Annotated in this window: 212 protein-coding genes, 2 tRNA genes and 2 pseudogenes (1 of these 216 cut by a window edge); 96 read left to right on the top strand and 120 right to left on the bottom strand. The window is 65.5% G+C overall.

Annotation, left to right across the window (positions count from 1 at the left end):
- From narH to U5768_RS19210, 9 genes are all read right to left on the bottom strand, one after another.
- Positions 1–1482, bottom strand: the 5' portion of a protein-coding gene (narH, locus tag U5768_RS19250; protein ID WP_322031979.1) for a nitrate reductase subunit beta. Its footprint begins 72 nt before the window's first position; only the first 1482 of its 1554 coding nucleotides appear in the window; it begins with the start codon at positions 1480–1482; its stop codon lies beyond the left edge, outside the window.
- A complete protein-coding gene (locus U5768_RS19245) occupies positions 1479–5213 on the bottom strand; it encodes a nitrate reductase subunit alpha (protein ID WP_322031978.1) in 3735 nt (1244 codons plus the stop codon). Before U5768_RS19245 ends, narH begins: the two co-directional genes overlap by 4 nt.
- A 201-nt stretch (positions 5214–5414) precedes the next feature.
- Positions 5415–6809, bottom strand: a complete 1395-nt coding sequence (locus U5768_RS19240) for a NarK family nitrate/nitrite MFS transporter (protein WP_322031977.1) — start codon at positions 6807–6809, stop codon at positions 5415–5417.
- Between the two features lie 47 nt (positions 6810–6856).
- Entirely contained in the window at positions 6857–8182 is a 1326-nt protein-coding gene (locus U5768_RS19235) for a nitrate/nitrite transporter (protein ID WP_322031976.1), read from the bottom strand.
- A 247-nt stretch (positions 8183–8429) separates the two neighbouring features.
- Entirely contained in the window at positions 8430–9299 is an 870-nt protein-coding gene (gene purU / locus U5768_RS19230) for a formyltetrahydrofolate deformylase (protein WP_322031975.1), read from the bottom strand.
- 59 nt (positions 9300–9358) lie between these two features.
- Positions 9359–10216, bottom strand: coding sequence for an NUDIX hydrolase (locus tag U5768_RS19225; protein ID WP_322031974.1), 858 nt, complete (start codon positions 10214–10216; stop codon positions 9359–9361).
- 18 nt (positions 10217–10234) lie between these two features.
- Positions 10235–10849 (bottom strand): LysE family translocator, encoded by a 615-nt coding sequence (locus tag U5768_RS19220; protein WP_322031973.1) that lies wholly within the window; start codon positions 10847–10849, stop codon positions 10235–10237.
- Positions 10850–10865: 16 nt separating this feature from the next.
- A complete protein-coding gene (locus tag U5768_RS19215) occupies positions 10866–11432 on the bottom strand; it encodes an adenine phosphoribosyltransferase (protein ID WP_322031972.1) in 567 nt (188 codons plus the stop codon).
- An 89-nt stretch (positions 11433–11521) separates the two neighbouring features.
- Complete coding sequence (locus tag U5768_RS19210; RefSeq protein WP_322031971.1) at positions 11522–13537, bottom strand: cation:proton antiporter; 2016 nt, start codon at positions 13535–13537, stop codon at positions 11522–11524.
- Positions 13538–13743: 206 nt separating this feature from the next.
- On the opposite strand from U5768_RS19210, the gene kdsD reads away from it, so the two are divergent.
- From kdsD to U5768_RS19155, 11 genes are all read left to right on the top strand, one after another.
- A complete protein-coding gene (gene kdsD, locus U5768_RS19205) occupies positions 13744–14730 on the top strand; it encodes an arabinose 5-phosphate isomerase KdsD (protein WP_322031970.1) in 987 nt (328 codons plus the stop codon).
- Positions 14730–15284 carry a 3-deoxy-D-manno-octulosonate 8-phosphate phosphatase gene (locus tag U5768_RS19200; protein ID WP_322031969.1) on the top strand — a complete coding sequence of 185 codons (555 nt, stop codon included), beginning with the start codon at positions 14730–14732 and terminating at the stop codon, positions 15282–15284. Before kdsD ends, U5768_RS19200 begins: the two co-directional genes overlap by 1 nt.
- Positions 15281–15880: an LPS export ABC transporter periplasmic protein LptC gene (lptC, locus tag U5768_RS19195; RefSeq protein WP_322031968.1), complete on the top strand. Its 600-nt coding sequence runs from the start codon at positions 15281–15283 to the stop codon at positions 15878–15880. Before U5768_RS19200 ends, lptC begins: the two co-directional genes overlap by 4 nt.
- Before the next feature lie 31 nt (positions 15881–15911).
- Positions 15912–16604, top strand: coding sequence for a lipopolysaccharide transport periplasmic protein LptA (lptA, locus tag U5768_RS19190; protein WP_322031967.1), 693 nt, complete (start codon positions 15912–15914; stop codon positions 16602–16604).
- Positions 16601–17392, top strand: a complete 792-nt coding sequence (gene lptB / locus U5768_RS19185) for an LPS export ABC transporter ATP-binding protein (protein ID WP_322031966.1) — start codon at positions 16601–16603, stop codon at positions 17390–17392. Before lptA ends, lptB begins: the two co-directional genes overlap by 4 nt.
- Positions 17393–17682: 290 nt before the next feature.
- Positions 17683–19200 carry an RNA polymerase factor sigma-54 gene (locus U5768_RS19180; protein ID WP_322031965.1) on the top strand — a complete coding sequence of 506 codons (1518 nt, stop codon included), beginning with the start codon at positions 17683–17685 and terminating at the stop codon, positions 19198–19200.
- A 173-nt stretch (positions 19201–19373) separates the two neighbouring features.
- Complete coding sequence (hpf, locus tag U5768_RS19175) at positions 19374–19730, top strand: ribosome hibernation-promoting factor, HPF/YfiA family (protein WP_028201861.1); 357 nt, start codon at positions 19374–19376, stop codon at positions 19728–19730.
- 307 nt (positions 19731–20037) lie between these two features.
- Entirely contained in the window at positions 20038–20493 is a 456-nt protein-coding gene (ptsN, locus tag U5768_RS19170; protein ID WP_028201860.1) for a PTS IIA-like nitrogen regulatory protein PtsN, read from the top strand.
- 185 nt (positions 20494–20678) lie between these two features.
- A complete protein-coding gene (gene hprK, locus U5768_RS19165; RefSeq protein ID WP_028201859.1) occupies positions 20679–21647 on the top strand; it encodes an HPr(Ser) kinase/phosphatase in 969 nt (322 codons plus the stop codon).
- 163 nt (positions 21648–21810) lie between these two features.
- Positions 21811–22704 (top strand): RNase adapter RapZ, encoded by an 894-nt coding sequence (gene rapZ, locus U5768_RS19160; RefSeq protein ID WP_322031964.1) that lies wholly within the window; start codon positions 21811–21813, stop codon positions 22702–22704.
- A 42-nt stretch (positions 22705–22746) separates the two neighbouring features.
- A complete protein-coding gene (locus U5768_RS19155; RefSeq protein ID WP_322031963.1) occupies positions 22747–23382 on the top strand; it encodes an LON peptidase substrate-binding domain-containing protein in 636 nt (211 codons plus the stop codon).
- A gap of 29 nt (positions 23383–23411) precedes the next feature.
- On the opposite strand, the gene mutY is transcribed toward U5768_RS19155, so the two are convergent.
- Positions 23412–24545, bottom strand: coding sequence for an A/G-specific adenine glycosylase (gene mutY / locus U5768_RS19150; protein WP_322031962.1), 1134 nt, complete (start codon positions 24543–24545; stop codon positions 23412–23414).
- Between the two features lie 15 nt (positions 24546–24560).
- Positions 24561–25391, bottom strand: coding sequence for a bifunctional DNA-formamidopyrimidine glycosylase/DNA-(apurinic or apyrimidinic site) lyase (gene mutM / locus U5768_RS19145; protein WP_322031961.1), 831 nt, complete (start codon positions 25389–25391; stop codon positions 24561–24563).
- 122 nt (positions 25392–25513) lie between these two features.
- Between mutM and U5768_RS19140 the strand changes: the two genes are divergently transcribed.
- The 8 genes from U5768_RS19140 (at position 25514) to hisC (ending at position 32792) form a co-directional block, all read left to right on the top strand.
- Positions 25514–27349, top strand: coding sequence for a tetratricopeptide repeat protein (locus U5768_RS19140; RefSeq protein WP_322031960.1), 1836 nt, complete (start codon positions 25514–25516; stop codon positions 27347–27349).
- On the top strand, positions 27349–28011 hold the full coding sequence (gene lolB / locus U5768_RS19135) for a lipoprotein insertase outer membrane protein LolB (RefSeq protein ID WP_322031959.1): 663 nt from the start codon (positions 27349–27351) through the stop codon (positions 28009–28011). The genes U5768_RS19140 and lolB overlap by 1 nt, the downstream gene beginning before the upstream one ends.
- 71 nt (positions 28012–28082) lie before the next feature.
- Positions 28083–28997 carry a 4-(cytidine 5'-diphospho)-2-C-methyl-D-erythritol kinase gene (gene ispE, locus U5768_RS19130; RefSeq protein WP_322031958.1) on the top strand — a complete coding sequence of 305 codons (915 nt, stop codon included), beginning with the start codon at positions 28083–28085 and terminating at the stop codon, positions 28995–28997.
- 50 nt (positions 28998–29047) lie between these two features.
- A tRNA-Gln gene (locus U5768_RS19125) sits at positions 29048–29124 on the top strand.
- Between the two features lie 89 nt (positions 29125–29213).
- On the top strand, positions 29214–30170 hold the full coding sequence (locus U5768_RS19120; protein ID WP_069265235.1) for a ribose-phosphate pyrophosphokinase: 957 nt from the start codon (positions 29214–29216) through the stop codon (positions 30168–30170).
- Positions 30171–30338: 168 nt separating this feature from the next.
- Complete coding sequence (locus U5768_RS19115; protein WP_322031957.1) at positions 30339–30947, top strand: 50S ribosomal protein L25/general stress protein Ctc; 609 nt, start codon at positions 30339–30341, stop codon at positions 30945–30947.
- Positions 30948–31106: 159 nt separating this feature from the next.
- A complete protein-coding gene (gene pth / locus U5768_RS19110; protein ID WP_322031956.1) occupies positions 31107–31709 on the top strand; it encodes an aminoacyl-tRNA hydrolase in 603 nt (200 codons plus the stop codon).
- 15 nt (positions 31710–31724) lie between these two features.
- A complete protein-coding gene (hisC, locus tag U5768_RS19105; RefSeq protein ID WP_322031955.1) occupies positions 31725–32792 on the top strand; it encodes a histidinol-phosphate transaminase in 1068 nt (355 codons plus the stop codon).
- Positions 32793–32863: 71 nt separating this feature from the next.
- Here hisC and U5768_RS19100 read toward each other — a convergent pair whose 3' ends face one another.
- From U5768_RS19100 to rsmD, 3 genes are all read right to left on the bottom strand, one after another.
- Positions 32864–33124, bottom strand: a complete 261-nt coding sequence (locus U5768_RS19100) for a YfhL family 4Fe-4S dicluster ferredoxin (RefSeq protein ID WP_322031954.1) — start codon at positions 33122–33124, stop codon at positions 32864–32866.
- 80 nt (positions 33125–33204) lie between these two features.
- Positions 33205–33708, bottom strand: coding sequence for a pantetheine-phosphate adenylyltransferase (gene coaD / locus U5768_RS19095; RefSeq protein WP_322031953.1), 504 nt, complete (start codon positions 33706–33708; stop codon positions 33205–33207).
- A gap of 108 nt (positions 33709–33816) precedes the next feature.
- Positions 33817–34455, bottom strand: coding sequence for a 16S rRNA (guanine(966)-N(2))-methyltransferase RsmD (rsmD, locus tag U5768_RS19090; protein WP_322031952.1), 639 nt, complete (start codon positions 34453–34455; stop codon positions 33817–33819).
- 300 nt (positions 34456–34755) lie between these two features.
- Here rsmD and ftsY point away from each other — a divergent pair, with 300 nt between their 5' ends.
- Positions 34756–35937: a signal recognition particle-docking protein FtsY gene (gene ftsY, locus U5768_RS19085; protein ID WP_322031951.1), complete on the top strand. Its 1182-nt coding sequence runs from the start codon at positions 34756–34758 to the stop codon at positions 35935–35937.
- Between the two features lie 108 nt (positions 35938–36045).
- Here the strand turns inward: ftsY and maiA are convergent, their stop codons facing one another.
- Together maiA and U5768_RS19075 are read right to left on the bottom strand one after the other, a co-directional pair.
- On the bottom strand, positions 36046–36693 hold the full coding sequence (gene maiA, locus U5768_RS19080; protein WP_322031950.1) for a maleylacetoacetate isomerase: 648 nt from the start codon (positions 36691–36693) through the stop codon (positions 36046–36048).
- Between the two features lie 45 nt (positions 36694–36738).
- Complete coding sequence (locus tag U5768_RS19075; protein ID WP_322031949.1) at positions 36739–37437, bottom strand: fumarylacetoacetate hydrolase family protein; 699 nt, start codon at positions 37435–37437, stop codon at positions 36739–36741.
- A gap of 271 nt (positions 37438–37708) precedes the next feature.
- On the opposite strand from U5768_RS19075, the gene ybiB reads away from it, so the two are divergent.
- Positions 37709–38671: a DNA-binding protein YbiB gene (gene ybiB, locus U5768_RS19070; RefSeq protein WP_322031948.1), complete on the top strand. Its 963-nt coding sequence runs from the start codon at positions 37709–37711 to the stop codon at positions 38669–38671.
- Positions 38672–39241: 570 nt separating this feature from the next.
- Positions 39242–40888: a 2-isopropylmalate synthase gene (gene leuA, locus U5768_RS19065; RefSeq protein ID WP_322031947.1), complete on the top strand. Its 1647-nt coding sequence runs from the start codon at positions 39242–39244 to the stop codon at positions 40886–40888.
- A 129-nt stretch (positions 40889–41017) separates the two neighbouring features.
- Here leuA and U5768_RS19060 read toward each other — a convergent pair whose 3' ends face one another.
- Complete coding sequence (locus U5768_RS19060) at positions 41018–41401, bottom strand: nuclear transport factor 2 family protein (RefSeq protein WP_322031946.1); 384 nt, start codon at positions 41399–41401, stop codon at positions 41018–41020.
- Between the two features lie 545 nt (positions 41402–41946).
- Between U5768_RS19060 and rpoH the strand changes: the two genes are divergently transcribed.
- From rpoH to cydB, 4 genes are all read left to right on the top strand, one after another.
- A complete protein-coding gene (rpoH, locus tag U5768_RS19055; protein WP_322031945.1) occupies positions 41947–42882 on the top strand; it encodes an RNA polymerase sigma factor RpoH in 936 nt (311 codons plus the stop codon).
- A gap of 186 nt (positions 42883–43068) precedes the next feature.
- Positions 43069–43368, top strand: coding sequence for a cytochrome oxidase putative small subunit CydP (gene cydP, locus U5768_RS19050; RefSeq protein ID WP_322031944.1), 300 nt, complete (start codon positions 43069–43071; stop codon positions 43366–43368).
- The gene (locus tag U5768_RS19045) at positions 43355–44941 is read left to right on the top strand and encodes a cytochrome ubiquinol oxidase subunit I (RefSeq protein ID WP_322031943.1); all 1587 of its coding nucleotides are present in this window, start codon (positions 43355–43357) and stop codon (positions 44939–44941) included. The genes cydP and U5768_RS19045 overlap by 14 nt, the downstream gene beginning before the upstream one ends.
- A gap of 37 nt (positions 44942–44978) precedes the next feature.
- Complete coding sequence (gene cydB, locus U5768_RS19040) at positions 44979–46115, top strand: cytochrome d ubiquinol oxidase subunit II (protein ID WP_322031942.1); 1137 nt, start codon at positions 44979–44981, stop codon at positions 46113–46115.
- A gap of 84 nt (positions 46116–46199) precedes the next feature.
- Here the strand turns inward: cydB and nagE are convergent, their stop codons facing one another.
- The 11 genes from nagE to U5768_RS18985 form a co-directional block, all read right to left on the bottom strand.
- Positions 46200–47951, bottom strand: coding sequence for an N-acetylglucosamine-specific PTS transporter subunit IIBC (gene nagE / locus U5768_RS19035; RefSeq protein ID WP_322031941.1), 1752 nt, complete (start codon positions 47949–47951; stop codon positions 46200–46202).
- A gap of 118 nt (positions 47952–48069) precedes the next feature.
- The gene (ptsP, locus tag U5768_RS19030) at positions 48070–50664 is read right to left on the bottom strand and encodes a phosphoenolpyruvate--protein phosphotransferase (RefSeq protein WP_322031940.1); all 2595 of its coding nucleotides are present in this window, start codon (positions 50662–50664) and stop codon (positions 48070–48072) included.
- 12 nt (positions 50665–50676) lie between these two features.
- Positions 50677–51684, bottom strand: coding sequence for an SIS domain-containing protein (locus U5768_RS19025; RefSeq protein WP_322032030.1), 1008 nt, complete (start codon positions 51682–51684; stop codon positions 50677–50679).
- Positions 51677–52780, bottom strand: a complete 1104-nt coding sequence (gene nagA, locus U5768_RS19020; protein WP_322031939.1) for an N-acetylglucosamine-6-phosphate deacetylase — start codon at positions 52778–52780, stop codon at positions 51677–51679. Before nagA ends, U5768_RS19025 begins: the two co-directional genes overlap by 8 nt.
- A gap of 76 nt (positions 52781–52856) precedes the next feature.
- The gene (locus tag U5768_RS19015) at positions 52857–53591 is read right to left on the bottom strand and encodes a GntR family transcriptional regulator (protein WP_322031938.1); all 735 of its coding nucleotides are present in this window, start codon (positions 53589–53591) and stop codon (positions 52857–52859) included.
- 524 nt (positions 53592–54115) lie between these two features.
- The gene (locus tag U5768_RS19010) at positions 54116–54928 is read right to left on the bottom strand and encodes a MetQ/NlpA family ABC transporter substrate-binding protein (protein ID WP_322031937.1); all 813 of its coding nucleotides are present in this window, start codon (positions 54926–54928) and stop codon (positions 54116–54118) included.
- A gap of 172 nt (positions 54929–55100) precedes the next feature.
- Positions 55101–55742: an SCO family protein gene (locus U5768_RS19005; protein WP_322031936.1), complete on the bottom strand. Its 642-nt coding sequence runs from the start codon at positions 55740–55742 to the stop codon at positions 55101–55103.
- 4 nt (positions 55743–55746) lie between these two features.
- Positions 55747–56661, bottom strand: coding sequence for a heme o synthase (cyoE, locus tag U5768_RS19000; RefSeq protein ID WP_322031935.1), 915 nt, complete (start codon positions 56659–56661; stop codon positions 55747–55749).
- A 9-nt stretch (positions 56662–56670) separates the two neighbouring features.
- Positions 56671–57780 carry a COX15/CtaA family protein gene (locus U5768_RS18995; protein ID WP_322031934.1) on the bottom strand — a complete coding sequence of 370 codons (1110 nt, stop codon included), beginning with the start codon at positions 57778–57780 and terminating at the stop codon, positions 56671–56673.
- Between the two features lie 38 nt (positions 57781–57818).
- Complete coding sequence (locus U5768_RS18990; protein ID WP_322031933.1) at positions 57819–58463, bottom strand: cytochrome C oxidase subunit I; 645 nt, start codon at positions 58461–58463, stop codon at positions 57819–57821.
- Between the two features lie 25 nt (positions 58464–58488).
- Positions 58489–59289, bottom strand: coding sequence for an SURF1 family protein (locus U5768_RS18985; protein WP_322031932.1), 801 nt, complete (start codon positions 59287–59289; stop codon positions 58489–58491).
- A 105-nt stretch (positions 59290–59394) separates the two neighbouring features.
- Here U5768_RS18985 and U5768_RS18980 point away from each other — a divergent pair, with 105 nt between their 5' ends.
- Entirely contained in the window at positions 59395–59604 is a 210-nt protein-coding gene (locus tag U5768_RS18980) for a twin transmembrane helix small protein (RefSeq protein ID WP_028201826.1), read from the top strand.
- A gap of 145 nt (positions 59605–59749) precedes the next feature.
- Here U5768_RS18980 and U5768_RS18975 read toward each other — a convergent pair whose 3' ends face one another.
- The 8 genes from U5768_RS18975 to U5768_RS18940 all read right to left on the bottom strand — a co-directional run bounded on the left by U5768_RS18975 (position 59750) and on the right by U5768_RS18940 (position 67145).
- Positions 59750–60607, bottom strand: coding sequence for a cytochrome c oxidase subunit 3 (locus tag U5768_RS18975; protein WP_322031931.1), 858 nt, complete (start codon positions 60605–60607; stop codon positions 59750–59752).
- A 103-nt stretch (positions 60608–60710) separates the two neighbouring features.
- The gene (locus U5768_RS18970) at positions 60711–60872 is read right to left on the bottom strand and encodes a DUF2970 domain-containing protein (RefSeq protein WP_373682561.1); all 162 of its coding nucleotides are present in this window, start codon (positions 60870–60872) and stop codon (positions 60711–60713) included.
- 109 nt (positions 60873–60981) lie between these two features.
- Positions 60982–61560, bottom strand: coding sequence for a cytochrome c oxidase assembly protein (locus U5768_RS18965; protein WP_322031929.1), 579 nt, complete (start codon positions 61558–61560; stop codon positions 60982–60984).
- A gap of 40 nt (positions 61561–61600) precedes the next feature.
- Positions 61601–61741 (bottom strand): cytochrome oxidase small assembly protein, encoded by a 141-nt coding sequence (locus U5768_RS18960; RefSeq protein ID WP_322032029.1) that lies wholly within the window; start codon positions 61739–61741, stop codon positions 61601–61603.
- Positions 61742–61810: 69 nt separating this feature from the next.
- Positions 61811–63424 carry a cytochrome c oxidase subunit I gene (ctaD, locus tag U5768_RS18955; protein ID WP_322031928.1) on the bottom strand — a complete coding sequence of 538 codons (1614 nt, stop codon included), beginning with the start codon at positions 63422–63424 and terminating at the stop codon, positions 61811–61813.
- Between the two features lie 191 nt (positions 63425–63615).
- Positions 63616–65319 (bottom strand): cytochrome c oxidase subunit II, encoded by a 1704-nt coding sequence (gene coxB, locus U5768_RS18950; protein WP_322031927.1) that lies wholly within the window; start codon positions 65317–65319, stop codon positions 63616–63618.
- Between the two features lie 92 nt (positions 65320–65411).
- Complete coding sequence (locus U5768_RS18945) at positions 65412–65888, bottom strand: DUF2244 domain-containing protein (protein ID WP_322031926.1); 477 nt, start codon at positions 65886–65888, stop codon at positions 65412–65414.
- Between the two features lie 267 nt (positions 65889–66155).
- A complete protein-coding gene (locus U5768_RS18940; protein WP_322031925.1) occupies positions 66156–67145 on the bottom strand; it encodes a methyltransferase domain-containing protein in 990 nt (329 codons plus the stop codon).
- A gap of 195 nt (positions 67146–67340) precedes the next feature.
- Here U5768_RS18940 and U5768_RS18935 point away from each other — a divergent pair, with 195 nt between their 5' ends.
- Both U5768_RS18935 and trmL read left to right on the top strand, forming a co-directional pair.
- On the top strand, positions 67341–68093 hold the full coding sequence (locus U5768_RS18935) for a ComF family protein (protein WP_415913939.1): 753 nt from the start codon (positions 67341–67343) through the stop codon (positions 68091–68093).
- A 42-nt stretch (positions 68094–68135) separates the two neighbouring features.
- On the top strand, positions 68136–68606 hold the full coding sequence (gene trmL / locus U5768_RS18930) for a tRNA (uridine(34)/cytosine(34)/5-carboxymethylaminomethyluridine(34)-2'-O)-methyltransferase TrmL (RefSeq protein WP_322031923.1): 471 nt from the start codon (positions 68136–68138) through the stop codon (positions 68604–68606).
- A gap of 4 nt (positions 68607–68610) precedes the next feature.
- On the opposite strand, the gene U5768_RS18925 is transcribed toward trmL, so the two are convergent.
- The 5 genes from U5768_RS18925 to U5768_RS18905 form a co-directional block, all read right to left on the bottom strand.
- Entirely contained in the window at positions 68611–69144 is a 534-nt protein-coding gene (locus tag U5768_RS18925) for an O-acetyl-ADP-ribose deacetylase (RefSeq protein ID WP_322031922.1), read from the bottom strand.
- A gap of 103 nt (positions 69145–69247) precedes the next feature.
- Positions 69248–70246 (bottom strand): NAD(P)H-dependent glycerol-3-phosphate dehydrogenase, encoded by a 999-nt coding sequence (locus U5768_RS18920; RefSeq protein WP_322031921.1) that lies wholly within the window; start codon positions 70244–70246, stop codon positions 69248–69250.
- Between the two features lie 46 nt (positions 70247–70292).
- Positions 70293–70757 carry a protein-export chaperone SecB gene (secB, locus tag U5768_RS18915; RefSeq protein WP_322031920.1) on the bottom strand — a complete coding sequence of 155 codons (465 nt, stop codon included), beginning with the start codon at positions 70755–70757 and terminating at the stop codon, positions 70293–70295.
- Positions 70758–70967: 210 nt separating this feature from the next.
- The gene (grxC, locus tag U5768_RS18910; RefSeq protein ID WP_042270085.1) at positions 70968–71228 is read right to left on the bottom strand and encodes a glutaredoxin 3; all 261 of its coding nucleotides are present in this window, start codon (positions 71226–71228) and stop codon (positions 70968–70970) included.
- The gene (locus tag U5768_RS18905) at positions 71225–71650 is read right to left on the bottom strand and encodes a rhodanese-like domain-containing protein (protein WP_322031919.1); all 426 of its coding nucleotides are present in this window, start codon (positions 71648–71650) and stop codon (positions 71225–71227) included. The genes grxC and U5768_RS18905 overlap by 4 nt, the downstream gene beginning before the upstream one ends.
- Positions 71651–71839: 189 nt before the next feature.
- Between U5768_RS18905 and gpmA the strand changes: the two genes are divergently transcribed.
- From gpmA to U5768_RS18890, 3 genes are all read left to right on the top strand, one after another.
- A complete protein-coding gene (gene gpmA, locus U5768_RS18900; protein WP_322031918.1) occupies positions 71840–72589 on the top strand; it encodes a 2,3-diphosphoglycerate-dependent phosphoglycerate mutase in 750 nt (249 codons plus the stop codon).
- 401 nt (positions 72590–72990) lie between these two features.
- Positions 72991–74589 carry a S41 family peptidase gene (locus tag U5768_RS18895; RefSeq protein ID WP_322031917.1) on the top strand — a complete coding sequence of 533 codons (1599 nt, stop codon included), beginning with the start codon at positions 72991–72993 and terminating at the stop codon, positions 74587–74589.
- 181 nt (positions 74590–74770) lie between these two features.
- Complete coding sequence (locus tag U5768_RS18890) at positions 74771–75532, top strand: molybdopterin-synthase adenylyltransferase MoeB (protein ID WP_322031916.1); 762 nt, start codon at positions 74771–74773, stop codon at positions 75530–75532.
- A gap of 24 nt (positions 75533–75556) precedes the next feature.
- On the opposite strand, the gene ptsP (U5768_RS18885) is transcribed toward U5768_RS18890, so the two are convergent.
- From ptsP (U5768_RS18885) to U5768_RS18855, 7 genes and pseudogenes are all read right to left on the bottom strand, one after another.
- A complete protein-coding gene (gene ptsP, locus U5768_RS18885; RefSeq protein ID WP_322031915.1) occupies positions 75557–77296 on the bottom strand; it encodes a phosphoenolpyruvate--protein phosphotransferase in 1740 nt (579 codons plus the stop codon).
- 213 nt (positions 77297–77509) lie between these two features.
- On the bottom strand, positions 77510–77779 hold the full coding sequence (locus U5768_RS18880; RefSeq protein WP_042270095.1) for an HPr family phosphocarrier protein: 270 nt from the start codon (positions 77777–77779) through the stop codon (positions 77510–77512).
- A gap of 207 nt (positions 77780–77986) precedes the next feature.
- Positions 77987–78460: pseudogene (locus U5768_RS18875) on the bottom strand (PTS sugar transporter subunit IIA); the annotation flags it as partial.
- 399 nt (positions 78461–78859) lie between these two features.
- Positions 78860–79813 carry a glutathione synthase gene (gene gshB / locus U5768_RS18870; RefSeq protein WP_322031913.1) on the bottom strand — a complete coding sequence of 318 codons (954 nt, stop codon included), beginning with the start codon at positions 79811–79813 and terminating at the stop codon, positions 78860–78862.
- Positions 79814–79902: 89 nt separating this feature from the next.
- The gene (gene gshA / locus U5768_RS18865; protein ID WP_322031912.1) at positions 79903–81192 is read right to left on the bottom strand and encodes a glutamate--cysteine ligase; all 1290 of its coding nucleotides are present in this window, start codon (positions 81190–81192) and stop codon (positions 79903–79905) included.
- Between the two features lie 413 nt (positions 81193–81605).
- The gene (locus U5768_RS18860; RefSeq protein WP_322031911.1) at positions 81606–83105 is read right to left on the bottom strand and encodes an ammonium transporter; all 1500 of its coding nucleotides are present in this window, start codon (positions 83103–83105) and stop codon (positions 81606–81608) included.
- 53 nt (positions 83106–83158) lie between these two features.
- Positions 83159–83497 (bottom strand): P-II family nitrogen regulator, encoded by a 339-nt coding sequence (locus tag U5768_RS18855; protein WP_028201804.1) that lies wholly within the window; start codon positions 83495–83497, stop codon positions 83159–83161.
- A gap of 540 nt (positions 83498–84037) precedes the next feature.
- On the opposite strand from U5768_RS18855, the gene U5768_RS18850 reads away from it, so the two are divergent.
- On the top strand, positions 84038–84295 hold the full coding sequence (locus tag U5768_RS18850; protein ID WP_322031910.1) for an accessory factor UbiK family protein: 258 nt from the start codon (positions 84038–84040) through the stop codon (positions 84293–84295).
- A gap of 210 nt (positions 84296–84505) precedes the next feature.
- On the top strand, positions 84506–86122 hold the full coding sequence (locus U5768_RS18845) for a YifB family Mg chelatase-like AAA ATPase (protein ID WP_322031909.1): 1617 nt from the start codon (positions 84506–84508) through the stop codon (positions 86120–86122).
- 423 nt (positions 86123–86545) lie between these two features.
- Here the strand turns inward: U5768_RS18845 and U5768_RS18840 are convergent, their stop codons facing one another.
- Positions 86546–87142 (bottom strand): hypothetical protein, encoded by a 597-nt coding sequence (locus U5768_RS18840; RefSeq protein ID WP_322031908.1) that lies wholly within the window; start codon positions 87140–87142, stop codon positions 86546–86548.
- Positions 87143–87339: 197 nt separating this feature from the next.
- Here U5768_RS18840 and U5768_RS18835 point away from each other — a divergent pair, with 197 nt between their 5' ends.
- Positions 87340–87825 carry a TlpA family protein disulfide reductase gene (locus tag U5768_RS18835; RefSeq protein ID WP_415913938.1) on the top strand — a complete coding sequence of 162 codons (486 nt, stop codon included), beginning with the start codon at positions 87340–87342 and terminating at the stop codon, positions 87823–87825.
- A 56-nt stretch (positions 87826–87881) separates the two neighbouring features.
- On the opposite strand, the gene U5768_RS18830 is transcribed toward U5768_RS18835, so the two are convergent.
- The 9 genes and pseudogenes from U5768_RS18830 to U5768_RS18790 all read right to left on the bottom strand — a co-directional run bounded on the left by U5768_RS18830 (position 87882) and on the right by U5768_RS18790 (position 98257).
- Positions 87882–89231, bottom strand: a complete 1350-nt coding sequence (locus U5768_RS18830) for a sigma-54 dependent transcriptional regulator (protein WP_322031906.1) — start codon at positions 89229–89231, stop codon at positions 87882–87884.
- A 30-nt stretch (positions 89232–89261) separates the two neighbouring features.
- Positions 89262–91169, bottom strand: a complete 1908-nt coding sequence (locus tag U5768_RS18825; RefSeq protein ID WP_415913937.1) for a sensor histidine kinase — start codon at positions 91167–91169, stop codon at positions 89262–89264.
- Positions 91170–91340: 171 nt separating this feature from the next.
- Complete coding sequence (locus U5768_RS18820; RefSeq protein WP_322031905.1) at positions 91341–92624, bottom strand: dicarboxylate/amino acid:cation symporter; 1284 nt, start codon at positions 92622–92624, stop codon at positions 91341–91343.
- Positions 92625–92926: 302 nt separating this feature from the next.
- Positions 92927–93814, bottom strand: a complete 888-nt coding sequence (locus U5768_RS18815; protein ID WP_322031904.1) for an ABC transporter permease subunit — start codon at positions 93812–93814, stop codon at positions 92927–92929.
- Positions 93811–94614 carry a taurine ABC transporter ATP-binding protein gene (locus U5768_RS18810; RefSeq protein WP_322031903.1) on the bottom strand — a complete coding sequence of 268 codons (804 nt, stop codon included), beginning with the start codon at positions 94612–94614 and terminating at the stop codon, positions 93811–93813. Before U5768_RS18810 ends, U5768_RS18815 begins: the two co-directional genes overlap by 4 nt.
- A 16-nt stretch (positions 94615–94630) precedes the next feature.
- Positions 94631–95632 (bottom strand): taurine ABC transporter substrate-binding protein, encoded by a 1002-nt coding sequence (gene tauA, locus U5768_RS18805; protein WP_322032028.1) that lies wholly within the window; start codon positions 95630–95632, stop codon positions 94631–94633.
- 303 nt (positions 95633–95935) lie between these two features.
- On the bottom strand, positions 95936–96925 hold the full coding sequence (lipA, locus tag U5768_RS18800; protein ID WP_322031902.1) for a lipoyl synthase: 990 nt from the start codon (positions 96923–96925) through the stop codon (positions 95936–95938).
- A gap of 124 nt (positions 96926–97049) precedes the next feature.
- Positions 97050–97823, bottom strand: a pseudogene (lipB, locus tag U5768_RS18795) (lipoyl(octanoyl) transferase LipB); the annotation flags it as partial.
- A gap of 107 nt (positions 97824–97930) precedes the next feature.
- Complete coding sequence (locus U5768_RS18790; protein WP_322031900.1) at positions 97931–98257, bottom strand: DUF2917 domain-containing protein; 327 nt, start codon at positions 98255–98257, stop codon at positions 97931–97933.
- Positions 98258–98358: 101 nt separating this feature from the next.
- Between U5768_RS18790 and U5768_RS18785 the strand changes: the two genes are divergently transcribed.
- The gene (locus tag U5768_RS18785) at positions 98359–99336 is read left to right on the top strand and encodes a transcriptional regulator GcvA (RefSeq protein ID WP_322031899.1); all 978 of its coding nucleotides are present in this window, start codon (positions 98359–98361) and stop codon (positions 99334–99336) included.
- Between the two features lie 74 nt (positions 99337–99410).
- Here the strand turns inward: U5768_RS18785 and U5768_RS18780 are convergent, their stop codons facing one another.
- The 10 genes from U5768_RS18780 to U5768_RS18735 all read right to left on the bottom strand — a co-directional run bounded on the left by U5768_RS18780 (position 99411) and on the right by U5768_RS18735 (position 108713).
- On the bottom strand, positions 99411–99698 hold the full coding sequence (locus U5768_RS18780) for a DUF493 family protein (protein ID WP_322031898.1): 288 nt from the start codon (positions 99696–99698) through the stop codon (positions 99411–99413).
- Positions 99695–100654 (bottom strand): aminotransferase class IV, encoded by a 960-nt coding sequence (locus tag U5768_RS18775; RefSeq protein ID WP_322032027.1) that lies wholly within the window; start codon positions 100652–100654, stop codon positions 99695–99697. Before U5768_RS18775 ends, U5768_RS18780 begins: the two co-directional genes overlap by 4 nt.
- A 29-nt stretch (positions 100655–100683) precedes the next feature.
- Positions 100684–101985, bottom strand: coding sequence for a D-alanyl-D-alanine carboxypeptidase family protein (locus tag U5768_RS18770; RefSeq protein WP_322031897.1), 1302 nt, complete (start codon positions 101983–101985; stop codon positions 100684–100686).
- A gap of 279 nt (positions 101986–102264) precedes the next feature.
- On the bottom strand, positions 102265–102897 hold the full coding sequence (locus U5768_RS18765) for an alpha/beta hydrolase (protein WP_322031896.1): 633 nt from the start codon (positions 102895–102897) through the stop codon (positions 102265–102267).
- Positions 102898–102943: 46 nt separating this feature from the next.
- Positions 102944–103270 carry a (2Fe-2S) ferredoxin domain-containing protein gene (locus tag U5768_RS18760; protein ID WP_322031895.1) on the bottom strand — a complete coding sequence of 109 codons (327 nt, stop codon included), beginning with the start codon at positions 103268–103270 and terminating at the stop codon, positions 102944–102946.
- 178 nt (positions 103271–103448) lie between these two features.
- Positions 103449–104786, bottom strand: a complete 1338-nt coding sequence (locus tag U5768_RS18755) for a VanZ family protein (protein ID WP_322031894.1) — start codon at positions 104784–104786, stop codon at positions 103449–103451.
- Positions 104787–104867: 81 nt separating this feature from the next.
- Positions 104868–105545 carry an ABC-type transport auxiliary lipoprotein family protein gene (locus U5768_RS18750; protein ID WP_415913932.1) on the bottom strand — a complete coding sequence of 226 codons (678 nt, stop codon included), beginning with the start codon at positions 105543–105545 and terminating at the stop codon, positions 104868–104870.
- Between the two features lie 78 nt (positions 105546–105623).
- Positions 105624–106589, bottom strand: a complete 966-nt coding sequence (locus tag U5768_RS18745) for an MlaD family protein (RefSeq protein WP_322031893.1) — start codon at positions 106587–106589, stop codon at positions 105624–105626.
- Positions 106590–106647: 58 nt separating this feature from the next.
- The gene (locus tag U5768_RS18740) at positions 106648–107529 is read right to left on the bottom strand and encodes an ABC transporter ATP-binding protein (protein ID WP_415913936.1); all 882 of its coding nucleotides are present in this window, start codon (positions 107527–107529) and stop codon (positions 106648–106650) included.
- A 50-nt stretch (positions 107530–107579) separates the two neighbouring features.
- A complete protein-coding gene (locus U5768_RS18735; protein ID WP_322031891.1) occupies positions 107580–108713 on the bottom strand; it encodes an ABC transporter permease in 1134 nt (377 codons plus the stop codon).
- 329 nt (positions 108714–109042) lie between these two features.
- Between U5768_RS18735 and U5768_RS18730 the strand changes: the two genes are divergently transcribed.
- From U5768_RS18730 to U5768_RS18720, 3 genes are read left to right on the top strand one after another with little or no spacing between them, the layout of a single operon-like run.
- On the top strand, positions 109043–109954 hold the full coding sequence (locus U5768_RS18730; protein WP_322031890.1) for a biotin--[acetyl-CoA-carboxylase] ligase: 912 nt from the start codon (positions 109043–109045) through the stop codon (positions 109952–109954).
- The gene (locus tag U5768_RS18725; protein ID WP_322031889.1) at positions 109951–110748 is read left to right on the top strand and encodes a type III pantothenate kinase; all 798 of its coding nucleotides are present in this window, start codon (positions 109951–109953) and stop codon (positions 110746–110748) included. The genes U5768_RS18730 and U5768_RS18725 overlap by 4 nt, the downstream gene beginning before the upstream one ends.
- Positions 110749–110801: 53 nt before the next feature.
- Positions 110802–111041, top strand: coding sequence for a hypothetical protein (locus tag U5768_RS18720; protein ID WP_322031888.1), 240 nt, complete (start codon positions 110802–110804; stop codon positions 111039–111041).
- Positions 111042–111063: 22 nt separating this feature from the next.
- Here the strand turns inward: U5768_RS18720 and rfaE2 are convergent, their stop codons facing one another.
- From rfaE2 to U5768_RS18690, 6 genes are all read right to left on the bottom strand, one after another.
- Positions 111064–111555, bottom strand: coding sequence for a D-glycero-beta-D-manno-heptose 1-phosphate adenylyltransferase (gene rfaE2, locus U5768_RS18715; RefSeq protein ID WP_322031887.1), 492 nt, complete (start codon positions 111553–111555; stop codon positions 111064–111066).
- A 142-nt stretch (positions 111556–111697) separates the two neighbouring features.
- The gene (locus U5768_RS18710) at positions 111698–112567 is read right to left on the bottom strand and encodes an acyl-ACP desaturase (RefSeq protein ID WP_042265644.1); all 870 of its coding nucleotides are present in this window, start codon (positions 112565–112567) and stop codon (positions 111698–111700) included.
- A 612-nt stretch (positions 112568–113179) separates the two neighbouring features.
- A complete protein-coding gene (locus U5768_RS18705; RefSeq protein WP_322031886.1) occupies positions 113180–113911 on the bottom strand; it encodes a PhaM family polyhydroxyalkanoate granule multifunctional regulatory protein in 732 nt (243 codons plus the stop codon).
- An 85-nt stretch (positions 113912–113996) separates the two neighbouring features.
- Positions 113997–114821, bottom strand: a complete 825-nt coding sequence (locus tag U5768_RS18700) for an enoyl-CoA hydratase/isomerase family protein (protein ID WP_322031885.1) — start codon at positions 114819–114821, stop codon at positions 113997–113999.
- A 59-nt stretch (positions 114822–114880) separates the two neighbouring features.
- Positions 114881–116011, bottom strand: a complete 1131-nt coding sequence (locus U5768_RS18695; protein ID WP_322032025.1) for an ABC transporter substrate-binding protein — start codon at positions 116009–116011, stop codon at positions 114881–114883.
- Between the two features lie 211 nt (positions 116012–116222).
- On the bottom strand, positions 116223–117215 hold the full coding sequence (locus tag U5768_RS18690; RefSeq protein ID WP_322031884.1) for a fumarylacetoacetate hydrolase family protein: 993 nt from the start codon (positions 117213–117215) through the stop codon (positions 116223–116225).
- 106 nt (positions 117216–117321) lie between these two features.
- Here U5768_RS18690 and U5768_RS18685 point away from each other — a divergent pair, with 106 nt between their 5' ends.
- The 7 genes from U5768_RS18685 to U5768_RS18655 all read left to right on the top strand — a co-directional run bounded on the left by U5768_RS18685 (position 117322) and on the right by U5768_RS18655 (position 125867).
- Positions 117322–118227, top strand: coding sequence for an IclR family transcriptional regulator (locus U5768_RS18685; protein ID WP_322031883.1), 906 nt, complete (start codon positions 117322–117324; stop codon positions 118225–118227).
- Between the two features lie 86 nt (positions 118228–118313).
- Positions 118314–119699, top strand: coding sequence for a DUF3108 domain-containing protein (locus U5768_RS18680; RefSeq protein WP_322031882.1), 1386 nt, complete (start codon positions 118314–118316; stop codon positions 119697–119699).
- Positions 119700–120127: 428 nt separating this feature from the next.
- Positions 120128–120916 carry a 3-oxoadipate enol-lactonase gene (gene pcaD / locus U5768_RS18675; RefSeq protein WP_322031881.1) on the top strand — a complete coding sequence of 263 codons (789 nt, stop codon included), beginning with the start codon at positions 120128–120130 and terminating at the stop codon, positions 120914–120916.
- Between the two features lie 176 nt (positions 120917–121092).
- A complete protein-coding gene (locus tag U5768_RS18670) occupies positions 121093–121350 on the top strand; it encodes a DUF3567 domain-containing protein (protein ID WP_322031880.1) in 258 nt (85 codons plus the stop codon).
- Positions 121351–121569: 219 nt separating this feature from the next.
- Positions 121570–122640 carry a homocysteine S-methyltransferase family protein gene (locus tag U5768_RS18665; protein ID WP_322031879.1) on the top strand — a complete coding sequence of 357 codons (1071 nt, stop codon included), beginning with the start codon at positions 121570–121572 and terminating at the stop codon, positions 122638–122640.
- The gene (gene metH / locus U5768_RS18660) at positions 122624–125419 is read left to right on the top strand and encodes a methionine synthase (protein ID WP_322032024.1); all 2796 of its coding nucleotides are present in this window, start codon (positions 122624–122626) and stop codon (positions 125417–125419) included. The genes U5768_RS18665 and metH overlap by 17 nt, the downstream gene beginning before the upstream one ends.
- A gap of 172 nt (positions 125420–125591) precedes the next feature.
- A complete protein-coding gene (locus U5768_RS18655; protein WP_322031878.1) occupies positions 125592–125867 on the top strand; it encodes a hypothetical protein in 276 nt (91 codons plus the stop codon).
- A gap of 144 nt (positions 125868–126011) precedes the next feature.
- On the opposite strand, the gene U5768_RS18650 is transcribed toward U5768_RS18655, so the two are convergent.
- Positions 126012–126338 (bottom strand): DUF1840 domain-containing protein, encoded by a 327-nt coding sequence (locus U5768_RS18650; protein ID WP_322031877.1) that lies wholly within the window; start codon positions 126336–126338, stop codon positions 126012–126014.
- Positions 126339–126681: 343 nt separating this feature from the next.
- Between U5768_RS18650 and argS the strand changes: the two genes are divergently transcribed.
- The 6 genes from argS to U5768_RS18620 all read left to right on the top strand — a co-directional run bounded on the left by argS (position 126682) and on the right by U5768_RS18620 (position 133247).
- Entirely contained in the window at positions 126682–128475 is a 1794-nt protein-coding gene (gene argS / locus U5768_RS18645) for an arginine--tRNA ligase (protein ID WP_322031876.1), read from the top strand.
- 70 nt (positions 128476–128545) lie between these two features.
- Positions 128546–129421 carry an SPOR domain-containing protein gene (locus tag U5768_RS18640; RefSeq protein WP_322031875.1) on the top strand — a complete coding sequence of 292 codons (876 nt, stop codon included), beginning with the start codon at positions 128546–128548 and terminating at the stop codon, positions 129419–129421.
- Between the two features lie 60 nt (positions 129422–129481).
- Positions 129482–130135 carry a thiol:disulfide interchange protein DsbA/DsbL gene (locus tag U5768_RS18635; protein ID WP_322031874.1) on the top strand — a complete coding sequence of 218 codons (654 nt, stop codon included), beginning with the start codon at positions 129482–129484 and terminating at the stop codon, positions 130133–130135.
- A gap of 8 nt (positions 130136–130143) precedes the next feature.
- The gene (locus U5768_RS18630; protein ID WP_322031873.1) at positions 130144–130935 is read left to right on the top strand and encodes an SDR family oxidoreductase; all 792 of its coding nucleotides are present in this window, start codon (positions 130144–130146) and stop codon (positions 130933–130935) included.
- 171 nt (positions 130936–131106) lie between these two features.
- Entirely contained in the window at positions 131107–132726 is a 1620-nt protein-coding gene (locus U5768_RS18625) for an ABC transporter substrate-binding protein (RefSeq protein ID WP_322031872.1), read from the top strand.
- Positions 132727–132962: 236 nt separating this feature from the next.
- On the top strand, positions 132963–133247 hold the full coding sequence (locus U5768_RS18620) for a hypothetical protein (protein ID WP_322031871.1): 285 nt from the start codon (positions 132963–132965) through the stop codon (positions 133245–133247).
- A gap of 78 nt (positions 133248–133325) precedes the next feature.
- Here U5768_RS18620 and U5768_RS18615 read toward each other — a convergent pair whose 3' ends face one another.
- From U5768_RS18615 to U5768_RS18605, 3 genes are all read right to left on the bottom strand, one after another.
- Positions 133326–134336 carry a sulfate ABC transporter substrate-binding protein gene (locus U5768_RS18615; protein ID WP_322031870.1) on the bottom strand — a complete coding sequence of 337 codons (1011 nt, stop codon included), beginning with the start codon at positions 134334–134336 and terminating at the stop codon, positions 133326–133328.
- A 149-nt stretch (positions 134337–134485) separates the two neighbouring features.
- Positions 134486–135265, bottom strand: a complete 780-nt coding sequence (gene fabI, locus U5768_RS18610) for an enoyl-ACP reductase FabI (RefSeq protein WP_322031869.1) — start codon at positions 135263–135265, stop codon at positions 134486–134488.
- 21 nt (positions 135266–135286) lie between these two features.
- Positions 135287–137875, bottom strand: a complete 2589-nt coding sequence (locus tag U5768_RS18605) for a DUF3141 domain-containing protein (protein ID WP_322031868.1) — start codon at positions 137873–137875, stop codon at positions 135287–135289.
- A gap of 404 nt (positions 137876–138279) precedes the next feature.
- Here U5768_RS18605 and U5768_RS18600 point away from each other — a divergent pair, with 404 nt between their 5' ends.
- Positions 138280–139221: a bifunctional enoyl-CoA hydratase/phosphate acetyltransferase gene (locus tag U5768_RS18600; RefSeq protein WP_322031867.1), complete on the top strand. Its 942-nt coding sequence runs from the start codon at positions 138280–138282 to the stop codon at positions 139219–139221.
- Complete coding sequence (locus U5768_RS18595) at positions 139218–140474, top strand: acetate/propionate family kinase (protein ID WP_322031866.1); 1257 nt, start codon at positions 139218–139220, stop codon at positions 140472–140474. Before U5768_RS18600 ends, U5768_RS18595 begins: the two co-directional genes overlap by 4 nt.
- A gap of 27 nt (positions 140475–140501) precedes the next feature.
- Here the strand turns inward: U5768_RS18595 and U5768_RS18590 are convergent, their stop codons facing one another.
- On the bottom strand, positions 140502–141125 hold the full coding sequence (locus tag U5768_RS18590) for an alpha/beta hydrolase (protein WP_322031865.1): 624 nt from the start codon (positions 141123–141125) through the stop codon (positions 140502–140504).
- Between the two features lie 236 nt (positions 141126–141361).
- On the opposite strand from U5768_RS18590, the gene U5768_RS18585 reads away from it, so the two are divergent.
- Genes U5768_RS18585 through U5768_RS18560 form a run of 6 tightly spaced genes read left to right on the top strand, consistent with a single transcriptional unit; the run spans position 141362 to position 145465 of the window.
- Entirely contained in the window at positions 141362–142309 is a 948-nt protein-coding gene (locus U5768_RS18585; protein WP_322031864.1) for a glyoxylate/hydroxypyruvate reductase A, read from the top strand.
- 40 nt (positions 142310–142349) lie between these two features.
- A complete protein-coding gene (locus U5768_RS18580; protein ID WP_322031863.1) occupies positions 142350–143282 on the top strand; it encodes a hydroxymethylglutaryl-CoA lyase in 933 nt (310 codons plus the stop codon).
- A gap of 59 nt (positions 143283–143341) precedes the next feature.
- On the top strand, positions 143342–143848 hold the full coding sequence (locus tag U5768_RS18575) for a YbaK/EbsC family protein (RefSeq protein WP_322031862.1): 507 nt from the start codon (positions 143342–143344) through the stop codon (positions 143846–143848).
- A gap of 2 nt (positions 143849–143850) precedes the next feature.
- Positions 143851–144078, top strand: a complete 228-nt coding sequence (locus tag U5768_RS18570) for a DUF1289 domain-containing protein (RefSeq protein WP_322031861.1) — start codon at positions 143851–143853, stop codon at positions 144076–144078.
- Positions 144075–144536 (top strand): MaoC family dehydratase, encoded by a 462-nt coding sequence (locus U5768_RS18565; RefSeq protein ID WP_322031860.1) that lies wholly within the window; start codon positions 144075–144077, stop codon positions 144534–144536. Before U5768_RS18570 ends, U5768_RS18565 begins: the two co-directional genes overlap by 4 nt.
- A complete protein-coding gene (locus U5768_RS18560; RefSeq protein ID WP_322031859.1) occupies positions 144533–145465 on the top strand; it encodes an MBL fold metallo-hydrolase in 933 nt (310 codons plus the stop codon). The genes U5768_RS18565 and U5768_RS18560 overlap by 4 nt, the downstream gene beginning before the upstream one ends.
- 181 nt (positions 145466–145646) lie before the next feature.
- Here U5768_RS18560 and U5768_RS18555 read toward each other — a convergent pair whose 3' ends face one another.
- Positions 145647–146948, bottom strand: a complete 1302-nt coding sequence (locus U5768_RS18555) for a DUF445 domain-containing protein (protein WP_322031858.1) — start codon at positions 146946–146948, stop codon at positions 145647–145649.
- A 99-nt stretch (positions 146949–147047) separates the two neighbouring features.
- Positions 147048–147956, bottom strand: coding sequence for a DMT family transporter (locus tag U5768_RS18550; RefSeq protein ID WP_322031857.1), 909 nt, complete (start codon positions 147954–147956; stop codon positions 147048–147050).
- A 159-nt stretch (positions 147957–148115) separates the two neighbouring features.
- Here U5768_RS18550 and U5768_RS18545 point away from each other — a divergent pair, with 159 nt between their 5' ends.
- The gene (locus tag U5768_RS18545) at positions 148116–148589 is read left to right on the top strand and encodes an Lrp/AsnC family transcriptional regulator (RefSeq protein ID WP_322031856.1); all 474 of its coding nucleotides are present in this window, start codon (positions 148116–148118) and stop codon (positions 148587–148589) included.
- A gap of 15 nt (positions 148590–148604) precedes the next feature.
- On the opposite strand, the gene U5768_RS18540 is transcribed toward U5768_RS18545, so the two are convergent.
- Positions 148605–149498, bottom strand: a complete 894-nt coding sequence (locus U5768_RS18540; protein WP_322031855.1) for an alpha/beta hydrolase — start codon at positions 149496–149498, stop codon at positions 148605–148607.
- A gap of 313 nt (positions 149499–149811) precedes the next feature.
- On the opposite strand from U5768_RS18540, the gene U5768_RS18535 reads away from it, so the two are divergent.
- Positions 149812–150777 (top strand): nitronate monooxygenase family protein, encoded by a 966-nt coding sequence (locus tag U5768_RS18535; RefSeq protein ID WP_322031854.1) that lies wholly within the window; start codon positions 149812–149814, stop codon positions 150775–150777.
- A 2-nt stretch (positions 150778–150779) separates the two neighbouring features.
- Here the strand turns inward: U5768_RS18535 and U5768_RS18530 are convergent, their stop codons facing one another.
- The 3 genes from U5768_RS18530 to U5768_RS18520 form a co-directional block, all read right to left on the bottom strand.
- Positions 150780–151754, bottom strand: a complete 975-nt coding sequence (locus U5768_RS18530; RefSeq protein WP_322031853.1) for a LysR family transcriptional regulator — start codon at positions 151752–151754, stop codon at positions 150780–150782.
- A gap of 182 nt (positions 151755–151936) precedes the next feature.
- The gene (locus U5768_RS18525; RefSeq protein ID WP_322031852.1) at positions 151937–153034 is read right to left on the bottom strand and encodes a porin; all 1098 of its coding nucleotides are present in this window, start codon (positions 153032–153034) and stop codon (positions 151937–151939) included.
- A 497-nt stretch (positions 153035–153531) separates the two neighbouring features.
- Complete coding sequence (locus U5768_RS18520) at positions 153532–154020, bottom strand: peptide-binding protein (protein WP_322031851.1); 489 nt, start codon at positions 154018–154020, stop codon at positions 153532–153534.
- Positions 154021–154613: 593 nt separating this feature from the next.
- On the opposite strand from U5768_RS18520, the gene U5768_RS18515 reads away from it, so the two are divergent.
- A complete protein-coding gene (locus U5768_RS18515; protein WP_322031850.1) occupies positions 154614–155669 on the top strand; it encodes a bile acid:sodium symporter family protein in 1056 nt (351 codons plus the stop codon).
- Positions 155670–155886: 217 nt separating this feature from the next.
- Entirely contained in the window at positions 155887–157719 is a 1833-nt protein-coding gene (locus tag U5768_RS18510; RefSeq protein ID WP_322031849.1) for a phosphodiesterase, read from the top strand.
- A gap of 107 nt (positions 157720–157826) precedes the next feature.
- Here the strand turns inward: U5768_RS18510 and U5768_RS18505 are convergent, their stop codons facing one another.
- On the bottom strand, positions 157827–157982 hold the full coding sequence (locus tag U5768_RS18505; protein ID WP_322031848.1) for a DUF3309 family protein: 156 nt from the start codon (positions 157980–157982) through the stop codon (positions 157827–157829).
- A 228-nt stretch (positions 157983–158210) separates the two neighbouring features.
- Here U5768_RS18505 and U5768_RS18500 point away from each other — a divergent pair, with 228 nt between their 5' ends.
- The 7 genes from U5768_RS18500 (at position 158211) to U5768_RS18470 (ending at position 167559) form a co-directional block, all read left to right on the top strand.
- Complete coding sequence (locus U5768_RS18500; RefSeq protein WP_322031847.1) at positions 158211–159266, top strand: LacI family DNA-binding transcriptional regulator; 1056 nt, start codon at positions 158211–158213, stop codon at positions 159264–159266.
- Positions 159267–159330: 64 nt separating this feature from the next.
- A complete protein-coding gene (locus U5768_RS18495; protein ID WP_322031846.1) occupies positions 159331–160653 on the top strand; it encodes an AGE family epimerase/isomerase in 1323 nt (440 codons plus the stop codon).
- Positions 160654–160657: 4 nt separating this feature from the next.
- Entirely contained in the window at positions 160658–161641 is a 984-nt protein-coding gene (locus tag U5768_RS18490; protein WP_322031845.1) for a carbohydrate kinase, read from the top strand.
- Positions 161642–161879: 238 nt separating this feature from the next.
- The gene (locus U5768_RS18485) at positions 161880–162101 is read left to right on the top strand and encodes a hypothetical protein (RefSeq protein WP_322031844.1); all 222 of its coding nucleotides are present in this window, start codon (positions 161880–161882) and stop codon (positions 162099–162101) included.
- Between the two features lie 122 nt (positions 162102–162223).
- Complete coding sequence (locus U5768_RS18480) at positions 162224–162469, top strand: hypothetical protein (protein ID WP_322031843.1); 246 nt, start codon at positions 162224–162226, stop codon at positions 162467–162469.
- Positions 162470–162743: 274 nt separating this feature from the next.
- Positions 162744–163679 carry an ion channel gene (locus U5768_RS18475; protein ID WP_322032023.1) on the top strand — a complete coding sequence of 312 codons (936 nt, stop codon included), beginning with the start codon at positions 162744–162746 and terminating at the stop codon, positions 163677–163679.
- Positions 163680–163935: 256 nt separating this feature from the next.
- On the top strand, positions 163936–167559 hold the full coding sequence (locus U5768_RS18470) for an indolepyruvate ferredoxin oxidoreductase family protein (protein WP_322031842.1): 3624 nt from the start codon (positions 163936–163938) through the stop codon (positions 167557–167559).
- Positions 167560–167621: 62 nt separating this feature from the next.
- Here the strand turns inward: U5768_RS18470 and U5768_RS18465 are convergent, their stop codons facing one another.
- A complete protein-coding gene (locus tag U5768_RS18465) occupies positions 167622–168323 on the bottom strand; it encodes a copper homeostasis protein CutC (RefSeq protein ID WP_322032022.1) in 702 nt (233 codons plus the stop codon).
- Between the two features lie 48 nt (positions 168324–168371).
- Positions 168372–169637: an EAL domain-containing protein gene (locus U5768_RS18460; protein WP_322031841.1), complete on the bottom strand. Its 1266-nt coding sequence runs from the start codon at positions 169635–169637 to the stop codon at positions 168372–168374.
- 508 nt (positions 169638–170145) lie between these two features.
- Between U5768_RS18460 and U5768_RS18455 the strand changes: the two genes are divergently transcribed.
- A complete protein-coding gene (locus U5768_RS18455; RefSeq protein ID WP_322031840.1) occupies positions 170146–171813 on the top strand; it encodes a Na+/H+ antiporter in 1668 nt (555 codons plus the stop codon).
- Between the two features lie 89 nt (positions 171814–171902).
- Here U5768_RS18455 and U5768_RS18450 read toward each other — a convergent pair whose 3' ends face one another.
- The 6 genes from U5768_RS18450 to U5768_RS18425 form a co-directional block, all read right to left on the bottom strand.
- The gene (locus tag U5768_RS18450) at positions 171903–173207 is read right to left on the bottom strand and encodes a solute carrier family 23 protein (protein WP_322031839.1); all 1305 of its coding nucleotides are present in this window, start codon (positions 173205–173207) and stop codon (positions 171903–171905) included.
- A gap of 386 nt (positions 173208–173593) precedes the next feature.
- On the bottom strand, positions 173594–174217 hold the full coding sequence (locus tag U5768_RS18445; protein WP_322031838.1) for a DUF2239 family protein: 624 nt from the start codon (positions 174215–174217) through the stop codon (positions 173594–173596).
- 87 nt (positions 174218–174304) lie between these two features.
- Complete coding sequence (locus tag U5768_RS18440; protein ID WP_322031837.1) at positions 174305–175819, bottom strand: sensor domain-containing diguanylate cyclase; 1515 nt, start codon at positions 175817–175819, stop codon at positions 174305–174307.
- A gap of 295 nt (positions 175820–176114) precedes the next feature.
- A complete protein-coding gene (locus tag U5768_RS18435) occupies positions 176115–176894 on the bottom strand; it encodes a DNA-binding domain-containing protein (protein WP_322031836.1) in 780 nt (259 codons plus the stop codon).
- Positions 176891–177739, bottom strand: a complete 849-nt coding sequence (locus U5768_RS18430) for a DUF692 domain-containing protein (protein WP_322031835.1) — start codon at positions 177737–177739, stop codon at positions 176891–176893. Before U5768_RS18430 ends, U5768_RS18435 begins: the two co-directional genes overlap by 4 nt.
- A 40-nt stretch (positions 177740–177779) precedes the next feature.
- Positions 177780–178034 (bottom strand): DUF2282 domain-containing protein, encoded by a 255-nt coding sequence (locus tag U5768_RS18425; RefSeq protein WP_322031834.1) that lies wholly within the window; start codon positions 178032–178034, stop codon positions 177780–177782.
- Between the two features lie 272 nt (positions 178035–178306).
- Between U5768_RS18425 and U5768_RS18420 the strand changes: the two genes are divergently transcribed.
- Positions 178307–178615 (top strand): DUF4148 domain-containing protein, encoded by a 309-nt coding sequence (locus U5768_RS18420; RefSeq protein WP_322031833.1) that lies wholly within the window; start codon positions 178307–178309, stop codon positions 178613–178615.
- A 229-nt stretch (positions 178616–178844) separates the two neighbouring features.
- Here the strand turns inward: U5768_RS18420 and U5768_RS18415 are convergent, their stop codons facing one another.
- Positions 178845–179138 carry a hypothetical protein gene (locus U5768_RS18415; protein ID WP_322031832.1) on the bottom strand — a complete coding sequence of 98 codons (294 nt, stop codon included), beginning with the start codon at positions 179136–179138 and terminating at the stop codon, positions 178845–178847.
- Between the two features lie 148 nt (positions 179139–179286).
- Between U5768_RS18415 and U5768_RS18410 the strand changes: the two genes are divergently transcribed.
- Positions 179287–179733: an SRPBCC family protein gene (locus tag U5768_RS18410; RefSeq protein ID WP_322031831.1), complete on the top strand. Its 447-nt coding sequence runs from the start codon at positions 179287–179289 to the stop codon at positions 179731–179733.
- A gap of 43 nt (positions 179734–179776) precedes the next feature.
- Here the strand turns inward: U5768_RS18410 and ggt are convergent, their stop codons facing one another.
- From ggt to U5768_RS18365, 9 genes are all read right to left on the bottom strand, one after another.
- On the bottom strand, positions 179777–181369 hold the full coding sequence (ggt, locus tag U5768_RS18405; RefSeq protein ID WP_322031830.1) for a gamma-glutamyltransferase: 1593 nt from the start codon (positions 181367–181369) through the stop codon (positions 179777–179779).
- A gap of 69 nt (positions 181370–181438) precedes the next feature.
- Positions 181439–182239, bottom strand: a complete 801-nt coding sequence (locus tag U5768_RS18400) for an amino acid ABC transporter ATP-binding protein (RefSeq protein ID WP_322031829.1) — start codon at positions 182237–182239, stop codon at positions 181439–181441.
- Position 182240: 1 nt separating this feature from the next.
- Positions 182241–183008, bottom strand: a complete 768-nt coding sequence (locus tag U5768_RS18395; RefSeq protein WP_321907456.1) for an amino acid ABC transporter permease — start codon at positions 183006–183008, stop codon at positions 182241–182243.
- A 15-nt stretch (positions 183009–183023) separates the two neighbouring features.
- The gene (locus tag U5768_RS18390) at positions 183024–183842 is read right to left on the bottom strand and encodes an ABC transporter substrate-binding protein (RefSeq protein ID WP_322031828.1); all 819 of its coding nucleotides are present in this window, start codon (positions 183840–183842) and stop codon (positions 183024–183026) included.
- Positions 183843–183904: 62 nt separating this feature from the next.
- Positions 183905–184588 carry a GntR family transcriptional regulator gene (locus tag U5768_RS18385; RefSeq protein ID WP_322031827.1) on the bottom strand — a complete coding sequence of 228 codons (684 nt, stop codon included), beginning with the start codon at positions 184586–184588 and terminating at the stop codon, positions 183905–183907.
- A gap of 183 nt (positions 184589–184771) precedes the next feature.
- A complete protein-coding gene (locus U5768_RS18380) occupies positions 184772–184996 on the bottom strand; it encodes a SymE family type I addiction module toxin (protein WP_322031826.1) in 225 nt (74 codons plus the stop codon).
- A 587-nt stretch (positions 184997–185583) separates the two neighbouring features.
- Positions 185584–186561 (bottom strand): hypothetical protein, encoded by a 978-nt coding sequence (locus tag U5768_RS18375; protein WP_322031825.1) that lies wholly within the window; start codon positions 186559–186561, stop codon positions 185584–185586.
- Positions 186562–186569: 8 nt separating this feature from the next.
- The gene (locus U5768_RS18370) at positions 186570–188087 is read right to left on the bottom strand and encodes an AAA family ATPase (RefSeq protein ID WP_322031824.1); all 1518 of its coding nucleotides are present in this window, start codon (positions 188085–188087) and stop codon (positions 186570–186572) included.
- 605 nt (positions 188088–188692) lie between these two features.
- Complete coding sequence (locus tag U5768_RS18365) at positions 188693–189532, bottom strand: hypothetical protein (protein ID WP_322031823.1); 840 nt, start codon at positions 189530–189532, stop codon at positions 188693–188695.
- Positions 189533–190355: 823 nt separating this feature from the next.
- On the opposite strand from U5768_RS18365, the gene U5768_RS18360 reads away from it, so the two are divergent.
- On the top strand, positions 190356–191546 hold the full coding sequence (locus U5768_RS18360; protein WP_322031822.1) for a DNA cytosine methyltransferase: 1191 nt from the start codon (positions 190356–190358) through the stop codon (positions 191544–191546).
- Here U5768_RS18360 and U5768_RS18355 read toward each other — a convergent pair whose 3' ends face one another.
- The 8 genes from U5768_RS18355 to U5768_RS18320 form a co-directional block, all read right to left on the bottom strand.
- Complete coding sequence (locus U5768_RS18355) at positions 191547–192383, bottom strand: Eco29kI family restriction endonuclease (protein WP_322031821.1); 837 nt, start codon at positions 192381–192383, stop codon at positions 191547–191549.
- 89 nt (positions 192384–192472) lie between these two features.
- Positions 192473–192895, bottom strand: a complete 423-nt coding sequence (locus tag U5768_RS18350; RefSeq protein ID WP_322031820.1) for a DNA mismatch endonuclease Vsr — start codon at positions 192893–192895, stop codon at positions 192473–192475.
- Between the two features lie 37 nt (positions 192896–192932).
- On the bottom strand, positions 192933–194747 hold the full coding sequence (locus tag U5768_RS18345) for a GmrSD restriction endonuclease domain-containing protein (RefSeq protein ID WP_322031819.1): 1815 nt from the start codon (positions 194745–194747) through the stop codon (positions 192933–192935).
- Between the two features lie 737 nt (positions 194748–195484).
- A tRNA-Ala gene (locus U5768_RS18340) sits at positions 195485–195560 on the bottom strand.
- A 67-nt stretch (positions 195561–195627) separates the two neighbouring features.
- Positions 195628–195978: a c-type cytochrome gene (locus U5768_RS18335; protein WP_322031818.1), complete on the bottom strand. Its 351-nt coding sequence runs from the start codon at positions 195976–195978 to the stop codon at positions 195628–195630.
- Positions 195978–196760 (bottom strand): BON domain-containing protein, encoded by a 783-nt coding sequence (locus U5768_RS18330; protein WP_322031817.1) that lies wholly within the window; start codon positions 196758–196760, stop codon positions 195978–195980. Before U5768_RS18330 ends, U5768_RS18335 begins: the two co-directional genes overlap by 1 nt.
- 28 nt (positions 196761–196788) lie before the next feature.
- On the bottom strand, positions 196789–197376 hold the full coding sequence (locus U5768_RS18325; RefSeq protein WP_322031816.1) for a phosphoheptose isomerase: 588 nt from the start codon (positions 197374–197376) through the stop codon (positions 196789–196791).
- Between the two features lie 114 nt (positions 197377–197490).
- A complete protein-coding gene (locus U5768_RS18320) occupies positions 197491–198006 on the bottom strand; it encodes a YraN family protein (protein WP_322031815.1) in 516 nt (171 codons plus the stop codon).
- Between U5768_RS18320 and rsmI the strand changes: the two genes are divergently transcribed.
- Positions 198005–198898: a 16S rRNA (cytidine(1402)-2'-O)-methyltransferase gene (rsmI, locus tag U5768_RS18315; protein WP_322031814.1), complete on the top strand. Its 894-nt coding sequence runs from the start codon at positions 198005–198007 to the stop codon at positions 198896–198898. The two genes, U5768_RS18320 and rsmI, sit on opposite strands and share 2 nt — an antisense overlap.
- 161 nt (positions 198899–199059) lie before the next feature.
- On the opposite strand, the gene U5768_RS18310 is transcribed toward rsmI, so the two are convergent.
- A complete protein-coding gene (locus U5768_RS18310) occupies positions 199060–199659 on the bottom strand; it encodes a septal ring lytic transglycosylase RlpA family protein (protein WP_322031813.1) in 600 nt (199 codons plus the stop codon).
- 751 nt (positions 199660–200410) lie between these two features.
- On the opposite strand from U5768_RS18310, the gene U5768_RS18305 reads away from it, so the two are divergent.
- The 3 genes from U5768_RS18305 (at position 200411) to U5768_RS18295 (ending at position 202262) form a co-directional block, all read left to right on the top strand.
- Positions 200411–201055, top strand: a complete 645-nt coding sequence (locus tag U5768_RS18305; RefSeq protein WP_322031812.1) for an MBL fold metallo-hydrolase — start codon at positions 200411–200413, stop codon at positions 201053–201055.
- Between the two features lie 14 nt (positions 201056–201069).
- Positions 201070–201714 (top strand): exonuclease, encoded by a 645-nt coding sequence (locus U5768_RS18300; protein ID WP_322031811.1) that lies wholly within the window; start codon positions 201070–201072, stop codon positions 201712–201714.
- Positions 201715–201791: 77 nt separating this feature from the next.
- Entirely contained in the window at positions 201792–202262 is a 471-nt protein-coding gene (locus U5768_RS18295; RefSeq protein ID WP_174480071.1) for an Lrp/AsnC family transcriptional regulator, read from the top strand.
- A gap of 33 nt (positions 202263–202295) precedes the next feature.
- Here U5768_RS18295 and U5768_RS18290 read toward each other — a convergent pair whose 3' ends face one another.
- The 3 genes from U5768_RS18290 to U5768_RS18280 all read right to left on the bottom strand — a co-directional run bounded on the left by U5768_RS18290 (position 202296) and on the right by U5768_RS18280 (position 205113).
- Positions 202296–203477, bottom strand: coding sequence for a cation diffusion facilitator family transporter (locus U5768_RS18290; protein ID WP_322031810.1), 1182 nt, complete (start codon positions 203475–203477; stop codon positions 202296–202298).
- Positions 203478–203755: 278 nt separating this feature from the next.
- The gene (locus U5768_RS18285; protein WP_322031809.1) at positions 203756–204064 is read right to left on the bottom strand and encodes an H-NS histone family protein; all 309 of its coding nucleotides are present in this window, start codon (positions 204062–204064) and stop codon (positions 203756–203758) included.
- Positions 204065–204426: 362 nt separating this feature from the next.
- On the bottom strand, positions 204427–205113 hold the full coding sequence (locus tag U5768_RS18280; protein ID WP_322031808.1) for a HugZ family protein: 687 nt from the start codon (positions 205111–205113) through the stop codon (positions 204427–204429).
- A 161-nt stretch (positions 205114–205274) separates the two neighbouring features.
- Between U5768_RS18280 and U5768_RS18275 the strand changes: the two genes are divergently transcribed.
- The gene (locus U5768_RS18275) at positions 205275–206495 is read left to right on the top strand and encodes an MFS transporter (protein WP_322031807.1); all 1221 of its coding nucleotides are present in this window, start codon (positions 205275–205277) and stop codon (positions 206493–206495) included.
- Positions 206496–206672: 177 nt separating this feature from the next.
- On the opposite strand, the gene U5768_RS18270 is transcribed toward U5768_RS18275, so the two are convergent.
- Positions 206673–207818 (bottom strand): branched-chain amino acid ABC transporter substrate-binding protein, encoded by a 1146-nt coding sequence (locus tag U5768_RS18270; RefSeq protein WP_322031806.1) that lies wholly within the window; start codon positions 207816–207818, stop codon positions 206673–206675.
- A 571-nt stretch (positions 207819–208389) separates the two neighbouring features.
- Positions 208390–209559 carry a nitronate monooxygenase gene (locus U5768_RS18265; protein WP_322031805.1) on the bottom strand — a complete coding sequence of 390 codons (1170 nt, stop codon included), beginning with the start codon at positions 209557–209559 and terminating at the stop codon, positions 208390–208392.
- A gap of 253 nt (positions 209560–209812) precedes the next feature.
- On the opposite strand from U5768_RS18265, the gene U5768_RS18260 reads away from it, so the two are divergent.
- Both U5768_RS18260 and U5768_RS18255 read left to right on the top strand, forming a co-directional pair.
- Entirely contained in the window at positions 209813–210511 is a 699-nt protein-coding gene (locus U5768_RS18260; protein WP_322031804.1) for a dienelactone hydrolase family protein, read from the top strand.
- A 168-nt stretch (positions 210512–210679) separates the two neighbouring features.
- Positions 210680–212194 (top strand): amidase, encoded by a 1515-nt coding sequence (locus tag U5768_RS18255; RefSeq protein WP_322031803.1) that lies wholly within the window; start codon positions 210680–210682, stop codon positions 212192–212194.
- Between the two features lie 34 nt (positions 212195–212228).
- On the opposite strand, the gene U5768_RS18250 is transcribed toward U5768_RS18255, so the two are convergent.
- Both U5768_RS18250 and U5768_RS18245 read right to left on the bottom strand, forming a co-directional pair.
- Positions 212229–212540, bottom strand: coding sequence for a high-potential iron-sulfur protein (locus tag U5768_RS18250; RefSeq protein WP_322031802.1), 312 nt, complete (start codon positions 212538–212540; stop codon positions 212229–212231).
- A gap of 156 nt (positions 212541–212696) precedes the next feature.
- Positions 212697–213803, bottom strand: a complete 1107-nt coding sequence (locus U5768_RS18245) for an NAD(P)/FAD-dependent oxidoreductase (RefSeq protein ID WP_322031801.1) — start codon at positions 213801–213803, stop codon at positions 212697–212699.
- 566 nt (positions 213804–214369) lie between these two features.
- Between U5768_RS18245 and U5768_RS18240 the strand changes: the two genes are divergently transcribed.
- The 14 genes from U5768_RS18240 to U5768_RS18175 all read left to right on the top strand — a co-directional run.
- A complete protein-coding gene (locus tag U5768_RS18240) occupies positions 214370–214936 on the top strand; it encodes a hypothetical protein (protein ID WP_415913935.1) in 567 nt (188 codons plus the stop codon).
- 70 nt (positions 214937–215006) lie between these two features.
- Positions 215007–215807, top strand: a complete 801-nt coding sequence (locus tag U5768_RS18235) for an endonuclease/exonuclease/phosphatase family protein (RefSeq protein ID WP_322031799.1) — start codon at positions 215007–215009, stop codon at positions 215805–215807.
- Positions 215808–215949: 142 nt separating this feature from the next.
- Entirely contained in the window at positions 215950–216594 is a 645-nt protein-coding gene (locus U5768_RS18230) for a LysE family translocator (RefSeq protein ID WP_322031798.1), read from the top strand.
- Positions 216595–217234: 640 nt separating this feature from the next.
- Positions 217235–218005: a ferredoxin--NADP reductase gene (locus U5768_RS18225; RefSeq protein ID WP_322031797.1), complete on the top strand. Its 771-nt coding sequence runs from the start codon at positions 217235–217237 to the stop codon at positions 218003–218005.
- 430 nt (positions 218006–218435) lie between these two features.
- Entirely contained in the window at positions 218436–219440 is a 1005-nt protein-coding gene (locus U5768_RS18220) for a sensor histidine kinase (protein ID WP_322031796.1), read from the top strand.
- A complete protein-coding gene (gene rqpR / locus U5768_RS18215; RefSeq protein ID WP_322031795.1) occupies positions 219437–220093 on the top strand; it encodes a response regulator transcription factor RqpR in 657 nt (218 codons plus the stop codon). The genes U5768_RS18220 and rqpR overlap by 4 nt, the downstream gene beginning before the upstream one ends.
- A 314-nt stretch (positions 220094–220407) precedes the next feature.
- Positions 220408–221826, top strand: coding sequence for an amino acid permease (locus tag U5768_RS18210; RefSeq protein WP_322031794.1), 1419 nt, complete (start codon positions 220408–220410; stop codon positions 221824–221826).
- 405 nt (positions 221827–222231) lie between these two features.
- Positions 222232–222729 carry a (2Fe-2S)-binding protein gene (locus U5768_RS18205; protein WP_322031793.1) on the top strand — a complete coding sequence of 166 codons (498 nt, stop codon included), beginning with the start codon at positions 222232–222234 and terminating at the stop codon, positions 222727–222729.
- Positions 222730–222743: 14 nt separating this feature from the next.
- The gene (locus U5768_RS18200) at positions 222744–225143 is read left to right on the top strand and encodes a xanthine dehydrogenase family protein molybdopterin-binding subunit (protein ID WP_322031792.1); all 2400 of its coding nucleotides are present in this window, start codon (positions 222744–222746) and stop codon (positions 225141–225143) included.
- Positions 225144–225156: 13 nt separating this feature from the next.
- Entirely contained in the window at positions 225157–225969 is an 813-nt protein-coding gene (locus U5768_RS18195) for a xanthine dehydrogenase family protein subunit M (protein WP_322031791.1), read from the top strand.
- 72 nt (positions 225970–226041) lie between these two features.
- The gene (locus U5768_RS18190; protein ID WP_322031790.1) at positions 226042–226929 is read left to right on the top strand and encodes a MoxR family ATPase; all 888 of its coding nucleotides are present in this window, start codon (positions 226042–226044) and stop codon (positions 226927–226929) included.
- A gap of 5 nt (positions 226930–226934) precedes the next feature.
- A complete protein-coding gene (locus tag U5768_RS18185) occupies positions 226935–228212 on the top strand; it encodes a VWA domain-containing protein (protein WP_322031789.1) in 1278 nt (425 codons plus the stop codon).
- Entirely contained in the window at positions 228203–228772 is a 570-nt protein-coding gene (locus tag U5768_RS18180) for a carbon monoxide dehydrogenase subunit G (protein WP_322031788.1), read from the top strand. Before U5768_RS18185 ends, U5768_RS18180 begins: the two co-directional genes overlap by 10 nt.
- The coding region (locus U5768_RS18175; protein ID WP_322030465.1) for an XdhC family protein at positions 228745–228931 on the top strand (187 nt) is incomplete at its 3' end. The genes U5768_RS18180 and U5768_RS18175, both read left to right, overlap by 28 nt.

Below are 228931 nucleotides of genomic sequence, written 5' to 3'. Positions count from 1 at the left end.
GCCGAACAGCGCCCCCCCGGAAACGCCGCCCGAACATCCGTTGCCGAACGAGAAGCCGCAACTGCCCTTCTCGTTGAACGAGTCCTCGACCATTTCCTTGTGCGACGACGGCACGACGAAGCGGTCCTCGTAGTTCGCGATCGCCATGGTGCGGTACATGTCCTCGACCTGCCCGGGCGTGAGGCCCGCGCGCTTGAGCACCGCGTTGTCGTTCACGCCGTTCACGGCCTGGGTACGCTTGTAAGCGCGCATCGCCAGCATGCGGTTGAGCGCTGAAATCACGGGCTTTTCGTCGCCGGCGGTGAGCAGGTTGGCGAGATAGCGCATGGGAATGCGCAAGCTCGCCACGTCGGGAATCACGCCGTCCATGCCGATATGGCCCGCGTCCGCGGCCGACTGGATCGGCGAAAGCGGCGGCACGTACCAGACCATCGGCAGCGTGCGGTACTCGGGGTGCAGCGGGAACGCGATCTTCCACTCCACGGCCATGCGGTACACGGGCGAGCGCACGGCCGCGTCGAGCCAGCTTTGCGGCACGCCCTGGCGGCGCGCCTCGGACTGAACGGCGGGATCGTGCGGATCGAGGAATACGTCGAGTTGCGACTGATACAGATCCTGCGTCGACTCGACCGATGCCGCCTCGCTGATACGGTCCGCGTCGTAGAGCATCACGCCGAGATAGCGGATGCGGCCCACACACGTTTCCGAGCACACGGTAGGCTGCCCCGCCTCGATGCGCGGATAGCAGAAGATGCACTTCTCGGCCTTGCCGCTCTTCCAGTTGAAGTACATCTTCTTGTACGGGCAACCGGAAATGCACATGCGCCAGCCCCGGCACTTGTCCTGATCGACGAGCACGATGCCGTCGTCTTCGCGCTTGTACACCGAGCCCGAAGGGCACGACGCCACGCACGCGGGATTCAGGCAGTGCTCGCACAGGCGCGGCAAATACATCATGAATGTGTTCTCGAAGCTCGAATACATCTCCTTTTGCACGTTCTCGAACAGCTTGTCGCGGCTGCGCGACGAGAACTCGCCGCCCAGGTCGTCTTCCCAGTTAGGACCCCAATGGATCTTGTCCATCTTCTTGCCGGTGATGACCGACACGGGGCGCGCCGTGGGCGGCGTCTGCGAGAGGCGCGCCTTCTGCAGATGCTCGTAGTCGTACGTGAACGGCTCGTAGTAGTCGTCGATGGCGGGCAGGTTCGGGTTCGCGAACAGGTTGGCCAGCACCTTGAGCTTCGGGCCCTGGCGCGGCTCGATCTTGCCGCCCGGGTTGCGCACCCAGCCGCCGTTCCACTTCTCCTGGTTCTCCCATTCCTTCGGATAGCCGATGCCGGGCTTCGTCTCGACGTTGTTGAACCACGCGTACTCCACGCCATCGCGCGACATCCACACGTTCTTGCACGTGACGGAGCACGTGTGGCAGCCGATGCACTTGTCGAGGTTCAGGACCATCGCCACCTGCGCGCGGATTTTCATGATGCTGCTCCTTCCTCATCGTTGCCAAGCGGGCCTTCGAGCCACTCGACCTTCTTCATCTTGCGCACGATCACGTACTCGTCGCGATTGCTGCCGACCGTGCCGTAATAGTTGAAGCCATATGCAAGCTGCGCGTAGCCGCCGATCATGTGCGTGGGCTTGAGCACCGTGCGCGTGACCGAGTTGTGAATGCCGCCGCGCATGCCGCTCGTTTCCGCGCCCGGCACGTTGATGATCTTTTCCTGCGCGTGATACATGAGGCACATTCCGCGCGGCACGCGTTGGCTCACCACCACGCGCGCCGTGAGCGTGCCGTTCACGTTGAACACTTCGACCCAGTCGTTATCGACGAGCCCCGCTTCCTTCGCCTCGGCCTCCGAGACCCACACGTGCGGGCCGCCGCGCGAGAGCGTGAGCATGCGCAGGTTGTCCGTGTAAGTGGAATGGATGCCCCACTTCTGGTGCGGCGTGATCCAGTTCAGCACGAGTTCGCGCTCGCCGTTGGGCTTCGCGCCGAGCATGGGCGAGGTTGTCTTCGTGTCGATGGCGGGCTTGTAGTTGCACAGGCCCTCGCCGAAGTCGAGCATCCAGCGGTGATCCTGATAGAACTGCTGACGGCCCGTGAGCGTGCGCCAGGGAATCAGCTCGTGCACGTTCGTATAGCCGGCGTTGTAACTCACCTCTTCCGATTCGAGCCCCGACCACGTGGGCGCGGAGATGATCTTGCGCGGCTGCGCCTGCACGTCGCGAAAGCGGATCTTGTCGTGCTCGCGGCCCTCGGCCAGATGCGTGTGATCGCGGCCCGTGATCTTCGAGAGCGCGTCCCACGCTTTCACCGCCACGTGGCCGTTGGTTTCGGGCGCGAAGGTGAGGATCATCTCGGCGGCGTCGATGGCCGTTTCCAGACGCGGGCGCCCCTCGCCCGCGCCGCGGTTGGGCTGAACGCCCGTGAGCTGCGCGAACTCGCCCACCTCGTGCACCGTGTTCCAGTTGATGCCCTTGCCGCCGTTACCGAGCTTTTCGAGCAGCGGCCCGACCGAGGTGAACTTGTTGTAGATCTCGCGATAATCGCGCTCCACGAGCGTCATCGAAGGCGCGGTCTTGCCGGGGATGAGATCGCATTCGCCAAGCCGCCAGTCCTTCGGCTCGAACGCCTGGCCCAGTTCGCCCGGCGTGTCGTGCATGAGCGGCGTGCACACGAGGTCCGTGCGCGTGCCCAGATGCGCGCCGCCGATCTCCGAAAACTTCTTCGCAATGGCCTTGTAGATTTCCCAGTCGGTCTTGCTCTCCCACAGCGGCTGCACCGCCTCCGAAAGCGGATGGATGAACGGGTGCATGTCCGAGGTGTTGAGGTCGTCCTTTTCGTACCACGTGGCCGAGGGCAGCACGATATCGCCGTAGAGGCACGTCGTGCTCATACGGAAATCGAGCACGGTGAGCAGGTCGAGCTTGCCTTCGGCCGCTTCGCGCACCTTCACTTCGGACGGCTTGATGGCGTCGGTTTCGTCGCCGAACAGCGCGTTCTGCGTGCCGAGCAGGTACTTGAGGAAGTACTCGTGGCCCTTGCCCGAACTGCCCATGATGTTCGAGCGCCACACGAACATGTTGCGCGGGAAGTTCGCGGGGTTGTCGGGGTCGTCGCAGGCGAAGTTCAAGGCGCCCGACTTCAGTTGATCGACGGTGTACTGCACCGGCGGCACACCCGCGCGCTGCGCGGCGTCCACCACGTCGAGCGGATTCGCGCCCAGTTGCGGCGCCGAAGGCAGCCAGCCCATGCGCTCGGACTTCGCGTTGAGGTCGAGCATCGAGAGGTTCTTGTAGCGCGCGCGGTCGGCGCCCGGGCCGAGAATCTCGTCGACGCTCACCTTTTCGTGACGCCACTGGCTCGTGTGGTTGTAGAAGAACGAGGTGCCGTTCATCTGGCGCGGCGGGCGCGACCAGTCGAGCGCGAACGCGAGCGGCGCCCAGCCGAATTGCGGGCGCAGCTTTTCCTGGCCCACGTAATGCGCCCAGCCGCCGCCGCTCTGGCCGATACAACCGCACATCATCAGCAGATTGATGATGCCGCGGTAGATCATGTCGTTGTGATACCAGTGATTGAGCGCCGCGCCCACGATCACCATGCTCTTGCCGCGCGTGCGGTCGGCGTTGTCGGCGAATTCGCGCGCCACCTGGATCACGAGCTTGCGCGGCACGGTGGTGTGCTTCTCCTGCCACGCGGGCGTGCAAGGCACGTCGTCGTCATAAGTGGACGCGACGTTCGGGCCGCCCAGGCCCTGATCGACACCGTAATTGGCCATCTGCAGGTCGTAGACGGTGGCCACCAGCGCGCTCGTGCCGTCCGCCAGCGCCACGCGCTTCACGGGCACGCGGCGCGCGAGCAGCGCGCCATGTTCGCCGCCGAAGTACGGGAATCCCACTTCGACTACTTCGTCGTGCTGATCGACGAGCGACAACAGCGGGTCGATTTCGCGCCCGCTGCCGCCGTCCTTCATTTCGAGGTTCCAGCGGCCCACCTTTTTGCCGCTGTCGTGCTCGCCTTCGCCCCAGCGAAAGCCGATCGAGCCGTTCGGCGCGACGATGTCGCCCGTGGCCGAATCGATGGCGAGCGTCTTCCATTGCGGGTTGTTCGCTTCGTCGAGATTCGCGGCGAGTTGCGACGCGCGCAGGAACTGGTCCGGCACGAGCGCGCCGTCGCGCCGGCCAAGCGCGACGAGCATCGGCATGTCGGTGTACTGCTTCACGTAGTCGCGGAAGTACGCGGATTTGCCGCTCGCGTGGAACTCCTTGAGCACCACGTGGCCCATCGCGAGCGCGAGCGCCGCGTCGGTGCCCTGCTTCGGCGCGAGCCAGATGTCGCCGAACTTCACCATCTCGCCGAAGTCGGACGACACCGCCACCGTCTTCGTGCCCTTGTAGCGGACCTCGGTGTAGAAGTGAGCGTCGGGCGTGCGCGTTTGCGGCACGTTCGAGCCCCACACCATGAGATACGTGGAGTTGTACCAGTCCGCCGATTCGGGCACGTCGGTCTGCTCGCCCCACACCTGCGGCGAGGAAGGCGGCAAGTCGCAATACCAGTCGTAGAACGAGAGGCACGCGCCGCCGATCAGGCTCAGGTAACGCGCGCCCGCGGCATAGGACACCATCGACATGGCCGGAATGGGCGAAAAGCCGACCACGCGATCGGGACCGTATTTGCCGATGGTGTAGGCGTTGGCCGCCGCGATCATTTCGGTCGCCGTGTCCCAGCCCGCGCGCACGAACCCGCCCTGGCCGCGCGCACGCTTGTAATGCGCGGCCTTCTTCGGGTCCTCGACGATCGAAGCCCATGCCTCGACGGGATCGAGCGTCTTGCGCGCCTCGCGCCACATCTCGATCAGGCGGCCGCGAATCATCGGATACTTCACGCGTTGCGCCGAATACACGTACCAGCTATACGATGCGCCTCGCGGGCAGCCGCGCGGTTCGTGATTGGGCAGGTCCGCGCGCGTGCGCGGATAGTCGGTCTGCTGCGTTTCCCACGTGATCAGGCCGTTCTTCACATAGACCTTCCACGAGCACGAGCCCGTGCAGTTCACGCCGTGGGTGGAGCGCACGACCTTGTCGTGCTGCCAGCGGCTGCGATAGCCGTCTTCCCATTTGCGGTCCTCGTTCACCACCGCGCCGTGACCCTTCGAAAACGTCGACTTCACGCGCGACATGAACTTCAACCGGTCCAGAAAATAACTCATCAGGTTCTCCGGGACTGCTGCTGGAATCGATCGATCGCGCCTGTCGCCGTCCACACACGTGTGGCGCCGCGCGCTCGTATCGTTGCCGAGTATGGCGAGCAGGCGCTTGCCTGCCCATTCGTCAAGGGGAGAGTTCGGGCGGCGCAATGGGATGAGTCCGCACGCGCCGCGCTACTCTCAAAGGACTAGTCCTCGCGGGACCTAGCAAGGCATGGAAGCGTTGCGGCGCGCGTAGAACAGCCACGTCACCGCCGCGCACACCACGTAGAAGCCGATGAAACACACGAGCGCGCCCACCGGCGAGCCGGTCATGTCGAGCGACGTGCCGAAGCTCTTCGGAATGAAGAAGCCGCCGTACGCGCCCATCGCGCCCGCGAAGCCGAGCACCGCCGCCGATTCCTTGCCCGCTTCGGCGAGCGCGCCGTGCTGCGCCGCGTCGCCTTTGCCCTTCGCCGCGCGTTGATGCTGCGTGAGGAAGATCACGGGAATCATGCGGAAGGTCGAGCCATTGCCGATGCCGGTGAGCGCGAACAGCACGACGAACATCGCGAGGAAGCCGGCAAAGCTGCCCTGTGCGCCGCCCAGCGCGCCGCCCGGCAGGAACGCGATCACGCCCACCACTGCGACGATCATCGCGAGGAAGGTCCAGAGCGTCACGCGCGCGCCGCCGAGCTTGTCCGAGATCCAGCCGCCAACGGGGCGCGTAAGCGCGCCGGCGAGCGGCCCGAGGAACGCCCATGCGGTCGGGTTGATGGCGGGGAATTCCGCCTTCGTGAGCAGCGCGAGGCCCGCCGAAAAACCGATGAACGAGCCGAACGTGCCGACATAAAGAAAGCACATGATCCAGTTGTGCGCGCGGCGGAAGATCACGGCCTGCTCGCTGAACGAGGCCTTCGCGTCGGCGATGTCGTTCATGCCGAACCATGCGGCGATCGAGGAGACGACGATGAGCGGAATCCACACGAAGCCCGCGTTCTGCAGCCAGATGCTGTGCTCCACACCGTTCTTCACGTAGCTCTGGCCGTCGCCGAGCAGGCCCGCGAACACGGCCGTCGAGATGACGATGGGCGTGACGAACTGCACGAGCGAAACGCCGAGGTTGCCGATGCCCGCATTGAGGCCGGTGGCGAAACCTTTACGCGCCTTCGGAAAGAAGAAGCTGATGTTCGCCATCGACGAGCTGAAGTTCGCGCCGCCAAGCCCGCACAGCAGGGCGAGCACGAGCAGGGTCGAATACGAAGTGGCCGGATCGCGCAGCGCGAAGCCCATGCCGATGGCCGGGATCAGAAGGCTCGCCGTGGAGATCGCGGTGAAGCGGCGGCCGCCGAAAATCGGCACGAGAAACGAATAGAAAATGCGCAGCGTGGCGCCCGAAAGCGCAGGCAGCGCCGTGAGCCAGAAGAGTTCGTTCTTCGTGAAGTGAAAGCCGCCCTTGTCGAGATTGACGACCGTGACGCTCCACAGCGACCACACCACGAACGCCAGCATCAGCGCGGGGATCGAAATCCAGAGGTTACGGGTGGCGATCTGCTCGCCGGAAGCCTGCCAGAACGCCTTGTTCTCGGGCTCCCATTGGGTCAGGAGATATTTGGACATGATTGTGCTCTTACAGTAGGCGCGCCGCACGCGCGGCGCGATTGGGATCATTCGGAGTACGTGGTTTTCTCGAGTGCCGGCGTCGCCGCCCGAACCTTGCTCGCGAGCTTCGCGCTACCGTGCGCAAGCGCCTCGGGGCGAAACGAGAAGTGCATGAACAGCAGGCTCACCACGGTCGCGCCGAACATCAGCATGAAACAGGTGGTGCGAACGCCCGTGAGGTCGACGAGCAGCCCGAACAGGATCGGCAGCACGAAGCCCGCGAGACCACCCGCCAGCCCCACGACGCCCGACACAGCGCCGATGTTGTCGGTGTACTCGTCGCCGATGAACTTGAAGACCGATGCCTTGCCCACCGCCATCGCAATGCCGACCACGAACATCAGCGCCGTGTAGAACACCGGCCCCGTGCTGATGTGCAGACCAATCGGGCCATGCGCGCCATGGATCGTGAAGTCGGTCGGCGGGTAGCTGAGCAGGAAGAAGCACGCGAGCGCGACCCACATCACCGCCCACGTCGTGCGATAGGCGCCGTAGCGGTCGGAAAGCCAGCCGCCGAGCGCGCGCAGCACGCCGCCGGGCAGCGAGAAGCAGGCGGCGAGAAAGGCGGCATGCTCGATGCCGAAGCCGTACTGATTCACGTAGTACTGCGGCATCCACAACGAAAGGCCCACATAGCCGCCGAATACAACCGAGTAGTACTGCGCATAGCGCAGCACGCGCGGGTCGGCCAGCACGCGCATCTGGCTCGCCACGGTGGCCGTGCCGGACACGCGGTGCGCCGGGTTGCTTGCGGAGAACATCCAGAACAGCAGCGCGGTCACGAGCATCGCGACGGCGTAGACCTTCGGCACGATGGTCCACGTGCCGGCGGCGACGATCAGCACGGGCGCCACGAACTTGTTGAGCGCGGCGCCCGAATTGCCCGCGCCGAAGATGCCCATGGCAAAACCCTGGCGCGACTTCGGGAACCAGCGCGCGACATAGGGCGTGCCCACCGAAAACGACGCCCCGGCGAAGCCCACGAACAGGCCGAGCACGAGGAATTGCCAGAGCTGCGTCGCGTACGAGACGAGCCAGATCGGCACGATCGTCGCGAGCATGGTGATGAAGAAGACGATGCGGCCGCCCACGCGATCGGTCCAGATGCCGAGCGGCACGCGGGCCAGCGAGCCGGTGAGCACGGGCATCGCGGCGATCAGGCCGAATTCGGTGTCGGTGAGGTTTAGCTGCTTCTTGAGCGGAATGCCGAGGATCGCGAACATCATCCAGACGGCGAAGCAGATCGTGAACGCGAAGGTGCTCGATCCGAGCACGCGCCAGGCGCGGCTATCGGCAACCGGTTCCGCCTGCGGGGATGGGGCGGCTTTCATGTTTTTCCCTCTTGTCCATTCGTTGACGTGACAAGGGTAGGAAAGACGAAAGGAGCGGACTATTCTCCGCAGGGAGTGCGCGACGATGCGCCGCTAGAACTTAAGGAGTAGTACGGGGGGGAACGAGCGGGCGCGGAAGAAATATCGCAAGCATGCGAATGCGCCAGTGATCAACAAGAATATTTGAAAAAGCCGTAGCGCGTCATGAAACACGCTACGGCATGGTGTCGCACGCAATCGATAACGATCAGCGGAAAACCACCGTCTTGTGCCCGTTGAGCACGATGCGATGCTCCACGTGCCACTTCACCGCGCGCGCAAGCGTCACGCATTCCACGTCGCGGCCGATGGCGGTGAGCTGGTCCGGCGTCATGTTGTGATCCACGCGCTCCACTTCCTGCTCGATGATCGGGCCTTCGTCGAGATCGGACGTCACATAGTGCGCCGTCGCGCCGATGAGCTTCACGCCGCGGTCGAACGCCTGGTAATACGGCTTCGCGCCCTTGAAGCTCGGCAGGAACGAATGGTGGATGTTGATCGCGCGGCCTTCGAGCGCCTCGCAAAGCTGCGGCGAAAGAATCTGCATGTAGCGCGCGAGCACGACGAGATCGGCGCCCTCGCGGTTCACCACTTCGAGCACGCGCGCTTCCTGCGCGGCCTTGTCGGCGTCCGTGCCGCCGAGCAGCGGGAAGTGATGAAACGGAATGTTGTAGCTCGCGGCGAGTTGATAGAAGTCCTTGTGATTCGAGATGATCGCCGGAATCTCGATAGGCAACTGGCCGGTGCGATAGCGGAACAGCAGGTCGTTCAGGCAATGGCCGATCTTCGAGACCATGAGGACGACGCGCGGCTTCACGTTCGCATCATGCAGTTCCCAGCGCATGCCGAACTCCTGCGCGAGCGGCTCGAACGCGCTGCGCAGGCCCGTCAGGCCCGGATCGCCGCCCACCTGCTGGAAATGCACGCGCATGAAGAACTCGCCCGTGTGGCTGTCGCCGAACTGGGCCGAGTCGAGAATATTGCTGCCGCGCTCGAACAGAAAGCCCGACACGGCATGCACGATGCCCGGCCGGTCGGCGCACGACAGTTTGAGGATGAAGCTGTGATCGGTCGACATGACCTTGGTGACTCCCATCAATTGCCCGGTATTTCAAAGGGTTTGCTAAAAACGCCCTTTCACAGCGTCGGCGGTTCGAAGATCGCGGCAATGCCCTCGCACGCGTCTTCGTCTATCCATTGGCGGCGCAGCAGGCAGTCGAGCGTCGCGAGGCTCGCGTCCACCGTCATCGCGCCCTCCTCGATCCAGCGCGCGGCTTCGTCGATGCGCGCGAGGCGATGTTCGCCCACTTCGCCGTCCTGGTTGTGCGGCACGAAGTCGGCCGGAAGCACGAGATCGTAGATGAAGATCTGCTCGGCCTGCGTGCCTTCCGGCAGCGACTGCAGCACGTGGACGATGCGGCCCGCGCGCGCCTCGCGCGCGAGGTCCTCGGCGATGCCCGCTTCTTCCCAGCATTCCTTCACGAGCGTGGCTTCGATGCCGAGGCCCCAGCCGATGCCGCCCGCCACGACGTTATCGAGCATGCCGGGGTCCGTCGCCTTGGTGTCGCTGCGGCGCGCGATCCATAGCTGCGGCGCGTGATCCGCATATTCTACGACGCCGTTCAAATGCACCGCGTATGTCATCGTGCCGAAGAAGCGCGAGGCCGCGCGTTCGATAAAGGCGAGCGGCGGCGCGTCGAACGCATTGCGGATCGCGTAGGTTTCGTCGCGCCAGCCCGGAATGTGCCCTTGTGCCGCGAGCGCGCCGATCACCGAACCGAGCGCGGCGCTGCGGGCATCGACCGTGTCGAACCGCGGGGCGAGCGTCACGCGCGCGCTGGCGGCATCGCCGTCGATCTCGAACACGTCGGGCCAGCGCGCGAGCCGCGCCACGTCGTTTTCGCGTATCCAGCCCACGCGCTCGTCGCCGATATGAAACGGCAGATGCGCGCCGGCATCGAAACGCCGCGCGTCGATAATGCAAGGCAAGGTCATCGGTCAGGACTCCGTAGATCAGTCGCGCAGGGCGATGCGAATGCCGATGGCGATGAAGGTGAGGCCGGCGAGCCGGTCGAGCCACACGCCCGCGCGCGGGCGGCGCTTCAACCAGCTTCCGATCGTGCCCGCGCACAGCCCGAAGATCGAGAACACCACCACCGTCTGCGCCATGAACGCGAGGCCGAGTTCGAGCATCTGCAGCGTGACGCTTTGCGCGCCGTGCGCATCGACGAACTGCGGCAGGAACACGACGAAGAAGAGCGTCACCTTCGGATTCATCATGTTGCCGAGCACGCTCTGGCGAAAGATCGAGGAAAGCGGCTGGCGCGGCCGGTCGCCGGCGGCGGCGAGGCCCTGGCTGCGCAGCGCCTTCACGCCGATCCACACGAGATACGCGGCGCCCGCGAGCTTGAGGATCTGGAACGCGAGCGGCGACGAGCGCAGCACGGCGGCCACGCCGAGCGTGGCGAGCGTGATGTGGAACGTCACGCCCGCGGCGAAGCCGAGCGCGGCCACGAGACCGGCGGCGCGGCCCTGCGAGATGCCGCGCGCGAGCACCTGGAGGTTGTCGGGACCAGGCGCGAACGTGATGGCGATGGAGGTGGCGAGAAAGAGCGCGAAATTCGGCATGAGATCGACCCCGGTTTCAGTGGCCGCCGAAGGCGGTCACGGTGAAGAGCGGCAGGCCGGCATCGGAGAGCAGCTTCGAGCCGCCGAGGTCGGGCAGGTCGATGATCGCGGCGCCCTCCACCACGCTCGCGCCGAGGCGCTCCAGCAGCAGCTTGCCGGCCATCATCGTGCCGCCGGTGGCGATCAGGTCGTCGACGATCACGACGCGCTCGCCCTTGCCGCAGGCGTCCTCGTGAATCTCGACGGTCGCTTCGCCGTATTCGAGCTTGTAGGTTTCGGAAACGGTTTTGTACGGCAGCTTGCCGATCTTGCGGATCGGAATGAAGCCGACGTTCAGCTCGTAGGCGACGATCGGCCCGATGATGAAACCGCGCGCGTCGAGCCCGGCGACGTAGTCGAGCTTCGCGTCCACATAGCGCTCGACGAACAGGTCGATCAGCACGCGCAGGCCCTTCGGATGGCCGATGAGCGGCGTGATGTCGCGGAACTGCACTCCCGGCGCAGGCCAGTCGGGCACCGTGCGGATCAGGCTGTTCACGAACTGGGCCGCTTCGGCGCTCGGGTTCGCAGGTGCGTTGGACATGATTTCTCCGGGTTGTGACTCGAATGACGGGTAAGGCACGGCAGGACGGCTTAAACGGGGCGGGACCCGCGAGCCGCGAACCGCGAACCTCAGGCCGCCGCCGCGCCCGCGCCGGCCGAACCGGGCTTGCGATGCCGCGACAGCCGCTCCTCGGCCTGGGCGAGCTGCTCGGGCAAACCGCGCAGCACGACGATGTCGGCCTCGCGCAGCTTCGTCGACGGGTCCGGCTCCACGCCTCGGATGCCGTGGCGGCGAATCGCCGTCACCTCGACGCCGAGGTCGTACAGGCCCAGCTCCGCGAGCGTGCGGCCCACGGCGTCGGCGCGTTCGTCGACCGGTACGGATTGTAGCCGCACCTGCTCGTGACCGTCCTCGCCCACATCGTCGGTGCCGTGGAAGTAGCCGCGCAGGAGGCTGTAGCGCTCGTCGCGCAGTTCCTCCACGCGGCGCACCACACGGCGCATCGGCACGCCCATGATCACCAGCATGTGCGAGGCGAGCATGAGGCTGCCTTCCACGATCTCCGGGATGACTTCGGTGGCGCCCGCGGCGAGCAGGCGTTCGAGATCGGCGTCGTCGACCGTGCGCACGATCACGGGCAAGGTGGGCTCCAGTTCGTGAATGTGATGGAGCACGCGAAACGCCGATTGCGTATTGGCATACGTGATCGCCACGGCCGCCGCGCGATGAATGCCCGCCGCGACGAGCGACTCGCGCCGCGCCGCGTCGCCGAACACCACCGATTCGCCCGCCGCCGCCGCGGCCGCCACGCGGTCGGGATCGAGGTCGAGCGCGACGTACGAGAGGCCCTCGTATTCGAGCATGCGCGCGAGATTCTGCCCCGCGCGGCCGTAGCCGCACACGATCACATGGCCGCTTTGCTTGATGCTCTGCGTGGCGATGCGCGTCATCATCAACGACTGCTGCATCCATTCCGTCGAGGAAACGCGCAGCACGATGCGGTCGGCGTTCTGGATCAGGAACGGCGCGGCGAGCATCGACAGCAGCATGGCCGCGAGGATCGCCTGGAGCAGCGTCGGGTCGACAAGATGCTTGTCGAGAATGAGGTTCAGCAGCACGAAGCCGAATTCGCCGGCTTGCGCGAGGCCGAGGCCCGTGCGCATGGCCACGCCAGGCGAAGCGCCGAAAATACGCGTGAGCGCCGTGATGAGCACGGCCTTGAGCACGACCGGCCCGAAGAAGAACGCCGCCACCATCACAGGGTGCTGCCAGATCACGTGCGGGTTGAGCAGCATGCCCGTGGTCACGAAGAAGAGCCCGAGCAGCACGTCGCGAAACGGCTTGATGTCCTCTTCCACCTGGTGCCTGTACGGCGTTTCGGCGATCAGCATGCCCGCGATGAAGGCGCCGAGCGCGAGCGAGAGGCCGAACTTGTCGGTGATGAACGCCGCGCCCAGCGTGACGAGCAGCACGTTGAGGACGAACAGCTCCTGCGAGCGGCGCCGCGCGACCACATTGAACCAGCGCGTCATGAACTTCTGCCCGACGATGAGCAGAATGCCGAGCGCGAGCACGATCTTCACGGCCGCCGTGCCGAGCGATTCGACGAGCGACGCGCCCGAACCGCCGAACGCCGCGATCACGATGAGCAGGGGTACCACGGCCAGATCCTGAAACAGCAGCACGCCCAGAATGTTGCGGCCGTGCTCCGACTCGATCTCCAGCCGCTCGGAAAGCATCTTGCTGACGATGGCTGTAGACGACATGGCGAGCGCGCCGCCGAGCGCCACGCATGCCTGCCACGTGATATGCACCCACGGTTCCAGCACGAGCCCGAGCAGCAACGCCACGACGATCGTGCCCACCACCTGCGAAAGCCCGAGGCCGAACACGGCGTGGCGCATGGCGCGCAGCTTCGAGAGCGAAAACTCGAGCCCGATGGAGAACATCAGGAACACGACGCCGAACTCGGCCAGGTTCTGCGCGCCGTGCGTGTCCGGCACGATGCCGAGCGAGCGCGGGCCCACGAGAATGCCGACCGTGAGGTAGCCGAGCATCGGCGGCAAATTGAGATAACGGAACAGCACGACGCCGACCACCGAGGCGAGCAGGAGGAACAGCGTCATTTCCAGCGGGGAGATCATCGTGTGAAGCGTCCTCGTTCGTCAGCCGCGGTCTGCATGGGCGGCGAAGCAAATTCTGCCCCGCGCCGGGTCAATGATCGACGCAAAGGAGGCTGGATGGGAAGGGCTACGGAGAAAACGGCCAGGCAAGCCAGGCGGCCCGCGCGCGGGATTTTGGCGCTGGGAGCGCTGGCGCGGCGGCGAGACGCCTTTGCTATACTCCGCGGATGATAGCGAAAATCAATGGCGATCGGGCGCTGAAGCTCGCTCGCAACGTGCTCGACATCGAAGCGGACGCCGTGCGCGGGCTTCGCGACCGGCTCGACGACAACTTCGTCGGCGCGGTCGACCTCATCCTCAGTTGCCGCGGACGCGTGGTCGTTTCCGGCATCGGCAAATCGGGCCACATTGCCCGCAAGCTCGCGGCCACGCTGGCCTCCACGGGCACCCCGGCGTTCTTCGTGCATCCCGCTGAAGCGAGCCACGGCGACCTCGGCATGGTCACCGCGGACGACGTATTCATCGGCTTGTCGAACTCCGGCGAATCCGAAGAACTCGTGGCGATCCTGCCGCTCGTCAAGCGCATCGGCGCGAAGCTCATCGGCATGACGGGCAACCGCCCGCAATCGACGCTCGGTCAGCTTTCCGACGTGCATCTGGACGCCGGTGTGGAAAAGGAAGCTTGCCCGCTGAACCTCGCGCCCACCGCGAGCACGACAGCGGCGCTCGCGCTTTCCGACGCGCTCGCGGTCGCGGTGCTCGACGCGCGCGGCTTCGGCGCGGACGACTTCGCGCGCTCGCATCCGGGCGGCGCGCTCGGCCGGCGCCTCCTCACCTACGTGCGCGACGTGATGCGCACTGGCGACGAAATCCCGAAGGTGCGCGACGACGTGACCGTGCGCGACGCTCTCTTCCAGCTCACGGCCAAGCGCATGGGCATGACGGCGGTCGTCAACGCCGACGGCCACGTGCAAGGCATTTTCACCGACGGCGACCTGCGCCGCGTGCTCGAACGCATGGGCGATTTCCGCGACCTGCCGATCGCGCAGGTCATGACGAAAGGCCCGCGCACCATCGGCCCGGACCAGCTTGCCGTCGAAGCCGTGGAACTGATGGAGCGCTACCGCATCAATCAGATGCTGGTCGTCGATGCCGAAGGCACGCTGATCGGCGCGCTCAACATGCACGACCTGTTCTCCAAGAAGGTGATTTGATGGCAACCCCAATCGACGCAACCGCGCGCGCCGCGCGCGTGCGCCTCATGATTTTCGACATCGACGGTGTGCTCACCGACGGCGGCCTGCTCTTCACCGGCGCGGGCGACACGATGAAGGCGTTCAACTCGCTCGACGGCCACGGCGCGAAGCTCCTGCGCGAAGCCGGCATCGACACGGCCATCATCACCGGGCGCCGCTCGGAGATCGTCGCCGTGCGCGCGAAGGAACTGAAGATCACGCACCTGTGGCAAGGCGTGGAAGACAAGCGCGTGGCGTTCGCCGACCTGCTCTCGCAAACCGGCATCGCGCCCGAGGCATGCGGCTACATGGGCGACGACTGGCCCGACCTCGGCGTGATGCTCCAGGTCGGCTTCGCGGCCGCGCCCGCCAACGCCCATGCGGACGTGCTTTCGCGCGCCCATTGGGTGTCCGGCAAGGTGGGCGGCCACGGCGCCGTGCGCGAAGTCACCGACCTGATCCTGCGCGCGCAGAACCGTTACGACGCCATGCTCGCGCAAGCCTGCGCGCCGCTCGCCGGGACGTCGCTATGAGTCCGCAGTTCCGCCTCACTTCGCTCGTGCCGCTCGTGTGCGTCGCCGCGCTCGCCGGTTTCACGTGGTGGCTGCTGCAGGCCGTCCAGCCGCGCGAGAAGGAGGCGGCGCCGCGTGCGCTCACGCATACGCCCGACTATTTCGCCGACAACTTTTCGGTGTCGGAACTCGACCAGTCGGGCGCCACGCAGTACCGGCTCACGGCGACGCACATGGTTCACTACGAGGACGACGAGAACAGCGACCTCACGAACCCGGCCGTGCGCGCGTTCCAGCCCGGCAAGCCGATCGTCACGGCCACGGGCGAGCGCGGCACGGTCAACGCCGACGCCTCGATCGTCAATCTGTACGACAACGCGCGCATTCTGCGCGCGGCGGGCGCCGGCGATCCGGAAATGCAGGCTGATTCCGAGCATTTCAAAGTGCTCGTGAACGACGATGTGATCCTGACCGAAAAGCCGGTTAAACTTCGACGCGGCCTGTCGGTCATGACGGCCACCAGCGGCATGAACTACAACAATGTCTCCCGGGTCATCCAGCTCTTCGGCAACGTCCGTGGAGCCATCGCCCCGGCTGACTCCGGCGGCTCGTCCTGAACGCCGGGCCGTCCACGCAAGGCACGATTGCATGAACGATTCGCTTCCCCGTCCACTGAACGGCCGTTCGCCCGACGCACGCCGCGCCCGCTTCGCGGCGCTGATGGCGCTCGCGAGCGCGCTGCTGTTCGCCGGCCTCGCGCCCGCGGCCCACGCCGAGCGCGCCGACAAGGACAAGCCGCTCAATATCGAAGCGGACAACATGACGTATGACGATCTGAAACAGCAGACCGTCTTCACGGGCCACGTGGTCGCCACCAAGGGCACGATCCTCATCAAGGCCGACAGGCTCGTCGTCACGCAGGACCCGCAGGGCTACCAGTTCGCGACCGGCACCGTCGCGCCCGGCACGCCCGCCGAAAAGCTCGCCTACTTCCGCCAGAAGCGCGAAGGCCTCGACGAATACGTCGACGGCACGGCCGAGCGCATCGACTACGACGGCAAGCAGGACCTCACCACGCTCACGACGCGCGCCACGGTGCGCCGCCTGCAGGGCCTCTCGACGGTGATGGATCAGGTCCATGGCAGCGTCGTCACGTACGACGGCCAGAACGACTTCTACACGGCGCGCTCCGGCAAGGATGTCGCGGGTCCGGGCAATCCTACCGGCCGCGTTCGCGCCATGCTCTCGCCGCGCAACACCACCACGGGTGCACAGCCCGCGCCCGGCGCCCCGGCCGCGCTCACGCCGTCCACCAAGCTGCAGGAAGCGCCGCCACAGTGAATACCGTCACCGCCCCCCAAAGCTACGGCCGCCAACTGGCCGGCAAGTCGAGCACGCTCGTCGTGCGCAATCTGAAGAAACGCTACGGCTCGCGCACCGTCGTCAAGGACGTGTCGCTCGACGTGAAGAGCGGCGAAGTGGTCGGGCTGCTCGGCCCGAACGGCGCCGGCAAGACCACGTCGTTCTACATGATCGTGGGCCTCGTGCCGCTCGACGCGGGCGAGATCGACCTCGACGGCCAGTCCATCAGCCTGCTGCCCATTCACAAGCGCGCGGCGCTCGGCCTTTCGTATCTGCCGCAGGAAGCTTCGGTGTTCCGCAAGCTCACGGTCGAGGAAAACATCCGCGCCGTGCTCGAACTGCAGGTGGACGGCCACGGCAAACGTCTGTCGAAAGACATCATCACCGAGCGCGCCGAAGCGCTGCTCGACGAGTTGCAGATCGCGCATCTGCGCGAGAATGCCGCGCTCTCGCTTTCGGGCGGCGAACGCCGCCGCGTCGAAATCGCGCGTGCGCTCGCCACCGACCCGAGCTTCATCCTGCTCGACGAGCCGTTCGCGGGCGTGGACCCGATCGCCGTGCTGGAAATCCAGAAGATCGTGAAGTTCCTCAAGCAGCGCAACATCGGCGTGCTGATCACGGACCACAACGTGCGCGAAACGCTCGGCATCTGCGACCACGCGTACATCATCAGCGACGGCAGCGTGCTCGCGGCCGGCGCGCCCGGCGAGATCATCGAGAACGAAAGCGTGCGCCGCGTTTATCTCGGCGAACACTTCCGCATGTAAGCCCCCCGGGCGCGCCTCGCACACGGCGCGCCCATTCACCGCAGCGCCCGCCGGGGCGCGCGCGACCCGCTTTCGCGTTTTCCCGTCTCATCTTTCGGGTTTCCCCGTTTAATTCCGCGGTATCGACCTTGCCCCCAAAAAGGTGCATGGCCGGGCACGCGGCGCCCCGTTGGTCCCTCTGTTTGCGCACTAAATTCCGGGCATGCACCGGTGCGGCGCACGCTCGTGTTTGCGAATGCCTCGTGGTTTCGTCCGCGTGGCAAACTCTTTACAATGGTCCGCACACCGCCATGAAAGCCAGCCTCCAACTCCGCCTCTCGCAGCATCTTGCGCTCACCCCACAACTGCAACAGTCCATCCGGCTGCTGCAGTTGTCGACGCTCGAACTGCAGCAGGAAGTCGCGACGGCGATCTCGCAGAACCCGCTGCTCGAAAACGAGGACGACTGGATCGCGAGCCCGCTGCGCGTGGCCGCGGACGGCTCGGTCATCGCGCAGCCGCCCACCTCCTCGGGCGCGGAGCCGATGCAGGGCGCGAACAGTTCGACCACGGCGTCCAACGGGAGCGGCGAAAACAGCGAGAGCGAGCCGCGAGGCGTGGACGAGTACGACGGCCTGGGCGGCGACGCGAACGGCGACGCGAGCCAGTGGAACCTGGACGACTATGGCCGCTCCGGCAATGCCTCCGACGACGACGATCTGCCGCCGCTGCAAATCCACGAATCGACCACCACGCTGCGCGACCATCTCATGGCGCAACTGCGCGAGACGAACGCGAGCCAGCGCGACCGCGCGCTCATCACGTTCTTCATCGAATCGCTCGACGAAGACGGCTACCTCGGCGCGACATGCGAGGAAATTCTTGCCGACATTCCCGAAGAGCTCGAAGTCGACGCCGACGAATTGAACGCGGCGCTGGCGTTGCTGCACAGCTTCGATCCCGCGGGCGTGGGCGCGCGCTCGGCCTCCGAGTGCCTCAAGCTGCAACTGCTGCGCGTCAATTCGTCGCCCACGCGCACGCTCGCGCTCGAGATCGTGTCGCACTATCTGGAACTGCTCGCCGCGCGCGACTTCACACGGTTGCGCAAGCAACTGAAGACGGGCGACGACGAACTGCGCGAGGCGCATGCGCTGATCCGCTCGCTCGAACCGTTCCCGGGCGCGTCGTACGGCAAGGCCGAAGCCGATTACGTGGTGCCGGACATCATCGTGAAGAAGTCCGGCCAGAACTGGCATGCGGAACTGAACCCGGAGGTGGTGCCGAAGCTGCGCATCAACCATCTGTACGCGAACATTCTGCGCAATAACCGGGGCGACCCGGGCAGCGGTTCGCTGCGTCAGCAATTGCAGGAAGCGCGCTGGCTCATCAAGAATATCCAGCAGCGTTTCGAGACGATCCTGCGTGTCGCGCAGGCTATTGTGGAGCGTCAGAAGAACTTTTTCGTGCACGGCGAAATCGCCATGCGCCCCTTGGTTTTGAGGGAGATTGCTGATACGCTGGGCCTACACGAATCAACTGTCTCCCGTGTGACAACCGGTAAATACATGCTGACTCCATTCGGGACACTTGAATTCAAGTACTTCTTCGGATCGCATGTATCGACGGACACCGGAGGCGCCGCATCATCCACCGCCATCCGCGCCCTCATCAAGCAACTCATAGGAGCCGAGAACACCAAATCCCCTCTTTCAGACAGCCGCATCGCCGAACTGCTGGCGGAACAGGGCTTCGTGGTCGCGCGACGCACAGTCGCGAAATATCGCGAGGCGCTGAAGATTCCAGCGGTCAATCTGCGCAAGTCTCTTTAGCTTGTTCCGGCTTTTTCGGAACAGGCGTTTTCCGGCCGCTACGCCCGTTGGCGGACATGGCCGGCCGAGTTAGCCCGCCGTCGCAGGCCTTTCGGGGAGCCGCGTACAGGCAGACAGTCGACCGGCATTGCCGCACTTCACGCGTCGCGCGGCCATTAGCCTGGAGAAGCACTATGAATCTGAAGATCAGTGGACACCATCTCGAAGTAACGCCAGCGTTGCGAGAATACGTGATCACCAAACTGGACAGGGTGCTAAGACATTTCGATCAGGTAATCGATGGCAATGTGGTCCTCTCGGTCGACAACCATAAGGAAAAGGATAAGAGACAGAAGGTGGAAGTGAACCTTCATCTGAAAGGCAAGGACATCTTTGTGGAGAGCGCTAACGGCGACATGTACGCCGCCATCGATCTCGTGGTCGACAAGCTCGATCGCCAGGTCGTGCGTCACAAGGACCGCGTGCAGGGACATCAACATGAGGCGATCAAGCACCAGCCTGCGCCCATCATCGAAATCCCGCCGCAGTGATCCCGCAGTGTCCTGCGTGGCGTTGCGCGCCATGAACCGGGACTGGAGTCGATAGTTCATCCTCCGTTCCAAGAAGCGAAGCCGCCCGAACCGGGCGGCTTTTTCGTGAGCAGCGCGATGCACGGTTTCACATACGGGTTTTACATACGGGTTCTACCGCCGGTGCAACCGGGAAACGCGGGTTGCGCTTATGCGTGGCGCATCGCACCATCGGCGTGGACGCTTGTTCTATAATGGTCCAGTCGTATTACGGGGTCTAACGCGCCAACTCGCACCAACAGGTCCGGCCACGTTTTCGCCTGCCAACATGAATCGTTTAGCCAAAATACTTCCCATCGAGAACGTCGTCGTCGGTCTGTCCGTTACCAGCAAGAAACGCGTCTTCGAACAGGCTGGCCTGATCTTCGAAAACCAGAACGGCATTGCCCGCAGCACGGTCACCGACAATCTTTTCGCACGCGAGCGCCTCGGCTCCACGGGCCTCGGCGAAGGCGTCGCGATCCCGCACGGCCGCATCAAGGGCCTGAAGCAGCCGCAGGCCGCGTTCGTGCGCCTCGCCGAGCCGATCGCCTTCGAAGCGCCGGACGGTCAGCCCGTTTCGCTCCTCATCTTCCTGCTCGTGCCCGAACAGGCCACGCAGCAGCACCTTGAAATCCTGTCCGAGATCGCACAACTGTTGTCGGATCGCGAAACGCGCGAGCGTCTGCACACGGAAGAAGACCGCGAAACGTTGCATCGCCTGCTCACCCAGTGGCAACCTTGATGTAATGTGCGGCGTTTTGCGTGGTGCGGGCGCGGTTCGCGCGGCCAGCATGCGCACGCTCGACGCCTTTGCAGAGGGTGACGCGCAAAACGCGGGCAGCCGTCAAACATCCAGCTTCCAGCTTCCAGGTTAAGCGGTTTATCCAGCCAGCAGTTAAGCGAGCCATCTCGCGGAGTCACCGACTCATGGACACTTCCAGCATCAACGCTCAAAGCATCTTCGACGACAACGCCACCACGCTGAAACTGAGCTGGCTGACGGGGCACGAAGGCTGGGAACGCGGCTTTTCGACGGAAACGGTGGCGACGGCCACGGCGAGCGCGGACCTCGTCGGCCACCTGAACCTCATCCACCCGAACCGCATCCAGGTGCTCGGCGACGCCGAAATCCACTACTACCAGCGCCAGACCGACGAAGACCGCTCGCGCCATATGGCCGAGCTGATCGCACTCGAACCGCCCTTCCTCGTGGTCGCCGACGGCATGACCGCGCCGCCCGAACTGGTGCTGCGTTGCACGCGTTCGTCCACGCCGCTCTTCACCACGCCGATGTCGGCGGCCACCGTCATCGACAGCCTGCGCCTTTACATGTCGCGCATCCTCGCGCCGCGCGCGACGCTGCACGGCGTGTTCCTCGACATTCTCGGCATGGGCGTGCTGCTCACGGGCGATTCGGGTCTCGGCAAGAGCGAACTGGGTCTGGAGTTGATCAGCCGCGGCCATGGCCTCGTAGCAGACGACGCCGTGGACTTCGTGCGCCTCGGCCCCGATTTTGTCGAAGGCCGCTGCCCGCCGCTGTTGCAGAACCTGCTCGAAGTGCGCGGCCTGGGGCTGCTCGACATCAAGACGATCTTCGGTGAAACGGCCGTGCGCCGGAAGATGAAGCTCAAGCTCATCGTGCAACTGGTGCGCCGCCCGGACGGCGAATTCCAGCGTCTGCCGCTGGAAAGCCAGACCGTCGACGTGCTCGGCCTGCCGATCAGCAAGGTCACGATCCAGGTGGCCGCGGGCCGCAACCTCGCCGTGCTGGTCGAGGCGGCCGTGCGCAACACGATCCTGCAATTGCGCGGCATCGACACGCTGCGCGACTTCATGGACCGCCAGCGTCTTGCGATGCAGGACCCCGACAGCCAGTTTCCCGGCAAGCTGATCTGACGCCTGAAGACGCGCGGCCGGCGAGGCGCGGCCGGCGAGGCGCGGCCGGCCAGGCGCGCGCATCGCGCCGCGCGCCTCGAAACAGGCGCCCGCGGCCCGGAGAGCCAATACAGGCGCGCGAATCGAATGCTATGATGACCCAATCGGGTTCATCGACTCTCCCATGCGTATCATCCTGATCACCGGCATTTCGGGTTCCGGCAAGTCAGTGGCGCTCAACGCGCTCGAAGACGTCGGCTACTATTGCGTCGACAATCTGCCGCCGCGTTTTCTACCGCAACTCGCGCAATATCTCAGCGACGACGGCTACGAACGCCTCGCCGTGGCTATCGATGCGCGCTCGAGTTCCTCGTTCGAAGACATGCCGGAGATGATCCGCGACCTGGCGCTTCGCCACGACGTGCGCGTGCTGTTCCTCAACGCGAGCACGCAATCGCTCATCCAGCGCTTTTCCGAAACGCGACGCCGCCATCCGCTCTCGGGCTCCGCCGCGCACGACGCGAACGTGGGCATGCTCAAGTCGCTCGAAGAAGCCATCGAGCACGAGCGCGAACTCGTCTCGAATCTCGCCGAATTCGGCCATCAGGTCGATACGAGCAACCTGAGTTCCAACGCGCTGCGCCAGTGGGTGAAGGTGTTCGTCGAAGGCGAGCGCGGCTCGCTCATGCTCACGTTCGAATCGTTCGGCTTCAAGCGCGGCGTGCCGCTCGACGCAGACCTCGTGTTCGACGTGCGCACGCTGCCGAATCCGCATTACGACGCGCGTTTGCGGCCGCTCACCGGGCTCGACAAGCCCGTGATCGACTTTCTGAATGCGCAGCCGGCCGTCCACGAAATGATCGACGATGTCTACGCGTTCGTTGCGAAGTGGCTGCCGCATTTTCGCGCCGACAACCGCAGCTATCTCACCGTGGCGATTGGCTGCACGGGCGGACAGCATCGTTCGGTGTTCATCGCCCAGACGCTCGCCACGCGCTTTGCCGGCGAGTCGAACGTTATCGTGCGTCACCGCGACGCGCCTCTCGATGTCGGAGAGTCGTCACGGCTGATCGCCTAACCGGCTGCGCATCGCGCGGCCCTTAACCGAAAGCGTTGCGCCATGTCCTCGTCTCCTGCCGTGCTTGCCGATTTGCCGCTGTTTCCGCTGCATACGGTGCTCTTCCCTGGCGGCCTGCTGCCGCTCAAGATCTTCGAAGCGCGATACCTGGACATGGCGAGCGAATGCCTGCGCGAGCACACGCCGTTCGGCGTGTGTCTGCTGAAAAGCGGCGGCGAAGTCGCGCAGCCCGACGAGACCGCCGTGCCCGAATCCGTTGGCTGCCTCGCGCTCATCGAGCAATGCGATGTCGAAACGGTCGGCGTGCTGCACATCCAGGCGCAGGGCACGCAGCGTTTTCATCTGCTCTCGCATCGCGTGGAAGCCGACGGCCTGCTCGTGGGCATGGCCGAACTGCTCCCCGAAGACATTCCGCTGGAAGGCGGCAAACAGCTCGCGCAATTCGGTGCGTGCGCGGAAGTGCTCGAGCGCATCATCGCGACGATTCGCGAGCGCGACCCCGCGAGCCTGCCGTTTGCGGAGCCGTTCCGCTTCGACGATCCCTCGTGGGTGTCGAACCGTCTAGCCGAGGTGCTGCCGATCGCGCTGCGCGCGCGTCAGAAGCTCATGGAACTGAACGACGCGGGCGCGCGCATCGAAATCGTGCACCACTACATGCAGCAGCATCAGTTGCTTTGATGTTGCGCTGATGTCGCCTTCGCGCCGACTCAGATCAGCGGTCCACGCAATCCGTCGAGCAGCTTGCGCACCGGCGCGGGCACGCCATACGCATCGATGTTGCCGAGCGAAACCCAGGCCGTCTGCGCATCGTTTATTTCCAGCGGCCCGGCGTTGCGCTTCAGTTCGATCACGCGCGGCTCGATGTCGAGCTTGAAGTGCGTGAACGTATGCGTGAGCGGCATGAGCGCGGAACTCGACGCCGCGCGCTCCGGCGTCACGCCGAAGTCCCGCGCGCGCTCGGCGAGCGCGGGTTCGTCGGCGGCTTCGGGCAGGCTCCACAAGCCGCCCCAGATTCCCGACGGCGGGCGCTTCTCGAGCATCACCGCATCGCCGTCGAGCAGCACGAGCATCCACGTGCGCCGCGTGGGCACGGTCTTCTTCGGACGCGCGGCGGGCAGTTCGCGCTGACGTCCTGTGGTATTCGCCACGCAGTCGTGAGCGAACGGGCAACGCGCGCAGTCGGGCTTGCCGCGCCCGCACAGCGTCGCGCCCAGATCCATCAAGCCTTGCGTGTATGCGCTCACATCGGCGTTGCTTGCGTTGGGACCCGGCACGAGTGTTTCGGCGAGCGTCCACATCGCGTTCTCCACGCGCTTTTCGCCAGGGAAGCCGTCCACGCCGAACACGCGCGCGAGCACGCGCTTCACGTTGCCGTCGAGAATCGTCTCGCGCGCGCCGAACGCAAACGATGCGATCGCCGCCGCCGTCGAGCGGCCAATGCCGGGCAGTTCGGCGAGCGCCTCGAGCGTCGACGGAAACTTGCCGCCATGGGTTTGCGCAACGACCTGCGCGCAACGATGCAGATTGCGCGCGCGCGAGTAATAGCCGAGGCCGGCCCAGAGCGCCATCACGTCGTCGTCGGGCGCGGCGGCAAGCGTTTCGACCGTCGGAAAACGCTCCAGAAAACGCGCGTAGTACGGAATCACCGTCGACACCTGCGTCTGCTGCAGCATGATTTCCGAGAGCCAGATGCGATACGGGTCGCGCGTGTTCTGCCACGGCAGGTCGTGACGGCCGTGCTCACGCTGCCAGGCGATCAGGCGCGGCGCGAAACCGGTGAGCAGTGCGGCGGGATAAGCGCCAGCCGGCAGCGGCGCGGAAGTGGAGGAAGTTCGGTACATGTAGAAGCTTGGGCGTCAGCGCTGGCAGCGCGGACAGAAATAAGTGGAACGCTGGCCTTGCACGATCTGCTTGATCGGTGTGCCGCACACGCGACAAGGCTGGCCCGCGCGGTCATAAACGAAGTATTCGAGCTGGAAATAGCCGCTTTCGCCATTGCTGCCCACGAAATCGCGCAGCGTGCTGCCGCCCTTCTCGATGGCCGAGGCAAGCACGGCGCGCACGGCGTCCGCGAGGAGTTCGTAGCGCGCGAGCGAAACGCGGCCCGCAGGCGTCGTCGGTCGGATGCCCGCGCGGAACAGACTTTCCGATGCGTAGATATTCCCCACGCCCACCACGATATCGCCCGCGAGGAGCGCCTGCTTGACGGCGACCTTGCGGCCGCGCGTCTCGCGAAAGAGCAGTGCGCCGTCGAAAGCCGGCGTGAACGGCTCGATGCCGAGCGCCGCCAGCAGCGGGTGGCCGAGCACGTCGCCGGCCTCGCGCGGATGCCAAAGCACGGCGCCGAAGCGGCGCGGGTCGCGAAAGCGCAGCGTGAAATCGTCGAAAAGCCAGTCCACGTGATCGTGTTTCTCCGCGGCCGGCGGCTTGGGCAGATTGCGCAGCACGCGCAGCGTGCCGGTCATGCCCAGGTGCACGATGAACCAGCCTTCGTCCACTTCGAACAGCAGATATTTGCCGCGCCGGCCGACGGAACGGATCGTGCGCCCGCGCAGCGTACGGGCGAGCGTGGCCGGCACGGGCCATCGTAATGAGGGGTTGCGCACCTCCACACGCTCGACGCGGCGGCCCGCGACCCACGGTTCGATCCCCCTTCGGGTAACCTCGACTTCTGGCAACTCTGGCATGTCTGACGGCCTGATTCGGACGCTGGTCCGGGTTGGTCTGCAACTTGCGTAAACGTTTGTGCGCGTTGTGCGCGTATTGTAGCCAGCGCGTTACAATCGACCGAAACATTCGACGGAATTCCATGGAACTGTCTTTCGTTAAGCTGTTCGCAAAGCGTCAAGCGACGCCCCGCGTGCCTGCCGCCTTCGCGCGCCGCCTCGTTGGCGCCGCGGTTCTCGCGGCCTGGGCGCTGACCACGTCGAGCGCGTACGCGCAGGATCCGTCCCCCGACACGGACGACACTTCCGTCACCATGCCGGACGCTTTCGGCCCCGCCTCGCCCGACGAGAAGAAGGATCTGCCGGGCGTGCCACTGTCGAGCCAGATCGTGTTTCAGGTGCTCGCCGCCGAAATCGCGCTCCAGCGCGACCAGCCTGCACCCGCCTTTCAAACGTATCTCGCGCTCGCGCGCGATACTCACGACCCGCGCATGGCGCAGCGCGCGACCGAAATCGCGCTCGCGGCACAAAGCCCGTCCGACGCCCTGACTGCGGTCCAGCTCTGGCAGCAGTACGCACCCGACTCCGAGCGCGCCACGCAACTCGACGCCTCGCTGCTCGTGCTCGCCGGCAAGCCCGACGACGCCCAGCCGCTGCTCACGCGCGAACTCGCGAAGGTGCCGGCCGACAGTCGCGGCCAGGCGATCCTCTCGCTGCAGCTTCTGCTTTCGCGCGGCCCGAATCGCGTGGGCGGCCTGAATGTGCTCAAGGCGATGCTCAAGGACGACCTGAACCGTCCCGAGGCGCAGCTCGCCATTGGCCGTCAGCAACTGCTCGCCGACGACGCGCCCGGCGCGCGCAAGTCGTTCGAGCAGGCGCTCGCGCTCAAGCCCGACTACCTTCCCGCTGCCCTGATGCTCGCGCAGATGGGGCCGGAGGAGCGCGCCGAAGGCATTGCGTCGATCGAAAAGTACGTTCAGCAGAATCCGAAGTCGCGCGAAGGGCGTCTCGCGCTCGCGCAGACGTATCTCGCCTCCGACCGGCTCGACGACGCGCAAAAGCAGTTCGAAATCCTGCACAAGGACAACGCATCCGACCTGATGCCGCTGATGGCGCTCGCGCTCATCAGCGTGCAGCAGAAGAAGTTCGACGCGGCGCAGAAGTATCTGACGCAATACGCGCAGCTTGCCGAGAAGAACCCGGCCGCGGACCCCGGTCAGGCCTACATCTACCTCGCGCAACTGTCGGTCGAGCAGAAGGACGACGCTGGCGCGCAGAAGTGGCTCGACAAGATCCAGCCGAACAGCCAGCAGTACGTGCCGGCGCAGATCACGCGCGCGCAGATTCTGGACAAGGAAGGCAAGACCGACGACGCGCGCCGCCAGCTCGCCAGTATTCAGGCCGACGATCCGCGCGACCAGGCGCTGATCGCGCGCACCGACGCCGCGATCCTGTTCGATGCGAAGCGTTATCCCGAGGCCGAAGCGCGGCTCGCTAAGGCGACCGCCGACTTCCCGGACGACCCGGACCTCACCTATGACTACGCGATGGCCGCGGAAAAAAACGGCCATTTCGACGTCATGGAAGCGCAGTTGCGCAAGCTCATCAAGACGCAGCCTGACAATCCGCAGGCCTACAATGCGCTTGGCTATTCGCTCGCGGACCGCAACCAGCGCCTGCAGGAAGCGGACAAGCTGGTGGAAAAAGCCTCGGCGCTCGCACCCGACGACGCGTTCATCATGGACAGCGTGGGCTGGGTGAAATTTCGCCTGGGCGACAATGCCGACGCGATCAAGCTCTTGCGCAAGGCCTATAGTCTCCAGCCGAACGCGGAAATTGGCGCGCACCTGGGCGAAGTGCTCTGGAAAAACGGCGACCAGGACGGCGCACGCGAAGCCTGGCGCGAAGCCCGCAAGCTCGAACCCGACAACGACACGCTCCTGAAGACGCTCAAGCGCCTCCAGGTCAACGATCTCTGATGGCAGATTTTTTCACTTCGTTTCCCCCCAAGGCCCTCCGCGCTGCGCGCGCCGCCCGTTTTGCACGGCGCGCGTCGCTCGGCGCAGCGGCGGCGGCGCTCCTCGTGCTCGCGGGCTGCGCCACGCAACAGCCGCCGCGCCAGCCGTCCACGTCGAACGCTACCACCTCGCTCACCACGCAGACGAACCGCGCCTATCACGGCCGTTTCGCCGTGCAGTACGTCGACCAGAACGGCCAGCAGCGCAACGCGTACGGCAACTTCGACTGGCACGAGACCGATTCGACGGTGACGCTGCAACTGCTCAATCCGCTCGGCCAGACGCTCGCGATCGTCACGTCCGCGCCGTCGCAAGCCACGTTGGAACTGCCTAACCGCCAGCCGCTCACGGCCGACAACGTGAGCACGCTCATGCAGCAGGCGCTCGGGTTCGCGTTGCCGGTGGAAGGCTTGCGCTACTGGCTGCAGCCTTCGGTCGCGCCTACGTCGCACGCGCGCACGACGCCCGACTCGCAAAATCCGCAGCGGCTTTCGCAGATCGAACAGGACGGCTGGACCGTCGATTACGTCGCCTACGCCGACGCGCCGGGCACGGGCGTGAAGCGCGTCAATCTCTCGCGCGAAGAACCGCCGCTGCAGATCAAGCTCGTGCTCGACCAGTAAGCGGCTCCTCATCGGCAATGCGTTCTGGCTGGCACGCGGCCGCCAGAACGCAGGCATCATCCCAAAGCATCATGATCGAAACCCAGGACTCGCTGCGCGACTGCCTCGCGCCCGCGAAACTCAATCTCTTCCTGCACATTACGGGTCGCCGCGCCAACGGCTATCACGATCTGCAGACCGTGTTCCAGTTGCTCGACTGGGGCGACACCCTGCATTTCACGCGCCGCCAGGACGGCCGCATCACGCGCACCGTAGAAGTGGAAGGCGTGCCTGCCGAGCACGATCTCACCGTGCGCGCCGCGACGCTGCTCAAGGAACACACGGGCACGAGCGAGGGCGTCGAGATCGACATCGAAAAGCGTCTGCCGATGGGCGCCGGTCTCGGCGGCGGCAGCTCGGATGCGGCCACCACGCTGCTCGCGCTCAATCGCCTCTGGAAGCTGAACCTGCGGCGCGAAGAGTTGCAGGCGCTCGCACTCAAGCTGGGCGCGGACGTCCCCTTCTTTGTGTTCGGGAAAAATGCGTTCGCGGAGGGTGTTGGCGAAGCATTGGAGGCGGTACAATTGCCCCCGCGTCATTTTTTGGTCGTGACGCCGCGGGTTCATGTTCCTACCGCCGAGATTTTTTCGGAAAAGTCGTTGACAAGGGACACAGAGGCCTGCACAATAGCAGTCTTTCTTGCACAGCAACTTGCAGGTAACGAGCAGCAGCAGGGATGGCCTGAAAGCTTCGGCCATAACGACATGCAAGCGGTTGTCGCAGGAAAATACGCGGAAGTAGCGCAGGTGCTTCGATGGTTCGAGAGTGTCTCGAACAGCATCGCACCAGCGCGGATGACCGGATCGGGTGCCAGCGTTTTTGCAGCATTCGCCAGTCGGTCCGAAGCAGAATCGGCACAGGCCAGACTGCTTGCGGAACAACCGGACTGGAGAAGCGCGGTAGCCTCGAGTCTGAATACGCATCCACTCTTCGCTTTCGCGGCATAGTTTTGCGTGGTTGATCGACCTACCGGTCAGCCAGGCTCGAAGTTGAGTGTAGGGGAGTCGCCAAGTTGGTTAAGGCACCGGATTTTGATTCCGGCATGCGAGGGTTCGAGTCCTTCCTCCCCTGCCAAAAATTCCAGGCAGTTCGCTCTGTGGGTTACCCAGGGCAGTTCGCCTAAGTAGTTCCTCTCGCCCCCCCAAGTCCGCAGCAGGTGCATGATGAGCAGCCATGACGGCCTGATGGTTTTTACTGGCAACGCAAATCCCGCGCTTGCCCAGGAAGTCGTCAAGATCCTCGGTATTCCCCTCGGCAAGGCTATGGTTAGCCGCTTTTCCGACGGTGAGATCCAGGTCGAAATCCAGGAAAACGTGCGTGGCAAGGACGTCTTCGTCCTTCAGTCGACCTGCGCGCCGACCAACGACAACCTGATGGAACTGATGATCATGGTCGATGCGCTCAAGCGCGCATCCGCAGGCCGGATCACCGCAGCTATCCCCTACTTCGGCTATGCCCGTCAAGACCGCCGCCCCCGCTCGGCGCGCGTCGCCATCTCGGCGAAGGTCGTGGCGAACATGCTGGAAATCGCGGGCGTCGAGCGGATCATCACGATGGATCTGCACGCCGACCAGATTCAGGGCTTCTTCGATATTCCCGTCGACAACATCTACGCAACGCCCGTGCTGCTCGGCGATCTGCGCAAGCAGAATCACGAGAACCTGCTGGTCGTTTCGCCGGACGTCGGCGGCGTGGTGCGCGCCCGTGCGCTCGCCAAGCAACTGAATTGCGATCTCGCGATCATCGACAAGCGTCGTCCGAAGGCGAACGTCGCCGAAGTGATGAACATCATCGGTGAAGTCGAAGGCCGCACCTGCGTGATCATGGACGACATGGTCGACACCGCCGGCACGCTCTGCAAGGCAGCGCAGGTGCTGAAGGAACGCGGCGCGAAGAAGGTGTTCGCTTACGCCACGCACCCGGTTCTCTCGGGTGGCGCAGGCGAGCGTATCGCCGCTTCGGCTCTCGACGAACTGGTCGTGACTGACACGATTCCGCTGGGCGCCGAAGCGCGTTCGTGCGCGAAGATCCGTTCGCTCACGAGCGCCGGGCTTCTGGCCGAAACGTTCTCGCGCATCCGTCGCGGCGACTCGGTGATGTCGCTCTTCGCGGAAAGCTAAAAAGAATTGACGCGCAAGGCGCGGTGTTCGCGAGAACGCCGCGCTTTTGCACGTAATCGGCGCGAGCGGACGAAGGTTCGCGCTGCATCGCTGGGGGCCCAAAGGCAGCCGTTCTGCTGAAAGGCCCCGTTTTACTGCCTGGTCGCGGGCAGTGCATTGGAGAATCAAATGAAAGTCATCGCTTTCGAGCGTAACCTGCAAGGTACGGGTGCGAGCCGCCGCCTGCGCATTGCTGGCAAGACCCCTGGCATCGTGTACGGTGTCGGCGCCGAGCCGCAACTGATCGAAGTCGATCACAACGCGCTGTGGCACGCCCTCAAGAAGGAAGCCTTCCACTCGTCGATCCTCGACCTCGAAGTGGCCGGCAAGTCGCAGCAAGTGCTGCTGCGCGACGTGCAATACCACCCGTTCCGTCAGCTCGTGCTGCACGTGGACTTCCAGCGCGTGGATCCGAGCAAGAAGATCCACACGAAGGTGCCGCTGCACTTCCTGAACCAGGAAACCAACCCGGCTGTGAAGACGGGTGGCGCGATCATCTCGCACGTTCTGGCTGAAATCGAAGTTCAGTGCCTGCCGGGCCAACTGCCGGAATTCCTCGAAGTCGATCTCGCCAAGATCGAAGCTGGCCAGTCGCTGCACGCCAAGGACATCACGCTGCCCGCCGGTGTGACGCTCGTCCAGCACGTGGAAGCAGAAAACCCGGTCGTCGCGTCGGCACCCGTGCCGGCTGGCGCCCAGGCGGCTGCTGAAGGCGAAGAAGCGCCGGCTGCTGAGTAAGCGCAGCGGCTTGAACGAGCCGATCCTCTCGATCCGTTTCCCTGAAACGGACGACGTGACCCGCCGAGGTTCTCCCCGGCGGGTTTTTTTTCGCACTTTCCCGGACTCTTCCGTACACTTGCGGGTCAGTTCAATGATTTACGCAGGCGGAACACCACAATGATCAGGTTGATCGTCGGGCTCGGCAATCCGGGCGCCGAATACACGGCGACGCGCCACAACGCGGGCTTCTGGCTCGTGGACCAGCTCGCGCGCGAAGCCGGCACGACGCTGCGCGACGAGCGGCGCTTCCATGGCCACTATGCGAAGGCGCGCCTTTACGGCGAGGAAGTGCATCTGCTCGAGCCGCAAACTTATATGAACCGCTCGGGGCAATCGGTCGTCGCGCTCGCGGCCTTCTTCAAGATCCTGCCCGATGAAATCCTCGTCGCGCACGACGAACTCGACCTGCCGCCCGGCACCGTCAAGCTCAAGCTCGGCGGCGGCAGCGGCGGCCATAACGGGCTGAAGGACATTTCCGCGCATCTGTCGACGCAACAGTACTGGCGTTTGCGCATCGGCATCGGGCATCCGCGCGACCTGATTCCCGAAGGCGCCCGCGCCGGCGCCAGGCCCGATGTCGCGAACTTCGTCCTCAAGCCGCCGCGCCGCGAGGAGCAGGATGTCATCGATCAGTCGATCGAGCGCGCGCTCGCCGTCATGCCGACGTTCGTGAAGGGCGAGGCCGAACGCGCGGTGATGCAGCTGCATCGCAATGGTTGAAACAAGGAGAGCGTCTTGAGTCGTTACTGGAGTGACATCGTCAACCGGCTCGTGCCCTACGTGCCGGGCGAACAGCCCGCGCTCGCGAAGCCGGTGAAGCTCAACACCAACGAGAATCCCTATGCGCCCTCGCCGCGCGTGCTCGAGGCGATCCGCCACGAGCTTGGCGAGATGGGCGAGTCGCTGCGCCGCTACCCGGACCCCGTCGCGAAGCGCCTGCGCGCCGCCGTGGCCGCGCATCACGGCATTGGCGCGGAACAGGTGTTCGTCGGCAACGGCTCGGACGAGGTGCTGGCGCACGCATTCCAGGCGCTCCTGAAGCACGACAAGCCGATCCTCTTTCCGGACATCACTTACAGCTTCTACCCGACCTATGCGCGGCTCTACGAGGTCGAGTACCGCACGGTGCCGCTCACCGGGCAGTTCACAATTCATGTCGACGATTATCTGCAGCCTAATGGCGGCGTAATCTTCCCGAATCCGAATGCGCCCACGGGTCATGCGCTGCCGCTCGCGGAAATCGAGCGGGTGGTGGCGGCGAACGCCGAATCGGTGGTGGTGATCGACGAAGCGTATGTGGATTTCGGCGCTGAATCGGCAGTCGCTTTGATCGACCGCTATCCGAATCTGCTGGTCGTGCACACGACTTCGAAGTCGCGTTCGCTCGCGGGCATGCGCGTGGGGTTCGCGTTCGGCCACGCCGATCTCATCGACGCGCTCAATCGTATAAAGGACAGCTTCAACTCCTACCCGCTCGACCGCCTCGCTCAAGCCGCGGCGACGGCCGCTTATGAAGATGCCGAATGGCTCAAGACGACAAGCTCGCGCGTGATCGCGAGCCGCGAACGTCTGACGGCCGCGCTCGCTGCCCTGGGCTTCGAAGTGGTGCCTTCGGCGGCAAATTTCGTGTTCGCGAAGCATCCTGCGCACGATGCGGCGGCAATTGCCGCCAAACTACGCGAACAAGAGATCTTCGTGCGCCATTTCAACGCGGCGCGCGTGAATCAGCATCTGCGTATCTCGATCGGCACCGATGCTGAGTGCGACATGCTCGTCGAAGCATTAAAGGTGATCGTTGCGTAAGAAGACGGCAAGATGAAACAGAAAACGCGCCAGTTGGCGCGTTTTTTTGTTTCCGAGGGACACAGCGGGATTCAGGCGTTATTCTTTGCCGCCGTCAGCGCGTGGTACTTCTGCATCAATTGCTCGGGCGATTCGACGTGCTCCGGATTCTTGGGGATGCACTCCACCGGACACACCTGAATGCATTGCGGCTCATCGAAATGGCCGACACACTCCGTGCACTTGCCCGGGTCGATCACGTAGATTTCCGGGCCCATCGAGATCGCGTCGTTCGGGCATTCGGGCTCGCACACGTCGCAATTGATGCACTCGTCGGTAATCATCAGGGCCATGCTTATCTCACTTCCTGCCGACGCCAGGGCCGGCTCATACGTTGCTTAGCCCCATAGTTTACGCTGCTTTCGCGAAGCGTTCACACGTTCGTAACGGGCCCGCCCATCGAGGCGACCTTGTCCTGCAAGCGTTTCTCCACGGACGGAAACACGAACTTGCTGACATCTCCGCCCAATTGTGCGATTTCACGCACGATCGTGCCTGAAATGAACTGATATTGATCCGAGGGCGTCATGAACATGGTCTCGACGTCGGGCAGCAAATAGCGGTTCATCCCCGCCATCTGAAATTCATACTCGAAGTCCGACACCGCGCGCAGGCCGCGCACGATCACGCGCGCGTTGTTGGTGCGCACGAAGTCCTTCAGGAGCCCCTTGAAACTCATGACCTGGACGTTCGGGTAATGGCCGAGCACCTCGTGGGCAATCTCGAGCCGCTCGTTGAGCGAGAAGAAAGGCTTCTTGTTGCGGCTGTCCGCAACGCCGACTACCAGCGTGTCGAAAATGCTCGACGCGCGCCGCACGAGATCTTCGTGGCCGCGCGTGAGCGGGTCGAAGGTGCCGGGGTACACGGCGACTACCATGAGGCTTCTCCTCTCAACAGAAATGGGGTGCAATGCAAAGCCGTGGCGACGCATGCACACTTGCGTACGTGACGGCCAGGCCGTCCGCCGCTTCTTATCGAACGCGCATTATTCCTCATTTTCGCGCTGCAGCAAATGATAGTGAACCGCACCCGCCTTGCCCTCGCGCGCCACGCTCCAGCCCGCCAGCGCGGGGCGCTCGGCCGGAGCGATCGGCTCGCCTGACTCCACGTACAGCCAACCCTCCTGGGCGACGAGCGGCGCGGCCAGTTCGATCGACCGCGCGAGCAGCGCGGTATCGCCAAACGGCGGATCGAGGAACACCACGTCGAAGGAGCCGGGCGCGAGATTGGCGGCGAGGCGCAGGGCGTCGGCTTCCGCGACTTCGATCATGCGCGCGCCAAGGCGCGCCTGGTTCGCCCGTAGCTGCGCGGCGGCGCGCGCGCTGCGCTCGACCATCACCACGCGCGCGGCGCCGCGCGAAGCCGCTTCGAAGCCCAGCCCGCCGCTACCCGCGAAAAGATCAAGGCAGCGCAGGCCGTCGAGGCGCTGGCCGAGCCAGTTGAAGAGCGTTTCGCGTACGCGATCGGGCGTCGGGCGCAGCCCGTCGAGATCGAGCACCGGCAGCGGCGTGCGCTTCCAGTCGCCGCCGATGATGCGGACCGTGTGCGCGCCGCCGCCACGTGAGCGCGGATCGGACTGCTGGGAGCGAGCACCTTGGCCGCGTGAGGATGAGGAACGGGTCATGCGTGAAATGGTACGGCTGCGTGCATTTGACCGCCGGGACACACCTGCCGGCGGAACTCGATTTCGGGGTTCGGGCGCGACGCGTTCGCATCGCACCCTCCAATGCGCGCACGTTACCACAGGGTCGCGCGGGCGCCGCGTGGGCCTTGCAACGACCACAAGACGGACCCCGCGAAGACCCCGCAGCGACTCCAGCTAATGTGCCTGATAAAATGCCATGTTTTCCGCGCGTTACGTCTTCCCATGCCGTCGCTGACCGCCCCTCGGTCCGACCCGTAGCGCGCCAGACCATCCCAGACCATGTTCAGTTTCTTCAAACGATTCCGCGGCTCGAAGGACGCCGAGAACGCGCAGGACGACGTCACGCTCGACGCGCAGGACGAAGCCGTCGAAGCGCCCGCCGGCACCGCGCGCGAGACGCAACCTGCGCCGCCTTTGCCTTCGGTTCCCCCGGCTGTGAGCGCGCCGCCCGCGGCCGCGCCGGTCAACCCGATCGCGCCGCCGCAAGCCCCGATTGACGCCATCGACGACGAGCCGGAAACCGTCGAAATCGTCCCGCCGCCCGCGCTTGAGCCCGCAGCCAGACAATCCTGGCTCACGCGCCTGAGGTCGGGGCTTTCGAAAACGGGTTCGAATATCCAGAGCATCTTCGTCAACGCGAAGATCGACGACGATCTTTACGAAGAACTCGAAACCGCTCTGCTGATGTCCGACGCGGGCGTCGATGCCACCGAATACCTGCTCGAAACGCTGCGCCAGAAAGTGCGGACCGAGCGCCTGACCGAGGCGCAACAGGTGAAGACCGCCCTGCGCGAACTGCTCATCGGCCTGCTCAAGCCGCTCGAAAAGTCGCTCATGCTGGGTCGGGCCCAGCCGCTCGTGATGATGATCGCGGGCGTGAACGGCGCGGGCAAGACTACGAGCATCGGCAAGCTCGCCAAGCATCTGCAGAGCTTCGACCAGAGCGTGCTGCTCGCTGCGGGCGACACGTTCCGCGCCGCCGCGCGCGAACAGCTCGCGATCTGGGGCCAACGCAACAACGTGACGGTCGTGCAGCAGGAAAGCGGCGATCCGGCCGCCGTGATTTTCGACGCCGTGAGCGCCGCACGCGCACGCCGCATCGACGTCGTGATGGCCGACACGGCAGGCCGCCTGCCCACGCAATTGCACCTGATGGACGAGCTGAAGAAGGTCAAGCGCGTGATCGGCAAGGCGTTCGACGGTGCGCCGCACGAAGTGCTGCTCGTGATCGACGCGAACACAGGCCAGAACGCGCTCGCGCAGGTCAAGGCGTTCGACGACGCGCTCGGTCTCACGGGCTTGATCGTCACGAAGCTCGACGGCACGGCGAAAGGCGGCATTCTGGCCGCCATCGCGCGGCAACGTCCGATTCCCGTGTACTTCATCGGCGTGGGCGAAAAGGTCGAAGACCTTCAACCCTTCGTCGCCGAAGAATTCGCCGACGCGCTGCTTGGCGGCTGAAACCGTGCAGTTATGCCGTAATTGCGCCGGTTTAGATGCACGAAGGGCGTCGTTCTCTCGAACGACGCCCTTTTTTATGGTTGCAGCCGAAGCAAGCCGCTCAGGCGCTCATTCCGAATCCGGCTGCGCGCCAGGCGCCGCGCGTGCGAACGCGTCCAGCGTGAGCGCATAGTCGTTGATGCGCTGGATGGTCGGGTAACGCGTGGTGTCGATCTTGAACCGGTTCGCGTTGTAGACCTGCGGCACGATGCAAAGATCGGCGAGGGTCGGCGTATCGCCGAAAGCGAGCTTGCCGGTGCGCGAATCGCCGGCGAGCCGCTGTTCAAGCGTCTCGAAACCCGTCTCGATCCAGTGCTGATACCAGGCGTCCTTCGTCGCGTCGTCCACGCCCACGGTGTGCTTGAGGTATTTCAGCACGCGCAGGTTGTCCAACGGATGAATCTCGCACGCCACCTGCAGCGCGAGCGAGCGCACGTGCGCGCGATCGGCGGGCGACTTCGGCAGCAGCGGCGGCTCGGGATGCGTCTCCTCCAGATACTCGATGATCGCGAGCGATTGCTGAAGCGTGTGCCCTTCGTCGTCGACGAACGCGGGCACGATCGCGTCGGGATTAACCTGACGGTAGGCGGGTTTGAGCTGCTCGCCGCCATCGCGCACGAGGTGGACCGGCGCGTACTCGTACGGTACGTTCTTCAGGTTCAGCGCAATACGTACCCGATACGACGCCGAACTGCGGAAATAGCTGTAAAGCTTCATGCTCCTCTCTTGCTCCTCTTGTATCGCGGATCGCGGCAATACAGCTCAGACGACTCGCACGGCGAATTCGCCGATCCCGGCCACGCCGCCCGTCATCACATCACCCTTCACGACAGCGCCAACGCCTTCGGGCGTGCCCGTATAGATCAGATCGCCGGCCTTCAATTCGAAAAGTGAGGAAAGGAACGCGATCGTGTCAGCAACCGGCCAGATCATCTGCGAGATGTCCGAACGCTGCTTCTCTTCGCCGTTGACCGCGAGCCAGATTTCGCCTTTCGCGAGCTGACCGATCTTCGAAACCGGATGAATCGGGCCGATAGGCGCGGAGTGGTCGAAGCCCTTGGCCGTATCCCACGGACGGCCGAGCTTCTTCGCCTCGCCCTGCAAGTCGCGGCGCGTCATATCGAGGCCGAGCGCGTAGCCGTAGACGTGGTCCAGCGCGCTCGCCACGGGAATATCCTTGCCGCCCTTGCCGATCGCGGCCACCAGTTCCATCTCGAAGTGCACGTTCTTCGATTGCGCCGGATAGGGAAACTCGGCAGTGGAGCCGGGCGCGACGTAGAGCACGGCGTCGGCGGGTTTGGAGAAGAAGAACGGCGGCTCGCGATTCGGATCGTGGCCCATTTCGCGCGCATGCGCCTCGTAATTGCGGCCAACGCAGTAGATGCGCCGCACGGGAAAACGCGAATCGCTGCCGGCCACCGGCACCGAGGCGAGCGCCGCCGGTTCGAATACGTACGTCATGGAGTTCTCCGTCTGGGTGATGGGGCGTGCGCGAGGCACGCGGGCCTGTAGGTCTTCGGGCTTTTGAGGCGTGCAGGCGCGGCTCGCGCGCCAGAATAATCGCGAGTGTAACGCGCGACGGTGAACGTGCGCGGCTCAGTCTGCAAGCGCCGGCGAGACGAGGCCGCAGGCGTCGCCGGCGAAGCACTCCATGCTCGTGCGATACTTGCCGCATCCCGATTTCCCTACGACTGCGGCCCGCCAGACGCCGCCGAACGAACCGCGCTCGCCCATGACCACCGCCGACTCCACCGACACCTTCCCGTGCGCCCGCTTCATCAAGGAGATCGGCCGCGGTCCGCACGGCGCTCGATCGCTCTCGTCCGAAGACACGCATGACCTCTACGCCGCAATGCTCGACGGCCGCGTGCCCGAGCTGGAACTCGGCGCCGTCCTGCTCGCGTACCGCCTGAAGGGCGAAACCGCTGACGAGCTTGCCGCCATGCTGCGTGCCGCGCACGCTTCATTCGCGCCGCTTGCGGTGCCGCGAGGCGACTATCGGCCCGTATCGATTCCGAGCTACAACGGCGCGCGCAAGCAGCCGAATCTCGTTCCGCTGCTCGCCCTGCTGCTCGCGCGCGAAGGCGTGCCGACCCTCGTGCACGGCGTCACCACCGATTCGGGCCGCGTAACGAGCGCGGAAATCTTCGCCGTGCTGAAACGGCCCCAAGCACGCGATCATGCCGAGATCGAGAGGCAACTGGCGTCGAGCGGCGTGGCGTTTTCTTCCATCGAAACGCTCGCTCCGAAACTCGCGCGTCTGCTCGCGCTGCGCCGGCGCATGGGCGTGCGCAACTCCACGCATACGCTCGTCAAACTGCTGCAACCGTTCGGCCAGCCGGGCCTTCGGCTCGTGAACTACACGCATCCGCCCTACCGGGAAAGTTTGAGCGCGCTCTTTGCGGCGCATCCGGAAGCCGCTGTGGGCGGCGCGCTGCTCGCGCGTGGCACCGAAGGCGAGGCTGTCGCGGACACGCGGCGCCAGGTTCAGGTGGACTGGCTGCACGACGGCGTTTGCGAAACGCTCGTCGAACCGGAGCGTTCGTCGCCGAATGCGCCCGAAATCGATCTTCCCGAAGGCCGCGACGCGCCTACCACGGCTGCATGGATCGAAGCCGTACTACGCGGGGATGCCCCTGTGCCCGAGGCCATCGCGCGCCAGATCGAGACGATCAAGCGGATTGCGAAGCACTGAACGCCGCTGAACGCCCTGGAGGGCTCCGTTCGCGGAAATAAGCCCCAGGCTTCGGCGCGCATCGGCAGCCATCTTCGGGCATCCTCCCGCGGCCAAATTAGCAGTTCGTTGTTGACACACGCATTCACCCTGATTTACATTGGACGAATGCGTTCCTATCCGAACACCCTCCGCATTGCCTTCGGCCTACTATCGGCCCTATCGCTACGCCTAGCCTAAAGCTGGTGTAGCGCCGCAACGACCACCTCCACCGGTCACCGCGGTCCTCCCAAAGCAGTTCTCGTAGTACCCCAAATCAGTACCCCAAATCCGCTGTATCTCTACAACCTGTCGTCTGCATTCGTCCGCCTACCGTCCGGACGAGTCGCGAGGTCAAAATGCACGTTGCATGGGCATCGTTCACGTCCGCTTTCGCCGCGCCGGCTACCGCCGTCACCGTGGCCGTCTTCTTCGCGTTCGAGGTTGCCGCCCGTACGCGTGAAGTTTCGCGCATCGTGCTCCGTCGCCAGCCCGCCAGCCGCCCGCTGCCGACCGCCATCGCAAACGACACCATGAAGAACGAGGCTCGTCATGTTGCGTAATCCCGCCGAGAAATACCGCCCCTTCCCCGCCATCCGTTTGAACGGCCGCAAATGGCCCACTCGCGCGGTCGAACGCGCGCCGATCTGGATGAGCACCGACTTGCGCGACGGCAACCAGTCGCTGATCGAGCCGATGAGCATCGACCAGAAGACGGAATTCTTCGAGATGCTCGTGGCCATCGGCTTCAAGGAAATCGAAGTCGGCTTTCCGTCCGCTTCGCAGACCGACTTCGATTTCGTGCGCAAGCTGATCGACGAAAAGCGCATTCCCAAGGACGTGACGATCGAGGTGCTCGTGCAATCGCGCGAAGAACTGATCGAGCGCACCTTCGAGGCGCTCGAAGGCGTGCCGCGCGCCATCGTCCACCTCTACAACGCGATCTGCCCGTCGTTCCGCAAGATCGTGTTCGGCCAGTCGAAGGAAGAAGTGAAGGCGCTGGCGGTTGAGGGCACGCGCATCATCCGCGAACACGCCGATAAAAATCCGCAAACGCACTGGATCTACCAATATTCGCCCGAAACGTTCAGCATGACCGAACTGACCTTCGCGCGCGAAGTGTGCGATGCCGTAGCGCAGACGTGGCGCCCGACGCGCGATCACAAGATGATCGTGAATCTCCCGGCGACCGTCGAAGCCGCGATGCCCAACGTCTACGCCGACCAGATCGAGTGGATGGACCGCAACCTCGCGTACCGCGACAGCATCGTGCTTTCGGTGCATCCGCATAACGACCGCGGCACGGCCGTGGCCGCCGCCGAAATGGCGCTGCTCGCGGGCGCGGACCGTATCGAAGGCTGCCTGTTCGGCAATGGCGAGCGCACCGGCAACGTCGATCTCGTCACGCTCGCAATGAATCTCTACACCCAGGGCATCGACCCCGGCCTCGACTTTTCGGACATCGACGCCGTGCGCCGCGTGGTCGAGCGCTGCAACCACTTGCCGGTTCACCCGCGCCATCCGTACGCGGGCGACCTCGTGTTCACGGCGTTCTCGGGCTCGCACCAGGACGCAATCCGTAAAGGCTTCGCGCAGCAACGGCCCGACGCCGTCTGGGAAGTGCCCTATCTCCCGATCGATCCTGCCGACATGGGCCGCAGCTATGACGCGGTGATCCGCGTGAACAGCCAGTCGGGCAAAGGCGGCGCGACGTATCTGCTGGAACGCGGCATGGGCTTCACGCCGCCGCGCCGCGTGCAGATCGAATTCAGCCACGCCGTGCAGACCGTCGCCGATACGTCGGGCGAGGAAATTACGGGCGAAGCGGTCTGCGCGCTCTTTGCGCGCGAGTATTTCGAAACGCGCGGACCCGCCGCCCATGCGGGCTCAGGCCGTGTGCGCTGGGAAGGCCGCGACGTGGCCATGCCGGTTGCCGCGAACGTCGATGAAGCGCATGCGCAAGCCGTGGCCGCCGCATTCGCGGCAGTGGCGGGCGACCGCATCGAAATCACCTCGTTCGAGAGCGAGCGCACGGCGCAGGGTGGTACGGCCGTATTCGTCGGTGCGCGTGTGGGCGGACAGCCGCTGCGCCACGGTGTTGGCGTAGGCGAAGACGCGGCCCACGCGTGCGTGGCGGCGGTGGTCAGCGCCGTGAATCGCGCGGCCTGGACGCAAGTGGATCAACGCGTCGCGGCCTGACACCATCCGCAAGCAGTTTCAATTTCAGCAGGGAAATCGGCGGCATCGTTGAGCGCCGGCGGCAAAACGGGCCGCCAGCGTGCGCCTGAAACGCCTAAGCGGCGTTTCAGCGAGTGGACTTACCGGTCGTCACTCGATCGCGCAACGCGTCGCCTGCCATGCGAGCAGGCGCCAATGTCCGCCCTCCTGCGTCTGGATCGCCGTGTAGGCAATAGGAAAGAGCAGCGCGCCGTTGTTCGCTTCCATCTCGATCAGCACGCGGCCGGAAACCACACAGGCCTCGTTGCCCGCGTGCAGCACGTCTTGCGACTGAATCTCGATCTGGCGGTAACGGCGGCGCCCCGCCGTGATCGCGTCGATGAATTGCTGCTTCGTCTCGCGCTTGCCATTGGTGTGGACGAAGGTCGCGTGCTCGGACAGCAACTGGTCCAGCGAGGTCCCGTCGCCGTCAACCATCGCGCGAAAGCGCTCGCGCTCCAGCCCGCGAATCGCATCGATCAGTTTTGCCGCCATCGCTCGAGCCCCTTGCGCGCGGGGCCGCGCCTGAACGCAGCCCCACGCCGAAGATTTTCTGCCAATGTCTGGCTGAAATTTATACCAGGTTTCGGCGCAAGGATACTTGCGATCAAAGACAACGCCCCTATATAGGTGTATGCGTCCGGGCACCGCGCTGCCGCGCCCTGATGTCGCGGGGCCGCACTTTCAGCTATGTCCCATGTCTATCTCCTGGTTTCCATGGCAAAGTCGCGCGCGCTGCGCCGCCCACTTTCATACGCCTGATTCCACCCTTTATTCCCGCGCCCATCGCGCCGGACTGCTGTTCCGCCCTAGAGTGTTCCTTCGGCCCATCCCGTGCGTTGGCCAGCGCCGGGCGCCAGGCCCCGCCACGCTTGCCTTACGGAGTTTGGTGTAACCTATCGATACAACCATTTCGATAGGAATCAAGGAACCTTGAAGCCCCTAAGGACTCCAAGTATTAGCACTCGGTGATTCAGAGTGCTAACATCCACCGTGGAGTCGCTGTCTGACTTTTGCAAGATTCCTGAGGAGTTCGCTACGTGAGCAACGCAATGATTATGACCCTTCCGAGTACGCTGAGCCCGTCGTCGGCCAAGGCCGGGGGCTCATTGGCGCTCGCGAATGCTTCCCTGTTGCCCGGTCAGTTGGGCAACATCGACGCCTATATTCAAGCCGTGAACCGGATCCCCATGCTGACGCCGCAGGAAGAGCGCCAGTTCGCGACCGAGTTTCGCGAGCAGAACAATCTTGAGGGCGCGCGCCGCCTGGTGCTGTCGCACCTGCGCCTCGTGGTGTCGATCGCCCGTAATTACCTCGGCTATGGTCTGCCGCACGCCGACCTGATCCAGGAAGGCAACATCGGTCTGATGAAGGCCGTAAAGCGCTTCGACCCCGAGCAGAACGTGCGTCTCGTGTCGTACGCCATGCACTGGATCAAGGCGGAGATTCACGAGTACATCCTGCGCAACTGGCGCATGGTCAAGGTCGCCACGACCAAGGCGCAGCGCAAGCTGTTCTTCAACCTGCGCAGCCACAAGCAGGGCCTGCAGTCGTTCACGCCGGAAGAGATCGAGGGCCTCGCGCAGGAACTGAACGTGAAGCGCGAAGAGGTCGTGGAGATGGAAACGCGCCTGTCGGGCGCCGACATCGCGCTCGAGGGCCAGACCGAAGACGGCGAAGAATCGTTCGCCCCGATCGCCTGGCTTGCAGACTCGCACAGCGAGCCGAGCGCGGTGCTGGCCGCACGCTCGCACGACCGCCTGCAGTCCGACGGCATCGCGAGCGCGCTCGAAGCGCTGGATGCGCGCAGCCGCCGCATCATCGAGGCGCGCTGGCTCAATGTCGAGGACGACGGTTCGGGCGGCTCGACCCTGCACGAACTGGCCGACGAATTCGGCGTGTCGGCCGAGCGCATTCGCCAGATCGAGGCGAGCGCCATGAAGAAGATGCGCACCGCGCTCGCCGACTACGCGTAAGCCGCAGCAGGCCTGACGCCAAACCGAAACCCCGTTCCCGCGAACGGGGTTTTTCTTTTGCGCGCCGCGAAGGCTGCGCACCTTCGCACCGTCCTCGCGGATTCCACCCTAAGATGATTTGCAGGTGGTGAGCCAGCAGCCGCGTCGCGGTCTGGCCTCGTAACGCGTTCGAGGGCACCCGTCGTCATGATTCCGGCTTCCGGTCAACGCCAGCGCACACCGTCGTTGTTGCGCACGCGAATCCAGCAATGGATGCGCGGCCCGACCTTCGCCCGCGATATTGCCCTCGTTCTCGCCGTCAAGCTCGTCCTGCTGATGGCGCTCAAATACGCGTTCTTCAATCACCCGCAGGCAGAAGACATGAAGATGCCGCCCGCCGCTGTCGCGCAGGCCATTCTGGCCGTGCCCATGTCATCGCAGTCCGAGCCGTCCGCGTCCCAACCTCAGACCAGGCCCCAGCGAGGAGACCGTCATGCCCACGATTGAATCGGTCGAACTCTCGCGTCTTCAGTTCGCCATCACCGCGCTCTACCACTTCCTCTTCGTGCCGCTCACGCTCGGCCTCTCGTGGCTGCTCGTCATCATGGAGTCGGTCTACGTAATGACCGGCAAGGTGATCTACAAGGACATGACGCAGTTTTGGGGCAAGCTCTTCGCCATCAACTTCGCGATGGGCGTCACCACGGGCCTCACGATGGAGTTCCAGTTCGGCACCAACTGGTCGTACTACTCGCACTACGTGGGGGACATTTTCGGCGTGCCGCTCGCCGTGGAAGGCCTCGCGGCGTTCTTCCTCGAATCGACCTTTGTCGGCGTGTTCTTTTTCGGCTGGAATCGCCTGTCCAGGGGCGCGCATCTCTTCACCACGTTTCTCGTCGCGCTGGGCTCGAATCTTTCGGCGCTGTGGATTCTCATCGCCAATGGGTGGATGCAGAACCCCGTAGGCGCTTCGTTCAACTACGAAACCATGCGCATGGAACTCACCAGCCTGTTCCAGGTGATTTTCAACCCCGTCGCGCAGGTGAAATTCGTGCACACGGTTTCGGCCGGCTACGTGACGGCGTCGATGTTCGTGCTCGGCATTTCGTCGTGGTATCTGCTGCGCCGGCGCGACGTGGAATTCGCGCTGCGCTCGTTCGCCATCGCCGCGGGCTTCGGCCTCGCGTCCACGCTCTGCGTGCTGATACTCGGCGACGAATCGGGCTACACGGACGGCGTCGTGCAGCAGGTGAAGCTAGCCGCCATCGAGTCCGAATGGGAGACCGCGCCCGCCCCCGCGCCGTTCACGCTGTTCGGCCTGCCTAACCAGAAGGAAGAGCGCACCGACTACGCGATCCGCATTCCCTGGCTGATGGGCATCATCGCCACGCGCTCGATCGACACTCCCGTGATCGGCCTGAAAGACCTCATGGGCCGCGCGGAAGTACGCATCCGCAACGGCATGCTCGCCTACGCCGCGCTGCAGAAGATGAAAGAAGGCACCGCCGACACCGAAACGCGCGACGTGTTCGAAGCGCATAAGGCCGACCTCGGCTACGGCCTGCTCCTGAAACGGTTCACGCCGAACGTGGTCGATGCGACGTCCGAGCAGATCAGGGCTGCGTCGAGAACCTCGATACCGGCCGTTGCGCCCGTGTTCTGGTCGTTCCGCGTGATGGTGGGTCTCGGCATCCTCTTTCTCGTGACCTTCGTGCTCGCCTTCTGGTTCTGCGCGCAACGCTCGCTGCTCAAGGGGAACCGCCGCTGGTTCCTCCGCTGGGCGCTAGTGGCGATCCCCCTGCCGTGGCTCGCCGCCGAGTTCGGCTGGGTCGTTGCGGAAACGGGCCGCCAGCCGTGGACCATCGCGGAGGTGCTGCCCACGCGCCTTTCGGCTTCGAGCCTCGCGCCCGGCGACGTGATGCTGAGCATTACGGGCTTCGTGATCTTCTACACGCTCCTGTTCATCATCGAGATCACGCTGATGTTCAAGTACGCGCGCCTCGGGCCTTCGTCGCTGCATACCGGCCGTTACTTCCACGAGCACACGGCGACGCTCGCGACCGACGGCAAGGTCACATGATCGACGCGAGACAACGAAAGATGCGAGGGAACACGCCATGGACTACGCAACGCTCAAGTTGATCTGGTGGGTGCTGATCGGCGTGCTGCTGATCGGCTTTGCGGTCACCGACGGCTTCGACATGGGCGCCGCCGTCCTGCTGCCCTTCGTCGGCAAGACCGACGAGGAGCGGCGCATCGTCATCAACACGGTGGGCGCGACGTGGGAAGGCAACCAGGTCTGGTTCATCACCGCAGGCGGCGCGATGTTCGCCGCCTGGCCGCTTGCCTACGCGGCGTCGTTCTCGGGCTTCTACTTCGCCATGCTGCTCGTGCTCTTCGCGTTGTTTTTCCGACCCGTGGGCTTCGACTATCGCGGCAAGCGCGTGGACGTGAGGTGGCGCCAGGGCTGGGACGTCGGTCTCTTCATCGGCGGTTTCGTGCCCGCGCTCGTGTTCGGCGTGGCGTTCGGCAATCTGCTGCAGGGCGTGCCGTTCGCCTACGACACGGATCTGCGCGTGACGTATCACGGCAGTTTCTTCGGACTCCTCAACCCGTTCGCGCTGCTCTGCGGGCTCGTGAGCCTTTGCATGCTCACCGCGCATGGCGCAGCGTTCCTGAAGATGAAGAGCGACGGCATCGTCGCCCTGCGCGCCTCGAAGGCGCTGCGGCTTTTCGCGGTGCTCACGGTCGTGTTGTTTCTTGCCGCAGGCGCGCTCGTGGCGACGCTCATCGGCGGCTATACGATCACGTCGCCCGCGCCGCTCGACACGGTGGCCAATCCGCTCCTCAAGAGCGTCGATTCGGGACCCGGGCTCTGGCTCGCGAATTACGGGCTTTATCCGTGGATGGTGCTCGCGCCGGCTCTCGGCCTGCTCGGCGGCGTGCTCGCGTTCGCACTCGCCGGCTCGCGCTTCGAGCGGCTCGCGTTCCTGAGCACGGGGCTGCAGATCGTCGGCGTGATTCTGACGGCGGGCTTCTCGATGTTTCCGTTCATCATGCCTTCTTCGCTCGATTCGCGCTCCAGCCTCACCGTCTGGGACGCGACTTCGAGCAAGATGACGCTCGAGATCATGCTCGTTGCCGTCGTCATTTTCCTGCCGATCGTGCTCGGCTATACGGCGTGGGTCTACCGCGTCATGCGCGGCAAGATTACCCCCGAGGCGATACGGGACAACCATCATACGTTGTACTAAGCGCTCGCCGGTTTCAGAACGCCGGAAACGAAAACGCCGCGGCACGTGCGCCGCGGCGTTGTTCATGGGCTTGCGGCGAACCGGTTAGGCCGGCTGGAGCGCCAGTTCACGCGCATAACGCGGCGCGGCGTCGCCGACCACGATGTGCAGCGTGTCCGCCGAAATCCACGCCACGTCGAGCGCGCCGAGCTTTTCGCGATCCACGGCCGCCGGATCGCGCACGATCACGCGCAGGCGCGTGGCCGCCACGGCGTCGAGCGAGACGACGTTGGCTGCGCCGCCGAACGCCGCGAGCCAGCGCGACGGATTCGGATCGAGCGGGCCCTGCGCGACATTTGCGCTCGCGCTCGGCTGTGCAGCCTGAGCCGCCGGGGCAGCCGCAGCGGCCTTGCCAGCCGACACACCGCCGCGTGCGATCTCACCGCGAATTTCGTCGGCGATGATGTCCGCTTCCGGCCCGATGATGACCTGCACGCTTTCGCCGCCGCGCTTGAGCACGCCGCGCGCGCCGATTGCCTTCAGCGCCGGTTCCGAGACATGCGCCGGATCGGCCACTGAGAGACGCAGACGCGTCGTGCACGCATCGACCACCTTGAGATTGGCCGCGCCGCCCAGCGCATCGATGTAGCGCGCAGCACGCGAGAGCGAAGCCGCCGTTGCCGCGCCGCCAGCCGCCACCGCCACGCCCGACATCGACGAGGCGAGCGCCGTATCGTCCGCCGACGCCTCACGGCCCGGCGTGGGCAGATTGAAGCGGCGGATAAAGAAGCGGAACAGCCCGTAGTACACGACCGCATAGACCGCGCCGAGCGGTATTGCGTACCAGCCATGCGTGGATAGCCCGTAGTTCAGCACGTAATCGATCGCGCCGGCCGAGAACGTGAAGCCGAGCTTGATGCCGAGCAGCGAGCAGATCGCGAGCGACAGGCCCGTGAGCACCGCGTGGATCGCGTAGAGCACGGGCGCGAGGAACATGAACGTGAACTCGATCGGCTCGGTCACGCCCGTGAGGAACGAGGTGAGCGCCATCGAGAACAGCAGGCCGCCCACCATCGCGCGCTTTTCCTTCGGCGCTTCGTGCAGCATCGCGAGGCACGCTGCCGGCAGGCCGAACATCATCACCGGGAAGAAGCCGGCCATGAAACTGCCCGCCGTGGGGTCGCCCGCGAAGAAGCGGTGCAGGTCGCCCGTGACGGCCGCGCCGCCGGCTGCCGGCGTGAACGAGCCGAACACGAACCACACGAGCGAATTGAGGATGTGGTGCAGGCCCGTGACGAGCAAAAGACGGTTGAGCAAGCCGTACACGAAGGTGCCGATCGCGCCCGCCGTGGTGAGCCAGTGGCCGGCGGTGTCGATCACGCCCTGCACCGGTCCCCACACGTAGCCGAACACGATACCGAGCACGAGACATGTGAGCCCTGTCACGATCGGCACGAAGCGTTTGCCGCCGAAGAACGCGAGGAACTCGGGCAGCTTGATGTCCTTGAAGCGGTTGTACAGCATGCCCGCGACGACACCGGCCACCACGCCCGACAGCACGCCCATGTTGAGCTTGTCGTTGATGTCCTTCATCACGGCGGTCTGGACCAGATAGCCCAGCGCGCCCGCGAGGCCGGCCACGCCGTTGTTGTCCTTCGCGAAGCCCACGGCGATGCCGATTGCGAACAGCAACGGCAGGTTATCGAAGATCGCGCCGCCCGCGTCGGCGATGATCTTGATGTTGAGCATGTCGGCCTGGCCGAAGCGCAGCAGGATGCCGGCGACCGGCAGCACTGCGATGGGAAGCATCAGCGCGCGGCCGAGGCTTTGTATCTTGAGAAACGGATTGCCATCCATTGAACTGCCTCCAGTCTCTATCTCTTGCGTGACGTGTGGGTGAGAGAAGCCGGCGCGCGATCGCTGCGCACGCCGGCATGTTTTTAAGGATTGCTTAGGGTAGGTGTAAGAAGAACCTTCAATCGAGCGGCCAGCTTTCGCGGCTGGCCGCACGCACGGCTTGCGCCGATTCGAGCGCGAGCGCGCTTTGCGCGCGCTGGCGGCAGTCGTCGTAGTCGAGCTTGCGCACGCGCGCCTTGATCGACGGCACGGACACCGGATCGACGGAGAGCTCCGTCACGCCGAGGCCGACGAGCAGCGGCACGGCGAGCGGATCGCCCGCCAGCGCGCCGCATACGCCCACCCATTTGCCGTGCTTGTTCGCGCCCTCGACCGCCGCCGCCACGAGGCGCAGCACGGCCGGGTGCAGGCCGTCCGCCTGCGCCGCGAGATCGGGCTGGCAACGGTCCATCGCGAGCGTGTACTGCGTGAGGTCGTTGGTGCCGATCGAGAGGAAATCGGCGTGGCGCGCGAGTTGATCCGAGAGCAGCGCCGCCGAAGGCACCTCGATCATCACGCCCACTTCGATCGGCTCGGTGCGGCCCGCTTCGCGCGCGAAGGTGTCGATGCGCTCGCGCAGACGCACGAGTTCGCCCACGTCCGTCACCATCGGCAACAGGACGCGCACCTTGCCCGCCGGCTTCACGGCAACGAGGGCGCGCAACTGGTCGTCCAGCAGATCGGGGCGCACCTGCGCGAGACGGATGCCGCGCAAGCCCAGCGCGGGGTTCGGCTCGGGCGGCAGCGTCAGATAGTCGACTTCCTTGTCGGCGCCCACGTCGAGCGTACGGATGATCGCCGTGCGGCCCGCGAGCGCGTCCGTGATGGCCTGGTAGCTCTGAAGATGTTCCTCCACCGTCGGCGCGGCCTGGCGATGGATGAACAGCAGTTCCGTGCGCAGCAGGCCCACGGCGTCCGCGCCGTTTTCCACGGCCGTGTGGGCGTCGTCGAGCGTCGCGATGTTCGCGGCGACTTCCACCGCGTGGCCGTCGCGCGTCGCGGCAGCTTCGTGCGACGTGCGGCGATTCGCTTCGCGCACGCCGGCCTGGCGCTGCTTCTCGTTGCGCGCGCTTTCCACGTCGAGCGGGCTCGGCGCGTACGCAAAGCGCCCTGCGCCCGCATCGACGACGACTTCGGTTCCTTCAGGCACCGTATGAAGCGCGTCGCCGAGCGCGACGAGCGCCGGAATGCCGGCCTGGCGCGCGATGATGGCGGCGTGCGAGGTCGCGCCGCCGCGCGCCATGACGAGCGCCATCACGCGCTTGCGGTCGAGCGAGGCAAGGTCGGACGGCGTGAATTCGTCGGCGGCGAGCACGGCTTCTTCGGGCAGCGCGCGGGCGGCCGTGTTCGAAAGCCCGAGCGCGCGCAGCACGCGCTTTTCGAGGTCGCGCAGGTCGGCGGCGCGCTCCGCGAGCAGCGGGTCCTCCACCTTGCCGAGCACAGCGATCTGCGCGCGAATCGCCTCGCGCCACGCGTAGCCCGCGCTCTTGCCGAGGCTGATCGCATCGCGCGCGGCGTCTACGAGCGTCGGATCTTCGAGCAGCACGCGGTGCATTGTGAAGATGCCCGCCTCGCCGATCGCGCCGCGCTGCGAAGCCGTGCGCACGCTCTGGTCCAGTTCGGCGTCCACGGCGGCGATCGCCTTGTCGAGCAGGCGGCTTTCCGCAGCCGACGCGCCGCTCGCGAGTTCGGGCGGCGTGAGTTCGGCTTCGTCCCAGCGCACCAGCTTGCCGACCGCGATACCCGGCGCCGCGCACACGCCGGCGAGCACGCCCGGCCCGGCGCTGGGCGCCACAGCGGCAGCGGCTTCCTTCATCGCGGGCGCGGGCGAAATCTGCCGCGCCGGCGTTTCGCCGGCCTCGCCCGGCGCTTCGCGCAGGAGTTCGTTCGCTACGGCGTCCACGGCGCGCTGCGCGTCGCTGCCGATGCCCACGAGTTCGATGGTCGCGCCCTCGCCCGCGCCGAGCGCGAGCAGGCCCACGACGCTTTCGATGGCCGACTTGCGCTCGCCAAAGCGGACCTCGACGCGCGCGTCGATGCCGCGCACCGCTTCGCGCGCCCGCGCGGCGGGCCGCGCATGGAGGCCGCCCGCATGCGCGAGCGTAATGCCGCGGCGCACTTCGTTCGCAACGAGTTCGTGGACGGGAGCGATCTGCGCGCCGTCACGCGCGCGCAGTACGAGGAGCGCGGCCTTGCCTGCTTCGACGTGACCCGCGCCCGCGCGCTCGATCACCTCGAACGCATCCGAATTGGCGATCGCGACGACCGAGACGAGGCTCGGCGCAGTGCACGCCACCACGTCGAGATCGAATTCGATCAGCGTGTCGCCGAGCCGCACCTGCGCGCCCTGCGCGACTTTCGGCGTGAAGCCCTTGCCGTTCAGCTCGACCGTGTCGATGCCGACGTGCACGAGCACCTGCGCACCTTCGGCCGTTTGCAGCGTGACCGCGTGGCCGGTGCGCGCAAGGTGCACGATGACGCCGTCACACGGCGCGACGACACGGCCGACGAGCGGATCGACGCCGATGCCATCTCCGAACAGGCCTTCCGAGAACACCGGATCGGGCACCGACGCGAGCGGCACGACCGGCCCGGTAAGCGGCGAAACCAGCACGATGTGCCCCTCGACGCGAGTATGCGGATCCATCAGGCGAGACTCCTCGATGCGTTCCATTCGCTTTCCAATCTAGTGTGTTTCGGTGACTTTGTTCAGGTAACGCGGCTCGTCGGGGTTGCGCCCGCGCGCGGCCGCAAGTCCCGCCGCCATGACGTAGAACGACAGGATGGCCGCGATGGGATCGAGCGCCGCATCGGCGGCCGTTTCGAGCGGCAGCGCAGCGCCCGCTACGTCGGCGGGCGCCGCGAGCAGCACGCGCGCGCCGCGCTTTTCCATGTCGCGGGCAAACTCGATCAGACCCGCCTGCTCCGGCCCGCGCGGTGCGAACACGAGCAGCGGGTAGTCGCGGTCGATCAGTTCCATCGGGCCGTGGCGCACTTCGGCGCTCGAAAACGCCTCGGCCTGGATGCCCGAGGTTTCCTTGAGCTTGAGCGCCGCTTCCTGCGCAATGGCGAGACCGGGACCGCGGCCGATAACAATCATCTGTTTGACGTCGCGCAATTCATCGACGGCCTTCGACCAGTCGAGCGTGCCTGCGCGATCGAGCGCGTCGGGCAGCGCGCGCACGGCGTCGAGGAACGCGGCGTCGCGCTGCCAGAAGCCGACAAGCTGCGCCGACATCGCGAGCATCGCGATATAGCTCTTGGTGGCGGCCACGCTGAGTTCGGGGCCCGCGAGCAGCGGCAGTTCCGTGCCAGCGGCCTCGGCGAGCGGCGAACCCGCGACGTTGACCATCGCCGCCGTCAGCGCGCCGGCTTCGCGCAGGGCCTTGATCGTCGCAACGAGATCAGGACTCCTACCCGATTGGGAGAAAGCAAGAGCGAACTGGCCGCGCACACGTAAGGGCGCCTGTTGGAGCGTGGCGATCGACATCGGCAGCGTGGCTACCGGCACGCCGATGCGGCTCATGGTAAGCGCGGCGAAATAGCTCGCCGCGTGGTCCGAACTGCCGCGCGCGACGGTGAGCGCGACGTGGCGCGGCTCGGCCGCAAGCGCCTGGGCGAGCGCCTGAACGCGCGAGGTATCCGCGAGTTGCGCGGCGACGACGCTGGCCGAGGCCAGCGCTTCTTTAAGCATATTCGACAATCGATTCTCCTTCGACATAGGTCGCGGTGAGCGCCAGCGCGCGATCGAACACGTTGACATCGGCCCATGCGCCGCGCACGAGGCGGCCACGGTCTTCGATGCCGAGGTAGTCGGCGGCATAGCGCGACAGACGCGCGGAAACATCGGCGATCGGCAGGCCGATCGAAACGAGGTTGCGCAGCGCCTGGTCCATGGTGAGCGTGCTGCCCGCGAGCGTGCCATCGGCGAGACGCACCCCGCCGAGGCATTTCGTCACGTGCTGGCTGCCGAGGCGGTATTCGCCGTCGGGCATGCCGGTGGCCGAGGTGCTGTCGGTCACCACATAAAGACGCGGAATGGCGCGCAGCGCGGCGCGGATCGCGCCGGGATGCACGTGCAGCAGGTCGGGAATGATCTCCGCGTACTCGGCGTGCGCGAGCGCCGCGCCGACCACGCCCGGATTGCGGTGATGCAGCGGCGACATCGCGTTAAAAAGGTGCGTGAAGCCGCAGGCGCCGTGCTTGAGCGCGGCCACGGCGTCGTCGTAGGTCGCGAGCGAGTGGCCGATCTGCACGCGCACGCCGCGCGCCGCCATCTCGCCGATGATCTCGATATGGCCCGCGATCTCTGGCGCCACGGTCACGACGCGAATCGGCGCGATCGAGAGGTACTTGAGCACTTCGTCGAGCACGGCCGAAACGGCGGCGTCGGGCTGCGCGCCGAGCTTGCCCGGATTGATGTATGGGCCTTCCAGGTGCACGCCCAGCACGCGCGCGCCGCCCGCCGTGCGGTTGCGCGTGACGTTGCCGAGGCCCGCGACCACGTTCATCAGCTCGTCGCGCGGCGCGGTCATGGTGGTGGCGAGCAGGCTCGTGGTGCCGTAGCGGGCGTGGGTGCGCGCGATGGTTTCGATCGCGTCGCCGGCTTCCATCACGTCGGCGCCGCCGCCGCCGTGCACGTGCAGGTCGATGAAGCCCGGCAGGATGTAGGGCGCGTCGTTGTTCGCCGGATCGGTGGCCTCGCCCGTGATCGCGGTGACGCGTCCGTTCTCGAACGACAGCGTGCCGTGGATCCAGCCTTCAGGTGTGAGTATGTTTCCGCTCAGCATGAGAGTTTTCCGATGAGGCGCATCCAGGCGCGGTAGGACGTTTCGGTGACGTGCGTGAAAGAGACTGCGGCGGCGTTCATTGGCGCAACTCCGCAACGAAGTCGTAGTAGCCGTCGCGGCAATAGGTGTCGGTCAGCTCGATGGCGCGCTGATCGGCGGAAAAGCCCACGCGCGTGATGACGAGCAGCGCCGCGCGCGGTTCGACGCCCATGAGCGCGGCGATCTCGCCTGTCGCGTTGACCGCGCGAAAGTGCTGCAACGCCCGCACCACGGGCACGCGGCGTTGCTCCAGATACGTGTACAGCGAGCCTTCGATGGCTTCCGGGTCCGGCACGATCGACACAGGCAGCGCCGAATGCTCCACGGCCATCACGGTGCCGTCGGCGCGGCGCAGGCGGCGCAGGCTGGCGACCGAGGCGCCCGGCGAGAGGCCAAGCTGCACGATCTCCTCGCGGTGCGCGGGCCGCACCTCGCGCGCGAGCCACACCGAGTCGGGCGTGAAGCCGCGCTGCTCCATCTTCTTCGTGAAGCCCGTAAGGCGCGAAAGCGGATCTTCCACGCGCGGCGTAATGAAGCTGCCCGCACCGCGCGCGCGCCGGATCAGCCCCTGCTCCACGAGCAGCTCGATCGCCTTGCGCGCGGTGATGCGCGACACGCCGATAGCGTCCGACAGCGTGCGCTCCGAAGGCAGCGCCTCGCCGGCAGACCACACGCCGCAGTGAATGGCGGTGGCCAGGTTGCGCGCGAGCTGCAGATAGAGCGGCGTCACGTTGCGCGCATCGGGCATCAGGGCAGACCAACGGGTTTCCATGGACTAGGCGCCAGCGGTTGGACGATCGTGGGGGGCCGGACGGGCCCGCTGCGTGGCGGTGCACATTGGTCCGGTGCGAAAGCGAGCCCATTATATAACCACAATAATACCAGTCAACAGATGCCGTGCCGCCGGGACGTCACCAGAAATATCGTTAAAAATCAATATATTATACGAACAGATAAGGCGCTGGCTGGTCTTGCTTCGACATCGGGATTTACCCCTGGAAGGGGTTGGACGGGCCTGGTAATGGGACCAGAGTGGTATCGACAGGTTATCTGACATAGCCCACCGTAGTACCGCCGTAGGACCAAAGCGCGACTTCGGTAGGAAGATAGCGCGCGCGCACGCGATTCCCTAGCGTCTCAATTGAGTCAAATCAATCCGGCGCGCTGCGATCCTCCATTTCAAACTATCCCGACAACTGCACGCACAATGAAAAACGCCGTGACTTTCGCCACGGCGTTCGGGTCCTGCTGGGCTCCCGCGTCGTGCAATGCGGGTAGCCGGTTCTCGAATGTCCCTTAGAACGACGGAACCATCGAGCCCTTGAACTCGTTCTTGATGAACTGGCGCACGTCTTCCGACTGGTAGGCGGCGACCAGCTTCTTCACCCACGGCTTGTCCTTGTCCTGGGCGCGAACGGCGATCAGGTTCGCGTACGGGCTGTGGACGTCTTCGATGGCGATAGCGTCTTTGGTCGGCTGCAGTCCCGCTGCGAGCGCGTAGTTCGTGTTGATCACGGCGGCGTCGACGTCGCCGAGCGCACGCGGCAGTTGCGCGGCGTCCAGTTCGACGAACTTGAGCTTCTTCGGATTTTCGGCGACGTCGAGCGGCGTCGCGTTGTTGCCGTTGACGCCCGCGCCGGCGCGCAGCTTGATCAAGCCCTTGTTCTGCAGCAGCAGAAAGGCGCGGTTTTCGTTCGACGGGTCATTCGGCACGGCGACCTTCGCGCCTTGCGGTAGATCGTTAAGCGACTTGAGCTTCTTCGAATACGCGCCGATGGGCGAGATATACGTGAGCCCGGCGTTCACGAGCTTGTAGCCGCGCTGCTTGATCTGGCTGTCGAGATACGGCCCGGTCTGGAAGCTGTTGGCGTCGAGGTCGCCGGAGTCGAGCGCGGCGTTCGGCTGCACATAGTCGTTGAATTCGATGACCTTGACATTCAGGCCTTCGCGTTTGGCAACCTTCTGGACGACGGCCCAGACCTGCGCGTCCGGACCCGAAACGGTGCCGACGCGGATGACCTGGTCGTCGGCGCGGGCGCCGAAGCTGACTGCGAGAGTGGTGGCGGCGAGGCCGGCGAGGAGTGCTTTAATCAGATTTCTGCGCTGCATGGAGGTGATGTTCCTGCGTGGTTTTGTTGTTGCTCCGGTCCCGCGGCGTTATGCGCCGTCTGCCGGACGATATAAATCGTCTCATATGGCGCCGGTTGCCGGAAATAATGAATTCGCATACTGGTATGCCCGCGCGGGGCGGCGAGCGCCCGGCGAGGGCGCAAGGCGTCCCTTAGTCGAGATTCGAGCCGAGGAGGATCTTCAGATCGTGCAGCCAGGGCGTGACGCCCTGCCCGTCGCGCGCGAACAGGCGCAGCTTGCCGGTCGTATCGAACACATAGCTCGCGGCGGTGTGGTCCATCGTGTAGCTGCCCGGCGTAGTGCCCGGCACCTTCGCGTAGTACACGCGGAAGTCCTTCGCTACCTGCTTGAGCTGGTCCTCGCTGGCCGGGCGCAGCCCAATGAAGGTCGGATTGAACGCAGCCGTGTACTGACCCAGGATTTGCGGGGTATCGCGCTCGGGATCGACGGTGACGAACAGCACCTGCACGCGCTTCGCCGCCTCGGGCCCCAGTTGCTGGAGCGCCTGCGAAAGCTCGGCCATGGTGGTCGGGCAAACGTCCGGGCAGTGCGTGTAGCCGAAGAACAGCACCACCACCTTGCCCTTGAAGTCGGCGAGCGTGCGCGTCTTGCCGTTCGTGTCGGGCAGCGCGAAGTCCTTGCCGAACTGCGTATTGCCGGTGATGTCGAGGTTCGTGAACGAGGGCGGCTGCTGGCCGCAGCCCGTGAGAACCAGCGTGCCGCCGAGCGCGAGCGCAGCGGCGAGCGCGACGACCGTGGCGCGCACGAAGCGCGCAAGCGTGCGGTGAGCCATGGCGTTACGCCGCGATGAGCGCATGCACGTAATGGTCGACGAGCAACGCCATGAACAGCAGCGAGAGATAGAGGATCGAATAGCGGAAGGTCTTGCGCGCCAGTGCGTCGGAATACTCGACGTAGATCTTCCAGGCGTACGCGAGGAACACCGCGCCGAGCAGCACGGCCGAAGCCAGATACAGCACGCCGCTCATGCCCGAGATGTACGGCATCAGCGTGACCGCAAAGAGGATCACGGTGTAGAGCAGGATATGCAGACGCGTGTACTTCTCGCCGTGCGTGTTGGGCAGCATCGGCAGACCGGCGTTTTCGTAGTCCTTGCGGCGGTAGAGCGCGAGTGCCCAGAAGTGCGGCGGCGTCCACACGAAGATGATCAGCACGAGAATCCAGGCGTCGCCGGGCACGTGGCCCGTCACGGCGGCCCAGCCGAGCGCCGGCGGCATGGCGCCCGAGGCGCCGCCGATCACGATGTTCTGCGGCGTGGCGGGCTTGAGCACAAGCGTGTAGATGATCGCGTAGCCAATGAAGGTCGCGACCGTGAGCCACATGGTGAGCGGATTGGCGAACGTGTACAGCACCCACATCCCGATGCCGCCGATCACCGCTGAGAAGATCAGGATCTGCCGGCTCGTGATCTCCCCGCGCGCCGAAGGACGCCACGACGTCCGGCGCATGCGCGCATCGACCTTTTGCTCGACCAGACAGTTGATCGCGAAGGCCGCGCCGGCCGTGAGCCAGATGCCGACGGTGCCGCCGATCAACTGCTTCCAGGGCACCATGCCCGGCACGGCGAGGAACATGCCGATGACGGCGCAAAACACGGCCAGTTGCGTGACGCGCGGCTTGGTGAGCGCGAGATATTGCGAAATCCGGCTAGCGGGCCTGCCGGAATTCTCGGATAGGGTTGTACTTTCCATAGGGCGGGATCACACCGCAGCGGTGTCGCGCGCAGGGAGAACGGCGCGGCCGGGGCGGCTACAAGCAATTCGAAAGTTTAGCACGACGATCAAAAGCAGCAGGATCGCCGCGCCACCGTTGTGCGCCACCGCCACGGGCAGCGGCCATTGCAGCACGATGTTGGAAAGCCCTGTCAGAAACTGGATAAAGATCACGATGATGATCCAGTTTGCCGGGCGTCGCAGCGAGGCATAGCGTCGCAACTTGAGGGCGAACCATACCAGATAAGCGATCACGACGAACGCGAACGTGCGGTGCGTCCAGTGGATCGCGACGAGTGCGTCCTGCGTGATCACGTCGCCGTTGCCGTCCATGCCTAGCGCGCGCCAGAGATGGAAACCGTGATGGAAATCCATCGGCGGAATCCACGCGCCGTTGCAGGTCGGGAAGTCCGTGCAGGCGAGCACCGCGTAGTTCGTGCTCACCCAGCCGCCCAGCGCGATCTGCGCGACGAGCAGCACGAGCGCCGCGAGCGCGGCCGCGCGCCAGCGCGCGGCGTCGGGTTCGTATGCGGGCAGCGGCGTCATGCGCGCGGCGAGCCACGCGAGTGCCCCGAGCAGCGTGAGGCCGAGCAACAGATGCGTCGTGACGATGATGGGCTGCAGCTTCATCGTCACCGTCCAGGCGCCGAACACGCCCTGCACGAGGATCAGCCCGAGCAGCGCCGTGGGCCACCACGGCGAAACATGCAGCGGCAGGCGCTTGATGCGCGCGCGCCAGGCAATCGCCATCTGCGCAATGATCAGGACACCGATCGCCATGGCGAAATAGCGATGGATCATCTCGATCCACGCCTTCGTCATGCTCACGGGGCCGCTCGGCAGGGCGAGGTGCGCGGCGGCAATCTGCGCATGCGCGATGAACGGCGACGACGTGCCATAGCAGCCCGGCCAGTCGGGACAGCCGAGGCCCGAATCGGTCAGGCGCGTAAAGCCGCCGAACATCACGAGGTCGAGCGTCATGAACGTCGTGAGCCACACGAGCTTGCGAAACTTGTCGTCGTCGGCCTTCACCCACACCCACGAGAGCGGCAGCAACGCGATGCACAGGCCGATCAGGCCCAGCTCCAGGATAAACATCTCTCTTACTCTTCTCTGTCAGACTCGCGCTGCGCACCTTAACCGATGCGGGACCACTTGAGCAGTTTAGTGACGTCTTGTTTGATTTTCGACGGATCGGGATTCGCGGGGAATCGCATCATCAGGTTGCCGTTCGGATCGACCAGATAGATGTGATCGGTGTCCTGCGTCGTTTCCGTGGCGGGCAGCCACGCCGCGACGGCGACCGGATCGGCGCGCAGCATGCGCGTGTCCGCGTAGGCGCCCTGCACGTTCGCCGGGACGCTCGCGTCGTCGGTGCGCAGCCAGACCGTGACGACGCGCTCGCGCTCCGGCCCCTGCGTCGCGCGCACCTGGCGCATGAAGTAGAGCTTGGTGGCGCACGCCTCGTTGCAGGCGCCGCCGTTCACGGAGATCATCAGCCAGCGGCCCTTGAGCGAAGCAAGCGGCACTTCACGGCCGTCCTCGCCCGTCACCATGAGCGCGCCGGGAATGGGCCGCTGCGGCTCGATGAGGGTGCCATAGCTCGTCGTGCCGCCCTTCGGCTTGATCACGTAGTACGTGAAGTACGAAATCGCGATAGGCGCGCCGCAGATCAGCATGATGAGGAGCAGCGTCCAGCGGCCGCGCCGCTTTGCGGCCTGCTTTGCGGGCGTGGCGGCCGGCTGTGCGACCGGGGCGGAACGGGGGGATTGCGTCGACACTCGTGGAACCTCGCTTCTGTCGCTTTCAGTTGTCCATGCCCGCGTTTTGCCTTCCGGGCTCTTCGGCGTGCCGCGCGGGATCGCCTTCGGTGCGCTCTTTTGCCGCAGAGCTTTTCGCCGTGCTTTTCGCTGCTTTCCTGGCCGCGAAGAGACCGAAACCGAGCGCCGCCAGCGCCATGCCCCACCACTGGAGCATGTAGCCGTAGTTGCGCTCGACGTCGGTATCCGGCACCGGCCAGTCGCGCACGAGCCCGTCCTTGAAGGCCGGCACGAAGCCGGTCTGCTGGATCACGAACGGTTGCAGCGGCAACCCGGTTTCCGCTGCGTAGGAAGCGACGCCGAGATTCTGCCGTATCTTCTGATGCGCTGCAGAGCCGCCCGCACCGAGTTCGAACGCGCGCGAGGCATCCGCGCGCGCAATGCCTTCCACGACCACGGGCCCAGACGGCGTGACATAGGGCGCGATCGCGGCGCGGTCAGCGATGTTGCGCGGCAGCCAGCCGCGATTCACCAGCACGTAGCCGCCGCCTTCGAGTTTAAGCGGCATCACGACATAAAAGCCCGGCTGGTCGTTATACGGACGATTGTCGAGATACACCACGCGCTCGGGCAGGAATGTGCCTGTCGCCCGCACGCGGTGAAACTCGATGTCCTTCAGCGCGAGCGGCGTTGCGCCCACAGTCTGCGGCGCAGACGATTCGTACTGCGTGATTTGCGCCTGCAGCGCCTCCTTCTGATGCGCGCGGTCGCGCTGCCAGAAGCCGAGCCGGATCGTCACGGCCATCACGATCAGGATGAGCAATACGGGGACGAGCCTGAATTTCATTGGGCACGTCCGATGCGAAACATGCAGGGGATCGAACCCCGCGCCGCGTGGCACGGTGCGATAATGAGACAGACGTTTTCAGGCATGCCAAATTCCGTGAACTTCATGCACATACTCGTCCCCGTTGCGTTCGCGCTGATCATCGCCAGCATGATCTCCGCGCTCTATTTCATGATGCACGACCGGGGCCGCACCAAGCGCATGGTCTGGTCGCTCGCCACGCGCGTGGGCCTTTCCATCTCGCTCTTTCTGTTCATCCTGTTCGCGCACTGGATGGGCTGGATTCAGTCCACCGGCATTCCTTACGGTCGCTAGGCTTTCCTCTTTCCTGACTGAACACCGCCGCGCAAACCGCATTCCGGAAAACACAAGGCGCCGCGCCGACGAGGTCGGGCGGCGCCTTGTTTCATTCTCATCCCCTCTCTCTGCAAGCGCCGCGGCCTGCGCGGCGCACCACCCGTTACAGCCAGTACACGACGACGTAAAGCCCGAGCCAGACGACGTCCACGAAGTGCCAGTACCACGCCGCGCCTTCGAATGCGAAGTGATGCTCCGCGGTGAAGTGCCCGCGAATGAGCCGGATCATCACGACGGTCAGCATCGTGCCGCCCAGGAACACGTGGAAACCGTGGAAGCCCGTGAGCAGGAAGAACGTCGAACCGTAAATGCCCGAAGCGAGCGTGAGGTTCAGTTCGTTGTACGCATGGATGTATTCGAACGCCTGCAGGAAAAGGAAGCACACGCCCAGCACGATCGTCGCGGCAAGCCACGCGATGGCCTTCGAGCGATGGTTGTCGCGCAGCGCGTGGTGCGAAACCGTGAGCGTCGCACCCGAGGAAAGCAGCAGCGCCGTGTTGATGGTCGGCACGGGCCACGGCGTCATCGAGCGGAAGTGCGAGACGAGCGCCGCGGGACCGTTGTTCGGCCACACCGCGGAAAAGTCCGGCCAGATCAGCTTGTAGTCGAGGCTGCCGAGCTGATGCAGGGCGATCGCGCGCGCGTAGAACAGCGCACCGAAAAACGCGCCGAAGAACATCACTTCCGAGAAGATGAACCAGCTCATGCTCCAGCGGTACGACACGTCGACGCGTTTGCCGTACATGCCGCCCTCGGACTCGGCGATGGCGTCGCCGAACCAGTGCCACAGCGTGAAGAGCAGCCACAGCAGGCCGACGAGCACGCCGATCGGCGCCCACGACTCGCCGTTGATCCACGAAGCGAGCGAAGAAAGCATGACCAGCAGCCCAATGGATGCGCTGATCGGATGCCGCGACGGGTGCGGTACGAAGTAGTACGGGCTATCGTTTTGGCCGCTCATGCCTGTTTCTCCAGTTTCCAGTTGCTCCGGACATCGCCGGCTGCTTGTACCCGAGTGTGTCCTCGTTCTTCACTGCTTCGCGCGCAGCATGGCGCGCATTCGTTCATCCGACCACCGCGTGCACGATCAACAGCAGCACGACGATGAACAGCACCGCACCGATGATGCCCGCGATGATCAACTGCACGGGGTGCAGGTTCGCGGCGTCGTCTTCGAGATCGGCGCGTTTGCGCACGCCGAGAAACGACCACGCCACCGCCTTCATCACCTGAAGGACGCCGCCCTTCTTCTTCGCCGGCCTCCCAACGCCGCTGCCGCGTTCGTCGCTCATGCGCCATTCGCCTCCTGGCTTCGTTGACCTCGGCGCCGCCGTGTCACGCGCCCGCCGACTGTTTCGGCGGCGGCGGCACGGCCGGCTTGCTCAGCTCGAAGAACGTGTACGACAGGGTGATCGTCTTCACGTCCTTCGGCAGCTTCGGGTCGATCACGAACACCACCGGCATGCGCTTCGTCTCGTTCGCCTTCAGGACCTGCTGCGTGAAGCAGAAGCACTCGATCTTGCGGAAGTACTCCGTGGCCTGCTTCGGCGCGTAGCTCGGAATGGCCTGCGCGTCGATCGTGCGTCCTTCGTTGTTCGAAATGTCGTACATCACCGTCATGACTTCGCCCGGGTGCACGTCGAGACTCGTTTGCTCCGGCCTGAAGCCGAGCAGCCCGCGCGCGTTCGCGTCGAACTCGACCGAGATCGTGCGCGTCATGTCCACCTGCGTGTTGCGCGCCTCGCGCTGTGTGGCGTCGCGCTGCACGAGGTTGTTGATGCCCGTAACCTGGCAGATCGCGCGATACATCGGCACCAGCGCGAAACCGAAACCGAACATCAGCAGCGCCACGACGACGAGCTTGATGAGCATCGACCGGTTGAATGCGCGATCATTTCCCGCTTGCGTGGACATCGGACTTCCTCGAACGGTCTTCCGGCAAAACGCTCGTGCGTCAGGGGCCGGGGAAATACACCTGCTTGACGACGGCGGCCACGAAGAAGCCGGCCACGACGGCCAGCAAAATCAGGCCGAGCCGCAGATTGCCCGCGCGGATCTGCTCGGGCGTGCGTCTTTTTTGTGGATCGCGCGTCATACGTGCAGCGCGGCTGGCCGCGGCTTCTCCTTGCATCGTCAATGGCCTCTCATGCCTCTCGTGCGTGGCTTACTCGACCGTCGGCGGATTCTCGAACGTGTGGAACGGCGCCGGGCTCGGCACGGTCCATTCGAGGCCCGTTGCGCCGTCCCACGGCTTGTCGGCCGCCTTTTCCAGTTCGCCGCCGCCGCGGTACGCGGGCAGCGCCACCGCGAACAGGAAGTACACCTGAGAAAGTCCGAAGCCGAACGCGCCGATCGAAATCACCTGGTTCCAGTCGGTGAACTGGGCCGGATAGTCGGCATAGCGCCGCGGCATCCCGGCGAGGCCGACGAAGTGCATCGGCAGGAACGCGAGGTTGAAGAAGATGAGCGAGCACCAGAAGTGGATCTTGCCGCGCGTCTCGTTGTACATCCAGCCGGTCCATTTTGGAGACCAGTAATACCACCCTGAGAACAACGCGAATAAGGATCCCGCCACGAGCACGTAATGGAAGTGCGCGACCACGAAGTAAGTGCCGTGATACTGGATGTCGAGCGGCGCCATGGCGAGCATGAGGCCCGAAAGACCGCCGAACGTGAACACGATCAGGAAGCCCACGGCCCACAGCATCGGCGTTTCGAAGGTGAGCGAGCCGCGCCACATCGTGGCGACCCAGTTGAACACCTTCACGCCCGTGGGCACGGCGATCAGCATGGTCGCGTACATGAAGAAGAGCTGGCCCGTGACCGGCATGCCGGTCGCGAACATGTGGTGCGCCCAGACCATGAACGAGAGAATCGCGATGGACGCCGTGGCGTACACCATCGAGCTATAGCCGAACAGCGGCTTGCGCGAGAACGCCGGAATCACCTGCGAGACGATCCCGAACGCCGGCAAGATCATGATGTAGACCTCGGGGTGCCCGAAGAACCAGAAGATGTGCTGGTACATGACCGGGTCGCCGCCGCCGGCCGCATTGAAGAAGCTCGTGCCGAAGTGGCGGTCGAACAGCAGCATCGTGATCGCGCCTGCGAGCACCGGCATCACGGCGATCAGCAGGTAGGCGGTGATGAGCCACGTCCACACGAACATCGGCATCTTCATGAGCGTCATGCCCGGCGCGCGCAGGTTCAGGATGGTCACGACGATGTTGATGCCGCCCATGATCGACGAGGCGCCCATGATGTGCACCGCGAAGATCGCGAAGTCCATGCCCGGGCCCATCTGCGTGGAGAGCGGCGCGTAGAGCGTCCAGCCCGCGGCGGTCGCGCCGCCCGGCGCGAAGAACGAGCCGACCAGCAGGCACGCGGCGGCGGGCAGCAGCCAGAAGCTGAAGTTGTTCATGCGCGCGAACGCCATGTCCGAGGCGCCGATCTGCAGCGGGATCATCCAGTTCGCGAAGCCCACGAACGCCGGCATGATCGCGCCGAACACCATGATGAGGCCGTGCATCGTGGTGAGCTGGTTGAAGAACTCGGGGCGCATGATCTGCATGCCCGGCTCGAACAGCTCCGCACGAATGGCAAGCGCCATGACGCCGCCCGAGAGAAACATCACGAACGAGAACAGCAGATACAGCGTTCCGATGTCCTTATGGTTCGTCGCGAGCAGCCAGCGCCGCCAGCCGTGGGGCGTGGCGTGCGCGTGGTCGCCATGCACGTGATCGTGCCCCCCAGCTACATCGTGTCCGATGCTAGACATGACTTATCTCCTGTCGATCGCTCGCGGCGCTTGTGCGCCTACTGCGATCCCTTGCAAAAAATTGCGAAAGCGAATGGCTTTGCGTCTCTTGCTGCAGCGTTTGCCTGCTTTGTTATGTGCTCGCGCAGCGCCTGTCCTGCGTCTGTTGCTGCTTGTCCCGTGCTGCTCGTTCTTCTTGCGCTGGCCGGCGCTCAGGCCGCCGCGCTGATCTCCACCCGGCGCGCTTCCTTCGCGTTCGCGCCGCCCGTGATCGTTTCCGGCTTCTTCAGAATGATGTGGTCTTCGGCAATGCCCGCCGCCTTCATTGCGTCGCGCACGGCTTGTGCGCGGCGCTTCGCGAGATCGGCGTTCGCGCTCGCATTGCCGCTCGAATCGGTGTAGCCCGAGAGCGTGAACTTCGCGTCCGGGTGCGCCTTCGCGTAATCAGCGGCAGCCTGGATGGCGTCCTTCGCGTCGGCAGGCAGCGCGCTCTTGCCCACTTCGAAGTAGACGCTCGCCGGCAATGCAGCGGCGCCCGACGCAGCGGCGCCCGACACGGCCGCGCCCTGCGCCGCTGCGCCCGACGCCTGATCCGCGCCGCTTGCGGCCGCCGCGCCACTGGCGGCAGCGCTCGCTTCGGCAGCGCCGCTGGCCTCTTGCGCACCGCTCGCCGCGGCTGCGCCGCTCGCCGCTTCGGCTCCGCCCGCCGCGGCGGTATGATCACCGCCTTCAGGCATCTTGCCGTTACGCGCGTCGGCCACCTGACGCGGCTGCAGAATATCGCCGGTGTGGTTGCCCCACGAGTTGCGCTCGAACGTGATGACGGAGGCGATCTCGACGTCGTTGAGCGTGGGCGCCCACGAAGGCATGGCGTTCTTGCCGTGCAGGACGATGCTCACGTGTTCGGCGATCGGACCGTTGGCGATCTTGCTGCCGTCGAGCGCCGGGAACGCGCCCGCGCCCTTGCCGGTGGGCTGGTGGCACACCGCGCAGTTCGACGTATAGACCTTCTCGCCGCGCTCCTTGAGTTCGGCCAGCGTGTAGGTCTTGTTCGGGTCGTCGTTGGCGGCGGCCATCTTCGCCTTTTGCGTGGCGACCCACTTCGCGTAGTCGTCGTCGGAAAGCACCTCGACCACGACCGGCATGAACGCGTGCTCCTTGCCACACAGCTCGGTACAGAAACCGCGATAGGTGCCGACCTTGTCGGCCTTGAACCACGTGTCGCGCACGAAGCCCGGAATCGCGTCCTGCTTCACGCCGAACGCGGGCACGTACCACGAGTGCACGACGTCGTTGGCCGTGGTGATGATGCGGATCTTCTTGTTGACCGGCACGACGAGCGGATTGTCGACTTCCTGCAGGTAGGTGTCGGTGATCGGCTGGCGGTTGTTCACCTCGGAGCGCGGCGTGCTGAGCGTGGAGAGAAAGTTGATGCCCTCGCCCGGACCCTTCACGTAGTCGTAGCCCCATTTCCACTGGTAGCCCGTGACCTTCACGGTGAGGTCGGCGTTGGACGTGTCCTTCATCGCGACAACGGCCTTGGTCGCGGGGAGCGCCATCAGCACGACGATGATGAACGGCACCACCGTCCAGATGATTTCGACCGTGGTGCTTTCATGGAAGTGAGCGGCCTTGTGGCCCTTCGATCGACGGTGCGCGTAGATCGAATAGAACATGACGCCGAACACGCCGACGAAAATCACGGCGCATAACAGCAGCATCATCATATGGAGGCTGTAAAGCTCTTCGGCGATGCGCGTGACGGGCGGCTGAAAATTGATCTCGTTCACCGCAGGGCCGCCCGGGCTGTCTCCAACTGCGAGTGCCGCGCCGGCGACGAGGAATCCGCTGCACGCCAGCACGCCCTGGAGGGCTCGCTTGATTGTTTTCATAGCTTCCTTACCCATAATTTCCATTCAAACCCTCGACCCCGCAGGAAGGTTTTGCAACCAGGGCGCCCCCTGGGACGCTCGTACCGCCGCCAACCGGCAAACTCACGCGCCGCGCATCAAACGGCGCGCGCAAGCCAGGTACGCAGTTCCCGCGCGAACTGCGCACGCCGATATTGCGGCAGATGCAACCCGACAGCGACCGCCTGACCGCGGGACACGAGACGCACCGGGTCGCGTGGGGTCGCGCCCGGTTCGACCCGGACCCAGCGGGGATTGAATTCGAACTGCGTGAGCGCGTCGGCGCTCATCTGTTCGATCACCAGCCGGTTCGGATAAAGCCTGATACGTTCGTAATCGACAGCATGGCGCGCATGAATGACAAAAGCGCCGCCTACTACCAACAGATCGATACCGGTAAACGGCAAAACCAGCCAGGCGCCGTGGATCAACAACAGAACGGCGATCGCGATGGAAACCAGCGCCAGCGAAACATAGAAGAACACGAATTGCCTGGGCGAAACCGAACAGTTGCGCTTCATGGTCCAGTCTTTCAGGACCGGTTCCGGACTCGCCAGCAGATCGGACGCCTGCATCGCTCGCTTCCCCCACTTGCAACCTTGTCAGACTATCGCCGCGTCGCGCGTCGCACAACTGCGGGAACATCTGGACTTGCCACAATGGATTTTGGGGACCCTTCCGTGCAGCAAACTGACGCATTATAGGCGCGATCCCCAGCCCTAACAAGCAACGCTCAATCGCCCGCAAACCCATACTGGACGGGCATTATGGCGATTTTTCAGGCATTTTGCCGGGGCTTTTCAGGCGCTAATTTCAGGCATAACGAAAGCCCCCTTACCGCATTACCGATTCCTTGCCGGACCCCGCCCGATGTCTTCGATGCGCACGATGCCATGACCTTCCGCGGTCGTGCGCGGTACGGCCTTCCACGCGTGGCCGTAGATGATCTCGAAGGTCAACGGGATCGTTCCCGCCTGCGGCCCGTCCGTGCGGCGGCGCGCCTCGAGCGCGGCCAGCAGCGCACGATGCAGACGCCGCGCGCCGTGCGTGCCGCCGTTTTCATCCTCGCCGTTGCGCGCGAATGGATACGCACCCCAGCGGCGCACGTCTGCGAGCAGCTTCTCCGGCGTCTTGTAAGTGATGGTGAGCGTTTCCTGGTCCATCACCGGAATCTCGAAGCCGTTCTCGACGAGCATGTCGCCAAGATCGTGCATATCGACGAAATCGATGACGTGAGCGCGCGTCGGCACACCGTGCGCGGCCTCGACTTCGGCGAATGCGCCGCGCAGCTCCTTGAGCGTGTCGGGCCCGAGCGTGCTGAACATCAGCAGCCCGTTGACCTTGAGCACGCGCTGCCATTCGCCGAACACGAGGTCGGGACGCGGATGCCAATGGAGCGCGAGATTCGACCAGACCAGTTCGAACGCGTCGCGCGCGAACGGCAACTCCGCAAAGTCGGCCTGCGCCACGCGCGGACCGCGCGAGCCGAGCGCACGGCCAACCGATGCGGGCAGAAAGCGCCGCCAGCTCGTGTCGGGGGCGTCGTGCTCGCGGGCGCGGCGCAGCATGGCAAAGGAGAGATCGGTGCCGAACACGGGCGCTTCGGGAAAGCGCTCGCGCAAGCCGGGCAGGTCGTCGCCCTGGCCGCACGCGATGTCGAGCACGGCCGTGGGATTCACCTTGATGTACTCGAGGCGCTCGCGCATGCGTTGCGCGATTTCGCGCGGCAGGAAGGCAACGTCGTCGAAAGTCGCCGCACGGCGATCGAAAATGCGCCGAAGGTGCCGGGTGTCATAGTCCGGACGGCCAGTTCTTGCGGGAGACGGGGACATGTCGGTCGTATTGGCGAAGTCTGCGAAGTATACTCGCTCACTCCTTTCCTTTCAGTCACGCGAGCCCGCTGCCCGGGCCGTCCTTCGATGCCGCCGCGCCCTTTATCACGCGAGCCACGCAATCCAGCGCGTGTCACGCTTCTCACTTCGGATCACGCTGCGCACCGCATGCATCTCGCGGGCGTCGCGGGCGGTATGGGCGTTATGGGCTTGTACCGAAAAGCGCGGGCGCTCCCGGCACGGCTTGCCCACTTGGTGCTGCCCAACCTGTGCTCATTATGCGGCAATTTGTCGCCATTCACGCTCTGCGCGTGCTGCGACGCCGCGTACTGGAACGAGCCGCGCCTGCGCTGCACGGTCTGCGCCATGCCGCTTGCGCACAGGCGCGGTACGGCGGCGCACGCGGGCTACCGTTGCGAGGCTTGCATCGACGCGCCGCCCGCATTCGACGCCACGCTAGCGCTCGCGGATTATCGCGCGCCGCTCGACCTGCTCGCGCGCGGCCTGAAGTTTCGCACGCGTCTCGCGCTCGGCGAGGAATTCGCGCGACGCCTCGCGCAAGCCGCACAAGACATGACCGCAGACCACGGCATGCCGGAGATCGTCGTGCCGGTGCCGCTCTCGCGAGAACGCCTCATCGAGCGCGGCTACAACCAGGCCTGGCAGATCGCGCGGCCGCTCGCGCGCCGTCTGGGCGCGCATGCGGACGCCACGCTCGTGCGACGCATTCTGCATACGGCGCCGCAATCGAAGCTCGATCGCGAGACGCGCCGCCGCAACGTCGGCCGGGCGTTCGCGCTCACGCGGCCGCTGAACGGCCAGCACGTGGGCGTGGTGGACGACGTGATGACTTCGGGCGCCACGCTCGACGCGCTCGCGCGCACGCTCAAGGCGGCCGGCGCGCGGCGCGTAACGAATTTCGTCGCGCTGCGCACGCCGAAAGACTGATCGGCTTCACACTATTCAAGACATCGAGAGAGTTTCATCGTCATGTTCAACGTCGTTCTCGTCGAACCCGAAATTCCGCCGAACACCGGCAACGTGATCCGGCTGTGCGCGAACACCGGCGCGCGCCTGCATCTGATCGAGCCGCTCGGCTTTCCGCTCGACGACGCGAAGATGCGCCGCGCGGGCCTCGATTACCACGAGTACGCGCAGATGCACGTGCATGGCGATTGGGACGCCTTCATCGCGAAAGAAGCACCCGATCCGTCGCGCATGTTCGCGTTCACGACGCGCGGCTCGGGCCGCTTTCACTCGCACGCGTTCCAGCCCGGCGACTGGTTCGTGTTCGGCGCGGAAACGCGTGGCCTGCCCGATGCGGTGCTCGACCGCTTCGAGACGCCGCAGCGCGTGCGCCTGCCGATGCGGCCCGGCAACCGCAGCCTGAATCTGTCGAATACGGTCGCGATCGTGGTGTTCGAAGCGTGGCGTCAGGCGGGGTTCGAGGGCGGCGAGTGAGGCGCTACGCGTTGGCTCGCGCCGCAAGTTCACGCTCGTAGCGCGTGAGCATCGCGTTATCGAAGCACGCGAAGATCACGTGCTCGAGCGCCGGGTATTGCGGCAGCTCGCCGATCACGGTCGCGACCGCGATCTTCACCGCTTCGTCAGCGGGAAACCGATAGACGCCGCAACTGATTGCCGGAAACGCGATGCTGGTTACGCCCGCCTCGCGCGCGCACTCGAGCGAGCGCCGGTAGCACGAAGCCAGCAGATACGCCTCGTCACGGCCGCCGCCATGCCAGACGGGGCCCACGGTATGGATCACGTGTTTCGCGGGAAGGCGATAGCCGCCGGTGATTTTGGCGTCGCCGGTCGGGCAGCCGTTCAGCGTCTCGCATTCGCGCAGCAGGTCCGGCCCGGCGGCGCGGTGAATCGCGCCGTCCACGCCGCCGCCGCCGAGCAGCGATTCGTTCGCGGCGTTGACGATGGCATCGACCTTCAAGGTGGTGATGTCGACGGCCTGCGCTTCGATGCGGCAATTTCCGATGGTCAGCATACGGTCCTCCTCCTTTGCGATCCGGAGTTGGCGCTTTGGCGCTGACTCCGGTCCCACGCAGCGCGCGCGGGCTTCGCGCCAGGCGCGGCAGGACCGAAGCGTCCTACTCCGCCTTCGCGTCGCGCCGCAGCAGCGCGCTCACGGCGTCGCGCGGCGTGACGCCGTCGAACAGCACGGCGCATACCGCCTGGGTGATCGGCATTTCAATGCCATGCGCGCGCGCGAGCGCCAGCACGGCTTGCGCGCAGCGCACGCCTTCGGCCACGTGGCCGAGCGCGCCGAGGATGTCGTCGAGCGTGCGGCCGCTCGCGAGCTGCTTGCCCACGGTGCGGTTGCGCGAGAGGTCGCCCGTGGCGGTGAGAATAAGGTCGCCGAGGCCCGTGAGCCCGGTGAAGGTTTCTGCGCGGCCGCCGAGCGTGACGCCAAGGCGCGTCATCTCCGCGAGGCCGCGCGTGATGAGCGCGGCGCGTGCGTTCAGGCCGAGACCCAGGCCGTCGGCGATGCCGGTCGCGATGGCGAGCACGTTCTTGACCGCGCCGCCCACCTCGACGCCGACCACGTCGTCGCCGGTATAGATGCGCATGGCGCGGTGATGGAACGCGGCGAGCGTGCGCTCGCGGCAGCCGGCGGAGGCGCTCGCCACCGTCAACGCGACGGGCAGACCCTCGCCCACCTCGCGCGCGAAGCTCGGCCCCGAAAGCACGCCGTTGCTCGCGTGGCCCGGCAGAACGGCGGCCACGACCTGATGCGGCATCAACTGCGATTCGGCCTCGAAGCCCTTGCAGAGCCAGACGAAGTGCGCGGGCACGCGGCCCATGTCGCGCAGCGTGCAAAGCATGCCGCGCAGGCCCGCAACGGGCGCGGCGAGCACGACGAGATCCGCCTCGCCCGAAGCATGGTCGAGCGCGGCGGCGAGATCGATTTCGTATTGGAGACTCTTGGGCAGCGCGACGCCCGCGAGGTAGCGGGCGTTTTCATGCGTCTTGCGCAAAGTGTCGACGAGCGCGCCATCGCGCGCCCACAACACGGTTCGATGCGCCTGGGCGAGGTGCCCTGCCAGCGCGGTGCCCCACGCTCCGGCGCCGAGAACGGCGATGTTCATTCCGATACTCCGCACCGGTAGTTCGTGGAAACGAGCAACGTACGCGTTAGTGCGTCGCGCTGCTCGCGCCTTCTTGCTGGGCGAGTTGCTGCAGGCGTTGCTCGTAGAGCGCCTGGAAGTTGATCTCGGCCAGATGGATCGGCGGGAAGCCCGCGCGCGTGATCGCGTCGGCGATGTTCGAGCGCAGGTACGGGAACAGGATGGTCGGGCACGCGATGCCGACGAGCGGATCGACCTGTTCGGCCGGGATGTTGCGGATGTCGAAAATGCCGGCCTGCTTGGCTTCGATCAGGAACGCAACCTTGTCCTTGACCTTGGCGGTAACGGTGCCGGTGACGATGATCTCGAACACCGAATCGGCGAGACGTTCGGCCTTGACGTCGACTTCCACTTCGACCGAAGGCATGTCCTGCTCAAGGAAGATGGACGGCGAATTCGGCTGCTCGAGCGACATGTCCTTGAGGTAGATGCGCTGGATATTGAAGAACGGCTGGTTGTTCTCGTCAGACATGATGTATAGCTTCCCTGATTGAATGGATCACGGCGGCATTATCGTGGCATCTCGAAGTCCCGAAAATGCGCCGCACTACGGCAATGAACGGCAACAGGCCCGCGCAAGCCCCACTGGCTCGCGCGGGCCGAAACCCTGCGTCGCTACGCCACGCTGCGAACCAGGCCTTGCATCAGCCTCGGTCCGGCGCCTGGACCCAGCCCCTGAACCTCAGGCGGCTTCGAGCAGCGGCATCAAACCGCCCGCACGGTCGAGCGCGGAGAGGTCATCGTAACCGCCCACATGCGTCTCGCCGATGAAAACCTGCGGCACGGTACGCCGGCCGGTGCGCGTCATCATCTCTTCGCGCCGCGCCGGGTCCCGGTCGATCAGCACTTTCTCGATGTGTTCGACGCCGCGCGACTTTAAAAGACGCTCGGCCATCTGGCAATACGGGCACACCTGGGTGCTGTACATGACCACTTTGCTCACTTCGAACCTCCTTGTTTGACGACCGGCATTCCGGCCTGTTGCCAGGCGTTCACGCCGCCGTCCAGAACATGGACTTCGGCAAAACCGGCGTCCTTCACGAGGCGCAGCGCCTTGTGCGACTGCTGGCCCGTCTGGCAGACCAGCAACACCGGGTTGCTCTTGTTCTTCACGAGCTGGCCGATCTTCGTGCCGAGTTCGCCAAATTCAACCTGACGCGCCGACGGCAGATGGCCCTTCGCGAATTCACCCGCGGGACGCAGGTCGAGCACCACCGCATTGCGGCGGTTGATGAGCTGCGTCGCCTCGGCGGTGGAAACGCCGCCGCGGCCGCCGCGCTTGAGCGTCGGCCACAGGAGCAACCCTCCTGAGATGAGGACGATCGCGATGAGTACAAGGTTGATGTAATTGGTGAAGAACGTCACGGAGGGTCCGCCGGAAAAAGGGAAAGTCGGAGAAATCGTGCGAAATCGGATTCGGACAATCCGCTCATTATAAAATAACCGTTTGTCGCAGGGTTGACGCCCCCCAGCCCGGGCGCAGCCCGCCGGACTGGACCACTGTGCGCTTCCCGTCCCCGATTACCGCTTCCTTCACTACCGACCGGCATCCTCATGTACAAACTCGTACTCATCCGCCACGGCGAATCGACGTGGAACAAGGAAAACCGCTTCACCGGCTGGGTGGACGTCGACCTGACCGAGCAGGGCAACCGCGAAGCGCAGCAGGCAGGCCAGCTGCTCAAGGAGTCCGGCTACACGTTCGACATCGCCTACACCTCGGTGCTCAAGCGCGCCATCCGCACGCTCTGGCACGTACAGGACCAGATGGACCAGATGTACTTGCCCGTGGTCCACTCGTGGCGCCTGAACGAGCGCCACTACGGCGCGCTTTCGGGCCTGAACAAGGCCGAAACGGCTGCGAAATTCGGCGACGAGCAGGTGCTGGTCTGGCGCCGCAGCTACGACACGCCGCCGCCCGCGCTCGAACCGACCGACTCGCGCACCGCGTACAACGACCCGCGCTATGCGAAGGTGCCGCGCGAGGAACTGCCGCTCACCGAGTGCCTGAAGGACACGGTCGCGCGCGTACTGCCGATGTGGAACGAGTCGATCGCACCGGCCATCAAGGCGGGCAAGAAGGTGGTGATCGCTGCGCACGGCAACTCGATCCGCGCGCTCGTGAAGTACCTCGACAATATTTCGGACGACGACATCGTCGGGCTGAACATTCCGAACGGCGTGCCGCTCGTCTATGAACTGGACGAGAACCTCAAGCCCATCAAGCACTACTATCTGGGCGACGCCGAAGCCATCGCCAAGGCCCAGGCCGCGGTGGCGAACCAGGGCAAGAAGGCGGGCTGAGGTTAGCGCCTGCTGTCATCGGCCACGTCATGGCCGTGCCTGTTTTTTTCAGGCAGCCGCTAGTCCGTCGGGCAGGCGGCTGCGCCTGGTCGCGCTCGCGCCTCGCGCTGAGCGCGCGGCAATGCTGCGTCGATCGGCGGCTCCGCAGTTCGTTGCAGATTCCCCTTTCCCGCTTTCCGGGCCCTGGCTGGCAGGATTGCCAGCGCCCTGCCAGCGCTGTGTCAGAAGCGCGCCAGAAGCGAAATTACGGCACACGGTTTGCGAACCAGGCCGCGGCCCTACTGTCTTAGTCCCATCGTACGCGCCATATACACAGCCACGGCGGGTGTGCAGTTATACTTGTCCGTCGCTTTTCCAATAGACGCTGCCACGCGCCTTATCGACCGCACGCAACATACTCTATGCGAAAGAACCTGAAAAACATCGGCCTGATCGCCGCTGGCCTCGCGACCGGCGTATTTGCCACCCTGCAGATTTCCGCCGAGGCGCAGCAAACCCAGCAGACGGTCGTCGAACCGCTGCCGCTCGACCAGCTAAGGCTTTTCGCCGAAGTGTTCGGTCAAATCAAGCATGAGTACGTCACGCCCGTGGACGACAAGAAGCTCCTCACCGCCGCCATCAAGGGCATGGTGTCGAGCCTCGACCCGCACTCGTCGTATCTCGACAAGACCGATTACCAGGAGCTTCAGGAGCAGACCAAGGGTCGCTTCGCGGGCCTCGGCATCGAAATTTCTTCGGAAGACGGTCTGATCAAGGTCATCTCGCCGATCGAAGACACGCCCGCGTACCGCGCCGGCATTCGTCCGGGCGACCTCATCACGCGCATCAACGACAAGCCGGTGCGCGGCATGACGCTCGACCAGGCCGTCAAGCAGATGCGCGGCGACCCCGGCACCAAGGTCACGCTCACGATCTTCCGCAAGACCGACGACCGCACCTTCCCGCTCACCATCACGCGCGCCATCATCAAGGTGCAGAGCGTGAAGTCGAAGATCCTGCAGCCGGGCTACGCGTATATCCGCGTCACGAGCTTCCAGGAGCGCACGGTCCCCGACCTCGCGGCCAAGCTCCAGGACATCGCGCGCCAGGAACCGAACCTCAAGGGCATCATCCTCGACCTGCGCAACAACGGCGGCGGCCTGCTGCAAAGCGCCGTGGGCGTGGCCGGCGCGTTCCTGCCGCCGGATTCGGTCGTCGTCTCGACGAACGGCCAGATCCCCGACTCGAAACAGGTCTACCGCGACACCTACGAGAACTACCGCCTGCCTTCGTTCGACGGCGACCCGCTCAAGGGCGAAGCGGCCGAGTTCAAGACCGTGCCGATGATCGTGCTGACCAACGCCTACTCGGCGTCGGCCTCGGAAATCGTCGCGGGCGCGCTGCAGGACCAGAAGCGCGCGCTCATCGTCGGCAAGACGACGTTCGGCAAGGGTTCGGTGCAGACCGTGCGTCCGATGACGGCCGACACGGCGCTGCGCCTGACCACGGCGTATTACTACACGCCGAGCGGCCGCTCGATCCAGAACAAGGGCATTCGCCCCGACATCGCGGTCGACCAGTACGCCGACGGCGATCCGGACGACGCGCTCGTCACGCGCGAAGTGGATTACCAGAACCACCTCGCCAACACGCAGGACCCGGACGAGAAGAAGGAACAGGAGCAGCGCGAGCAGGAGCGCATGGACATGCTGCGCCAGCTCGAGGAGCAGAACGACAAGAAGACGCCGGAGCAGCGCCAGAAGGACCGCGAGCGTAAGCCCGTCGAGTTCGGATCCGCCGACGACTTCATGCTCCAGCAGGCGCTGAACAAGCTCCAGGGCAAGCCGGTTGCCGAGTCGAAGTCGCCCATGGAGCGGCGCCTCGCGCAGCAGAAGCCGCCGACCTCGGCTTCCGCGCCGATCGCCGTGAAGCCGGGCGCGCTCATCATGGCGCCGGCCGCTTCGGCCCCGGCGGGCGGCTCGGCTCCCGCCCCGGCCCCGGCTCCGGCTCCGGGCAAGTAAGTCGTCACGCTGTACCCGTCTCGCGGCCTGCGCGTCTTGTGCGCCGGGCCGCGAGGCCGCCCCTCCTCCAGCCGCTGGCGTCGTTACAATAACGGCACTGTCTTTCCCCGGCGCGCGCTTCCCATTCAGGGCCACTCGGCTCTCGAGGTCCATCGCGGCGCCATCGAACAAGCGCATCGCGATGAACGACGACCAACTCCTTCGCTACTCCCGCCATATCCTCGTCGACGAGATCGGCATCGAGGCGCAGCAGCGCTTTCTCGACGCGCATGCGATCGTCGTGGGCGCGGGCGGCCTGGGGTCGCCGGCGGCGATGTATCTCGCGGCCTCGGGCGTGGGCACGCTCACGCTCGTGGACAACGACACCGTCGACCTCACCAACCTGCAGCGGCAGATCATGCACGAGACGGCGTCCGTGGGCCGCGCGAAGGTCGAGTCGGGCCGCGACGCCATCGCGCGTCTGAATCCCGAGGTGAAGGTGAACGCGCTGCAAACGCGCATCGACGATGCGTGGCTCCACGCGCACGTGCCGGGCGCGACGGTCGTGCTCGACTGCACCGACAATTTCGCCACGCGTCACGCGATCAACCGCGCGTGCGTGAAGCACGGCGTGCCGCTCGTCTCGGGCGCGGCGTTGCGCTTCGACGGACAGATCAGCACCTTCGACTTCCGCGACAATGCCTCGCCCTGCTACGCGTGCGTGTTTCCCGAAGACCAGCCGTTCGAGGAAGTGGCGTGCTCGACGATGGGCGTATTCGCGCCCACGGTGGGCATCATCGGCGCGATGCAGGCGGCCGAGGCGTTGCGCGTGATCGGCGGCATCGGCGCGCCGCTCGTCGGGCGGCTCATGATGCTCGACTCGCTGCGCATGGAGTGGAACACGATGCGCGTGGCGCGGCAGGCGGATTGCCCCGTGTGCGGCGAGCGGCACCGGCACGCGTGACGCCCGCGCGAGCCGGGAGCGCGTTCAGGCCTGCGCCACCCGCCGCAGCGCCGCCTGCAACTCTTCCGGCTCGTAAGCGGCCAGCACTTCCGACACAGGCTTCTCCAGCGCCTTGAGTTGCGAGCGCAGGATCTCCTGCTTCACCACGAGCAACTGGCTTGGATGCATCGAAAACTCGGTGAGCCCCATGCCGAGCAGCAAGCGCGTGAACGCCGGATCGCCCGCCATCTCTCCGCAAACCGAAACCGGCACGCCGGCGCGCTTCGCCTCGCGTAGCGTATGCGCGATCAGTTGCAGCACGGCCGGATGCAGCGGGTCGTACAGATCGGCCACGGCGTTGTCGGCCCGGTCGATCGCGAGCGCGTACTGAATCAGGTCGTTGGTGCCGATCGAGAGGAAGTCGAGACGGCGCAGGAACATGGGCAGCGCGAGCGCCGCCGCCGGAATCTCGATCATCGCGCCGATCTGCACGTTGGGGTCGTAGGCGAACCCCGCGTCGTCGAGCTGGCGCTTCGCCTCGCGGATCAGGTCGAGCGTCTGGTCGATCTGCTGCGCATGCGCGAGCATCGGAATCAGGATCTTGACCGGGCCGAACGCCGAGGCGCGCAGGATCGCCCGCAACTGTGTGAGGAACATCTGCGGCTCGGACAAGCTCCAGCGGATCGCGCGCAGGCCGAGCGCCGGGTTCGCGGCCGTCTCGTAGCCGTCGCCGCCGCCCAGGGCGTCGAGCGGCTTGTCCGCGCCCACGTCGATCGTGCGGATCGTCACGGGCAGCCCGTTCATCAGCTCCACCGCGCGGCGGTAGGCCACGAACTGCTCGTCCTCCTCCGGCAAGTGGTTCTTGTGATTCATGAACAGGAACTCGGTGCGAAAGAGGCCCACGCCCGTCGCGCCCGCGTCGAGCGCGGCCTGCGCGTCGTCGGGCAGTTCGATGTTCGCGTAAAGCTGGATCTTCGCGCCGCACAGCGTTTGCGTGGGCGAAAACTTCAGGCGCTGCAGCTTGCGCCGCTCGAGCGCCATCTCGCTTTGCCGGTAGGTGTATTCCTCCAGCACGATGGGCGCGGGATCGACGATCACGATGCCATGGTCGCCGTCGACGATGATCAGATCGTCCTGACGGATCAGCGCGCTCGCCTGCTGCATGCCCACGGCCGCCGGAATGCCAAGGCTGCGCGCGACGATGGCCGTGTGCGAGGTGCGCCCGCCCAGATCGGTCACGAAGCCCTGGAAGGTTTGCCCCTTGAACTGGAGCATGTCGGCGGGCGCGATGTCGTGCGCGACGACGATCATCTCGTCGCAGCCGCCGTGCAGCGAGGGCGGCATGGCGCCCGCGAGCGACTTCAGCACGCGCTCCACGACCTGCTCGATGTCGGCCTTGCGCTCGCGCAGGTATTCGTCCTCTACGTCGTCGAAATGGCGCGAGAGGCGTTCGAGCTGTTCGGTAAGCGCCCACTCCACATTGAAGCGCCGCGTGCGGATGAGGTCGATGGTCTCCTGCACGAGCATCACGTCGTTCAGGATCATGAGGTGAACGCCGATGAACGCGCCCATTTCGGAAGGGGCGTCGGCGGCGAGGTCGGCGCGCAGCGACTCGAGTTCATGCTCCACGGCCTGAAGCGCCGTGCGAAAGCGCGCGATTTCGTCTTCGATCTGCGCAGGCTCGATGAGGTAGTGGTCGACGTCGAGCGCAGCCGGGGCGATCAGATACGCTCGCCCGATGGCTATACCGCGTGATACGGGAATTCCATGCAGCGTGAACGGCACGCGCACCTCCTCTGGTTATTTGATGCTGCGGCAAACCGCTGCAATGCGCTCTCTCAGACCCCGGCGATGATTATAAATTCCAGCGCGGCCAAATGTGGTCATGCGCGCCCGTTCGCGCCCGGCTGCGGCCTTGTGCAGCAGTCTGCGCCGCGCAAATGAAAACGCCGCGGCAAACCGCGGCGTTCCGGGCAACGCGCATCGACTGCGCGCGTCTTACTGACCTTCTCCGAACTTGTCGGCGATCAGCTTGAGCAGCGCGCTCATGGCGTCGGCCTCGTCCGGGCCTTCGGTTTCGATCATCACCGTGCTGCCGATGCCCGCGGCCAGCATCATGACGCCCATGATGCTCTTGGCGTTGATGCGGCGGCCGTTGCGGCTCATCCAGATTTCCGACTGATAGTTGCCTGCGAGTTGCGTCAGCTTCGCCGACGCCCGCGCGTGCAGGCCGAGTTTGTTCACGATGGTCGTTTCTTGTTGCAGCATAGGTCGATCCGGACGCAGTGTGTGGAAGTGTGACTAGGGGGTCTTTCGATGTGCCTTGTTTTTGGCTTTCTGTGCCGCGCCGCCGGTTCAGGTCGTGCCGGCCGGCCTGAGCATGCCGGCCGCGACGCCGCCGGTGCAGGCCGCGCCGCGCGTCGCGGCGACCGGCTGGCTCGCATTCTGGCTTGCGGCGTGGCCTGTGGCGTGACTTCCGGTCGGCTTTGTTGCGTCGGCAGCGGATTCGGAGCATGGCGTGGGCGGGCAACACTCGCTCGCCGCGGCCGCGACGGGCGGCATGGTCGGACCGATGGTCTGGACGCCCTTGCTCGCGCCGGCTAGCGCCTTTTCAACGAGCGTGTCGAGCGGCGTGGCGCGGTAGCACACGGCGCGCACGAGCATCGGCAGATTCACGCCTGCGAGAACGCGCACTTCGGGCACGGTGGCGAGGCGCGCCGCGATGTTCGAAGGCGTGGCGCCGAACATGTCGGTTAAGACGAGCGCGCCGTTGTCCTCGCGCAAGCGCTCGATTTCCGAATTCGCCTTCGCGACCACTTCGGCGGGGTCGCTGTCGGGGAGCACGTCGAGCGCGCCGATACGCGCCGGACAACCGCCGTAGATATGCGCGATGCACTCGCGTAGCGCGGTGGCGAGCGGTGCGTGCGCAATGATCAGAATCCCTGCCATGTCAGCTTGACTGCAAATAACGGCTCAGGTTGATGCCGGGACGATTCGTCGATCGCGTCCTGCAGCGCCAATCCCGCGGCCAGCCGTGGGCTCGCAGGGTCGGAACACGCGCCGCGCGGCAGTCAACGCGCCTTGTCGACGCGAGTGTGCCAGCCCGGAACGCGGGCTCGCGGCATTGTAGCAGGGTCATTTTCGCGCACGCGCAGCGCTTTTGCTCACGGCGGCGACAGATGTCGTGCGCCGTTCACAGGCGCCGGGCGCTCGCGCAACCTTTCGTGGTCCGAAACTGCCCGGCAGTCGGCCTCGATGGAGCGCCCGCCCTGCTGGGCGCCCACATCGGCCAGATGCCGCCGTACAGGCAGCTTTCAAGCTTGTATTCCAGGTACGGGATTCAAATGCTCACGCCGCGGCGCGCTCCAGCGCGTCGATGAACATGGCGGCCACGTCGAAACCCGTCTGCTCCATGATTTCGCGGAAGCATGTGGGGCTCGTGACGTTGACCTCGGTGAGCCAGTCGCCGATGGCATCGAGCCCCACAAGCAGCAGACCGCGTGCCGCGAGCGCCGGGCCGAGCGCGCGGGCGATCTCCATGTCGCGCGCGGTGAGCGGCTGGGCCACGCCCAGGCCGCCCGCCGCCAGATTGCCGCGCACCTCGTTGCCCTGAGGAATGCGCGCGAGCGAGTACGGCACCGGTTCGCCGCCGATCAGCAGAATGCGCTTGTCGCCGGCCTTGATCTCGGGGATGAACTTCTGCGCCATCACGCTGCGCGCGCCGTCATGGCTCAGCATCTCGATGATCGAGCCGAGGTTCATGCCGTCCGCCTTCACGCGGAACACGCCCATGCCGCCCATGCCGTCGAGCGGCTTCAGGATCACGTCCTGATGCGTTTCGTGGAACTGGCGCAGGCGCGCCGCGCTGCGCGTGACGAGCGTGGGCGCGACGAACTGCGGAAATTCGCCGATGGCGAGCTTTTCCGAGTGATCGCGAATCGACTGGGGCTTGTTGAAGATCTTCGCGCCCGCACGCTCGGCAAGCTCGAGCAGCCACGTGGACGTCACGTACTCCATGTCGAAGGGCGGGTCCTTGCGCATGACGACGGCGTCGAAGCCGGTGAGCGCGCGCGAATCGGCCGTGGCTTCGAACCACGTTTCGCGATGCAGGTCCGCCGTATCGCCGACGATGGTAAAGCGCCGCACGTCGGCCTCCACGTGCCCGTTCACCCATGCAAGGTGCTGGGGCTCGCACGCGAAGAGCGTGTGGCCGCGCTTCGCGGCCTCGGCCATCATCGCGTAGGTCGAGTCCTTGTAGATCTTGAACCGCTCGAGCGGATCGGCGATGAAGAGAATGTCCATATCGTCTCTGCGTGGTTCCTGGTGTCATGACGGCAGCGCCCGCACGGTGGCGGGCGCTGCGTTCGATTGTATGAATGACGGCGGCGGGATCAGACCTGGATCGCCTCCGGGTCGGTCTTTTCCAGCTCGACCGACGCCGCCAGCAACCCGAGCCGCGCAACCACGCCGTACATGTAGAAGCGGTTCGGCGGCGCCGCGCCCGCTTTCGCGCGCGTGTCGGGCAACGCCGTGTGCTCGAAGCCGAGCGGCACGAAGTGCATGCCGGGCGCGTTCAGGTTCTGGTCGCGCTCGCGGCTGCCGTGCGCGCGGTAAAAGCCGCCCACCACGTAGCGGTCGATCATGTACACGACCGGCTCGGCCACCTCGTCGCCGATATGCTCGAACGTGTAGACGCCTTCCTGCACGATCACGTCGTGCACTTCGAGCCCGTCCTTCGTGGCCGACATCTTCGCACGTTCGCGCTTCGTGAGTGCGGCGACCTCCGATGCGTCGTGCACCGTCATCACGCCGCGGCCGTCCGTGCCGGCGTCGGACTTGATGACGACATACGGCTTTTCGGTGATGCCGTACTCGCGGTACTTCTTCGCGATCTTCTTGAGCACGGCGTCGATGGCGGTGGCAAGCTGCTCCTCGCCCGTGCGCGCCTCGAAGTCCACGCCTTCCACGTGCGCGAAGTACGGATTGATCATCCACGGGTCCACGCCCACCATCTTTGCGAACTTCTTCGCCACGTCGTCGTAGCAGGAGAAGTGCGTGGACTTGCGGCGCACGGCCCAGCCCGCGTGCAGCGGCGGCAGCACGTATTGCTCGTGCAGGTTTTCGAGCACGGGCGGAATCCCGCCCGAAAGATCGTTGTTCAGCAGGATCGAGCAGGGATCGAAGTTCTTCAGACCGAGGCGCCGCTGCGAGCGCTCGAGCGGTTCGAGCACGATCTTCTGCCCGTCGGCGAGCGAAATCGTGACCGGCCCGGCGATGGTTTCGTCGAGCGTGCCGAAGCGCACGTTCAGGCCCGCCTGGCGCATGATCGTGGCGAGGCGCGCGACGTTCTCCAGATAGAACGCGTTGCGCGTGTGCATCTCCGGAATCACGAGCAGGTTCTTGGCGTCCGGGCAGATCTTTTCGATGGCGGCCATGGCCGCCTGCACGGCGAGCGGCAGCACTTCCTGCGGCAGGCAGTGGAAGGCGCCGGGAAACAGGTTGGTGTCGACCGGCGCGAGCTTGAAACCGGCGTTGCGCAGGTCGACCGAGGCGTAGAACGGCGGCGTGTGCTCCTGCCATTCGAGGCGGAACCAGCGCTCGATGGCCGGCGTCGCGTCGAGGATGCGCTGCTCCAGTTCGAGGAGCGGGCCATTCAACGCCGTAACCAGATGCGGGACCATAAGGGGTGACTCGCGGACGAAATGCTGTGATTGTAGGGAAACCGGCCGTTTATCTGGGGACGATTGCGCCAGTTGCAAGACGGGATTGCCCACGTGAATCCCGTCATGAAATCCCTTGATCGGGGCAGGGTCAATCGCCCTTTCTGCCCGCGCGGATGTTCACGCCGGATATCCATTCTGGACCGAGCGCGCCGCCCGGCGCAATTGGGCCCACGGATTGAAGGGGCACTATGCGAACGCGCGGGCGGCGCGCTTATTCCCCTCACGCGCCCACCAGGGCGCGCAAACGTCGCACCCGGCGCCTGGGCGCCCACGCGCGAACGCAGGTCATAAAAAGAAAAGGGCCCGCCGGAAAGGCGGGCCCAGGTCGCTGCTTGCTGCCCTGCTAGATCAAACCATCCGGAACGGCGCGCTTATTCCACGCGCTCGCCGTGCAGAACCACGTCGAGCCCTTCGCGCTCTTCTTCTTCCGAGACGCGCAGGCCCATCACCATGTCGATCACCTTCAGCAGCACGAAGCTCACCACGCCGCTGTAGATGAGGGTCGTGAGCACGCCCTTGGCTTGCAGGATGAGGTTGCCGTCCGCGCCGCCGATGTCCTTCACCGCGAACACGCCGGTCAGCAGCGCGCCGATGATGCCGCCGATGCCGTGCACGCCGAACGCGTCGAGCGAGTCGTCGTAGTTGAACTTGTGCTTGAGCCACGTAGCCGACCAGAAGCAGACCACGCCCGCCACCACGCCGATCACGATTGCGCCCATCACGCCGACGAAGCCCGAAGCCGGCGTCACGGCCACGAGACCCGCCACGGCGCCCGAAGCGATGCCGAGCACCGACGGCTTGCCCTTGGCGATCCATTCCGCGAACATCCAGCCGAGCGCCGCGCACGCCGTGGCGATTTGCGTCGTGAGCATCGCGAAGCCGGCACGGCCGTCAGCCGCGACTGCCGAACCCGCATTGAAGCCGAACCAGCCCACCCACAGCATGGCCGCGCCGATCAGCGTGAGCACGAGGTTGTGCGGCGCCATCACTTCGCGGCCATAACCCACACGCTTGCCGAGCACGAGGCAGCACACGAGGCCTGCGATACCGGCGTTGATGTGCACCACCGTGCCGCCCGCGAAGTCGAGGATGCCGGCGCTGGCGAGCCAGCCCGTCGGTTCCCAGACCATGTGCGCGATCGGCGAGTAGACGATGATCGACCACAGCGACATGAACACGAGCATCGCCGAGAACTTCATGCGGTCAGCGAACGCACCGGTGATGAGCGCCGGCGTGATGATCGCGAACGTCATCTGGTAGACGAAGTACACGGTCTCGGGGATGGTCGGCGCGAGGTGGCTCACGGTGAGCGTCGTCGCCTTGTCGCCCTTGATGTAGTTCATGCCCTCAAGGAAGATGCGCGAGAAGCCGCCGATGAACGAGCCGCCCGGCGTGAACGCGATCGAGTAGCCGACCACCGTCCAGATCACCGTGACGACGCAGGTGATCGCGAAGCTCTGCATGAGCGTCGCCAGCACGTTCTTCTTGCGGACCATGCCGCCGTAAAAGAGCGCGAGGCCCGGGATCGTCATGAACAGCACGAGGGCGGTTGAGGTCAGCATCCACGCGGTGTCGCCCGAGTTGATCTTCGACGAGTCGACGGAGAACGGCGCGGTCGGGGCGGCGGGCGCGGCGGCCGCAGCGGCTGCCGATGCATCGGCGGGGGCGCTCGCGGCGGCGGCCGGGGCGCTTGCCGTCGCATCGGCGGCGGGCGCCGAAGCCGGTGCGGCTGCGGACGCGTCGGGCGCCGACGCAGTGGTAGCCGGGGCGGAGGCCGCGGCCGGCGCGGAGGCGTCGTCCGCCAGCGCGGCGCCGACGCCGCCGGCCAGCAGCGAGCCAGCCATCATCAGTGACATCAAAAGTTTGCGCATCTCGGTTTCCTCTTTTCCTCTTGTCTCGGTCTCTTTAAGCCTGATTGCGGCCTTTACAGCGCGTCGGCGCCGGTCTCGCCGGTGCGGATGCGGATCACCTGCTCGATCGGCGTGACGAAAATCTTGCCGTCGCCGATCTTGCCCGTGCGGGCCGCGCGTTCCACGGCCTCGATGGCCTGCTCGACGATGTCGTCGGCCACCGCCGCTTCGATCTTCACCTTCGGCAGGAAGTCGACGACATACTCCGCGCCGCGATACAGCTCGGTGTGCCCCTTCTGGCGACCGAAGCCTTTGACCTCCGTCACCGTGATCCCCGAAACGCCGATCGCCGAGAGGGCTTCGCGCGCCTCATCGAGCTTGAACGGCTTGATGATTGCTGTAATGAGTTTCATGTAGTCCTCGCTGTGGTTTGCTTCATCGCTTTGTTTGCTTCTGCAACGGGCGCCCTGCGAGCGGTACAGGATGCGTAGCCGTCTCGCCGGCACACCGTGAACCGACCGTCGTTCGGTGCGCGGGGCAGTATTAGCAACACCCGTGCCAATTTGCTGCACCCCACCCTTCACCCGTGGGCAAAGCCGATGTGATGGACTTCAATGCAAGCGCGCCCAAAGCCGTGGACAATGCCGGTCCGCGCCTTGAGGGGCGCGGCGCGCAAGGCCCTGGCCGAACGGCCAGCATGAGGCGCGCGCGGTGGCGTGGCGGGGGGAACGTTGCTACAGTGTTCTCAGGCATCGCTGCCGCGCCGGGCGCCGCATAGCGGCTGGAAGTGGCCGGCCGCGCCACGGCGCGAAGCACACGGGCCACCGTTGCGCACCAGTTGCGCGCAACGGCGGCCGTGGCCCCGCAAGTTCGCACCAAGATCGATCACGGTTCGTCGCGGGGCACAGGCGAAACAAAACTTGCACATTTTTTGTGCAGCGAAGGGGAATCAAATGAAGCAACCGAACGACGTATTCAATGATCTACAGGCGCGCATGAGCGACCTGCTCAAGAACTCGCCGGCGCGAGATGTCGAACGCAATGTGCGCGCAATGTTGTCGCAAGGCTTTTCGAAGCTGGACCTCGTTACACGCGAGGAATTCGACGCGCAAACGCAGGTGCTCGTCCGTACGCGCCAGCGCCTGGAGGAACTCGAGCGCCGCGTGGCCGAACTCGAGCAGAAGCTGCCGCTCACTGGCCAGTCGTCCTGATCATTTCCTTGCGCATTCCCTGGCGCAATTGAGTGCAGTGACGCTGCCGCTCAGCCGCAGGCGATCCGTAGCGCGTAATGCAACGGAACCCGCAACGGAACCGTAAAGGGGCGTACGCCTCACCAGCCTGGCGCATGCATGGCGCGCGATGTCCGTACCCGGCGCGTACGGCGCGCGCCACCACCGCATGCGAGCCTTCCGGAGAATCCCATGTCGCTTGCCGTGGTGCGCAGCCGCGCGCCGGCTGCTGGCCGCGCGCCCGAAGTCACCGTAGAAGTTCATCTCGCCAACGGGCTACCGTCGTTTTCCATCGTCGGGCTTCCCGATCTCGAAGTGCGCGAAAGCCGCGAGCGCGTGCGCGCCGCGCTCTCGAACTGCGGCTTCGATTTCCCGGTGAGGCGCATTACCGTCAACCTTGCGCCCGCCGATTTACCCAAGGAGTCGGGCCGCTTCGATCTGCCGATCGCGCTCGGCATTCTCGCGGCCAGTGGCCAGCTACCGGTTGTCGCGCTCGCGAACCGCGAGTTCGCGGGCGAGCTTTCGCTGACCGGCGCCGTGCGCCCCATGCGCGGCGCGTTCGCCATGGCGTGCGGCACGGCACGCGCGCATAAGGAGCGCGCAGCGCGTGTTGACGAAGCGGCAACCGCAAGCGAAATCTTCAGGATTCCTGATACTGAGGCAGGCGAAACAACGCGCGCCGGCATGCCCGAGCTTTATCTGCCCGCGCAAAACGCCGCCGAAGCGGCGCTCGCGCCCGGTGTCGCGGTGTACGGAGCAGCAGATTTGCGCTCGCTCTGCGCTCACCTTGCGGGCGCCGATCCCGAGGCGCGCCTCGCCCCCGTGCGCCCGGGCGCACTCGACGCCGCCCCCGCCGCCGCGCCCCTCGATATGGCCGACGTGGTCGGCCAGCGCGGCGCACGCCGGGCGCTCGAAGTCGCGGCGGCCGGCGGCCATCATCTGCTGATGGTTGGTCCGCCGGGCGCTGGCAAGTCGATGCTCGCTGCGCGCCTGCCCGGACTCCTGCCCCTCATGACCGACGACGAGGCGCTAGCTTCCGCTGCCCTGCTCTCGGCAAGCGCGGTGGGCTTCACGCCACAGCAGTGGCGGCAGCGGCCGTTTCGCGCGCCGCATCACTCGTCGAGCGCCGCCGCGCTGATCGGTGGGCGCAATCCGCCGCAGCCGGGCGAGATCACGCTTGCGCATTTAGGTGTCCTGTTCCTCGATGAACTGCCCGAGTTCGATCGACACGTGCTCGAAACGCTGCGCGAGCCGCTCGAAGTGGGCTCGATCACGATTTCGCGCGCCGCGTGGCAAACGGACTTTCCGGCCGCGTGTCAGCTCGTTGCCGCGATGAATCCTTGTCCGTGCGGCTGGCGCGGCGACCCCGCGGGACGCTGCCGCTGCACGCCCGAAAGCGCCGCGCGCTATTTGCGCAAACTCTCGGGCCCGCTCCTCGACCGCATCGACATCCAGATCGAGATTCCCGCGCTACCGCCCGCCGAACTGGCCGCTCGCGCCCACGCGAACGCCGAACCGAGCGCCGCGATTGCCGGGCGCGTGCAGGCGGCGCGTGAACGTCAGCTCGCGCGCCAGGGCAAAACGAATCGCGAATTGACCGGCCGCGAGACCGACACGGTCTGCCAGCCGGACGCCGCAGGCGAGACGCTGCTGCGCGAAGCGGGCGAGCGCTTCGGCTGGTCGGCTCGCGCGCACTACCGGGTGCTCAAGGTCGCGCGCACGATTGCCGATCTAGCCGGCGCACCGATGCCCGAAGCGGCGCACGTAGCGGAGGCCGTGCAGTACCGGCGCGTGTTTGCGGAGCGTTAGCCGTGCCCAGCGCCAGGTGCCGGTGGAAAACACGGCCGCCTTATGCCGCGAGAGAAGGTGCATAGCGCCAATAAGTTGAAGTCAAGACTTGACTTATACACATTTTCTCGTGCTGGCCCCGGTTTCGAGAGTCATTCGCATGACGAATGACTGGATTTCATAACCCATTGATTCTTCTGCCTTTCTGGATTTACAGAAAAGCCGCCAAAACTAACAGAAAGCCCACAGGATGGCCCTTTCGGGCCCGCGCCGCGTTGTTTTCCACAAAGTTACCCACAGGTCCTGTGGGTAACCAGTAAACCCTCAATCAAATCCGGTAATTAGCGCGTTTACCTGCAGCGCCACCTTCATTTCGACCGGCAAAGGCCCGTCACGGCGCGAACGAAACATGGCTACGCAGGGTGTGCTGCGCGGTGCCAACGCTCAGTACAGCTTGAAAGACTGGAAGAACTGGTCGATCTGCTCGACCGGCGGTTCGGTGCGTCCGACGATGGCCACCTGGTACGCCCGGGCGCCCTTCGCGACGAGCCGCGCGTGGATCGTGCGCGTGTCGCCGTTGGTGCCTGCCTTGCCGGCGATGCGCATCTCCACGCCCTCCACCGAACCACCCGCCGCTAACGGCACCGCCACCGGACGCGCTTCTGCGCCCGAGCCCACGTTGCGCGCGAGGCCCGCGCGCAGGAAGTCGAGCGCCTTTTGCTGCGTCGCGGGCTGCGCGTCGGGCAGGTCGAGCGTGCCGACCACGAACACGTCGCCGGCGACTTCCGCGGTTTGTACACGCATGCGCATCGGTGTGCCGTTCACGTCGATACGGCGTTCGTCCTTGTCGGGCTTGGCGGGCAGATCGATCGAGTAGCCGCTCGCGTCGTTCGAAATCGTGCGCCAGTCGTAGGTGGGCGAACACGCCGCCAGCGCGAACGCCACGGCGACTATGCCTCGCGCCGCCACGCGGGCCGGAGCGAAGGCGCGCATCGGCGGGTTCACGCTGAAACGGACACGGCGAAAGATGTCGAGGACCATGGGGCGCGATTTGTCACAGGAGTGAAAGGTGCGGGACATTATCCGTCGGCGCATACCCAGGTGTTGTCCTGCAACCGCTATGCCGGGAAATTCGGCGCTACAATGATCGCGCTCAACACCTGCGTCCTTTGGCGCACGAGGCAAGACCCATGACCGCAGCATCCCCGAATCCGTCGAACAAGCGCTCCGGCGCGCTCATGCGCATTGGCGCGGCGGTGGTCGTCGTCGCGATCGCCGTGGCCGGCTATTTCGCATTCTTCGGCAGCCAGCAGCGCGTGCCCGATGCGACCTTCACGCTGCTGTCCGGCCAGAAAGTCTCCACGAACGATCTCAAGGGCAAGGTCTATCTCGTCAACTTCTGGGCGACGAGCTGCACCACCTGCATGGCGGAAATGCCGAAGATGGTCCAGACCTATAACCGCTTCAAGGGCGAGGGTCTCGAGTTCGTCGCCGTGGCGATGAATTACGACGCCCCGATGTACGTGACCAACTACGCGCAAACGCGTCAACTGCCGTTCAAGGTGGCGATGGACGATGGATCGGCGGCGAGGCAGTTCGGCAACGTCCAGCTCACGCCCACCACGTTCGTGATCGGCCGCGACGGCAAGATTCTCAAGCGCTATGTGGGCGAGCCGCAATTCGCCGAACTCGATCAGTTGCTGCAGAAGGCGCTGGCGACCTGACAAAGGGCTTATGCCCAACAAAAAAGCAGCGGAAACCCGCTGCTTTTTTTTCGTCCTCACGCCTCGCCGCGCGCCACCAGCCCATAGCGGCGAATCTTCTCGTACAGCGTGGCCTTCGCCATCTGCAGCCGTTCGGCGGCCTGCGCGACCGCGCCGTTGCTCTGCGCGAGCGCGTCGGCGATCAGCGCGCGTTCGTACTGCTCCACGCGCTCCTTGAGCGGCAGCGCGTCGTCGGCTGCCGCCGCCGCGCCCGCCGAAAGGTCGTCGGGAATCCCGAGCACACGCCGGTCGGCCGCGTTGCGCAATTCGCGCACGTTGCCCGGCCAGTCGCGCTGCGCAAGGCGCATGCGGTCGCGCTCGGTGAGAAGCGGCGCGGGACGCTGGTAGCGCACCGCGGCGTCGAGCAGGAAGTGTTCGAACAAAGGCACGATGTCCTCGCGGCGCTCGGCGAGCGGCGGCAGCGCGATCGTCACGACGTTCAGCCGGTACAGCAGGTCGCGCCGGAACGTGCCCGCCGCAACGTGCTCGCTCATGTCGCCCTTGGCCGCCGCGACCACGCGCAAGTCGGCGCGTACGGGCTGGTTCGCGCCCAGGCGCTCAAGCACGCCGTCCTGCAGCACGCGCAGCAGTTTCACCTGCAACGAGAGCGGCATGCTCTCGATTTCGTCGAGAAAGAGCGTGCCGCCGCTCGCATGCTCCAGCTTGCCGATACGCCGTTTGGCCGCGCCCGTGAACGCGCCCGCCTCGTAGCCGAACATCTCCGATTCGAACATCGTCTCGGGCAGCGCGCCGCAATTCAGGGCGACGAACGGTTTGTCATGGCGCGGCGAAAGCTCGTGCAGGCTGCGCGCGATCAGTTCCTTGCCCGCGCCCGTGTCGCCGTTGATGAGCACCGAGGCGTCCGTCGGCGCGACGTTCGCAATGAGCTTGCGCACCTGTTCTATCGCCGGGCTCTTGCCGATGATGCGCGGCGCGAGCGCGTTCTGCCCCGCGAGTTCGCGGCGCAGCGCGAGGTTTTCGAGCACGAGCAGGCGCCGCTCCAGCGCGCGCCGCACCGTTTCGATCAGGCGCTCGGAGGCGAACGGCTTCTCGATGAAGTCGTACGCGCCGTCGCGCATAGCCTGCACGGCCATCGAGATGTCGCCATGGCCCGTCACGAGGATGATGGGCACTTCGGGCGCGCGCTCGTGGCACTGCGCGAGCAAATCGAGCCCGCTCATGCCCGGCAGACGGATGTCGCTCACCACGACGCCCGCGAAGTCGGCGTCGATGAGCGGCAGCGCGGCTTCGGCGTTGGCGAAACCGGCGGCGTCGAAGCCCGCGAGCTGCAGGCTTTGCACGCCTGCGCGGCGCACGAGTTCGTCGTCCTCGACGTAGAGCACCCGGCCAGGCGTGGTGTTCACCATGTGTTCACCCTGTTCGTTCGTTATCCTGATTCATTCGTAAACGTGCTTCGCGGCATCCGCACGCGCGCGGCGCAGCGTCAGCACGAAGCGCGCGCCGCCTTCCGGCGCGTTGCTCGCCGTGAGCGAGCCGCCGCAGTCGCGTGCGATCGACGAGGAAATCGCGAGCCCGAGGCCGAGCCCCTGGCCCATTTCCTTCGTCGTGAAAAACGGCTCGAAGAGGCGCGGCAACACATCTTCGGGAATGCCGGGCCCATTGTCGCTCACCGCGATGGCGAGCGTCGCCGCGCTCGCCTGCACGTCGATCGCAATGCGCGGCGACGGCAGACCCGCCACGGCGTCGAGCGCGTTGCCGAGCACGTTGATGAGCACCTGTTCGAGCCGCAGGTCGTCGCTCTGCGCGCTCAGGTCCGGGTACTCCGCGTCCATATCGAGCGGCGCGGGCGGCGCGCCGTCTTCCGTCAACGTGAGATCCACGCGCACGCCGTCGAGCCGCTTGCCGAGCAGCGCGAGCGAGTTGCGCAGCGCGCGGGCGACCGGCGCGCGCGCGCTTCGCGGCCTCGCGCGCCCGACGAACAGTTTGAGCTGGTTCACGATCTTGCCCATGCGCTCGGTGAGCGAGCCGATCGCTTCCAGGTTTTCGGTGGCCGCCGCGTACTGGCCGCGCTCCAGAAACACGCGCGTGTTGTCCGAAAAGCTGCGCAGCGCCGCCAGCGGCTGGTTGAGTTCGTGCGTGATGCCCGCCGCCATCTGGCCGAGCGCGGCAAGCTTGCTCGCCTGGATCAGTTCGTCCTGGGTCGCGCGCAACACGCTTTCCGCGCGCGTGCGCTCCGCCACCTCGCGTTGCAGGCGCTCGTTCGCCTGCGAGAGATCGGCGGTGCGTTCGGCCACTCGCTCGTTTAGCATCGCGTAGGCTTTTTGCAGCATCGCGCGGCTGCGCATCACTTCCTTCACGCGCGCGCGCCGCATGCGCCAGTAGAAGCCGAACAGGCACAGCGAGACGTAGCCGAAGCCCGTCATGATGGTCGCGTTGCGCGAGGCGTCGAGCACGGGGTCGATGGACGACATGGTGACGAGGTGCCAGTCGGGTTCGGCAAGCGAGCGGCGCGTTTCGAGGTAACGCGGCGCGCGCAGGCCCGCGCCCATGCGCACGATGTCGGCGTCGCCCGGAAGCACGCGCTCGACGCTCGCGGGCAACGGCGCGATCGGCTCGCTCGCGTACTGGCGCGTGGCGTCGATCGAGGCCACCACGGCCGGCGGCAGTGGACGCACCGTGCGGTACTTCCACGCGGGCACCGAGGAGAGAAAGATCACGCCGTGGTCGTCGGTGACGAGCAGCGGCTCGGAGGCGTCGGTGCCCGGGAACCATTCGAGATTGAGTTTCACCACGGCCACGCCCACGATCCTGCCGTCGCGCCGCACGGGCTGCGACACGTAGTAGCCCGGATCGTGCGAGATCGTGCCGATGCCGAAGAAGCGGCCCACGCCGCCCTTCATCGCGTCGATGAAATACGGCCGGAAGCGGTAGTCCACGCCCACGAAACTGTCGGGCTCGCGCCAGTTGCTGGCCGCGACGCTCATGCCGTCCGCGCGGATGATGTAGGTCGTCGTCGCGCGCGCGTGGCGGTTCACGTCTTCGAGATAACGATTGGCGGCGGCCACCCACTCGGGCCGCGGGTCGGCGAGCACGTCCTGCACGAGCGGATGCTCGCCGACGATATAGGGCAGCGAGTCGTATCGCTCGAGCGTGCTCTTGAGCGAAGCCGCGGTGCGGTCGCCGCGCACGGCGGCGTTGCGGCGCAGCGCGTCGATGCCGGCCTGCCACGTGAGCGCCCACGTCAGCGCGCAGACCGCGACGAGGCCGGCGGCGAGCGCGAAGAGAATGATGAGGCGGCGCGTCACGGGAGCGGCTTCCAGAACGTCGAGGGGAACGAGGGAGATTGTGGCACACGGCCGCGCCGGGGCGTCCGGGGTACACAGCGGGCCACGAACGCACCAAACGGAGGGGAACAGCAAAAACGGGCGGCGCTCACGCAGGGGAAACGGGCGCGCCGCCCGGCGGCATAGCCGCGAAACAACGGGAGACAAAACGAAAGGCGAAACTCCGGCGGCTTACGCGCCCGCGCTTTCCTTCACTTCCTCGATCTCGCCGGAGAGCACGGCGCGCAGTTTCTTGCGGTCGAGTTCCTTCTCCCACGCCGAGACCACGACCGTCGCCACGCCGTTGCCGACGATGTTGGTTAGCGCGCGGCACTCGCTCATGAAGCGGTCGATGCCGAGGATCAGCACCATGCCCGAAAGCGGGATCGTCGGCACCACGGCGAGCGTCGCCGCGAGCGTGATGAAGCCCGCGCCGGTCACGCCGCTCGCGCCCTTCGAGGTGAGCATCGTCACCGCGAGCAGCGTGAGCTGCTGCGTCCACGTGAGATCGGTGTTCGTCGCCTGGGCGATGAAGAGCACCGCCATCGTCATGTAGATGTTGGTGCCGTCGAGGTTGAACGAGTAGCCGGTCGGCACCACGAGGCCCACCACCGAGCGCGAGCAGCCAAGGCGTTCGAGTTTCTGCATCAGTTGCGGCAGCGCCGATTCCGACGAACTCGTGCCGAGCACGATCAGCAGTTCTTCCTTGATGTAGGCGACGAAGCGGATGATCGAAAAGCCCGTGAAACGCGCGATGGCGCCGAGCACGACGAGCACGAACACGATCGACGTGAGATAGAACGTGCCGATGAGCTTGAGCATCGGGATCAGCGAGCCCACGCCGTACTTGCCGATGGTGAACGCCATCGCGCCGAACGCGCCGATCGGTGCGAGCTTCGTGACGATCTTCACCACGCCGAACAGCACGCCCGAGATGCCGTCGATGAACTCGGTCACCACGCGGCCGCGCTCGCCCAGTTGCGTGAGCACCGCGCCGAACAGCAGCGCGATCAACAGGATCTGCAGGATTTCGCCTTGTGCGAACGCCGAGGTGAGCGTGTCCGGAATGATGTGCATCAGGAAGTCGACGCTGCTCTGGCCGTGCGCCTTTTCGGCGTAGCTCGCCACGGCCTTGCCGTCGAGCGAATGGACGTCGACGTTGAAGCCCGCGCCGGGCTTTAGCACGTGCGTGGCGATCAGGCCGAGCACGAGCGCGAAGGTCGAGACGATCTCGAAGTACAGCAGCGCCTTGCCGCCCACGCGGCCCACCTTCTTCATGTCCTCCATGCCGGCGATGCCGGTCACGACGGTACAGAAGATGATCGGTCCGATCACCATCTTGATGAGCTTGATGAAGGCGTCGCCGAGCGGCTTCATGTCGATGCCGATGGCGGGCCAGTAATGGCCAAGAATCACGCCGATGACGATCGCCACGATCACCTGGACGTAGAGGACTTTGTGGACAGGTTTCTTCACGATGGTTCCCGCAAATGAGTTAAGCCAATGGCCGAACGAAGCGCGTTCGGGCCGCGACAGGACGAAACTGGGGATCAGCGAAACCGGAAGATGGGATCGGACATCGGCTGTCTCCTTACTGTTTTTATGTCGCGGCACAGGGCGGCCGCGCGCTCTTATTTGCAAGGAGGATGCCAGCGCGCATGAGCGCTCACATCGTTGATTTATAAGGATTTTTATCGAACTAACAAAGGCGCGAATCTGGTTTTCCAGAATCGCGCCTTATGGGTGTTTGGATTTCCAGAATTGGCGGTGTTGCCGCGTCAGCCGCGCCCCTTCCACGGCACGAGGCGCTTTTCGAGCGCGCGCATGCCCAGATCGAAGCCCCAGGCAATGAGTCCGATCAGCACGATGCCCATCACCACGACGTCCGTGCGCAGGAAGCTCGACGCGTTGAGCACCATCTGGCCGAGGCCCGCCGTCGCGGCGACCATCTCGGCGGCCACGAGCGTGGTCCAGCCAAAACCGATGGCAATGCGCAGGCCCGTGAGAATCTCCGGCAGCGCGGCGGGCAGCACGACGAAGCGCACGATCTGCGCGAAGCCGCCGCCGAGCGACGCCGCCGCGCGAATCTGCTCGACGCTCGCGCTCTTCGCGCCGGCGCGCGCGGCCATTGCGATGGGCGCGAAGCACGCGAGCCAGATCACGACGATCTTGGCCGTTTCGTCGATGCCGAACCAGATCACCACGAGCGGCAGATAGGCGAGCGGCGGCAGCGGCCGGTAGAACTCGAGCGGCGGATCGAGCACGCCGCGCGCGATGCGCGACACGCCCATCAGAATGCCGACGGGAACCGCGGTCACCACCGCGAGCAGGAATGCGCCGAACACGCGCAGCGCGCTCCAGAACAGATGCTCGGAAAGCGGCAGACCGCCCTGAATGCGCCCGTGCAAGGCGTCGGTGAAGGCTTGCCAGACGGCTTCGGGCGTCGGCAGGAAAAGCGGCGGCAGCCAGTGCAGATGCGTGGCGAGCCACCACAGCAGCGCGAGCGCCGCCACGCAGCCCACGCTCAGCGCAGCCGTGGGACCTTCGCCGGGCATGCGCCACACTTTCGAGCGGGCGGTTCGGGCGTCGCGCGCAGCGCCGGCAAAAGGCGCGGTGCGGCGCGCCTTCAACGCACCTTCCCGCAGCGATTCTTGCGGCACGCTCATACGGGCTCCTCGTGCTCGTGCGCGTCCGCGTGCAGCAAATCCACCAGCCGCTCGCGCCACGCGATGAATTCCGGCGACGACTTCACCGCGCGCGCGTCGCGCGACGCGAGATACTCGCGCGCGAACGGCACCTCGTACTCGCGCTCGATGCGGCCCGGCCCCGGCGTCATGACCACGATGCGCGTCGCGAGAAAGAGCGCCTCCTCCACGCTGTGCGTGATGAAGAACACCGTCTTGCGCGTGCGCGCCCAGACATCGAGCACGAGCGTTTGCACCTGCTCGCGCGTCATGGCGTCGAGCGCGCCCATCGGTTCGTCCATCAGCAGAATCTGCGGATCGCTCGCGAGTGCGCGCGCAATGCCCACGCGCTGCTGCATGCCGCCCGAGAGCGCATAGACGCGTTCGCGCGCCTGCTTTTCCAGCCCCACGAGCGCAAGCTGCTCGCGCGCGATGCGCTCGCGCTGCGCCTTGGGCACGCGCCGGAAACGCAAGCCGAGCGCGACGTTGTCCAGCACGTCGAGCCACGGCAGCAGCGCATGCTTCTGGAACACCACGCCGCGCTCGGCGCCGGGTCCCTCCACACGCGCGCCGTTCACGCGCACTTCGCCGAGCGCGGGTTCGATGAAGCCCGCGATGCAGTTGAGCAACGTGGTCTTGCCGCAACCCGAGGCGCCGAGCGCCACGACGAACTCGCCGCTCTCCACATCGAGATTCACGTTCGCGAGCGCGACGTTCGGCGGCGCACCACGTTGCGCGCCCTCGTAGATGACGGTGAGATCGCGGATCGCGAGCGCGCTCATCGGTTGCCCCTTGCGTTCAATGCGCGGCGGCGCGCTGCACGTACTGCGGATCGACGCCCACCGAGTAGTCGGGCAGCACGTTCTGGATCGTGCCCTGCCCCTTGAGGAAGGTCGCCGTGGCGAGCAGCGACTGCGCCGCGCCCGACTGCGCGCCGCCGCCCAGCCATTGCTTCGACGCCTGCTCGGCGGGCGTGGGGAACGCATAAAGCGCGAGGCTCGCGGGCACTTCGTCGGCATTCGCGCCCGACTCCTTCGCCACCGCCTGCACCTGCGGCGAGGCCGCGTTCCATGCCGTGCGATGCGCGCTGTAGTCGGCATCGGCGGCGGCCAGCACCTTCACGAACTTCGCGACGAAGTCGGCGTTGTCCTTCGCGAAGCGCCTGTCGGCCACGAAGCCGTCGAAGGTCGCCTTGCCCGTGGCCTTCGCCACCTGACCCGACGTAATCAGCACACGGCCATTCTTCTTCACCTGCGCGAGCACGGGGTCCCAGATGTAGGTCGCGTCGATGTTGCCGCGCTGCCAGGCGGCCGCGACCTCGGGCGGACGCAGGTTGACGATCTTCACGTCGGCGGGATTCACGCCAGCGTTCTGCAGCGCGACGAGCGCATGGAAGTGCGAAGTCGAGACAAACGGCACGCCGATCGTCTTGCCCTTCAGGCCCGCAATGCTGGTCACGCCCGAGCCATCGCGCGCGACGAGCGCTTCGGCGTCGTTGATGTTGTCGAGAATCCAGAAGAGCGAGAGATCCACGCCCTGCGAGAGGCCTGCCGCGATCGGGCTCGAACCAGCCTCGCCTAGCTGCACCGAGCCCGAGGCGAGCGCGCGGATCACGTCGGCGCCGCTCGCGAGCTTGCGGTAGGTGACCTTGTAGCCCGTTTCCTTCTCGACTTCGCCCGTGGCCTGCGCGTAGCGCCACGGCACCACCATGTCCTGATACGCGATCACGACCTCGCGCGTTTCGGCGTGCGCGCGCGGCGCACCGAACGCGGCGGCGAGGCAGACGGCGGCGAATGCCATGGCGGGCAAGCGCGGACGGTAGGCGAAGGCGGAGGGAGCGCGTGGGTTCATCGGGAGACTCCGGCGGAACGACGTTCGAGTGAATGAAGGTTCCGACTATAGGGAGTCTCGCGGCGGGCGGTTCTAACTTATCCGCGTTAGCTAATGAGGCTGCTCGAGCATTGCTTTTCGCGTTGAGGTGGATGGTGCCGGAATCGACGCATGCACCGCGCCGTTCGAGCGCAGCGCAAAACAAAAAACCCGCTTTTCAGCGGGTTTCAGCGGGGTTTTCGATGGCGTGCCTGCGAGAAGCGCGCGGTGGTTTTAAACCACACCCGCCCCATGCGCCTGCAGATCGGCGTGATAGCTGGAGCGCACCATCGCGCCCACGGCCGCATGCGTGAAGCCCATCTTGTAGGCCTCTTCCTCGTACATCTTGAAGGTGTCGGGATGCACGTACGAGCGCACCGGCAGGTGATGCTCCGAAGGCTGGAGATACTGGCCGATCGTCAGCATGTCCACGTCGTGCGCGCGCAGGTCGCGCATGACCTGGAGAATTTCCTCTTCGGTTTCGCCAAGACCCACCATCAGGCCCGACTTCGTCGCGACTTCGGGATGCAGCGCCTTGAAGTCCTTGAGCAGCTTGAGCGAGTGCGCGTAATCCGAACCCGGGCGCGCTTCCTTGTAAAGACGCGGCACCGTTTCGAGATTGTGGTTCATCACGTCGGGCGGCGCGGCGTTGAGAATGCCGATCGCGCGATCGAGGCGGCCGCGGAAGTCGGGCGTGAGAATCTCAATACGCGTTTCGGGCGACTGCTCGCGCACCTGGCGAATACATTCGACGAAGTGGCCGGCGCCGCCATCGCGCAGGTCGTCGCGGTCCACGCTCGTGATCACGACGTACTTGAGCTTGAGCGCGCCGATGGTGCGCGCGAGGTTCGCCGGTTCGTCGGGATCGAGCGGATCGGGACGGCCGTGGCCCACGTCGCAGAACGGGCAGCGGCGCGTGCATTTGTCGCCCATGATCATGAACGTCGCGGTGCCCTTGCCGAAGCATTCGCCGATGTTCGGGCAGCTCGCTTCCTCGCACACCGTATGCAGGTTGTGCTCGCGCAGGATGTTCTTGATTTCGTAGAAGCGCGAATTGCCCGTGGCCGCCTTCACGCGGATCCATTCGGGCTTCTTGAGCTTCTCGATGGGAATGACCTTGATCGGAATGCGCGAGGTCTTGGCCTGCGCCTTCTGTTTTGCGGTGGCGTCGTAGGGAACGGCGTCGGCGTTGGCGCCAGCGGGGTTCGCAGTGATGTCAGTCATGCTTTCGATCCAGTCAGGCCGCCGGTGCAACGCCAGCCTGCGGTTGCGGCGGTTGCCCGCCTGGGGCCGCGTGGGCGGCCGGGTCCACTGCAGCCGCTTCGGCTGAAGGGTCTGTGGCGGCCGCTTCGGCCGCCGTTGGAAGTGTTGCTGCGTGCGCCGCGAGATTTGCCTCGAGCCGCGCCGCGAGCGTGGCGGCGACGTCGCGCCAGTTCGCCTCGACACCCAGCGTGGCCATGTCGACGGTCTCGAGACCGGCGTAACCACAGGGATTGATCGCGAGAAATGGGCTCAGATCCATCGACACGTTCAGGCTCACGCCGTGATAGCTGCAGCCGTTGCGGATCTTCAGCCCGAGGGCGGCGACTTTCGCGCCCGTGTGTGCGGCGCTCGCGCCGCTGGCGTCCTGCGGCACGTAAATGCCGGGCGCGCCGGCCTTGCGCTCGCCCGCGAGATTATACGCCGCCAGCGTTTCGATCACGGCGTCCTCGATGAGCGTGACGAGTTCGCGAACCATCAGCTTCCGGCGCCGCAAGTCGAGCAGCAGGTAGGCCACGACCTGACCCGGCCCGTGATACGTGATCTGGCCGCCGCGATCGATCTGCACGAGCGGAATGCCGCTGTTGCCCACCAGCAGGTGCTCCGGCTTGCCGGCCTGGCCCAGAGTAAACACGGGCGGATGCTCGACGAGCCAGATTTCGTCGGGCGTGGCGGCATCGCGAGCGGCCGTGAACTCGCGCATGGCGTCGAAGCTGGTTTGATAAGCCTCGTTGCCGCGCCAGCGCACGACGATGGGCGAACCGGCCGGCTTTGCCGCGTGAGACTTTGCCGCGTGAGACGCGACCTCGGCTGCGCCGGGGTCGGAATGAATTTGCAAGAATGAAACCGGGGTGGCGCACATGATTCCGGGAGTTTACCGAATTCGGGACAAGCGCGCCGGGCATGCTGCGGATAACGGCGGCGGTGGATTGCCCTTCCATCGCCGCCGTTTTACTACCACTCGTACGATCAAACCGTGCGCCAGCCGTCGCCGATGTGAACGCCCGCGCGCTGTGCGGCGCGCGCGGCAAGGTCCACCACGCGCTCGCCCAGGCGCGCCGGCACGGCGAACCGCACCCACGCTGCCGCGCCGCTTTCCGCGCCGATCCACAGGCGCTCGCCGCGCCGCAGCCGCAGCGTGTGGCCGGGTTCAAGCCAGTAATCGGCGGTGTCGTCGCTGCGCGTGATCCACACGGTGCCGCATGTCACGGTCAGCCGCGTGCTGCGCGTAACGCGCACTGAAGCCGTTTGGTCGGCCGCCACTTCAAACGTGATATCCGAAGAAATTTCTCTCATTTTTCGCTCCGAATGACCTGCTCCGATGGCTACAATCGTAGACACCATAAGGGGTCGAGCAAAACGATCAATTTTCACGCCTATGTGAGAAAAAATACGATATGGATTTGCGCCAGCTACCCGCGCTGAATGCGCTCAAGGCCTTCGAAGCCGCCGCCCGCCACGAAAGCTTCTCGCGCGCGGCCGACGAACTGTTCGTCACGCACGGCGCCGTGAGCCACCAGATCCGCGCGCTCGAAGCGGAACTGGGCGTGGCGCTTTTTGCGCGCGACGGCAAACGCGTGCGCGTGACCGACACCGGCCGCCGCTACGCCGGCCAGGTGCGCGAGGCGCTCAACCAGCTCGCGCACGCCACGCAGGAGATCCGCGCGGGCGACCGCGACCGGCGGCTCGTCGTTTCGATGCTGTCGTCGTTCGCCGCGCGCTGGGTCACGCCGCGCATCGGCGGCTTTATCGAGGCGCATCCGCAGTGGGACGTCGAGTTGCAATCCACGAATTCGCTCACCGACTTCGCGCGCGACGACGTCGACGTCGCCATCCGTTTCGGCTACGGGCACTATCCGGGGCTGCATGCCGAGCTGCTGCTCGACGAGATTTTCTTTCCCGCCTGCTCGCCCGACTTCAACGGCGGCGCGCTGCCCACCGATCCGCACGAACTCGCGAAGCTGCCGCTCCTGCGCTCGGACGACGAACTCTGGCGCCCCTGGTTCGACGCGGCGGGTCTCCAGGACCTGCCCGAACCGAAGCGCGGCGTGCTTTACCAGGACTCGTCGAACCTGCTGCAGGCGGCCATGGACGGCCAGGGCATCGCGCTCGTGCGCCGCTCGCTCGCCATGCACGAGATCACGCTCGGCCGGCTCGTACGGCTCTTCAAGGACGTCGACGGCCCGAGCCCCTGGCGCTATTACTTCATCTGTCCGCCGCAGCGCATGCAGACCGAGCGCGTGCGGGCGTTTCGGGACTGGGTGTTCGACGAAGTGGCGCGCTTCCGGCGGCTCTACGAAGATGCCTGCGAAGCCGGCCCGCTGATAACGGCCGCCGCCGCTGCCCAGCGCGCGCGGGCGGGCGACGTGCCCTGAAGCCAAAGGCGCAGATGCGGCAAGGGCCGCACAGGTGTGCAGCCCTTGTTGTTTAAAACCGCTACCGCGAGCGCTTACAGCACGATCTTCACCATCGGATGCCCGGTGAGCGCGCGGTAGATGTCGTCGAGATGCGCCTGGCTCGTGGCGCGCACCGTGACGGTGAGGCCCGTGTAGTTGCCGCCGCTCGACGGCCGCGTTTCGATGGTCGTGGCATCGAAGCCGCCATCGAATTCGCGCAGGACCGTCACGATGGTGTCCTGAAATTCCGGATGCGTCTTGCCCATCACCTTGATCGGGAAGTCGCAAGGAAATTCGATCAGCGATTCCTTCGCTCCGGGCTTGCCTGCTTGCTGTGTCACGTTCGTATCTCCACTTCCTGTAGCGCGGCGGCCGGTGCGCGCACAACCTCCGCCTCGCGTTGCTTCGCGCGCTGATACGCCGCGTAAAGCGCCGCGTAAACCGGGCCCGGCTTGCCGCCGCCCACCGGCTTGCCGTCGAGCGCGACGACCGCCAGCACTTCCTTGGTTGCCGACGTCACGAGAATCTCGTCCGCCTCGCGCAATTCGGCTTCGGAGACTTCGCGCGCTTCAAAACGCACGCCGCACTCCGCGGCCAGTTCCTCGATCAGGCCGTAGCGAATGCCTTCGAGAATGCGATTGCTGCGCGGCGGCGCGAAGAGCGCGCCGCCCTTCGCGACCCACACGTTCGCCGACGAAGCCTCGGTCAGCCAGCCGTCGCGCAACTGGATCGTCTCGAACGCGTCGTTTTCCGCCGCGTGCTGCGCCATCAGCACGTTGCCGAGCAGCGAGGTCGACTTGATGTCGCAATTCAGCCAACGCTTGTCTTCTGCGCTCACGCAGCGCACGCCATGCTCGCGCTGCGCGGCGCCTGGCAGCTTGAGCGGATTGACCATCGCGAACACGGTGGGCGTGGCCGCTGCCGGGAACGCGTGGCCGCGCGGCGCCACGCCGCGCGTCACCTGCACGTAGAAGTTGGCGTGAGCGTCATGCGCAAGCGCGCCCGCAGCTTCGTTCGTCTCGATCAGGCGCGCGACCAGCGCGCGCCAGCCCGCTTCGTCGAACGGATTCGCAATGCCGACCTTCTCCAGCGAACGCTTGAGCCGCGCGAGATGCTGCGCCATGCGGAACGGCACGCGCACCTTGCCTTCGCCATCGGCCGTGTCGAGCGCATACACGGGCACGACCTCGTAAATGCCGTCGCCGAAGATAAAGCCGCGATCGAGCACGGGAATGCGCGCTTCGGAAAGCGGCGTGATCTCGCCGTTGAGCCAGACGAGCGGCTCGCCCGCCTGCATCTGCCCTTGTGCCACTGAAGTCCCCGTCATCACTTCTTGTTGACCATGAGCATGAGCGAATCCCACACGCGGCCCACGATACCGGCTTGCGGCACGGCTTCGAGCGCGACGAGCGGAACCTGCGCGAGCACCTTGCCGTCCGGGCCCACGAACTTCGCCGAGCCGACCTGCTGGCCGAGCGTGAGCGGCGCGATCAGCGGGCTGTTGAGCGTGACCTGCGGCTTGGCCTTCTCGGCGGCGCCCTTGGGCAGCGTCACGTACTGGTCCTTCTGCACGCCGACCTTCACGGCGTCGAGCGTGCCCTTGTAGACGCGCGGCGTCGCCACGGCCTGGTTGGCCTGATAGATGCGCGTGGTGTCGTACGCGCTATAGCCGTAGTTCAGCATCTTCAGGCTGTCCTGCACGCGGTCGTGTTCCTTCTGCTCGCCCATCATCACCGAGACGAGACGGCGGTTGCCGCCGCCCGCGAGCGGACGCTTCGCCGACGCGATCAGGCAGTAGCCCGCGGCCTGCGTGTGGCCGGTCTTCAGGCCGTCGACCGTCGGGTCGATCCACAGCAGGCGGTTGCGGTTCGGCTGCTTGATGTTGTTGTACTTGAACTCCTTCACCGAGAAGATGTTGTAGTACTCGGGATAGTCGCGGATCAGGCGCGCGGAAAGCGTGGCGAGGTCGCCGGCCGTCGTGTAGTGATTCGGGTCGGGCATGCCGTTCACGTCGGCGAAATGCGTGTGCGCCATACCGAGCTTCTGCGCTTCGGTGTTCATCATGTTGACGAAGTTCGCTTCGCTGCCGCCCACCAGTTCGGCCAGCGCGATGGCGGCGTCGTTGCCCGACTGCACGATCATGCCGTACACGAGGTCGTGCACCGAGACCGGCTTGTTCGCTTCGATGAACATGCGCGACTCGTCGTTCTTCACGCGGCGCACGGCTTCGCTCGGCGTGACGACCTGGTCCATCGTGATCTTCTTGCTCTGCAGCGCCTCGAACACGAGGTACGCGGTCATGAGCTTCGTGAGCGATGCGGGCTCGACGCGCTCATCGGCATTGCCGGAGGCGAGCACCTGGTTCGCGGTGGCGTCGACGAGCACCCACGAGCGCGCGTTCACGCCCGGAGGCGGCAGGCCGCCGAGCACGTTGTCGGCGGCGGTGCCGACAGCCACGTCTGCTTGCGGCTGCGCCTGCACTTTCACGCCCGCGGTGTGTGCGGGCGTGCGTGCCAATGCATCCGCGCCCGCGAGAAGCGTGGCGGGCAGGAGCGCTGCGAGCGTGACGTTGCGAACAATGGAGGAAGAAACGAAAGAAGACGGATGGCCGGAGGAAAGAAAACGCATAGGTTCAGGTCGGGCTGAATTGGGACAGAGTGAACGTAGCGCGCCATGCGGCGCACGGTCGGTGAAAGCCGGAATGCGGGTGCCGTACATGCGCCGGTCGCGGCGCAGGAAGCACAAAATTGGCGAACATTATACGCGCCGCGTCGTGGCGAATTTTCGCGATGTCACACGTTTGCGCAGACCTGTCGTGCATTTTTCGTGAATTTGCGTCGGCATATGGGCGATGACGAACGGCCTGCATCGGGCCCCGAAACATCGGCGGCGGATGCAAATCAAACGTCAGCGCCACGCTTCGACGATGATGCGCTTGAGCACATGCAGCTTGCGGTGCAGGAAGTGTTCTGCCCCCGGAATAACGACGATCGGCAATTCTTGCGGCCGCGCCCATTCGTACACCGACAGAATGGGCACGGTTTCGTCGAGTTCGGCATGAATCACGAGCGTGTCTTCGCGCACCGGCGAGACCTCCCAGCGGCTCGCCGCCGTGCCGACGAACACCATGCGCTCGATCGCGCCGCCTTCTTCGAGATAGCGCTTCGCGACGTGCGAGAGCACGAAGGTGCCGAACGAAAAGCCCGCGAGCACGAGCGGCACGTCGGCCTGGCCTGGTTGCGCGCGCATATAGGCGATCAGTTCGAGCAGATCGTCCTGCTCGCCAATGCCGTTGTCGTGCGTGCCCGCCGTTTCGCCCACGCCGCGAAAGTTCGAGCGATACGTCGTGTAGCCGAGTTGCACCAGCGTGCGCGCGAGCGTTTGCGCGACCTTGTTGTCCATCGTGCCGCCAAAGAGCGGATGCGGATGCGCGACGAGCGCAATGCCGCGCGGCGCCGTGCCGGCGTCGGGCACGTCGAGCGCGCATTCGATCTTGCCGACGGGACCGTCGATCTGGAATTTTTGTGTCTGGGCGTTCATCGTGCGGCAGTCCTTATCTGTCCATGAGCGGTCAATCAGCAATCGATCAGCGGTCGATCTTCAGGCGCTCGACCACCTGGCCGTTCTGCAGATGCGAGACCACGATTTCGTCGATGTCGCTCTCGTCGATATACGTGTACCACGTGCCTTCCGGATACACGACGACGGCCGGGCCCTCCTCGCAGCGGTCGAGGCAGCCCGCCTTGTTGATGCGCACCTGGCCCGGGCCCGCGAGGCCGAGCTGTTTCACGCGTTTTTTTGCGTACTCCTGCATGCCTTGCGCATTGCAGTTTCCGCAACTCGGGCGATCCGCGCCGGGGTCGCGCTGGTTCAGGCAGAAAAAGACGTGGTACTTGTAGAACGAATCGGTCATGGCGTGGGCACCGGTGAGTGTCGGGCGGTGTGCGCAGGCTTGCTGAAAGCGTGTGGCCCGCCGCCTGAGGCGTTGCATGGCATATGCGCGGACGCGGGCGCGGCTGCGCGACGATCCGGTCGATTATAACGAGCGCGGCGTGAACGCTCCGGCGAGCGCCGCGCGCCTCGACGTGAACTCAGGCGTCCTGGCGAGCGCGCTTCGCGGCGCGCCGCACGAGCCACGCGCGTTCGAGCGAGAACGCCGTCCATGCGAGCGCGGCCCAGGGCCATGTCCATGCGAGCCAGCGCGCGAGGCCGTTGAAGTGCAGGTAGCGGCCCTGGCGCCAGTCCGCGAGCACGACGTCGAAATACGGGTTCACGGGCAGCACGTTCACGAGCACGAGGGCCGCGGCGAGCGCGAGCGCCGCCGCCGCGGCGCGCACGGCGCGCGGCAGACGCAAGGCGAGAAACGCGAGCAGCGCGCCCCACACGAGGCCCGCGAGCGCGCCCGGCGTCGCCCAGTCGAAGATGAGCCCGCTTTGCGATTGCAGAAAGGTCGCGCCCACCTTGACGATGAGTGTCACCGCAATGAGCGCGACGACGAGCCGCGCACGCGGCGCGCGCGAGCGCATGGGGAGCGTCGCGAACGCCGCCGCGCCAAACAGGTTGAGCGTCGTGACGATCGCTTCCCAGCCGCTGTCGGGCAGGCGCGCCGCGAGCATGTCGGGCAGCGAACGTAGATGCCAGGCGGCGGGCGTCCAGGCGAGCACGGCGTCCTGCATCGAGCCGTCGAGGCGCAGCCAGAGCGCGCGCGCCCACTCGCCGAGACCAAAGAGGCGCGGCGTAGGGTACATCGTCGCGAATGGCCAGAGCGCCGCGAGCACCATCGGCACGGCGGCGTCGCGCTCGAACCAGCGAAAGCGCAGGCGGCGCAGGAAGCCGCGTTCGAGCAGCGCGCCGGTGGCGGGCGCAGCAACGAGCGCCCCAAGCAACGCGCCGAGCGCATTCGAGGCGAGATCGAGATTGGAGGCGACGCGCGTGGGCAGCCAGGTCTGCACGGCCTCCATTACGCCCGAAAGCAGCGTGCCCGCGAGTGCGGCCAGCAGCACCGCGCGAACGCCGCGCCAGCGCGGCCACACGGCAAGCACGGCGAGCGCGCCGAACGGCATGTAGCCGAGCACGTTGGTGACGATGTCGAAGACCGTCCAGTAGCGCGGCCAGGGATCGCCGAGATACGCGAGGGGACTGAGGCCGAGCGAGCGCCAGCCGGAGAACGGATACCACGAACCGTAGACGATCAGCGCGGTATAGAGCGCGAGCGACTGGCGCGAGAGCGTCGAGGTCTGGCGCGGCGGCGGCTCGCGCGTGGCGGCGGCCGCGGGCGATGGCGCAGCCGCGGCCGTATCGCCGCTGACGCTCACGCCGCGCTCCTCGCCTGCCTCGCGCTCGCCGCCGCTCTGGCCACCTTCGTCGCCGTCCATCCCGCGCCGCCCGCCACGCGGGGCGCGCAGCCGGAGCCGTCCCGCTTCGATCATGCCGCTATCCTGCCCTTGCCCCCAATGCCGCGCCGCGCACCGTTGTCGCGCAACGCCGGTCCGTGTTCGTCGATGCGTCCGTCAAGGCGTGCCCGCGAACGACTGCGTGCTCAGCCATGCGCCGAGCTGGTTCGCGAAGTCGTCGCTGGCCGCCTGCAGTGCGTGCACGCCGCCCGCGGCGTCCGGCGTAGCCGCCGGCGCGCGCGTGGCGAACGAGCGCTGCGCCAGCACCCTGCCGCCCTGCATGAGCGTGGCGCGCGCGGCCAATACGCCCGCGCTTTGCGTCGGGCTCTCGAACACCTGCTCGAACTCGTACAGTTCGATCTTGAGCAACGGCGCCTGCACGGCGTCGCCGCCCGCGAGCACTGTCGCATACGCGCCGAGCGACGTGCGCAGGCGTTCCGTGAGGAGGCGCGCGGGCGACATCGTCCAGCGGCTGTTCGCGTAGCGGGCCGTGCGCTGCGAGTCGAAACTCATCCGGTAGAGGATGCCGTCGTTATCGAGCGGCGGCGGCGCGTTGACCGCCAGCACCTTCAGGAGCGGCCTGGCGCCCGGCGTCGCTGGCGCGACGGGAGCACCCTGAGCGCCCGGCGCCTCCTGGGAGGACTGCAGCCCGAGGTCGTAGCGAACGTCGTTGACCGGAGCCGGATTGCCCGCGCAGGCGGCCAGAAGCGCGCCGAGGGCGAGCGCCGCCAGCCAGGCTGAGCCCCTCGCCGCGGCGCGTTGCATCGATCGGGGCAGGCGTGATGTGCGTGACATTGCGTTTCCTTCCTTGGCGCGCGGCGTTTGCCCCGCGCGGAGTACATCGAATGGTGCTGCGTACGGTCCCGGCGCGGCCTACTTCGTCCCCGCGGCGGATGGCCACGCGAAGCCCGGCTCGCCGGGCCCGGGCGCGGGCTGCGGCGCGCCGCCGAACAGCAGGCTGCGCGGGCTCGTGCTGAAGGCGCCCGCCGCGCGGTCCACGGAGCGCATGGCCGAGCGCACGTCGTCGGTGAGCGAATCGACCCGTGGCAGCGTGTCGTAACCCACGCGCGCCGAAAGGTCCTCGATCGAGGCGTTGATCGAGGTGAGCGCCGCGCCCGCCTGGGCGGCCGCCGTGCCGGCCTTGTTCAGGTTGGTCTGGAACGGGCCGTCCGGGCGGTTCATGCTCGTGATCAGCGTGTTGGTCGAGTGCAGCGTGCGCTGCAACTCCGTCACCGCGCCCGGCAACTGCTTCGTGGCGGGCTGAAGCTGCTGGGCAAGCACGTTCACGCTGCTCGCGGCCTGCTGCAGGCTGTTCACGGCCAGCATCACCTGCTTGCGGTTGTCTTCGGAAAGCATTTCGTCGATGTCGCCCGCGATGTTGTCGAGCTTGCGCAGGAGCGCGTCGCCGCGGCGCTGAAGCTGGTCGAGCAGGCCCGGGCGCAGCGGCAGTTCCGCCACGTGCGCCTGCGAAGAATGCAGCGGCGAGAGGTCGATGCCGTTGTCGTCGAGCTGCACGAAAGCGATGCCGGTCACGCCCTGGAGCGCGAGCGAGCCGAACGTGGAGCGCGTCATCGGCGCCTTCTGGTCGACGAGAATGCGAATGCGGATCTGGCCCGGATGCTGGGTATCGAACTTGATCGACTGCACCTTGCCCACGTCGATGCCGCGAAAACGCACCGACGCGTCCGGATAAAGGCCCGTCACACTGGAGCGCGAAATGAGGTCGTACGGCACGCGCACGGTGTGGTCAGCGCTGAAGAAGATGACGACAAGCGCGATCACGATGAGCAGGCCTATCGTGAACATGCCCGCCCAGAACGCATGCGGTTTGTTTTCCATCGTCAGATTCCTTCGTAGGCGGCCGCCAGGCGCTGGCCAGGCCGGTTATGCCGGTGCCCTACCACGGCTTGTACCCCACGGCTGCGGGAGCGAGCGCCGCCGGCGGCAGCTTCGCGCGCCGCTCGGGCGGCAGCGCCTGGAGCGCGCGGCGACCGCGCATGCCCAGAAAGTATTCGCGGATAAACGGATGATCGACGCTCGCCGCCTCCTCCACCGGCGCCGCCACCAGCACGCGGCGCTCGGCGAGCACGGCCACGCGCGTGGAGAGCGCGACCATGGCATCGAGGTCGTGCGTGACCAGCACGACGGTGAGGCCCAACGCGCGGTGCAGCGTGCTGATGAGTTCCACCACTTCGTCGGAGGAGCGCGGATCGAGCCCGGCCGTGGGCTCGTCGAGAAAGAGCAGTTCCGGCTCCAGCACGATCGCGCGCGCGAGGCCCACGCGCTTGATCATGCCGCCCGAGAGCGCGGCCGGCATCTTCGAGGCGTGCTTGCACGGCAGCCCGACCATTTCGAGCTTGAGCATCACGATGTCGCGCAGGAGCGCGGCCGGCACCTTGCCAAGCTCGCGCACGGGCTGGGCGATGTTGTCGAACACCGTGAGCGACGAGAACAGCGCGCCTTGCTGGAACAGCATGCCGGTGCGCGTGCGCATGAGGCGGGCGCGCTCGGGGTCGATGGTCGAGATGTCTTCGCCGAACATCTTGATGGTGCCCGACGTCGGCTTTTCGAGCCCGAGGATCTGGCGCACGAGCGTGGTCTTGCCCGAACCGGAACCGCCCACCAGCGTGACGATCTCGCCGCGGCGGATTTCGAGGTTCAGATGCTGGTGGACGATGTTGCGCCCATAGCGCTTCGAGAGATTCTCAACCTCGATCACCGGCTCGCCGATGGCCGGCAGCGGCAGATCCTGCGCGACCTCCCGCAGCGGCGTGGTGATCGTGCCGGTGGTTTTCGTCTCGATCGTCGTAACCGTCGTGCCAGTCGTGCTCATGAGAGCCCCACGTTCTGGAACAGGATCGCGAACACGGCGTCGGCGAGAATCACGATCGTGATCGACGTGACGACCGAAGTGGTCGTGCCCTCGCCCAGGCTCTGCGAATTCGCCTTGATGCGAAAGCCGAAGTGACAGCCCACGATCGCCACCAGCATGCCGAACGCCACTCCTTTGCCAAGGCCGATCCACACGTTGGCGATCGGCACGACGCTGGGCAGCGAGCGCATGAACCACGAAATGTCGATGCCCAGCACGATCTTCGCCGCGATCGCGCCGCCTAGCAACGCAATGATGTCGGTCCAGATCACGAGCAGCGGCATGGCCACGCCGAGCGCGATCACGCGCGGCAGGATCAGCCGCAGGCCGTGCGAGATGCCCATCACGCGCATGGCGTCGAGTTCTTCCGTCACGCGCATCACGCCGATCTGCGCGGTGATGGCCGAGCCGGAGCGCCCCGCCACGAGAATCGCCGAGAGCACGGGCCCGAGTTCGCGGATCACCGCGAGACCCAGAATGTTGACGATGAACTGGTTCGCGCCGAAGAGCCGCAATTGTTGCGCCGAGAGGTACGACAGCACGATGCCGATCAGAAAAGCGACGAGCGCCGTGATGGGCAAGGCGCGCGCGCCGGCGTTGTAGATGTTCGCCGAAATCTCGATCCACGGCGTGACTTTGGGCCGGCGCAGCACGAGCAGCAGGTCGAGAATCACCCGCCCGAACATGGCGACGCCGCCGTACAGGTGGTCGAAGAACGAGAAGATCGCGAGGCCGAGCTGCGTGACCGGGTCGATGCGCACGACGCGTTCCGCCGGCTCGCGCACGGAATCGAGCAGCGCGATGCGCTCGAAGATGTCGCGCTGCGTTTGCGTGAGGTCGACGAGATCGGCGGGCAGCTTGTGGCCCCACACGCGCCAGAGCGCCTGGCCGCCCACATGGTCCATGCGCTCCACGCGGGAGAGGTCCCATTCGCCGATGCGCTCTTCGGCGAGCGCGCGCAGACGCCGCGCCGCGCCGCCCTGATCGCGGTCGCGCGCGAGCGCGAGCGCCGTCCACTGGCCAGACAGGCGCACGGTCTTTCCGTGGGTGCCGGCCGAGACTTCAAGGCCGGGCGGCGTGTCTTGATTCAAGGGTAAGCACTCGACGGGCGGTGTGAGCAAACATTGTAGCGAACGCGCCCCGTTTCGGCGGTCCGAACGCGCACGGCGCGCATTCCGACACGCGCCGGGATATGGATAACGCTCTGGATAACTTGTGGGCTGCCTGTGAGCAGGCTGTGAATTGCCTAAAAATTAAGCAGATTGCGCGAAAACCTGCGGCGCGGGTATCGCCTTCGGCAACCTTCGCCCTCCGTCGCCCCTGTGGATGATTCCGTGGATAACCTGTGCGCCGCCTGTGGACCGCTTGTGGATACCGCACATTTTCAGGTCGCAACGCCCCAGCCACTACAATATGAGACATGAATGCGACGCCCCCCACCCCCGATACTCCGAGCGCCGGCGACTGGCGCATCGACCGTAACCGCGCGATCGAGCTGTTCGGCCCCGCCGCGCACGACTGGCCCATCGAGATCGTCGAGGAAACCGGCTCGACCAATGCCGACCTCATGGCGCGCCTGAAGGCGCTGCCGCAAAAGCGCACCGCGCTCGCGCGCCCGATCGTGCGCGTGGCTTATCTGCAGACGGCTGGCCGCGGCCGGCGCGGCCGCACCTGGGTCGCGCAGCCCGGCGACGCGCTGCTGTTTTCCATCGGCTGCGTGTTGCCGCGCCCGATCGAAGGGCTTGCGGGCTTGAGCCTCGCCCTCGGCTCGGCGCTGGTGGACGGTCTGCGCACGCTGCCCGTGAGCGCGCCGGGGCAAATCGCGCTCAAGTGGCCGAATGACGTGCTGCTCGAAGGGGACAAGCTGGTAGGAATTCTGGTGGAGACGGCCTGGACCACGCCCGACGCCACGGCGGTCGTGATCGGCATCGGTACGAACGTGCGCGGCGAAGATGCGCTCGCGGCCAAAGTCGAGGCGCTCAACGCCGCGGGCGGCAGCGCGGCGGCCGTGCCCGGCACGACGCCCACGGCGCTTTCGCGCGCGTGGCCGAACGCCAATCTCACCGACACGCTCGCCGCCGAACTCAACGCGCTCGAAGCGGCGCTGCAACGCTTCGGCGCGGCGGGCTTCGCGCCCTTCCAGGCGCGCTGGAACGCGTGTCACGCGTACGCCGGCCGTGAAGTCGCCATCTACGAGCAAGGGCGGGAATTGCTGCGCGGCACGGCGGCCGGCGTGGACGAGCAAGGCCAGTTGCTCGTCGATACGCCGAACGGGCGCGAGGCCGTCACGGCCGGCGACGTGTCGCTGCGGCTCGCGGACGGCGGCGCATGAGCCGCGGGCCTTTTCTCCTGATCGACGCGGGCAACAGCCGGATCAAGTGGGCGCTCGTCGCGCAAGACGGGTCGCGCCTGCACGCGGGCGCGATGGATCACCTGCGCGTTGACGGCGCGCAGTGCTCCTCTGCTTTTGAAACCGGTTGCAAGGAATGGTCGGCGCTGCCCCGGCCCGCTGGCGCGTGGATTTCGAACGTCGCGGGCGCGGCGGTTGGAGAGCGGCTCGACGCGCTGGTCGAGGCGCAGTGGCCGGGCCTCACGCGCAACGTCGTGCGGGCCGGCGCGCGGCAATGCGGCGTGACGAACAGCTATGCCATGCCCGACGCCCTCGGCAGCGACCGCTGGGCCGGCATGATCGGCGCGCACGCGGCGTATCCGGGCGAACCGCTCCTGATCGCAACGTTCGGCACCGCCACCACGCTCGAAGCCCTGCGCGCCGATGGCACATTCGTGGGCGGCATGATCGCGCCGGGCTTCACGCTCATGATGCGCTCGCTCGGCGAGCACACGGCGCAACTGCCCGTGGTCGCGGGCGGCGTGGCGGATGCCGCACATCCGGGCATTGCCTTCGCCACCGACACGCGAAGCTCGATCTCGGCGGGCTGCGCGCTGGCGCAGGCGGCGCTGGTCGAGCGCGCCTTGGCCGATTTACAGGACGCGTGGAGAATCCCGGTGCGGCTCGTGGTGAGTGGCGGCGCCGCAGCCGAAGTGACAGCGGCGCTCAAGGTGCCGCATACTCGCCACGATGCCCTGGTGCTTTCGGGCCTGGCGCTCATCGCGGCGCAACCCTGATCCGCTGAACCGGTCCTGAAACTGAACAAACGACTTCGAAGGAGCTTCACACGATGCTGCGCTGGCTGATCGCCATTCTGATTCTCGCCAACGGGCTGGCCTTTGCGGCTATTGCCGGCGTGTTCGGCCCGACGCCGTCGTCGGGCACGCGCGAAACCCAGCACCTGAACCGGCAGATTCACCCCGAGCGGCTCGTGGTGAAGGCCATCCGGCCCTCCGAATCGGCCGACGTGCCGACCGTCGGCGGCCCGGTCGCGGAGCCCGCCGTACAGGCGTCGACGCTCGCGCAATAACGGGCAATAGCGCAACCGGAAGTTATTTCGAGCCTTCCTGGGCCCGCACCTTCTGCAGCAGTTTGGTCGTGGAGCGGTCGTGCTCGAACGCGATCGCGAGCGCCCGGCCGCCCCAGCCGCGCACCAGAGCGGACTCGGGCAGCGCGTCCATGTCGTAATCGCCGCCCTTCACGAGAATGTCCGGACGCACGGCTTCGATCAGCTCGATGGGCGTTTGCTCGCCGAACTGCACGACCCAGTCCACGCTCTCCAGCGCCGCCAACAGCGCCATGCGGTCGTTCTCGTTGTTGATGGGGCGGTCGTCGCCCTTGCCGAGCATCTTCACCGAAGCGTCGCTATTCACGCCGACGATCAGCGTGGCGCCCAGCGCCTTCGCATCCGCGAGATAGGTGACGTGCCCGCGGTGCAGGATGTCGAAGACGCCATTGGTGAACACCACGGGGCCACGCAGCGAGGCGCGCAGTTGCGCGAGCGCGTCGCGGGTCGTGATCTTGCGTTCGAAGGGAGCGGGCATGGAATGAGGCTCGGATAAAAAATGGGCGTCGATCAAAAAGGGGAAGCGCGCCAATGAAAACGGCCCGTCACGCGAAAAGCGCTTCGGGCCGTCCCGGTCGCGGCGCGCAACTTCAGGCGCGTACGCGAGATGTCCCGGCGCGTCAGGCCGGCTGCTGCGTGCCCTGCTCGGCCTGCAGACGCTGCACCACTTCCTTGCGGTAGCGGTTCAGTTCCTGCGCCGTGCTGAACGTGCGCTCGAACAGGATCGAGAGGTTGTGAAGAATGCGCTCGATCACCTTCTTTTCCCAGCCGTCGTCGAAGCGGATCTGTTCGTCGAGCCAGCGCTCGAGCCATTCGGGATCGGGCAGGCGCGACTGCACGGTGTCGCGCGGGAACAGCGCCTGGTTCACGTGCAGGTTCGTGGGGTGCAGCGGCTTTTCGGTGCGGCGCGCCGACGCCATTAGCACGCCGATCTTCGCGAACGCCGCGCGCGCGACGTCGCCGAAATTGTTGAGCGCCTTCTTCATGTAGCGCAGATACGCGCCGCCATGGCGCGCCTCGTCGCGCGAAATCGTTTCGTAGATAGCCTTGATGACCGGCTCCGTGTGCCATTCGGCGGCGCGGCGGTACCAGTGGTTCAGGCGGATTTCACCGCAGAAGTGCAGCATGAGCGTTTCGAGCGGGGGCGCCGGATCGAACTCGAAGCGCACGGCGTGCAGCTCTTCTTCGGTCGGCACCATTTCCGGCTTGAAGCGGCGCAGGTATTCCATGAGCACGAGCGAATGCTTTTGCTCCTCGAAAAACCACACGCTCATGAACGCCGAAAAGTCGCTGTCGTGGTGGTTGTCGCGCAGGAACATTTCCGTGGCCGGCAGCGCCGACCATTCGGTGATCGCGTTCATCTTGATGGTCGCGGCCTGCTCGTCGGTGAGGAGCGACGCGTCGAACTTGTCCCAGGGAATGTCCTTTTCCATGTCCCAACGGACCGATTCGAGCGATTTGTAAAGTTCCGGATAAAGCATCGTGTTCATAGTCCCGCCCCTGATCTGCGCAAAAACGCGCATGACGAATTCGTAGCGTGCCGCGGGATCCGCATGGAACGCGGCCGCGCAGGCAAAAAGCATTTAATTTTACGCGGTATCCGGCCCTCTGGACGCAATCGCGGACCGGCTAACGCAATGGGCGTTGCCCCACGACAATCCAGCCAACCGGAATGAAGGCGCCGTCGTGGATTCTGGGTAGTTGCTCCGTTCCTCGAACCCGGCCGCCCGATACCGCTGATCACCACCGAAGCCCGCAAAGCGCATCAGCCGTCACGCGGGCAGATGCGACACAATGCCGCACCTCGCGCACCTATGTCGCACTCTCGCGCCCACGCTCGACATCCTGATGCCGCTCGTTTGCCGGCTGTTTTTTCAGGGGGCGAACCTCCCGCCCGCCAAGGCCGTGGAACCCGCGCGGCGAAGCAGCGCCACGCCGCCCGCGAGTCCCACAAATGACCAGAAAAACCTTACACAATAATAGCATGCCGGTCTTTCAGTTCCGCCGCGCCGCAAGTCCATGAGCGCGCCGAGTCCGTCTTGCGCCTGGCGGCTGGGAGCGGCGCGATCTGCCGGATCGAGCCGTCGCCGAAAGCCAGCGCCTTATTCCGGCTGCGCGGGCGCCTTCTTCGCGCCGCGCGGCGCGCTGCGGCCCGCCGTGCTGCTGCTGTTGCCATTGCCGCGTTTGGCGGTGCCGCCGGGTTTGGCCGCCGCCTCAGTCTTCGCCTGCGCCTCGCTCACCGCTTCGGCGGCGGCTTGCGCCGCCTGCGCGGCAGCGGCCGGTTGCGCCATCGCGAATTGCGCGAGCTGGTTGAACTGCGCCTGCACGAGATTCCACCACGAACCCGCATCGAAGCCCGGCGGCGCGGATGCCGCGCCCTCGGGCGCAGCGCCAGCGTCCGCGGCTTCGGGCCGGGCGGCCTGTTCGCGCGACGCGCTCGACGCTCGCGGCGGCTCGCTATCGGCGTGTGTCGGGGTCATCTGCGCCTGCGCGAACGCGCCGAATGCGCGCAGCGTGGAAAGCGTTGCGCGCTGCACTTCGAGCGCCTGGATGGCGGACTGCAGCATCCCGAGATTGAGCTTGAGCCACTGCTCGACGGCGCGAAGGTCGGTGATGCGCTTGTCGAGTTCCTCGATATTGGTGAGCGGCGTCATCATGTCGGACATCATCGAAAGCGACGGGCCGAAAGCTTGCGCCACGCCCGGTTCGCTGCCCGGAAATGCGCTGCCGAACGGCGTGAGGCGCATCATCCCCCACATGCGGTCGAGCATTTCGGCGGGCGGAAAGCCCGGAAAACCCGGGAACGGCGGCATGTTGCCTGCTGGGTCGGTCATGCGGATCTCCCTCGCTTAGATAGGTGGTCAAATGCGCGCGCTGGGCGCCGCAAAACATTCTGTCGATGATAGCGCGCGGAACCGCTCAGAACGGATCGCCGCCCGGAAAATCCGGCGCGCGCCGCTCGCGCAGCGACTGCACGCCTTCGCGCACGTCGGGGCCCGCAAAGCCCATGAATTCGAGCGCGAGCGACGTGTCGAAGGTCGGCCCCGCCATGCGCAGCCAGTTGTTGAGCGCGTACTTGGTCCAGCGCACCGCGGTTTGCGAACCGCCCGCAAGACGCTTCGCCACTTCGAACGCCTTCGGCAGCAGGTCGTTCTCGTCCACGGCGAGCGAGACGAGGCCGATGCGCTCCGCCTCTTCTCCGCTCACGGGTTCGCACAGCAGCAGGTAGTACTTCGCCTTCGCCATGCCGCACAAGAGCGGCCACACGATCGCCGCGTGATCGCCCGCCGCGACGCCCAGGCGCGTATGGCCGTCGATGATGCGCGCCGTTTTCGTGGCAATCGAAATGTCGGCGAGCAGGCCCGCGACGAGCCCCGCACCGACCGCCGGGCCGTGCATGGCCGAAACGATGGGCTTGCCGCAGTTGATCACGTTGTAGACGAGATCGCGCGCCTCGCGCCACACGCGCGCGCGCACGTCGAAATGCGTAGCCATGTCCTCGACGAGCTTCAGGTCGCCGCCCGCCGAAAAGCCTTTGCCCTCGCCGCGAATCACGGCGACGCGCGCGTCGGGATCGCGGTCCACGTCGCGCCAGATTTCGGCGAGTTCGCGGTGCATGTCGGCGTCGGCGGTCGCGAGGCCGCTCTTGTTCGCGCCCTCGCCGCTCATCACGATCTCGACGATGCCGTGCTCGTGCCGCCGCACGCGCAGAGCCTGATAGCGGGCGTAAAAAGGATCGTTCATGGGCGGACCTCCTTTGCTTCGGATTACTGATTACGTAGAAACGATTGCCGTGCGGCGCATCAATGCGGCTGATACACCCACTTGCCATCGCGGATCTCGACCATCACGCGCGAGCGCGCGTCGAGGCCGAGGTGATCGGTGGCGCTCATGTTGACGACGCCGTTGGTGTCGTGCAGATCGTGCGTGGCCTCCAGTGCGTCGCGCAGCGCGTGGCGAAACGCGGGCGTGCCGGGCGCAGCCGATTTGAGCGCAACCGGAATCGCGTTCTGAAGCAGCAGGCCCGCGTCCCACGTGTACGCGCCGAACGCCGACACGGTGCCCGCGCCGTTGCGTGCTTCGTAGCGCGAAATATAGTCGAGCGCGACGCGCCGGCCAGGCGCGTCCTCGGGCAGTTGCGCGGCCACGAGCACCTGGCTCGCGGGCAGGAACGTGCCGTTGCAATCGGCGCCGCACACGCGCAGGAAGTCGCGGTTGCCCACGCCGTGGTTGTGATAGATGACGCCCTTGTAGCCGCGCTCCTTGAGCGTCTTCGGCGGCAGCGCGGCGGGCGTGCCGGCCGCGCCCACCACGACGGCGTCGGGATGCGCCGCGACGATCTTGAGCACCTGGCCCGTCACGCTCGGATCGGTGCGATTGAAGCGCTCGTTCGCGACGAGCTTGATGTTGTGCTGCTGCGCGGCCTTCGCGATTTCGGCGTAAAACGTCTCGCCGAGCGCATCGGCCTGGCCGATGTAGGCGAGCGTCTTCACGTTATGCGCGGCCGCGTGCTCCATGATCGCGCCGGCCATCATCGCGTCGGTTTGCGGCGTCTTGAACATCCAGTGGCGCTTGTCGTCGACAGGCTCGATGATCTTCGCCGACGATGCGAGCGAGAGGGTGGGCGTCTCGCCTTGCGCGATCACGTCGAGCATGGCGAGCGAGTTGGGCGTGATCGACGAGCCGATGATCGCATCGACATGCTGTTCGTCGATTAGCTTCTTCGTGTCCTGCACGGCCTGGGTGGTGTCGGAGGCGTCGTCGAGCACGATGTACTGCACCTTCTGCCCCGCGATCTCGGCGGGGAACATCGCGGCGGTGTCGCGCGCGGGAATGCCGAGCGACGCAGCCGGGCCCGTGAGCGAAAGCACGAGGCCGATCTTGACCTGCGCGAGCGCAAGCGTGGGCGCGCAGACGCTGAAAAGCAGGGCGATACGTGCAGCAAGACGGCTGGGGCGAGAAGCGTTCACGGTGTCTCCTTCGTTATACGTTCTTTCTTCGCTTTTTCTGGATGCAGATGCTGCGTGCTTCCACGGCTCGTACCTTGCCTGGTCTCGTCGATGCCCGCCAGGCGAAAAGGGCGTTCGCCAGTGTAGCCGTACGCGTGGCGCGCGGCATCCGGCGAAACCCTTCAGCGCGTGTGCATCACGGCTCGCCGTGAAGCGCAGCCACGGCCTGGTCGATCGCGCCGAAAATCGACTTGCCCGCTTCGTCGAACATCTCGATCTTCACGCTGTCGCCGAACTTCATGAACTCCGTGCTCGCCTCGCCGCTTTCGATCATTTCGAGGCAACGCTTCTCGGCGATACAGCAGTAACCGCGTTTGGCGTCCTTGTTCGAGACCGTGCCCGAACCGACGATGGCGCCGGCGCGCAGATTGCGCGTTTTCGCGGCGTGCGCGATCAACTGGCCGAAGTGGAACACCATGTCCGTGCCCGCATCGGGCTGGCCGACCTTCTTGCCGTTCCAGTGCACAACGAGCGGCAGATGCACGCGCCCTTCGCGCCAGTGCGCGCCCAGTTCGTCGGGCGTGACCATCACGGGTGCGAAGGCGCTGGCCGGCTTGCTCTGGAAAAAGCCGAAACCCTTCGCGAGTTCGGCGGGAATGAGGTTGCGCAGCGAAACGTCGTTCACGAGCGTGACGAGCCGCACGGCGCGCAGCGCTTCGTCGGGGCTCGCGCCCATCGGCACGTCGCCGGTCACGACCGCGACCTCGGCCTCGAAGTCGATGCCGAACGCCTCGGACGCGCACACGATGTCGTCGCAAGGCCCGATGAAGTCGTCGCTGCCGCCCTGGTACATGAGCGGGTCGGTCCAGAACCCGGCGGGCATTTCCGCGCCGCGCGCGCGGCGCACGAGTTCGACGTGATTCACGTACGACGAACCGTCGGCCCACTGGTACGCACGCGGCAGCGGCGCCATGCAGTCGCGCGCGTCGAAGCTGAACGCGTTGCGCGCGCGGCCGTAGTTGAGCGCGTCGTAGAGTTCGGCGAGCTGCGGCGCGTAGAAGCGCCAGTCGTCGAGCACGCGCTGCAGCGTGGGCGCGATCGCGTCGGCGATGGCGGCGCTGCGCAGGTCGCGGGAAACGACGATCAGTTGCCCGTCGCGGGTGCCGTCCTTCAGCGTGGCAAATTTCATGGAATGAGGCGTGAGTGACGATAAGGGAAATGTATTCTACGATGGTGAATCGACGGGCCCCAAGCGGGCGCGCCGCTCATCGCATTTTCAACACCACAACGCCTCCATGCCGCCTACCGTCCGATCCGCCTCGCCGCGCGCGAGCGCCACGAACGCCGAAGATCTCGCCGACGCTCTCGACACAGCCGACGCCGCCGACACCCCGGAAGGCGCCGAGGCCGGCGAGGAAAAGCTGCGCTCCGGCATTCAGTCGATCGAAGTGGGCTTTCGCCTGCTCGAAGTGCTCACGAACGAGCCGCGCGCGATGATGCTGCGCGACCTTGCGCAACGCGCGGGCATGAGCCCGGCAAAGGCGCACCGCTACCTCGTGAGCTTCATGCGACTCGGCGTCGTGGCGCAGGACCCGCTCTCGGGACGCTACGAACTGGGCGGCTTCGCATTGCAGCTTGGACTCGCGCGCCTCGCGCGCGTTGACGGCGTCAAACTCGCGCGCCTCGCGCTCGCCGAATTGCGCGACGCGCTCGACATCACCGTGGGCATCGCCGTGTGGGGCAACCAGGGGCCGACCGTCGTGCACTGGCTCGAATCGAGCCACCCCGCGAAAGCGTCGCTCAAGCTCGGCGACGTCATGCCGATGCTCAGTTCCGCCACCGGTCTCCTGTTCGCCGCCTGGCTGCCGCGCAGCAAGACCGCGCCGATGATCGAGCGCGAACTCGCGGGCGCGCAGCACTACTCGTACGGTTCCACGCCGCGTACCGCGCAGGCGCTCGAAGTCGCCCTCGCGGAAGTTCGCGAGCACGGCGCGGCCCGCGTGGAAGGCATGTTGCTGCCGACCATCCACGCGTTCTGCATGCCCGTGTTCGATGCGAGCGGCGAACTCGCGCTCGGGCTCATCGCGCTCGGTCACGAAGGCGCGTTCGATATCGACTGGAACGGCACCGTGGACACCGCGTTGCGCGCATGCGCAGAAAAGCTCTCCTACGAATTGGGGTACAGTCCGACGCCGCGCTGAAGCGCCCGGGTTCCTGCGCGTGCCTCGTGGCTTGTGTCACAGTAACGTACGACAGATACCGATCAAGCGACACACCGACTCCGCCGATGTCCACTCCCTCCACCCCGCGCGAGGCACGCCGTCTCGACGCCGACTCACGCCCGTCACAGCGCTCGCGCGCGTGGCGCTGGGTGGTCGTGTTCGTCGCGGTCACGGCGTTCCATTGGCTCGCGGCCGAGTGGTTCGAGCGGCACCACGGCGCGCCGCCGCCCGTCGCGCACGTGCGCGTGCCGGTGCAGGTGGCGCTTCTCAAACCGCAGCGCATCGAACGCGAAGCACGGCCCGCGGGGCCAGCGGCCGCACCCGCGCATGCCGCGCCCAAACCCGCGCCGAAGCCTGCCGAGCCGCACACGCTGCGCGCGGCGGCGCCGCCGGAGCCGCATCCCAAAGCGCCTGCCTCGCCGCCGGATACGCAAGCGGCGTCCGCGCCCGCAGCCGCTTCAGAAAGCAACGCGAACGCAGCCGGCACGAATGGCGCAAACGGTACGGCCAGCGCCGCGCCCGGCAACGGCAAACAGCCTTCGGCGCAAGCCACGCAGGCTTCGCACGGGCTGAAGTTTTCGGTGCCTCCATCGGGAGAATTGCAGTACGACACGTTCTATAACGGCGTGCGCAATCAGCCCGGCACGATCCACTGGTCAAGCGACGGGCAACGCTACGACATGGTCGTCCGCGTGCCGCTGCCCTTCGTCGGCGAGTTCAGCTGGACGAGCAAGGGCCGCGTGGATGCCTTCGGCCTCGCGCCCGATCAGTACATCGAAAAGCGCGGCCATCGTCCTTCGGATGTGACGATTTTCAATCGCGCTGACAAGCAGATCGTGTTCACGCGCACGCCCAATTCGCTCGCGCTGCCCGATGGCGCGCAGGACCGTTTCAGCATGGTGATGCAACTCGCGAGCCTCGTGCGCGGCGACCCCGATGCGTACAAGCCGGGCGTCACGCGCGAGTTCTATGTCGCGGATAACGACAGCGGCGAGACGTGGCCCATCACGACCATCGGCGACGAAACCGTGAGCACGGATCACGGCCAGGTCACGGCGCGCCACTTCATGCGTCTGCCGCGCCGCGAAGGCGACAAGCGGCGCATCGACGTGTGGCTCGCGCCGTCGCTCGGCTGGTTGCCAGTGCGCCTCGTGCAGACCGAGCCGAGCGGCAACCAGTTCGAACTGGTGTGGCGCGGCGCGCTCACGGTGCCGGGCGCGGCGAGCGCGATGAGCGCCCCCTCGCCGACAACGCCCTCCGCACCCGACACAACGCCGGCACCATCCGCAACATCGGAGGCTGTACCTGCATCGGCGCCACAGCCGCCTGCGCAACCGGCATCGCCCGCCGACTCATCCATCAATCCGCAGACGGAATCGCCGCCGCAACCGTCCGCGGACGACGCACGACCTTCGGGCGCCTCGCCGGGCCCGGCGCCCGAGCATCCCTGAGCGCGCAATCGCACAAACCGTCGGATTCAGGCGGCGTGCTCCACGACACAACTTCGCGAAATAGCGCATACTGCAATCGCGCCATGAGGCATGAATCGCACGGCGTCGCGCACTACCTAGGCCAAAAACGAAGGCCCAAAAAACAAGCAGACAAAACCAGGCGGCGACATGCCGCGCGCGAACAACAGATCAAACAGATCAGCGAACGCACATCGGCAACAACAAACCGATACGACGCTGCAAAGACGAACAAAATCGGCACAACAGAATAAACAGCGCAGCAACAGGGACGCGACACACAAGCTAACGAACATCGCATCGCGCATCGTCCGCGTGCTCCGGGCGCGCGGATTGCTCCACCAGCATCGCGTGCATGCAGTACCTCGCAAACGGCTTGACTCCCAGCCAGGAAGGCGAAGGAGGAACCCATGCAAGTGACTGTAAACGGCATCGATACGCACTATGTCCTCGACGACAGGAGCGGTGGGCCGGCGCTGGCGTTCATTCATCAACTGGGCGGCGACCTTGGCGTGTGGGACACGCTCGCCGGACATTTCCGCCATCGCCACAACGTGCTGCGCCATGACGTGCGCGGGCACGGCGCGAGCGCCGTCGCGAGCGAGCCTTTTGGCATCGCGGAACTCGCCGCCGACCTCGCTGCGTTGTTCGACGCGACCGGCATCGAGCAAGCGCATGTGGTCGGCATGTCGATGGGCGGGATGATCGCGCAGCAGTTCGCGCTCGATTACCCCGAACGCGTGATCACGCTCGCGCTGTGCGACACGTCCAGCCATACGCCGCCGCAAGCGCGCGAAATATGGAACGAGCGCGCCGCCACGGTGCGCAGCGAGGGCGTGGGGGCACTCGCCGACGCGACGATGGCGCGCTGGTTCACCGCCGACTTCCGGCACGCGCATGCGCCGACTGTCGAGCGGATTTGTGACGTTTTATTACGGACACCTTCAGAAGGCTATGCCATGGCCTGCGAAGCACTGCGCGATTTCGACGTGCAAACGAGACTCGCGCAACTACGTGTGCCGACGCTCGCGGTAGCGGGCCGCCACGACAGCGGCACGCCGGTGGCCGTCACGCAGGCGCTTGCAAAGGCCATAGAAGGGTCGCATTTCGTGGTGCTCGATGCCGCGCATCTGGCCCCGGTAGAGGAGTCGCACCGTTTCACCGCGTTGCTCGAAACGTTTCTCAAGCAGGTGGTCTAAGCAGTTCCAGGTCAAGGCATCACGGCAGTGGCACTAGACGCAGTTGAGCAGTGAAGTATAAAAAAGGGAGAGCAGTCCACATAAGAGGTGATGCGGGACCCACCCCTTGAATTCCAGAACGAACGCTCCACGTATTGACCGAGAGGTCAGGGAGCACAGGAAAAAGGAGTGTCGCCATGCAAATGATCTACAACAGTCCCAACTATTGCGTCGTCGAGTTCCCACCGCAGGACGGCCACAGCGCCATGCGCGCAGGAGGCTACGAGATCGTCGACAAGAACGCACGCCGCGAGATTTTCATCGACGGCATGATGGCGGCACGTTTTCGCGAAGACGTGCAAAAGCTGATGGACGAAGATCAGTCGCTCGACGAAGTCGACGAATTCCTCGGACAGTTCGACAGCCTCATGCAGCAACCCGTCGTGCTTCACTGACGCTAGCGCACACCGCGGCACTCAACGCGCAGCGTCCTTCACACGAAACCCCGTCCGGCCTGGCCGGCCGGGGTTTTCTTTTGGCGGTTCCTTTTGGCTGTTCCTTTTGGCCGCTTCCTTGGGCCCCTCCGGGCGTGAGGCCGCTGGGAGCGGCCCATTGCCGCAGCGGCTACAATGTGAGGTTTCCCAGTTCAACCGGCGCCACGCCCGCCCGCGACCATGAACCAGCCCGCAGTCCTTGCCTCGCGCCCCGCCGCGGACGCCCAATACACGCGCGGCGCAGCGCTTCCCGCGCTGCTCGCCTCGCGCATCGTGATTCTCGACGGCGCGATGGGCACGATGATCCAGCGCTACAAGCTTGACGAAGCCGCTTACCGCGGCGAGCGCTTCAAGGATTACCCGCGCGACATCAAGGGCAACAACGAACTGCTCTCGCTCACGCAGCCGCAGATCATCAGCGAGATTCACGAGCAATATCTCGCGGCGGGCGCTGACATCATCGAGACGAACACGTTCGGCGCGACCACGGTGGCCCAGGACGACTACGGCATGGGCGACCTCGCCGTCGAGATGAACGTGGAGTCGGCGAAGCTCGCGCGCGCCGCGTGCGACAAGTATTCGACGCCGGACAAGCCCCGCTTCGCCGCCGGCGCAATCGGGCCAACGCCGAAAACGGCGAGCATCTCGCCCGACGTGAACGATCCGGGCGCGCGCAACGTGACGTTCGAAGAGCTTCGTCATGCGTACTACGAGCAGGCAAAGGCGCTCATGGAGGGCGGCTGCGACCTCTTCCTCGTCGAGACGATCTTCGACACGCTCAACGCCAAGGCCGCGCTCTTCGCGCTCGACCAGCTCTTCGAGGACACCGGCGAGAATCTGCCGATCATGATCTCGGGCACCGTGACCGACGCCTCGGGCCGCATCCTCTCGGGCCAGACTGTCGAAGCGTTCTGGAACTCGCTGCGCCACGCAAGACCGCTCACGTTCGGCCTGAACTGCGCGCTCGGCGCGGCGCTCATGCGCCCGTATATCGCCGAGCTTGCGAAGCTGTGCGACACCTACGTCTCGTGCTATCCGAACGCAGGCCTGCCGAACCCCATGAGCGACACGGGCTTCGACGAAACGCCCGCCGATACGTCGGCGCTGCTCAAGGAATTCGCGAGCGCGGGTCTCGTGAACGTGGCGGGCGGCTGCTGCGGCACGACGCCCGAACACATCGCGGCCATCGCGAAGGCGCTCGCCGAAATCAAGCCGCGCCGCTGGCCCGGGCAGTATCGCGACGCGGCCTGACAACAGGTTCGATCGCTGCTTCCAAGTCCCGCTACAACAACATACGATCCGGTCCCACGCCATGACTGACCACACCCTGCGCCTTTCCGGCCTCGAACCCTTCAACGTGACCGAAGGCACGCTGTTCATCAACGTGGGCGAGCGCACCAACGTGACCGGCTCGAAGGCGTTCGCGCGGATGATCCTCAACGGCCAGTTCGACGAAGCGCTCGCCGTCGCGCGCCAGCAGGTCGAAAACGGCGCGCAGGTCATCGACGTCAACATGGACGAAGCCATGCTCGACTCGAAGGCGGCGATGGTGCGCTTCATGAACCTCATCGCGTCGGAGCCCGACATCGCGCGCGTGCCGATCATGATCGACTCGTCGAAGTGGGACGTGATCGAAGCGGGGCTGCAATGCGTGCAGGGCAAGGCCATCGTCAACTCGATCTCGCTCAAGGAAGGCAAGGAGCAGTTCGTCCACCACGCGAAACTGATTCGCCGCTACGGCGCAGCGAGCGTGGTGATGGCGTTCGACGAGCAAGGCCAGGCCGATACATTCCAGCGTAAAACCGAGATCTGCAAGCGCTCCTACGACATTCTCGTGAACGAAGTGGGCTTCCCGCCCGAAGACATCATCTTCGACCCGAACATTTTCGCGGTGGCCACGGGCATCGAGGAGCACAACAACTACGCCGTGGACTTCATCGAAGCCACGCGCTGGATCAAGCAGAACCTGCCCTACGCGAAGATCAGCGGCGGCGTGTCGAACGTGTCGTTCTCGTTTCGCGGCAACGACCCGGTGCGCGAGGCGATCCACACCGTGTTCCTCTACTACGCCATTCAGGCGGGCATGGACATGGGCATTGTGAACGCGGGCCAGCTCGGCGTGTATGCCGACCTCGACGCCGAGTTGCGCGAGCGCGTGGAAGACGTGGTGCTCAACCGCCGCGCCGATGCGACCGACCGTCTGCTCGAAATCGCCGACAAGTTCAAGACCGGCGCCGCGAAGAAGGAAGAGAACCTCGAGTGGCGCAACCAGGACGTGGAAAAGCGTCTGGCGCACGCACTCGTGCTCGGCATCACGAACTTTATTGTCGAGGACACCGAAGAAGCGCGCGTGAAGATCATGGGCGCGGGCGGCCGGCCGATCAACGTGATCGAAGGCCCGCTCATGGACGGCATGAACATCGTCGGCGACCTGTTCGGCCAGGGCAAGATGTTCCTGCCGCAGGTCGTGAAGTCGGCGCGCGTGATGAAGCAGGCGGTGGCGCACCTCATTCCGTTCATCGAGGAGGAAAAGCGCCTGCTCGCCGAATCGGGCGCCGACGTGCGCGCGAAGGGCAAGATCGTCATCGCCACGGTGAAGGGCGACGTGCACGACATCGGCAAGAACATCGTGTCGGTCGTGCTCCAGTGCAACAACTTCGAAGTGGTCAACATGGGCGTGATGGTCCCGTGCAATGAGATCCTCGCGAAGGCGAAGGTCGAAGGCGCGGATATCGTCGGGCTCTCGGGGCTCATTACGCCCTCGCTCGAGGAAATGGCCTACGTCGCCAGCGAAATGCAGCGCGACGAGTACTTCCGCATCAAGAAGATTCCGCTGCTGATCGGCGGCGCGACCACCTCGCGCGTGCATACGGCCGTGAAGATCGCGCCGCACTACGAAGGGCCGGTCGTGTACGTGCCGGACGCGTCGCGTTCGGTTTCGGTCGCCTCGAGCCTGCTTTCGGACGAAGGCGCGACGAAGTTCATCGACGAACTCAAGACCGACTACGACCGCATTCGCGATCAGCACGCGAACCGGAAGGCCACGCCGCTCGTGACGCTCGAAGAAGCGCGCGCGAACAAGACGAAGATCGACTGGGCCAATTTCCAGCCCGTGAAGCCGAAGTTCATCGGCCGCCGCGTGTTCAGGAACTTCGACCTGAGCGAACTCGCGAACTATATCGACTGGGGTCCGTTCTTCCAGACGTGGGATCTCGCGGGTCCGTATCCGCAGATTCTCAACGACGAGATCGTGGGCGAGTCGGCGCGCCGCGTGTTTTCCGATGCGAAGTCGATGCTCTCGCGCCTCATTCAGGGCCGCTGGCTGCAGGCCAACGGCGTGATCGCGCTGTTGCCCGCGAACACCGTCAACGACGACGACATCGAAATCTACACCGACGAATCGCGCCGCGAAGTCGCGCTCACGTGGCGCAATCTGCGCCAGCAGTCGGTGCGCCCCGTGGTGGACGGCGTGATGCGCCCGAACCGCTCGCTCGCCGACTTCATCGCGCCGAAGGATTCGGGCGTGGCGGACTACATCGGCATGTTCGCGGTCACGGCGGGCATTGGCGTGGACGTGAAGGAAGCGCAGTTCGAGAAGGACCACGACGACTACAGCGCGATCATGCTCAAGGCGCTCGCCGACCGCTTCGCGGAAGCCTTCGCCGAAGCGTTGCACGCGCGCGTGCGCCGCGACCTGTGGGGCTACGCAGCGAGCGAAACGCTCGACAACGACGCGCTGATCGCCGAAAAATACGCGGGCATCCGCCCGGCGCCGGGCTATCCGGCCTGCCCGGACCACCTCGTGAAGCGCGACATGTTCGACTTCCTGCAGGCCGGCGAAGTCGGCATGAGCGTGACGGAATCGCTTGCCATGCTGCCGGCGGCGAGCGTTTCGGGCTTCTACCTCGCGCACCCGGACAGCACGTACTTCTCGGTGGGCAAGATCGGCCAGGACCAGCTCGCCGACTACGCCCGACGTATGTCGCTCTCCGACGAAGACGCCCGCCGCGCGCTCGCGCCGCAGCTCTAAGTCTTACAGCGCGCCGCTCCCCGCGGCGCGCCTGCTCCGTTGGCGTTACCGCCGTTGTCGCCGCCCGACATATGCGATCCGGCAAGGTGGAAATTACGCGCGCGCAATTTTTCGGCTTTGTAAGATGGCCTGGCAAGACCCCGCATGACCTGCATGGCCCGGAAAGACCTGCATGACGCTGGCCGCGCGCGGCAACGCCACCGCCGGCTCGATCATCAGCAAATCCTTAAAACGCAAAATCGAAGCAACCTCGACGGAGAAATCGTATGAAGAAGCTGATGTTGATGTTGACCGCCTTCGGCGTCGCAGCGCTTGCGCAGCCGTCGTTCGCCCAGCCGGCGTCCGCCCCGGAGCAGGCGAGCCCGGCGACGTCGTATTCGGCGCCCACCGAAAAGCATGTGAAGAAGCCGAAGAAAAAGAAGGCGAAGAAGTCGGCGGCTTCCGCTGACGAACCGGCGGCCGCCAGCGAGTAACGTGTCGCGCGGAATCACGCGGAGTCACGCGTAGTCACGCGCGCCGAAGATGAACCAAAGCAAAGAGCCCGCAAATTGCGGGCTCTTTCGTGAACATCAAAGGGGTTTCAGACGCCCTTTCAAACGCCCCAGAGCACGTCGTTCTCTTCCTTCTTCGCGGCGCGCAGCATGTCGAGGAAAGGAAAGGCGCGTTGCGCGAGGCCGACCGGCAGTTCGTGATGGGCGTGGTCGTCTTCGTCTTCGTGGAAGTGGCCTTCCTGCTCGTGGCGCTCTTTCTTGTCCGTGGCGATCGCCGCTTCGAGCTTGCCGATGGCGGCGTCGAGTTCGTCGTGGGTAATCACCCCGCGCGGGCCGAGCCGCTTGCCGATGATGCCGAGAAGGTATTGCGCGAGGTTCTCCAGCATCGTGACATCAGGTGCCGCGTGACATTTGAAAGTAACCAGCATGTCTGTTCCCTTTATGATTTTTTGGATCTGCGCGCGACGCTGCGGCCTGCGAAGCAGGCGGGCCAAGGCGGCCCCTGTCGCGCTACCTCATTTCACATATTAGCACCTGCTAAAATCCGTCAGGACGGAATTACCCGCAGGGTGCGGTGCCCGGACATTCCGACGTCACGGACGCCGCCACGCCGCCTGCCGCAACGAGGCCGCCCGCGCACTGGCGCACGAGAGGCGGTCCGCCGCAAGGCCGGCGCCCTCACCCGTATCCGGCGGTCCGCGCCGGCAGCCTGAGGGCGCACCCTCGGCGCCGGCCCCGCATCCCCTTACCCGCACAGGACTTGCAACCAGCATGCTGCCCGCACAGAAACACACCCTGGAGACCCTGCTCGCGCAGGCCGTCGCCCAGGTAGCAAAGGCCACCGAAGGCGCGAGCGAAGCCGCATTCATCGTGCCCGCCATCACGCTCGAGCGTCCGAAGGTCGCCGCACACGGCGACGTCGCCTGCAACGTCGCCATGCAGCTCGCCAAGCCCATGCGCGCGAATCCGCGCCAGCTCGCCCAGCAGATCGTCGACGCCGTGCTCGCCCAGCCCGAGGCCGCCGGCCTCGTCGAGGCGGCGGAAGTGGCCGGCCCCGGCTTCATTAACCTGCGTCTCACCGCCCAGGCGAAGCGCGCTGTGATCGGCGCCGTGTTCGAGCAGGGCGAGGCGTTCGGCCGCTCGCAGCGCGAAGCGGGCAAGCGCGTGCTCGTCGAGTTCGTCTCGGCGAATCCCACGGGCCCGCTGCACGTGGGCCACGGCCGCCAGGCGGCGCTCGGCGACGCGGTTTCGAACGTGCTCGCCTCGCAGGGCTATGACGTGCACCGCGAGTTCTACTACAACGACGCGGGCGTGCAGATCGGCAACCTCGCGGTGTCCACCCAGGCGCGCGCGCGCGGCCTCAAGCCCGGCGACGCCGAATGGCCCGAGGCCGCCTACAACGGCGAATACATCGCCGACATCGCGCGCGACTACCTCGCCGGCGAAACCGTCGCGGCCAAGGACGGCGAACCCGTCACGGGCGAGAAGGACCCGGAGAACCTCGAAGCGATCCGCCGCTTCGCCGTGGCCTATCTGCGCCACGAGCAGGATCTCGACCTGCAGGCGTTCGGCGTGAAGTTCGACCGCTACTACCTCGAATCGTCGCTGTACAAGGAAGGCCGCGTCGAGAAGACCGTCGAGGCGCTGGTCGCCTCGGGCGAGACCTACGAGCAGGAAGGCGCGCTGTGGCTCAAGACCACCGACTACGGCGACGACAAGGACCGCGTGATGCGCAAGTCCGACGGCACGTACACCTACTTCCTGCCCGACGTGGCCTATCACGTCACGAAGTGGGAGCGCGGCTTCACGAAGGTCATCAACGTCCAGGGCTCCGACCACCACGGCACCATCGCACGCGTGCGCGCGGGGCTGCAGGCGCTCGGCGTCGGCATTCCGAAGGGCTATCCCGACTACGTGCTGCACAAGATGGTCACGGTGATGCGCGACGGCCAGGAGGTCAAGATCTCCAAGCGCGCGGGCAGCTACGTGACGGTGCGCGACCTGATCGAATGGTCGGGCGGCGCCGATGTGGACCCCGCAGGCAGCGAAGTCTCGCCCGATCTGCTCGACGAAGCGACCATCCGCCGCGGGCGCGACGCCGTGCGCTTTTTCCTCATCTCGCGCAAGGCCGACACCGAATTCGTGTTCGACATCGACCTCGCGCTGAAGGAAAACGACGAAAACCCCGTGTACTACGTGCAATACGCGCACGCGCGCATCTCGTCGATCCTCGGCGACTGGCAAGGCAAGTTCGGCGGCGATGCGGCCGCGCTGCCCAAGGTCGATCTCGCGCCGCTTTCGAGCGAACGCGCGCTCGCCCTCATCGCGAAACTCGGCGAATTCCCCGACATGCTCACGCATGCGGCCAGCGAACTCGCGCCGCACGCGGTGGCGTTCTACCTGCGCGACCTCGCCGCTGAGTTTCACTCGTTCTACAATGCCGAACGCGTTCTCGTCGACGACGTCGCCGAGCGCGATGCCCGCGTCGCCCTTCTCGCGGCCACGCGCCGGGTTCTCGCGAACGGCCTGGCCGTGATCGGCGTGTCCGCGCCGGAGCGCATGTAACGAGACGCTCGCACAGCAGCATGTTTGGGGCCGCCGCCTCGCGCGGACGGCCATTCCAGGATTCTCTTGTTTGCAGGTGATTCAGACGATGGCAAAACCGCGCCGCACTACAAAACAGCAGTCGAAGCAGTCCGGGGGAACCTTTCTCGGCATCGTGCTGGGCCTGATTGTCGGCCTTGCGATCGCGGTGGTGGTGGCGCTCTATATCACGCGCGCGCCCACGCCATTTGTCTCGAAGGTCGCGCCGCCGGCCGCCTCGGACGTCAGCCAGAACAACGAGCAGGTCGATCCGAACCGCGCGCTGCAGGGCAAGTCGCCGGGCCAGCCGGTGCCGCAGGCCGCGCAAAGCACGCCGCCCAACACGGCGCCGGGCCAGACCACGAACCAGTCGCAGTCCTCGGGCATGCTCGAAGAGCCGCAGATCGTCGAGGTGCCGCCCTCGGGTGCGAACAACAACGCCGCCAACAACAACGGCGTGGCCGTCGCGCCGCAGCCCTCGACGGGTGAAACCGTCACGGGCGGCACGGCCATCGCGAAGAAGCCGCAATCGGCCAGCAATTCAAACGGCGCGAACGGCACGAACGGCAACACCGCGAGCAACCCGGCGCAGATCCTCGCGGGCAACCAGCCGCAAAAGCCTGCCAATGCGGTGCCCACGCCTCCGGCCGCCAAGCCCGGCAGCGCGGCGCCCGCGGCGGGCGACGCCAACACCGGCTACTTCCTGCAGGTGGGCGCGTACAAGACGTCGGGCGACGCCGAGCAGCAGCGCGCGCGCCTCGCGTTCCAGGGCTTCGAATCGAAGGTGACGCAGCGCGACGCGGGCGGCGTGACGTACTTCCGCGTGCGCATCGGTCCGTTCACGAAGTTCGACGACATGAACTCCACGCGTCAGCGCCTGTCCGATGCCGGTATCGATACGGCCGTCATCCGCTTCACGAAACAGTAATCGCCGTCTCGCGGCACACAACCGGCCGCCGCCGGCCCAGGAACAGTGAATTCTTACGCCATGAAACGACTTCTAGGTACGCTTTTTCTCTCGCTTTCGCTGATCGCCGGCGCGGCCCACGCCTCGGCCGCCGCCCCCGTGGCGGGCAAGGACTACACGGTCCTGAAGGCGCCCCAGCCGCTCGACGTGCCCGCGGGCAAGATCGAGGTGATCGAGTTCTTCTGGTACGGCTGCCCCCATTGCAACGCGTTCGACCCGTTCCTCGAAGGGTGGATCAAGAAGCAGGGCCCGGATGTCGTGTTCAAGCGCGTGCCGGTGGCATTCCGTGACGATTTCATCCCGCACTCGAAGATGTACTACGCGCTCGACGCGCTCGGCCTCGCCCAGAAGCTCACGCCGGTCGTGTTCCACGAAATCCACGTGAACAAGAACTATCTGCTCACGCCGGAAGACCAGGCGAAGTTCCTCGCCACCCAGGGCGTCGATCCGAAGAAGTACATGGAAGCGTACAACTCGTTCTCGACGCAGAGCGCGTTGCAGCGCGACAAGGCCCTGCTCGATTCCTACAAGATCGACGGCGTGCCGACCATCGCCATCCAGGGCAAGTACGAAACCGGCCCGGCCATGGTCCAGGGTCCGGAAGACAAGGCGCTGCCGGCCACGCTCCAGGTGATGGACTTCATCGTCTCGCAAATCCGCGCAAAGAAGATGTGAGGCCGGATTTGACACGCGAGGCCACGCAAAGCGCGCCACTGAAGGTCTTCATCACCGGCGCGTCGAGCGGCATTGGCGCCGCGCTCGCAGCCGAATACGCGCGGCAGGGCGCGATCCTCGGGCTCGTCGCGCGGCGCGGCGAGGCCCTTGCCGCCTTCCGGCAGTCCCATGCCGGTCACGCCATCTCCATCTATAGCGCCGACGTGCGCGACGCCGATGCGCTCGCCGCCGCCGCGCGCGACTTCATCGCACAGCACGGCATGCCCGACGTCGTGATCGCCAATGCGGGCGTAAGCCGCGGCGCGCTCACGGGCGAAGGCGATCTCGCCACGTTCCGCGACGTGATGGACACCAACTACTTCGGCATGGTCGCCACCTTCGAGCCGTTTGCCTCGGCCATGGCGAAGGCGAGACGCGGCACGCTCGTGGGCATTGCGAGCGTGGCCGGCGTGCGCGGCTTGCCGGGCTCCGGCGCGTACAGCGCCTCGAAGGCCGCGGCGTTCGCCTATCTCGAAGCGCTGCGCGTGGAAATGCGCCCGTTCGGCGTGCCCGTGGTCACCATCGCGCCGGGCTACATCCGCACGCCCATGACGGCGAAGAATCCCTACCGCATGCCCTTCCTGATGGATGCCGACCAGTTCGCCGCGAAGGCCGCGCAAGCCATCGCGCGCGGCGCCGCGTTCGCGGTGTTCCCCTGGCCGATGCGCGTGGCCGCCACGATGCTGCGCGCGCTGCCGCGCTGGGTGTACGACCGCGTGTTCGAAAAAGCGCCGCGCAAGCCGCGCGCGGCAAGCCACTGAATAGCCGGCATCCCCATGCCATATGGGTATGTGGATTAAATTGTTGTCTCGGCAAATTCCCTTCGATAAGCTTGGGCTCGTCCAGGCGCCCTTCATCGCTTCATAGCCTTCTCGCCTCTCCTGACTCAAAAAAACGGGCGCCGGCCGCCACCGAAGAACCACGGAGATCCCATGCGTTTCACCTCGCCCACGCTTGTGCCTCGGCTCGTGCTCGCGAGCGCGCTTGGCGCCGCTTGCGCGTTCGCGGCCACGCCCGCGCTCGCCAAACCGCTGACGGTCTGCACCGAGTCGAGCCCCGACGGCTTCGACGTCGTGCAGTTCAACTCGCTCGTCACGACCAACGCGTCCGCCGACGTCATCTTCAATTCGCTCGTGGCCTACGACGAAGCGCAGAAGAAGGTCGTGCCCTCGCTCGCGGACAAATGGGAAGTGAGCGCCGACGGCCTGACCTACACGTTCCATCTGCGGCCCAACGTGGCGTTCCAGACGACCGAATGGTTCAAGCCCACGCGCACGCTTAACGCCGACGACGTGGTCTTCACGTTCGATCGCATGCTCGACGCGAACAATCCGTGGCACAAGGTGGCGGGCGCGAGCGGCTTTCCGCACGCGCAGTCGATGGGCCTCGTGAAGCTCGTGAAGTCGGTCACGAAGGTCGATGCGAACACGGTGAAGTTCGAACTCAACGAGCCGAACGCGACGTTCCTCTCGATCCTCACGATGGGTTTCGCGTCGATCTATTCGGCCGAGTACGCCGACCAGTTGCTCAAGGCCGGCAAGCAGGTCGACCTCAACGCGAAGCCGGTGGGCACGGGCCCGTTCTCGCTGAAGAGCTACACGAAGGACGCGCTGATCCGCTACGACGTGAACCCCACCTACTGGGGGCCGAAGCCGAAGGTGGATCGCCTGATCTACGCGATCACGCCCGACGCCGCCGTGCGCGCGCAGAAGGTGAAGGCCGGCGAATGCCAGATCGCGCTCTCGCCCAAGCCCCAGGACGTGGCCGGCGCGAAGAGCGACAAGTCGCTCAAGGTGGTGCAAACGCCCGCGTTCATGACGGCGTTCGTCGCGCTCAACACGCAGAAGAAGCCGCTCGACAACCAGAAGGTGCGCCAGGCGCTGAACATGGCGTTCGACCGCACGACGTATCTCAAGGCGATTTTCGATAACACGGCGACGCCCGCGACGAACCCCTGGCCGCCCATCACCTGGGGCTACGACAAGTCGATCCAGCCGTACCCGTACGACCCGGCGAAGGCGAAGCAACTGCTCGCCGATGCGGGCTTCCCCAACGGCTTCTCGACGACGATCTGGGTGCGCCCGAACGGCAGCGTGCTGAACCCGAATCCGCGCGCGGGCGCGGAGCTTTTGCAGGCCGATTTCGCGAAGATCGGCGTGAAGGCCGAGATCAAGGTGATCGAGTGGGGCGAGCTGATCAAGCAGGCGAAGCAGGGCCAGCACGACACGCTCTTCATGGGCTGGGCCGGCGACAACGGCGACCCCGACAACTATCTCTCGCCGCTCTTTAGCTGCAATGCGGTGCAGTCGGGCATCAACTTCGCGCGCTTTTGCGACCCGCAGCTCGACAAACTGATCGCCGACGGCAAGGCCACCGCCGATCAGGCCAAACGCGTGAAGCTCTACGAAGCCGCACAGCAGATCATCCACGACCAGGCGCTGTGGATTCCGCTCGGCTACCCCACCGCCGCGGCGATCACGCGCACGAACGTAAGCGGCTATCAGGTGAGCCCGTTCGGACGCCAGAACTTCGCGGGCGTCGCCGTGCAGTAACGGCAGGCGCGCCGGGTGTTTTCGCCCGGCGCGCCGATTACAGACCTGCCCTGACAATCACGAATTGAAACACCGCCGCACGCGACGAACGAGCGGAGGCCCCGCCACAGGGGCCGGGCAGCCTTTCCGCCCCTTTCCGCCCGTAAAATTCGCGCGCAGTTTGTTGCAGTTTGGTAACTCAAGCGGGCGAGCGCCTGGCTACATTGGAGGCGTCGAATCAACCGAAGGGGCTCAAAATGAAAAACAAACTCTTTGCCGCGCTGGGTGCTGGAGCGCTCGTCCTGGCGGCCTCGCAAACCGCGATGGCCGGTGTGGTGGTCGGCCTGAACGTCGGCGTGCCCGCTCCGGTTTATGTCGCGCCCGCGCCTGTTTATGTCGCGCCGCGTCCGGTGTACGTCGCGCCGCCCGTGCGCGTCGGCTACGCGCCGGCCGTCGTGGTCGGCTGGCACGGCGACCGCTACTGGGACGGCCATCGCTGGTACGGCCGCCACGAGTGGTACGGCCATCGCGGCTGGTACTAAATTCGTAGCCTGAAAAGCCAGGCGCCTCGCAAACCGCGAGGCGCTTTTTCTTGCACCGCCCGTTTTACGCGGCGCGCGTTACTTGCGGTCCGCGACGATCTGATCGAACGTGCCGCCATCGGCGAAATGCGTGGCTTGCGCGTTCTGCCAGCTACCGAACACCTGCTCGACCGTGAAGGTCTTGATCGGCCTGAACTCGCTGGCGTGCTTCGCGAGTACGGCGGCATCGCGCGGACGCAGATGGTGCTGCGCGATGATCTCCTGCGCGGCGGGCGAGTACAGATAGTCGAGGTACGCCTGCGCGGTCTTGCGTGTGCCGCGCTTGTCCACCACCTTGTCGACGATCGTCACCGGCGGCTCCGCCAGCAGGCTCACCGACGGATAAACCGCTTCGAAGTCCTTCGCACCGACGCCCGTGTCGATGAGCGCCACTTCGTTTTCGAAGGTCACGAGCACGTCGCCAATGTCGCGCTGCGTAAAGGTCGTCGTCGCGCCCCGGCCGCCCGCATCGAGCACCGGCACGTTCTTGAGCAGCGCGCGCTCGAAGTCGAGCGCCTGCGCGTCGCTCGCGCCCTGCTGCTTGCGATAGCCCCACGCGGCCAGATATGCATAGCGGCCGTTACCCGACGTCTTCGGATTGGCGATCACGACCTGCACGCCGGGCTTCGCGAGATCGTCCCAGTCCTTGATGTGCTTCGGGTTGCCCTTGCGCACAAGGAACACCATCGTCGTCGTATAGGGCGCGCTCGCGTCGGGCAGGCGCGTGCGCCAGTTCGCCGGCACCAGATGGCCTTGTTGCGCGAGCAGGTCGATGTCGTTGGGCTGGTTCATCGTCACGACGTCGGCTTGCAGACCTTGCAGCACAGAGAGCGCCTGCGCGCTCGAAGCGCCGTGCGACTGCCGGATCGACAGCGTTTCGCCGGTCTTCTTCTGATAGTCGGCGATGAAGCTCGCGTCGATGTCCTTGTACAGCTCGCGCGTCACGTCGTACGAAACGTTCAGCAGCGACGTTTCGGCATGCGCCGCCACTGCACTCAATGCGACGATGCCCGCGCCGAGCCAGCGCGCCGTGCGTCCCAAACCTGCCATGGTGATCCCCGTCTGTCGTTGAAAGTCGTTACGGCCTGCGTGAATTCGTAAGCAGACCGAACGCTCGATTCTAGCGAGCCGGGGCGCACGGCTTATACCGATGCAAGCTTTGCTTTGCGGCTTTCGTGCTAAGGGCTTTGGACGTGTTTTTACGCCATGATGTGCGCGCCGCCGTCGATGTACACGGTGTTGCCGCTCATGCGGCGCGCGTAACGCGTGGCGAGATAGGCGGTTGCGTAGCCCACGTCCATGATGTCGACGAGTTCGCCAAGCGGCGCGCGGTCCACGGCCTCGGCGAGCATGCGGTCGAAGTCGGGCAGGCCCGAGGCCGCGCGCGTCTTGAGCGGTCCCGGCGAGATGGCGTGCACGCGAATGCCGAGCGGCCCGAGTTCGAACGCGAGATAACGGCACGACGCTTCCAGCGCCGCCTTCACCGGACCCATGAGGTTGTAGTTGGGCACGACGCGGTTCGCGCCGTCGTAGCTCATCGCGAAGAGCGTGCCGCCGTGCGGCATGAGCGGCGCGGCGCGCTTCGCCATGCGGATGAACGAGTGGCACGACACGTCCATCGCATAGGCGAAGCCCTTTGCCGATGAATCGAGCAGGCCGCCCTGCAGATCTTCCTTCGGCGCATAGGCGATGGAGTGCAGCACGATGTCGAGCGAGCCCCACGTGTCGCGCACGGCGTCGAATACGGCGTCGAGTTGCCCGTCTTCCTCGACGTTCAGCGGCAGCAGCAGTTGCGCGCCCAGTTCGTTGGCGAGCGGCTCGACGTAATGCCGGGCCTTGTCGTTGAGATAGGTCACGGCGAGTTGCGCGCCGAGATCGGCGAATGCGCGCGCGCAGCCGTAGGCGATGGAATCGGCGTTGGCCACGCCGGTAACGAGCGCGCGCATGCCGGCGAGCGGCCGTTCGGGAGGGGTGTGCATGGCTGACCTCGCGGTGGATGACTACTCGCCCGCGCTACGCGTGGCGCGTCGGCGCGCGGCCGCCGTGCCGGCAGCCCGCGTGGCCGGGGGCTTGGACGCCGCACGCGGGCGGCGCGCAGCCGGTTTGGCGGCGGCCTTCGCGCCCTGCACTGCGCTGCCTTCGGCGGCCGCACCCGCCACATCGCCGCCAACGCCGCCCTCGCCACCGCCCTCGCCTTGCGACGACGACCCGCCGTCATCGAGCGGCGGCAAGCCCGACTTCTCGCTGCCCGGCTCGACGCCCAGCGCGCGCTGAACATGGCGATAGCGCTCGCGCCGCTCGCCTTCGAGCGGCGCCGACACGGTCGCGATGCGGTAGACGGCCGCCAGCAGCGCCCGGCGCAACTTCATGTCGGGCACGATCTCGGGCAGTGCGTCGATGGCGGCCTGCGGGTCGAGTTGCACGATCGCGCCCTGGCGGCGCGCGGATTCCTTCAGTTCGGCGATGGTCGGCTGGCGATCGCCGAGGTACTCGCGCGCGAGTTCGCGCATGCGCTGGAACGGCCGGTACTGCACCGTATGCATTTCGTCGACGATGTACGCGGCAATGCGCATGAACGCGTCGACGAGCGTGCCTTTGGCGAGATGCGCGCGCGCCGCGCGCAGGCGGTACTGCGCGAGTTCCTTGCGCAGCGCCATGAGCGGCGGCGCGATGGGTTCGAGCGGCTGGTTGGGCGTCACGCCGACCCACGCCTGCACCCAGGGCGCGGTGTAGACGTTGTAGAAGGTGCTTTCGATCCACGCGTCGCGCGCGTCGCGGTACGCGTCCCACGACGCCTCGATGGTGGCCGACGCCTGCTTTTCGAGCAGCGTGAACGGATTGTCGGGCGCGACCGGCCTGCGGTGCCCGCGCACGGTTTGTGCCAGGGCGGGCAGCACGCCCAGCGCCGGATTCGCGTCGCTCAGCACGCTGCGCTCCACGCGCGACGGATGCGACTCGCGCAGCGCATGCGCGCTGAACGCATTGCTCGACGCGCGCACGAACGGCGAAACGAACAGGTCGTAGAGACGCTGGTTGTTCTCCGCGAAGCGGCGCACCACCTCGAAGGGCTGCTCGTCGTCGCGGCCGTCGTCGAGCGCGAGAACGTCGTCGATGGTGCGGCGCTCGAAGCGGATCTCGTAGCGCCCTTCGAGCGCTTCGAGGCGCCCGGCTTCCGGCGTCGAGTCGGTGATCTTCGCTTCGTAGAGGCCCGGCGGCAGCACGTCGATCAGGTCGAGCGCCGAGAATAGTTCGGTGTGCTCCTTATTGGCCACGCTCGCCGAAACGAAGATGCCGAGGTGCCCCACCTTATCGTGCAGGCAGTACACGATCACCTGCTCGTTGGCGACGATCTCGTCGACGCTCGCGTAGAGGTCGGGAATCCAGTTGAGCGCCTGCTGCGGCGGCGTGATGTTGTCGCCCCAGGAGGCGAGCACGATGATCGGCGTGCGGATGTTGCGCAGATCCACGGGCGCGCGCGCGTTCTTCGCGAACACCTCGTTGCGCGTGAGGTGATTGCCCACGAACAGGTTCTGCACGATCCAGTCGATCTCGGCGCGGTTCAACTGGAAATGGCCGCCCCACCAGCGCTCGAATTCGAGGAAGCGCTCGCGCTCGGTATCGACCTTCGAATAGAGGTTGTAGAGCTTGCCCCAGTAGGTGTTGGCGGGATTTAGATACTCGAAGTTCTGCACGAGCCAGGCGCCGTCGAAGCGGCCATCGCCCAGGTCCGCCGCGAGCGAGGACATCCACGAGCCGCCGAGCATGCCGCCCGAATAACGCATGGGGTTCTTGCCACGCACGCCGGCCCAGTACGAAAGCGGCGAACCCGCGAGCATGAGCGGACCGACCAGCGCGGGTGCGGACGCCGCGAGCAGCGCCGCGGCCCAGCCGCCCTGGCAGTTGCCGATGATGAAGGGCAGGCCGTCCGCGTCCGGGTGCAGTTCGCGCACGCGTTGCACGAACACGCCTTCGGCCTGCGCGACCGACTGGATCGTCTGCGTTTCGCAGGGCACCGGGAAGAAGGTCACGAAGTAGCACGGGTGGCCCTTGCGCAACGCGATGCCCACTTCGCTATCCATCTTGAACCCGGCAATGCCCGGGCCGTGGCCCGCGCGCGGATCGATCACGACGAACGGGCGCATGCGCGGGTCGGTCGGCGCGTCCTCGTCGGGCTTGATGCGCAGGAGTGCGTAATTGCAGGGATCGGCCAGTTCGCGGCCGTCGACGATCACTTCGTAGTCGAATGCGAGCACGGGCGGCATGCCCGCCTGTTCGTGCACGTAAGTCTGGTTGCCGCGTTCGCGCAGCACGTCGAAAAAGAGGACGCTGCGCTGCCACGCGTCGTAGAGGTAGTCGTAGAGCGGCTGCGCGCCAGCAGGCGCGGCGCGCGCCGATTCGATTGCCCGGGTCACTGCCGTCGACACGGCCGAAGCCGCCTGGGTTAGCGGCGTATGGGGCGATGACTCCTCGTCGGGCGCGCCCGCGCCGGGCCAGAAAGGCGCGAAGGGCCACAAAGACGCGCCCGGGGCGGGCGTACGCAAAAACGAGAACGGCGACGAAAGCTGGGGCGAGGAGGGGGAAACTGCCACGAGACGAATCTCCTTTGAGGGAGCGCCTGCCCGCCTCGCGGCGAGCACGCGCCGGGCCGGCGGAAGACGTTGGCGGCCGCGCGCTTCGTGCACCGTTTGGTGCACCTCGCGGCCGCGAGAGGAAAAGAGCCAGATCATGCTGCACTGCGGCATCTAAAAAGTTAGGCGGCACGCTGACGAAAGTCAAGGCGCAGCGCGGCACCCAATGCCCGCTTCACGATGGCATCGCGCTGTGAACCCGGCGTGACAGGCGCGTCGGCGCCACCCTTGCCGGGCGCGTCACGATGTCGCGCCAGCGTGGCGCGCACCTTGGCGACCGCGCCCCACGCGCTGGTCTACACTGTTACGGCTTTGCGCGCCGCAGCATGGTTCAAATGTCTAGTGGAGAACGCCCGGAGACCGCCATGACGTCATCGCCCGACAAGTATTCGGTTCTGCTCGCCCGTTGCGGCGGCCTCCCGCCCGTGCCCACTGCCGTCGCGCATCCCTGCGACGCGTCGTCGCTCACCGGCGCGCTCGACGCCGCCAACCTCGGCCTGATCGTGCCGATCCTCGTCGGCCCCGAAGCGAAGATCCGCGCGGTGGCCGAGGAAGCCGACCTGCGCCTCGACGGCGTTACCGTCATCGACGCGCCGCACAGCCACGCCGCCGCCGAACTCGCGGTGCGCGCCGTGCGCGAGGGCCAGGCCGAACTGCTCATGAAGGGCAGCCTGCACAGCGACGAACTGCTGCACGAAGTCGCGCTCGGCGCGAACGGCCTGCGCACCGAGCGCCGCCTCTCGCATGTGTTCGCGATGGACGTGCCGACGTACCACAAGCCGATCTTCATCACGGACGCGGCCGTCAACATCTTCCCCAAGCTCGCCGACAAGGCCGACATCGTGCGCAACGCGATAGATCTCGTGCACGCGCTGGGCGTGGGCACGCCCAAGGTCGCCATTCTCGGCGCCGTGGAAACCGTGTCCGAGAAGATGCCCTCCACCATCGACGCCGCCGCGCTCTGCAAGATGGCCGACCGCGGCCAGATCACGGGCGGCCTGCTCGACGGGCCGCTCGCCTTCGACAACGCGATCAGCGCCGAAGCCGCGCGCATCAAGGGCATCACCTCGCCCGTGGCCGGCGACCCCGACATCCTGCTCGTGCCCGACCTCGAAGCGGGCAACATGCTCGCCAAGCAACTCACTTTCCTCGCCGGCGCGGAAGCGGCCGGCATCGTCCTCGGCGCGCGCGTGCCGGTCATCCTCACGAGCCGCGCCGACAGCGTGCGCTCGCGCATCGGCAGTTGCGCGATCGCCGTGCTGCTCGCGCATGCGCGGCGCGCACGCAAAGCCACGGAGATCCTGTGAGCAGCGTCCAGCCCCATCCGGCCAGCGAAGGCCATGTCGTGCTCGTCGTGAATGCGGGGTCGTCGAGCATCAAGTGTTCGGTGTTTCGCGTAATCGAGGACGATCATGTGGAGGGCGGCGCGCGCGCGGTGCATGGCGCGGGCGGCCAAATCGAAGGCATCGGCGTCGCGCCGCGCGTGGAAGCGCATATGGCCGACGGACGCCTGATCGTCGACGAGAAGTTTCCCGTCGCCCAGGTCGCCGATCACGACGCCGCGTTTCGCCTACTGCGCCTCGTGCTCGCCGTGGGCCTGCGCGATACGCCGCCCGCCGCGATCGGCCATCGCGTGGTGCACGGCGGGGCGCGCTACGCCGACGCCGTGCTCATCGACGACGAAGTGATCCAGGAGCTGGACGCGCTCACGCCGCTCGCGCCGCTGCATCAGCCGCACAATCTCGCGGCCATTCGCGCGGTGCGCGAGGCCGCGCCCGAGTTGCCGCAGGTGGCGTGCTTCGACACCGCGTTCCACGCAGGCAACGACATCATGGCGCAGCTTTTCGCGCTGCCGTACAGCTATTACGGCGAGGGCGTGCGGCGCTACGGCTTTCACGGCCTCTCGTACGAATACATCGCGCGGCACCTCCATCAGGTCGCGCCGGACATCGCGCGTGGGCGCGTGGTCGTCGCGCATCTGGGCAACGGCGCGAGCCTGTGCGCGATGAAGGACGGCAAGAGCGTGGAGACCACCATGGGCCTCACCGCGCTCGACGGCCTGCCCATGGGCACGCGCTGCGGCGCGCTCGACGCGGGCGCCGTGCTCTGGATGATGGCGAAGGGCATGGATTACCACGCCATCGAGAAGGTGCTGTATCAGGAGTCCGGGCTGAAGGGCCTCTCGGGCTTGAGCAGCGACATGCGCGAATTGCTCGCGAGCGGCAGCGACCGGGCGAAACTCGCGATCGACTTCTATACGTATCGCATCGCTCAGGAGGTGGGCAAGCTCGCGGTGGTGCTCGGCGGGCTCGACGCACTCGTGTTCACGGCCGGTATCGGCGAGCATGCCGCGCCCATCCGCGCGCAGGTGTGCGAACGGCTCGCGCCGGTCTTCGGCACCGTGGTCGACGCGCAAGTCAACGAAGTGGGCAGCAGCCAGGGCAATGAACGCGTGAGCACGCGCGAAAGCCGCGTGCCCGTATTCGCGATTCGTACCGACGAAGAAGGGATGATCGCGCTGCATACCGCGCGGTTGTTGCGGGGCGCGCTCAAGCGCTGAGCAGCCCTGCGTTTGCTCCGGCTGGCCTCAGGCGTACGCCGGACCGCTCTGGTCGAACGCCTCGTCGCGCAGCCGGCCTGGAGCCGCGCCGTGGATCAGCGTATCGACGAAATACTTCGCGCGCGGCCACGGGCCGAAGCCTGCCGCCGTGTTGATGTGGCCCGCATCGCCGAGATTCACGAACGTGCTGCCCAACTGCTGTGCGAGCGCGCGAGCGCCTTCGAGCGGCATCCACGGATCGGTTTCGCTGCCGATGAGTATCGACGGTACCGGAAGCTGCCGCGCCTCGAACGCCCCGGCGAAACGGAATTTCTCGGGACTCGCGGGCGCGACGAACAGCACGCCCGCAATGTCGGCGCCGTTTTCACCGAGCTTTTCGCCGAGTATGCCTGCCTGCAACGCATGCGCCGCCACGAGGCAGCCGAAGCTGTGCGCGGCCAGCAAAAACGGGCCGCGCTCGTCCGCGAGGCGCCGTGCGAGCGCCGCGCTCCAGATCGCGAGATCGGGCGCGTCCCAGTCGTCCTGTTCCGCGCGCAGCGAGCGCGCGAACTGGCGTTCGAGCCAGCTCTGCCAGTGAGCGCCGTCGCTGCCGTGCAGGCCCGGCACGGTGACGAGGCGGGGCGGCCAACGCATTTGCGCGCACGAAAGCATGATTTTTTCCTTGCTGGAACACGGCGTGAATCGATTATGGCTTGCGAGCCCCGCGCGCCGAACCAATTTTTTTTGCTTAGCTTTTCGGCGCCCTCGCCCCTCGTTCGCCGCGCCGCGATTTGCGCGGCGGCCGCGAGCCTGAAAAAGTAGAATGGTGCCGGTGCACGCTGCGCGATCCCCGCCGCCGCCAGCGAGCCACCAGCGACACCCGCATACCAGGGACAGGTTCATCCATCATGAAAATCATTTTCTGGTTCCCGCAGACAGACGCCTCCGCGTGGCTGCACGGCCTCGCGCGCGCCCTGCCCGACGCCGATCTGCGCGAGTGGCAGCCCGGCGACACCGCCCCCGCCGACTACGCCGTCGTCTGGCACCCGCCGCGCGAGCTTTTCGGCGTGCCGGGACTGCGCGCCATCTTCAATCTGGGCGCGGGCGTCGATGCGATCCTCGCCCACGAACGCGAGCGGCCAGGCACGCTGCCGGGCACCGCCATGCTCGTGCGGCTCGAAGACTCGGGCATGGGCCGGCAGATGAGCGAGTACGTCCAGCACGCCGTGCTGCGCTACCTGCGCCGCTTCGACGAATACGCGCTCGCGCAGGCGCGCCGCGAATGGCACGTGCTGGCGCCGCATCCGCACGAGACCTTCACAGTGGGCGTGCTGGGTCTCGGCGTACTGGGCGCGCAGGTGGCGCACGCGGTGGCCGCGCTCGGCGTGCCCGTGCGCGGCTTTTCGCGCAGCCTGAAGACGATCCAGGGCATCGATACGTACTCGGGCGAGTTGCATGGCGAACAGTTCGACGCCTTCCTCAGCGGCGTCAAGGTGCTCGTGAACCTGCTGCCCGCCACGCCCGACACCGAAAGCGTGCTCAACGCGCGCACCTTCGGCAAGCTCCCGCGCGGCGCGTATCTCGTGAACGTCGCGCGCGGCACGCATCTGGACGAGCAGGACCTTTTGGACGCGCTGGCCAGCGGCACGCTCGCCGCCGCGACGCTCGACGTATTCCGCGAAGAACCGCTGCCGCCCGATCACCTTTTCTGGCGCGAGCCGCGCATCACCATCACGCCGCATAGTTCGGCGCTCACGCTGCGGGACGAAGCGATCTCGCAAGTCGCCGACAAGATCGGCGCGCTCGCTCGCGGCGAAACCGTGAGCGGCGTCGTGCATGTCGGGCGCGGTTACTGAGCACCCCGAATCATTTCAAATATTCGCTGGAGACAAGGCAATGGCATTACCCAACCTACCCGCCGCCGTAAAGATCGTCGAAGTCGGCCCGCGCGACGGACTGCAGAACGAGAAGGAATTCGTTGCCACCGCAACGAAGGTCGAACTCATCAACCGGCTTTCGGCCGCGGGCTTTCCGAACATCGAGGCCGCGTCGTTCGTCTCGCCGAAGTGGGTTCCGCAGATGGCCGACGGCGCCGAAGTCATGGCCGGCATCGAGCGCCGCAGCGGTGCGATTTACTCGGTGCTCACGCCTAACTTGCGCGGCTTCGAAGGCGCACTCGCGGCGCGCGCGGACGAGATCGTGATCTTCGGCGCGGCGAGCGAGGCGTTCTCGCAGAAGAACATCAACTGCTCGATCGCGGAAAGCATTGAACGCTTCGCGCCCGTCGCGCAAGCCGCGAAAGAGCACGGCGTGCGCATTCGCGGCAGCGTGTCGTGCGCGCTCGGCTGTCCGTATCAGGGCGAGGTGCCCCTCGCGTCGGTTGTCGACGTGGTGCAGCGCTTCGCCGCGCTCGGCTGCGACGAGATCGATATCGCCGACACCATCGGCGTGGGCACGGCCAAACGCGTGCACGAAGTGTTCGAAGCCGTGACGAAGGTGTTCCCGCGCGAGCGGCTCTCGGGCCACTTCCACGACACCTACGGTCAGGCGCTCGCCAACATCTACGCGGCGCTCGAAGAAGGCATCGCCATTTTTCACGCTTCAGTGGCGGGGCTTGGCGGCTGCCCGTATGCGAAGGGCGCCACGGGCAATGTCGCGACCGAAGACGTGCTGTACCTCATGAACGGACTCGGCATTCATACCGGCATCGATCTGAACCAGGTTGTCGAGGCCGGCGACTTCATTTCGAATGCCATCGGCCGGGCGAACGTCTCGCGCGCGGGCAAGGCGCTGCTCGCGAAGGCTCGCAGCGAAACGGCGTGTTCGTGAGCCGCGAGGTGCCCCGCGATCCATCGACTATCGAATCGCAGTACGAAGGAAATCAACTCATGACGGAAACCCTCGATAATCTCGACGCCCTGCCCGACTCCGCGCGCCGCGTCGCGCTCATGCTGCGCGAGCGCGGTCACGCGAGGCCGGTCGTGATGCTGCCCGAAACGGGCAAGACCTCGGCCGAAGCCGCCGCGGGCCTCGGCTGCGAAGTCGCGCAGATCGCCAAATCGATCCTGTTCCGCCGTCGCGAAGACGACGCCCCCGTGCTCGTGATCGCGAGCGGCGCGAACCGCGTGGACGAAAAGAAAGTGGCCGCGCACGTAGGCGAAATCGGCCGCGCCGACGCGAAGTTCGTGCGCGAGAAAACCGGTTACGCGATTGGCGGCGTGTGCCCGATCGGCCACGCCACGGCGCCCGTTACGCTGATCGACGCCGATCTGTTCGAACTCGAAAGCCTGTGGGCCGCGGCGGGCCATCCGCATGCGGTGTTCAATCTCTCGCCGCAGGAACTCGAAGCGCTGACCGGCGCGCCCGTGGTGGACGTCGCGCTGCGCGACGCGTGAGCATGAATTCGACTCGCGGCGCCGTCACGCCGCCGCCCTCGCCTTGCATCAACATCTGCCGCATGGACGAGCGCAGCGGCTTGTGCGAGGGCTGCCTGCGCACCATCGACGAAATTGCCACCTGGTCCACGCTCGACGACGCAGCGAAGCGCGCCGTCTGGGACGCGATCGAGACACGGCACGCCGAATGGGTCGCGAGGCGCTTCGCATCGCAAGGAGAACAACAATGAACGCGGCCCCTCGCGTCGTCACGGTCGGCGAAACGTTCCGCTCGACGCTTCAGCTCACGCCCGAATCGGTGAAATCGTTCGGACTGCTCGTGAATGACCTGAACCCGTTGCATCACGACGAAGCCTACGCGGCGCAAAGCCGCTTTGGCGGCCTGATCGCTTCGGGCACGCAACCCACCGCGCATTTTATGGCGCTGCTAGCCACGCACTACTCGCAGTACGCGCAACCGCTCGGGCTCGAATTCGACATGAAGCTCAAGCGCGCTGCCCATGCGAACGACACGATCACGTTCGAATGGCGCGTGGAGCAAGCGTGGTGGAAGCCGAGCCTGAACGGCGATCTCGTGAAGCTCGCGGGCGAGGCCGTGAACCAGAACGGCGAACTGCTCGTGGTGGGCCACGCGACGATTCTCGTCATGCCGAAGCCCGCGCATGCCCCGGGAGTGCCGCCGGCATGAGCGCCGCGCCCGCGCTTGCCGAATCGATCCGCGTTTTCGAGCGCGGCTGGCTGTCGTCGAACAACGTATTGCTCATCGACGAGTCGCGCGCCGCACTCGTCGATACCGGCTACGCCACGCACGCCGGGCAAACGCTGGCGCTCGTGCGCCACGCGCTAGGCGCGCGCGCCCTCGATCTGATCGTCAACACGCATCTGCATTCGGATCATTGCGGCGGGAACGCCAGCCTGCAGGCGCAGTGGCCGTGCGCCACGCTGATCCCCGCAGCGAGCGCGCCGGTCGTGCGCGACTGGGACGAGGCGCGTTTGAGCTTTCTCGCCACCGGCCAGACCTGCCCGCGGTTCGCCTTCACCGGCACGCTCGCGGCGGGCGAGCGGCTCACGCTGGGCGGCTTCGAGTGGGAGGTGATCGGCGCACCGGGGCACGACCCGGACTCGGTGATGCTCTACGCAGCCGAACCGCGCCTGCTCATCAGCGCCGATGCGCTTTGGGAACACGGCTTCGGCGTGATTTTTCCGGAACTCGATGGGGAAAGCGGTTTCGCGGAACAGCACGCGGTGCTGGAAACCATCGCGAAGCTCGACGTGCGCGCGGTCATTCCGGGCCACGGCAAACCGTTCGCCAACGTCGAGGCGGCGCTTGAGCGCGCATTCTCGCGCCTCGCCTGGCTGCGCGCGGACCCTGCCCGCAACGCGAAAAACGCGCTCAAGGTGCTGATCGTCTTCAAGCTGCTGGAAGTGCGCGCGATGACCTTCGACTCGCTCCTGGCGATGCTCGAAAGCGCTGCATTGCTGCGCGCCGCGGCGCAGCGGCTCGCCCCCCGCAGCGCATGGCCGCAACTGCTGCGCGAACTGGCCGAGGAACTGGCGAAGAGCGGCGCGTTGATCGTGAATGGCGAGCGGCTCGAAGCCCCGGCGGCGGCGGTCTAAAAAAAACGCTCGTCCGTTTCCGGACGAGCGTTGGAATTAGCTCTGACGTGATCAAACTGTCGAGCGCATGATACTCGCGCCAGAATTCCCGAAGCATCGGTGATTTCCCTACAGATGACCTACGGCCGCACTCGCCGTGTCTCCGAGCCTAAGCAATTGATCCGGAATACGAAGCAAATTGTCAGTAGCCCATTTTCAGCCGCACAAGCTCGAACAGATGCGAACACAGATAAAGGCCAAGGCCGATCGCGCCGCCGATCACCGTGCCGTTTACGCGAATCTCCTGCAGATCCTTGCCGATCTTCAGTTCGATGAGCCGCGCCGTCTCGCGCGTGTCCCAGTTCTGCACGGTGTCACGAATGTGATGCGTGAGGTAGCGCGCGAAGTCGGGCGCCATGGCGCGCGCGGCGTCTTCGAGATGGCCGTTCAGCGAGGCGCGCAGTTCGGCGTCGGCGGCGAGCGTCTCGCCAAGCCAGCGGCCCGTTGCGGCCACCTTCGCGTGCAGTTCGGAGTCCTCGCGCGTGAGATCGTCGCGCAGCCACGCGCGCAGGCTGTCCCATAGCGCGCGCGTGTACTCGTTGAGCGCGCTGCCTTCGCGCAGGCTCGCCTTCAACTCCTCGCCCTTGCGCAGGAAGGCCGGATCGCTCTTGAGCTGCACGATCAGCCGCTCCACCACGTCGTCGAACTTCTTGCGCAGATGATGCTCGCGGTCTTCGCCCACCTGAAGCAGCAGCCGGTTCACCGCGCTCTCCAGCACCCGCGCGCCGCTCTCGCCAATCCATTCCGAAGGCAGAAACTTCTCGGTCTTTGGAAACTCGCCCTTCAGACCGTCCACGATACGTCCCGCCACGAACGCGCGCGTGCCCTCGTCGCGCAGCAGCGCGCCTAGCTGGTCCAGCATCTGGTCGAGCAGTTCCTGATGGCGGCCGTCCTTCGTGAGCGTGTCGAGAATCGCGCCCGCCGACTTCGAGAGATCGACCCGTTCGAGCGCCGCATGCAGCCCCTCGCGGATGAAGTTCTGGATGCGCGCGTCGTCGGTGAGGCCGAGCATGCCCGACATCATGCGCACCGCGTAGTCGCCCAGGCGCCGTGCGTTGTGCGGCGCCGCGAGCCACGCGGCAAGACGCTCGACCGGATCGTGGCGGCGGATCAGACCGACTAGCGAGCCGACATCGAGAAATTTGTCGCGCACGAAGTTGGCAAGCTCATCGGCGATGCGGTCCTTGTTGCGCGGAATGACACCCGTACGCGCCGAAACGAAGGGAATCGGCACACGGCGAAAGAGCGCGACCACGGCGAACCAGTCGGCGAGCGCGCCGACCATGGCCGCTTCGCTCACGGCCTTGATGCCGTCGATCACGATACCGGGCGGCGACAGCGCCGTGCCGACGAACACGGCCGCCGCGCCCAGCAGCAAAAGCAGCGCGCGGCGCTTGGCGCGCGCGAGTTCGGCTTCGTCGTGGCTGGCGTGGTCTTGCGTCATGCGGGCAAAGGTGGCGGGTTCGAACCGCGACATTATGCGGCCGGGACGGCCTACCCCACATGCCGGCGCGCAGGCGCGCCCCGCGATGCGACGCGCGCCTTACGCCGAACGCGCGTCCCGCCGCTGCGGCACGGTCCGCCAGCCGAGGTTCACGCCCGCAGCCGCGACCAGGATGAGCGCCGCGCCCACCACCTGAATCCACGCGAGACGCTGGCCGAACGCGAACCAGTCCACGAGGATCGCGACCACGGGATAGATGAACGAGAGCGCGCCCGTCATCGCCGTGGGCAGCTTCTGGATCGCGCCGTAGAGCAGCACGTACATGATGCCCGTATGCACGACGCCGAGCGTCACGAGCTGCGCCCAGTGCAGCGGCGTGGCCGGCAGCGTGCCGTAATGAATGAACGGCGCGAGCGCGAGCGCCCCGAACGCGAGCTGCACGAGCGCGATGAGATGAGGCGGCGTGCCCTTGAGGTGCCGCGTGATGATCGACGAGATCGCGTAGAGAAACGCCGCGCCCGCCGCGTAGGCCACGCCTTGCAGATACTCGCCAGGCACCGCGAGCACGGCGGGCTGCACCTCGACCACGCACACGAGCCCGACGAAGGCCACCGCGAGCCACGCGAGCGTCGACGCGCTCACGCGCTCGCGCAGAATGACCACGCCGAGGCCCACCAGCATGAACGGCTGCGTGTTGTAGACGGCCGTGGCCATGGAGATCGAGGCGCGCGAATAGGCGGCGAACAGCAGCACCCAGTTCGCGACGATGGCCGCGCCCCCGAGCACGGCAAGCGCGAGCGTGCGCGGCGGCAGGTGCTTGCGGCGCAGCAGGCCGAGCGCGGCGCACACGAGCGTGAGCGTCGCGCCGCCGAGCACGCAGCGCAAAAAGGCGATGTTGATCGGTGCCTGCCGCGAGGCGACCACGAGCCAGCCGATGGTGCCGGACATCAGCATCGCGACGATCATCTCGGCGGCGCCGCGGCGAATTTCAGGAGTGGGGGAAGACATGGGCTTGCATCCTCTGTATGGCGGACGCAGGGCGCGCGGCCCTGCGCATCTGCCAGCCAGTTTATCGGCTGCAAGGCAGGGAATACATGGCTAAACTAAGGCGGCAGGCAACTCTTGCCTTCGTTAAAAAGGCCAACTCGCCGGAGCACCCGCGCAACCATGAATCGACGTCCGAACCCCACGCCCGCCGCCGCCCCGCTCGACGACATCGACCGCATGCTGCTCGCCGCGCTCGCCGAAGACGCCCGCGCGAGCGCCGCCGACCTGGCGAGGCACGTTGGGCTTTCCGCGCCGAGCACGTCCGAGCGGCTGCGCCGGCTCGAAGCGCAAGGCGTGATCGGCGGCTATACGGTTCAGATCGATCCGCGGGCGCTCGGCTACACGCTGCAGGCCATCGTGCGCGTGAAGCCGCTGCCCGGGCAATTGCATCTGGTGGAAGAGGTATTGCGGCGCATTCCCGAATTCGTCGAGTGCGACAAGGTTACGGGCGACGACTGCTTCGTCGCCCGGCTGTATCTGCATTCGATCGAACAACTCGACGAGATTCTCGCCAAAGTCACCGAGCGCGCCGAAACCAGCACGGCCATCGTCAAGTCCACTCCGGTGCCGCGCCGCCTGCCGCCGCTGCGCTGAAGGCAGCCGCCGCCCTTATTGCTCCGTGGTTTCGAAGAACGCCAGCATCTCCTCGACCAGCGCCTCGCTCGCCTCCTCGGGAATGTAGTGGCCGCACGGCAGCGCGCGGCCGCTCACGTCGCGCGCCACCTTGCGCCATTCGGCAAGCGGGTCGAAGCAGCGCTCGATTACGCCCTCCGCGCCCCACAGCACGCGCAGCGGGCACGCCACCTTGTTGCCGCGCTCGAGGTCGGCGCGGTCGTGCTCGAGGTCGATGGTCGCGGAGGCGCGGTAGTCCTCGCACATCGCGTGCACCGCGCCCGGCTGGCGCAGCGCGGCCCGGTAGGCGCCGAGCGCCTTCGGCGCGAACGGCGCGAGACCTGCGTGGCGGCTGCCCATGACGCGCTCGATATAGACGTCGGGGTTGGCCTCGATCAGCGTTTCCGGCAGCGGCTCGGGCTGGATCAGGAAGAACCAGTGGAAGTAGAGCGTGGCGAATTCGCGGTCGGTCTGCTCGTACATGGCGAGCGTGGGCGCGATGTCGAGAAGCATGAGACGCTCGACGGCATTCGGGTGATCGAGCGCCATGCGATGCGCGACGCGCGCCCCGCGATCGTGCGCGCAGACGAGAAAGCGCTCGTGGCCGAAGTGGCGCATGACCTCGACCTGGTCGGCCGCCATCGCGCGTTTCGAGTAGGCGGCGTGCGTGTCGTCGCTGGCCGGTTTCGAGGAGGCGCCGTAGCCGCGCAGATCCGTCGCGACGACGGTGAAGTGCTGCGCGAGCGACGAGGCGCACCGATGCCAGATCATGTGAGTCTGCGGATCGCCGTGGAGCAGCAATAGCGGCGGTCCGTCGCCGCCCTTCACGCCGCAGATGTCTACGCCGCCCGCAGTGCGGACGGTGAAAGGCTGGAATCCGTCGAAGGGCATGGGGCTAGTCTCTTGTGTTTGTTGGTCTATCGGTCATTGTATGAGGCGAGCGCGGCTCGAAAATGTGCTTTTGGGCCCGCAACGGTAGAAACCGAACACTTCCTCGAATACGGCGCGAGGAATGCCCGAACGCCCCCCCGGCCTATAATCGAACGGCCGTTTGCGCGTCGGCGTTTGTGCGTCGGAGTGTGTGCGTCGAATCACGCCGCTTCCGCGCGGCTGCGCGCGGTCAAGCGAGATCGCACCCGGTCGATACCGGCATCCCATCCGCGCGCCCGCCCCCCTATCGAAGCGCCGCAAGGAGACCTCCCCCATGGCCCTGCCCGCCGTCCTGCAAAACCTCTCGCTGCCCGTCGTGGGCTCGCCGATGTTCATCGTCAGCTACCCGGAACTGGTGCTCGCGCAGTGCAAGGCGGGCATCGTCGGGTCGTTTCCGGCGCTCAATGCGCGTCCCGCCGGAGAACTGGGCGTCTGGCTCACGCGGATCCGCGAAGAACTCAGCGCGTACAAGGCCGCGAATCCGCAGGCCGTCATCGGGCCGATCGCCGTCAATCAGATCGTCCATCAGTCGAATGCGCGGCTCGAGCACGACGTGCGCGTGTGCGTCGAACATCACGTGCCGATCTTCATCACGAGCCTGCGCGCGCCGCCGCGCGAGTTGCTCGACGCCGTGCACAGCTACGGCGGCATCGTGCTGCACGACGTCATCAACCTGCGTCACGCCACCAAGGCGCTCGAAGCGGGCGTCGATGGCCTGATCCTCGTGGCCGCGGGCGCGGGCGGCCACGCGGGCACGACCTCGCCGTTCGCGCTGGTGGGCGAAGTGCGGCGCATCTTCGACGGCCCGATCGTGCTGTCGGGCGCGATCGCCAACGGCGGCTCGATCCTGGCCGCCCAGGCCATGGGCGCGGACCTCGCCTACATGGGCACGCGCTTCATCGCGACGAAAGAGGCCCACGCCATGGACGACTACAAGCACGCCATTCTCGAAGCGAAGGCCGCCGACATCGTCTACACGAACCTCTTTACCGGCGTGCACGGCAACTACATCCGCGAGAGCATCGTGAACGCCGGGCTCGATCCCGATGCGCTGCCCGAGTCCGACAAATCGAAGATGGATTTCGGCGCGGGCACCTCGAAGGCGAAGGCCTGGAAAGACGTGTGGGGCGCGGGCCAGGCGGTGGGCTTGATGGACGACGTGCCCTCGGTGGCCGATCTCGTCGGGCGCCTCAAGCGCGAGTACGACGAGACGAAGGCACGCCTCGGCGTGAGCCGCTGATTTCAGCGCGCGGTGGAAGCAATGCGTGCGGCGCCCGCATGGACGGCCGCCGCGCGGATCGCCTCCACGCCCGGCCAGAGTTCGCGCTCCGAAAAGCGCGCGGCGAGAAAGTCGACGAACGAGCGCACCTTCGCCGAGAGATGGCGGCGGCTCGCGTACACGGCGTAGATGGGCAACTCGCGAGGCGGCAGCGCGTCGAGGAGCAGCGGCACGAGCCGCCCTTCGGCGATATCGTCGCCCACGACCTCGGTGCCGAGCATCGAGAGTCCGCCGCCTTGCAGCAAGACCACGCGCAGCGCTTCCAGGTGATTGACGATGAGGTTGCCGCCCGGCTTCGGCTTCGCGCCGCCCGCGCCCTCCGCGAACGGCGCGAGTTCCTGGGCCGAGGCGCCCGCGTACTGCACGAAGTTGTGGCGCGCGAGATCGGCCACGCTCTTCGGCGCGCCGTGGCGGCGCAAGTAGTCGGGCGAGGCGCACAGCACGATGTGCGCCGTGGCGAGCGGCCGCGCTATCAGCGACGAAGATTTCAGGCCCGAAGGCGCGGCGCGGATCGCCACGTCGAAGCCCTCGTCGATCAGTTCGACCACGCGGTCGGAGAGCGTGATGTCGACGGTCACCTGCGGGTGCCCGGCGGCATAGTCGGCCACCGCGCCCATCACGTGCCGCAGCCCGAACGCCGTGAGCGACGAGACGCGCAGGCGCCCCTTGGGAACGACGCTCGCCGCGCCCACCGCCTGGCCGGCTTCGTCGAGTTCGGTGAGCGCCTGGGCCACGCGCTCGTAATACTCGCGGCCCGCCTCGGTGGGCGCGACGCGGCGCGTGGTGCGGTTCAACAGCCGCGCGCCAAGTTGCTGCTCCAGATGCGCCACATGCTTGCTCGCCATCGCGGCGGACATGTCCATGCGTTCGGCCGCCGCGACGAAGCTGCCCGCTTCCACCACCTGGCGGAACACTTTCATGCTGACGAGGGTATCCATTGCGCGGCCTTCTGCTCGAACATCAATAACGGGGAATCAATCGGCGATATTTTCGTCGTTTTATCAAAGGCGGGTGCTGAAACGGGCGAAAGCGTCTTGCCTCTTTTGCATCAGGAATGCCCAAAAAAACAAAACCCCGCGCTGCACGCAGCACGGGGTTTTGACTTTGGATGCAGCGCCCGTCAGAACTTCGCGCGCAGGCCCACGCCGTAAGTCTGGCCGCTCGACATGTTGTCGAAGTGGTCGTACATATAGGCCGCATAGACGTCGGTGCGCTTGGAGAGCGGGTAGTCGTAGCCGACAGCCGCCGTCTGGCGCGTCTGGTTCAGGCCGCCGCCGTTGCGCGAGTACGCGTACGAGGCCATGACCGTGCCGGGACCGGCCGGGACCGTCACACCGCCCTGGGCCGTGTTCACGTGCCAGCTACCCACGTCCTGCCAGTTCGCCGTGTACATGTACTGGCCGAAGAACTTCACGTACTTGAGGTCGTACGACAGGCCGACTTGCGCCACGCCCTGGCTCTTCAGGCCGACGATGGTCGTATCGCCGCTCACGATGCTGCCGATGTCGCCCGGCGTGTTGTTGAAGTTCACGTACTGATAGACGGCGGTGGCCGCGAACGGGCCATGGAAGTACAGGGCCTGCACGCTCCACTTCTTCGAGCCGTTCTGGCCGGCCTGGTTGCCGAACGCGTACATGGCCGAACCCGAGAGGCCGTTGAAGTTAGGCGTCGAGTACTGCACGGCGTTGTTCCAGCCCGAGTCGCCCACCACGCCCTGGTCGGTCGTGTAGGTCGGGAACGTCGAGAGGCCGAGGTACACGTGGTACACCATCGGCGAGAAGGTGTACGAATCGATGAACGGGTTGAAGAGAATCGTCGAGACGAACAGTTGCGTCGTCAGGCGCCCCGCCGTGACCGTGCCGTACGGCGATTCGAGGCCGACGTACGCGTTGCGCGCGAAGAACGTGTCGCCCGCGAAGCGGCCGTACTGGCCGTTCTGCGCGCGGAAGAAGCTTTCCAGCGTGAAGATCGCCTTGTAGCCGCCGCCCAGGTCCTCCGATCCCTTCATGCCCCAGTACGACGTGGACATGCCGCCGCCGCCCACATTCCAGGCGGTCTGACTGCCCGGGAATTTCGTCGCTCCGACCCATTCGTCGACCTGGCCGTAGAGCTGGACGCTCGACTGCGCAAATACCGACGACGACGCGGCGGCAAGAACAGCGGCGAGCGCGCTCGCCTTCAGGGTGGTGCGCAGCGCGCGGCTGACCGTTGTATTCATGGGTTCTCCAGTCTTTGTCAAAAAAGGGTGTCGGGCGGCTAAGGCGCTCGCGCAAGAGCCTGGTTTTTGTCGTCGTTCGCAGGCGTGGCCGTTCTGGGCGGATCCATCTTTGCGGACCATTTTTATGGTCAAAAATAAACGGTGTTATTGCCGGTATATCGGGCGGATTAGTTTGCCGTCCATAAGACCTTTTTTGCCCCTCTCGACGCTGCTTTGCGCTGCGCTGCATCACTGCGAACCGCCGCCCGCCGGGCCGCGCCCAGTGGGGCGCTGCGCACGCGCGGGGGCTGCCGATAATGCGCCGCCGAAGCGAAAGCGAGATTTGATGACGAAAGGGTTACGTATGACGAGAGATTTCGAAAAAGTGTGGTATCCACGCGTCAGTTTTGGCGGCGTGGACGAACGGGGCACGTTCTGGACGTGTCATAGCCGCACTGCGAGAGCAGAGCAGGAGGAAGCAATCGAAGGAAAAAGCGAAAGCGGCTGTAGGGCGCCGCTCAATTGCGGTAGGGCGAGGGCATGGGCGGACGCGGGACTTCGCCGCCATTGCGCGGGAATGGCCGGAACGTGCCGCCGCGCTCCTCGTTGTAGCGGGCGACGTCTTCGCGGATCGAGCCGGCGCGCACCGGCGAGTCGGCGGGCGGATGCGGCACCTGGCGCGTTTCCGCGCTCACGGGCGTGATGGGATTGCCGCGATAGCCGCCGTAGCCGCCGCTGAACGGCGTGCCGTAGCTGTAGTCGCGCCGAGGCGCCTGCTGCTGGACCCGACCTTGCCACTGGTTCGGCGCGGGGTTGCCGGCGCGCTCATAGCGGCCGCCCCGGTCGGCGACGCGCATCGGCATTGCGGCGCGACCCTCGCCGCGCTCAGGGGCGCCGTGGTAGCCGCCGCCCCACGACATGCCGGCCCGGGGCGCCGGGTGCATGGCCTGCGCGAAGCCGCCGCCTCCACCGTGACCCGGAAAACCGGGCTGAGCATGGGCGAGCACAACGAGGGCCGCTAGTCCGGCCCCCAACACCCACTGTCCCAGTTTTGACAACCCTGCGTGCATTGTGACGTTTCACCTGCCCGACGTTTGCGCTCGGCAACCCGCCACTCGGGCCGTGGCGGGCCAGTCCCGGGACGCAAGCCGCGCAGCGCGTAACGATTGCCGCCACAACGACCCGGGCGTCCCTTTGACGGTAATTTATGGGCGTGCCGAAGGGGTGTCGAGCCAAAAGATGTTATGCCGCCCGAAGGGTTGTAACACCATGTTACTGCTGGGTTTTCCGGCTCCCGGGCCGGTGCGGGAAGGCCACCCGGCAAGGCTCTGCGCGAAGATTCCGCGCGGCTGATCATCTGAAGAATGCCCGGACTCCTGACGACTTCCCGGGCGAAAAATCCGCTCGCTTATCCATGAGCAAATCGCACGTAAAGATCGCATCGATGCAGCACATACATGCGCATCCTTCATTAATCGATGCTTCAAATGAATTTGCTTTTTCAATCGGCTTGCGCCGACAATAGAGATCCCGATTCATCCGTTGCACGCACACCGATTGCGCGCAGCCAGGCGCCCAGGCGCGCACTTGAGATTGTCCGATGGCACGTCCGAAATTCCTGCCCGATAACTTCACCCTTTGCCTCGTCGGCACGGTGATTCTTGCGAGCCTGTTCCCGGTGCACGGCCAGGCCGCCACCGGTTTCAACTGGCTGACCAACGTCGCCGTGGGTCTGCTGTTCTTCCTGCACGGCGCCAAGCTCTCGCGCGAGGCGATCGTCGCCGGGGCGACGCACTGGCGGCTGCACATCGTCGTGCTGCTCAGCACCTTCGTACTCTTTCCGGTGCTGGGCCTCGCGCTCAAGCCCGTGCTCTCGCCGCTCGTCACCCCGGCGCTTTACGCGGGCGTGTTGTTCCTCTGCACGCTGCCGTCCACGGTGCAGTCGTCCATCGCCTTTACGTCGATTGCGCGCGGCAATGTGCCCGCCGCCGTTTGCAGCGCCTCGGCGTCGAGCCTGATCGGCATCTTCATTACGCCCGCGCTCGTGAGCCTGATCGTCACGAACCAGAGCGCGGGCAGCGGCTCGGCATGGCATACCGTCTGGAACATCGTGCTGCAACTGCTCGTGCCGTTCGTGGCGGGCCAGTTGCTGCGCCCGGTGATCGGGCGCTGGATCGAGCGCAACAAAGGCGTGCTCAAGTTCGTCGATCAGGGCTCGATCCTGCTCGTGGTGTTCGGCGCGTTTTCCGAGGCCGTGAACGAAGGGCTCTGGCATCACATTCCGCTCACCGCGCTCGGCGGCCTGCTCGTGGTGAACGCGGTGCTGCTTGCGCTCGCCCTCGGCATCACGATATTCACGAGCAAGAAGCTCGGCTTCTCGCGCGCCGACCAGATCACCATCATTTTCTGCGGCTCGAAAAAGAGCCTCGCGGCCGGCGTGCCGATGGCGAAGGTCATTTTCGCTTCCAACGCCGTGGGCGCGGTCGTGCTGCCGCTCATGCTGTTCCACCAGATCCAGCTCATGGTGTGCGCGGCGCTTGCCCAGCGCTGGGGCGCTCGCGACATGAGCGCCGAGCGCGCCGCCAGCGCCGGCGACGAATCGCGCGCAGGCGCGAGCGAGCGCACCGCTACGGCCGCCCGCCGCCAAGGCCTTTAAGCGCTACCTGCAAGGGCGGCGAAAACGCGCCGCCCTTGATGCAGCAAACCCCGCCGCCAAGCTGCGGCGCACCCCTCTCTCGCCCGTTTTCCTCTGCGCAAGCGCGCCCGCCGCACGCCCAAATTTCGGCGCTTCCCGCCGCTGTCACCAAAATTTCATTTAATTCATCAGATCATATGCCGTTAAGTTCAACGTCTTCGCCCGTTCCGGCCTGTCCATGTCTGCGTCCGCTCGCGCGCCACTCCTTCACGCCACGCCCGGCGTCGGGGCACTGATCGCCCAGCGCCAGTTGCGCGCGGTCTTCCAGCCCATCGTCGATTTCGAGGACGGCGCGATCCTCGGCTATGAAGGCCTCATTCGCGGGCCAGCCGGTTCGCCGCTCGAAACACCCGCCGCCCTCTTCGCGCGCGCCGGCGACGAGCAATGCACCGCCGCGCTCGAACGCGCGGCCGCCCGCACCTGCATCGAGACGTTCGCGGGGCTCGACTGCCCCGGCAAGCTATTCCTCAACTTCAGCGCCGACGCGCTGCGCCAGCTCACCGCCGCCGGCGAGGCCGCGCTCGCGCTCTTCGACGGCCCCATCGACCCCACGCGCGTCGTGATCGAACTCACCGAGCAAAGCGCCATCCACGACCTGCGCAACTTCTCGCCCGTTGTCGAGACGTTGCGCGCGGCCGGCGCCCAGTTCGCGCTCGACGACTACGGCACCGCCAACGCGAGCCTCAATCTCTGGGTGCAGTTGCAGCCCGATGTCGTGAAGATCGACCGCTTCTTCATCCACGACATTGCCCACGATGCGCTCAAGTTCGAAGCCGTACGCGCCATGCAGCACTTCGCGCAGGCGAGCGGCGCGCGCCTCGTGGCCGAAGGCATCGAGAACGCCGCCGACCTGATCGTGCTGCGCGACATGGGCATCGACTGCGGCCAGGGCTTTTTCTTCGGCCGCCCGAACGTGGAACCGCTGCGCGCGCTCGCCCGCGAAGCGCGCGAGGCAATACGCGCGGATCATATCGCCGTGTTCCCCGAAGCCACGCGCAGCGCCGCCACGCAGCCCGCGGGCGGCGGCGCGCCCGCCAGCAAGATGCTCGTGCGCGCGCCCGCGCTGCCGCGCCAGGCGACCAACAACGACGTGCTCGAACTGTTCAACGGCCAGCCCGATCTGCACGCGGTGGCCGTGGTGGAAGACGAAGCGCCCATTGCGCTGATCAACCGGCGCGCGTTCATGGACCGCTATGCGCTGCCGTATCACCGCGAACTATTCGGCAAGAAGGCCTGCCTGCAATTCGCCAACGCGCAGCCGGTGCTGATCGAGCAGTCGATGACGGTCGAGCAGATGGCCACGCTTCTCGCGAGCGACGACCAGCGTTATCTCGCCGATGGCTTCGTCATCACCGACAACGGCCGGTACGCCGGCCTCGGCACGGGCGAAAGCCTCGTGCGCGCGGTGACGGAGGTGCGCATCCAGGCCGCGCGCTACGCGAATCCGCTCACCTTTTTGCCGGGCAACATCCCGATCAGCTCGCATATCGAGCGGCTGCTTTCGAACGACGCGGGCTTTCACGCCTGCTACGTCGATCTGAACCTGTTCAAGCCGTTCAACGATCAATACGGCTACTGGCAGGGCGACGAAGTGCTGAAGTTCGCGGCGACCGTGCTCGCCGACGCCTGCGACCCCACGCGCGATTTCCTCGGCCACGTGGGCGGCGACGACTTCCTGGTCCTGTTCCAGAGCGAGACGTGGCGCGAGCGCGCACGACAGGCGATCGACACGTTCAACGAAGGCGTGCAGCGCTTCTATGCGCCGGGCGACCGGCTCGCAGGCGGCATTCACGGCGAGGATCGCCACGGCAACGCCACCTTTTTCACCTTCGTGACAATGGCGACAGGCTGCGTGCGCATCGCGCCAGGCGAAGGCGCGCGGCACAGCAGCGACGGCATCGCGTCGCTCGCGGCCCTCGCCAAGCGCCGCGCCAAACAGGAGCCGAGCGGACTCGTCGTGATCGACGGCGGGGCGAACGCCGATCTCATTCCCGGCTCGACATCCGCCTGAATTTCCCCTGCGCATGTCCTTGCGCAGCCCAAAAAAACGCGGGCCGGCGCGCGATGATGTCGCGCGCCGGCCCATTGTGCTTTCGTATCCTCGCTGCTACGCCTTCGCTAGATCGTCCCCATCAAGACCAGCACGACCACCACGATAACGACGATGCCGAGCGTGCCCGAGGGCGCATAGCCCCATGAGCGGCTATACGGCCAGGCTGGGAATGCGCCCACGAGCAGCAGGATCAGAATGACCAGAAGCAGGGTGCCGAGCATGATGCCTCCGTAACGGGTGAGAGTGGGGAACCCTCCGCAAGCGTCGTGCCTACTCCCGTTTAGTTATTTTTACTAAACATACATATTCGCGCTTATTTCATTGTTTACTGGTATTTACCTGGAATTCGCAGCGTCGATTCGGGCCTTTTCACGCCGTTTTTACTATACAATCGCCGCACACCTGACCACTCCCGGAACGCTCATCGCGCTCACCGCTTGCCAGGAATCATGGGGACAACCATTCGCGACGTCGCGCAGGCCGCCAATGTGTCGATCGGCACAGTGTCGCGCGCATTGAAAAATCAGCCGGGCCTTTCCGAGGCCACGCGCGAGCGCATCGTCGAAGTCGCCCGCTCGCTCGGCTACGACTGCGCGCAACTGCGCCCGCGCATTCGCCGCCTCACCTTCCTGCTTCACCGTCAGCACAATAATTTCGCCGCGAGCCCGTTTTTCTCGCACGTGCTGCACGGCGTGGAAGACGCCTGCCGCGAACACGGCATCGTGCCCGCGCTGCTCACGGCCGGCCCCGCCGACGACACCGTCCAGCAGTTGCGCCTGCACGCGCCCGACGCCATCGCCGTGGCGGGCTTCGTCGAGCCGGAAATGCTCGCGGCGCTCGTCGCGCTGCAACGCCCTCTCGTGCTGATCGACCTGTGGGCGCCGGGCCTGCGCTCGGTGAACATCGACAACGCGGCGGGCGCCGCGCTCGCCATGCAGCATCTGTTCGCGCTGGGGCGGCGGCGCATTGCGTTCATCGGCGGCTCGCTCGCGCACTACAGCATCGCGCAGCGCGCGCTCGGCTACCGGCGCGCGTTTTTTGAAGCGGGCCTCCTGTTCGATCCATCGCTCGAAACGACCATCGACGGCGGCCTCGATCCCGATACCGGCGCGGCGCTCGCCATGCAGCGTTTGATCGATTCGGCGCGCGCAGCTTCGCGGCCGCCGCCCGACGCCCTCTTCGCCTACAACGACGCCGCCGCGCTCGCCGCCATGCGCGTGTGCCTCGCCAACGGCCTGCGCGTGCCCGAGGACATCGCGATCATCGGTTTCGACGATATCGCGGGCGCCACGCACGCCACGCCGCCGCTCTCGACGATCGCCGTCGACAAGGAAGCGCTCGGGCGGCGCGGCGTCGAACTGCTGCTCGAAGAAGCGCCCGCCGCGAGCGAGATCCGCCTCGCCGTCCAGCTCGTCGCGCGCGCGAGCACGCTCGGTGCGACGTCATCGAATCCCGCCGCCGCGCATGCCGTCCGTCACACTGCGGGCACGCCGCAAAGCGCGTAGCGCGCCCCTGCAAACAACACGTTGAACCTACGCTGAAGCCACGTCCAAGCCAGAAGAGAAAGCCATGACGACGACCGCCGACACCGCCTCCTCCGCCACCGCCCAACCCGCCGCCGCGCCGCGCGTCGCGAGTTTTCGCGACCGCGGCTTCCTGCTCGGACACGTGCAGGACACGCTGCGCTTCTACGCGCCGAACGTGCTCGATCCGTCGGGCGGCTTCTTCCACTACTTCCGCGACGACGGCTCGATCTACAACGCGCACTCGCGGCACCTCGTGAGCAGTTGCCGCTACATCTTCAACTATGCGATGGCGTATCGTGAGTTCGGCGATCCGCAGCACCTGGAATACGCGCGCCACGGCCTGCAGTTCCTGCGCGAGGGCCACTGGGACGCGCAACTGCAAGGCTACGACTGGGAGATCGACTGGCGCGACGGCAAGAAGCGCGTGCTCGACGCCACGCGCCACTGCTACGGCCTCGCGTTCGTGCTGCTCGCTTACTCGCATGCGGCGATGGCCGGCATCGAGGAGGCGCGGCCGATGATCGGCGCGACCTTCGATCTGATGGAACACCGCTTCTGGGACGGCGCGGCGGGCCTCTACGCCGACGAGGCGAGCGCGGACTGGCTCGTGTCCAGCTATCGCGGCCAGAACGCGAACATGCACACGACCGAGGCGCTGCTCGCGGCCTACGAGGCGACGGGTCATCTCGTGTATCTCGACCGCGCCGAGCGCGTCGCGTCGAACATCACGCTGCGCCAGGCGAAGCTCTCGCAAGGGCTCGTATGGGAGCACTTTCACGCGGACTGGTCCGTCGACTGGCATTACAACGAGGAAGACAGCTCCAACATCTTCCGCCCGTGGGGCTTCCAGCCGGGCCATCAAACGGAGTGGGCCAAGCTCTTGCTGCTGCTGGAACGTCACCGCCCGCTGCCGTGGCTGCTGCCGCGCGCGATCGAACTGTTCGACGCCGCCATGGCGCACGCGTGGGACAACGATCACGGCGGCCTTTACTACGGCTTCGGCCCCGACGGCACCGTGTGCGATCACGACAAGTACTTCTGGGTGCAGGCGGAAACCTTCGCCACGGCGGCGCTGCTCGGCAAGCGCACCGGCAACGAGCGCTTCTGGGACTGGTACGACGAGATCTGGCGCTATAGCTGGGCGAATTTCGTCGATCATCGTTACGGTGCGTGGTATCGCATCCTCACGTGCGACAACCGCAAGTACAGTGACGAGAAGAGCCCCGCCGGCAAGACCGACTATCACACGATGGGCGCATGCTACGAAGCGCTGAACGCGCTGCCAGGACGCGGCATGGCGCCGATCGTGGGCCGCGAGGAAGCCGCCGCCGGCGCAACGGCCGGCCAGAACCAGGCAGAGGAATAAGACCATGAGCACCTGCAGCACCGGCCCGGACTTCTCGTCCGGCTTCCCGGCCTTCATCTCGGCCGGCGACATTCTCACCGATCTCGTGCGCACGCCCGCGCCCGAAGGCACGCCGCACAGCGCGCCGCCCGGCACGCCGGGCATGGACTCGCACTGGCGCGCGCATCCGGGCGGCGCGGGCTGGAACGTCGCGCGCGCGGTCGCGCGCCTCGGGCTGCCCACGGCGAGCGTGGGGGCGCTCGGCGTCGACAACTTCTCGGACGAACTCTGGAACGCGAGTGTGGCAGCCGGACTCGACATGCGTTTCATGCAGCGCGTGGAGCGCCCGCCGCTGCTCGCGATCGTGCATCAGACGCATCCGCCCGCGTACTACTTCATCGGCGAGCAAAGCGCCGACCTCGCCTTCGATCCCGCCAGGCTGCCCGAAGGCTGGCGCGCGCATGCGAAGTGGGCGCACTTCGGCTGCATCAGCCTCGTGCGCCAGCCGCTCGGCGAAACGCTCGCCACGCTCGCCGCCGAACTGCGCGCGGCCGGCGTGAAGATCAGCTTCGATCCGAATTACCGCAACCTCATGGCGCACGGCTACGAGCCGATCCTGCGCCGCATGGCCGCGCTCGCGGATCTCATCAAGGTCTCCGACGAAGACCTGCGCATGCTGTTCGCCGGCAAGAGCGAAGCCGACGCCATCGAAGCCCTGCGCGCGCTCAATCCGGCCGCGACGCTGCTCGTCACGCGCGGCGCCCAGACAGCCACGCTCCATGCGGGCAACGAGGTGATTGAGGCGGCGCCGCCGCGCGTCGAAGTGGCCGATACGGTGGGCGCGGGCGACGCTTCCATCGGCGGGCTGCTCTTCAGCCTCATGAGCGCGCCGCAGCGCAACTGGCGCCAGCATCTCGCCTTCGCGCTCGCCGCGGGCGCAGCCGCGTGCCGCCGGCCCGGCGCCCATTCGCCGACGCTCGACGAAGTCGTCGCACTGCTCGCCGACTGACGACGCAAGGCGCGCGGCGCCGATACGAAATGCGGCGGTTTCGTGTCGGCGCCGCTGTCCGCAGTTGTCCGCAGTTGCGACAAGCGTCGTGCCCCGCAGCCGCGCGGGCAACGTGCTAGCATGGAATTTCCCTCTTGTTGCCGGCAACGCGCGAGGCTTGAGCGCTTGAGCCTGCACCGAACCTGCGCGGCCCGATCCGCGCGGCCGTCGAGGGGTTTCCTTCCACGAGGAGCACGCTATGGAAGACGTCAGCTACACCAAGGGGATCTACACGGCCGTTGCCACGGTGCGGCCCGTGAACGCCGGCCAGTACCAGGGCCTGGTCTCCCTGGCGCGCGACGACGGCGAGGAACTCGAAAACGCGGTGTATGAAGTCGAAGCCGCATCGGGCACGCCGGAAGAGGCTCTCGAAGAAGCCAAGGCGTTGGCGCATCGCATTCTCGGCGAGCTGGAACTGTAAGTCGCGGGATGAATCTGGCGGCCACTCGGGGATCGCCGGCAGCGTTGCATGAGACGGGGGTGCTCTGCATGGGACCCGGCCTGGCGTCGAAGCACCTGGCTCGGGCCGACAGGAGGTTAGCCATGTCCGAACAGCTCTTTCTTTACGGCGTCTACGCCATCCACGTGCATCCCCTCGAATTGCAGGGCGCTCGCTGGGACGCCGAGTATCAGATCACGCATCGCGACAAGGCCGTGCAGCCGTGGGTCACGGTCGGCGGCAACGCGGGCTTCGACGCCCCCACGCTCGCCGTGGACGCCGCACGCCGCCAGGCCATCGCCGATATCGAACACGGCGCAGGCATTCCCAAGCCGCACGGGTTTCCGTAAGCCCAACGCTCGCCGCCGCGCCTCTGTGCCCCTCGCTCCCGGCCGCCCTGCGGGAACGAGGCGCCGGTGTGCATCGTCTGAGCATCGCTTCGCGGATACCGTCTTGCGGTACGCTTGACGCATCGCCTTGCCGCGCAGCTTCGGCATTGCTACGCTCCCTTTCCTCCTTCAGAACCGCAGGAACACCATGACGCCCGAAACGCCGGAGCGCGTCGCGAACCAGGATGCGGCCCAGCAAGCCGAATCGGCACCGCAAGGCTCGCCGGGCGTGGACATGGCCGCCTGCCAGGCCGAAACGCCCGCCGGTACGAAGCGCAAAAAGCGCGGCGCGCCGCGCAGGCTGACCGTGGGCTCGCGCGAGGTGCTCGTCTACGGCATGCCGCAAGCGTGGGGCGACTTCTACCATTCGGCGCTCACCGTGCGCTGGGGCACATTCTTCGCCTCGCTCGCGGCGCTCTTCCTGTTCATGAACGGCGTGTTCGCGTGCCTCTACCAGCTCGGCACCGCGCCCATCGCCAACCAGTACCCCAAGGGCTTTCTCGGCGCGTTCTTCTTCAGCGTGGAGACGCTGGCGACCGTCGGCTACGGCGACATGCATCCGCAAACGGTCTACGCGCATCTGGTCGCCACGCTGGAAATTTTCGTCGGCATGTCGGGAGTCGCGCTGGCGACCGGCCTCGTGTTCGCGCGCTTCTCGCGCCCGCGCGCGAAGATCATGTTCGCAAGCCAGGTAGTGGTGCATCCCATCGAAGGCCGCATGACGCTCATGGCGCGCGCCGCGAACGCGCGTCAGAACGTGATTGCCGAAGCGGTCGCGAAGCTGCGGCTCATCCGCATCGAAACGTCGTCGGACGGCTTTCACGCGCGGCGCATCCACGACCTCGCGCTCGTGCGCGACCAGCATCCGCTCTTCACGCTGGGCTGGAACCTCATGCACGTGATCGACGAGACGAGCCCGCTCTACGGCGTCACGCCCGAGATGCTCGCCGCACAGCACGCCACGCTCCATGTCGTGATCGAAGGCTCGGACGAATCGACCGCGCAAATCATGCAGGCGCGCTTTAGCTGGTCGGACCAGCAGATCCGCTGGCAGTACCGCTATGTCGATCTGATGAGCGATGCGGGCGGCGTGAGCACGATCGACTACACGCATTTTCACGATATCGTGCCGTTCGACGGTGCAAAGCCTTACGGGCCGCGCGTGATCTGACGGACGTACCCGACAGTCTATGCGGGCGGGATCGCACGGGGGTCGGGAAAATCTCTCTCGAAATTGAACCGGCACGGGCAGGCTCTCGCGCGAATAACCTGTGGCACCGGAGAGTTAGCAAAAAATTTCCGTCATTGGCGAGAAAAAATAGAGTCTCTTTCGCCGCCTTTCTCCAGAGGGCTTGAGCGATCGCAATAGCTTAGGACCGCAGCAAGCGCTGAAGCGCCAACCGCGGTCGATAAAGGAGACTCCCCCAATGACCGCGCGCCCCGCGTTCGGCGACACGCCTTCGCCACTTGATACGCCGCCCCTCGCTGACTACAAGCTCACCGACAACCTCACCGCCACGCGCGGCCGCATCTTCCTCACCGGCACCCAGGCGCTGATCCGCCTGCCGCTCATGCAGCGCGCGCTCGACCGCGCGCATGGGCTGAACACCGCGGGCTTCATCAGCGGGTACCGCGGTTCGCCGCTCGGCATGGTCGACCAGCAGGCGTGGAAGGCGAAGAAATTGCTCGAAGCCGCCGACGTGCGCTTCCTGCCCGCCATCAACGAGGAACTGGGCGGCACGGCCGTGCTCGGCACCCAGCGCGTGGAGGCGGACCCGGAGCGCACGGTCGAAGGCGTGTTCGCGATGTGGTACGGCAAGGGCCCGGGCGTGGATCGCGCCGGCGACGCGCTCAAGCACGGCAACGCCTACGGCTCGTCGCCGCACGGCGGCGTGCTGGTCGTGGCCGGCGACGATCACGGCTGCGTGTCGTCGTCCATGCCGCATCAGAGCGACTTCGCGATGATGGCGTGGCATATGCCCGTGGTGAATCCGTCGAACATCGCGGACATGCTCGAATTCGGCCTGTACGGCTGGGCGCTCTCGCGCTACTCGGGCGCCTGGGTGGGCTACAAGGCGATTTCGGAAACGGTGGAGTCGGGCTCGACCGTCGATCTCGACGCCATCAAGACCGACTGGCAGGCGCCCGAAGGTTTTACGCCGCCGCCCGGCGGCCTGCACAACCGCTGGCCCGATCTGCCGAGTCTCGCGATCGAGCAGCGTCTTGCCGCCAAGCTCGACGCCGTGCGCCAGTTCGCGCGCGCGAACAGCATCGACAAGTGGATCGCGCCGAGCCCGCACGCGAACGTGGGCATCGTCACCTGCGGCAAGGCGCATCTGGACCTGATGGAAACGCTGCGCCGCCTCGATCTCACCATCGACGATCTCGATCAAGCCGGCGTGCGCATCTACAAGGTGGGCCTGTCGTTCCCGCTGGAGATGTCGCGTATCGACGCGTTCGTCTCGGGCCTCACCGACGTGCTCGTGATCGAAGAGAAGGGTCCGGTGATCGAGCAGCAGATCAAGGACTATCTCTACAACCGCAAGGAGGGCGCGCGCCCGGCCGTTATCGGCAAGCACGCCGAAGACGGCACGCTTCTGCTCTCCGAGCTTGGCGAGCTGCGCCCCTCGCGCATCCTGCCCGTGTTCGCGGCGTGGCTCGCGAAACATCGGCCCGCGCTCGACCGCCGCGAGCGCGTGGTGGATCTCGTCGCGCCGCAAATCCTCTCGAACGCCGCCGACGCCGTGCGCCGCACGCCCTACTTCTGCTCGGGCTGCCCGCACAACACGTCGACGAAGGTGCCCGAAGGCTCGATCGCGCAGGCCGGCATCGGTTGCCACTTCATGGCTTCGTGGATGGAGCGCGACACCACGGGCTTGATCCAGATGGGCGGCGAAGGCGTGGACTGGGCCGCGCATTCGATGTTCACGAAGATGCCGCACGTGTTCCAGAATCTCGGCGACGGCACCTACTTTCATTCAGGCATCCTTGCGATTCGCCAGGCGGTGGCGGCGAAGACCAACATCACTTACAAGATTCTCTACAACGACGCCGTGGCGATGACGGGCGGCCAGCCCGTGGACGGCAGCATTTCCGTGCCGCAGATCGCGCGCCAGGTGGAGGCCGAAGGCGTCTCGCGTTTCGTGGTGGTGAGCGACGAACCCGAGAAGTACGACGGCCATCACGGCTTCTTTCCGAAGGGCACGACGTTCCATCACCGCAGCGAACTCGACACCGTGCAGCGCGAACTGCGCGAAACGCCGGGCGTGACGGTGCTGATCTACGATCAAACCTGCGCCGCGGAAAAACGCCGCCGCCGCAAGAAAGGCGAGTTCCCCGATCCGGACAAGCGCCTGTTCATCAACGAAGAAGTGTGCGAAGGCTGCGGCGATTGCGGCGTGCAGTCGAACTGTCTTTCGGTCGAACCCGTGGAAACGGAACTGGGCCGCAAGCGCCGTATCGATCAGTCGTCGTGCAACAAGGATTACTCGTGCGTGAACGGCTTTTGCCCGAGCTTCGTCACCATCGAAGGCGGCAAGCTCAAGAAGGCCGCGGGCGCGGCGTTCGATCCGCAGGCGCTCGCCGCGCGAGTGAATGCGCTGCCGGTTCCGGCTACGCATCTCGACGAGGCGCCGTACGACATTCTCGTGACGGGCGTGGGCGGCACGGGCGTCGTGACGGTGGGCGCGCTCATCAGCATGGCGGCGCATCTCGAAGGCAAGAGCGCTTCGGTGCTCGACTTCATGGGCTTCGCGCAGAAGGGCGGCTCGGTGCTCTCGTTCGTGCGCTTCGCCGCAACGGATGCGCTGCTCAACCAGGTGCGCATCGACACGCAGCAGGCCGATCTGCTGCTCGCCTGCGACATGGTCGTGGGCGCGAGCGCCGACGCGCTGCAAACGGTGCGCCACGACCGCACGCGTATCGTCGTGAACACGCATGAGATTCCGAACGCGTCGTTCGTGCAGAATCCCGAAGCGAATCTGCACGCCGATGCGCTGCTCGCGAAAATGCGGCACGCGGCGACGCATGGCGCTGTTAGCGGAAACGATCCGCTCTCGACCTGCGATGCCCAGGCACTCGCACAACGCTATCTCGGCGACACCATCGGCGCGAACATCGTGATGCTCGGCTTTGCGTGGCAGCTTGGCCTCGTGCCGGTTTCGCTCGCGGCGCTTACGCGGGCCATCGAGTTGAACAACGTGGCCGTGCAGGCCAACCTGTTCGCGTTCTCCATCGGCCGTATGGCGGCCGCCGATCCGGCCGCGCTCGAAGCGCTCGATACGCAGCGCGCCGCAGTCGCCAAAGCCACGGCGCGCAAGCTCACGCAAACGCTCGACGAACTGATCGCCGATCGCGAGGCGCGTCTGGGTGCGTATGGCGGCGCGAGCTACGTGACGCGTTATCGCGCGCTGGTCGATGCCGCACGCAGCGCCGACAGGAGCGCGGAGCAAACGCTCGCACGCGCCGTCGCGACCACGTTCTATCGGCTGCTCGCCGTGAAGGACGAGTACGAAGTCGCGCGTCTGCACACCGACCCGGCGTTCCGCGCCGCGCTCGAAGCGCAGTTCGAAGGCGCCGCGGGCAGCGACTTCACGGTGAAGTTCAACCTTGCGCCCCCGCTCATCGCGCGCGAGAAGAGCGGCCAGCCGCCGCGCAAGATGCAGTTCGGGCAGTGGCTGTGGAGAGCGCTCGGGCTGCTGAAAAAGGGCAAAAGCGTGCGCGGCACGTGGCTCGATCCGTTCGGCAAGACGCTGGAGCGCCGCATGGAACGCGCACTCGCCGGCGATTACGAAGCGACGCTGCGCGGCGCGTTCGCCAGCCTCACCGCTGAAAATGCGGACGACATCGCCAGGCTCGCGAATCTGCATCAACGCGTGCGCGGTTATGGGCACGTGAAGCTCGCGAACCTCGCGGCGGTGAAGCGCAGCGAGCGTGAACTGGCGGCGCGCCTTGCCATCGACGTGAAGACGAGCGCCGCAGTGCAGGAAGCGCTCGCGTCATTCAAGGGCGCGGGCGCATTGCGCGGCATTCCGGTGGTGGTGGCGAAATAAGGTGAAGTGAAGCTCAAAAGCGCGCGCCGTTCACCGGAATGGCGCGCGCTTTTTTTTATGACTCACGCGTCGAGCAAGGTTCGCACGCGCCGTACCATGTTTTCATCGACGGGCGCGAGGCTCTTGCCGTCCACGCGCACGCCCGAACCGAAGTGCACCGCGCGCACCTGTGTCGTGCTCACGAACCCAGCGACGCGATCCGCCGTGAGTCCCGCGCCCGCCAGCACCGTGCAATGCGTGTGCGCCGCGCGCTGCACGAGCGTCTGGATTTGCGCCTGCGCTTCGAGCACCGAAGGCTTGCCGCCCGAGGTGAGCACGTTCGTCACGGCGTCGAAACGGAGCAGCACGTCGAGCGCTTCGTGCAAGTCGCGCGCTTCATCGAACGCGCGATGAAACGTGAGCGGCATGCCATCGGCGGCGTCGATCACGCGCTGCAAGCCGTCGCGATCCACTTCATGCGAAGGCGTAAGCATGCCAATCACGACCGCATGCGCGCCAGCGCGCTTCGCGGCGCGCACGTCGCGCAGCATCACTTCGTAATCGTTCGAATCGTAAATGAAGGAGCGGCTGTGCGGCCGCACGATCACGTTCACGGGAATCGTCACCGCCTCGACCACGGCTTCGATCATGCCGATGCTCGGCGTCAGGCCGCCCTCGCCCATCGCCGTGACGAGTTCGAGACGATCCGCGCCGCCGCGCGCGGCGGCGTGCGCGTCGGCGAGCGTGGTCGCGATGACTTCCAGCAATATCCGTTCGTTGTGCACAGGAGAGCGCCATGTCGTGAAGAACACGCCATGATCGCAGATGCGCGGCTATTCGAACCAGTCGATGTCGCCGCACAGCACGCACAGGCGCTCGCCCACCTGCACGGCCATCGAAAGCGTCAAACACGGCATCGCCTCGTTGATCGACAGATACGGGCCGGTCACGTGCACGCGCCCCGGCGTAACGAGCGCCGCGCGGAAGTACGGCCTGCGCAGCCAGCTTGCGCCCTGGGCGTCTTCCAGCGGCAGGAAGCGCGCGTCGCGTTCCGCGCGATCGACGCGCAGCACCACGTTGCGGCCCGCCTGCCTGCCGTTCGAATCGAGCAGATAGCAGCGCGCCGCGTGATCGAGCGCGAGAAAGTTCCAGCACACCTCTTCCATCGGCTCGCCCGCCGAGAGCCGTTCCGCCGCGCGCTCGAACGCACGCTGGTACGGTGCGAGCCGATTGGTCTCGCCCCGCTCGCGTGTTTCGGTCTGCTGACGAAATCGCTCGGTAGCTTCGGCGATCACGCCTTGCACCTGCGCGGCGTCGGTGAGCCCGGGGGCCGGGCGCGCGAAAAAGAAGCCCTGCACGAAGTCTGCGTTGCACGCGAGCGCAAGCTGCGCCTCGTGTTCCGTCTCCACGCCTTCGATCAGCACGAGCTTGCCCGCATCGTGCAGCAGCGCCACGAGCGCGGGCAGCGTCGCGGCCATGTCGGCGCGATGCTGCGCGTGCATGAGCATGATGCGGTCGAGCTTCACGATGTCGGGGTTGAGCTGCCACACGCGGCTAATATCGACGTTGCCCGCGCCGAAGTCGTCGAGCGCCACGAGGAAGCCGCGCTCGCGAAACGCCGCCACGGCCTGCGCCAGCGCGTCAAGGTCCGTCGCTTCGTCTTCGAGCACTTCGAGCACCACGCGGCGCGGGGCGATGTTGAGCCGCCGCAGGTTCGCAAGCAGCGCCGCCGAGTGATACGCCTCGATCAGCGTGCCCGGATGCACGTTGAGAAAGAGCCACTCGCGCTCCGCGCCCAGCAGCGCGAAGTTCTCCAGATGCAGCCCCTGGGCGAGCCGGTCCACCAGCAGCGCTTCGCCCACGCGCGCGGCGTCGCCGAACACGTCGAGCGGCGAAACCGGGCGGTCGAGCGGATCGTGCGCGCGCAGCAGCCCTTCGTAGCCGACCGCCCGCATGTGCGAGAGGCTGAACACCGGCTGGAATACGCTCGTGAGCGTGAGGTCGCCGTGCTGCGCGCTGTAGCGCTGCAGCCCCGATGTGACGCTGAGATCGAAGCCGTGAGGGGTCACGGCTGCTTTGTCCTGTTGCTCTGTGATCATGTGATCCTCTAGCGCCTAAGAAGGAGAGCCGTCCGCACTACCCTCGCACGGCCCGCGCGCTCCTCCGTAGCCTGATTGTCATCGCGTCGCCGGGGGATCAAGCAAGGTCCGTGCTCGCTCGCGCTGCGATCTGGCACGCATCGGAAAATGCGTCCGCGGGGCGTCGCGTGCGCAGCGATTGGGCACGCCATGCACCGTGCGAGGCATCGCGAGGTGCACCGATATCGTGCGCCTTTCCACGCGCCTTTGCTTCGGTGGTGGCGCACACAGGCGGACAAAATGCCGCGCTCGGGGCGCGCTATCGCACGCAAACGCGGACCTCGGGGCGCCAGCCTTACCGGCGGCTTGCGCGCTTCACGGCGTCTTACGCACGCGTCGGGCTAAACTGTCCCGCGACCGGTGCGCCCCTCACTAAAGCGCGCCAGAACGCCGTGCCGCACCGCGCCTGACAAGCGGCGTCCGCCGCCGCCTCAGCGCGCTTCCGTTTCGCCCCCGCTACGCTTGTTCGATGGACATCCTCTTCACCGTTCTCATTCTGCTGCTTGCCGTCGCCGTGTCCGGCGTGGTCACGCGCACCGTGCCCCTGAAGCTGCCGTTGCCGCTCGTGCAGATCGGCATTGGCGCGCTGCTCACGTTTCCGCTCGTGAACCCGCACGTTACGTTCGATCCCGACATCTTCATGGCGTTGTTCATTCCGCCGCTGCTGTTCGCGGACGGCTGGCGCATGCCCAAGCGCGAGTTCTTCATGCAGCGCCGCGCGATCCTCATGCTCGCGCTCGGCCTCGTGCTGCTGACGGTCGTGACCGTGGGCTACTTCGTCCACTGGCTCGTGCCGCAAATTTCGCTGCCCGTCGCCTTCGCGCTCGCCGCCGTGCTCTCGCCCACCGACGCCGTGGCGCTCTCGGGCATCGCCGGCAAGGACCGCATTCCCGCGCAACTCATGCACATCCTCGAAGGCGAAGCGCTGATGAACGACGCGTCCGGCCTCGTCGCGCTCAAGTTCGCCGTGGCGGCCGCGCTCACCGGCTATTTTTCGCTGCGCGAGGCGGCGCTGAGCTTCGTGCTGATCGCGGCAGGCGGACTCGCGCTGGGCGCGGCGATCGGCTGGCTCTTCAGCTTCGTTTCGGAGCGCTTTCTCAACGTGACCGAAGAAGGCGACCCCGCGCCCGGCGTCGTGCTCACCTTGCTGATTCCGTTCGCGGCGTATCTGTTCGCCGAGCATCTCGAAGTGTCCGGCGTGCTCGCCGCCGTTTCCGCGGGCATGACGATGAACTACACGAGCGTCGCGCACAAAGGACCAGTTTCGACGCGCGTGCGGGCGACGAGCACCTGGTCGATGATCGAGTTCGTCTTCAACGGCATGGTGTTCACGCTGCTCGGCCTGCAGTTCCCGGGCATCCTCGGCAAGGCGCTGCTCGACGCGCATCACACGAGCAACGTGCAGATGCTGCGACTACTCGGCTATATCGCCGCCGTGCTCGTGGCGCTCTACGCCATGCGCTTTGGCTGGGTGTGGCTGCTGCGCTGGGTGGCAAGCCGCGGCGCGGCGCGTCACGGCGTGGCGAACGCGGTGCCCGGCCTGCGCACCGTGGCGATTACCACCGTGGCGGGGGTGCGCGGCGCGGTGACGCTCGCGGGCGTGCTCTCGCTGCCCGTGGCGCTCGCCAACGGCAGCCCGCTGCCGGGGCGCGACAGCGCCATTTTCATCGCGACCGGCGTGATCCTCGCCTCGCTGCTGGTGGCGATCGTCGGTCTGCCGCTGCTGCTGCGCGGCGTGCGGCGCGGCGCGCAGGGACCGCACGCGGCCGAGGAGCGCCGGGCGCGCATCCAGGCGGCGCAGGCGGGAATCCGCGCCGTGGATGCGGTGCACGAAAAGGTGAGCGAGGATCTCGACGAATCGGAAGCCGCCTACGCCGCCGACACCACGGCGCGCGTGATGGACACCTACCGCCGCCGCCTCGCCTCGCTCGACGCCGACCGCGACCGCAGCGCCCACGCGCGCCACGCCGAAGCGCTCGAACTGGAGATGCGGCTCGCGGGCATGCGCGCCGAGCGCGCGACGCTGGTCGCGCTGCGCAACCAGATGCAGATCAACGACGAAACGCTGGCGAAGCTGATGCGCGAAGTCGACCTCTCCGAAACGGCGATGACGACGCGCGGGCGCAACCGCAACTGAATCGCAACTGAATCGCAACTGAGCGCGCGCTGGCACGGAGAAGGGAAAGCGCGGCGCCGGAAACGGCGCCGCGTATTACAGCGAGAGGCTTAAACCGCCGCTTCCTGCGCCGGCTTGCGGCGCAGCAGAGCGTAGAGAATGATGGCGCCGAACGTGGCGGTGCCGATGCCGCCCAGGCCAAAACCGCCGAGCTTGAGCGAGAAGTCGCCCGCGCCCAGCACGAGCGTGACCGCGGCGACGATGAGATTGCGGTTGTCCGAGAAGTCCACCTTGTTGACGACCCAGATGCGCGCGCCCGTCACGGCGATAAGACCGAACACGACGATCGAGACGCCGCCGAGCACCGGGCCGGGAATCGTCTGAATGACCGCGCCGAACTTCGGCGAGAAGCCGAGCACGAGCGCGATGACCGCGGCAATCACGAACACGAGCGTGGAGTAGATCTTCGTCACGGCCATCACGCCGATGTTTTCCGCGTAGGTCGTGACACCCGTGCCGCCCGCGAAACCGGAAACGATCGTGGCGAGGCCGTCGCCGATGAACGCGCGGCCCACGTAGCGGTCGAGGTTGTAGCCCGTCATCGCGGAAACGGCCTTGATGTGGCCGAGGTTTTCGGCCACGAGAATCACGGCGATCGGCACGAGCAGCGTCATGGCGTGCGGATCGAACACGGGCGCGGTGAACTTCGGCATGCCGAACCAGGCGGCGTTCGACACGATCGAGAAGTCGATGGGCTTGCCGAGGCCCATGCCGTTCGTGACGATCGCGTAGATCACATAGGCGATCAACAGGCCGACGAGAATCAGCAAGCGCTGCAGCATGCCGCGCGTGAACACGGCCACGCCGCCCACGCAGAGCACGGTGACGATGGCCATCCACGAGTCGAAAATCGAGCCGCTCACGCCCTTCACGGCGATGGGCGCGAGATTCAGGCCGATCACGCACACGATGGCGCCGGTCACGACGGGCGGCATGAGCGTTTCGATCCATTTGGTGCCGACCGCCGAGACGAGCAGGCCGATCAGCGTATACGCCACGCCGCACGCGATGATGCCGCCGAGCGCCACGGGAATATTGGGATTGTGTCCCTGCCCGCCGTAGCCGGTCACGGCGATAACGAGGCCGATGAACGCGAAGCTCGAACCGAGGTAGCTCGGCACGCGGCCGCCCACCACCACGAAGAACAGCAACGTGCCCACGCCCGACATGAAGATGCACAGGTTCGGATCGAAGCCCATGAGGAGCGGCGCGAGCACGGTGGAGCCGAACATGGCGACGACGTGCTGCACGCCCATCGCGAACATCTGCGGCCAGGGGAGGCGCTCGTCGGGGGCCACGACGCTGCGGGTGTCGCCCGTCTGCGCGCGCCAGCGGGGGAAGTAGGAGTCGGACATGGGTTCCTCTTGTGCCTCTTGTGCCTTTTATCGGCGTGATTTGCGGTCTTGGTTCTGGTTTTGTTTGTGGCGCGCACGCGTCGATGCGACGGCCGGCCTTGATGCAGGTCAGGCGGGAGTGTACGGAGCCGCAATCCGCGTGGCAAGCCGGATATAGGGCGTCCGAAACCCTCCCGGCAGCCGCCCGGACCCGCTATTAAGCCGATGCCGAACGGAGTTTCAGACTCATCCTATATTCGGGGCGGGATAGCGGAACTAGACTTCCTCTTGCTGCGTGACTCTATAACGGTCCATGCAGAGGTTGTAAGTTGTAAACTCTCCGACTTCTCCGCTCTTGCCCCCCGCTTGAGCGGTTTTTTTTTGCGCGCTGTCGTTGTTGCGCGCACTCAGGCGAACGCAGGTTCCGCCAATTCCCGCGCGTAGTCGCGCACGTCTTCCGGCCAGCATGCATTCGCCGCCTCGAAGCGGTTTCGCTCGCCCGCGTAAAGCGCGCGCAGCGCCTCCTCGTAGTCCGGCAGATTGCCCGCCAGCGCGGTCATGAAGCGATGCGCGGCTTCCTGGGCTGCTCGCACCCGTTCGCGCGCCTCGCTAGCGTGGCGCGCGGAATCCACGAGCCGGCGCAGCACCACTGAGGCCCCGCCTGGCTGCGCGCCGAGCCAATCCCAATGCCGCGGCAGCAGCGTGACCTCGCGAGCGACCACGCCGAGCTTCGGGCGGCCGCGGCCGCGCGGAGCGTCTTCCTGCGCGACTTCGCCGAAAACGGTCTGCGTTACTGATGCTTCCTCACCGCCCGCCTGCACGCCAATGCGCGCTTCGACGTCCTTTTCCGTACCGCGCAGGTCGAATTCCACCGGGCGCGCGTCGCGGTCGTCGAAGACCAGCACCGTCGCGCCGTTTTCGTTGCCTTCGCGCTCGAGTTGCGCCTTGACCGCCAGCGCCACCTGAAGCGGCGCGCCCCGCGCGATCAGGCGTGTGCCCGCGAATGCCGTGCAGCCGTTCTCCGCCCTCATGGTTTCTCCTTCTCGATATCCGATGATGGGCGAATATTACCCGGGTAAATTGTATCGCGCAATATCACCCGGGTAAAAATTGAGCGGTCAGCCGGTGCGGTCTTCTATGTCCGCGCCGCGCGCATCGTCCGTCGTGGCGGGCAGCCACGCCGCTACGCGATTTCGCCCGGAGCGCTTGGCCATGTAGAGCGCCGCGTCGGCGGCGTCGGTCAGCGCACGCCAGTCGGCAAAGGCGCTTTGGGTCGTGCAGGCCACGCCCACGCTCACCGTTAGCACGCCGTTCGGGCTATCGGCGTGCGGCAGCGCCAGCGCCTCGATCGCCGCGCGCACTTTCTCCGCCAGCGCGAGCGCCTGGGCCTCGCTCGTTTCGGGCAGCAGCAACACGAACTCCTCGCCGCCGTAGCGCGCAGCGCAGTCCGCCACGCGGCGTGCATGCGCGCCGAGCGCGTGCGCGACGGCCGCGAGCGCATCGTCGCCCGCCAGGTGGCCGTAGCGATCGTTGTAGGGCTTGAAGCGGTCCACATCGAGCAGCACGAGCGCGAGCGGGCTGCCCGAGCGGCGCGCGCGCGCCCACTCCTGTTCGACGCGGGTTTCGAAGGCGCGCCGGTTCGCGAGCGACGTGAGCGCGTCGGTGCCCGCCTGCACGCGCAACTCCGCTTCCACCGCGCCGCGCTGGCGCAACTGGCGAGTGAACATCACCGCGAGCGCGATCAGGGAGACGTCGAGCACGGCCGTGAGCGTGCCGATGACCCACGCGCGCACGCGCCATTCGCGGTAGATGTCGTCCGCCGCGACGGCGACGCTGAACACGAGCGGATAGCCCTCCACGCGCCGCAGCGCGAACCAGCGGCGCACGCTATCTACCGGGCCGAACGAGAAAAAGCCGCTGGTCTGCGAGCGCTGGAAATGCTGGAAGAGCGCCGATTCCGCCACGCTCTTGCCGATCAGTTCCGGTTCGTACGGGCGCCGCATGAGCAGCGTGCCGTCGGCGAGCGTGAGCGCCACCGCGCCGTTCGCGCCGATGTCCACGCCGCTGAAAAGCTGCCGGAAATAATCGAGCCGCATGGTCCCGACCACGATGCCCGCGAACGAGCCGTCGGAATTGGAAAGGCGGCGGCTCATGCCGATGGTCGCGTTGGCCGGTCCGTCGCGCGGAATGAACGGGTGGCTCAGAAAGAGCCCCGCGTGTGGCGAATCGCGCTGTGCGATGAAGTAGTCGCGGTCGGCCACGTTGAGTTCGCGCGGCGGCACCGAGCGCGAATCGAACACCACGTCGCCCGCCGCGTTGGTCACGAAGATCGCGCCGAGATTCTTGGCCGTGGCCGAGCGGTCGAACAACACGTTCTGGCGAATGTCGGCGGGAAGCGCGGCGAGACGCGGGTCGTCGATGGCGTCGATGACGGCTTGCAGAGAAAGGTCGTAGACGTCGAAATTGCGGGCGGTGTCGCGCTCGAAAAGCAGCGCCATGTTGGAGGCCGACGCGCGGGCGCTCGCGAGCGCGTCGTGCCGCATCTGCGCCATGACCCACGCGGCGACCAGCGTCAGCACTGCGGCGAGCGCAATGCCGATAGCAAGCACGGCGTTCGGTCGGCGGATCATCATCTCGGGCCTTCGGGGGCTGGCCTTTCAGTGGCGCCCGTTGCAGGGCGCTTGCCTGCGCCCGGCCGCGGACGATGCCCGGCGCCGCGCGCGCCGGGATGCAATCGAGTGTACAACGGCCGGGGAGCGCATGCCGCGCGTATGCATTCATCCTCGCATAGCGCGGGAAGCGTCGCCATGCGGGCAAATCCGCAAATCAGACTACGCGCCCTATTCTCCTGAATAAAGTGCGACTCCACGGAGCCAGCATTCCTGTTAGTTTGGATTCCTCTTCTTTACGGCTTGTCGTGCTGCGCGATTAGTCGCCACGCACGCCGACGATTGCATGCGCTTCGATCCACGCGCGCCACTGGCCGCCGAAATCGAAATCCGGGTCGATGTCGAATGCCTGCGCGAGCGCCGTGTCGAGCGTTGCACCGTCGCGCAGCGCGACGAACGCGGCGTGCGCGGCGTGCGTATGCACCAGCGCCGCGGGCCGCCATTGCGGCCGGACCACGAGCGCCCACGACTGCACGTCTACGCGCTCGGGCCACACGCCACCCGGCTGATGCGCGCGCCAGATCGCCACGGCGTCGAAGCGCAAAGCGAGCGCGGCGCAGGCGGGATGCACCGCGAGGCGCGAATGCCCGAGGCGCTCTGCGCCGAGCGCTTGCCACTGCTGCGTGCCGAGCGGCGTGGCATCCGCTGCGTAATGAGCCGTGTGCAGCGCCCATTCGAGCCGCGCGACATCGCCGAAATACGCGTAACGTGCGTCGTTTTCATAACGCTCGATGAATTCCGGCAACTGCGCGCCGAAGCGGTTCAGATCCGCGTCGCGTGAAGGATGCGCGTGCGCGTAGGCGAGCGCGAGCGTATCGAAGTAAGTCTCGCCGGTCAGGGCCGCGAGCACCGGATACGCATTCGCGAGCGCATGCCGCCGCGCCGCGCGCACGTTGCCGCGATAAAGGCCCATGCGCTCGTGCAATAGCGCGGCGTCGGAGGGAAGCAAATCGCCAGCTAGCGCCGCGTCCGAACCGGGATCGTTCAAAGCGGCCGCGAAGGTTTGCTGCATCGCTTCCAGCTTGTCGCGCGCGGTCATGGGCGAAGCTCGCTTGCGGGTGGTGCGTGCTTCACGAGGCGTTCGCGCGCCAGACGCGCCTCGTCGATCAGCACGTCGAGCGCCGGCACCGCCGTGTCCCATTCGATGAGCGTGGGCGTCGCGCCGAATCGCTGGAGCGCGGCTTCATATAGCGACCAGACCGCCGGCGCGACGCGCGAACCGTGGTCGTCGATCAAAGCGGCAGGCGTTGCGCGGTGCCCCGCCAGATGAATCTCGCCGACGATCCGCGGCGGCAGCGCGGCCATTGCCGCCAGTGCATCTTCACCGTGATTGCACTGATTCACGTATAGGTTATTCACGTCGAGAAGCACGCCGCAGCCCGTGCGCCGCGCGAGCGCCGCGAGGAATTCCGCCTCGGTAAAGGTATCGCCGCGAAATCGTACGTAGGTCGAAACATTTTCGATCAGCACGGTACGGCCCAGCGCATCCTGCATCTGCGAGACGCGTGCGCTCAAGTGGTCCAGCGAGGCTTGCGTGAGCGGCATGGGCAGCAGATCGTGCAGCGCGCCTTGCGCGCTCGCGCCCCAGCATAGATGCTCCGAAACGAGAGCGGGCTCGATACGCGCCACCAGCCGCGCGAGCCTCGCGAGATGCGCCGTATCGAGCGGCGCTGCCGAGCCCAGCCCGAGGCCCACGCCGTGCAGGCTCACCGGCAAGTCGCAACGCACGGTTTCGAGCACGTGCAGATCGTAGCCGCCTTCGCCGAAATAGTTTTCGCTGTGGACCTCGATCCAGTCCACCGCAGGCGGCCCCGCCATGAAGGCGTCGTAATGCGCGTGACGCAGGCCGATGCCCACGCCGTTTAATGCGCTTGACGCGTTCATCTTGCGCAATCCGTCATGCAAGCCCGCTCAATCGCGACACTCATTTTTCCGGCGTGCCGCCAAGCTTCTCGCATGTGCCCTTCGGCATGGTCTTGAAGTCGCCCTTGTCGTGATCGACTTTGGCCTGGCCCGCGCAGTCGTGCACGCCGGTCTTGCTCGAACAATCGTTCTGGCCCGCCTTGGCGACGCCGTAGCAATTCACGGTGTCGTCCGCGTGGGCCACGCCCGGGCCGGCCGTTGCAAGACCCGCGAGCGCGGCGGCGATCAGCGCCTGGCGGCCGAGTGAGTTCTTCATGGCGTTTCTCCTTGAACTTCGAAATGGGTTTCGCAACAAGCGATTGAAATTATGCAGCGTCGCCACGCGCGGCCTGGCGACCTATTTTGCCTCACCGGGCCGTATATAGCCTGGAGCGCACCGCCGCAGATGGGGAAATTATTGCAGTTCGAGTAATGATGTTTGCTGTATTGCGGTATTTTTCTTTGAAGTGCACTGCAATAAAGTCTCATCAACGACTCGAACAACATGATTGTTACGAATCGACAACATAATTTCTGGAGGTTGTTACCATGAAGAATCTGATTGCTGCTGCACTCGCCGCTACCGTTCTCGCCGCTCCGGCGCTCTCGTTCGCACAAGCCGAACAGCAGCCCGTGACGCGCGCTCAAGTTCGCGCCGAACTGGTTCAGCTTGAAAAGGCCGGCTACCGTCCGAACCTCTCGAGCCCGTACTATCCGGAAGACCTGCAAGCCGCCCAGGCGCGCGTCGCCCAGCAGAACGGCGCAGCAGAAGCGTCGGCCTACGGCGCATCGACGAACGGCAGCGCACAGTCCGGCACTCGCGCACCGAACATCAAGCCGACTTACTTCGGCCAGTAACTGCGGCTCACGCGTGGCGCGGGCGCGCTACGCAAGCAACGCCTGGCGGGCCCGCTCTCCTGATTGAGAGAGAGCGGGCCCGCTGTTCATTTCTGCGCCGCGCGTGCAATGCGTGCGGTGCGTTCAAAGAACCCGCAAGCCCACGAAAACCTCCGCCGCCGGAAAACCGGCGGCTTTGCCCGGACTGCGGTCCGGGCCTTTTTCCTCCTTTCTCTCGCGCCCTCCGGGCTCAGAAACCGTGGGTGACGAGCGAAAGCACGGAAAGATCGGGGTGCGTGCCCTCGATGATGCTGCGGCCCACATGCACTGCCTCTTCGGTGGCGTCCTGCTCGCTGCGCCACGTTTCGTCGCCGTCCGCGTGGTAAGCGACCGTGTGCCCAGGTTTCGCGGGATTCGCGCCGGGGTGGCAAACGTAGGCCGTGTAGGTGTAGCGGTTCGCGCCTTCGTCGGTTGGCGTGGCGCTGACGTGGATCTCGAAGCCTTCGTAGTCGACCTGATGCATCGCTAGCGGTTGAGCGCTCATGGTGACCTCCGGTGCCGCGGGTGAGCGGCTGCGGGCTGTGCCAGGCCGTGGGTGCGCGACCGGGCGTTCGGTATTGGGAAGTTTAGGCGATGCGTCCCGTCGGGTGGCCTACTATTGCAAGGCGATCCACCAACCCGGGAGCTTAGACATGGCATCGAACACCGTCCGCTTGCATCGTGTGCTGCGCGCGCCGCCCGAGCGCATCTATCGCGCTTTTCTCGACGCGAGCGCGGTCGCCAAATGGCTGCCGCCCTACGGTTTCACCTGCACGGTTCATGAACTCGACGCGAAGGTCGGCGGCCGTTACCGGATGTCGTTCAAGAATTTCACGACCGGCCACGGCCATTCGTTCGGCGGCGAATATCTGGAACTCGTGCCCAATGAGCGTTTGCGTTACACCGGCGTGTTCGACGACAAGCACCTGCCCGGCACCATGCAGACCACGGTGGAATTGCGCGCGGTGTTTTTCGGCGCGGAAATGAACGTCGTGCAGGAAGCGATACCGGAGATCATTCCGGTCGAAGCGTGTTACCTGGGCTGGCAGGAGTCGCTGGCGTTGCTGGCGAAGCTCGTCGAGGCGGAAATCAAGGGGTAGCGGAAAGGGGCTCGCGCCCCTTTCATTTCGAGCGCATGCGCCTTCAGTACCCTAGCGCGCAGCCGTCCTTACGATGATCGGACGCGCCGGTCAACACGCCCCGCTCCCAATCGATGCGAATAGCCTGCGAGCCGCCAATCGGCCCGGCTGCCGGCACGAGCTTGAAGCCGCGATCCGCGAGCACCGCGCGCGTATTGGCCGGCAATGTCGATTCGGTTTCCACGGTTCCCGTACCCGGGCGCGGGAAGACGCGCGGCAGATCCATCGCGGCCTGCATGTCGAGGCCATAGTGCAGCACCTTCGAGAGAAAATGCGCGTGGCCCATCGCCTGATAGTGGCCGCCCATCACGCCAAAACTCATTTGCACGCGGCCCTCGCGCGCGACCATCCCCGGAATGATGGTGTGCAACGGACGCTTGTGCGGCGCGATGGCGTTGGGATGGCCGGGCTCCACCGAGAAGCTCATGCCGCGGTTGTGCAGCATCACGCCGGATTCCTTGCCCATCAGCCCGCTGCCGAATGGATAGAACAACGAATTGATGAAGCTTACGCAATTGCGGTCGCGATCCACCACGGTGATGTACACCGTGTCGCGGTGCTCGACCTGAGCGAGCGCCGCCGCCGGGTCCAGCACGCTTTCGAGGTCGATGCGGCTGCGCAGTTCGTCCACGTATTCGTCGGACAGCAGACGATCGACATCGACGGCGCCATGGCGCGGGTCGCCGAGCACGGCGTCGCGCACGGCATAGGCGAGCTTTGCCGCCTCGATCTCGCGATGCAGACGATCGGGGTCCAGCGGGCTGCCTTCGGCGTCGTACTTGTCGAGCAGACGGAGCAACAGCAGCGCGATGACGCCTTGGCCTGCCGGCGGGCATTCGATCACGTCGTAACCCTGGAATTTCGCGCGAATTGGCGTGACGTATTCGCCGCGGAATTCGGCGAAGTCTTCCAGCGTATGCAAGCCGCCGTGCGCCTGAAGCCGCGCGACGAGATCGGCGGCGACGGCGCCCCGGTAGAACGCGTCGCGGCCCGTTTCGGCGATGGCGCGCAGCGTGTTCGCGAGGCGCGGCTGACGATGCGTCGAGCCGGCGCGCGGCGCGGCGCCATCCACGAGCATGGTGGTGCGCGCTACCGCGTCGCGCGAGAGCGTTTCCACCTCTGCGGCCCAGTCATGCGCCGTGCGCGGCGCAACGGCGTAGCCTTCTTCCGCGAAACGGATTGCCGGCGCCAGCACGTCGCGCAGCGGCAGGCGCCCATGATCGCGATGGAGCCTGGTCCACGCGTCCACCGCGCCCGGCACCGTGACGGCGTGCGGCGAATGTCGCGCAATCGTTTCTACGCCCATTGCGCGCAAGCGCTCCGCGCTGGCTGCGGCGGGGGCCCAGCCGGAGCCGTCATAGGCGATTACGTTGTCCGTGCCGCCGCGCGAATACAGCGCGAAACAGTCGCCGCCCACGCCCGTCGAACCCGGTTCGACCACGCATTGCACCGCACACGCCGCAATCGCGGCATCCATGGCGTTGCCGCCAGCGGCGAGAATCTGCACCGCCGCGAGCGTCGCGCCCGGATGCGAGGTTGCGGCCATCCCATTGCGAGCCATGACGAGCGAGCGGCCCGGCGTTTCGAAGTTACGCATCGAGGCGTTCTCCTCTTTTGGTGTCCTGATGATGTCTTGTTCCATCCAACGCGGCATTGCAGCTACGTCTCATGCGGACGCGGGCATTGCAGTGCGCAACGTGCGCTTCAGGAACGTCTGTGTGCGTGGATGCGAAGGCGCGGTGAAGATGCGCTCGGGCGGCCCCTCTTCGATCAGTTCGCCCTGATCGAGCACGACCACGCGGTCGGCCACCTCGCGAGCAAAGCCCATTTCGTGCGTGACGACGACCATCGTCATGCCGTCTTCCGCAAGCTCCTTCATCACCTGGAGCACTTCGCCAACGGTTTCGGGATCGAGCGCACTGGTGGGCTCGTCGAAGAGCAGCACCTTCGGCTGCATGGCGAGCGCGCGAGCGATGGCGATGCGCTGTTGCTGGCCGCCGGAAAGCTGCGACGGATAATGGTCGGCGCGATCGGCAAGACCCACACGCGCGATCAGCGCTTTCGCTAGCCTGATCGCTTCTTCGCGCGGCATCTTCAGTACGTGAATGGGCGCCTCGATTACGTTCTCCAGCGCCGTCATATGCGGAAACAGATTGAAGCGCTGGAACACCATGCCGATATCGCGACGCTGCCGTGCGAGCTGCCGCGCGGAATCGCGCACCAGCGTGCCGTTGGGGCGCTCGACGAAGCCGAGCAAATGGCCGTTCACGCGCACCCGCCCGCTGTCGTACGATTCGAGCAGATTGAGGCAGCGAATGAACGTGGTCTTGCCCGACCCCGACGAACCGATCAGCACCACCACCTCCCCCTTCGCGACGCTCAACGAAATGCCGTTGAGCACCTTGGTCGCGCCGAACGACTTGTGAATGTCCGACGCCTCGATGACGATTTCGCGTGCTTCGTTCATGTCAACGACCTCGCAGCAGTTTCATCGTTTGCGCGCCGAACAGACGCGTATTCGCAGCCGGTTTCGCTTCGCCGCGGCCGAAGTGCGCTTCGAGCCGACGCTGCACGAAACCCCACAGCGTGGTGAGCGCGAGGAAGTAAATGCCGAGCACGAGATACAGCTCGAACACGCGGAAGTTCACCGAGGTGATCATCTGCGTACTGAGCAGCAGTTCCGGCACGCCGATCACGCTCACGAGCGTGGTGTTTTTCAGCATGACATTGAACTCGTTGCCGAGCGGCGGCACGATAATGCGGAACGCTTGCGGCAGCACGACGCGGCGCATGAGCAGCACCGAAGTCATGCCAAGCGAGCGCGACGCTTCGTACTGGCCTCTGTCCACCGAACTCAAGCCCGCGCGAATGATCTCCGCCTGATAAGCCGCCGAATTCATGCCGAGCGCGAGCACGGCGGCCTGAATGTTGCCCGGCAGAGAGATGATGCCGAAGTCGAGATCGTGAAAGTGAAAGATGTTCGCCGCGGCAAACGCGGTGTAGAGGAACACGATCTGCATGAGCAACGGCGTGCCGCGCATGACCCAGATATAGCCGCGCGCGAGATACTGCACCGGCAGACTCGACGAAAGCCGCATGAGCGCGACGATCAGCCCGAGCGTGGCGCCGAACACGATCGCGCAGGCGCTGATCGAGAACGTGAGCCACAACCCGTGCAGATACGCCGGGCTCGGGTCGAGCAGGAATTTCCGGAAGATTTCCCAACTGAAATTCATGGCGTCACCCCGCGTTCACAGGCGATCGTTTTGGAGCTTCCAGGTAGCGAGCATCTTGCTGTAGCGATCGCTCTTCACGAGATCGGCCACGGCCTTCGCCACTGCGGGCGAAAGCGGCTCGCCCTTGCGCGCGCCAATGCCGGTCGCGATGCGATTGAAGCCCGGCACCGCCTCCTCGAACATGTCGCCCGAGACCTGCTGGAAGTGCGCCGCGCTTTCCGAGGTGGTGCCGTAGGCATCGACCTGGTTCAGACGGAAGGCCTGAAATGCATCGGCGTCCGAACTATAGACAACGATATTCATAGGCGGCTTGCCAGCGGCTTTTAGCTTCTCGTTTTCCTTGTCGAGCAGCGTGCCGATGGTCGTGCCGTTGAGCACCGCGACCTTCATGCCGGAGAGATCGTCGAGCGAGCGCACGTGGCGCGGGTTGCCGCGCGGCACCATGATCGACTGGCTCGAATACATGTAGTCGACGATGTCGATGATCTGGCGGCGCTCGGGCTTGTCGAAGAGCTGGCCGATCACGAGATCGCATTGCTTCGCCTGCAGCGCCGGAATCTGTCCGCTGAAAGACATGACCTTCCACTCGACCTTGAGATTGCCGAGTTGTTTTGCGACGTCTTGCGCCACGTCGACGGAAAAGCCGCGCGGCTGCTGGTTCTCGTCGTAGGACGCGAGCGGCGGCGCGTCCATGCTCGAACAGTACGTGAGCGTGCCGCCTTTCACAAGGCCCAGATCGGCGGCGTGCGCTGCTGTGGTTCCAGCAACCTGCGCGAGGAGCGCGAAGCCTGCGCACGCGGCGAGACGAAGACGCTTGAACTGATTTGCTGACATCGAGAGGCTCCTGGCTGAGAGTGAGCTGCTTGAGATACGACGACAGTTAGGACGCCGACGCGTCATGCTCGCGACGCGGGCGATTCGAGGAACTTGATGATCTGGGGAATGGTTGATTCGAGGTGCTCGCGCAGCGCCTGCTCGGCTTGAGCGGGGTCGCGTGTGCGCAGTGCTTCGATGAGGATCTGGTGGGCGTCGCGCGCGCGTTTGCGTTTGAAGGTGGCTTGTTCGATCCACAGGCGCATGGGGCCTTCGATTAGCGTGTAGAGCGAGTGGATTTGCTGGTAGAGACGCGTGCGGCCGCTGATTTCACAGAGGTATTCGTGGAACGCGCAGTGACGCTGGACCCAGGTGTCCGTGTCGCCTACGCAGGCGTCCATGTCTTCCAGCAAGCGCTGGAGTTTGGTTAGGTGTGCTTCGGTGCAGCGGGGGGCTGCTACCCGCATGGCCAGGCATTCGAGCGCGATGCGCATGTCGAAGATGTCCTGGACTTCCTCTACTGTCAGGCCTCGGACTATCGCGCCGCGGTTCGGGCGCTGGATTATCAGGCCTTCGGCGTGGAGCCTTTTGAGCGCTGCGCGAACCGGCATGCGGCTCATTGAAAGTTCTTCTGCAACCGTCTCGGCGACGATGCGCTGGCCGGCGGCGTAGCGGCCTTCGATGATCGCTTCCAGGAGGAAGCGGTAGGCCTCTTCTTCGGCGGTTAAGCCTACGCTGGTTGTGATGCGGACGCTGATTGCAGGCATTTTTGTGCGGTGCGGGAGGACGTCGCTTTCGGTTGCTGTTAGGAGGCAGGGTACTACGGGTGGATTTTTGGATCCAGTCTTTCAAAAAAGCTTTTTGGCGTGACTGCTGAAGGCATGAAGGCCACGAACCTTGTGGGTTCGTGGCCTTCTTCGTGTGGTGCGAGCTTTGGTCCGTCGTGCGGATCAGTCTGGCGTGATCACAAGCCTTTTGTCCTCCACCGTGATTCGCACGCGCTGGCCTGCTTCAAAGCCCGCGAGTTCGAGCCATCTGCCGGCTAGCTTGAGCCATGGGTAAAGCGGTGGGTCAGTTCTTGTCCGCGAGCTAAGGCTGCGGTATCGCCAGGACTGCTGGATGGTTACTCGGCGCTCGGGATGAGCGCGCGATGCATTAAGATTGGCGTCAGCCATGGTCAACTCCTAGTGTGAGTTGGTTTTGGTTAGCGGGCCGTGAGTGCTGGTAACACTCATGGCCCGCGCTTCGTTTACTGCTTTGAGGCTCCTTCTACTTCCGTGCCTGGGCTAGCGCGGTGTCCAACATTTCTGAGACGAATTGCTGTTTGGTCTTGGGTAGTTGTTCGATGGCTGGATCGCTGTTGCAGAGCGCGATCCCCATCTCTTTTCGTTGAAGTCTAAATCCAGAACAAACAATAATCAGTAGAAATAACACGTTAAATTGTTGAAGCGCCACTCATTATAGCAGCCTCACTATCGCTAAAATGCAAATCCGGTTTTACTTCTACCATTTTAATTAATTATCTGCAATCAAACTAAAGCCTCCCGAAGATAAGAGGTTGATATCGCCCCGGGAGGACGCATCACCGCCTTGCTGCGCATGTGCCGACCAGACGCTCCCAGACGGCGGCCCGTCATTGCCGCCGCTCTTTATGCTGACCTCGAGCGCTACATCAATTCTAAAACGCAGCCGAAAGACACTAGTCGCATATGCGCCCCAGAACGCAAAACGGAGTAACGCTGTTGAACTGCAATTGGCCTAATCAAAGCTGATACTTGCTACCATTGAGGCGGAGTGCCGTCTCCGTTTTTTCGAAGACTGAATCGGTTGCACGGTCTCTTCGCCAGAGCACGCAATTCGCCTGAGCCAGTATTCCCGAAAACGCCCCAATGCCCCTATCGATACCGAACACTGCATAGTCACATCTCATGTACCGATGGTGGCCGTGCTCACGGAAGACACGATCGTCCACCAAAAAAAGCGCAATTTCGCGTATCCCATCGCCGCAAAATTTGCGCAGTTCTGCAATAAACGTGGATATGTCGCCAGTAACCTTGGGATCGCCCACAAAAAGGGTGACATTTGCAGGTGCTTCCTTGCCTCGCGCATAAACAGTGTCAAGCATTCTCGTGAGTCCTGGTTTCTCTCCATTGTGAAAGCTTCTTAGGTAGTCTTGTACTCCGTAGCGATCGACGACAACCACGTTGTCACAGATCCGAAGCCACGCTGAGTAACGTTTACCCCACTCGTCCGCATTGTTGGAGTTCTTGAGCAGTGATGTGTTTTGAGTCGTGCGAGCTTGATTCAATCGAATCGACTGTTCAACCGAGTGAAAACGACATAGTTCAACGTTGCCAAGTGCGGGCACGCAGACACCGTGTTCGCCGTCATCAATATCTGTGTAGCATGTTACTTTTGCGGACTCCAACAACGCGAGATCGATACGGGCAAGAACATCTAACTGGGAATCGGGTGTGTTACCGAAGTCACCGTCCCAGTCGATCGGACACGCGACCCGCTTGTTAGCTTTAAGGGCATTAATCCATAGGGACTTCAACGCTACAGGCAGCTTATCAACGTGTTCAAGAAAGGGGGACTCTTTCAGACGCGCTCCGGCATGAACAAATATTCCGACTTCGCGCCACGATTCAATCACGCGTCGGTGGAGCGCCACCGCCAACGAGTGCTCGATATTTCTTGTGTCCAACGCCGCGGGGTCCACTGCGAATTTTACAAGCATAGATCCTCTTACCCGAACATTTCCCGAAATCCTTCCTCGAAGAACCCACCTGGCCATTCATCAATAAAATCACCAGACTTACTCATCCGAAGCTGCATAATCTCGGAACCTGCACGCCCCGTTGGATTTACGAAAACGACCGATACATCCGAGCTATTAATCAATCCCTCTCTGATTCTCCTCTGGATTCTCAGCAAAATGGATTCACTGTGCGTCTCGGCGATCCATTGGCAACCATTCTGGCGATGAGTTTCAATAAAAAAATCACCAATATGAGCTTGCAATCTTGGATGCAAATGCAGCTCTGGCTGTTCAACGCAGATTACCCGCGGCGGCGTGACTCTGCTAGGCTTTTGGTCAGCCAAAATACCTTCGATTATAATCGGCAGGATTTGTCCAATTCCGAACCCAACGTCAGTTGCGGCCACCGTAACGCCCGTTCTCTTATCAACCAGCATGAGTTTTGCGATGTCGCCAAGCACCTCATCACCAACCTCGTCAACTTTGAGCAGATACGGAATTTCAAAGTCCTCAAGCCATCGATTGACTCGATCGGAGACCACCTCAACCCCCTCCGAGTCGATTTTTTCGCCCAAAGCATCGATTGCATATTCACCACTAACGCCAACGCTATTGGTAAATTGGCGGGAATACTCATAGACTCGTTTTGGCCGGGATCGCAGAGGCCCTAAATATGAGACAGCGCCTAGAGCTCGTTCGTATGCGCGCACAATTGTGAAAAGTACTCTGCTTGCAGTCGCATATTCATCCGGACCACGGACATTACGGCTTTCCGGCCCCCGGATTTGACTGGGAAGAAATGTACTATTCGCCACGCTAAGCATTGGCCGAAAGGAAACCCGCCCCTGCTCCAGAAGCCAGAGCGCGTCTTGGCGCGACAATTCACTGCGATATCGCTCGGGGCGCGCGACGCGGTCCTCGCAAAACTGCAAAAGCTGCTCTACTTCGTCATGTCGCCGGAACCGGAAGAAATTCTCCCTGAATATTTGACTTCCACTGATCAGCTCTTCTTCGTCAGACAGTAGAGGAGGGCTTTTCTGAGCCTCACGCTGAAGTCCAATGTTGAAGTCTCGACCATATAGGCTCATTATGCCTAGCTGAACTTTAACTAATTCTGGAAGCGGCCTCTTTCCGAGAACACCAAAATCTTTGAACGATGCATAGACCGAAAGAACATCGCCATCTTGTGCTGGCGTGTTGAATGAAGCGGAAAAAGCCGGATCGGAGATTTGCATCCCAAACGATATCGGCTTATCCAAATTATGCCCGTGGTGCATCGACTTTGATTGCCCCAAATCTACATGCGCACCATTTGGAATTAAAAATTTCTTCTTAATCCCAGTGTTGATTTTCGATTCCATCGATTGCTTTTGCAGCAATAGCGACTGAATTATGGAGCTTTTTCCACCGGAATTCGGCCCATATATCAGCGTGATAGGTGCAAGATGCGCCGTCTGCCGCGAACTGAACGCCTTAAAATTGTCGATGGTAAGCGAATGTAGCATTAGGTCCCCCGTCGCGTTATGGCGAGAGGATACCAGCGACCGCGAGTTACCACCATCCCGACGCATCGCGGTTGCCTGTGGGTACTGAAATTCACGTCTCCCGAAGTATTCGTTAGGCTTTTCATATTGGCTCTGCTATCCGTTTGCAAGTGGACGCCGCAAAACACGCAGTTTCTCGCTCAGAGTAATGTCAGTGGCGACTTACGCACAGCAGGTCGGGACGGCTGCGACCAAGGGCGGATAGTCACCTTGTTACCGCACATTCGGAAATGGTTTGCAGGAGGCGCCTCATGACCCGCACAGAAACGTAGACGTGCCACACACTTTCAAACCAGTTAGGCTACCCCCTATCGCCGGTTCAGCCAGCTTCAAAAACTCCGTTAAAGCTCGAACTACGTTGTTGTTGTTCGGACTTGTGAGTGGGAGTCCGTCGCCATAAATATCCGGTCCGATTTCCCAGGATACCCCCCCACACACTCCAGGGGTCCACGCAAAATAGGGGCCTGTGTTTTCCAAAAGGGTCAGCCCTAGGCGGGGGCCGGGCTGGTCTGTTGAGTCGTGACAGACAATGGCCAGCCGGTACCCACGACGCGCCACGTGAGGTACTACGTGGATTCGGTACGGACAGTTGGATACGGGGCGCCCACATCGGCTCTCGGGGCTTGCTTTTTCTGCTTACTTAGAAGCTTATGGACTAGTCTGTGGCAGTTAGCGCAGAGACACTGGAGGTCGCCGAGAGTTGTGTTGTGCCCTTCCGTCATTTCGCTGACTTGAACGGCAGAATGATGGACTTCGATACATGCCTCGGCCTCTTCGGCTTCGTAGTGCGCCACTGGGTCAAAGCCGCAGCGCTCGCAATTGAGCCGCCCATTGTGCCTTCGGCGATACTCCGCCTTCTTTGCCCTCGCGAGGCCCGGTTTCCGCTCCCGCTTCATGTGAGATCTCAGCTTGACTCCGCCCTCACGCCACTCCTGGTCGCTGTAGATTTCACTGTCGGGATATCCATGTGCCTCGTCCTTGCGCACAACCTGATAACCCGCCTCCCGCAACAGGGTGAAACACAACCCTCCAGCAGTGAAATGTTTCGGTTCGATCGGTGCGCCATCGAGCGCCAACGAAAGTGCGAGTCCGAAGACGGCTTTGGGCGGAAGGCGGCGACCGCCGTCAGCGATCAGGTCGTGGTCGGTTGACGGCCCGAAGGGATCATCCTGCGCATTGCCGTCGACGAACTGCTGAACCGCACGAAAGACATGCTCGGGCGTCACCCGACGCAGCATCTCGGCGGGTAGCCTTTCCACGCTTCGGAGGTCACCCTCAACCGCTACGCCCCCGAGCGTAGAAGCCAAGTCCCCACTCGTCCCACCGAAGCCGGTTGCGATTCTGATGCGTTTCGTTGAGTTGCCGCCCTTCGCGGTGGAATCCGGATCGCGACGAACACCTTTCATGCGACTGCTCAATAGGCTGCAGATTCGCTCTGGCGACAAACCTCCTTCGGATTCGTCCAAAATCGATCGTGCGCCAAGGGGCAGCGACTGGACAGTCGAGCTATCAACCCATGCCCCCAAGATAGGTATAGCAGCTTGTGAGAGTCTGCTGGTCAGCAGGAGGAGCGCCGTTGCGTAGTCCGTATTTGCCACCCCACGCCGCCCGTTCGCTCCCCCCCGGCTATGCAGGATAACGTTCGCGCCGTCCACCGAGAATCGCGCATCCAGTCGCGAGCCGTCTTTGTCGGTTACTTGGAACATGCTTGCCAATTCGGCTCCCCCCGGTAATTTCGTCCGAGTCTACCTCCGGACCACGTTCCATGCGGTACCCCATTTGCCGCCCTTCAATTGCCCCCCAAAATCCAAACAGGCTAGCCATCGTTGTTCGATATTCGGAGGCCAAGGTCGATATCACATAAATTAATGTGTCATACCCACAAAAAGATGTGTAAACTCTCTATCAAGGCGGCTAGAATTCCGCATGACCTACGAAGAGTTCCAAAGGCAGCTTGGGAAGGCCGGGATTACCGTCCGCGAATTCGCGGAACTGCTGAGGATGAATCGCAACTCCGTGACCAACTGCGCGATGCGGGGGGAGGTCCCGTCTCACCTTGCCGTGATCGTTACGCTCATGGCTGAGCTAGCGGAGCGGGGCGTCGATTTTCGGCCCCCCTTGCAGCGCGTCGGGATTGAGCCCAAAAGGGCAAGAGGCGCGGGACACAAGGGGCGCTTCGGCGGTGACAGGCAGACTGACCTGCCACTAGAAAACAACGGAAGTGACTAGATGAATAACATCGAGCTTTTTGCCGGCGCCGGTGGTCTCGCAATGGGGATGACCAGGGCTGGATTCGTCCATGACGCTGTTGTCGAATGGGACGCCGATGCCTGTCAAACCATTCGAGACAATCGAGCCCACTATTCAGGGCAAGGCGAGACGTTTGAGCTTTTCGACGATGACGCGCGTAAATTTAATTACGACGCGCACAAGGATTTGATAGACGTTATCTCCGGGGGCCCACCTTGCCAACCCTTCTCCATGGGTGGCAAACACGGTGGGGATACGGACGCTCGGGATATGTTTCCCGTTGCCATAGAATCCATCCGACGCATCAATCCGAAGGCCTTCATTTTCGAGAATGTCAAAGGATTGCTACGTGAGAGTTTCGCAAGCTATTTCGAGTCGATCATTCTGCAGTTGACGTATCCGGAAGTCGTTCGCAAAAAGAACGAGACCTGGCTTGAGCACTTAGCTCGACTTGAGCGGATCCACAGTTCCGGAAAGCGCATTCCGAAATACAAGATCCTTTTCCGACTGCTCAACGCCGCAGACTATGGAGTGCCGCAGAAGCGCGAGCGCGTTTTCATCGTGGGTATTCGCGCAGACCTTGGCGTTGAATGGTCGTTCCCAGAGCCAACACACTCGGAAGATGAACTGCTGATCGCGAAGTATGTGACGGGCACCTACTGGGACAAGCATGGTGTTCCGAAGAAGCAACGGCCGCTGCCACCTGATCGGATGAAATCGCGAATTGCTAAGCTTACTTCGGGGAATGCACTGTGGACTCTCAAGCCTTGGCAGACCGTCCGTGATGCAATAGCAGGCCTTCCAGATCCTCAAAGCAAAGAGGCTTCGAAGTTCCACAATCACGTCTTTAATGGCGGCGCTAGAACGTACCCCGGACACACAGGCAGTCCGCTAGATGAGCCCGCGAAAACACTGAAGGCCGGGGTACATGGGGTCCCGGGTGGGGAGAACATGCTCGCGTATCCCGATGGCACTGTCAGGTATTTCACTGTACGTGAAGCGGCACGGATTCAGACTTTTCCTGATACCTACCGCTTCCACGGGTCCTGGTCGGAAACGATGCGACAGCTGGGAAACGCCGTTCCGGTGCGTCTCGCCGAAATCGTTTCGCGGTCAGTGGCCGACGTGCTGCGACTGGCTGCCACCAAATCGTCATCGCGAGGTCACTGATCAGCCTTGGCTCATCTCCTTAAGCATCAATTCGACCGCCTCTTCGCGGGTACGGAGTGGCGGAAACTCGGCGAAGTGCGCAGCTATCTCATCGGAAATTTGGCTTGGAGACTTGCTGTCGACAAGCTTGGCGTTGTCTGCCCATTTACGCCCGGGGTGCAAGGTATCCCAAGGAGACCGGTCATTGCTTCGCTTCTCCGCACTGTCACCGTGCTTACCGATCCCGTAGCAAATGCCGGTTTCGCTATTCCAAATTGGGCGATAAAGGTGAATTAAATGGGACTCAGCCGCCTCCTGCCAGCCGCTCGATACGACGAGGAAGCGGCATTCGAATTCTTCGGGAGCCAGATCTTTGCCTTTTGAAATGCTCTTGCGATGATCCGACAACCGGCCCGCCAGCTTCTCCCCTTGCTCAACGGGCGTGCGTGCAGTTTGCAACGCTGGGTCGGCCTTCCCCACATAGATCGGATGGTCAGTGTTTGCGACGGTCCCATAAATGGGTAACTCGCCCTTGTAGTACAAGGCGTAGACGCCAGATCCGTAGAACCGACCTATCGATGAAAGTTCTTGGCGCTCTTGGGCAAGCAAAGCCATGGCGACAAACCGTCCGACGACCTGTGGATTCGATGGATCGAAGATTGCCCCCGGAAGCTTAACCAAATCCAAATCTTGGTGAACCTCCTGCAAAACCGCTGCAGCCTCGTCAATTACCGCGCGGACTTTGCCGAGGGAACGGGGAGATGACTTTCCGGCAACGTCTTTGACGAGTTCGACAACTCGTTGAAGCTCCTCGTGCAATTGCTCTGCCGGACTTGCTGTTTTCGTTTTCTTTGCCATGCCGTCATTAAGAAAAAGGGGAACAATATATTACCGCCTTGCGCCACCCCACGCGGCGAGCCGAGCAAGATACCGCGATCACGGCCCGCTCATCCCCGTGCCCCGAACTCAAGAAAGCGTCTAAGACGATCCAGCACTGCAGCTTGATCGCGTAGCTCGCACTCCCAAACGGTCATTGCGTCCCACCCCAGTTCGCGCAACTTGACCTCGTTGGCGCGGTCCCGCCGCCGATTGGCTTCTAGCTTGGGTATCCAGAAATCCGGCCTCGACTTTGGCAATCGCGCGAGCGCACATCCCTCGTGCCTGTGCCAAAAGCAGCCATGCACGAAAATAATCTTCTTCCGGCCGGGAAACACCAAGTCCGGCGTACCTGGAAGTCCTGTGCGGTGAAGCCGGTAGCGATACCCGGCGTGATGCAGCAAACGCCGGACGAGCATTTCCGGCGACGAGTTCTTGCTACGCACACACCCCATAATTCGGCTGCGGGTCGCCTGATCCACGGTGTCAACCATACTTGCTCCCTCGGTTCGGACAGGGGCTCACATGCCATTATTCACCGGGGAACGCATCGAAAAGCACGAGCTGCACGGAAGGCCGCCCGGCCGTTGCTGGATCGGCAAGATTTGGCAAACGGATACTGGCGGCGCCATTGCGCAATTGGGTGATGCGGTCTCGGGAGAGGTTGCAGAACGGATGCGTCGGGCGGCCGTTTTCAGCAATACTGCGACCGCCATTGGCGTACTCGTGCTTGTGGTCGTACTGGAGCCCTTGCTTTAGGTCTACGACGCCGCCGCAAATCTCGCATTTGATCGTCGAACCCAGGAGTGCGCGAACATTGATTTCTTTCCGGCTTCCTTTGGAAAACGCGCGGGCAGTACCTGCCTTTTTCGAACGAGGCTCGGGCTTTGCCCCAACTATCTGCCTTATTTTGTCGTCCCGGGCGGCCAGAGGGGCGGATCTTTCGAGCAGCAATGTCTCGACCAGCTTCTGAAGCAGATCCCCTACTGCATAGACGGACTTAAACCCTGCGCCGATCCTGTGCGTGAGCTCCGCAATTTCATCTTTGTACTGGACGAGCACTTCCTCGAGCTCACCCCGAACGGCTGACACAGCGAGTTTCCGATCTCGCACTTGCTCATCATCACCAGACAGGAGCCAGTAGCACCAACCGTAAAACAGGCCGCGAACGAAGACGGCCTTGCGGTTGTACCAGTAGATCAGCGGCGCCACGGACAGTGAGAGGGAGTCCGAATTCTTCCCGCCCAGATGACCGAGTTTCTTTTCCAACGCGGCCAGCAGCTGGTCCGCATTGACAATGATTTGCTCGGCGCTTGCATCTGTATCCTCGCTTAACAACTGAGGAAAACGCTCGCGGCCGATTGGGCCGCGCGTCAGAAGGGGCAGCAGTTCAATGAGGTGTTGGTGGAGACGGAAATGTCCGGGCGCGACAAGAAAAGGGACATTGATGTCGAGAACAGTCGCGTCAAACGGCGGCACGAACAGCAGATGGTGCAACGCGTTGCATCGGTCATTCAGTCCATCGAGCGTTTGGCGTACTCCCCCCGGTAGGTCATGCTCGGGCCAGTAGCGCCCAGACGCCCCAGCGCTCGCGATGCTCATGATGACCCGGCTGAGACTTCCATTTCGATGTTCGATGAGCAGCCGTTCAACGTCATCCAGCCTTTCGCCCTGTCGGTTGATCACCAGGAAAGACTCCTCTGCCGCCTCGTAGTCGCCGAATTCCCACTGCGCATGTAGCGTCCGGCTGGAACCAACCATGCCAGCGTAGCACTTTGCCATCTCCGCTTCCCGCTCTGACATTTCGTCGAGAGGTGCTCTTCCCGTGTAAGCGATCTGGTGCAACTTGGTTTGGGCGGCCTCGAAATCAGAAAACAACCCGATTCGTGCTTTGACAAGTGCTCGGGTTGCTCGGGCAGCCGCCAGTACGTCTTCCAGGTTCTCGTAATTTTCGTAGAAGTCGCCCGCCTCATCGCCCCAATCGTCGATCATCCAAGCCCGAAGCACGGATAGGCGGTGCGCCCCGTCAAGCACAAACGTGCTTCCATTCTCGCTGCTTTGCCACAGGATAATCGACGGGATAATCCGCCCACGGATCACCGAGCTCAAAAAGGCGACGCATGCCTCCGGATCCCAAGCGCAAGTTGCCCGCTGGAAATCGGGCTTGAGAAGCCGATTAAACCAACCATCCTTTTGTCGGACATCGTCGAAGCGAATGTTGTTATCGGGCCGATGACCCGAGCCGCTGCCAGTTTGAACGTGGACGTTAGACCGTTTGTGTCGATAGCGCAGACTCTCTCGCCTGATCAAATGGTCAAGGTGCACTTTCGGACTGCTGGCCATCATTGTTTACCCGTCACGTGATATGGAAAACAGGATTGTAGGCGCTACTCCTGCGTCCGTCTCGAAGTCCCCAACTCACATCGCAGCAGCAATCCAACCTCTGCGCGGACGGACCCGCCGTTTGGTCAGTGTCGTCCTCTCAATGAGCGGCAAGCACCGCCTAATAGCTTGATAGATAGTCCGTAGAGACGCCCCCCCGAATGCGCCCGTTGCATGCTGATCAGCCACCCACGTCTGGCACCTCACAGCCGGATGCCGCTTTCAAGAATGCCTCGATGTCTGCAACGCGCCGCCCACCGTCCGGGCGCAGAGCCGCGTTGAGAAATGTTGCCTGCCGTGACGCGCTGCTATATGGCTGACCGGCACAAGTCTGTTTCGCTCGTGATCTCGACACAACGCATAATTGCGATAACCGCTGCTCGTCGAATCGAATTCGGTTTCGTGCCCCCCCGCAGCGGGCCATGGGACAGTTTGCGAAGGTTCGGCTATCGCGTTCGTTCGCGCAGCGGCCGATCGTCAAACCAAGGTCGATCTGCACCGCGCGAGCGCTTCGCAGTGGCTAGGTGGAAGGTATTTCGGTACTGAAACTGCGTTCAAGGATTGCCGTGCGACGAACCATATGTCATCCTCGGCCTCGACAGGCACCCGCCTGTCACCCTGCGGGATGTCAACCAGACGACCACGGACGTAGCGCCCAAATGAAAAAACCGGCCTAAGTGACCGGTTTTAAAGGGAATTCTTGGTGGAGCGGAGGAGGATCGAACTCCCGACCTTCGCATTGCGAACGCGACGCTCTCCCAGCTGAGCTACCGCCCCAACGAACCACCGATTCTACACACACGAAATCCGTTTTGCCAAGCGTCAAATTTGACCCCAGGCAAAACTACTTCGAAGGCGCCCCGGCGAGCACCCAGGCCACAACGGAATGAATATCGCCGGCGCTCATCCCAGGGTGAGACGGCATAGGAATCGCCCCCCAAACCCCAGCCCCGCCGTCCCGCACCTTCTTCTCCAGCTTGGCCTGCGCGGCAGCATCGCCCTTGTACTTCGCGGCGACGTCCTTGAACGAAGGCCCAACAAGCTTGCGATCCACCGCATGGCATCCCATGCAGGCATTAGCCTGAGCCACCCTCAACCCATCCGAGGCCACAGCGGCAAACGCCGGCGAAGCGAACCCAAACCCCGCTCCAGCAACCACCACCGCCGCAACCAATCCACCAACAAAACCCCGCATCACAAAGCCCCCGTATTCCCCGGCCGCGAAGCCGAAGAATTCGTAACGGGCGCGGGCGCCTGGTGCTCAATCGGCTGCGAGGTCACACCCGCATCCGGCACCGCGCCCACCGTCGGCGCATCGGCGGCAGGAGCCGCCGCCGGCGCACTGGGCGCGGCTGCCGTCGTCACTGTCGCCTGTTGCGGGTCGATGTACTGATAGCATTTCACCACCTGCGCCACGCCCATCACTCCGGCGGTAGCATTGGCGGCGATATTGCCTTCATCAGGCGTAACAAGCCCCATCAGATAAATCGTGCCGCGCTCGCTCACCACCTTGAAGTTGTTCGCGGAGATATCCTTATAGGCAATCAGCTCCGCCTTCACGCGTCCTTCCAGGTACGAGTCGTTTGCGCGCGAGGAGAACGAGCTAGCTGGCTGCACCGCCAGTTCGTTGACGATCGACTCCACGTTCGTCACGGCTCGCACAATGCTCTCGGCCTTCTGCTTCGAGGCGTCGTCGGGCACCTCACCTGTGATCAGTACGCGCTGGTTGAACACCGCCACGTTCACGTGCGCCGAATCGGGCAATTGCTTGCCGAGGTCGGCCAGCGCCTTCACCTGGATCTCGCGGTCCTCGGTTTGCGAGCCCACCGTGCGGCGGTCGGTTGCCACCAGCGCCGTGCCGCCCGCCGCGCCCGCCAGCGCAAGGAAGCAGCCCTGCAGGCTTGCGCAGAGCGAGGCTGCGAAGCCGATCGTCAGCGTGGTCCGTGCCAGCGCGCGCGTCATGCCGTATCTGCTCATCAACTTCCCCTCTCTTCGTCTTACGGTGTCAGTCTTCGCCCAGCAGCATCGCGTCGATGCCGTCGCACAGGCAGTGGAGTGTTAACTGATGCACTTCCTGAATACGCGCCGTCCGGTCGCTCGGCACGCACAACTGGATGTCGGTATCGGCGAGCACGCTGTTCACGTCGCCGCCGCCCTTGCCGGTCAGCGCGATCACGACCATTTCGCGTTCGTGCGCTTCCTGAATGGCGGCCAGCACGTTCACCGAGTTGCCCGATGTCGTGATGGCGAGCAGCACGTCGCCGGGCTGGCCGAGCGCGCGCACCTGCTTCGCGAATACCTGTTCGTACGCGTAGTCGTTGGCAACGGCGGTGAGTACCGAGGCGTCGGTGGTCAGCGCGAGCGCGGGCAAGCCCGGGCGTTCGCGTTCGAAGCGGCCAATCAGTTCGGCGGCGAGTTGCTGGGCATTGGCGGCGGATCCGCCGTTGCCGCATGCGAGGATCTTGTTGCTGTTCGCGAGCGCGGCGAACATCGTATCGACCGCGGCGGCAATCGGGACCGCCAGGGTTTCCATGGCCGCGTGCGTAATGGCTGCGCTATCGCGGAAGTGCTGTTGAATGCGTTCGACGGACATCGACTCTCTAATCTGTACTGCGGGTATCACGAAAATTCCGCGTGCTGCGGCGTGCCGCAAGTTTAGCGCACTCAGGGGCGTTCATTTTCGCCCTTCTTTTTAAAGGCCAAAGTTTTAGCTCTCGTGCGCCTGCGCATGAAACGCGTCGCGCAGCCACACGAGCCGGCCACTCTCGAACGCGATCACGTCGAAGCGGCACGCGGGCGGTGTTAGCAATTCACCGCTTGCATCGGCAGCTCGCCACGTCGCGAGAAAGTAGCGCGCCGCGCGCAGCACGCGCTGCTGTTTGCGCCACCCCACACTCGCCGCGGCGCCACCGAATTCCGGCCTCGCGCGGGCGCGCACTTCCACGAATACCAGCGTGCCGTCCCGCTCGCGCATCACGAGATCGAGTTCGCCGCCTCGGCAATTCACGTTGCGCGCGACCAACGCGAGGCCCTCTCGCCGCAAAAACACGAGCGCATGTGTCTCGAAGCGCGCGCCCGTGGCGCGGCGTTTGGCATTCGACTGCGCTTGCGTGCAAAAGTTGTCTGCGCGCGCACGTTCGCTCGCGCCGCGTCTCCCGGGCGCGCCAGCGCCCGCGTGGCACAATGTCGGCCTCTTTTCCTGCATTCGCGTGTTCCGTGTCATGACGTCCCTCTCGTCCCCCTTCGAACTCGCTCAGGCCCAGCAGTATCCGGCCGCCACGCTGTATGTCGTGGCCACGCCCATCGGCAATGTCGCGGACATCACCTTGCGCGCGCTGCACGTGCTCGGTCTCGTCGATCGCATCGCCGCCGAAGACACGCGCAACACCGGCCAGCTCCTCGCGCGCTACGGCATTTCGAAGCCGCTTGTCGCCGTGCACGAGCACAACGAACGCGAGGCCGCGCAGCGCGTGATCGAGTTCCTGCGCGCGGGCGAGCGCGTGGCCTGTGTTTCCGACGCAGGCACGCCCGGCATTTCCGATCCCGGCGCCAAGCTCGTGGACGCCGTGCGCGCCGCCGGCCTGAACGTCGTGCCGCTGCCCGGCGCGAGCGCGCTCGCCACGGCGCTTTCGGCTGCCGGCGACTGGGTATCGACGTTCACGTTCCTCGGCTTTCTGCCGCCCAGGCCCAAACAGCGAGCGGCCGCATTGCAGCCGCTCGCCGCGCATACGCACGCGATGGTGTTTTACGAAGCCCCGCACCGCATCGTCGAAACCGTGCAGTCGCTCGCCGATGCGTTCGGCCCTGCGCGCCGCATCCTCATCGCCCGCGAATTGACGAAGCTACACGAGTCGCTCTGGAGCGGCACCCTGGCCGAAGCGCCAACGTGGCTCGCAGCGGATGCCAACCGTCAGCGCGGCGAGTTCGTTCTGGCGGTGGAAGGCGCGAGCGGGCAGGTAGAAGGCGAAGCCGATCACGACGCGCTCTTGCGCATGCTGCTGCAGGAAGTGCCGGTGAAGGGCGCGGCGAAGATCGCGGCGGCGCTGACGGGCGCGTCGCGCAATGCGCTCTATGCGCGGGCGCTGGAGTTGAAGGGTGAAGATGAGGAAGGGTGAGGGAAAAGCGGACGACTGAACCGCCAGCCCATACCAGTCAGAAAAACCGAAGGGCCGCCTGAGTCAATCAAGCGGCCCTTCGCATAGGCATCCAGCAGTGCCGCGCGGTTCAGCCTTGGGCGCGTCGCGGCGCACTCAGCGCCACGCCCAGGCGAGCGCGCTTAGTGATCGATGTTCGAGTTCGCGGCAACCATCTCCGCTTGCGCGACCTTCGCTTGCTGACGCGAGAGGCCGTCGATGTCCACCTTCGCCGTACCCGCGTGCTGCAGGCCAAGGACCTTGGCGGCGGCATACGAGAGGTCGAGCACGCGGCCACGCGCGAACGGGCCACGGTCGTTGATCTTTACCACCACCCACTTCGACGTGCCGGGCACGCTCACGCGCACGTAGGACCCGAGCGGCAGCGTGCGGTGGGCGGCCGTGAGCGCTTCCATGTTGAAGCGCTCGCCGCTTGCGGTACGGCGGCCGTGGAACGCGCGGCCGTACCAGGAGGCGCGGCCGCTCTGGTGGAACGCGTGGACGTCCGGGCCGTTCTCGTCGATCGCCTCGGCGTTCGCGAGCGAGTTGTCCTTGGCGGCGCCCGACGCGGGCAGCGCGGCGAGCGCGGAGCCGTAGCCCTGCGGCGCGGTGAACGCCGCGTCCTTCGTACGAAGGGCGTCGCTAGACGCCTGGTCCTGCGGGCCAGGCGGCATGGCGCAACCGGCCAGAATGGACACGGCTGCGAGACTCCCGAGTCGTCGTCGAGTCAGTCTAAGGTTCATAACATTGCCATCACGTTCTCGAAGCCTGTCCCACGCCATAGGTGCGCGTTGCCGGAAGGCTTCGGCGGTCGCGGGCAAAGCTGTGCCATCGCTCGTCTCAAATGAAAAAGACGAACGGGCGCCAATGCCCGGATGCAGCCCCAATAAGCCGCTAACCGCTAGTTATCTTTCACGTCTGGCGCAACCTGTCCCCGGCAGCCTGACCAGACCCCACATGCCGCCATCGAACGATGAAACTCGTTCAGGCGCGCCGGAACTCGCGGCGCACAGGAACGGCGGCGTAGGCCCCACCCAGCGTCACGGCATGTAGGCCGTTGCAGGCGCGTGGCACCTGGCTGGGCAAGACGTGCGGCGTCGAACGTATCGACACCTGATTTGCCATCTTGTAAGGCAGCCTCTCTGGGCCCGCCTCCACCGACAGCACTGCTTGACGGCGATGTATGCGACCTCTTTTTTTCAGGAGATCACACCGCCCTTTGAAAGCACGAATTTCGTGCGTGATGGGCCGCATTATACCCAAAAGTTATTCCTGTCACGCCGATGCCCCACAAATCTCCATGATTTTTCACTATTGATGTAACAAACCCGTTCGCCTTGCGCCGCCGCATCCCTTGTCAGACAAGGGATTGCGCCGACACGAACGGCGTCGGCGGCGCATCCCGCACCCCGGTACAATCGGGCTTTTGGCGGAGGCACCCGCGCTTTCGAAGCGTCGCTTCGCCCCGCGAGACCCGAACCTCACGAACCCCGCATGAAAGTCACGCTGATTCCCGTCACGCCGTTCCAGCAAAACTGCTCGCTGCTCGTCGACGAAACGACGAACCGCGCCGCCGTCGTCGATCCAGGCGGCGACCTCGAACGCATCGAGGCCGAAATCGAGCGTCAGGGCGTGCAGCTCGAAAAAGTGCTGCTAACGCATGGCCACCTCGACCACTGCGCCGGCGCGAAAGCGCTCGCGACGAAATTCGGCGTGCCCATCGAAGGGCCGCAGGAAGACGAGCGCTTCTGGATCGACCAGTTGCCGCAGCAGAGCGTGCGCTTCGGCTTCGGCCATGCCGAGGCGTTCCAGCCCACGCGCTGGCTTCAGGACGGCGACACGGTGCGCTTTGGCGACGAGGAACTGGAGGTCTATCACTGCCCCGGGCATACGCCCGGCCATGTGATCTTCTTCAGCCGCAAGCATCGGGTCGCCACGGTGGGCGACGTGCTGTTCGCCGGTTCGATTGGCCGCACGGACTTTCCGCGCGGCAATCATGCGGATCTGATTCGTTCGATCCGCGAAAAACTCTGGCCGCTAGGCGACGACGTCACCTTCGTGCCGGGCCACGGTCCGGTTTCGACCTTCGGTGAGGAGCGCCGCTCCAACCCTTACGTCGCAGATGGCGTACCTGGATGAGAGTGAAACGTACGATGAATCAAGCCGCTATTGAGGAGATTTACGTCAGCACCGACGTCGAGGCCGACGGTCCGATTCCCGGCCCGCATTCGATGCTGAGCTTCGCTTCGGCGGCGTACACCGCCGACAAGCGTTTGATCGCCACGTTCTCGGCGAATCTCGCGACGCTCGAAGGCGCCGCGCCGCACCCGGTGCAGGCCGCCTGGTGGGAAACGCAGCCCGAGGCGTGGGCCGCCTGCCGCACGGATCTGCAAGACCCGGCCGCGGCGCTCGTCGCCTATGTGGAGTGGGTGGAGGGGCTGCCCGGCAAGCCGGTGTTCGTGGCGATGCCGGCCGGCTTCGATTTCACCTTCATGTTCTGGTACATGATGCGATTCGCGGGGCGTTGCCCGTTCTCGTGGTCGGCGCTCGATATCAAGACGCTCGCCTTCGCGATGACGGGCCTGCCCTACCGCAAGTGCATCAAGCCGCGCTTCCCCAAGCACTGGTTCGACGACCACCCGCACACGCACGTCGCGCTCGACGACGCCATCGAGCAAGGCGCCCTCTTCTGCAACATGCTCGCCGACCTGCGCGCGGACTTGAGCGCGAGGCAAGCCGCGCTCGCCGCTGATGGGGACGACTCAGGGCAAAACGTCGCGAGCACTCCGACAAATTAGGTAATCTCCCTCATCATCCGCGCTTCGCATTGCGTTCTGTTCTCCTGGCCTCTAACATTCGGGAATACAGCGACGCAATGGAGGCGCAGTTGACACTCGATACGTTCTCTCAGAAGATCCTGCGCCTGCTGCAGCTCGACGCGCGCCGCTCGGTGCAGGAAATTTCCGATCAGGTGGGGCTATCCAGCACGCCGTGCTGGCGCCGTATCAAGGACATGGAACAGTCGGGCGTGATCCAGCGCTACACGGCGCTGCTCGATCGCGAAAAGCTTGGCCTGCACGTGTGCGCGCTCGCGCATATCCATCTCACGCGGCACACCGAAGGCGGCGTCGAGGCCTTCGAGCGCGAAATCGCCACCTGCCCCGAAGTCACCGAGTGTTACAGCACGACGGGCGAGTCGGACTACATCCTCAAGATCGTCGCGCCCGACATCAAGGCCTACGACACCTTCCTGCACGAACGCATCTTCCGCATTCCCGCCGTGGCGCAGGTCCGCACGAGCGTCGTGTTACGGGAAATCAAGTTCGATACGCAATTGCCGCTTTGAAGCGGCGAAGGCGCGAAGGCACGAAGGCACGCTTCAATGCGTCTCTCCCGGTTTGCCGTGCGCGGCCAGCGCGCCATGCGCATCGAGCGGCTGCATCACGTCGAGTTTGCTTGCGCCGAGGCGCGCGCGCAGCGCTTCGAGGTCCACCGAGGCAACGCGGCGCGCGTCGTCCGCCGCGGCCAGCGCCACCTGAATTTGCAGCCCCGTGCTCAGGTAATGCAGCGTGACCGCTTCCACATGCACGTCGTGTTCCGCCAGAGCCTTTCGCAGACGCTGCGCCACGTCGTCGCGCGCAGGCAGGTTGGCCACGGAGCGCACGTGCATGTCGTCTTCCGGATCGACGTGAATCAGCGCGTCGAGCACGCGTGAATCGGTGAGCAGGCGCGCGCGCGCCGTCTCCGCGATGTAGTGCCCTTCCGAAACCGAAATCAGCGGCTCGACGAGGATGTGCGCATCCACGAGCGCGAGGTCGCCGGTCTTGCGCGTGCGCATCTCGTGCACGTCGAGCACGCCCGGCGTGCTCATCAGCAGCGCGCGCAGATCGGCGGCGGCGGCTTCGTCGAGCGCGCGGTCGGAGAGGTCCTGCAGCGCATCCCAGCCGAACACCCAGCCCATGCGTGCGACCATGAAGCCGACGATGGCCGCCGCGATCGGATCGAGCAGCCGCACGCCCGCGAGGCTGCCCACGATGCCGATGGCCACCACGAGCGACGAAGCGGCGTCCGAGCGCGCATGCCACGCATTGGCGATCAGCATGGCCGAGCGCACGCGTTGCGCCTCGCGCAGCATGTAGCGAAAGAGCCCTTCCTTGGAAACCAGCACGATGAGCGCGACGACCAGCGCGCTCACGTGCAGCGCCGGAATATCGCCGAGATTCATGAGACGCGTGCCGGCGCGCACCAGCATGCCAACGCCCACCGCAATCAATAATGCGCCGAGGAATAACGACGCGACCGTCTCATAACGGCTGTGACCGTAATTATGATCGGCGTCCGGCTTGGCGCCGCTATGCCGGTTGGCGAGCAGCACGACGAAGTCCGAAACGATATCGGCCAGCGAATGCACGCCGTCGGCAATCAACGCCTGCGAATGCGCGAACACGCCCACGGCGATTTGCAGCACCACCAGAACACTATTGACGGCAACGCTGACCCACGTCGTGCGGCGCGCGACCTCGTGTTTATCTGATAACGTCGGGACGGCGGAGGAAGTCATGCAACCAGCAAGCAAATTAGGGAATAACCGCAATTGTAGCGACGGGGCGCGCCGATTTTCTGGATATCCCTAAAAATCTCTTTTAAATCAGATGCCTACCATAACACGTCGCATTCGCATTCACGCGGCGGATACCGGGCGCCGTGCCCAGAAAATCAAAAAGCCGCGCGTCTGCGGACTGCGCGGCTTTCTGCTTTCGGGAATCGGAGATGCCTCGCCGATTCCCCGCCTGTTTCGACTCAAGCGCCGCGCATTCAAACGCGCCGCTACAAGTTGATTTACTTCTGGATCAGAAAACGATCGCGGTCCTGGCCTGCGATCCAGCGCGGCGGCTTGCCGCGGCCCGACCACGTGCTGCCGCTGTCGGGATCGCGATATTTCGGCGCGACGCTCGCACGCGAGCGGCTGGCTGCCTTCGCGGCCTTGGCGTTGGAGCGGCTGCCGCCGAGTTCCGCCAGGGTAATGCCGTAGTCGGCCATTTTCTGCTTGATTTCGTCGAGGACCTCGGCATATTCGCGAGCCTTCGCCTCTTCAATCTGCTTTTCCAGCTTTTCTCGCTGAGCGAGGAGTTCCTTGTAGGAAGACATAGGTGCCCTTGTGGTTTGATCATAATGGCTACTGATCTCGCGCCAGTATGCCGATTGATAGATACGAGCCTCGGAAATCGGTGGCGAGATTAACACAGATTCGAATGGCGGGATGCGCGTAAGCAATAAAAATAATTTAAACCGGATTTCGAATGCTGTCGCTTCCCGGTTGGACTAAGCCATTGTCATTTCGTGCAAATCGGTATTTTTACTAAATGTGCCATTTACCAGATAAATCCGCATCTCATAATTAGCAGCGGATGAAAATTAAATGCTTTGAATTGCGTCAAACATTTCATCGCATGACAACTTTGCGTCAAACAACGGGGACAGAAGCGGGCCGCAGGCGCGGAAAATCCCCTTCAGGCCGCGTGGCGCTCGATGCAATCCGCTAGCACCGCATGCAAGGATTGCAAATCCGGCTGCGGCGCGTCGAAAACGAAGCGCGTGCGTGCGCCGTCGATGACGAGATCGGCGCCGTAGCGGTCCACGCCGGCCAGATCCAGTCCGGCGCGGCGCGTGGGATGCCTTTCGAAAAAGCGGATCAGCGTGGTTTCGTCGCTCGCGGCGAGCGGCTCCAGCGGGTCGAGGTCGGCGCCGTCCATCCAGCCCATCGCACCAAAGCCGCCGATATAGCGCAGCCGCTCGACACGCATGACCCAGAAGGTGAAGTCGCCGAGTGCGAGATAACGCTCGGCGTCGGGGTGATAGCGCACATAGCGCCGCGCGAGCGCCTCGTTCCCCTCGGTTGTTTCGTGCGCCCCGGCCCCGACCGGTTCGAAGCGGCCGAGCAGCGTCGCGCGCGGCGCGTTCAGCACGTCGGCGTCGGGCGCGTGCGCGACGAGAAAGCCCGCGCGCGAGTCGCCAAGCAGGTTGCGCGTGTGTTCGGCCAACCGGCTCACGAGGATCACCGGACGATGCCGCGCATCGGGCGCGAACGGCAGCAACGTGGGATACGGAAAACCGGCGGGCTCGCGCGAATGCGTGGCGAGCGTGCCGGTGGGCGCCTGGTGCAGCAGATGCAGCGGGCCGTGGGCGGGAATCCTCAAGGGCGCGTCCTCGATTCGATGGTTGCTTCCGATATTAGAGCAACTGGCGCGGCCAACGCGCGGCCGACGCGCGCCGACGTGCGCGTCGCACCTTCGCTAGAATCATCGTTTGCTTTCAGGCGCCTTCCTGGTCCCTTCTCTTCCTTCTGCCCGGAATTCCCGTGTCCGACCGACCGACCGATCCCGCCCTCGCCGTCGCGAGTCCCGCCGCCCAGCATCGCGCGCTGCCCGCCGCCACGCGTCATCGCGCGCGCGTCGCGACCATGGCGCTCTTTTTCATCGCCGGCATGATGTACGCATCGTGGGGCGTACACGTGCCCACCGTGCGCGACAAGTTCCATTTGAGCCCGGCGCTGCTTTCGTACGCGCTCTTCGCGGTGGCGGGCGGCTCGATCGCCGCCATGACGACCATCGGCGGCTGGATCGCGCGCGTGGGCTCGCGCCGCGCGTGCCTGAGCGGCGGCCTCACGATGTCGGTGTGCGGCGCGCTGATCCTCGTCGTCCCTTATTACTGGATGCTGATTGTCGTGCTCGCCTTTTTCGGCGTGGGCATGGCCACGCTCGACGTCGCGATGAACGCCGAGGCGAGCGCCGTTGAGGAAGCCGTCGCGAAGCCGATCATGTCGGGGCTGCACGGCATGTTCAGCCTGGGCGGCATGGCGGGCGCGGCGATAGGCGGCGCGCTACTCGCGCGCGGCATGGCGCCGGCGCTGCATCTCTTTCTGGCTTCGGCGCTGGCGGCGATCGTGCTCTTCGTCTCGTGTCCGGCCGTCCTGCCGCACGTGCCGCACGCCACGCACGGCGAACACGCGAAAACCGGCAACCGCTGGCGCACGCCGGCGCTCTGGGCGCTCGGCGCGATTGCGCTCATCGCCCTGATTGCGGAAGGCGCGATGTACGACTGGGCCACCGTCTACATGCGCGACGTGGTGCTCTCCACGCCCGCGCTCGCGAGCGCGGCCTACGCGGCGTTCTCGGGCGGCATGGCCGTGGCGCGCTTCGCCGGCGACGCCGTGCGCGCGCGCTTCGGCGCGCCGCAACTCGTGATGGCGAGCGCATCGCTCGCGTGCGCGGGGATGATCGGCGCACTGCTGCTGCCGTACTCGTTCACCGCGCTCACGGGCTTCACGCTGATGGGCCTCGGCCTCGCCAACATGATGCCGGTTCTGTTCGCGGCCGCCGCGCGCGTGAAAGGCATCCACGCGGCCGAAGGGCTCGCGCATGTCGCGGGCATCGCGTATTTCGGCTTGCTGTTCGGGCCGGTGGTGATCGGCGGCATTACGCAGGTGACGAACCTCACGGTCGGCCTGGCCGTCGTGGCGCTGTGCGCGGCGCTCGTGGCGTTTGCGGGGCCGAAGGTGTTGCGGCGGCTGGGGATTTGAAGGGCGCGCTTTGCGAGGTCAAGATTGTGCCGGTTTCTCGACAACCCGCGGATCGGTGATGCGAAAAGCGCTGACCCCAGCCCCAAACGAAAAAAAGCCCACAGGTCCGAAAACCCGTGGGCTTTTCAAATCGCGTGAGCGAAACCGCTAACGCGCGCCAGGCGCGCTAAACGCGATTTACATCTTCACGACGTCGAGCAGCGACTTCTTGCCCGACTTGTAGTTGTACAGCGAGATCACGCCGTGCTTGAGGTCGCCCTTCGAATCGAAGGTCGTCTCGCCAATCACGCCCTTGTAGTCCGTGGTCGGCATGGCGGCGAGGATCTTCGCCGGATCCGTCGAGTTCGCACGCTTCATGGCGTCGACGATGATGTACACAGCGTCATACGTGAACGGTGCGTAAATCTGGATCGGCTGGCCGAAGCGCTTCTCGAACTTGGCTTCGAATTCCTTGCCGCCCGGCATCTTTTCGAGCGCCATGCCGGCTTCCGAACACACGATGTTGTCGGTCGCGTCGCCGGCCAGATCGGCCAGCTTGTCGGTACAGACGCCGTCACCCGCGAGCACCTTCGCGCGCAGGCCAAGCTGCTTGGCTTGCTTGGCGAACGGGCCGCCGGTGGCATCCATGCCGCCGTACATGATCGCGTCGGGGTTTTCGCCCTTGATCTTCGTGAGAATGGCGCGGAAGTCCACGGCCTTGTCGTTGGTCGCGTCATGCGACACCACGGTCATGCCGAGCGCCTTGGCGGTCTTCTCGAATTCGTTCGCGAGACCCTGGCCATAAGCCGTCGAGTCGTCGACCACCGCAACGGTCTTGACCTTCAGGTTCTTGGCCGCGTAGTTCGCGAGCGCCGGGCCCTGCTGGGCGTCGGTCGCCACGACACGGTAGGTCGTCTTGAAGCCTTGTTGCGTGTAGGCCGGGTTCGTGGCCGACGGCGAGATCTGCACGATGCCTGCATCGCTGTAGATCTTCGATGCCGGGATCGACGTGCCCGAATTCAGGTGGCCGACAACGGCAACGACCTTGTCGTCGACGAGCTTCTGCGCGACCTGGGTGGCCGTGCGCGGGTCAGCCGCGTCGTCCTGTGCGTCGAGCACGAGCGTGACCTTCTGGCCGTTGATCGTGAGGCCCTTCGCGTTGATCTCTTCAACTGCGAGACGTGCGCCGTTTTCGTTGTCTTTACCGAGGTGCGCAATACCGCCCGTCAGCGGCGCGACGTGACCGATCTTGATCGTTTCGTCGGCGCTCGCCACCGTTGCAAACGACGCGGCCAGCATGGCCGCAGCGCTGATCGGCAACAGCTTGTGAAGCTTGATAGTCATGTAAGTCTCCAGTTTCGAACCCAAAAGCTACGTAATCGCCCAGTGCTCCCGCGCCCCGAACGTGTCGCTCCCCGTGCGGACGACCACGCAGGATGCATCCTTGATGCACCTGGCCAGTACAGCGAAAAGCCCGTTCATGGCGGGCCGCCCATCCATACTTGCGCGCAAGTGTAGGTGATCAAATTAATTTGGGGGATTTTTTTCAGATATTGGTGCGAGTACCAATATGCGTACTGCAAGAACAGTTCGAAACCCTGATCAATCGGCCGCAAGCCTTACGTAATAAGGCATCCCGAACTTGGGTCCAATTATTGGGAGATTCCCTGAGCGGTGCCGCGCGAATCGTTTTTGAGATTATTTGATGGGAGTTATTGGTGTGTTAGCGCACACGTTCGGGGAATACACCAGGGCGCGTCGCGGCAGTATGAAACCCCTGCGCACGGGAGATAACGTTTGCGGGTCGCGCGGTGCGTCGAGTACTCACTTTCCCGCGCGCCCGAGTTCAAGTAAGTATTCGATTAATTTCGGATGCCGATGCGTTGTGAACCGGCATCCCGCGCATCGATATACCTCACGATTCGCGACTGATTTCGCGCCTGAGTTCGCGACTGAGTTCGCGACTGAGTTCGCGATTGAGTTTGCCGAGCACGTCGCGCCATTCGGCGTCGAGCGCCTCGACGATTTGGCCCGCGCCCAGACCTGCCTCGCGCGTGCGCGAGAGCGGCGCGCCTTGCCCCGACCACAGCGAAAGATAATCGCCGTCGTTCTCGCGCGCCGCGTGCTGCCGCAACGGCTGCGTGAGCGCGTTCTGCACGGGGTACGGCGCGATCGTTTCGGGCCGCGCCTCCAGTTCCCGCATGAGCGGATTGCGAATGCCGCGCGCGTGACGCCCGGTGATCGCGCGCGTGACCGAAGTCGCGGTATCGGTCGATGCGCGCAGCCGCGCCTTCCAGTCGGCGGGAATCGCGCTTTCCGCGCTGCCGAGAAACGCGGTGCCCATCTGCACGCCTTGCGCGCCTAGCGCGAGCGCCGCGACGATGCCGCGCCCGTCCATGATGCCGCCCGCCGCCAGCACCGGCAGGCCGCTTGCGTCCACGAGTTGCGGCACCAGCGCCATCGTGCCGACAAGCGCATGCGGCGCCTCGCCGATGAACGTGCCGCGGTGCCCGCCCGCTTCGGCGCCCTGCGCGACGATGGCATCCGCGCCCGCGTCGCGCCACGCGAGGCCTTCGGCCACGTGCGTCGCCGTGCCCATCACGTAGCTGCCTGCCGCGTGCAAACGAGCGACATCGGCGGCTGGCAAAAGGCCGAACGTGAAGCTCGCGACCGGCACGCGCAGTTCGATCAGCATGTCCAGTTGCGCGCGAAAATCGGGCGCGTAGCGCGCGAGCGCAACGCCGGGCGGCAGGCCGAGCTGCGCCGCAACCGGATCGATGGCGTCCAGCGCGCGGCGCACGGTGGCTTCGTCGGGATTCGCCGGGTCGAGCACGAAGAGATTCACGCCGAAGGGCTTGTTCGTCAGCGCGCGAATCGCGGCGACTTCGCTCGCGATCTTTTCCGGCGCAAGCGCCGCCCCGGCGAGAAAACCGAGTCCGCCCGCGTTCGCTACCGCCGCGACGAGCGCGGGCGTGGTCGGGCCGCCGGCCATCGGCCCTTGCACGAGCGGCAGCCGCAATCCGAATCGACGGCTGAACGGCGTGGAAACGGCGGGCGACGTGCGCAGCACGGAAGCAGAACTCATGACGCAATCCTTATATGACTGAATGAGCGACGACGATGCGCAGCGATACAAAAAGCGATACAGATCGCCATCGACTCTAGCCAAAGGCCGTCCGCCCGAAAAATGAATAATCGAGATTATTACGATCCGCTTGCGAGATAAGCCCGCGCTGCAGAGGTTCACGGCCCTATGGCAAACTGGCTCCCCGATTTCGCGATGCGCCCTGGCGGCTGCGGCGCATTGCATGACTCGTTAACGAAGACGGAGAAACAACATGAGCGTTTCGACCAAATGGATCGATATTCCCGCCGGCGATGACAGCTTCGGCGCGTACCTCGCGCTTCCCAAGGGCGGCAAAGGGCCGGGCATCGTCATCTTGCAGGAGATATTCGGCGTGAACGGGCACATCCGCGACGTCGTCGAGCAATACGCGCTCGACGGCTACGTGGCGATCGCCCCCGACGTGTTCTGGCGCGCGGCCCCGCGCGTCGAACTCGACTACGTGGGCGCGGACCGCGACCGCGGCATCGCGCTGATGCAGAAGACGGACGTCAACCTCGTGGTCGAGGACATCGCCGCGACGGCCGCCGCGCTGCGCGCGCTGCCCGAGTGCACGGGCAAGGTCGCGGCGATCGGCTACTGCTTCGGCGGGCGTCTGGCCTACCTCGCGGCCGCGAGCGGCTCGGTGGATGCGGCCGTGTCCTACTACGGCGGCGGCATCCAGAATCAGCTCGACCTCGCCGACAAGGTCACGAAACCGATGCTCTTCCACTACGCCGAACTCGACCACGGCATTCCGCTTTCGGCGGTGGGCCAGGTGAAGGAGCGTTTCGCGGGCCGTCCGAACGCCGAGTTCCACCTGTATCCGAACGCCGATCACGGCTTTAACTGCTCGGTGCGCGCGTCGTACAACCAGCACGCTTCGGCGCTCGCGCACGGCCGCACGCTGAGCTTCCTCGCCGAACGTCTGTAATCCCGTCGTTCCCTGGTTGCGCGCGCCGCGATGCTTCGATGCGCGCGCAACGACATGCCCCAGCGAGCACGCCGCTTCACGTCCGCTTACACGCCCGCTTACACTCCTTGCGTACGCTGTCTCACTAAGTCCAACCCCGCCTCAACCCGACGACGAGGAGTGCGCGCCTTGCAGTCCGACTATCTGGAATACGACGCCATCGGCCTCGCCGATCTCGTGCGCCGCCGCGAGGTGAGCGCGCGCGAACTGCTCGATACCGCCATTGCCCGCGCGGAAGCCGCCAATCCCGCGATCAATGCCATCGTCCTCAAGGACTACGAAGCGGCCCGCGAGCGCGCGCGGCGCATCGAGACGTCCGGCAACGGCGTGAACGCGCTGAGCGGGGGCCCGCTCGCGGGCGTGCCGTTTCTCGTGAAGGATCTCGGCGCGGCGGTGGCCGGGCTGCGCATGACGTTCGGCAGCCGCCACTACCGCCACTACATTCCCCCCGCCGACGCGCCCGTGGTCGCGCGTTTTCGCGCCGCGGGCCTGAACATCTTCGGCAAGACCAGCGCGTCGGAACTCGGGCAGATGCCCTATACCGAGCCCGAACTGTTCGGCCCCTGCCGCAACCCGTGGAATCTCGATCACACGCCCGGCGGCTCGAGCGGCGGCGCGGCCGCTTCGGTCGCGGCGGGCATCGTGCCGCTCGCGCACGCGTCCGACGGCGGCGGCTCGATCCGCATTCCCGCGTCGTGCTGCGGGCTCTTCGGCTTCAAGCCGTCGCGCATGTACCAGCCGCCGTCCAGCTTGCCGCCGCTGCCCGGCGCGCTCGGCGTCGATCTGGCGGTTTCGCGCAGCGTGCGCGACAGCGCGCTCATGCTCGACCTGATCGCCGGCGACCCCGCGCTGCCCGCCGGCGCGCCCGGCACCTTCCTCGACGCCGCGCGCACGCCGCTCGACGGCGCAAAGCCGCTCGCCATCGCGCTGCTCACCGAGCCGATGTTCGCGGACACGCTTTCGCCGGAAGTGCGCGGCGCACTCGACGACGCCGCCGAACTCCTCACCTCGCTCGGCCATCGCGTGGAGCCGTATTCGCTGCCCGTGAATTACGCGGAGGCGCGCGAGGCGTTCCTCATGCTGTGGTCGGTGGTAGCCGAGCAATACGTGCTGCACGCCGACGACATCACGGGCACGAAGCCGCGCCGCCAGGAGTTCGAAATCGCCACATGGGCCATGGCGCACATCGGCCAAAAGCTCGGCGAGCGCGAACTGCCCGCGGCGCTCGAAGTGCAGCAGCGCATCACGGCGCAGCTCGCCGACCTGATGAAGCGCTACGACGTGCTGCTGTGCCCGACGCTCGCCGCGCCGCCGGTGAAGATCGGCCAACTGAAGCCGAGCCCGAGCGAACGCATCCAGATGCGCGCGGTCACGGCCATGCCGATGGAAGTGCTGATGAGAAAGCTGCTGACGGAAGCCTCGAACAAGGCGTTCGCGTGGGCGGGCTGCACGGAGCTATTCAGCCTGACGGGCCAGCCGTCGATGTCGGTGCCGCTCGCATGGAACGCTCGCGGCCTGCCGATTGGCGTTCAGTTCGCCGCGCGCGAAGGCAACGACGCGTTGTTGCTGCGTCTCGCGGCGCAACTGGAAGCCGCGCGGCCGTGGTTCAACCGCCGGCCGCCCTTGCTTCAGGCGCGGCTCTAGCGCGCGCGAGCCGCCGCCCGCGCCCGCCCGTTCATCACGCCTTCTTGTTGTAGGCGCTGCACCAGCCCTTGCCCGCGACCTGCTTGCCGCCGAACATCGGGCACGGCGCGAACGCGTCGGTGGGCTTGCCCTGATAGAACGTGCAGTTGCTGCAGTCCTGGCCGGCGGCGTACTTCGCGAATTTCGCCTTGTCGACCTTGGTCGCGTCGAGCTTGTAGCCGAGCGCCTGGGCGGTGGGATCGGATTCGGCAGCCTTGGGCGCGTCGGCGAATGCCTGGCGCGAAAGCGCGAGCGTCGAAGCGACGCCGATGCTCGTGATCAGAAAGCTGCGGCGGGACGATTTCATATGACTCACTCCAGTATTGTGGCGATTCGTTCTGAGCCGCTCTGACGGCGGCGTCGCGAAGAAGCTTAACAACGAAGCAAGTCCCGGTGACGCTGCAATTCCGGAGATAAGTGAGCGGCATGATGCCGCCTTGCGGACAACGCAAGCGGAGCCGGATCAGTCGAACGAAGCCATCTCGCACACGCGCTGCGCGATGGCGAGCGCGGCCGTGAGCCCCGGCGACTCGATGCCGAACAGGTTTACGAGCCCCCGCACGCCGTGCGACGCCGCGCCCTGGATCATGAAGTCGGCGGCGGGTTCGCCCGGCCCGGAGAGCTTCGGACGGATGCCCGCGTACGCCGGTTGCAGCGCGCCGTCGGGCAGCGCGGGCCAGTAGGCGCGGATCTGCGCGTAGAAGGAATCGGCGCGGCGCGGATCGACGTCGTAATCCACGGCGTCGATCCATTCGACGTCGGGGCCGAAGCGCGCCTGGCCGCCCAGATCGAGCGTGAGATGCACGCCGAGGCCGGCGTCGTTGGGCATCGGATAGATGAGACGCGTGAACGGCACGCGCCCCGAAACGCTGAAGTAATTGCCGCGCGCGAGATAGAACGGCGGCACGTGGCGCGCGTCGAGCCCGCGAATGCGCCTCGCGAGCTTCGTCGCATAAAGGCCCGCGCTGTTGACCACGCAGGCGGCGCGGATGTCGATCGGCGCGTCGCCGCCCGTTCGCACGGTGAAGCCGCCGCCGAGCGCATCGATCGACTCGACCGGCGACTTGAGCGCGATCACGGCGCCGTCGCGCTCGGCGTCGCCTTGCAGCGCGAGCATGAGCTGATGGCTGTCGACGATGCCGGTTTGCGGCGAGTACACCGCCGCGACGCATTCGAGCGCCGGTTCGAGCGCGAGCGCCTCGCTTGCGCTGATGCGCGTGAGGTCGAACACGCCGTTTTCCTTGCCGCGCAGTCGGATCGCCTCCAGTTGCGGAATCTGGTTCGCCGCCGTGGCGACGAGCAGCTTGCCGCAGCGCGCGTGCGCGACGTTGCGCGACGCGCAGTAGTCGTAGAGCATTTCGCGCCCGCGCACGCACAACGAGGCTTTGAGCGAGCCGCGTGGGTAGTAGAGCCCCGCGTGGATGACCTCGCTATTGCGCGAACTGGTGCTGGTGCCGATAGCCTCCGCCGCTTCGAGCACGATCACCTCGCGCCCGCGCGCGGCGAGCGCACGCGCCACGGCAAGGCCTACCACGCCCGCGCCGATCACCACGCATTCGATCTGGTCCATGTCCCTGCGTCCCGCCTTCGCAGCGCCGGCAGGCAAGCCAGCCGCGCCGCGATCCTCTCCGCCATGGGGCCGGCGGCGCACACCACGCGCCGCCGCTTGACGAAAATTGTACGCCGCCCGGCGGCGAGGCCTGGTCGGACTCGCGCCGGGAAAGAGCGGAAGGGAACAGAACGGGGAGACGGGGCGCGGTTGCGAAAGCGTCGGGTGGCGGCGCTTCGTTCGAGGCGACACCGGCAAGCTTTGCAACGCTTGCTGGCTAGCTGGCTGAACCCGAGCCGCGCGCTATCAAAAAATTATCCCGATAAGCAGGCGTCCAGTGTTGCAATCACGACAACAATGAGCGACCGATGCCCCCGTTGATCGCATGGATGTCGCGCTTCGATCATCAATTGCCCGACGCGCCGTGGTTGAAGCGGGGCTGCCGCATCCCCATCTCAAATGAACCGCTGCGGTCCGGCGTTTGCGAACCCGGTATAGGATCGATGGTCAGAACGTACCCGCCCTGCCGTAGCGTTGCCGACCCCGTCGCCTCGCCCGGCGCCGTGCACGGAGCCAACAATATGAAGTTGTGGAAACATTGCATCGCTGTGACGCTGTTCGCCGCGCTCGCCGGAACGAGCGTGGGCGCGCTGGCGCAAGGAACGGCGCAGCCGGGCTCGCAAGCCCCCACGGAACCCCCGCCCACGACGGCCCCTGTCACGCAAGGTGCTGTCCAGTGGGAACTGCAGGTGATGCGCGACGGCCAGCAGATCGACGCCTTCCACGGCACGACCTCGATCGGCCAGGCGCACACCGACACGCATCACAAGGTCGTCTCGCACAACGTGGGCTGCAAGGATCAGCCCGCGGGCAGCATCGACCTGTCGCGCACGATCACCGTTTCGCCGCTGCAGGTGCGCGCGAACGTCGTCGTGCTGTCGATCGACACGCAGGAAACGCTCGAAAACGACGCCGCACCAAGCACGCCCGAAGGCTGCCGGCTGCCGCCGCAGCCGCGCCAGGTGGCTGCGAACCATCCGGGCCTGCTCGTGCCGGACGGGCAGTGGGTGACCTGGCAGATCATCGATCAGCACCCCTCGCTCGCCTACCGCGTGCGCGCGACGCCTGCACCGCAGTCCGCGTCCGCGCAGTGACCGCGCCTGCACATTGAATGCGCAAATCCAATGCACGACCTTGCGTGACCCAATCCGTTAGAAAAAACGCATGCGAAATCCCGAACAACCGCTCATCGACACCTCGCAGAACAAAGACTTCGTCGCCGTGAGCTGGAATCTGCACAAGGGCCGCTCGCCGCTGGGCTTCGAGGCCTGGGAGGCCATGCGGCGCTGGGTGCAGTCCACCCACGCCGACGCCTGGTTCCTGCAGGAAGCGATGGCCCGCCGTCTGCCGCAGCCCGTGCTCGCGGCGGCCTTCGGCGCGCAGCTTGGCGATCCGCTCGACGACGTCTGGCACTGTCAGGCCACCGAAATCGCGACCGCGCTCGAATTGCAGATCGCCCTCGGGCCTAATGTGTTCAAGCCTTCGTGGCGGCACGGCAATGCGATTCTCTCGCCGCATCCGCTCGATCTGGGCGGGCGCTGGGACATCTCCGCGCACCGCTTCGAGCGGCGCGGGCTGCTCGTTGCGCGCGCAAACGTCGCCGGGCAGTCCGTCACGCTGCTGTGCGCGCATCTCGCGCTCACGCGCAGCGCGCGCCTGCGGCAGATGAACTGGATCGCGCACTGGATCGTGAAGGAAGCGCCCAAGGGTCCGCTCGTGCTGGCGGGCGACTTCAACGACTGGCGCAACGACTCCGTGCCGCTCTTTGCCGAGCATGGTCTCCAGGAAGTCGCGACGCTGCTCGGCGAGCCGGCGCGCACCTTCCCCGCGTTCTCGCCCGCGCTCGCGCTCGACAAGATGTTCGTACGGGACCTCAAGCCCGTCGAGCTGATCCAGCCCGCGCAGGAAACCGCGTGGCTCTCCGATCACCTGCCGTACATGGCGCGTCTGCGGCTGGAAGATTGATGCGCTGAGCCGCGGCACGCCGCTCAGCCGAAGCACCCGCGCAACACGCCTTCAGCGGCGGCCGCCGGCGCGCCCCGCAAGGCTGCCGCCCGCGCTAATATGTCGCGTCGCGCGCGCCGCGCGTTTCGTCAGGTGTCCTCAGATGCATTACCTCGCCACGCTGCTGCAGATCGTTGTCGTCTATCTGTTCGCGCTCATCAGCCCCGGCCCCAACTTCTTCATGGTCACGCAACTTTCGCTTGCCGGACGGCGCGGGCTGGGCGTGGCCTCGGCGGCGGGCGTGGGCGTCGGCTCCACGCTCTGGGCGGCGCTCGCCATGCTCGGCTTCGCGGCCGTGCTTCAGCACATTGGCTGGCTTTACAACGGCGTGCGCGTGGCGGGCGCGCTCTATCTCGTCTGGTTCGGGCTCAAGCTGCTGCGCTCGGGCGTGCGGCGCGACCTGGCCGCGGCGGCGCAAGCTGTCGCCGCGCCGCCGCCGCCCGCCGACCGGCGCGCGTGGGTGCGCACCTGGCGCGCGGGCCTCGTCACCTGCCTGACGAACCCCAAGTCGTGCGTGTTCTGGACCAGCGTGTTCGCGGCTGTGTTTCCGGCGCATCCGCCGCTGTGGTTCTACGGCGTCGCGCTCGCCACGGTCGCCGCGATGTCGTTCGGCTGGCATTGCAGCCTCGCGTTCCTGTTCGCCGACGACCGCACGCAGCGCGGCTACCGCCGCCTGCGCCGCCCGATCGACGCGTTTTGCGGCGCTGCGCTGATCGGCCTCGGCGTGAAGCTTGCCGCCGACCGCTAGCGCCCGGTCGAGCGCATCGAGCGTGCATCGAGCGTTCTAGCCAGCGCGGCGCACGGTCACACCACCGTCGCCGCGTCGAAAATGGCGCCTTTACGCACCCTTTACGCACGCATCGGCGCCTAAAACCCGCGCGAAACTGCCCCGCCAGCAGGGTCAATGCTGCGGGCTGTCAGACCTTCCGGTATCATCTAGCCGAAAATTCGCACGCGCCGCACGCCTTATCGGGCACTGGCGCGTGTTGCCAGCGGCAGGAGAATCCGCTCTCGCGGGCCCTGGGCTGACCCAGCCCGCGAAGCCCGGCGAGGCCACCCGCCGCCATCTTTTGCCGTCGCCAGCAGACCCCGCCGATGCGCGCCGTTTCATATTGCGCACGCGTGCGGATGCCAGCACACCGCCGCAGCGAGCCGCCCGTCCTTGCCCGGGAGCGGGATCGGCCAGGCCTTCGCGGCTCGAGCGCGGTAAAATAGCGGATTGCGCTTCGTTCGCAGCGCTTCGTCGCGATGAAGCGAACCGGCAACACAACAGGAACCGGCCAGCCTCGCAGCCGGTTCCGGGCATATCGTCAAAGCTACGCTGTACTGGACAGCAGGCCGGCAGGATCGCCGCAGTCAGGCGGCGCTTGTTTCGCACTTCAGGAACCATGAGCAAATTCACCGAAGAAACCGTTCTGAGCGTCCATCACTGGACCGACACGCTTTTCAGCTTCACCTGCACGCGCGACCAGGCCCTGCGTTTCGACAACGGCCAGTTCACCATGGTCGGCCTCGAAGTGGACGGCAAGCCGCTGATGCGCGCGTACTCGCTCGCGAGCGCGAACTATGAAGAGCATCTGGAGTTTCTGAGCATCAAGGTGCCGGACGGCCCGCTCACCTCGCGCCTTCAGCATCTGAAGATCGGCGACAAGGTTCTGATCGGCAAGAAGCCCGTCGGCACGCTGGTGGCCGACAACCTGCTGCCCGGCAAGGTGCTGTGGCTGCTCTCGACCGGCACGGGCCTCGCGCCCTTCATGTCGATCATCAAGGACCCGGACATTTACGACCGCTTCGACAAGATCGTGCTCACGCACACCTGCCGTTTCGTCGACGAACTCGCGTACAAGGACTTCATCACCGAAGAACTGCGCGAGCACGAATACCTCGGCGAGATCGTGCGCGAAAAGCTGGTGTACTACCCGACCGTCACGCGCGAAGTGTTCGATAACCGCGGCCGCATCACCGAGCTGATCGACACGAAGAAGCTGTTCGAAGACCTCGACCTGCCGCCGTTCTCGCCCGAGCGCGACCGCATCATGCTTTGCGGCAGCACGCACATGCTGCGCGACACCGTGGAGCTGCTCGAACAGGCCGGCCTCAAGGAAGGCAGCAACAACGAGCCGGGGCACTACGTGGTGGAAAAGGCGTTCGTCGGTTAAACACCGCGCGCGGGTCGCCCGCAAACCGAAAAGCCGGAGCCTTGCGCTCCGGTTTTTTTTCGTCCGCGCGTTTTAATTTGGCCCTGTATTTTGTGGCAGATTTGCGGCGATGCCCGTTACAGTTGTCACAGAAACACGATAGCTTTCCTGTCGGTATTTTTCCTACATGACAGCCGCGCGCGACTTCATGCTGCACCTGAGCTTTTGTCGCTAACCCTTGTCCAGCCTGAAGTTTTTCTATTTTTAAGATATTATCGCAGCGCAGCATCGGACACATTGCATCGTGTCCAGGGCCAGAACCAGGTTGTTACTGGTTGTAAATTTCGTTACGCTGCGCCGTGCTGTTCGCCCTGCAGTTCGCCCTCACGCCGGAGAGTCCAAAAACCGGTGGATGGCTGACAGCGGGAACCGGTTCCTGAACGGGGGAAGGATGGATACGTCGAGATACGCCGCGCCGAACGCGCGCACGCCTGGCGGCGATGCGCCGCGCCCCGCTCATGGCGTCGACGCTCTCGCCTTCCTCGCCTGGTCCGCTGCCGACGAAGCGGCCACGGTGGCCGCGCTACGCGACCTCGACCGCGCACATCGGCAGATCGGCGCGCCCGCGCGCGCTCAGGCGCGGCGCACGGGCCGCACGCTTTCCCACGGGGGCGCCGCGCAATCCATTCACGCCGACGAAGCCGCGCGCCACCGGCTCGCGCGCGAGCTGCACGACAGCGTGGGCGCCGAACTCGCCGCCACCCACTTCGCGCTCGCCAACGTCCACACCTGGCTGCCCGCCGACGCCCCGCCGCAATGCGCCGAGGCGCTCGCGCTCGTCGCCCGCTCGCTCGAAGCCGCGACCGGCGCGATGCGCCAGGTGCTCGACGGCCTGCACGCGCCGCACCTCGACGCGGGCCTCGCGACTGCGCTTGCGGATTGGGTGGGCGGCTTCGCGGCGCGCACGGGGCTCGCCGCCCGCGTAACCGTCGCCAGCGACGACACTCGTCTCGCCCGACTGCCCGCCGAAGCCGCGCTCGCCGTATTCCGCGTGGCGCAGGAAGCGCTCGCCAACGTGGCGCGCCACGCGCAGGCCACGCGCGCGGAGGTGCGGCTCGAAAGCACGGCGCGCCACCTCATGCTCACCATTGCCGACGACGGCGTCGGTCTGCCGCCCGGCGCGGGCAGCACGCGCGGCAACGCGGCCTACGGCCGGGGCGACGGCGGCACGGAAAAACACGACGGCCGGACGAGGCGCTACGGCCTTGCCGGCATGCGCGAGCGCTGCGCCGCCTTCGGCGGCTCGCTGCGCGCCGTCAAGGGAAGCATCGCGCTCGGGGCTCGCGACGCCAAACAGCCCGAAGCCGCCCCGCGCGGCACCACCGTGCGTGCGCGCTTTGCATGGGACGCGCTGCTCGCCGCCTCGCCCCCCAAGAACGAAGGCGCAAGCTCATGACCCATCGCATCCTGCTCGTCGACGACCATGCCGTCGTGCGCCAGGGCGTTCGCCAGTTGCTGCTCGACCGCGGCATCGCCGCCGACGTGATCGAGGCGCAAACGGGCGCCGAGGCGCTTGCCGCGATCGCGAAGCATGCGTGCGACGTGGTCCTGCTCGACATCTCGCTGCCGGACATGAACGGCGTGGAAGTGCTCAAGCGCGCCAGGAAAAAAGCCCCGCGCGTGCCCGTGCTGATGTTCTCCATGTACCGCGAGGATCAATACGCGGTGCGCGCGCTCAAGGCCGGCGCGGCGGGTTATCTCTCGAAGACGGTGGACGCCGCACAGATGATCGCCGCGATCCAGCAGGTCGCCGCGGGCCGCAAGTACGTGAGCCCGGCCATGGCCGAAGCGCTCGCCGACTACGTGCTGGTGGACGGCGAGCAACTGCCGCACGAGAAGCTTTCCGACCGCGAATACCAGACGCTATGCATGCTCGCCTCCGGCAAGCGTCTCACCGACATCGCGCACGCGCTCTCGCTTTCGGTGAAGACGGTGAGCGTCTACCGCACGCGCCTGCTCGAAAAGATGAAGCTCTCCAACAACGCCGAGCTGACCTTCTACGTGATGAGCAACCGGCTCGTCGATCTCTCGCCTACCGTTAGCGCCTGAAACCGGGCGACGCTGCGGCATCAAGGCGGCCTTCTCGCCATAAGCCATTGATCCGGAAATGAATTTCGCCGTTTGCGCGGGCCGCGGCAAGGATTGCGCTCGCGCGTGCCCGTTTGCGGCGGAATCGTCCGCGAAACATGGGTGCAAAGCGCGTGTTTGCGACCCGGCTCAAGCGGTCTGGCGCGCGACATCCGCTAAAATTTAGGGTTTCCCCCAAAGACATCCGGCACGCGAAGCCGGCGAAGGCGGCGCGCGGCTCCATTCACCGCGCCCGTTCCTCGTCTTCGCGCGTTTTACGTGGAGTTCCCCGCCAAATGTCCCTCTTTCGCAAGAAGAACGTCGAGCACATGCTGCAGGCGAGCGCCAAGGGCGCCGGCCTGAAGAAAGCCCTCGGCGCGCTCGACCTCACCTTTCTCGGCATCGGCGCGATCATCGGCACCGGCATTTTCGTGCTGACCGGCACGGGCGCGGTGCAGGCCGGCCCGGCGCTCATGGTCTCGTTCCTAATCGCGGCGGTGGCCTGCTGCTTCGCCGCGCTCGCCTACGCCGAGTTCGCCTCGACCATTCCCGTGGCCGGCTCGATCTACACCTACTCGTACGCCACGCTCGGCGAGCTGGCCGCATGGGTGATCGGCTGGGACCTGATGCTCGAATACGGCCTGGCCACTTCGGCGGTCTCGGTAGGCTGGTCGGGCTACCTGCAGTCGCTGCTCGCGGGCTTCGGCCTCACGCTGCCCGCCGCGCTTTCCGCCGCGCCCGGCGCGGTGCCCGGCGTACACACGCTCTTCAACCTGCCCGCCTTCCTCGTGATGATGGCGATCACCGCGCTCCTCTCGGTGGGCGTGCGCGAATCCACGCGCATCAACAACGTCATGGTCGCGATCAAGGTGACCGTGGTGCTGCTCGTGATCGCCGTGGGCGCGTTCCACGTCACGCCCGCGAACTGGCATCCGTTCATGCCCAACGGCTGGCGCGGCGTGTTCGGCGCGGCCGCCGTGATGTTCTTCGCGTTCATCGGCTTCGACTCGGTGTCTTCCGCCGCCGAGGAAGTGAAGAACCCAAAGCGCGATCTGCCCATCGGCATCATCGCCTCGCTCGCCGTGTGCGCGGTGCTGTACGTGGCCGTGGCCGCGGTCGTGACCGGCATCGTGCCCTCGCCGCGCTTCGCCCACGTTGGCCACCCGGTTTCGTTCGCGCTTCAGGCGGTGGGCGAAAACTGGGTCGCGGGCTTCATCGACCTGGGCGCCGTGCTCGGCATGCTCACCGTGATCCTCGTGATGAGCTACGGCCAGACCCGCATCATCTACGCGATGTCGCGCGACGGCCTGTTGCCCGCCCGGCTCTCCAAGGTGCATCCGCGCTTCGCCACGCCGTTCTTCACGACCTGGCTCGTGGGCATTTTCTTCGGGCTGATCGGCGCGCTCGTGCCGCTGAACGTGCTCGCCGAACTCATCAACATCGGCACGCTCGCCGCGTTCTCCATGGTGTCGATCGCCGTGCTCGTGCTGCGTAAAACCCATCCGCACCTGCCGCGCGCGTTCCGCTGCCCGGGCGTGCCCGTGGTGCCCATTCTCGCGGTGGCGTCGTGCCTCTTTCTCATGATCAACCTCCAGCCGCTCACGTGGGTCGCATTCCTCGTCTGGACCGCGTTCGGGCTTGTCGTCTACTTCGGCTATTCGCGCCGCCATTCGCGTCTCGCGCACGCACCGCACGAGCACGCGCATCACGATTGAGGAACGCCTGATCGCTGCACTGCAACGCAACGGCCCGCCCCGAGTCATCGAGGCGGGCCGTTTTTTTTCGCGCGCCGCCGGCGTTTCCGGAGGGTAAAACCCGCGCAGCGGAATTCGGCAAATTGTGCTTTACTGTCCGGGCGTCACCCCAGGCTTCACTGAACTGCAAGGCACCAGCCGGACCCAGATTCCGCTCCACCCGTATTCGTCCCATCCGCTTCGCGTTTGTTTGCGTGGCGCCTGCATGGCGCGCGCAATGCGTTGAACGGGCGAGTTTTCCGCGGGCGGTTATGGCGGTCGATTCAGTGTAAAAAAGCGGGCCCAGGCCGGTCTCTATCCCATCACCTGGCATGGGACCGGAGCCACGCGCGAGCGCCGTGCTCCGGTCGACATTGGAGACAATCCATGGCGATCAGTATCAGCCTCACGGTCAACGGCGCGCCCGTGACCGCCGAGGTCGAACCTCACACGCTCCTCGTCCAGTTCCTGCGCGAACAGCAGCGTCTCACCGGCACGCACGTCGGCTGCGACACGGCGCAATGCGGGGCTTGCACCGTCCACCTGAACGGCCGCGCGATCAAGTCGTGCAACCAGCTCGCCGTGCAGTGCGACGGCATGGAAGTGACGACGATCGAAGGTCTCGCGAAAAACGGCGCGCTGCATCCCATGCAGGCCGCGTTCCGCGAATGCCACGGACTGCAGTGCGGTTTCTGCACGCCCGGCATGGTGATGTGCGCCGCCGCGCTCGCCGCCGCCAAGCCCGACCTGAGCGAAGCGGACGCGCGTGAAGGCCTCGACGGCAACCTTTGCCGCTGTACGGGCTATCACAACATCGTGAAGGCCGTGATTGCGGGCGCGCAGGAAATGCGCGCGGGCGCCCCCGCTGCCGCCGCGACCGCGTGACTCGGGAGGCCATCATGAACGCACCCGAACCCAATCGCATGATCGGCGCGCCGGTAAAGCGCAAGGAAGACTTCCGCTTTCTCACCGGCGCCGGCCAGTACACCGACGACGTCGTGCTGCCCGCACAAACGTACGCCGTGTTCGTGCGCTCGCCGCACGCGCATGCGCGCATCAAGAGCGTCGATACGAACGCGGCGAAGGCCGCGCCCGGCGTCGTGGCCGTCTTCACCGGCGCGGACCTCGCGGCGGAAAACGTGGGCGGCCTGCCGTGCGGCTGGCTCATCCACAGCATCGACGGCACGCCCATGCACGAGCCGCCGCATCCGGTGATCGCCCACGACAAGGCGCGCCACGTGGGCGACCAGGTCGCGCTCGTGATCGCCGATTCGGTCAAGGCCGCGAAGGACGCCGCCGAACTCGTCGAAGTCGATTACGAAGAACTGCCCGCCACGGCCGACACGGCGCACGCCGCCGACGCGGGCCAGCCGCTCGTGCACGACGGCGTGCCGAACAACACCTGCTACACGTGGGGCCACGGCGACAAGGCCGCGACCGACGCCGCCTTCGCGCAGGCCGCGCACGTCACGACGCTCGACATCGTGAACAACCGGCTCGTGCCGAACGCCATCGAGCCGCGCGCCGTGAACGCGAGCTACGCGCAGCACGACGACAGCTACACCGTGTACGTGGCGAACCAGAACCCGCACGTCGAGCGCCTGCTCATGGCCGCGTTCGTGCTCGGGCTGCCCGAAACGAAGCTGCGCATCGTCGCGCCCGACGTGGGCGGCGGCTTCGGCTCGAAGATCTTTCTGTACGCCGAAGACGTCGCGCTCACATGGGCCGCGAAGAAAATCCGCCGGCCGGTGAAGTGGACCGCCGAGCGATCGGAGGCCTTCGTATCCGACGCGCACGGACGCGACCACGTGACGAAAGCCGAACTCGCGCTCGACAAGGACGGCAAGTTCCTCGCCATGCGCGTGCACACCACGGCGAACATGGGCGCGTATCTCTCGACGTTCGCCTCCAGCGTGCCGACCATTCTCTACGCGACGCTGCTCGCGGGCCAGTACACCACGCCCGCGATCTACGCCGAGGTGAAGGCCGTGTTCACGAACACGGTGCCGGTGGATGCGTACCGCGGCGCGGGCCGGCCGGAAGCGACCTACGTGGTCGAGCGTCTGGTGGAAACCGCCGCGCGCGAGATGAACATCGATCCGGCCGAAATCCGCCGCCGCAACTTCATCACGAGTTTTCCGTATGCAACGCCCGTTGGCCTCACCTACGACACCGGCGACTACGAAGCGTGTCTCGCGCGCGCACTGGAACTCGCCGACGTGAAGGGCTTCGCCGCGCGCCGCGACGCATCGAAGGCGAGCGGAAAACTGCGCGGCCTCGGTTACTCGTGCTACATCGAGGCGTGCGGACTCGCGCCGTCGAACATTGCGGGTGCGCTCGGCGCGCGCGCGGGCCTGTTCGAAGCCGGCGAGGTCCGCGTGAACCCGACCGGCTCCGTCACCGTGTTCACGGGTTCGCACAGCCACGGCCAGGGCCACGAAACCACCTTCGCGCAGGTCGTGGCCGATCGCCTGGGTGTGCCAATTGAACAGGTCGAGATCGTGCATGGCGACACGGGCCGCATTCCGTTCGGCATGGGCACCTACGGCTCGCGCTCGATCGCGGTGGGCGGCTCGGCCATCATGAAGGCGCTCGACAAGATCGAGGCAAAGGCGAAGAAGATCGCCGCGCACATGCTCGAAGCGGGCGTGGAGGACATCGAGTTCGCCGACGGCGTGTTCCGCGTGGCGGGCACCGACCGCACCAAGACCTTCGCCGAAATCTCGCTCGCCGCGTACGTGCCGCACAACTATCCGCTGGAGACGCTCGAACCGGGCCTCGACGAAAGCGCGTTCTACGACCCGACCAACTTCACGTATCCGTCGGGTGCGTACCTCTGCGAAGTCGAAGTGGACCCCGAGACAGGCGAAACGCGCATCGAGCGCTTCACCGCCGTGGACGACTTCGGCAACGTCATCAATCCGATGATCGTCGAAGGCCAGGTGCATGGCGGTCTCGGCCAGGGCATCGGCCAGGCGATGCTCGAACAGTGCGTGTACGACAACGCGAGCGGCCAGTTGCTCTCGGGCTCGTACATGGACTACGCGATGCCGCACGCGCTGGATGTGCCTTCGTACACGGTGGAAACGGCGAAAGGCACGCCGTGCACGCACAATCCGCTTGGCGTGAAGGGCTGCGGCGAAGCCGGCGCGATCGGCTCGCCGCCCGCCGTGATCAACGCGATTCTGGACGCGCTCTCGCCGCTCGGCGTGAAAGACCTGCAGATGCCGGCCACGCCGCATCGCGTATGGCAAGCAATCCAGGCCGCGCAGGGCGCTTCACAACCTTCACAACCTTGAGCGGAGGCGCACCATGTACGCATTCGACTATCAGCGCGCGAGCGACGCGCAAGGCGCCGTGAAAGCCCTCTCGGCCGACGCCGACGCAAAATTCCTGGCCGGCGGCCAGAGCCTGCTCGCCGCGATGAAGCTGCGCCTCGCACAACCCACTACGCTCGTGGACGTCACGCGCATTCCTGAGCTGAAAGCCGTGCAGGTGGACGGCAACGTGGTGAAGGTGGGCGCGGCCGTGTGCCATGCCGACGTCGCCGAAAACGCGCAGATCCGCAACGCGCTGCCCGCGCTCGCGGACCTCGCGGGCATGATCGGCGACCGCCAGGTGCGCGCGCTCGGCACGCTGGGCGGGTCGCTCGCGAACGACGATCCGGCCGCCGACTATCCCGCCGCGGTACTTGCACTGAACGCGACGGTGGTGACGGACCGGCGGCGCATCGCGGCCGACGACTTCTTCCGCGGCATGTACGAAACGGCGCTGGAACCCGACGAGTTGATCGTCTCGGTCGAGTTCCAGGTGCCCGAACGCGCGGCCTACGAGAAGTTCCGCAATCCGGCCTCGCACTTCGCGCTCACGGGCGTGTTCGTCGCGAAGTTCGCGGGAGGAGCAGCGGGCGGTCCCGTGCGAGTCGCGGTCACGGGCGCCGGGCCTTCGGTGTTCCGCGCGGGCGCGCTGGAAAGCGCGCTGACAACGAACTTCGCGCCCGAAGCCGCACGCGCGGTGAACGTCCCCGCCAACGACCTCAACACCGACATGCACGCAAGCGCGGCCTATCGCGCGCACCTCATACCGGTGCTTGCGGCGCGCGCGGTGGCGAAGGCCAACGGCTAGACGCGTCCCGAGGGCGAGCGTTTCCGGTGTGGAAGCGCTCGCCGCCTTTGATCCGCATTGGCAGAAGCCCGCATGCAATCCGCCTCGATCGACGACACGCTCGCGCAACTCGAAGCGCGCGGCTATTTCGCGAGCCGCGCACTCGCCACGGCGCTCTTTCTCGCGCTGCGCATGGAACGCCCGCTGTTTCTCGAAGGCGAGCCGGGCGTGGGCAAGACCGAACTCGCGAAAGCCGCCGCCGCGATTCTCGGCACGACGGTGTTACGCCTGCAATGCTACGAAGGGCTCGACACGGCGAGCGCGCTTTACGAGTGGGACTATCCGCGGCAGATCATGGCGCTGCGTCTTGCCGAAGCCGCCGGCGAAACGCCGCGCAACGACACGCTCTATCGCGACGAATTTCTGCTTAAGCGCCCGCTGTTGCAGGCGTTGCAACCCGATCCGCACAACCCGGCCGCGCGCCGCGTGTTGCTGATCGACGAAATCGACCGCGCCGATGAACCGTTCGAAGCGTTCCTGCTCGAACTTCTTTCGGACTTCCAGGTATCGATTCCCGAATACGGCACCGTGCGCGCGAGCACGCCGCCGCTCGTCGTCATCACCTCGAACCGCACGCGCGAAGTGCACGACGCGCTCAAGCGGCGCTGCCTCTATCAATGGCTCGGCTACCCGGACCGCGCGCGCGAACTCGCGATCGTGGCCGCGCGCGCGCCTGAAACCGCGCCGGAATTGCAGCAGCGCGCGGTGGCGTTCGTGCATCAGTTGCGCACCATGGACCTTTTCAAGGCGCCCGGCATTGCGGAAACCATCGACTGGTGCCGCGCGCTTTGCGCGCTCGCCGTGACGGAACTCGATCCGCAATCGGTGCAGGACACGCTGGGCGTGCTGCTGAAGTATCAGGACGACCTCGCGCAACTCGACGCGCAACGCATCGCGCAAACCCTCGCGCTCGCGGAGTGAGCACGATGTCCGCCGCCGCGAACGACACTGCGCCGAACAACGCCATGCCCACGTTCGCGCGCAACGTCGTGCATTTCGTGCGCGTGCTGCGCGGCGCGGGCCTGCCAATGTCGCCTTCGCGCGCCGTCGATGCGATCGACGGACTGCGCCATATCGACCTCGGCCGCCGCGACGACGTGCATGCGGCGCTTGCCGCGCTGCTCACGAGCGCGCCCGACGAGCGCGAGATCTTCGACGCCGCGTTCGCCCTCTTCTGGCGCGATCCCGATTTCGAAGGCAAGCTGCGCGCGCTCATGCTGCCGAAGGTGCAAGGCGGCGTGCCGCCTGCGCGCCGCAACAACCGCCTCGCCGACGCGCTCGCGGCGCGTCCCGCCACGCGCTCCGGCGCGCAGCCGCCGCCGTCGCACGAAGAACACGAACTGCGCGCGCACGCCACGTTCAGCGCCGAAGAACGCCTGCGCCAGCGCGACTTCGACACGCTTTCCGCCAACGAATGGCGCGCGCTGCGCCACCTGATCCGCGCGCGCCGCCTGCCGCTCGCCACCGTTCGCACGCGACGACTGAAGGCGGCATCGCACGGCACGCACGCCGACTTGCGCGCAAGCGCGCGCCACGCGGTGCGCGCGGGCGGCGACTGGACCGTGTGGAAATATCGCGCGCCCGTGGAACGCAAACTGCCGCTCGTGCTGCTGCTCGACATTTCCGGCTCGATGAGCAGCTATTCGCGCGCGGTGCTCTACTTCTGCCATGCGCTATTGCAATCGCGCGAACGCCTGCAGGTGTTTCTGTTCGGCACGCGCCTGACGCACGCTACGCGCGCGCTGCGCGAACGCGACCCCGACGTCGCGCTCGCGCAACTCGCTACTCAGGTCGCGGACTGGTCGGGCGGCACGCGCATCGGCGCCACGCTTGCGGAATTCAACCGCCGCTGGGCGCGGCGCATGCTCGGCGGCCGCGCGACGGTGCTGATCGTCACCGACGGGCTGGATCACGACGATTGCGGCGTGCTCGGCGAAGAGATGGCGCGCCTGCACCGCTTCGCGCATCGCGTGGTCTGGCTCAATCCGCTCTTGCGTTACCGCGACTTCGCGCCCAAAGCGCGCGGCGTGCAGGCGATGCTGCCGCACGTCGATGCGCATTACCCCGTCCACAATCTCGACAGCCTCGAAGCGTTCGCGCGCAGCCTGTGCGAAGCCGCGCCGGCCGCACATGCGCCGCGTGCGGCACGCGCATTGCACGCCATGCCAGAGCGCACGGCACAAGGAGAAACACGATGGAGCTGACCGAAAGTCACACGCTGCCAGTACCGCAACAGCGCGCCTGGGAAGCCCTCAACGACACGGCGATCCTCAAGGCGTGCATACCGGGCTGCGAAAGCATCGAGGCCGACGGCGAGAACGCGTACGCCGTCGCGTTGACTGCCGCCGTGGGTCCGGTGAAAGCGCGCTTCAAGGGCCGCATGCAGCTCGCCGATATCGACGCGCCGAACAGCTACACGATCGTGTTCGAGGGCCAGGGCGGCGCCGCCGGTTTCGGCAAGGGCGACGCCCACGTGAAGCTGGAATCGGCCGGTGAGGAGTCGACCACGCTCACTTACACGGCCAACGCCCAGGTGGGCGGCAAGCTCGCGCAGATCGGCTCGCGCCTCGTGGACGGCGCGGCGCGCAAGATCGCCGGCGAGTTTTTCAGGCGTTTCGGGGAACAGCTCGGCGGCGATGCGCAGCAAAATACCGACGAGGCGGCCGCCGCCTCAGGCGACGCAGAAGGCCCGCCAGAAGACGAAGGCGCAGAGGAAACACCGAAAGGGAAACGATCATGGACAGCGTGGATCTCGAAGTCCTGAAATCCAGCGTGCGCTGGCTCGACGCAGGCCATCGCGCGCTGCTGGTGACGGTGGTGAAAACGTGGGGCTCGTCGCCGCGCCCCGAGGGCGCGATGCTCGTGGTGAGAGGCGACGGCCACGTGGTCGGCTCCGTTTCGGGCGGCTGCATCGAGGACGATC

It is taken from the genome of Paraburkholderia sp. J76, assembly GCF_905220295.1.
Lineage (GTDB): Bacteria > Pseudomonadota > Gammaproteobacteria > Burkholderiales > Burkholderiaceae > Paraburkholderia.
This window is presented reverse-complemented; position numbering and strand designations above follow the sequence as displayed.

Coding starts and splice junctions, on each gene's coding strand:
- U5768_RS18230 (WP_322031798.1), top strand. CDS start 215,950: ATGCATTACCTCGCCACGCTGCTGCAGATCGTTGTCGTCTATCTGTTC.
- cydB (WP_322031942.1), top strand. CDS start 44,979: ATGGACTACGCAACGCTCAAGTTGATCTGGTGGGTGCTGATCGGCGTG.
- U5768_RS19200 (WP_322031969.1), top strand. CDS start 14,730: ATGGCAACCCCAATCGACGCAACCGCGCGCGCCGCGCGCGTGCGCCTC.
- U5768_RS19005 (WP_322031936.1), bottom strand. CDS start 55,742: ATGGCTCACCGCACGCTTGCGCGCTTCGTGCGCGCCACGGTCGTCGCG.
- U5768_RS18720 (WP_322031888.1), top strand. CDS start 110,802: ATGCTGCGCTGGCTGATCGCCATTCTGATTCTCGCCAACGGGCTGGCC.
- U5768_RS18390 (WP_322031828.1), bottom strand. CDS start 183,842: ATGTCAGCAAATCAGTTCAAGCGTCTTCGTCTCGCCGCGTGCGCAGGC.
- U5768_RS18690 (WP_322031884.1), bottom strand. CDS start 117,215: ATGAAATTTGCCACGCTGAAGGACGGCACCCGCGACGGGCAACTGATC.
- U5768_RS18360 (WP_322031822.1), top strand. CDS start 190,356: ATGAATAACATCGAGCTTTTTGCCGGCGCCGGTGGTCTCGCAATGGGG.
- U5768_RS18445 (WP_322031838.1), bottom strand. CDS start 174,217: ATGAGGGCGGAGAACGGCTGCACGGCATTCGCGGGCACACGCCTGATC.
- ptsN (WP_028201860.1), top strand. CDS start 20,038: ATGAATCGTTTAGCCAAAATACTTCCCATCGAGAACGTCGTCGTCGGT.
- U5768_RS18700 (WP_322031885.1), bottom strand. CDS start 114,821: ATGAACGATCCTTTTTACGCCCGCTATCAGGCTCTGCGCGTGCGGCGG.
- U5768_RS18295 (WP_174480071.1), top strand. CDS start 201,792: ATGGAGGCGCAGTTGACACTCGATACGTTCTCTCAGAAGATCCTGCGC.
- secB (WP_322031920.1), bottom strand. CDS start 70,757: ATGTCTGACGAGAACAACCAGCCGTTCTTCAATATCCAGCGCATCTAC.
- U5768_RS18945 (WP_322031926.1), bottom strand. CDS start 65,888: ATGCAGGCGTCCGATCTGCTGGCGAGTCCGGAACCGGTCCTGAAAGAC.
- U5768_RS18615 (WP_322031870.1), bottom strand. CDS start 134,336: ATGGCAGGTTTGGGACGCACGGCGCGCTGGCTCGGCGCGGGCATCGTC.
- U5768_RS18200 (WP_322031792.1), top strand. CDS start 222,744: ATGAACGCACCCGAACCCAATCGCATGATCGGCGCGCCGGTAAAGCGC.
- U5768_RS18325 (WP_322031816.1), bottom strand. CDS start 197,376: ATGTCCGTCGAACGCATTCAACAGCACTTCCGCGATAGCGCAGCCATT.
- U5768_RS18560 (WP_322031859.1), top strand. CDS start 144,533: ATGAGCGCCGCGCCCGCGCTTGCCGAATCGATCCGCGTTTTCGAGCGC.
- tauA (WP_322032028.1), bottom strand. CDS start 95,632: ATGGCATTCGCCGCCGTCTGCCTCGCCGCCGCGTTCGGTGCGCCGCGC.
- kdsD (WP_322031970.1), top strand. CDS start 13,744: ATGATAGCGAAAATCAATGGCGATCGGGCGCTGAAGCTCGCTCGCAAC.
- mutY (WP_322031962.1), bottom strand. CDS start 24,545: ATGTACCGAACTTCCTCCACTTCCGCGCCGCTGCCGGCTGGCGCTTAT.
- ptsP (WP_322031940.1), bottom strand. CDS start 50,664: ATGGAACGCATCGAGGAGTCTCGCCTGATGGATCCGCATACTCGCGTC.
- nagE (WP_322031941.1), bottom strand. CDS start 47,951: ATGGATGGCAATCCGTTTCTCAAGATACAAAGCCTCGGCCGCGCGCTG.
- U5768_RS18565 (WP_322031860.1), top strand. CDS start 144,075: ATGAACGCGGCCCCTCGCGTCGTCACGGTCGGCGAAACGTTCCGCTCG.
- U5768_RS18305 (WP_322031812.1), top strand. CDS start 200,411: ATGAAAGTCACGCTGATTCCCGTCACGCCGTTCCAGCAAAACTGCTCG.
- U5768_RS18210 (WP_322031794.1), top strand. CDS start 220,408: ATGTCCCTCTTTCGCAAGAAGAACGTCGAGCACATGCTGCAGGCGAGC.
- U5768_RS18185 (WP_322031789.1), top strand. CDS start 226,935: ATGTCCGCCGCCGCGAACGACACTGCGCCGAACAACGCCATGCCCACG.
- pcaD (WP_322031881.1), top strand. CDS start 120,128: ATGCAAGTGACTGTAAACGGCATCGATACGCACTATGTCCTCGACGAC.
- U5768_RS18505 (WP_322031848.1), bottom strand. CDS start 157,982: ATGCTCGGCACCCTGCTTCTGGTCATTCTGATCCTGCTGCTCGTGGGC.
- U5768_RS18985 (WP_322031932.1), bottom strand. CDS start 59,289: ATGAAATTCAGGCTCGTCCCCGTATTGCTCATCCTGATCGTGATGGCC.
- U5768_RS18830 (WP_322031906.1), bottom strand. CDS start 89,231: ATGGTGAACACCACGCCTGGCCGGGTGCTCTACGTCGAGGACGACGAA.
- U5768_RS19015 (WP_322031938.1), bottom strand. CDS start 53,591: ATGGAAACCCGTTGGTCTGCCCTGATGCCCGATGCGCGCAACGTGACG.
- U5768_RS18345 (WP_322031819.1), bottom strand. CDS start 194,747: ATGATGGCCAGCAGTCCGAAAGTGCACCTTGACCATTTGATCAGGCGA.
- U5768_RS18590 (WP_322031865.1), bottom strand. CDS start 141,125: ATGCTTTCGTGCGCGCAAATGCGTTGGCCGCCCCGCCTCGTCACCGTG.
- U5768_RS18430 (WP_322031835.1), bottom strand. CDS start 177,739: ATGAACGCGTCAAGCGCATTAAACGGCGTGGGCATCGGCCTGCGTCAC.
- U5768_RS18580 (WP_322031863.1), top strand. CDS start 142,350: ATGGCATTACCCAACCTACCCGCCGCCGTAAAGATCGTCGAAGTCGGC.
- U5768_RS18385 (WP_322031827.1), bottom strand. CDS start 184,588: ATGCCTGCAATCAGCGTCCGCATCACAACCAGCGTAGGCTTAACCGCC.
- lptA (WP_322031967.1), top strand. CDS start 15,912: ATGAACGATTCGCTTCCCCGTCCACTGAACGGCCGTTCGCCCGACGCA.
- U5768_RS19225 (WP_322031974.1), bottom strand. CDS start 10,216: ATGACCTTGCCTTGCATTATCGACGCGCGGCGTTTCGATGCCGGCGCG.
- U5768_RS18725 (WP_322031889.1), top strand. CDS start 109,951: ATGAGCCGCGGGCCTTTTCTCCTGATCGACGCGGGCAACAGCCGGATC.
- rqpR (WP_322031795.1), top strand. CDS start 219,437: ATGACCCATCGCATCCTGCTCGTCGACGACCATGCCGTCGTGCGCCAG.
- U5768_RS18260 (WP_322031804.1), top strand. CDS start 209,813: ATGAGCGTTTCGACCAAATGGATCGATATTCCCGCCGGCGATGACAGC.
- U5768_RS18835 (WP_415913938.1), top strand. CDS start 87,340: ATGCGCATTGGCGCGGCGGTGGTCGTCGTCGCGATCGCCGTGGCCGGC.
- U5768_RS18530 (WP_322031853.1), bottom strand. CDS start 151,754: ATGGATACCCTCGTCAGCATGAAAGTGTTCCGCCAGGTGGTGGAAGCG.
- U5768_RS18970 (WP_373682561.1), bottom strand. CDS start 60,872: ATGAAGGCGGTGGCGTGGTCGTTTCTCGGCGTGCGCAAACGCGCCGAT.
- U5768_RS19115 (WP_322031957.1), top strand. CDS start 30,339: ATGAAAGTCATCGCTTTCGAGCGTAACCTGCAAGGTACGGGTGCGAGC.
- U5768_RS18760 (WP_322031895.1), bottom strand. CDS start 103,270: ATGACCGATTCGTTCTACAAGTACCACGTCTTTTTCTGCCTGAACCAG.
- trmL (WP_322031923.1), top strand. CDS start 68,136: ATGTTCAACGTCGTTCTCGTCGAACCCGAAATTCCGCCGAACACCGGC.
- U5768_RS18960 (WP_322032029.1), bottom strand. CDS start 61,741: ATGACGCGCGATCCACAAAAAAGACGCACGCCCGAGCAGATCCGCGCG.
- U5768_RS18600 (WP_322031867.1), top strand. CDS start 138,280: ATGACGTCATCGCCCGACAAGTATTCGGTTCTGCTCGCCCGTTGCGGC.
- U5768_RS18815 (WP_322031904.1), bottom strand. CDS start 93,814: ATGAGCGTGCCGCAAGAATCGCTGCGGGAAGGTGCGTTGAAGGCGCGC.
- fabI (WP_322031869.1), bottom strand. CDS start 135,265: ATGCACACCCCTCCCGAACGGCCGCTCGCCGGCATGCGCGCGCTCGTT.
- U5768_RS18755 (WP_322031894.1), bottom strand. CDS start 104,786: ATGATCGAAGCGGGACGGCTCCGGCTGCGCGCCCCGCGTGGCGGGCGG.
- U5768_RS18585 (WP_322031864.1), top strand. CDS start 141,362: ATGAAAATCATTTTCTGGTTCCCGCAGACAGACGCCTCCGCGTGGCTG.
- U5768_RS18550 (WP_322031857.1), bottom strand. CDS start 147,956: ATGTCTTCCCCCACTCCTGAAATTCGCCGCGGCGCCGCCGAGATGATC.
- U5768_RS19045 (WP_322031943.1), top strand. CDS start 43,355: ATGCCCACGATTGAATCGGTCGAACTCTCGCGTCTTCAGTTCGCCATC.
- lipA (WP_322031902.1), bottom strand. CDS start 96,925: ATGACTGACATCACTGCGAACCCCGCTGGCGCCAACGCCGACGCCGTT.
- U5768_RS18285 (WP_322031809.1), bottom strand. CDS start 204,064: ATGTCTTCCTACAAGGAACTCCTCGCTCAGCGAGAAAAGCTGGAAAAG.
- rsmI (WP_322031814.1), top strand. CDS start 198,005: ATGACGTCCCTCTCGTCCCCCTTCGAACTCGCTCAGGCCCAGCAGTAT.
- U5768_RS18415 (WP_322031832.1), bottom strand. CDS start 179,138: ATGAGCGCTCAACCGCTAGCGATGCATCAGGTCGACTACGAAGGCTTC.
- U5768_RS18890 (WP_322031916.1), top strand. CDS start 74,771: ATGAACGACGACCAACTCCTTCGCTACTCCCGCCATATCCTCGTCGAC.
- U5768_RS18625 (WP_322031872.1), top strand. CDS start 131,107: ATGCGTTTCACCTCGCCCACGCTTGTGCCTCGGCTCGTGCTCGCGAGC.
- U5768_RS18785 (WP_322031899.1), top strand. CDS start 98,359: ATGGATTTGCGCCAGCTACCCGCGCTGAATGCGCTCAAGGCCTTCGAA.
- U5768_RS18320 (WP_322031815.1), bottom strand. CDS start 198,006: ATGACACGGAACACGCGAATGCAGGAAAAGAGGCCGACATTGTGCCAC.
- U5768_RS18270 (WP_322031806.1), bottom strand. CDS start 207,818: ATGACTATCAAGCTTCACAAGCTGTTGCCGATCAGCGCTGCGGCCATG.
- U5768_RS18480 (WP_322031843.1), top strand. CDS start 162,224: ATGTCCGAACAGCTCTTTCTTTACGGCGTCTACGCCATCCACGTGCAT.
- U5768_RS18995 (WP_322031934.1), bottom strand. CDS start 57,780: ATGTTTATCCTGGAGCTGGGCCTGATCGGCCTGTGCATCGCGTTGCTG.
- U5768_RS18475 (WP_322032023.1), top strand. CDS start 162,744: ATGGCCGCCTGCCAGGCCGAAACGCCCGCCGGTACGAAGCGCAAAAAG.
- U5768_RS18425 (WP_322031834.1), bottom strand. CDS start 178,034: ATGAAGAACTCACTCGGCCGCCAGGCGCTGATCGCCGCCGCGCTCGCG.
- U5768_RS18860 (WP_322031911.1), bottom strand. CDS start 83,105: ATGCGCAAACTTTTGATGTCACTGATGATGGCTGGCTCGCTGCTGGCC.
- coxB (WP_322031927.1), bottom strand. CDS start 65,319: ATGGAAATTATGGGTAAGGAAGCTATGAAAACAATCAAGCGAGCCCTC.
- U5768_RS18845 (WP_322031909.1), top strand. CDS start 84,506: ATGTCGCTTGCCGTGGTGCGCAGCCGCGCGCCGGCTGCTGGCCGCGCG.
- U5768_RS18535 (WP_322031854.1), top strand. CDS start 149,812: ATGGCCCTGCCCGCCGTCCTGCAAAACCTCTCGCTGCCCGTCGTGGGC.
- U5768_RS19155 (WP_322031963.1), top strand. CDS start 22,747: ATGTCCTCGTCTCCTGCCGTGCTTGCCGATTTGCCGCTGTTTCCGCTG.
- U5768_RS18925 (WP_322031922.1), bottom strand. CDS start 69,144: ATGCTGACCATCGGAAATTGCCGCATCGAAGCGCAGGCCGTCGACATC.
- maiA (WP_322031950.1), bottom strand. CDS start 36,693: ATGAAGCTTTACAGCTATTTCCGCAGTTCGGCGTCGTATCGGGTACGT.
- U5768_RS19215 (WP_322031972.1), bottom strand. CDS start 11,432: ATGTCCAACGCACCTGCGAACCCGAGCGCCGAAGCGGCCCAGTTCGTG.
- ybiB (WP_322031948.1), top strand. CDS start 37,709: ATGACCACCGCCGACTCCACCGACACCTTCCCGTGCGCCCGCTTCATC.
- U5768_RS18395 (WP_321907456.1), bottom strand. CDS start 183,008: ATGAATTTCAGTTGGGAAATCTTCCGGAAATTCCTGCTCGACCCGAGC.
- U5768_RS19120 (WP_069265235.1), top strand. CDS start 29,214: ATGAGCAGCCATGACGGCCTGATGGTTTTTACTGGCAACGCAAATCCC.
- U5768_RS18365 (WP_322031823.1), bottom strand. CDS start 189,532: ATGAAAGGTGTTCGTCGCGATCCGGATTCCACCGCGAAGGGCGGCAAC.
- U5768_RS18355 (WP_322031821.1), bottom strand. CDS start 192,383: ATGGCAAAGAAAACGAAAACAGCAAGTCCGGCAGAGCAATTGCACGAG.
- U5768_RS18540 (WP_322031855.1), bottom strand. CDS start 149,498: ATGCCCTTCGACGGATTCCAGCCTTTCACCGTCCGCACTGCGGGCGGC.
- U5768_RS19025 (WP_322032030.1), bottom strand. CDS start 51,684: ATGCTTAAAGAAGCGCTGGCCTCGGCCAGCGTCGTCGCCGCGCAACTC.
- U5768_RS18790 (WP_322031900.1), bottom strand. CDS start 98,257: ATGAGAGAAATTTCTTCGGATATCACGTTTGAAGTGGCGGCCGACCAA.
- U5768_RS18975 (WP_322031931.1), bottom strand. CDS start 60,607: ATGAGCGGCCAAAACGATAGCCCGTACTACTTCGTACCGCACCCGTCG.
- gpmA (WP_322031918.1), top strand. CDS start 71,840: ATGTACAAACTCGTACTCATCCGCCACGGCGAATCGACGTGGAACAAG.
- pth (WP_322031956.1), top strand. CDS start 31,107: ATGATCAGGTTGATCGTCGGGCTCGGCAATCCGGGCGCCGAATACACG.
- U5768_RS18880 (WP_042270095.1), bottom strand. CDS start 77,779: ATGCTGCAACAAGAAACGACCATCGTGAACAAACTCGGCCTGCACGCG.
- nagA (WP_322031939.1), bottom strand. CDS start 52,780: ATGCTGAGCGGAAACATACTCACACCTGAAGGCTGGATCCACGGCACG.
- U5768_RS18485 (WP_322031844.1), top strand. CDS start 161,880: ATGGAAGACGTCAGCTACACCAAGGGGATCTACACGGCCGTTGCCACG.
- U5768_RS18190 (WP_322031790.1), top strand. CDS start 226,042: ATGCAATCCGCCTCGATCGACGACACGCTCGCGCAACTCGAAGCGCGC.
- U5768_RS18655 (WP_322031878.1), top strand. CDS start 125,592: ATGACGCTGGCCGCGCGCGGCAACGCCACCGCCGGCTCGATCATCAGC.
- U5768_RS18680 (WP_322031882.1), top strand. CDS start 118,314: ATGTCCACTCCCTCCACCCCGCGCGAGGCACGCCGTCTCGACGCCGAC.
- U5768_RS18265 (WP_322031805.1), bottom strand. CDS start 209,559: ATGAGTTCTGCTTCCGTGCTGCGCACGTCGCCCGCCGTTTCCACGCCG.
- U5768_RS19140 (WP_322031960.1), top strand. CDS start 25,514: ATGGAACTGTCTTTCGTTAAGCTGTTCGCAAAGCGTCAAGCGACGCCC.
- U5768_RS18665 (WP_322031879.1), top strand. CDS start 121,570: ATGAACCAGCCCGCAGTCCTTGCCTCGCGCCCCGCCGCGGACGCCCAA.
- U5768_RS18730 (WP_322031890.1), top strand. CDS start 109,043: ATGAATGCGACGCCCCCCACCCCCGATACTCCGAGCGCCGGCGACTGG.
- U5768_RS18850 (WP_322031910.1), top strand. CDS start 84,038: ATGAAGCAACCGAACGACGTATTCAATGATCTACAGGCGCGCATGAGC.
- U5768_RS18440 (WP_322031837.1), bottom strand. CDS start 175,819: ATGATGATCCGCCGACCGAACGCCGTGCTTGCTATCGGCATTGCGCTC.
- U5768_RS18685 (WP_322031883.1), top strand. CDS start 117,322: ATGCCGCCTACCGTCCGATCCGCCTCGCCGCGCGCGAGCGCCACGAAC.
- hpf (WP_028201861.1), top strand. CDS start 19,374: ATGAATCTGAAGATCAGTGGACACCATCTCGAAGTAACGCCAGCGTTG.
- U5768_RS18220 (WP_322031796.1), top strand. CDS start 218,436: ATGGATACGTCGAGATACGCCGCGCCGAACGCGCGCACGCCTGGCGGC.
- U5768_RS18765 (WP_322031896.1), bottom strand. CDS start 102,897: ATGAACGCCCAGACACAAAAATTCCAGATCGACGGTCCCGTCGGCAAG.
- U5768_RS18525 (WP_322031852.1), bottom strand. CDS start 153,034: ATGAATACAACGGTCAGCCGCGCGCTGCGCACCACCCTGAAGGCGAGC.
- U5768_RS18180 (WP_322031788.1), top strand. CDS start 228,203: ATGGAGCTGACCGAAAGTCACACGCTGCCAGTACCGCAACAGCGCGCC.
- U5768_RS18420 (WP_322031833.1), top strand. CDS start 178,307: ATGAAGAATCTGATTGCTGCTGCACTCGCCGCTACCGTTCTCGCCGCT.
- U5768_RS18965 (WP_322031929.1), bottom strand. CDS start 61,560: ATGTCCACGCAAGCGGGAAATGATCGCGCATTCAACCGGTCGATGCTC.
- leuA (WP_322031947.1), top strand. CDS start 39,242: ATGTTGCGTAATCCCGCCGAGAAATACCGCCCCTTCCCCGCCATCCGT.
- U5768_RS19245 (WP_322031978.1), bottom strand. CDS start 5,213: ATGAGTTATTTTCTGGACCGGTTGAAGTTCATGTCGCGCGTGAAGTCG.
- U5768_RS18470 (WP_322031842.1), top strand. CDS start 163,936: ATGACCGCGCGCCCCGCGTTCGGCGACACGCCTTCGCCACTTGATACG.
- U5768_RS19210 (WP_322031971.1), bottom strand. CDS start 13,537: ATGATCTCCCCGCTGGAAATGACGCTGTTCCTCCTGCTCGCCTCGGTG.
- ftsY (WP_322031951.1), top strand. CDS start 34,756: ATGTTCAGTTTCTTCAAACGATTCCGCGGCTCGAAGGACGCCGAGAAC.
- U5768_RS18670 (WP_322031880.1), top strand. CDS start 121,093: ATGCAAATGATCTACAACAGTCCCAACTATTGCGTCGTCGAGTTCCCA.
- U5768_RS18515 (WP_322031850.1), top strand. CDS start 154,614: ATGGCACGTCCGAAATTCCTGCCCGATAACTTCACCCTTTGCCTCGTC.
- ispE (WP_322031958.1), top strand. CDS start 28,083: ATGATCGAAACCCAGGACTCGCTGCGCGACTGCCTCGCGCCCGCGAAA.
- U5768_RS18300 (WP_322031811.1), top strand. CDS start 201,070: ATGAATCAAGCCGCTATTGAGGAGATTTACGTCAGCACCGACGTCGAG.
- U5768_RS19180 (WP_322031965.1), top strand. CDS start 17,683: ATGAAAGCCAGCCTCCAACTCCGCCTCTCGCAGCATCTTGCGCTCACC.
- U5768_RS19060 (WP_322031946.1), bottom strand. CDS start 41,401: ATGGCGGCAAAACTGATCGATGCGATTCGCGGGCTGGAGCGCGAGCGC.
- U5768_RS18380 (WP_322031826.1), bottom strand. CDS start 184,996: ATGGCTGACGCCAATCTTAATGCATCGCGCGCTCATCCCGAGCGCCGA.
- ctaD (WP_322031928.1), bottom strand. CDS start 63,424: ATGTCTAGCATCGGACACGATGTAGCTGGGGGGCACGATCACGTGCAT.
- U5768_RS19075 (WP_322031949.1), bottom strand. CDS start 37,437: ATGACGTACGTATTCGAACCGGCGGCGCTCGCCTCGGTGCCGGTGGCC.
- U5768_RS18350 (WP_322031820.1), bottom strand. CDS start 192,895: ATGGTTGACACCGTGGATCAGGCGACCCGCAGCCGAATTATGGGGTGT.
- argS (WP_322031876.1), top strand. CDS start 126,682: ATGCTGCCCGCACAGAAACACACCCTGGAGACCCTGCTCGCGCAGGCC.
- U5768_RS18920 (WP_322031921.1), bottom strand. CDS start 70,246: ATGAACATCGCCGTTCTCGGCGCCGGAGCGTGGGGCACCGCGCTGGCA.
- U5768_RS18335 (WP_322031818.1), bottom strand. CDS start 195,978: ATGCGGGGTTTTGTTGGTGGATTGGTTGCGGCGGTGGTGGTTGCTGGA.
- U5768_RS18575 (WP_322031862.1), top strand. CDS start 143,342: ATGACGGAAACCCTCGATAATCTCGACGCCCTGCCCGACTCCGCGCGC.
- U5768_RS18810 (WP_322031903.1), bottom strand. CDS start 94,614: ATGAGCGCGCTCGCGATCCGCGATCTCACCGTCATCTACGAGGGCGCG.
- U5768_RS18245 (WP_322031801.1), bottom strand. CDS start 213,803: ATGGACCAGATCGAATGCGTGGTGATCGGCGCGGGCGTGGTAGGCCTT.
- U5768_RS18650 (WP_322031877.1), bottom strand. CDS start 126,338: ATGCTGGTTACTTTCAAATGTCACGCGGCACCTGATGTCACGATGCTG.
- U5768_RS18770 (WP_322031897.1), bottom strand. CDS start 101,985: ATGCGTTTTCTTTCCTCCGGCCATCCGTCTTCTTTCGTTTCTTCCTCC.
- U5768_RS18410 (WP_322031831.1), top strand. CDS start 179,287: ATGGCATCGAACACCGTCCGCTTGCATCGTGTGCTGCGCGCGCCGCCC.
- coaD (WP_322031953.1), bottom strand. CDS start 33,708: ATGGTAGTCGCCGTGTACCCCGGCACCTTCGACCCGCTCACGCGCGGC.
- U5768_RS18290 (WP_322031810.1), bottom strand. CDS start 203,477: ATGACTTCCTCCGCCGTCCCGACGTTATCAGATAAACACGAGGTCGCG.
- gshA (WP_322031912.1), bottom strand. CDS start 81,192: ATGGTCCCGCATCTGGTTACGGCGTTGAATGGCCCGCTCCTCGAACTG.
- U5768_RS19220 (WP_322031973.1), bottom strand. CDS start 10,849: ATGCCGAATTTCGCGCTCTTTCTCGCCACCTCCATCGCCATCACGTTC.
- U5768_RS18745 (WP_322031893.1), bottom strand. CDS start 106,589: ATGGAAAACAAACCGCATGCGTTCTGGGCGGGCATGTTCACGATAGGC.
- U5768_RS18635 (WP_322031874.1), top strand. CDS start 129,482: ATGAAACGACTTCTAGGTACGCTTTTTCTCTCGCTTTCGCTGATCGCC.
- U5768_RS18980 (WP_028201826.1), top strand. CDS start 59,395: ATGCACATACTCGTCCCCGTTGCGTTCGCGCTGATCATCGCCAGCATG.
- U5768_RS18895 (WP_322031917.1), top strand. CDS start 72,991: ATGCGAAAGAACCTGAAAAACATCGGCCTGATCGCCGCTGGCCTCGCG.
- lptC (WP_322031968.1), top strand. CDS start 15,281: ATGAGTCCGCAGTTCCGCCTCACTTCGCTCGTGCCGCTCGTGTGCGTC.
- U5768_RS18705 (WP_322031886.1), bottom strand. CDS start 113,911: ATGACCGACCCAGCAGGCAACATGCCGCCGTTCCCGGGTTTTCCGGGC.
- U5768_RS18750 (WP_415913932.1), bottom strand. CDS start 105,545: ATGTCACGCACATCACGCCTGCCCCGATCGATGCAACGCGCCGCGGCG.
- U5768_RS18570 (WP_322031861.1), top strand. CDS start 143,851: ATGAATTCGACTCGCGGCGCCGTCACGCCGCCGCCCTCGCCTTGCATC.
- U5768_RS19240 (WP_322031977.1), bottom strand. CDS start 6,809: ATGTCCAAATATCTCCTGACCCAATGGGAGCCCGAGAACAAGGCGTTC.
- U5768_RS18235 (WP_322031799.1), top strand. CDS start 215,007: ATGCGAAATCCCGAACAACCGCTCATCGACACCTCGCAGAACAAAGAC.
- U5768_RS18500 (WP_322031847.1), top strand. CDS start 158,211: ATGGGGACAACCATTCGCGACGTCGCGCAGGCCGCCAATGTGTCGATC.
- cydP (WP_322031944.1), top strand. CDS start 43,069: ATGATTCCGGCTTCCGGTCAACGCCAGCGCACACCGTCGTTGTTGCGC.
- U5768_RS18490 (WP_322031845.1), top strand. CDS start 160,658: ATGAGCACCTGCAGCACCGGCCCGGACTTCTCGTCCGGCTTCCCGGCC.
- rfaE2 (WP_322031887.1), bottom strand. CDS start 111,555: ATGCCCGCTCCCTTCGAACGCAAGATCACGACCCGCGACGCGCTCGCG.
- rsmD (WP_322031952.1), bottom strand. CDS start 34,455: ATGACCCGTTCCTCATCCTCACGCGGCCAAGGTGCTCGCTCCCAGCAG.
- U5768_RS18710 (WP_042265644.1), bottom strand. CDS start 112,567: ATGAACACGATGCTTTATCCGGAACTTTACAAATCGCTCGAATCGGTC.
- U5768_RS19100 (WP_322031954.1), bottom strand. CDS start 33,124: ATGGCCCTGATGATTACCGACGAGTGCATCAATTGCGACGTGTGCGAG.
- U5768_RS18495 (WP_322031846.1), top strand. CDS start 159,331: ATGACGACGACCGCCGACACCGCCTCCTCCGCCACCGCCCAACCCGCC.
- U5768_RS18855 (WP_028201804.1), bottom strand. CDS start 83,497: ATGAAACTCATTACAGCAATCATCAAGCCGTTCAAGCTCGATGAGGCG.
- U5768_RS18370 (WP_322031824.1), bottom strand. CDS start 188,087: ATGCTACATTCGCTTACCATCGACAATTTTAAGGCGTTCAGTTCGCGG.
- U5768_RS18840 (WP_322031908.1), bottom strand. CDS start 87,142: ATGGTCCTCGACATCTTTCGCCGTGTCCGTTTCAGCGTGAACCCGCCG.
- hprK (WP_028201859.1), top strand. CDS start 20,679: ATGGACACTTCCAGCATCAACGCTCAAAGCATCTTCGACGACAACGCC.
- gshB (WP_322031913.1), bottom strand. CDS start 79,813: ATGGACATTCTCTTCATCGCCGATCCGCTCGAGCGGTTCAAGATCTAC.
- U5768_RS18455 (WP_322031840.1), top strand. CDS start 170,146: ATGGACATCCTCTTCACCGTTCTCATTCTGCTGCTTGCCGTCGCCGTG.
- U5768_RS18330 (WP_322031817.1), bottom strand. CDS start 196,760: ATGAGCAGATACGGCATGACGCGCGCGCTGGCACGGACCACGCTGACG.
- U5768_RS18510 (WP_322031849.1), top strand. CDS start 155,887: ATGTCTGCGTCCGCTCGCGCGCCACTCCTTCACGCCACGCCCGGCGTC.
- U5768_RS18460 (WP_322031841.1), bottom strand. CDS start 169,637: ATGATCACAGAGCAACAGGACAAAGCAGCCGTGACCCCTCACGGCTTC.
- mutM (WP_322031961.1), bottom strand. CDS start 25,391: ATGCCAGAGTTGCCAGAAGTCGAGGTTACCCGAAGGGGGATCGAACCG.
- U5768_RS19010 (WP_322031937.1), bottom strand. CDS start 54,928: ATGCAGCGCAGAAATCTGATTAAAGCACTCCTCGCCGGCCTCGCCGCC.
- U5768_RS18435 (WP_322031836.1), bottom strand. CDS start 176,894: ATGACCGCGCGCGACAAGCTGGAAGCGATGCAGCAAACCTTCGCGGCC.
- U5768_RS18400 (WP_322031829.1), bottom strand. CDS start 182,239: ATGAACGAAGCACGCGAAATCGTCATCGAGGCGTCGGACATTCACAAG.
- U5768_RS18195 (WP_322031791.1), top strand. CDS start 225,157: ATGTACGCATTCGACTATCAGCGCGCGAGCGACGCGCAAGGCGCCGTG.
- U5768_RS19235 (WP_322031976.1), bottom strand. CDS start 8,182: ATGAAAGCCGCCCCATCCCCGCAGGCGGAACCGGTTGCCGATAGCCGC.
- cyoE (WP_322031935.1), bottom strand. CDS start 56,661: ATGGAAAGTACAACCCTATCCGAGAATTCCGGCAGGCCCGCTAGCCGG.
- U5768_RS18310 (WP_322031813.1), bottom strand. CDS start 199,659: ATGAACCTTAGACTGACTCGACGACGACTCGGGAGTCTCGCAGCCGTG.
- lolB (WP_322031959.1), top strand. CDS start 27,349: ATGGCAGATTTTTTCACTTCGTTTCCCCCCAAGGCCCTCCGCGCTGCG.
- U5768_RS18940 (WP_322031925.1), bottom strand. CDS start 67,145: ATGTCCCCGTCTCCCGCAAGAACTGGCCGTCCGGACTATGACACCCGG.
- U5768_RS18205 (WP_322031793.1), top strand. CDS start 222,232: ATGGCGATCAGTATCAGCCTCACGGTCAACGGCGCGCCCGTGACCGCC.
- ggt (WP_322031830.1), bottom strand. CDS start 181,369: ATGCGTAACTTCGAAACGCCGGGCCGCTCGCTCGTCATGGCTCGCAAT.
- U5768_RS18620 (WP_322031871.1), top strand. CDS start 132,963: ATGAAAAACAAACTCTTTGCCGCGCTGGGTGCTGGAGCGCTCGTCCTG.
- U5768_RS18250 (WP_322031802.1), bottom strand. CDS start 212,540: ATGAAATCGTCCCGCCGCAGCTTTCTGATCACGAGCATCGGCGTCGCT.
- U5768_RS18775 (WP_322032027.1), bottom strand. CDS start 100,654: ATGCAGGCGGGCGAGCCGCTCGTCTGGCTCAACGGCGAGATCACGCCG.
- U5768_RS18935 (WP_415913939.1), top strand. CDS start 67,341: ATGGGCGTTATGGGCTTGTACCGAAAAGCGCGGGCGCTCCCGGCACGG.
- rapZ (WP_322031964.1), top strand. CDS start 21,811: ATGCGTATCATCCTGATCACCGGCATTTCGGGTTCCGGCAAGTCAGTG.
- U5768_RS18375 (WP_322031825.1), bottom strand. CDS start 186,561: ATGCTTGTAAAATTCGCAGTGGACCCCGCGGCGTTGGACACAAGAAAT.
- U5768_RS18545 (WP_322031856.1), top strand. CDS start 148,116: ATGAATCGACGTCCGAACCCCACGCCCGCCGCCGCCCCGCTCGACGAC.
- purU (WP_322031975.1), bottom strand. CDS start 9,299: ATGTCGACCGATCACAGCTTCATCCTCAAACTGTCGTGCGCCGACCGG.
- U5768_RS18225 (WP_322031797.1), top strand. CDS start 217,235: ATGAGCAAATTCACCGAAGAAACCGTTCTGAGCGTCCATCACTGGACC.
- U5768_RS18450 (WP_322031839.1), bottom strand. CDS start 173,207: ATGTCCGACTCCTACTTCCCCCGCTGGCGCGCGCAGACGGGCGACACC.
- U5768_RS18555 (WP_322031858.1), bottom strand. CDS start 146,948: ATGACGCAAGACCACGCCAGCCACGACGAAGCCGAACTCGCGCGCGCC.